The following is a 230,686-nucleotide window of genomic DNA, read 5'->3' on the forward strand; positions in this document are numbered from 1 at the left end:
TGCGGAGTTATGCGTAAACAAAACTCGAAAGATCAAATGTTTTTGGACCTGATATATGGCTTTGTATTTTAGGGACGATCACTTGGATAACTGGGCTGCCAAATCACAATACACTCATGCGCAGTGCAAAGCGTGGTGAGCATCAGTATTGCCCACAAGCTGCAAAAAATATTCTTGGGAGGAGAGTAATTATGGCTCAAGAGTTAGGGGCCCGTCCAATGCGTAGCATGGGCTTGTCGAAATGGTGGACGGACGGTGGAGCTTTACTGACGTTAACTCTCTTAATATTTGCTGGGCTGATTCTGCTTCCGTTGTTCTCCCTCATTACTGAAGCGTTCACAGATAATTCTGGACGGCTGACGTTCATGAATTTTATACGAGCATTGCAAAGCCGCTACAACCTCAACTCGATTATTAATACCTTGGCATTATCTGGCGCCGTGGCGCTAATTAGTCTGGCTTTGTCCGCTATTTTTTCTTTTGGCGTAACCCGCACCCGCATGTGGGGTAAGGGGCTTTTCCATGCCACCGTATTAATATCGATTATAAGCCCAGGGTTCTTGATTGCTTTCGCGTATGTTCTGTTATTCGGTCCAAACTCCGGTTTTATCAATGTCGCCATACGCGATCTATTGGGTCTAGAGACCTTAGTGGGGCCTTTTAATATCTATTCCCTGACCGGCTTTGTGCTGCTGAGCGTTCCGATGGGTATCGGCATCTGTTCATTGCAATTGATCCCATCATTGACAAGTCTTGACAGTTCTATGGAGGAAGCCAGCCGTATTGCGGGAGCTGGGCCAGTATCCACCTTATTCAGAGTTACCTTCCCAATCATTTCACCGGCTTTATTTTCCGGCTTCATTCTTACTTTCACGCTGACTCTGGCAACCTATGGTACGGCACAGGTGCTTGGGATAAATGTATTGTCAATTTCTATTCGGCAATCGTTACTTGTTGTGGATGACATGAAAGAAGCTTCAGTTCTTTCAGTGCTCGCAACAGTAATTGCGGTTATAGCTGTCATAATTTATCGACGTTCCATACGTGCGCAAAAACGTTATGAAACCGTTGGGCATCGTGGGGCACGCAACACCATTGTTGATATTGGTTCCTGGCGTCATGTCTTAACTGTAATGACATTCATTTATACTTTCTTTGCCTGCATATTGCCTTACGCTACATTAATTTATGTTTCTTTATTGAAGGCAACATCACTAGGATTCAGCTGGGATAATATCACTTTCGATCATTATACGGGTCTTGTCACTGATGCGTTTACGCGTAATGCGCTGGTCAATAGCTTGATATTGTCAAGTGTTTCCGCATTCATTGTTGTGATACTGGGTCTGGTCTGCGGATATATTCTGGTTCGGACTAAAGCGACAGGGCGTGACCTTGTCGATTACATTGCTATTCTACCATTGGGGTTAGCAGGAACGGCGTTCGGCATCGCTGTGCTCGTGACCTATTTGAACCCTCCTTTCCAGTTCCTCGGGCTGCCAGGCACACTGTCTATTCTCGTACTCGCATATGTTGCTCACTATGTCTCTTTTGGCGTTCGAGGAATCCAAACGGCCCTTATGCAAATTTCTACGGAGCTATCGGAAGCAGCCCGTATGACTGGCGCGTCAAAGTTTAAAACACTGCTTGATGTTGATCTGCCACTCATTGGCGGAGCTATCATATCAGTCGCCGCACTTGTCTTCGTGTTGTGCTTCCCGGAGCTCTCCATGTCGATCATGTTGCGCTCGGTCGATACGCAAGTGGTCTCCACAGCATTGCTGGGCCGCTGGGAAGGCGAAGGGGGGTTGCAGGGCGCGGCAGCAATGGCTGTTCTTATGTTTGCTTTGATTGCAGTAAGTCTAGGGCTCATCTATGCCGCCACTATAAAGCGTAAAAAATAACGAAACCAAGGAGGAGAAGTAAAATTATGAATAGAAGAACGTTCACAAGGTTGTTCGCAGCAGCAAGCATCATAGCAAGTAGTGTGTTTGTAGCTCCTGTTAATGCTCACGCTGAAGCAGAACTGAATATCTACACAGGCGTCCCGCGGGATCAGGCAGAGGTTGTGCTGGAGCATTTTAAAAATGCATACGGAAAGCCGGTTAAGTTCAATATACTATATGGCCCAACTGAAGAAATCATTGCTCAGGTAGGGATGGAGATTCGGAGCGGAAAGTCAAAAGCTGATGTTTTGTGGACGGATATGCCACAAATACAAGCTCTGGGACGGCGCAACGAAGGTCTTTATCATACGATTGAATCAAAACATTTCGATGATTTGCTGGATCAGGTTCGTGTTGGTGAGTATCAGAAAACCGCTCCAGTCGGGATGATGCTCTATGTTATTGGATTTAATACTGGACAAATCTCGAAAGAGGATGCTCCGACGTCTTTCGCTCAAATGCTGGATCCAAAATGGGCCAACAAAATCGTTATGGCTAACCCGCAGAGTTCTGCAGGCGTGCATAATCTCTTTTGGATGGTCACGCAGCATTTAGGTGGCAAAGAACCCTATGGCTGGGATTTTTTTTCCAAGCTGAAGGACCTCAATCCACAATATGTCAGCGCGCATGGGCCGATCAGAGATTTGCTTGTGAGTGGCGAAAGGCCTTTGGGATTCCAATTATCGTTCTATCTGACCGATCCGATTGCTCGCGGTGAGAAGGTCTGGTGGAATTGGCCTGAAGAGGGCGTCCCGGCTGGACAATTTGCTGTTTCAGTCATCGATAATGGCAAGGATCCCGAGCCAGGCCTAGCCTTTGCCGATTGGTTATTGAGCCCGGAAGGCCAGAAGGTTACTTCCGACATTGTCTCTCTTGTCCCTGTCAATACCAAGGTCGAGATCAAATTTCCCGACGGGTCAGCTCCCGCAGATCTTAATCTGGTGCCGGTCGACACCGTTTATATCACGGAAAACCGGCCTGAAATTATCCGCGAATTCCAAAATGCTGCTGGCGTCCGCTAGTGGTCTGATTCCGGCATGCGAATCCGGAGTTTGTTTACAGATAGTTCCAGGGTGATGCGAATTTCAAATTCGCCACACTGACCTGAATAGAAGAAAGACAACTAACTATGACCGCACTGCGTCTTGAAAATGTCCGTAAGGACTTTGGTAGCTTTTCGGCCGTTGATGGCATCAACCTTGAATTAGCAGAAGGCGAACTGGTTGCACTGCTGGGGCCGAGCGGCTGCGGCAAGACGACAACATTGCGCATGATTGGTGGGCTTGAACATCCTACAGATGGGAAGATTGTTCTTGGAAACTCAGTGATAGCGTCTCGGGGGGATTCCGTCCCCCCGGAACGTCGGGATATGGGAATGGTATTTCAAAGTTATGCTCTTTGGCCACACATGACCGTCACCGACAATATAGCCTATGGGCTGCGCAAGCGTAACGTAAGTAATGATGACATCACACGTCGAGTCCGTGAGATGTTAAGCTTTGTTGAAATGGTTGGGTTCGAGAAACGTTTGCCCAGTGAACTAAGTGGCGGGCAACAACAAAGAGTTTCTGTCGCACGGGCATTGGCTACACAGCCGCGAATTGTACTGTTTGATGAGCCGCTGTCGAACTTGGACGCTACGCTGAGAGAAACAATGCGATTTGAGCTTCGTCGGATTCATCAGCGGTCCGCTTTGACTGGAATTTATGTAACTCATAGTCAAGAAGAAGCATTTGCACTGGGAGACCGTGTGGCAGTAATGCGCAATGGTCGTATTGAGCAAATTGCTGCCCCTACCGAATTATATGAACGTCCTGCTAACGAGTTCGTAGCTCAATTCGTTGGTCTGGCTAATCTATTCGAAGCACAAGTCGAGAAAATCAATGAAAAAACAGCCTCCGTTAAGCTGTCGTCTGGACGCTCTTTAACCGCGACACTTCTTACGGAAGCGAAAGTGGGACAAACCGTTCGGATCATGATCCGCCCGGAAAACCTCCATCTTTGCACAAGTGAGGCGGTGGCGGACGATATATTCATAGGCCGAGTAACTGATGTTGTATTTTCCGGAGCGCAGATCGATTTTTTTGTTGATACACCCGATGGTTTGATCAGAGTTCAAAAGCTTGGCGGTCCGCGCCCTTCCAGTGACGAGACAGTGCGATTGAGAGTTCAGAAAGAACACGTCATGGTCATAGGTATATTATGAACCAATTGCGGCAAAGCATTACTATATTAGCAACTGGATGGCATAAATGGAATTACCTCGAATTTTGACTGAAAGAGTTGTTGCAAAACTAGGGGGCCACCAAGAAAACCTCGATGATCTTATCCGTGTTTGGCCATACGTTGCTGAGCTGTGCGACATTGTGGACCGACAGCTATCTGATCAAGATGAACCTGCCAATGTGTTTACCGCTCTAACACCCAAAATGGAATGATTATGCAAGAGCTTACTACTCTTTCGATTGCAAGCTTGCGTCGACTTCTTGTTCAGAGAGAGGTCAGTGCGAGTGAGTTGACTGAAGCTTATTTAAGTAAACTGGAAAAGCATGATCCAGCATTGCACAGCTTCGTGGTTGTTACGGCGGAGTTGGCGGTTGATGCCGCTAAACATGCCGCAGAAAAATCTGGCGCATTAACCGGAATCCCGTTTGGCATCAAAGATGTTATTGATCTGAAAGGCGTTCCTACGACCGGGCAATCCCGGAGCCGTGCAAATCATATTGCTGAGCATAACAGCACTGTGGTCGAAAGACTTTGCGAGGCTGGTGCGGTCCCGTTGGGTAAGACGGCCACCTGGGAGTTTGCTCATGGGGGGCCATCATGGGATATTCTATTTCCCCCCGCTCGCAATCCATGGGATTTAAACCGCAGTCCATCCGGTTCTTCTTCAGGGTCTGCGGCAGCAGTGGCCGCAAGGCTTACCCCCTTTGCTTTAGGTACAGATACGGGGGGATCGATCCGAACACCAGCTGCCGTATGTGGCGTAGTTGGATTGAAGCCAACTTACGGACTCGTGAGTCGCGGAGGGTGTATTCCAAACTCATTTTCGCAGGATCATATTGGTCCGATCACTGGTACGGTTGAAGATGCGGCGATCGTTTTAGAGGCCATAGCCGGTTATGATGTCTACGATTCAGGCAGCGTAAACCGCGAGAGAGTTCAATATATCGGTTACTTGGAACAAGCGGTCCCGAGAGGTTTGCGGGTAGGCGTTCCGTGGAAATGGTTCACTCAGGATTCTCCGGTAAGTTTGGCGGTTTTATCCGCTTTCGAAGCCTCGATGAAAGTACTCGCCAGTTTGGGTGCTGAACTGGAGGAAGTGGAACTCCCACCATTACACGAATTTGAAGCTGTTAAAAAAATAATCGCCTTATCAGATCTTTATTCGTTGCACGGCCCGGTTTTACGCCATTCACCGGAACTTTTGGGAAGCAACCTTCGAGGCCGGATCGTGGCGGGTGCCTTGCTTCAAGCCGATGATCTCGTTCAGGCGCAACGCTTACGCGGGCTGTTACAGCGCGCTATGAATAAAGTTTTTAATCAGGTAGAAATTTTGGCTCTTCCTATGTCTGAGCCGGCAAGCGTGCTGAGAGCCGAGCCACCAGAGTCCCTATTTGAAACCCTTGGTTTTGCTTCGCCTTTTAATGTGACCGGCCATCCTGCCATCAGTATCCCAAATGGAAAAACCAAAGATGGGCTTCCCTTGAGTCTTCAACTTGTTGGTCGGCATTTTTGCGAGGCACGATTGTTGAATGTAGCGCATCAGATGGAACTGGTATTTGATAGTATCGTCGGCCATCCTGCTGGATATATGTAATGAAGGTGGAGTAAGGGAACAGTTGCCGGTCTTGCAGTAAAAAGCTCAACCGGGTATTCAGCCATCCGATTATCCTTCCTGCGGTGCGTAAACATTTTTTGCTTGCAACGATGCAGGAATAGGACAGGCACGAGACCGGATCATATGCCGGGACCAGACACCTGACGCAGCCCCATCAATTTTTCTTGCCGTAAAAACTGAACTGCTTCTCGCAGGAAGGCTTGACATCCACTTTGGATTTATAGAGTGTATCCAATTATCGTATTCAAATACGGGATGTCAGGAATGGCGAAGTTTTCTGCAAGCCAGCGAGTGGCGGATCATATGCGCAAGGCCATCCTCTCGGGCGACATCCTTCCCGGAGGTCGCCTGATACAGGAACAAATCGCTGAAGCATTGGGCGTGTCACGTATTCCTGTTCGGGAAGGGCTGAGGCTTCTCGAAGCGGAAGGATTGGTGGTTTACGAGAAAAACAGTGGCTATTCAGTAGCGCGGATGGATGCGGCTCAATTGCACAGTACCCAGCGCATTCGGCAGTTGCTGGAGGCTGAAGCGGTTCGGCAGGCTGCATCGGCGGGTCGCCTCGGTCCCGCTCTTGCGGGAGCCATGAAGCAACAGCATCTCAATCTTCAACAATTGCCGGTGGATGAGACGGTAGCGGTCGCAACAAAAACGCGGGCCTTCCACTTCACGCTTTTCGAAGCCTGCTGTGAGCCGGTCCTGCTGCGCATATTGCGCAACCTGTGGGATAACACCGATAGCTGGCGCACCATTTATTACCGGCTGATCTTTGCTTCCGATGCGGAGCATCGGGCAGCGGTCTTTGCCGAACATCGTCACCTTATCGAGCTTGTGGAGAGCGGGCAGCCTGAAGCCGTAATCGAGCTTCTCGACAGCTTGCGTTCAAATGGTATCGCGGCCGTTGAATCCGCGGTCGTACGAAGTCGTGGACAGGAGAACCGGGTTCAGGCGCATCTCATGATGCGCGCACTCCAAATGTAAAAATCAAAAAACAAAGGGGAAAATATAATAATGGGTATTTCACGTTTCACGCGCCGATCGGCGTCTGCCCTGCTGGCAGGATGTTTCTTCTCGGCGATGCTTGCCGGAGGCAGCGTCGCTCAGGAAAAAGTCAAACTCCGCCTTGCTCATGGTTACACGCCGATCTCCGTCGAGCAGGAAGTGCTGACCGCCACCACGGATAAAATTCGTGAGCGAACCAATGGCGGACTGGATATTCAGATATTTCCCAGCAATGAGCTTGGAACCAACTCGGATGTCGTCGAGCAGGCTGTTTCCGGCGGCGATATAATCGTTTTCGTCGATGCTTCGGGGGCGGCGGAAAAGGGGTTTCCCACTCTTTCGATTCTTTCGGGCCCGTTCCTCTTTGACAATGGAGAGCAGGCGCAAAAATTTGCTGAATCTCCCATGTTCAAGGAGTGGACCGAGGAGCTTGCGAAGAAAGGCAACTTGCGCCTTCTGGCATTGAATTGGTTCGATGAGCCCCGCGATATTATCGGTGATCGATCCTTTGCGGACCCTGCCGCATTGAACGGCATGAAAATTCGCCTTCCGCCTCTGGATGCATGGCTTCATACCTTCAAGCCGCTCGGAGCGATCCCGACCAATCTGACATATGGTGAAACCTATGGAGCGCTCGAACAGGGCGTTGTGAATGGCGCTGAATCGTCTCCAAATGCCATTTTCGCCGCCAAGTGGGGAGAAGTTTCCAAGCATCTTACCCGAACGGGGCATATCCGCCCATGGTTGGGTTACGCCATGGGTGAGGATGCTTTCTTGCGCTTGCCTGAAGAATACCGTGCCATTCTTCTGGAAGAGTTCAATGAGGCAGGAAAGCTGGCTGCAAAAACCCATACCGAGCGCACCAACGCCAATATCGAGGCCATGAAGGCAATGGGGGTCGAGGTGCATCAGGCCGACATCGACGCCTATCGTGCTGCGGCAGCCGGTTTTTACACCAGCTCCAAGGATTGGCCCGCTGATCTCGTCGATCAGATACGCACCGCCGCAAAATAAGGCAGAATCGGCCCCTCTTGCGAGGGCTGGTTTCAACCCAAGCGGAAAAGCACATGAAACGCATCATCCTCTTCATGGAGGATAGCCTGCCGGCTATCCTTCTGGCGATCATGGTCACGGCTCTGAGCGCCGAAGTATTTGCCCGGTACGTTCTCAAGCATTCTATTCTCGGTGTGACCGAGATAGCCGAAATCTGTTTCGTCTGGCAGGTCTATCTTGCCAGCATCGCAATCATGCGCAGAAGGCGGCACATCGCCGTCCATGTCTTGCGGGACAGGCTGGCTGCACGCGGGCGCGCGCTCCTCGATAGCCTGAATAATCTCATCATAGCCGGAACGCTGGTGCTTGTCGGATGGCAAGCATGGAAATTCGTCATACGCACCAATTTCTCGCTGCTCCCGGCTACGGGCCTGTCGCGCCGCATATTGGCGATAGCAGTGCTGGTCGGCGTGCTGGGAATGCTGTTTCACGTGGTTCTGCATCTATACACGTCCCTGCGCGGCGCATGTGATGGCGACTACACCGCCGAACCGGAAAGTCTGGGAGAGCTTGACGATCTGGAACAGGGCAAGGGAGAGTTGGCATGACTATCGCATTGCTGATATTGCTGATCGTCGGGCTTATCGCCATCGGGTTGCCGATTGCATTCGCGTTGCTTGCAGCGTGCCTGGTCTATTTCACGGTCACTCCCGCGCTGGATATTATCGTGGTGCAGCGCATGGTTACAGCGCTCGCTTCCTTCCCGCTCCTTGCCGTGCCGTTCTTCGTCCTTACAGGGACGATCATGGCGCGCGGTGGTATCGCCGAACGTCTGATTGGCTTTGCCGATGTGCTGGTCGGGCATTTGCGTGGCGGCCTCGCACAGGTCAATGTCATGAACAGCGTGCTGATCGGCGGCATGTCCGGCTCGGCAAGCGCCGATGCGGCAATAGACAGCAAGGTTCTTGTGCCTATCATGCGTCGCAAGGGCTATTCCAATGGCTTCGCCAGTGCGCTGACCGCAACCTCTTCCGTCTTTTCTCCCATCCTGCCGCCCTCGATCAGCCTGGTGATCTATGGCGTGCTGGCCGACGTCTCCATTGGTGACCTGTTCATAGCGGGGCTGGGCGTCGCGGCGGTCATGCTGGTCGTCATGATGGTGACCGTGCATATCATGTCGATCCGCAACGGTTATGCGCCTTCCCGCCGCCGGGCATCCCTGGTCGAGATTGGCGCGGCGGCGAAACATTCCTTCTTTGCCCTGATGATGCCTGTGCTGCTTCTGGTGGGACTTCGGGCAGGGGTATTCACCCCGACCGAGCTGGCCGCTGTGTCAGTCGTATATTCGCTGTTCATTGCGATGTTCGTTTATCGCGAAATCAGCTGGGGCTCTCTCATGCCGATCTTGCGCGAGGCTTCGCTGACGACGGCGATGATCATGCTTATCATCGCCGCTTCGGGCGCTTTCGGGCTGGTGGTTTCCTATGAGCAAATTCCCCGGCAGATGAAAGCCGTGCTGGATGCAGCTTCCGTCTCTCCGATCATCTTCATGCTGATGGTTGCCGGCGCGCTGCTTATTTTGGGAATGGTGCTGGAGTCATTGTCCTTGATGATTATCCTCATCCCGGTTCTTGCGCCGATCGGCGAAGCGCTGGGTATTCCGGCAGTGCAGCTGGGGCTGATGCTGGTGCTGGTTTTCACCATCGGCGGAATCACGCCTCCGGTCGGAACCATTTCCTTCACCGTCTGCGCGATCACCGGTTGCAGGCTTGGGGAATTTACCCGCGCCTTCCTTCCCTTTCTGGTGGGTTTGATCCTCGTTACGCTGGCCGTAATCCTGTTTCCGGCGCTGACGACATATCTGCCCGCAGTCCTTCGTCATTAGTTGCCGTCAGGAAAGAATGAACATGTCACAGGACCCGCTACTGCAACCCTTTCAGCTAAAGAACCTGACATTGCGCAACCGGATTGTCAGCACCTCGCATGAGCCCGCCTATGGCGAACAGGGCATGCCAAAGGACCGTTATCGCCTTTATCATGTCGAGAAGGCCAAAGGCGGGGTAGGGCTTACGATGATCGGCACTTCCATGGTGTCGCGCGATAGTCCGTCGTCATTCGGCAGCAATCTCGTTCTGCACAGGCCGGAAATCGAGGGCTGGCTGCGTAAGGTGGCTGATGATGTGCATGCCGAGGGTGCGGCGCTCATGCTGCAAATCACGCATCTGGGCAGGCGTACAAGCCATTATGCAGGCGACTGGCTGCCCGCACTTTCCGCATCGGCGATCCCCGAGCCATTCCATCGTGCTACGCCGAAAATTGCCGAGGACTGGGACCTCGAACGCATCATCGCCGATTACGCTGCGGCGGCACTGCGTTGCAGGGAAGCCGGGTTGGATGGAATCGAGATCGAATGCTACGGTCATCTTTTCGACGGGTTTTTATCGCCGCTGACCAATAAGCGTACCGACCGCTGGGGCGGTTCTGCGGAAAAGCGGCTCGCTTTTCCCCGTGCTGTGGTTCAGGCGATCCGCAAAGCCGTCGGACCCGACTTTATCGTGGGCCTGCGCGCTGCGATTGATGAGGATGATCCCGAGGGTGTCGGGCTGGAAGAGGGACTGAACGCCGTTCGGGTTCTTGCCAGTGACGGGATCGACTTTCTGTCGGTCATCAAAGGCACGATTGGCACCGATGAGGGGCTGGCCCGGGTCATTCCGCCGATGGGCACGCCTTCGGCGCCTTTCCTCGATTTTGCCGGCAAAGTGAAGAAGGCTCTCGATCTGCCCATCATGCATGCCGCCCGCATCAATGATGTGGCGACCGCTCGCCATGCGGTCGGCGAGGGGCTTCTGGATCTTGTCGGCATGACACGAGCGATGATGGCCGATCCGCATATCGTCAATAAGGTCGCAACGGGCCTCGCTGATCGTATCCGGCCCTGCGTTGGCGCTACCTATTGCCTGGATGCCCTGCATAGAACGGGCGATTCAAAATGTATTCACAACCCTTCCACCGGGCGCGAGGGCGTGCTTCCACACATAATCCCCAGAAGCGCCACTCCGGGACGCCGCGCGGTCGTTGTTGGCGGCGGTCCCGCCGGGTTGGAAGCCGCAAGAGTGCTGGCCGAGCGCGGGCACAAGGTCACGCTTTTTGAAGCGAATAAACAGCCGGGCGGGCAGATCGTCATAGCAGCCAAATCGAAACGCCGCCGCGATCTTATCGGGATAGTGGATTGGCGATTGGCCGAAGCGGAAATTCTTGGCGTTGATATACACTGCGGTGTCTATGCCGAGGTCGATGACGTGCTGGCCGAACGGCCGGATATTGTCATCGTCGCCACCGGCGGACTGCCTGACCGCAGCTTTTTAAAACAGGGCGAAGACCTCGTCGCCGACACATGGGAGGTAATGACCGACAGGCCGAAGTCGGGCGATGTGCTGGTATTCGACAATATGGGTGGTCATGCGGGGCTGGATGCGACGGAAACGCTGGTCAATGGTGGAGCGAAAGTCGAATATGTTACGCCTGCGCGTGTTATTGCACCTGAAGTCGGCCCCCTGACGTCGCCCGGCTATCTGCGCATGTTCGCCGACCATGGCGTACAGGTGAGTTTGGGCTGGCGTCTTCATGGTGTCACCCGCGAAGGCGGAAGGCTGGCGGCGCATCTTGTAAACGAATATTCCCAGTCGGCGCGCACCCGCATTGTTGACCATGTCGTGGTTGAACATGGCACGCTGCCCAATGACGATCTCTATTTCGGCCTGATCCCCTATTCGGTCAATCTTGGAGAGCTTGATCTCCAGGCCTTCATCGACATCAAGCCTCAAGGCCTCAGGCGTAACGAGAACGGGCGATTTCAGTTGTTCCGTATTGGTGACGCCGTGGCCGGACGCAACATCCATGCCGCCATTTATGACGCTGCACGGCTGTGCATGCCCGCTTGAAGAATTCCACCTCAACAAAGATAGGTTATATGACAGATGAATTACGTAAATCTCGGTAAAAGCGGCTTGAAAATCTCGCGTCTGGCACTCGGATGCATGACCTACGGAGACCCCAAAGCCGGTACGCATGATTGGGCGCTTGGCCTTGACGATGCGCGCCCTTTCATCCGGCAGGCAATCGAAGCGGGCATCAATTTTTTCGATACTGCGAATGCTTATTCTGCGGGTGCCAGCGAAGAGGTCGTCGGCCAGTTGCTCAAGGAGCATGCTTCGCGCGATGATGTCGTGATCGCTACAAAGGTACATTTTCCTGTCGGCAAAGGCGGCCCCAATCGGCAGGGCCTGTCACGCAAGGCACTGATTGCGGCCTGCGATGCCAGCCTGAAGCGTCTGGGCACGGATTATATCGATCTTTATCAGATCCATCGCTGGGATCCGGAAACGCCGATCGAAGAGACACTGCAAACGCTTGATGACCTCATTCGCGCGGGCAAGGTGCGTTATATCGGTGCGTCATCCATGTATGCCTGGCAGTTTTCCAAGGCGCTTTATACGTCGAAACTCAATGGCTGGGCGCATTTCGTCAGCATGCAGCCGCATTACAATCTGCTTTACCGCGAGGAAGAGCGCGAAATCATTCCGCTTTGTCAGGATCAGGGTGTTGCTGTCATTCCGTGGAGCCCGCTTGCTCGTGGTCGACTGACCAAGATCACGACGGATAGCGACCGCAGCCGCCACGATCCATTCGCCAAAAGCCTTTATCTGGACGAGGACGAGAAGATTATCGAAGTGGTCGCGCGTATTGCCAAGAACCGTGATGTGCCCATGGCACAGATCGCTTTGGCATGGACTTCGAGCCGACCGGGCATCACCGCGCCGATCATAGGGGCAACAAAGCCGCATCATATTACGGATGCCGTCGCGGCCCTCGATATTTCCTTGACCAAGGAAGAAATCGCCGAGATGGAACAGTTCTATACGCCGCGATCGGTATCGGGATTGTCGCGCTGAATGTAATTTAGAGCGCATCCCGAAAAGTGTGAAACGGTTTTCGGACAAGATGCGCGGTAAAAACAAACAGTCAGATCAAAATGGTCCCGTCGGCGCTTTGTGCCGGCGGGAAATTATACCGTACCGGCCGACCCCATCGGCATGCGGGTTTCAGGAAGCGGGCCTTGCGAGCCGTTTTAGCGGTTGGTCTGGAGAGGCATGGCTGTGCCTTGTTGCCATATGAGAGGGACAGGGCACGGGTTGTCTTCAACCTGAAAGATGTCAATGATCTTTCCAAAATACACGAGATGGCTGCCATATTCATGTACAGCGTCGCGCTCACAGAAGACGGAGGAGAGACAGCCTTCAAGCCAGGGCAGGCCCCTCGGGCCTTCGTGCCAGAGAGGGCTTCGGAAACGCTCTGCCCGCGTTTTGGAACTTGAGAACAATCGCAGGATTGGCTCGTGCGCTATGCTCAGAATGTTCACACAAAATAACCCCGTCTGTTCCAGAACCGGGGCGGCCGACGCGGTGTGATTGATCGCGAACATCATGGAAGGAGGAGACATCGACAGGGAGTTCGCGGTGGTGACAGCCAGACCATGATAATCACCGGCAGCATCGCGGGTTGTAACCAATGCTACGCCTGTTGCGGCATTGCGCATCGTCAAACGCAGGCCATTTGCAAGATTTTGATGGAGCAGGTTGCAGGGTGTGGTTTCCGCCATGGATTTCCTCCTTCTTCGTTCATTGGCCCTTTCGGACCCGCTACCTATCGATTTCGGGTTGTTTCTATGGCCTGACGCATCAGACGCTGAGTGGCTTCACGGGTCTTGAAACCGGCATGGCTGGTCATAGTGAGATTGGGTGCTGAAAGCAGCGGGTCATCGGGGGGAAGCGGCTCCATTTCGAACACATCCAGCCCGGCATGACGTAAATGACCGGATTTTAGCGCCGCGATTAGAGCGCTTGTATCAATGAGACCAGCCCGTGCGGTGTTTATCAGGATCGCTCCGGGGCGCATACGGGCGATATGCGCCGCCGATAGAAAGCCATGCGTCTGGGGATTTAACGACAGGTGCAGCGAGATGAAGTCGCTGCCGGAAAGCAGATCATCCAGCTCTGTTGCGCAGTCAGCCCATTCCGCAGGCAGCGGCGAACGGTTCCAGATTGATACTTTCATGTCGAGGGCCCGAGCCATGCCCGCGAGGCTGCGGGCGATGCCGCCGCCGCCTATCAGCCCCAGCCGCCGCTCGCCCAGTTCCATACCTTCCAATGGATCCCATATTCCGATACGCAGCGCCCGGTCCATGTCCGCCACCCTGCGCGCAGATGCCAGCATCAGAGCCAGCGCGTGCTCCGCCACTGCGCGGTCGCCATATCTGGCTACCCTGTCGACGACGATACCTGCCTTGGCGCAATACTCCATGTCGATATAGCTTTGCGGACCACTGCCCAGAAACAATATACGCTTCAGTCGCGGCAATTGTGACAGAAGCGGTGCGGTCATCATGGTGTGACCGTTCCAGATAACAGTGGCATCCTGGCAGAATTCGGCTATCTCCGATGCCGGCATATCGCCGAGATAGACTTTCATGTTTCTGGCATGGTCGGGCCATTCGAGACTGAGCATCTCATACATCAGATCGGAGCAGTCTATATAGGCGACGAAGGGGGAGCTGTTGTGGGTCACGGGTCAGGCACCGATCAGTTGGGACAGGTCATGATGGGCGGCCAAAAGGCTGCGAGTATATTCGGTAGCCGGATTGGTGAAGACGTCCTCGGTGGGGCCGATCTCCAGTAACCTGCCGTGATACATCACCGCGATACGGTCGCAGATATAACGCGCCACATCGAGGTCATGGGTGATGAAGATCATCGACATTCCAAGTTCCCTCTGTACATCCGCCAGCAAATTGAGGACGCCGGCGCGTACGGATACGTCCAGCTTCGACACGGCTTCGTCAGCGATGATTACCTTGGGATTGAGCGCAATGGCGCGGGCGATCGCTACACGCTGGAGTTGTCCGCCGGACATCTCATGCGCATAGCGATCAGCATGAAGTGCCTGCAGGCCGACACGCTCCAGAAGCGTGACGATCCGGTCAGAAATATCGGGCTTGGATATACCTGCCGCTACCAGCGCCTCACGCAACGAGGCACCCATGGTCTTGCGTGGATTGAAGCTGCCGCCGGGATCTTGAAAGATCATTTGCATCTCGCGCCGAAAGCCGCGCAATCGGCTTTCCGCCATATTCGTAATGTCGCGGCCCTGGTATTCTATCGACCCCTCCATCGGAGTGTAGAGCCTGAGCAGCGTGCGCCCGAGTGTTGTCTTGCCCGAACCGGACTCCCCGAGAAGCCCCAGGATTTCCCCCGGACGCACATCGAAACTTACCCTGTCGATGGCCTTAAACAGGCTATGCCCACCCGATTGGGGAAAGGAGACACTGAGGCCGCGCACCTTGAAGAGCGGTGTTTCACCGGCCTGTTTTTCAAGCAACATGCGCTGGGCGGGGCTGGCCTTGGGGCGGCCATTGGCGCCGGCAAGCTCAAGCGCTGTATCGATCAGACGGCGCGTATAGGGGTGTTGCGGTTTGCGGAACACCTGTTCAGTCGGCCCGGCCTCGACAAGCTCTCCCTTGTTCATTACCGCAACCCGGTGGCAGAAGGATGCCGCAATCGGCATATCGTGCGTGACAAAGATGACGCTGGCATCAAGCTTGCGCTGCATTTCGAGGAACAGATCCAGCACTTGCTTCTCGACAATCTTGTCGAGGTTCGTAGTGGGCTCATCGGCGACGATGAGGTGCGGTTTCAAGGCCGCGACCAGTGCTATCAGAGCGCGTTGCAGCATGCCGCCACTCAATTGGTGGGGATAGAGCGTGACCGTTTCCTGTGCGCGTTTCACTCCGACATCGTTTAGAAGGCGCACAGCCTCGGATTGGAAGCCGTGCTTTATGCCGGTACGCCGCAATACATGCTCAAAATGCCAGCCGATGGTCTTGCATGGATTGAAGCTGCCCACGGGGTCTTGAAAGACCATCGCCATGCTGACGCCGCGCAGGGTGTCGAATTGACTGTCCGGCATTGATTGCAGATCATTGCCTTCAAAGCTCATTTTCTCGGCAATGGCGGTGGCGGTTTGCGGTAGAAGGCGCAGCAGGGCAAGACCGGTCATTGTCTTGCCGGACCCGGATTCTCCGATGATGCCGAGGATCTCTCCCCGCTTCACAGCAATGTCGACCCCTTTAAGCACTTCGGTGCGGCTGTCACCCCTGCCAAACGAAACGCGAAGGTTCATCAGTTCAACGAGATATTCGTTCATGATGCTAGCTCCTCTCACGCAGTCGTGGGTCGCTTAGATCACGCAGGCCGTCCCCAAGCAGATTGAGACCTAAAAGAGCAGCTGAAATCGCAAGCCCGCTCATGCTGAGAACCCAGGGCGCGCGGCTGAAATATTCACGTCCGTCCGACATGATGCCGCCGAGTGAAGGCGTCGGCGGTTGCACGCCTAAACCGATGAATGACAGACCGGCCTCCAGAATGATGGCAAAGGCCATGCCGGCGGAAGCTTGCACCAGAAGGGGCGCAGAGATATTCGGAAGAATTTGCGTCAGCATGATCTCGGTAGGCCGCCGGCCCATTAATCGTGCCGCCTGCACAAAAGGATCATCGCGCACCAGCAGTGTAGAGTTGCGTGCAATTCGGGCGAAGATCGGCAGGTAGACAAGCGAAATCGCAAGAATGATGTTGAAGGTCGAAAAACCGAACAGGATCATCAGCAACAGGGCGAAAATAAAGCTCGGAAAAGCGAACAGAAGATCGGCAACGCGCATCAATATGACGTCGGTCCAGCCGCCATGATAGGCGGCGGTCAGGCCCATGCCCCCGCCAACCACGGTGGCAAGCAGGATGGCAACGAAGCTGATCATGAGGGAAACCTGTCCGCCTGCGAGAACCCGCACGAGCACGTCGCGGCCGAAACTATCCGTACCAAAGGGATGGAGCAGGCTGGGAGGGGCCAGCGTGGCCATGAAATCCATGTCCTCGGGACCGTATGGAAGTATCAGCGGGCCGATGACAACCGCCAGAAATACGGTGACGCAGATGGTCAGACCTGCCAGCGCGGTTTTGTGGTGCAGAAAGCGCCCGGCAAGCGAGTTGTGCCCAAGAAGATGGATCATCGTGACCTCCGGGGATCAAGAATGCTACACAATGCATCCGTCAGCGTATTAACCAGCAGGACGATGGCGAGGAAGATCACGGTGCAGGCGAGAAGCACCGGGATGTCTCGCAAGAAGGCACCGTCGACCATGAAGGAGCCGACACCCGGAATCCCGAATATGCGCTCAACCACGACAACGCCGCCGAGAATATAGCGAATCTGGAGGCCGATGATTGTGAGGTAAGGGATCAGGGCATTACGCAGAGTGAAATGCAAGAAAACGAAGCGTGGTTTTAATCCGAAGGAACGCGCAGCCGTCACATAGGGGCGGTTCATCGTTTCAAGCAGCACCGCGCGCAATGTGCGGGCAAAGACCGCCGCCATGGGGGCCGCTATGGCCAATGCCGGCAGAAAGCTGGCATGTATAGATCCTGGAAAATCAGAAAAAGGCGAGACATAGCCATAGGTCGGGAACCAGCCCAGAGAAAGGGCGAAAAAGAAGATCAGCACATAGCTTAGCCAGAAATCCGGCATCGAGATGCCCAGAACCGAGACTGACGTCGCTATCGTGTCGCCGATCCGCCCACGATGATGTGCGGCATAGATGCCGAGCACCAGTGAAATTGCGACAGCCAGAAACAATGCGTAGAAACCGAGGAACAATGTGGCTGGCAACTTGCTGGAAAGCAGGGTGGAAATCTTCTGCCCGCTGGCAATCGACAGTGAAACGCCGAAGTCGCCCGTTGCGGCATTGCCGAGCCAGGCCAGATATTGCACCAGCACAGGCTTATCCAGACCATGTTGTCGCTCGAATGCGGATACGGCCTCTGGCGTCGCCTGTTCACCAAGTACGGATAAAGCGGCACTACCGGGTGCGGCCTTGATCGTCAGGAACACCACCAGAGATCCCACCAGCAACAGGATAATGGCGCTCAGCAGCTTGCCGAACAGCAGCATCAGATGGCGACGCGTAGCCTGCCCCGGAACAGGCAGGCTACGGCTTTTCTTCACGAGCGATCCGACTTCCGTCATTAAACAAGGCTCAATTTTACGAACTGATCGGCAAAGTTGGAATAGGGCTTTTGGACAAAGCCTTTGACGTTGGAAGCGAGCAGATTGTGAATGTTCGACGTGAAGCACGGAATAATGGGCATTTCCTCGATCGCTTTGGCTTCTATCTCGTGATAAAGCTCGGCCCGCTTTGCAGGATCGAGTTGCGCGCGCGCCTGTTCGAGCAGGGCATCGATTTCAGGATTGGAGTATTTGCCCATGTTGCGCCAGCCTTCAGTATGCAGGATGTCGCCGACATATTCATCGGGATCGATAAAGCCCAACCAGCCCCAGACGCCAGCCACGAAATCGCCTGACGTCTGGCGTGCAAAGGCTGCATTGGAATCTGTTACGCTGACAGTGAATTTCGTGCCAAGCACCTGATTGACCTGGGCTACGAAGATTTCGGCATAACGTTTCCACCAGCCGCCGCCCCATGTCACCACCTCAACCGGATGCTCGTCGGCCTTGTATTTCGACTTGGCCAGTTCGGCCTTGGCCGCTTCAGGATTGAAGCTGGTAAGCGGGCGTTCACCGGGCGTGAAATAGTCGCCGAGAAGTGGCGGGAAGAAGCCGTTAAGCGGCGCCCCTTCGCCGAAGAGGACTGTTTGTACCATCGCCTCGCGCTGGAAGGCCATGGAAACCGCGCGGCGGAAGTGGACGTCGTCGAAGGGAGGCTTTTTCAAGTTGAGGGATATAAAGCGAACATTAAGCCCCGGCTGGCGTAACACCTCCACATCGCTGTTGTTCATCAGCTGCGGCACGTCCGAGGTCGGCACGGTGGAAGTCATATCGATCTGCCCGCCCAGAAGCGCTGTCACGCCGGAAGGCTCCTCTACAATGAGAGGCACATGGACGGTTTTGATTGCCGGGGCGCCTTCAAAATAGTCCTCGAAAGCCTCCAGTTTCAGCCCCGTGCCGGCATCCCAGGTCGCCAGCTTGTATGGACCCGTGCCGACGGGTGTGCGGGCATAGCCCTCTGGTCCAAGCTTTTCATAAGCAGATTTGGAGAGAATCTGGGTTCCGGTGCGGGCATTGGTCAGGAAGGTCAGAAGCGGAGCGAAGGGGCCTTTGGTGTGGATTGTCAGGTTGAGGTCGTCTATCACTTCGACGGTCTCGATTGCTGCCACTTTAGAGGCATTGGGCGAAGCAAGGTCCTTGTCGAGCAGACGTTCCAAAGAGAATTTCACGTCTTCTGCAGTCAGCGTCGAACCGTCATGGAATTTGACGCCGCTGCGCAGCTTGAACCCGAGCGCGCCGTTTTCGTGCAGCTCATAGCTTTCGGCAAGGTCCGGGACGATCTGCATTTTATCGTCAAATGTTAATAGCGCATTATAGAGACCCCAGATCATATAGAACTCTGGCACCAGCGATGCCTTGCCGGGATCAAGCGTATTGAGTACGCCATAGCCGGTAATCGCTGCACGCAGCACGGTGTCCTGAGCAAACGCAACACGCGGCGACATGCCCAGTCCTGCGAGGCCAAGGAGGGCACCCGTGCCCGCCATAAGGCTGCGGCGGCTGAGCTTCATCGTATTTTCCATGGTATTTTCCCCTTTTTGTTATTGTGTCGGACGGGCCGGGAGCGCGATCAGGTCAATCCCAGGTTTTCGCGCAGGGTTTTGCCTTCGTATTCGGTGCGGAAGAGCCCGCGCCTGCGCAACTCCGGCAGGATGAATTCAATAAAGTCATCAAGTGAATTTGGCAGGATTGGCGGGCATAGATTGAAGCCGTCTGCAGCCCCGGTTTCCATCCAATGCTGCATGTCATCGACGATTTCTTCCGCGGAGCCAATGACGTAGCGCACGGTAAAGCCCGCCGCTACCTGCTCGTAGAGCTGGCGAATGGTCATGCCGGTCTCGCGCGCCTGCTTTAGAAGTCCGCTGCCGATAGAGATTTTATCGGTGAAATGATCTTCGGGAATTGGCTTGTCAAGATCGTAGCCGGAGAGATCGCCGGCGAAGCTGTAAAGCTGCGCAAGACCTGCCAGCGGATCGATCAGCGCTTGAAGAGCATCGAACTTCGCCTGCGCCGCTTCGCGTGTTTCCCCGACATAAAAGGCGAGTGCGGGCATAATCAACGGGGCATTGTTCTTTCGTCCCTGTTGAGCGGCTCGTGCCTTGATGTCCGAATAGAAAGCGCGTGCCTCGTCAATGTTCTGCGCGACCGAATAGACGACATCGGCATATTGTGCAGCAATATCGCGCCCCTTGTCGGAAGCTCCGGCCTGCACGATCAGCGGTCTGCCCTGCGGCGTCACTCCCGAGGTCAGCGGCCCGCGGACCTGAAAGTGCTTTCCCTTATGGTCGAGCACATGCATTTTCGTTGGGTCGTAGAACTGACCGGTTTTCTTGTCGTGCGTGAATGCGTCCGCTTCAAAGCTGTTCCAAAGGCCGCAAACAACCTCGACGAATTCCTGCGCCCGGTCGTAACGCTCATCCTTGGGCAGATTCTCGGTGCGGTTAAAATTCAGCGCCTCCTGCTCGGACCATGAGGTAACGACATTCCAACCGGCGCGACCATGGCTGATCATGTCCAGTGACGCATAGCGGCGGGCTATGTGATATGGCTCATTATAAGTGGTCGATGATGTCGCAACCAGACCGATATGGCTCGTGGTGGCGGCGATGGCCGAGAGAAGCGTTAACGGCTCAAGATCGGCATTACGCATGTCATGCGAAAGCGATCCCTCTGGCTTGGCCTCGTTACGCACAGCAAGGCCATCCGCGAAGAATATCATGTCGAGCTTGGCCTCTTCCGCCTTCCGGGCAATGTCCCGGTAAGCCTCGAAGCGGGTAATGCTGGCCGGATCGAAATCTGGATGCCGCCATGCCGCCAGATGGTAGCCTAAATATCGCATCGACAGGCCGAGTTTCATATTCTTCAAAACGTTTCCCTCGTCATGTGATTGGGCGTCGATCGGCGCCATTGTCTTTTTAGTGTCTTTTTAGGTTATTAAACCTGCTAAGGTATACTGACAACACTGCGATGCTTGCAAGGGCTTTCTGCAAGAATTTTTGTTTTGAGGCAGGCATTGTGCAGGATTTGTAACGGGGCCGCTTATCTTTATCGGCGACATGCTTATTGAATAAGCAAATAATTATAATTAGTTAATACGACAACCCATTGCTGGAGCCCCAACGTAAAATTGAGTCACGCAGCCCGGATATTAGGGAAGGGTGGATGGATGGGAGGTGAGAGAATAAAAGTGCATAAAGAATCATTGACATATTTCAGTATACGGAATTTGATAGAAGAACCTGAGTTCGGCTAGAGCAACATGACACATTCAAATATCATCCAGCCACAAGACGCTACGGATCTGGCGACCGGTCTGGCCTCCCTTTCGACGGGAGATCTGGTTTATTCCGGACTGAAGCAGCGCATTCTGGGACATGAACTGGAAATGGGTGCTCCTTTACGGGAGGAGGATGTGGCCAATTGGTTTGAATCCTCGCGAGCGCCCGCCCGCGACGCTTTGCGCCGACTGGAGCAAGAGGGATTGGTGGTGCGCAACGGACGGCGTTATGCGATCCGCAGTTTCACTTATCACGAGGTGATGATCACTTATCGGCAACGTGCAGCGCTTGAATTCCTTGCCGTGGAATATGCCGTCAAACGTGGTCAGGCGGCGCTCGCACCCGTTGAAGCGATCCTGGAGCAGCAGAAGCTTGCGTTTGCAGCCGCCACTCGTTCGCAGTTTAGCCAACTCGACCGCGCATTTCATCTGGCGCTTGCAGAACTCAGCGGCCAGCCGCTGCTGGTGAACGAATTAAGTATAATTCTGGATCGCGTCCAGCTTTTACGCACCACCGAATTGCGGCGCGACGCAGGACCGCAGGGGGCCTATCTGGATCATTGCCGAATCTTCGATGCCCTGAAGCGGGGGCAGGCGAGCATTGCGCAGGCGGAACTGGAATATCACTACGCGACCACCGTGCGTCTTCATGCCGATCTCGATACCGCTGAAGTCACTACGCCCCCGGAGATGAGATGACTGATTACGCAGGCGATTGCCAGAACCAATTTCCCTCCCTTTGGTCCGCCACCGCGACCGAGAATGATCCGTCGACTCCTCTGGATGGCGACACGCGCTGTGATGTTGCCGTTGTCGGTGCGGGTTACACTGGCCTCAGCGCTGCAATTGAGCTGCAACGTCGGGGCGTTTCGGTGTGCGTGCTGGATGGCGGCTTTCCTGGTTGGGGGGGCTCGGGGCGCAATAGCGGCGCGGTAATCCGTGGTTTCAAGAACAGCCGCAGCGAATTGGTGAAGGAATTTGGCGAACAGCGCGGTCGCGCAATGGCTGACTTTGGCGCCAAAGTTAGCGCGCGGGTGTTCTCCCTGATAGACGAGTTTTCCATCCGTTGCGACCTCAAGCGCACCGGCTGGATTCTGCCCGCACATAATAAGGGGGGGCTTGCGCGCATTGAGGAGCGTGTGCGGCTGTGGACGGAAGACGGCTTTCCGGGGCTTTCGATGATTGCAAGGGAGGATCTGGCGCGCCAACTGGGGTCACAGCATTATATTGGCGGCATGATAGACAGCGAGGGCGCATCGCTCAACCCGCTTTCCTATGCACGGGGACTTGCCCGCGCTGCCATGGAGTTCGGTGCCCGCGTGCATCGGGAAACACCGGTCACTCATATTCGACAGGCATCGGCTGGCTGGCGGCTTGAAACGCCGCGTGGGGCGGTGCATGCCAAACAAGTTCTTGTGGCGACGGATGCATATTCCAGCGGGCTTGAAGCCTCACTGGATCGCAGCACCGCGACAGTGCATACAAACATCGTGTCAACCTATCCGCTGCCAAAAGATATTGCCGATTCAATCCTTCCGGGCGAACAGGCAGTCTCCGATATTCGCCGCATCCTTTACTACTGGCACAAGGACCCGCATGGCAGGATTCTGTTTGGCACCCGCGGTAGTCTGCGCGGCCCCAACTCCGAACGTGAATTCAATCATGTGCAAGCTGCCATGCTGTCTGTTTACCCGCAACTTGCGGGGCAGCCGATTGAATTCCGTTGGTCAGGCAAAGTAGGGCTTACGGGCAATTTTGTGCCTCATATAAATCAACCCAAACCCGGTTTGTGGACTTCGCATGGTTATTGCGGGCGCGGCGTAGCCATGGCCACCGCTTATGGCACTCTGGTGGGGCAGGTGATAGCTGCCGATCCGGGGATCGGTGAGTTGCCAGTACCACACGGTCCGGCACCCAGTATGCCGCCGGAGCCATTGCGCGGGATGGGAGTGATGGCGGTGACCAATTTTTATCGTCTGCTCGATCTGGTGAATTGAAGCGCAGATGGTCCTCACCCGACCATCTGGCCCCGGCTCAATCCATGCGAATCTTCGGTCGTACTGCGGAAGCAATTGCATCCGACAGCCAGATCATGCTGGCGCGACCGAGTCCGTGCAATTCGGCCTGATGCAGCCGATAGAGCATGGCATGGCTCAACTGAGCGAAACGCCCTCTGATGAAGCGATTGCGAAACAGTCCGTGCCGTCCGAGCGTGCCGAAGGCATTATAGCGACTCAGCGAAACTAACGAGCCGAGATCGCGCACGGAGAAGGGAGGAATGGGCTGCCCTTCCAGCCAGCGCGGCACATGCCGGCCCAGATGCATCGCCTGCTGGCGCGCTACCTGAGCGGTAGGCGGTAGCGGCCTGAGCGCGCCAACGGGTGTGAAACTGGCGCAATCGCCCAGGGCGAACACTCGGTCACCTGTTGTCGCCTGCAGCGTCGGCCCGACCTTCACCTGGCCGGAAGGCGTTAATTCGAAGCCATTGAGCGCGGCAATGACATCCTGTGCCTTGACGCCTGCCGCCCAGACCCGCAGCGAAGCCTCGATGCGCGAACCATCGTCAAGGATGAAGCCGTTTGCGTCCGCGCTGACGACGCGGGTGCCCGTACGAACGTTGATGCCCAGCGTCCTCAACTGTTCGGTCGCGGCCTGCGCAACCTCCTCCGGAAAGGCGGCAAGGATACGCGGGCCGCTTTCGATCAGCGTCAGTTCCAGTTTGGGGCGCAGGTTGCCCGCACCGTAGCTGGCGACGATGTCGAGCAACTGGCTGATTTCGGCAGCCAGTTCCACACCGGTGGCACCACCGCCAACGATGGCGATTGTTAGCGGCTTGCCAAGTTCTGCCGTGCGGAGCAGGTCCGTATAGAGCCGATCATTGAAAGCCTCTGCCTGTTGCAGATCGTCAATGAACTGGCAGTGCTCCACCACGCCCGGGGTGCCGAAATCATTGGCCTTGCTGCCTGCAGCCAGAAACAGGCTGTCATATGGGATGATGCGTTCCCCAAGAACTTCCTCGCCACGGGCCGAGACCACCGGACTGACTGTAATTTGTTGTGCCGCCCGGTCGATCTGCTGCATGGCTCCGGGTAAAAAGCGAAACGAGCACCGTGCAGCCTGTGCAACGAACGAGATGCGCTGCTGGTAGGAATTCGCCGTGCCAGCGGCGAAAGTATGGAGCATCGGTTTCCATACATGGGCCCCGCTGCGGTCGAGTAACGTAATATCGGCGCGGTCGGTGCGACCCAGCCGCTTGCCCAGTTGCGTCGCCAGCGCCAAGCCTGCAATGCCGCCGCCCACGATGACGATACGTTCCCGGATTGCCATATTCGTACTCCAATGAAAGAATTCAGGGGCAACACGCCTTGTTTGCGTCGCTTTTCCCAAGGTTTGGTTGTTATTTGATCGGCATTCCGGCCGGTTGGCCAGAGCAGTTCCTGTTCAAACAGAATCGTCGGAACAGCTCTATCTATTTGTTTTTACGCATTATCCGGACGCAGAACCGTTTCACACTTTTGCTGGAAATGCTCTGAACTGCACTCTTGCGGGGGGGCGGATGTTTCGCCTTTTCAATTCTGCTCACATAGACGTTCGGCGCCTGCTTTTCCACTTCAGAATCCTTTGATAAGGCATCAGGCGTGATCTGCATGGTATTAATTGTTCCATTATAAATAATTTTAATTACAATAGTCCTGTTATGATTTTATATACAAATAAGAAGCAAAGCGGCAGTCAGAGTTAACTGACTGCCGCCATTATGTGATAATTATTGACTGGAGGTCATCTTATCACAATCTTATATTATACTTGTATTTGATCGCGTCAAGCTCATCCTGTTCCGATATGATCATGACGCGATCAACCTTATGTGAGTAGAATAATAGTTAGAAAGAACGCTGGAAGCGGATCATGCCCTGCCAGGCGTCATCTACATCATTGCCATAGAAGGCTTCATGAGCCTTCCAGTCGTCATCGAACTTGGTGTAGGAGACTTCCGGCGTAATGGTGAAGCCGGGGACCAGCTCATATGCGACGTTGGCAGTAACTGCGGTTTTACCCCAGTCGTCATATGCCGCCTGCAGGTTGAAGGCTGCCTTTTCCGTCGCCTTGTATTTCAGGCCGCCCCAGACAGCCCATTCGCCGCCCCACTGACCGTAGTTCTGGTCAGGCGATTCTTCAGACGCATAGGCACCCTGCAACCAGACGGAGAACTGATCGGTGATGTTGAGGTCGCCGCGAACCTTGGCGGCCCACTCTTCAATAACCGCATCGTAAGCGACAACACCGGCGATCGAGCCCCAGCCTTGTGCGTATTTCAAGCCGCCGACGATATGCGGTACATATTCGTCAACCGTGTAGGCATTGCTGTCGCCAGCGCCGCGACGGCCATCATAACCGCCATCATTGTCGCCGCCTTCTTCAACTGCGAGAACTGCGGAGAAGCCGTTTCCGGCATCGAAAGTGTACGAAATCTTGCCGGTACGGTAGCTGCCGGCAGAAATGACGTCATCGTTAATCACGTCGCCGAGATAACCCGTAAAGGTATGGAATTCGGATTCATCGATACCAATCTTCAGGCCGCCGAGTTTGATGTAGGCGAAGCGCATATTGGTGCCATCGCTGGAATCGCCGTAATAGCCATCATCGTTGGACGCGCTGCCGCTATAGTTGAAACGCAGCTCGGTGAAGGTGGACAGGGTGCCGAGCTCGGTTTCCGAAGCGGTCGAAAGGCGAAGGGCGAAGCGGGCGCTCTTGTCCCAGCCGCCGCGCTCAAGGCCGCTATAGGCGTTATCGCCGCCCTTGACGTCGTAACGGACATATCCGTGGACGCGCAAGCAGGTTTCAGTGCCCGGAATATAGAAGAAACCAGCGCCATAAGCATCGCAGACGCGGACATATTCAACGGCTTCCGGTTCTGGAGCGACGATAATATCTGCGGCCTGTGCGGTGGATGCCGACAAGATTGCCGCGGCAGAGCCGAATAAGATGTGTTTTAGTTTCATGAGAGTTGCCTCGATATATAGATAAGGTGACGGCTCATGTTTCTTTCCAATTTATCTTTTAAGCAAGAAGATTTATTCAAATAAAATTCATATTCGGACTCATGTTGCCTTTAAGAGACCAATTGTTTAAAATGAAAAAATTAAAAACAGAATAGTTATTTATACTAATTGAATTATGACATTTTTGTTATTTGACGTGCTTTCGTATGATTTCGGTTCAACAAATCGTTACTTTATTCATCGATTGCTCAATCCTAGAGATGGGGGATGAATGAGTAGTAAGAAAGGGCATCTCGTGGTTCATTCTGATACCCCAGCGGACAAATCAGGGCGCCCCGCGGAAAGAAAAGAATTGTCGCGCGAGCTTGCGTCTGCATTGTTTGGCGCCGCACAAAACTGGAGGACCCTTGCCGGAAAGCAATTGGTCGAAAGAGGCATCCGCACTGAGGTGGCTGCGGCTTTATTGAGTATCGCCGAAGTGGGAGATGGCGCCAAACAGGTTGATGTCGCCGGGCGCATGGGGGTATCGGCCGCGTCATTGGTACGCGTCGTCGATTCTCTGGAGGGCCTGGGTTACGTCAGGCGTGAGGTAGATGAGTTCAACAGGCGCGCCAACCGTCTTTGGTTAACGGGCAAGGGCCAGTCATTCATAGAGAAAATACAAAGCAGTCTGGACGACCTCAATCGCCAGCTGCTCCAGTTCGTCGATACGTCTCAAATATCAACGGCGATATCTACTTTGAGTTCGATTAAAAGCCCGCCGTCACTGACGCGGAAAAGACGTTTGCGTTAAAACAACAACTTAAAGCGCATCCCGAAAAGTGTGAAACGGTCTTGCGACGACAAGATGGGCGATTTTCACCATATCCTTGCAGGACGCCGGCTGGCAGTCAGGTCGCAAGTTTAAAATCCATTGCCCCGATTTTGTTTTCTATCTTTTCACGACAGTTCCGAAGACTGGCGGAAATAGTATCTTCCCGCCCGTGGACCCGAATAGTAGGCAGAACAACTGCCAAAGCATAAAGGCCCAGATGAGTGCGCAAAGCGATTGCAAAGCTGGACATGCCGGTGAAGAAGTCCGATGTGTCTCTGGCGACATCCTTTTCGCATGAAATGGCTTCGAGTTCGTGCGCAATGTCGGCCCCGGCCATGCTTTCTGTCAGGATCTGTCTCGCACGCTCAGCTGGCATCTGGGCGATGATCACGCGTCCTGGTGCCAGCTGATGGACCGGAAAAGGAACCGTTCCCAAGGGGAAGACGACACGCAGCGGCTGCTCGGCAATGCAGCGATCTATCGTCGTGAGACTAGGGCCGATCAAGCTGCAAAGCGCAATGGTTTCACCCAGCTCGCCGCATAATTCTTCAAGTAGCGGTCGCACTTCGGTTACGATGTCGGCCTGCCGACGGTAGACCAGTTCGGAGAGCGCAGGACCAAGACGGAAACCATAACCCTGTGGAGCGAGTTCCACGAAGCCCTCGGCTTCCAGTGATTGCATGATCCGCTGCACGGTGGATCGTGCCAGCCCGACCCGCGCTGCGACCGTGGCCAGGCTTAATCCATTGGGGGAGGCACCGAGTTCGCGCAGAATACCGGCAGCGCGGGCGATAACCTGAATGCTCGCAGTCCTGTCTTCTGTCTCCTTCATTGGCGGTCTCCATATAATTATTGCGTTGTTCACGATATTTTGCATGTTATTGTGATACACTGTACCATATAGCATAGACCATCTTCTCTTCCGGTGCATCAAGGATGATAGCGAGACATGAATTTTGGAAGTTTGGTACCTGATGGAAAGTGCCATTTTGCGGTTATGCATGGGATGACGGTGCATCTGCGGCGCAAGACTGTTTGCAATTTAAATCTCCGGCGCGGTGCGGCGCTTCGCTCGCCCGCCGCCTTTATTCTTTGACCTCCCGGTAGGAAACCTATGGCAAATCACCCCAAAAATTTTGCTGCGACTATTGCTTTGCTGATTGGGCTCGTTCCCGTTGGTGCACTTGCACAGCAGCCAGTACCGACAGTGACCGTCATGACTGCGGAGCCTGTAGATTTTACGGCAACCGTCCGGCTTCCGGGACGCATCAAGGCGTCGACGGTTGCGGAAGTGCGACCGCAGGTCTCCGGCATTCTTCAGACGCGCCTTTTTGAAGAAGGCGTCTCGGTTGACGTCGGGGAGGCGCTTTATCAGATTGAAGACGTGACCTATCGTGCCGCCGTGGCGGCTGCCAAGGCAGCGGTCTCGCAGGCTCAAGCCAATTATGATCTGGCTGTTCTGGAAGCAGAACGTGCCGAGAAACTTCTCTCGACCAATACAGGCTCGGCTGCCAATCGAGACAAGGCCGTCGCGAGCCAGGATGCTGCCGAAGCCGCGTTGCAAATGGCGCAGGCCCAGTTGAGCAGTGCCGAGATCGATCTGGACCGGACAACGGTTCGCGCGCCTGTTGCAGGTGTCATTGGCCTGTCTCAAACCACGACCGGTGCTCTGCTTAGTGCCCAGCAAGCCACTGCGCTGACGACAATCCGGACGCTGGATCCGGTTTATGTCGATGTGACGCTGTCGGCGAATGACCTTCTCAACTGGAGCGCCTCATCCGAGCAGCGGGAGGCCATGAAACACGCCAATGCCACCATGATTCTGCCAAACCGGCAGATATTCGACGCGCAAGGCGAGATCAAGGCCGCAGAGCCGCAGGTAGAGCCGACGACCGGGATGGTGACGTTGCGCGTAAGCTTTCCCAACCCCGACCATAAGCTGCTTCCCGGCCTTTACGTCGAAGTTGAACTGCCGCAGAGCGTCACCAGAAACGCGGTCCTGATACCCCAGAATGCGGTTATGCGTGACGCGAAGGGCGCTGCAAGCGTCTGGGTCGTCGAAGACGGCAAAATAGCGGTTCGTGAATTGACGGTTGTCACTGCTGACGGCAATCGCTGGGTCACGTCGGGATTGAAGGAAGGCGAGTTGATCGTCGTTTCGGGTTTCCAGAAAGCCGGGCCGGGAGCCGAAGTCCAGACCGAGACTGAAGAGCGCAAGCCCGACCCTGCCTCGAGCGGGGCTAACTGATCATGGCTCGTTTTTTCATAGACCGCCCGATCTTTGCCTGGGTTATCGCGATCATCATCATGGGCCTCGGGATTCTGGCGATTCTCCGCCTGCCCATTTCACAATATCCATCCATTGCCGGTCCTTCGATCGTCATTGGAGCGACATATCCCGGTGCATCGGCAGAGACGGTTGCCGACACGGTCGTCCAGCTTATCGAAAAAGAGATGACCGGCCTGGACGGAATGCGTTATATCGACTCCACGACCACTTCGACCGGTCGTGCAACGATAACGCTGACCTTCGAAATCGGCACCGATCCCGATATTGCACAGGTGCAGGTCCAGAATAAGCTGGCTCAGGCGGAAGCAAGCCTTCCTGCGGAGGTGACGCGCCAGGGCGTGACGGTCGAGAAATCCGCGACCGGCTTCCTCATGATCGTCGGTCTTGTGTCCGATGATGGCACGCGCAGCGATGTTGATCTGTCCGACTATCTGAGTTCATATATGGTCGAACCGGTATCTCGTCTGACCGGTGTCGGCAAGGTCGAGGTTTTCGGCGCTGAATATTCCATGCGCATATGGCTCGATCCGCTGAAGCTGAAATATTACGATCTTTCTCCCGATGTGGTTGTCAATGCGATTTCTTCGCAGAATGCGCAGATCTCGGCTGGCGCTTTCGGTGCGATGCCAGCGCCTCCGGGCCAGTTGCTGAATGCGACGATTACCGCCCAGTCCTTGCTGCAAACGCCTGAAGACTTTGAAAGCATCGTCTTGCGGGCCGATACTGACGGCGGGATGGTTCTGCTGCGGGACGTGGCACGAGCGGAGCTTGGCACTGAAAATTACGAAATCTCGTCCTTTTTTAACGGCAAACCGTCGACGGGCATGGCGATCCAGCTCGCATCGGGCGCCAACGCGCTGGAAACGGCCAATCTGGTCAAAGCCAAGATCGAAGAACTCTCGCATAATCTCCCTGCAGGGGTCAGCTATGTCATACCCTATGACACGACACCCTTTGTTCTGATTTCGATTGAAGCCGTGATCCATACCCTGATCGAGGCCATCGTGCTGGTGTTCCTCGTCATGCTTTTGTTCCTGCATAATTTCCGGGCCACGCTCATTCCGACGCTTGCGGTTCCCGTCGTGCTGCTGGGAACATTCGGAATCATGGCGGTGCTTGGTTTTTCGATCAACACGCTAACGATGCTGGCCATGGTGCTCGCAATCGGCCTGCTGGTCGACGATGCCATCGTGGTGGTCGAGAATGTCGAACGCATCATGCGCGACGAGCATCTGGGTCCAGTTGAAGCAACCCGCAAATCCATGGACGAAATCTCGGGCGCACTGGTCGGTATCGGCATCGTGGTCTCGGCGGTTTTCGTGCCTATGGCATTTTTTGGCGGATCGACCGGCGAGATGTACAAGCAATTCGCGGTCACGATCGTCTCGGCCATGATGCTGTCCGTCCTTGTGGCGCTGATTTTTACGCCCGCACTTTGTGCGACCATGCTCAAACCCCATTCTCATGCGCCGCGCAAGGGCATGCTGGCACGGCTGGGCGGGACATTCAGTTCCGGTTTTGAAAAGCGTTTCGACAGGGTTGTCGAGGCTTATAGCGGACTGGTCCGGCGCGTTACGGCGGGGCCGTTGCGCATGCTGGTCGTTTACGGGCTGATAGTTGCAGGGATGGCGGCACTTTATCAGAGCATCCCCACTTCTTTCCTGCCCGATGAAGATCAGGGCGCGCTTATCACCATCGTTCAGTTGCCTTCCGGTGCGACAGCCGAACAAACTGAAGATGTGCTCAAAAAGGTGGAAAAATATTACACCACCGCTGAAGCGCGCAATGTCGAATCTGTTTTCGCTGTTCGAGGCTTCTCATTTGCCGGACAGGGCCAGAACATGGCGATGATGTTCGTCAAGCTGAAAGACTGGGGGGAACGCACTGCCCCCGAGGACTCGGTTGAAGCCATTGCCGAGCGCGCCTTTGGACCGCTGATGGGCGGGATTAAAGAGGCTATCGTCATACCCATCGTGCCGCCTGCGGTCATGGAGCTTGGCACGTCTAACGGTTTCACCGCCTATCTTCAGGCAAATGCGGGCCAGACGCATGAGGAATTGCTGGAGGCCCGCAACATGCTTCTGGGTCTGGCTGCACAGGATAGCCGGCTGACTGCCGTGCGTCCGAGTGGGGTCGAGGATGCTTCGCAGTTCCGGATCAATATCGACTGGGCAAAAGCCGGGGCGGTCGGTGTCACCGCTGCGGATGTGGGTACGTTCCTCAGAACCATCTGGTCGAGTTCTTACGTAAACGATTTTCTTTATGAAGGCCGTGTCAAACGGGTCTATGTCCAGGGTGAACCCTGGGCGCGGACATCACCGGAGGATCTGGGCCTCTGGCGAATTCAGAATGCCAATGGTGCATTCGTCGATTTCTCGACGTTTGCGACACAGGAATGGATCTACGGTCCGCAGCAGGTCAGTCGCTATAATGCTTTGGCTGCGATGAAGATCGAAGGCTCGGCTTCCGAAGGATATACTTCCGGCGACGCGATTGCGGCCATGGAGGAGTTGGCGCAAAAACTGCCGCAGGGGTTCTCGCTGCAATGGACGGGCATGTCGCTGGAGGAAAAGGAAGCGGGAGCAGGCGCGATGCTTCTCTATGCCCTGGCCCTGACCACGGTTTTCCTTTGCCTTGCCGCGCTTTATGAAAGCTGGTCGATCCCGATCGCCGTGCTTCTGGCCATGCCGGTGGGGATTCTCGGGGCTTTGTTGGGAGCCTGGTTTGGCGGCCAGTCAAATGGCGTCTATTTTCAGGTGGGCATGCTGACAGTCGTCGGCCTGACCGGCAAAAACGGGATCATGATCGTCGAATTCGCCCGTGAACGCATGGCGACATTGGGTGAAACAGCGTTGGAGGCGGTACGTGAATCCGCCAAGCAGCGGTTCAGGCCGATTCTGATGACATCACTGGCCTTCGGCCTTGGCGTCACGCCGCTCATGCTTTCCACTGGCGCTGGATCAGGCGCACGCACGGCGATCGGCTATGCGACCGTGTTCGGAACGGCTACGGGCACGGCACTGGCCATCCTGTTTGTCCCGGTGTTCTTCGTGTTGATTACACGCTTGCTGTCTGGAAAAAGCAAGAACACGGAAAGCCAGTCCAGCCAAAGCTGATTGCGCTGTTCTTCCCCGCTGCAATGCGGGGAAGAACCCGATGCTTCCCCTTTGTGCGGGGCAGCACAGAAGGGCGCGTCCTGCAAAATGTCATTCCATCAGATCAGAAGACATCGGCAAGCATCTTGACTGCTGTAATGGCGAGGAAAATGCCGAATAGTTTGCGCAGCACACTTGGTTCAATCGTGTGGGCTGCGCGCGCGCCAAGTGGAGCAAACCACAGGCTCGTCAAAACGATCGCCACCATGCCGCCAAGATTGACATAGCCCAGCGAATAGACCGGCAGACCTTCTTTCCCCCAGCCATTGATAATATAGCCCAGCGTTCCCGGTACAGCGATGATGAGGCCGATGACGGAGGCGGTGCCGACCGCACGCCGAACGGGATAGCTGCATATGCTCAGGGTTGGCACCGTAAGCGTTCCGCCGCCGATACCCATCAAGGTCGAGATGGTGCCAATGCCGGTTGCCATCGCGGCTTGCTGGGGTTTGGGCGGCAGCGATTTGATGGGGTGCCAGCCTTCCGGGGTGAACAGCATGTAAATGGCGACGAAGGCCGCCACGAATGCGAATATGGCCGTCAATATTTCGCCCGGCGCATAGGCTGCGACAAGCACGCCGATCACCACGCCCACCCCGACGAAAGGCCCCCAGAAGCGCAGAAGTTCGCCATCGACGGCGCCACGGGCGCGGTGGGCGCGGATCGACTGGAACGAGGTCGGGATGATCGTCGCAAGCGATGTGCCGACCGCTATATGGGCCCGCAGGGATGGATCGACGTCGAAGAAGGCGAGGACGTGGTAAAGAACCGGCACCACAATAATGCCGCCTCCCACTCCCAGAAGCCCGGCAAGAAAACCCGAAAGACAGCCGACCAGACCCAGCACCAGGGCGAATGTCGTCATGACGGTCAATGTAATTGGCATGGTTCTTTCCATTTGAGTATTCCAGCGGCAGCAAAAACGCGTGCGCGTGGAAAAACATGAAGCTGGCACAGTCGGGAGAAGGGCATGGAAAAATGGCGCGCCGCAGCGCGCCAGAATTTGTCGCGCAGGTCTTCTTCAGACGACTTTGAAGGCTACTTCATCGACGCCGTCCACATGCGCCACCATTTCATCGCCTTTGACGATGGCGCCGACGCCCGCCGGAGTGCCTGCGAAAATCAGGTCGCCAGCGCGCAGTGTGAACAATCTGGAGAGATAGGAGATCATTTCCGGCACCTTCCAGATCATCTGGTTGAGGTCGCCGTTCTGTCGTATCTCACCATTCACCTTAAGCCAGATCGCACCTTGCGTGGGGTGGCCTACAGCTGCCACAGGATGCAAGGGGCCGCAGGGTGCGGATTGCTCGAATGCCTTGCCGGTTTCCCATGGACGACCAAGCTTCTTGGCTTCGCCCTGCAAGTCACGGCGGGTCATATCGAGACCGACGGCGTAGCCATAGACGCAATCAAGGGCCTTTTCGAGCGGTATGTTGTCACCGCCGCTCTGAAGGGCGACGACAAGCTCGACCTCGTGATGAACATCGTTCGTTTCCGGCGGGTAGGGGAAGTCGGCTCCGGCTACGACCAGCGTATCGGGGTTTTTCTGGAAGAAGAACGGTGGCTCCTTGTTGGGGTCGTGGCCCATCTCGATGGCGTGATCGGCAAAATTCCGGCCGACACAATAGATGCGGTGCACGGGAAAGAGCGCCTGGCTGTTAGCCACCGGCAGGGTGGGAACCGGGGCGGGCTTGAAGACGTAGGCGGTGTTGATGGAGGTCATGTCGTTCATTATCTTGCTCCTGCGTAATATTCGATGCGTTTTTCAAAGAGTTCCACCGCCGCGGACAACAGCATGGCCACCGCGAAGAGGATGATTGTGAGAGCCCAGAACCGCTCCATGTCGAAGCTTCTGGAATAGAGTTCAAAGAGTTCGCCATAGCCGATGATGGATACGAGAATCTGCCCGATCACCACGCCCTTCACACCACGGATAAGGCCGATGCGGATGCCCGCGAGGATTTCCGGGAGAGCGGAGAAAACGATGATCTTGGAGAAGATCGCAAAGCGGGAAGCCCCGTAACTGCGGCCCATTTCGATAAGGGATGGCGGCACCTGCATGACGCCTGCGCGTGCATCGAGCACGATGATCCAGACGGCGAACAGGAAAACCGTGACGAAGATTGTGGTTTCGCCGAGACCGAACAGGATCATGAGGACCGGCACAAGGGCCGACAAGGGCGCACTGACGAAGATATTGACCCACAGGCCGAAAATATTATCGACAATCTTGAAGCGCCCCATGGCGATGCCAAGCGGCACGCCGACACTGATAGCGAGGGCCATGCCGATCACGAAGGAGCGGATGGTCACCACCGATGCATTCTGCCAGGAATTGGTCGCGACCAGCTCGAAGCCTGCGGAAATGATGGCGCTCATGGGCGGGATGAGGAATATCACATCCATCCTGCCGACGATTTCCCACATGCACGCCCAGAAGAGGAGCGACGCCATCATGGGTATCTTTATACCGAAGAGTCTCATGGCGCATCACTCCGCATATTGCCGGAGACCCTGCCAGATCTCCTCCACCACATCGAGATAGCCCTTGTCGCGCCGGATGACGTCCGGCGAGGCGGAGCGGTCGATATTGGGTTCCATGATTTGCGAAACGCGCCCGGGCCGGGGCGAAAGCAGAACGATGCGGTCGGAAACATAGACGGCTTCCTCGATCGAGTGGGTTACGAAGATGAAGGTCTTGCGCTCCTTTTCGACAAGATTAAGCAGGTCTTCCTGAAACTTGCGCCGGTTCTGTTCATCGACTGCGGAGAACGGCTCGTCCAGAAGCAGCACATCCGCATTCACCGAGAAGGCCCGGGCAATCCCGACACGCTGATGCATTCCGCCCGAAAGCTCATGCGGATATTTGTCCTCAAAACCTGTGAGGCCGACTTCGCTGATATAATGTTTGGCGATACGGTGGCGCTCAGTCCGGGGGATGCCCTTGAGTTCGAGGCCGAACGCCACATTGCGCAGCACCGTCGCCCAGGGCATCAGCGCAAAATCCTGAAAGACGAAGGCGCGTTCAGGGCCGGGGCCCGTCACGACCTTGCCATTAATCCGGATCTGGCCGGAGGTTGCAGGTACAAGACCGGCAATGATCTTGAGCAGGGTTGTTTTTCCGCATCCGGAAGGCCCCAGCAAGGTCGTCAGCTTGCCGCGCTCGAAAGAGAGGCTGACATTGCGCAGCGCTTCTACATCATTGTAGCGTTTGCAGATGTCGCGCACGTCGACAATGGCGTCGTAATCCACTGCGCCGGAAAAATCAGCAGCACTGGCTGCCATGGGACTGGCCATTTTATTTTCTCCTCTTTTCGGGACGCAGGAAGCGCAGCTCGACATATTGCAAAGCAGCGAGCGTCAGCGTCGAAACGGCGATGATGGATGCGACCGCCGCATACATATGCGCATAATTGGCCACTGAGCGGTGATAGGTGATCAGATCGCCAATGCCGGTCGGCGTAATCAGAAGTTCTGCAAGCATGACGCCGATGAAACCGGCGGCAACGCCAAGGCGAAGCCCGGCAAACAGGACCGGCGTGGCATCGGGAACAATGATCTTGAAGATCTGCTGTCTGCGGCTGCCCTGAAATGAGCGGCACATATCGACAAGCGACGGATTGACGTGCCGTACGGCCTTGTAGGAGTTGAGCACGATCACAGGCAATGCCAGCATGATGACGGCGAGGGTCTTGGCGACGAGGCCGATGCCATAAACGAATGTGACCAGCGGTACGAGCGCTGCCATCGGTGCTGCCTGAAGCACGATGAAGACTGGCGCCAGCAACCATTCGGCCTTGTCCGACAGGCCCATGGCGATTCCAAGGCTAATCCCCAACAGGGCCGATACGGCAACGCCAATTATCAGCGGCTGGAGGGTCAGGGCATAGGCGGGCAGGAGCGTGCCGTCAGCCGCCATTTCAAAAAGGGCGGCAATCGTTTCAAGAAAGGTGGGAAAGGCGAAGCTGATTGGAATGCGGCCAGCAATTTCCCACATGGTAAACAGGATTGCGAGAGACACCACGACCCAGAAGGACTTCCGGCGTTGGGCGAAATCGGTGAGCGCTTCGACGATGCCGGGGGAGCCGTTGTTGGCCCCTCCGGTCGCGCTCACCTTGGAAGGTGAAGCGGTCATGTCCATCTACTTGTTTCCGATTTTTTCAAGCACTGCATTGAGCGCGGTGAGATCCCAGAAATCTTCGACTTTCAGCTCTTCAGGCTTGCCTTCGAGCGCGCCGGAAATGGTATAAAAGTCAAAGTCGTCGCGGGCGGCATCTTCACCGCCGCCATTGAGCGGCAGAACGGCCGCGGCCTCTTCGAAATAGGGCTGAATGTCGGCAATCATATCGGGTGTTGCATCGGGCAGCAGCTTGTATTGGTCGCGCAGGGCGGCTGCCGCCTTCGGATCGGCCTGAACCTCGCGCCATGTCGTCAGGATGCTTTCGATGAGGATTTCAACATCCTTCTGGTTCTTGGAAAGATAGTCGGTATTGGCGAAGAGCGCCTCATCCGTCGCGCTGACTTCACCCAATGGCAGGAAAGCGAATTTGCCCGGTGCTTCTTTTTCGAGAATGCGCTTGCCCGACGAATCCACGATGGTCGCCTTGACATTGCCTTGCAACAGCGCACCGGTTCTCACTTCCGCACCCGGCACATAGGAAATGTTGGAATAGGCGATGTCGTTCTTGTCGGCCATCAGCTGCATGATGGCCTCGGTGCCCGAGCCGCGCGAATGCACCGCGATCTCCTGACCGTCGAGATCCTTCCATTCCTTGTAGAATTCGGTGTTCACGACCGGATAGAACTGGAGTCTGGAAAGCTGCATGAAAATGCGGATCGGCGCCTTGACCTTTTGAAGCAGCGCATAGGGGCCGCCTACACCAATATCAGCCTGCCCGCCGACTACGGCCTGCGCCGCAATATCCTCGCTCTTGAGGAAGGTGATCTTTATATCGACGCCTTTCTCTCTGGCGCGCTCAAAGGCAGCGAGAAGATGAACGGATTCGACCGTCGCGATGTCGCCAAAGGCGATACGCATCGGATCGGCCATGGCCAATCCGGGAATTGCGGTGGAAAGGCAAAGGGCTGCCGCGACCGCAGACGCCCTCAATCGTCTGACAAAAATGCTCATTCTCATTCCTCCCATAATCAGGTTTAGCCTTAAACCCAATCTGAAACCAATTCTTCATTAATTTATAATGGTGTCAATATAGGAAATGTGATGGATAGCTCTGAGAAAATGTCACCGCAATTAAAATTAAGGTCAATATATTGATATATAATAATAAAATATTTTCGTTTTTTAATAATTCAATCAAGATTGACAGGCGTGTATGGGGCCGTTATAACGAAACCAATCAGAAATTGGTTAGGTTTGAATATGGATAGCGGCACAGAAGCGGACATTCTTTCCCGTCTGCGAGACTTTCTGGCGACGGCTGAACTTTCGGATGGCGGGCGTGTACCAGCGGAGCGCGTATTGGCGGAAACACTGGGTGTGGGTCGCGGCGCCTTACGCAAGGCGCTGGCGACATTGCAGGCAGAGGGCGTAATCTGGCGGCATGTCGGCAAGGGCACTTTCACGGGAGAGCGCCCTATAGATACTGTTGCCGATATTCAGGCGATGGTTCAGCGGACCAATCCGCCTGAGGTCATGAGCGCCCGTATCGCCTTCGAGCCGGAAGTGGCACGCTGCGCTGCTCTCAATGCGACGCCCAGTCAGATCGTGGAAATACGCAATTGCATGCTCAAAGCGCAGCAGGCGCCGACATGGCGCATCTATGAGCAGTGGGACAATCGCCTGCATCGGGCGATTGGGGAAGCTTCGCAGAATTCACTTCTTCTTGGGCTTCTTGATACGCTGAACGCGGTACGCCGTGCGGTGACATGGGGTCGCTTGCGAAACAATCCGGTTCGCCCGCCTCGGGATCATCATTCCTTTGAGGAGCACGCCGCAATCGTTGAGAGTATAGCCAATCGCGATGGTGCGGGTGCGGCAGACGCCATGCGGCGGCACCTGCGCAGTGTAGAAAACCATATGCGTGACCTGAGCTGAATGTGCCTATGCAGTGAGCGCCTGCGGTCCGGATTTCTCATTTTAGAGCATGTCGTTATCCCGAAACCGGTTCCCACTTTCGGGCGACATGCTTTAGGCTGGACATCAATCCGGGTAGGGTAAATATTCTCGACATTCATATATGAGGAAAGTAATCATGTTTTTGACATGAGAATCTGCGATTCGACTGAATTTCGGCGAACTGCGTCATTAGAGCATTTCCAGCAAAAGTGTGAAACGGTTTTGCGTCGGATAATGCGATAAAACAAAGACTTGAGACGCGGTTCAAGCGATTCTGTTTAAGCAGGAACAGCTCTAGAAAGGGGATATTTATGAGGGCCGGTCTTATTTGCAGCTTGATGCTGGCTGCTGCAATCATGCCGTCGGCGGCATTTGCCGATAGTGTGACTGTCACCCACGCCAAGGGTGAGCTTACCCTTGATGGGGTGCCGCAAAAGGTTGCCGTTTTTGATCTGGCCAGCCTCGATATTATCGATGCTTTGGGCGTGGATGCCGTCGCGGGCGTGCCGAAGAGCGAGGATGGTTCATTCAATGCCCCGGCCTATTTGTCTAAATATGCAGATGGAAAATATGTAGGGGTCGGAACGCTTTTCGAGCCGGACATCGAAGCGCTCAAGGCATTGAAACCCGATCTGATTATTATCGCGGGCCGTTCGTCGCGCCAGTATGACGCCGTTAAGGACATCGCACCGACTGTTGACCTGTCACCGGCCGGTGAAGGTCTGGTCGCAGATGGGATCAAGACGACCAGAACATTGGGCGAAATTTTTCACGTTGAAGAGAAGGCTTCGGCAGAAATAGCGCAATTGAATGCTTCGGTGGATGCCCTGCATTCCGCAGCGCCCCAAAACGCGAAGGCGCTCGTCTTGTTCGCCGTCGGTGAAAATTTCATGCCGCATGCGCCCGGAGCGCGTTTTGGCACGCTTTACGACTATATAGGGCTTGCTTCGGTGATGGAGCCCTATGTTGCACCGGCAAGGACTGATGCTTCGGCAAGGAAACGTCCGGAGCCCGGCTCACCCGAGGCGGAAGCTGCAAGGAAGAAGCAGATCGAAGCTCGTGATTCCGCTTTGGCGCAATCGCCGGATTGGATCGTCACCCTTGATCGGGGAGCAATTTCGAGCCCGGAACCGAGCGATATTGCGCAGCGTCTGGAAAAGGTCGAAACAGTTACCGCGACACCGGCCTGGAAGGCGGGTCAGGTTATCCACCTCGATCCGCGTGCGTGGTATCTGGTGGGCAGCGGGATTCAGAATCTGACGAATACAGCCAAGGACATCACCTTGCAGTTCGCTGAAAACAAGTAAACATTACACCGCCGTGCCCGACAGGGTGCGGCGGTTTCGCCTTCTGGCTCTCTTATTGGCCGCACTCTGATTCCATTGCCTGAGTGGTGATTTGGTCTGAGCACAAAGATGTCACGGCTGCGTGGACGAGCCCCTCGCGGAGATCGATGCGGCCCCCCCGATCCCACACGGGCACTGGAAGACGGCGACATTTACCGGAGCGCTCAGGCTCTCCGGCATGAGCGCGCCCATGGTCCTCGACAGTGCGATGAACGGGGTGGCGTTCCAAACTTAAAGCTGTCTTGCGCGCCAAAGCTGAGCGAGCGGTCGAGGGCTTATGGAATGCGCCAACTCCTTCAAATCATGCGGATATGACCCGAGTAAAGTGGAAATTCCCCAGCAGCAGGCCCGGCATGGCAATCTTTCCGGTGCGGCGCGCAGATGAGGTCTTCATTTTGCATAATTAAAGTTGACTAAAAGAATCATGATTATATACCCCCTATTTAACTTGAGTCATTGAGTCTACTTAAACATGGGGTGAAAGCATGTCGTGCCTGCAGATTGAAATTCGGAACAAAAACAGATGGGCCGGCCATTTGCTGGCCACGACGATGCTGGGCAGCGCAGTTGGGCTGATTTTGACCGGCGCGATGCCAGCGGGGGCGCAAGAACAGGCCGGGACACAGGGCGATACGCCAGCAAGGGCCGCGAATGGCGCAAAGGAAAATGTGCTTCAGCTTGATACGATCACCATCTCGCCGCTCATCGGCAATCAGGCAGTTATCGATGCCATTGGTGCGACGAGCATTGTTACCCGGCAGCAGATCGATCGCATCCAGCCAACGACTGCCGCTGATCTGTTCCGTTCTACTCCGGGGGTTCATGCTTCGCTTAACGGTGATGACCCGGCAACGTCGATCAACATTCGCGGATTGCAGCAATATGGCCGTGTTGCCGTGACACTGGATGGCGCACGACAGGATTACTGGCGGGTCGGTCACGGTTCGGGTTCGTTCTATATCGAGCCGGAAATGCTCAAGCAGGTCACGGTCATTCGCGGGCCGGTTTCCAACGCTTATGGTTCGGGTGGGATTGGCGGTCTCGTGGCGTTTGAAACCAAGGACGCGCGCGATTTCCTGAATGATGACGAAACGTGGGCGCTCAGTGAAAAGCTGCGATATGAGAGCAATGGCAAAGGCTTTTTGACGAGCACGGTCGGTGCTTACCGGTTCAACGAAAACGTCGACGTGATCGGCAATATCAATTACCGCGACAGCGATGAATACAAGAACGGCGATGGCGATTATGTGCGCTGGACCGGTGAAAGAGCGATCAGCGGGCTTGGAAAGGTCACGCTGCGCCCGGCGGATGGGCACGAGGTGAAGATGGGCTTTTCCCGCCAGAAATATGATGACATCATGACCGGCAGCAGCGGTTCGTCCTCTGCGAGCCTGTCACGTTACGACGCCGATACGATTGTCAGCACCTATACCGGCAGCTACACCTACAAGCCGGATGACAATCCGCTCTGGGATCTGTCGGTCAATGCCTATTACAGCGACACCGACAATGACCAGTATCAGGTCTGGTCGAAGGCGAATATCGGCAATACCCGCTATTACGATGTGTCCACCGCCGGTATCCGCGCCTATAACAGTTCGCGTTTCGAAACCGATGCGATGACCCATACCCTGACCTACGGCATGGATTACTACAAGTTGCGCGGCGAATCCGACACCGACAATTTCGGCAATGGCGAGCAGCAGGCTTATGGCGGTGTTCTTCAATGGCAGGGCGATTACCAGAACTGGCTCGAACTGATCGGTGCTGTTCGCTATGACGGATATAAGCTCGACGGCTCCACGAAAGGCACGCCCGACGTTCCTTCAGAAGAGGTAAGCGTCGACGGCAATCGCGTTTCGCCGCGCCTGAGCATCGGTGTCACGCCCTTCGACGGGGTGCAATTCTATGGCCTTTATTCACAAGGCTATCGTGTGCCCCATATGCAGGACATGTTCCGGCAAAATGGCGCCCATGGGGCGACGGGCTATGAGCCTAATCTTTTCCTCGAACCGGAAGTCGCGACATCTTATGAGTTCGGGATCAATCTGCGCCAGGACAACCTGATCGAAGCGGGAGACCAGTTGCGCACGAAGCTCAATTTCTTCTACACGGACGTCAAGGATTACATCAATACGGTGACGGTTCGGAGGGCGGGGGGCGTCAATATAACGACCTCGGAAAATGTCGGCACGGCGCGCCTGCGCGGCGTCGAGCTTGAAGGCACCTATGATAGCTGGTGGGGCTACGTCAATCTGGCCGCATCCTTCACGGATGCGGAAATGAAGGACGGCATTTACAAGGGTGAAGCGCTCAGCAACACGCCGCTGGATAATGTCAGCGCAACCTTGGGCCTCAAGGCGTTCGAAGACAAGCTGATCTATGGTGTCGAATATGCAAGCATGGGCAAGGTCACCCGCGTGATCAGCAATGGCGTCAAGGTCTATCCGCGCGTGGATCTGGTCAATGTGTTCGCCAACTGGCAGGTCACAGATAATATGAAGCTCGATTTTGGCGTCGATAACCTCTTCGACAAGTCCTATACCGACGCACAAACGGGATGGGCGACCGCTTCGGATATTGAGCAGGGCAAGGGACGGACGTTCAAGATTGCCCTTACCGGGCGCATTGGCGGCTAATCCAAGTCAAAGGCACCGCGCCGGTAGGCGACGCTATGCACCAACATATATCATGTCGAGTTATATCATGCCTGATCAGACTTCCGATCTCCTGAGTTTTGCTCATATTCATCTGCAACGGGGTGAAACCTATCTGCCATCCATTATCGATCGCCTGAACTCCTATGATCCCCTTTACGAAAAAAGAGGGCAGAGCCACATCTTCCGCTATGCTTTCGGGCAGGCTGAAATCAGGGTGGAAGAGGATGGGTATCGGGTGGCACTTCAGGCGGCTGAAGGCGTTGGCCTGCATCGCCTCAAGGATCTCGCCGCCGTCGCGATCAAGCTCTATACCAAGGAAGAAGCGCCCGAAATCGTCTGGCTGGGCGACCGGGCGGACGAAAAAATATTGCCGCAGTTCCGGTTGATGCGCGTCATATCTGCCGACAGGCTGACGCCACATATGCTGCGCGTGCGATTGTCGGGAGAGGATTTGCGGCGGTTTTCGATGTTTGGCGCGATGCATGTTCGGCTCCTGTTGCCAACGCCGCAGGTATCGCAGCCGGTTTGGCCTATCATGGGGGCGAACGGGCTGCCGTTCTGGCCCGATGAAATGCGCAAGCCTGCTTCGCGTGCCTATACAGTCCGCAATCTGAATCTCGATGAGGGCTGGCTGGAAATAGATTTCTATCTGCATGAAATCGAGGGGCTTGCCTGCCAATGGGCCAAGGCGGCAAGGCCGGGCGATGCGATTGGCCTGATGGGGCCGGTCGGACGACCGCTGCGCCGCGCGCGTCGCTATATCATCGGTGCCGATGCAACCGGCCTGCCAGCGGTCGGGCGAATGCTGGAGGAATTCAGCTCCGACGTCACCGGTCGCGTGGTGCTCGCCGTCGACAGCGCCGCTGACATCCAGCCGCTGTCGCATCCGGAAGGGGTGACGATAGACTGGATCGTCGATGCCGATGCAAGGCGCGCCGCGGATATGCTGACGAGCAGGCTCTGCGACATGCCCTGGCCGGAAGGAGAGGGTGGTTTTGGCTGGTTTGCCGGTGAGGCCGATCAGGCCCGGATCATCCGCGCATATTGGCGACAGACACTCGGTAAAAGCCGGGACGAAACGCTCGTCGCGGGGTATTGGCACAAGAATACTGTCGGCTTTATGGCAGGATGATGTGGCAGGTCAGCGAGCGAGTACGGAAGCATCCTTGCAAAAGGTTTGTGAACGGATTGTGTTGATAGATGTGCTGAACGGCAGCTCGGTGATCAGGAAATTTCTCGCCTGCGAGCGTTGACTTGTATAAATTCAATGCGGCCATCGGATATTGATTCGAATTTTACGTGGAAGAGATACATATGTCAGCCATGGACACAGTTGCCGGCGGACGGCAGGTGCCGACCGATTTGCGGCGGTCGGTTTCCAATACTATCAAGGGCTCAGCCGGTAACCTCGTCGAATGGTACGATGTTTATGTATATTCCGTCTTTGCTGCCTCGTTTGAGCATCATTTCTTCAGCGCCGAGGATGCCAACGCCGATATTTATATCTGGGCGATCTTTGCGCTGACCTTTCTGATGCGCCCGGTCGGCTCGTGGTATTTTGGCCGCTTCGCTGATCGTTACGGGCGTCGCGCGGCGTTGACTCTTTCAGTGTCGATCATGTCGGCGTGCTCATTCATCATTGCAATCACGCCGACGCAGCTCACGATCGGCGGGTTTGCTGCCGTCATCCTGATTTTGTGCCGTCTGGTCCAGGGTTTTGCCACCGGCGGAGAATATGGCACCTCGGCTACCTATCTGACAGAAGCAGCCGTGCCCCGGCATCGCGGTTTTCTGGCATCCTTCCATTATGTGACGCTGGTGGGCGGGCATGTTCTCGCGCAGGCGCTGTTTCTGGCGCTGCTGCTGAGCACCTCCCACGAGGCCATCAGTGAATGGGGCTGGCGTTTGGCATTCCTGATCGGCGGCGTTGGGGCCATCGTCGTTTTGTGGATGCGCCGGACCATGGACGAATCCATGAGCCAGGAGGAGCTGCAATCGGTCAAGAAGGAGGGCGGGGCGGCGACCTCCGGCTCTCTGGCCGAATTGTTCACCCAATACTGGAAGGAACTGCTTGCCTGTTTCCTCGTGACCATGGGCGGAACGGTGGCCTTCTATGCCTATTCCATCAACGGGCCGAACATCGTCAAGGCTTCATTCTCGGACAGCAGCCCGATCACCGGCTCGGTAGTTTCTCTGATTGCGCTGATCATTCTCATGGTGCTGCAACCCGTCGGCGGTTATATATCCGACCGTATCGGTCGCCGTTCCCTGCTGGTTTTCTTCGGCGTCGGCGGTGTTTTGTTTACCTGGGTCCTGTTTTTCGTGCTGCCTGGCGTAACAAACAGCTTCCTGGCTTTTGCCATTCTTACGGTGGGCTTCATCATCCTCACCGGCTATACCTCCATCAACGCGGTGGTCAAGGCGGTCATGTTCCCGACGCATATCCGCGCACTGGGCGTCGGTCTGGGTTATGCGATTGCCAATTCCTGTTTCGGCGGCACCGCGCCAATGCTATATGCTGCCGCAAAGACCAGCGGACATATTCCACTGTTTGTTGGCTACGTCACGGTGCTTATCGCGGCATCGCTCATTGTCTATCTGTTCCTGCTCCGAAATCATGGGGCTAACTGGCTCGACGCCCCGGAGGAGATGCAGCGGCGCAGGGACAGCAAGGAACACCGCACCTTCCCGATGGGAGTGTGAACATAAATACCGTAATGCGGATGAGGGGCTTTCGGCGCCGCGTTTAAATGCGGCACCCAAGGTTTTGATCAGGGCAGGCCAGTCAAAGCGCGCTTCGTCATCCGCATTACTCTGAAACGATCACGGTTCTCGGGTGAACCGATCATCGGCATTCTGAAAAAGCATCGGGCGGAGTCGATGATGGATGTATCGACGCTTCGCGAGATGCCGGCCAAAAACGTCGGGCCCGGATCGATACCGATCACCCCTTCTATTGGCGCAGCCTCCCGTTCCTGTCTTGCGCGCAATCGGGAATTCCAATAACGTGATCGTAATAGTCATATTATTGCCTATTGCGACCCATATCTACAGGCTGCCAAAACAACATGCTTGCACCTTTCCTGATCATGCTGCGTGAGGGGCTGGAAGCCGCCCTCATTGTCGGCATTATTGCCAGCTATCTGCGCCAGACGGGGCGCGGGGCCTGGCTGCCAACCATCTGGGTGGGCGTGCTTCTTGCCGTTGCCCTGTCGCTCTTTACCGGCGCAGCCCTGCTGCTCGTCAGCGCCGAGTTTCCGCAAAAGGCGCAGGAAGCCTTTGAGGCGGTGGTCGGGCTTGTTGCCGTGGGCATATTGACATGGATGGTCTTCTGGATGCGCCGCGCCGCGCGCTCGATCAGATCGGGGCTGCAGGCCGATATTGAACACGCCATGACCGCACCGGAAGGCGCGACCTGGGCGCTGCTCGGCATGGCCTTCTTCGCAGTTGCACGCGAGGGGCTGGAATCGGTGTTCTTTCTGCTGGCGATCTTCCAGCAAAGCCCCGGCCCCGCTGCGCCTTTGGCGGCGCTTGCCGGTGTTGCGGTCTCGGTCGTCCTCGGACTTCTGATCTATTGGGGCGGCGTGCGCATCGATTTGCGGCTCTTTTTCCGCTGGACCGCCATCTTCATCCTCTTCGTCGCCGCAGGGCTTCTTGCGGGCGTGCTGCGCAACCTGCATGAAGCGGGCCTGTGGAACCACCTGCAAACCGTCGTTTTCGACCTGTCGGAAAGCCTGCCGGTGTCCGGGCTTGCAGGGACCATACTCTCCGGCCTCTTCGGCTATGACGATACGCCGACGCTGGGCGAAGTGCTGGTCTGGGGAGGTTATCTTGCCACCGCCTTGTTTTTCTTTTTGCGACGGCATCCCGTTTCCGCCCCGCAGGCCGTGAAAGGATAATCCATGCGCGATCCCGGCAAGACCTCTGCACCTTCGCGGCTGATGCCTGTCGCGGTTGCAATATCTGCACTTTTGGCAATCGCGGGCGCTGGATTGTTCTATTATGCGACGCAGACTGCCAGCGGGCCGGAGCGCGGCAATATTCACAAGGTCGTCGTGGGTGCGAAAAGCTGCGATCCGATGGACTTTTCCCTCTCCGCCGGACGGGCAACCTTCGAGATTCACAACGCTTCCGACAGGCCGATCGAATGGGAAATCCTCGACGGCGTGATGGTGGTGGAAGAGCGTGAGAACATCGCTCCCGGCTTTCATTCGCTGCTGACCGCCAGGCTCAAGCCCGGAACCTACGAGATCACCTGCGGCCTTCTGTCGAACCCGCGCGGCAAGCTTACCGTTGCCCCTTCCGAAAGCTCTGAAGCCGAACGTGCCGCCCCGCCTGTCACGGCTTTTATCGGCCCGCTTTCGGAATTCAAGGTCTATCTCGCTCTCCAGTCTGCGGCGCTGGTAAAGGAGACAGGACGGCTTTCAGCAGCGATTGATGCTGGAAATATCGAGGAGGCGAGGGCCGCCTGGCTTGCCGCGCGTTTGCCGTACCGGCGCATGGAGGCAGTCATGGGCCGCATCGCCGATCTGGAAAACGCCATCGATCCTCTGTCCGATTATCTGGAGAAGCGCGAGGAGGATCCGGCATTCACCGGCTTCCACCGCATTGAATACGGGCTTTGGGATAAGCACAGCGTTGCGGACCTCGCACCCGTGGCTGCACAGCTGCTCGCCGATGTTACGGCGCTCAAGGAGCGTCTGCGCGCTCTGAAGCTTGCTCCCGCAGATCTTGCCAGCATGGCTGAGCGGCAGGCTGAACGGTTGGCAACGGCCCAGATCATCACGGGTGAGGACCGCTGGTCCGGCGCGGATCTGCCCGGCATCGAGGCCAATCTTGACGGCATCGCCAAGGGCGCAGGCCTGCTCCTGCCGCTGGTCAGGGAGGCTGCGCCCGACATTGCCCATACTTATGAGGAACGCCTTGCTGGCGCGCGCGCCGCATTGGCCGCGACTGCCGGAGAGGCTTCCGGCTATCCATCCTATGGCAATCTCGACCAGCCGGTTCGCGAGAGGCTGGCCACAGCTTTTGCCGATCTGGGCAAGGCGATTGCTGCAATAAATCCTGCAATCGGACTGGAATAGAACGATGACGCGGCAAGATGATAAGGGCTCGGTGAAAGGACTGCTGACAAGCCGGCGTAAAGTGCTTGGCGCAATCGGCGCGGTCGCGGCCTGTCCCTTCATGCATTCCTCGCGCGCAGCAATGGCTGAAGCGCCCCCGCGCCATGTCACCGACGCCCCCGCCTTCAACCGGGCCTCGCCGGAAGACCGGGTGGAATTTCACGGACGCTATCAGGCGGGCATCACCACGCCCCGGCCTGCCAATGGCATGATCGCCAGCTTCGCCGTGGTTGCCACGACGCCCGGCGAGCTGGAAAACCTGTTTCGCCGCCTCACCGACCGGATCGCCTTTCTGACGACCGGCGGTCCCGTTCCTGAACTCGATTCCAAGCTGCCAGCCGCCGATTCCGGTATTGTCGGCCCTGTTGTGCATCCCGACGCCCTGACTGTAACCGTGTCGCTCGGCGCATCGCTCTTCACCAGTCGTCCATGGCTTGCGCCTCTCAAACCAAGGCGGCTCAAGCGCATGACGCGCTTTCCCAATGATGCGCTGGATGCGAGCCTTTGCCATGGCGACCTGACGCTGCAAATTTGCGCCAATACGCAGGACACCACGATCCATGCGCTGCGCGACATCGTAAAAAACCTGCCCGACCGGCTGATCCTGCGCTGGAAACAGGAGGGCAACGTCCCCGTGGTCGTTCCCGGTCCGGACGGCACGACCCCCAGCGCGCGTAACTTCCTTGGTTTTCGCGACGGTTCGGCCAATCCTGATGGTGGCGACGAGGCGTTGATGGAGCGGCTGGTCTGGATTGGACCCGACCGCGGCGAGCCGGACTGGGCGCTTGGCGGCAGCTATCAGGTGGTCCGCATCATACGCAATTTCGTGGAACGCTGGGACCGGACACCACTGGGCGAACAGGAGAAGATCATGGGCCGCGTGCGCGCGAACGGCGCACCGCTCGATCATCGCGACGCCGGTGAATTCGACGTGCCGGATTACAGGCAGGATTCCGATGGCAGCGCGACCCCTTTGGATGCCCATATCCGGCTGGCCAATCCGCGTCGGCCCGAAACGGAGAAGAACATCATCCTGCGCCGGCCATTCAATTATTCGAATGGCGTCACGAAATCCGGCCAGCTTGATCAGGGCCTGCTGTTCATCTGTTATCAGGCCGATCTGGACAAGGGTTTCATCGCAGTACAGCGCCGTCTCGATGGCGAACCGCTCGAGGAATACATCAAGCCTGTCGGTGGGGGGTATTTCTTCACCCTGCCCGGCGTGCGGGATGCCTCGGATTACCTCGGCAGCACACTTCTCGCCGCAGCGCGGGCGCTTGCTTCCGATCAAACCCAAACCAAGCAGGGAGACTGACATGAAACCGAGACTCCTCCTGAGCGCCGCAGCTTTCGCGCTCTCCATGACGACCGGCCCGGCATTCGCCCAGGTCGACGCGCTGGCGCTGGTCGAGCCGATTGCGGAATACAAGATCTATGTCACCGAAAAGACCGACGAGTTGTTGAAAGGCACGACCGAATTCGTCGCGGCGGTCAAGGCCGGTGATGTCGATAAGGCCAAGGATCTCTTCGCCCGGGTGCGCATGTCTTACGAGGCGATTGAACCGATTGCCGAACTTTTCAGCGATCTCGACGTTTCCATCGACAGCCGCGCCGACGATTATGAGAAGGCCGAGCAGGATCCGGAATTCCCCGGCTTTCATCGCATCGAATATGGACTATGGGAGAAAAATTCCACGCAAGGGCTGGATCCGGTCGCCGACAAGCTGCTGGCCGACGTGACGGAACTCCATGCCCGCATCGCAAATCTGACTTTCCCGCCGGAGAAGGTCGTTGGCGGTGCTGCGGTGCTGATGGAGGAGGTGGCTGCGACAAAAATCTCCGGCGAGGAGGATCGCTACAGCCACACCGATCTGTGGGATTTCAAGGGTAATTTCGACGGTGCCTACAAGATCGTCGAACTGGTGCGTCCGCTGATCGCCGATAAAGAAGCCGATTTTCTCAAAACGGTGGATGATAACTTCAGCAAGGTCGATACGATTCTCGCCAAATACAAGGAAGGAGACGGCTATGTCTCCTACGAGAAGCTGACGGATGAGGACCGCAATATGCTCGCCGCTGCGGTCAATACGCTGGCTGAGGATCTCTCGACGCTCCGCGCCAAACTCGGCCTCGAATAGAACGAAATTGGTCGCGGAGCGAATAGGCAGCATCGCTTCCCGGTCCATTGTCCTTCGCCACAATAGGGTATCCGCGCGCTCAGGCGCGGTCCCCGATCATTCAGCTGCCAGTCTGATCATCATGCGCTTATAAAGGCGATAAGCCATGCCGGGCCAGCCGATCCAGATCATGGCGACACAAGGCATGATCGTGCGCCAGTACAGGTTGCGAAGCTTTTTTCGCCCCTCCCTGCTTGCCAACAGGGAACCGCTGATATTCGGGGCGACCCGGTAATAATGGGCAATTTCCCCCGCTCCGAAAGGCTGGCGCAGAAGCCATTTATCACGAAATCTGCGCAAGGTTTGCAATTCCAGGCAATCGTCCGGACGGCCCTGGACCGCACAACAGGCCGTCGTCAGAAAGCAGTGGTCGAATTCGAAATCTCTTTCGTAGACCCCGCAGGCGGTTCCGCTTGCGAAATTTGCATTGAATTCCGCCAGTGCCTCGACATAAAGCTTTTCGAAATCCTCGGTATCCAGAGTTTCCCGCATGAATGCAATCTTCATCGAGTCCTGGCGTATCACACCGGTTTCTATGGTCACCGGTGACTGTCTGCGCAGAAAGTAGGAAATCTGGTTGCCGATGGTATGGTTGTCTATATCGAAAGAGGCGTCCAGAAAAAATTCGGCAACGGGGGCATCCATCTTGCTATATGCGTATGGCCCGCGTGCTCCCGGAGAAAACCCTCCTTCCATGCGTACCGATTGTCCATTGGCTGCTGTTATCTGAAAATAGATACGGTCCGTCTGGCGATAGCTGATCCGCCTTTGTACAGTGTCGGCTGCGCCATCCTTTCCAGCCCAGTAATGGATGTCCGATTTCCCGTCGCGGAGGGTAACGACTGCCCTGTCGGTATAGGCCAGAGCGGAAACATCGATCTTTCCGCCTGTGATCCTGTCTCCTGCAGTACGCAGTTCAATGGAAAATCCGAGTTCCGGTTGGGAAACCAAATGGTCGGAACGCGAGACGGTGCCATAATCAAACGTATGTACGATTTCGAGGTTTTCCGTCTTTGTGTCGCTCGAAGCACTTTGCTCAACGATAGGGACAACTTTTACGCGCCACTTTCCGTCCTGCTTTTCGACACTGCATGTAAAGTCGGCCAGAGCAAGTTCAGGAAACAATGATGTAGCCGCCGCCGCAGGGGCTGCGGATAATAGAGTGCGTCTGGTGAACCTGTGCGACATCTTTCCCGCCTCTTTCATTGTTCGGTATCCTCTTGTGCCTGAAGTTCCTGGAGGGTGCGCAGCCAGGGAATATTAAAAACAAATGCCTGTTCGTCCTTTGCCGCCAGCAGGGTCTCGCCTGTCGGGGACAGGCCGATGGAATAGGTGCCGTCATCGGGCCAGGTGGCGATGGTTTTCATCTGCTCGAAATCCATTATTGCCAGCGAGGTGTCGCTCGCCGCGAATTTGGCGTTAAACACGACATGGGGGCGGTCCGGACGGAATTCGAGTTGCAAGGGGATCATGGGAGAACGCGCTTTGCGCGGCCCCGACCAGTCACGCGTCCGCCATACGCTCATCTGGTGGCGATTGTCGAAAACCACGAGATGGCGGCTGTCGGGGCTTGCTCCCATCGCGTGCGGCCAGTTGACCCCGTGCAGCCGCCGAAGCCCGGCAAGCGTTTGCGGGTTCCATAGGGCTATCTCGGTCATCTGGTGCTGGCCGCTTGCGATCGCGCTCCCATCGGGAAGCCATGCAAGAGGGCCGCCGATCCGCATGGGCCCCATACGCGTTACAGCTGTAATTTTGCGTGTTTTGACATCGTAGATTTTAAGAAAGCCATCCGCGGTGGAAAAGGCGACCGCAGTGGCATCCGGTTTCCAGACAATATCGATGATCTCGTGCGGTTCGTGAATCTGCGCGACGGCATATCCGGAATCCGTATCGTAGATATAGGCAGCTTCGGTCGTCTGGCCGCTCGCCTCGCGATAACTCGAAATGGAGGCGATGAGACGCCCATCGGGTGAAAAACGATGGCTTCGCCCACGATAGAGGTCGTGCTGTTTGATGCCGGCGCGTACATCCCATATTTGAGGTGGTTCCTGACCGATGACAGCGCGATAGGCATCAGGCGCGAAAGCACTCCCCCTGCCTGCCGGCGGAAGCGGCGACGCGCTTTGTCGGCCTGCCGCAAGAGGCCGGATTTCCACGCGCCGGTTTGAACTGCGGCTTTCGCGGCTTTCATTGGAAGCGACCGGATAGCGGGTGCCAAAACCGCTGACTGGCAGGCGGGAGGCTTCGATACCATGCTTCTCGACAAGGTAGCGCTGCACCGCCCATGCACGGCGAAGGGACAGGGCATCGTTGACATCCAGACGCCCGGTGGCGTCTGCATGGCCTTCAATTGACAGCGCCGTGTCTGCGTCTTTCGCCGATTTCAATATTTCAGCCGCCTTGTCCAGCGTGTCAGCCGCTTCCGGTGCAAGAATATCGGAGTCAAAAGCGAATGCAACATTCAACGGACCGTCATGCCCGAACGACAAATGCCATTGCGCAAGAAGCCAATCCGGAATCCGCGGCTCATAGGGTTGCTTTTGCATGATAAGCGCATTCTCTATCAGCGACGATTTCCACGAGAGCCAGTCGGCTGGCGCGCCATCCATGGAACGTATCGTCTCAAGCAGCCCTTTTGCCTCGGTGAATTGCTGCGCGGCAATCCTGTTATCCGTCATTGCCTTGAGCAGATGCTGGCGGCGCGCCGCCGACCATGGAAGAGACAGTTTTTCGCGATAGAGGTCGTGGGCCTTGTCAAAATGCCCATAAGATTGATGAATGGCCCCCAATGACATGATCGCAGAGAGACGGCCTTCATCATGCGGAGCGAGCGTCAGTGCTTCATGTGCGAGTGCCGCTGCCTTGTCCGGCTGCGGCAGGAAGTTGTAGTTCAGCCAGGCAAGGGTGTTCTTGAGATAATAATCGTCTGGCAGAACACGCTGCGCATCTTCGACAAACGCTTGCGCCCCGCCGAAATCATAAAGCGACATCGCCAGAAATATCTCTTCTGCGACCTCGGCGGTGGGATGAATCGCGAAGCCTGCCTTGAGATACTCGACGGCATAGCGGTTTGCGCCCAGCTGATCGCGCAGCATCCGGCCGACAAATGCATAGGCGGAAGCTTCCCCATCCGGGCGCAGCAGCGATGCGATAGGCTCGGATGCATAGGCCAGCCGTTCGGCCTTCGGCATGGTGTCATCCGAGAGTTTGTCGCGCCGCAATATTGCGAGCTTCTCATATACTTCAAAGGGAGCGTCCTTGCTGATTGCGTTCAGGTAGAATTTTTCAGCTTCCGCAAATCGGCCATCAGCCTCGGCATCGAGACCGCGCACAAAATCAAAAGCATATTCCACATCGCCCACCTCGCTTTCCCAGCGGGCGAGAAAATCCAGAGCGGCCTGTTTGTCTGCGAATTTATTCTTGCGCAGGAAAAACCCGTTCCGAACGAGGTCGGCATCGAAGGGGGCCGTGGCGAGCGCCTTATCATATAGATCGCGCGCCGCGTCTGGCCGCGAGGCTTTCTCATGGGCGAGGGCAAGATTGATATAGGCGACGGTCAGTTCAGGATCGGTTTCGATGGCGGCTTCATAGAGCCGGATTTGCTCATCTGTCCGTCCATCCACACCGGCGATCCATGCTGCGGAAAACAGCCCCTCGGCAGTCTGCGAATGGGCGCGGGCCAGATAGCCGCGGATGATGGCCCGCTCCGCAGGACCGGGTGTTTTCAGGCTGCGTTGCAGGAGGTCGAACGGATATTGGCCGGAATAGGATGGCTGTTCCAGCGCGAACGACTGCGGCAGGCCGCATAACAGAAAGATGAGGCAGAAAAAGCAGCGAAGCGACATCATGGCTCCCGGGCAAGAAATTCAGATATGCATACAGGGCCTCTGGCCAGCTTCCTGATGCGCGTGATGGAGATATTCTGCCCGGATTTTCTCTTGCCGATCAATGCCGACAGCGTTCTTCTGAACTTTGCTTTAAGCAAAATCGCTTGAACCTTTGCGGAGTTTCCTGCAACCTGTTCCGGGCTTGGGATATAGATCTTTTGAATAGGCTCTGTTGCAGTGTGAGGGGCCTTGTAAGGTGGCACGCAACAAAATTGCAGGCGGGATATTGGATGCTGTCGAATTCGCAGGAGCAGGGCGACGAACTGATCGCCGCGATCTATGCGGCGTTGCTTGGAGAGCAGGATTGGCAAGGGTTTCTGGACAGAATAAACAATGTGACGCCGGGCGCGCTTTCCACCCTGTTCTTTCATGACTTCAGGGCCAATGCCGGAGCCGTGGCCTATGTATCGGGTACGCAGGGCCGGGAACGTGCTCTCAATGATTACGAAGGCTATTACAGCAACCTCAATCCATGGATGAGGCGTGTTGCAGCCACTCCTGTCGGAAGAGGCATCATCGGCGAGGAGATCATCTCCCGCGAGGAGTTCAATCGCAGCGAATATTACGCCGACTATATTCGCCCGAACGGACTTGAAACGGGCGTCGGCCTGACCCTTTTCAAGGACCAGAACTGCTATTTCCTGCTGAGCACGCTGTCGGATGACACGAATACAGATCGCAATCTCGACCGTGCCAGCATGCTGACCCGCATTGCCCCGCATTTGCAGCGGGTGTTTCGCTATTACCGTTCTGGTGAATTCCATACGGCTGCGGTCGATTTCGGCAAGGGCATCGACATGGCGACCGGACTGGCTTTCATGCTGGTCAATGAAGATTTCAGGGTGGTCAAGGCGTCGGCTGCCGCCGAACCGGCGCTTTCTTCCGGCAGAATAGCCGGGCTTGATCCACTGGGGCGCATCAGGTTCGTCGATCCGGAGCTTCAATCGGCCTTGCGCTCCTTGCTGGTGCGCCAGCAAGGCATCAGGGAAACGAAGGTTTTCAGCGACCCTGCTTCGGGTGTCCGGTTCATCAGGATTGGAGGCAGTCCAGCGGTGGAATTCTTTGCAGGCCCGATGGTGGCGGTCCTTATGGAAGAAGGGCCGTCTGGAGGTGCTTCCGGCCTTGCCCGGATCGCCGCCAGTTACCGGCTGTCCCCTGCGGAAACGAGGGTCTTCGTCGGCATTGTGAACGGGCTGAGCCTGTCCGATATTGCCGATCGCTCCAACGTTACGAAGGAAACCGTACGATCCCAACTCAAATCGATCTTCGGCAAGACCGGCGCTTCCAGCCAGAAGGATCTCGTGCGCCTTGGCGCAGGGAAAACCCCGTCGGTGTGAGAATTTGTGTCCGTTCGGACGAAACGCCCGGGTTAAACAGTATCTGTCCATCAGTCGTAAGCCGGATTTCGATGCCAGCGGCCTGAGCGATCGGAGGTGAATGCGCGACCGCTGCTGTTATATCGCAATCGCGGCACCTCACAGCCTCTTGACGTCATGATGTAGCCGAGCGGACATGAGCCATAACGAACATGAAGGTCATGGTTTGTTTCAGCGAGATTGGCGCTGGCCTGTGCAAGCGCTCCGTTCAATGTCCGGCTCGTCTCGTTGCAGCCAGCCGGAACGCTCATCAGCAATATCATCGTGGAGATAGTGAGAGCGTTCATGACTATTCTTCCTGCAACGCTCTTACTATCAGGATGGAAAGTTCCCGCTGACGTTCTTCGAGTTCAGCCTTGAACTTCTCATAAGGCGCCATGACCCTGTCATAGGTGCCATCCAGTTCCTCCTTTAATTCAGGACCGAGAAAGTCCAGAGGCATCATCGCATAGGCCGCGTCATAGTGATCCGAAATATAATCGAAGTATTTTATTTTTTCTTTCTGCAGACATGAGCGTTCCTCTACGAATGAGATGAATTGCACGCAAGTCTGCCTTTTGGAATCGATAGGATATTGTGGTTCTGAGTAATTATAAAGATCAGAGCCAAGATGATCTGTCAGCCAAACTTTCATGGTCTTATAATATTTTGTGCCTTCAATGGTCTTCAATTTAGAGACATAATCATTAATGCACGCGAAGTAACTCTCCAGATCCGCATCTTTCTCAAGTTCACCACATTGAAAATTTGGAAAGCTCGTTGGCTCGGCTACAGGCGTAGGGGTTGTCGCTGCAACCTCGTGCTCAGGCATCGCGACCGGGATCGTGTCCGGCGTGAGGGTTGCAGCAGCAGTTGGTCCCGATTTGTTGACGATTTCCGTAATCGTTTTCCCTGCACTGCTGCGTCCTTCACCCAGCGCCACATATATTTGTGCAATCGCCTTTGCAGATCCTTTCATGGCCATCGTGTGCTGGAACGAGCCTGCATCGACAATGACGCGGTCGGCTCCCTGAAGGTGGATGATGAAGGTTTGCGGCAATGTAAGCTGGATTATCCGCGCATTTGCCGTGGACGGCACAGCATTCCTGATCTCCAGAGGAAGACTGCTGAGCAATTGTGGTTCCACATCAAGGGTTTCGATCCGATGCGGTCGATTACGGGTCTTATCCTCGTCATAGACGGCGCGAAGCGTTATGTCGCCGCGCAATGGCAGGTCATAGCCGGAAACCAGAAGAAGCCGCCATTGTCTGGTCTTTGCGTCGAATGCCAGCGAACTGAACAGATCAGCCGACCGGTAACGGGCAGCGGGCATTTGCTGACTGGCCGATTGATCGAAAAAGGTCCAGCTTTCCGCAGGAAGAACGGATGCCTGACTGGTTTGCGCGAGAAGAGCGGCAAGGAGCGCGCTGGCAATGGCGCTCGGCACAGGCCGATCCATGATTCTCGATATAAGCCTGCCCGTCGCCTTTATAGTCGGCATGAGGGCTCTTTGTGCAGTGCTGGTTATGGTTGCCATCTTATCGGTCCCGTTCCCGGCCACTCCCCGGAAGAACGGCTGTTCAGGGCCGTTCCTCCGCTCAGGGAACATTCAGCGGGCTGTCGCAAACTTATGGATTTCCGAATGGTGTGTGGGTTCCCGCTTCGCGGTGCCACCATTTGTAACGGCCGGTTCCGTCACACACCATGAAGCCCCAGCCGTTCGGGTACACTTCACCGGGAGCGGTGCTCAGATTTGTGAAACAACCCCAGCCGCCATGGGATTTTTCCAGACAAACCCTGAAATCCCTTGGTTCATCACCAATATTTCTCAGTTTCACGGCAAAACTCTTTGAACTGTTGCAGTTCTCTCCCCAGGCGGTATCGTATTTGACGATTTCGGCGTTCGCCGTGGCCCCCAGAGACAACAGGGTTATAAATCCTAATATTACTCTATGTCTGATGCTGCCTTGCTTGAACTGCATGATAATCCTCCAGATTTAGACAGCTTCTTATTGCTGGAGAAAAATCCTGCAACATCCCCCGACCGGGGGATGGACAGCATGGTCAGAGGATTTCGTGCAAAAATATGAACTGCCTTCGCAGGCGCACCGGGAGAGCTGATCCTGCCGCTGGAATGGTTCCGCAAGCCAAGGCGCGGCATCAAGCTCGCAGTCGTGAAGGCAGATGAAAGGGCTGCAATGCACCGGACCCAAATGATTGCGCCGATGATTTAAGGAGAGAGTTAGAGGGTTCTTAACAAAGAACTGTGCTATATCCGGGAAGGAATACGTCAAATCAGGAAGGCGACTGACTGATTATTAACAGCTTGCTCAAATCAGAAAACAAAACGGCCATCAATACAGCAATGAAAGCGGCTGCGCTGTAATCGTTGATTTAAGCCTTCTGGTGATAATCATCTTGTGGTAGAAATGCGACTTGATAATTAATGATTTGCCAGTAAAAACAAAGTCAATTATACAGTTGGCATTCCCCTCACACATGTCGATCATTTTAGGATCAAATAATGCCCGATACAATAAACGAAAAGACACTTTTGCTTGAATTGACGGCGGAAATCGTCACTGCCTATGTGACGAACAATCCGATTCAGGCCGCTGAACTGCCAAACCTCATGCAGCAGGTCCATGACAAGTTTACTGCGCTTGGCGCCGAAGCCGCGCCTGAACAGCCGAAGGTCGAACTTGTTCCCGCTGTAAACCCGAAGAAATCCATTCATAGCGACCATCTGATCTGCCTTGAAGACGGTTTGAAATTCAAATCGCTCAAGCGCCATCTGATGACCCATCACAACCTGACGCCTGAAGAATACCGGGCGAAGTGGGATCTGCCAGCCGATTATCCGATGGTTGCCCCCGGCTATTCCGCCGCGCGATCGCAGCTTGCAAAGGCAATGGGCCTTGGCCGCAAGCCCAGGGAAGCAGAAGCCGAGGCCGAGGTGGCCAAGGCACCGCGCAAGGCCCGTTCGAAATAATTGGTACTATCGACCGCCGCCAGTGCGGTTGGCGAAGTTTATGACGGTGGCCGCAACGCAATGTTTGCGGCCACTTGCTTTCTCATCGGCGAAATCACGTCGGAAGCGCTCGCCATCATTTGCGATCCGGCCATCAAGGGCATGACCATGGTGCTGGCGGCGCATGAAACGGGCTTTTCTCAAGCCTGCTATCAAGGCGGGACGACTCTAAAGCAGCTGACTTCAGAACAGGAAATGAAAATGCCTGCAACCGCGCGCGATTTCGGCATCATTTGCGGCACCATGCCGACGGGCCTCAAAAATACCATTGCCGATGTGCCGGGCGTGCGCGTCGGCCATCACACGCTGCGCAATGGCGACATCAACACCGGCGTCACCGCCATCCTCCCGCATGATGGCAATCTATACCGGCGCAAGGTGCTGGCTGCGTGCGATGTCATTAATGGCTTTGGCAAGAGCACCGGGCTGGTGCAGGTCGAGGAACTGGGCACGCTGGAAACGCCCATCCTGCTGACCAATACATTTGGGGTGGGCGCTTGCGCCAATCTGCTGATCCGCGAGGCGATAGCGGCCAATCCGGACATCGGGCGGGAAACCGCGACGGTCAATCCCGTGGTGCTGGAATGCAATGACGGCCCGCTCAACGACATACAGGCGATGGCGATCACCGAGGATTACGCGCGTCTTGCCTTGCAGGCCGCAAGCTTCGAGATGGCGCAGGGCAATGCGGGTGCGGGGACCGGAATGTCATGTTTTGGTTTCAAGGGCGGGATCGGCACATCGTCACGACGATTCGAGCTGGATGGAGCCACGCATCATCTTGGCGTGCTGGCATTGACCAATTTTGGCAGTGCGGGCGATCTGGTGCTTCCCGATGGCCGCAGGCCGTCACCTGACACGGAAGCGGAGCCGGAAAAAGGCTCGGTCATCGTGGTGCTTGCCACCGATGTTGCGATGGAACACCGGCAGTTAAAGCGGGTGACGCGTCGCTGCGGGGCAGGGCTTGCGCGGCTCGGTGCCTTCTGGGGGCATGGCAGCGGCGATATAGCCATCGGCTTTTCGACCGCCGTGACATTCGATCATGACGAGATGCGCGATCTTGTCCCCTTCACGGCGCTCAATGAAAACCGCATCGATATATTGTTTCGGGCCGCGGCGGAGGCGACGCAGGAATCGGTGCTGAACTCCTTATGCGCAGCGGAAGCCATGCAGGGTCGTGCCGGCAATCATCGCCGCTCGCTTGCTGACTGGCTTGAAACTAACCGCGCCTGAGCGCAGGTTCATGACAATCGCGGCCATGCCCAATTCGGAACTACGGTAATCTGATCATGAAGCGCAAACCCAATATCGCCATCATCATGGATGAAAATACAAGCGCCGGGGGCCAGCGTTACGATACATCGAAACATTATTTTACCGCGATCGACCGGGCCGGTGGAATCCCTTACGGAATTGCCTATCTGCCAAATCTCGTTGACCATGTAATCGATGCATTTGACGGCTTCGTGAGCGTTGGAGGACGGATAGGCTTTCCGCAGGAATGGTATGTCGAGGGCGACCGGTCCGCTTATCCCGCGTCGGACCGGCTGTCCGTCGAACTGGCACTGATGAAGGGTTTTCTCGCCCGCAACAAGCCGGTGCTGGGGATCTGCAACGGCATGCAGATGCTCGGATGCCTTCATGGCTGTCGCATGGTGTCGAATGTGCATGCCTCCTGGCCGGATGCGCTCATCCACGACCAGAGCGATTTTCTTCATGAGGTGTCGGTTGCGGCGGGCACCCGGCTGGCCGATATTTTTCGTGTCGAAAAATTCAGCGTCAATAGCTTTCATCGCGAAGCGCTTGTGGAGGTTTCGGGCGATGTGAGCGTTGCCGCGCGCGGGCCTGACGGGGTTGTCGAAGCGATCGAAGTCCCGGCCCATGCTTTTGCAATGGGCGTGCAGTGGCATCCTGAAATGCTCGATTATGAAACCCATCCCGGCGCCCGTATATTCGACGCCTTCGTCAAGGCTGCCGCTGAATAGAAGATTTGCTCTGGCCAGCAGACGAACGGGCGTTTAATCAGGTTTATCTTGATAGAACTGGATATAGTCATGTCTGCCCCATCCGATCCAAACCTGCTCAATGATCTCGCATCTTTCGTTCAAGATCTTTCCAATGAGATCGAACCCCATCTGATCGGCCTTCGCCGCGACATTCACGCCCATCCCGAAACCGGGTTCGATGTAGAGCGGACTGCCGGAGTGGTCGCGCGCGAGCTTGAGGATCTGGGCATTGAATGCCAGACCGGCGTGGGCCGCACCGGCGTTGTCGGCCTGATCAAAGGCGGACGTCCCGGACCGACCCTGCTGATCCGCGCCGATATGGATGCGCTGCCCATCGAAGAGCAGACGGGCCTGCCTTTCGCCAGCATCTATCCGGGTAAGATGCATGCCTGCGGCCATGATCTTCATACCGCCACGCTCATCGGTATCGGCAGGATATTGAAGGAGATCGCCCCGCGTCTTGGCGGCAGTGTGAAGCTGATGTTCCAGCCTGCCGAGGAAACGCTGGAAAGCGGCGCGCGCGCCATGATCGCCGATGGCGTCCTTGAGGGCGTGGATTACGCATTGGGCTTTCACAACCAGCCTGACGAACCCACGGGCACCTTCACCTTTGTCGAAGGGGTCGCCAACGGATCGTCGGATGAATTCGACATTAGCGTTCATGCGGCTTCCGGCCATGCGGCGCGGCCGCATCAGGCGGTCGATCCGATCGTTGCAACGGCGCAGCTTGTCACGCAGTTGCAAACGATCGTATCGCGTGAGGTCGACCCGATGCGAACGGCGGTCCTGACCATCGGCGCAATCCATGGCGGCCACACCCACAATATCATCCCCGATACCGTCTCCATCATGGGCACCGTGCGCTGTCAGGACCGTGAGACGCGCGATATTATCGAAGCGGCGGTGCGCCGCATTTGCGCGGGGCTTGAAGCTTCGATGCGGGTGCGCTGCGAAATCAGCTATGTACGCGGCGTTCCACCGATGGTCTCCGACCCTTACCTGATCGAGAACGCCGGCGCGGTCATTCGCGAGCATTATGGCGAGGTCTTCTTCAAGCGCGGCGGAAGCCTTGGTTCGGAAGATTTTGCGCTGGTCGGCGAAAGGGTGCCCTCTTTCCAGCTTGGCATCGGCGCGGGACAGGAAGGCCGCGACGACAAGCTGCATAATTCCGATTACCAGCCCGACGAACGCTCGATTGCCAATGGCGTCGTCGCACTTTCACTGGCTGCGGCGCGCATTTTGTCATGATATGCAAAGGGCGGCTGAAAAGCCGCCCCGTCTTGTTGCATCAGGCGCAGAGATAGCGGTTTGAGAGCGCATGAATATGCGGGGTGCCAATGCCGCAGCATCCGCCAATGATGGCTGCACCGTTTTTCACCCAGCGCTGCGCCCATTCCCCATAGGCATCGGGATCGAGATCGGCGCGAATTTCGGTCACGGTTGCATTGGCTTCCTCATCGTCCTGCTGTGATGGGAATGCATTGGCATAAACGCCGATCGGAATATCCTTGCCCAGCGCGTCAAAAACCTGTTTTGCCGCAAGGATTGCGGCATCCATGACTTCCGGCATCGCGCAATTGAACAGAAGCGCCTGGGCTCCCAGTTCCGCTGCAAGCCGTGCGCCCTCGGCCACCGTTTCGCCGGAACGAAGCTGCGCTTCGGGCATGTCCTCAGGCGCAATATCGTCGCGCAGGGTAAAGGAAATCCAGAACGGCTTGCCCGTTGCGCGAATAGCCTCGTAAGCGGCTTTGACTTCGGCGAGGCTGCTCTGGGTTTCGGCAAGCCAGAGGTCGACCGATGGCGACAATCCTTCCACGAGCACGTCCAGCAGTTCGGCGGCGCGGCTGGGGTCGAACAGGTCGGGCTGGTAAGAACCAAACAGCGGCGGCAACGATCCGGCAACCCGGACCTTGCGACCGGCTGCATCGGCGGCATCGCGCGCGATGGTGCCGGAGAGTGCTGCGAGCCTGCTGCCTTCCGTGGCAAAGCGTTCCTCGCCGATATGGAAAGGCACGACCGCATAGCTGTTGGTGGTTATGACATCGGCACCGGCTGCGATATAGCCGTCATGCACTTCGCGCACATATTGCGGTGCCTCGATGAGCGCAAGAGCCGACCATTCCGGCTGGCGGAACGGCGCGCCGACGCGTTCAAGTTCACGCCCCATGCCGCCGTCGAGAATGATTGTCTTTTTGCTCATGCTTTCATGTCCTTGTTGGTATCTGTGGCGGCAGCATTCGCACGCTGTGCGATTATGCCATCGAGCCAGCCCGGCTTCATTTGCGGAATGGAAGCCAGCAGCCTTGCGGTGTAATCATCAAAAGGCGGGTTTAGCACATCGGATTTCAAACCGTAACGCACGACCGATCCGCGATGCATGACGGCGATCTTGTCGGCAATGGCGCGGACGATTGCGAGATCGTGGGTGACGAAAAGATAAGAGGTGCCGGTCTCATTCTGTATCCGCCGCAGCAGTTCGAGAATGCCTTCCGCCACCAGCGGGTCCAGCGCCGAGGTCGGCTCGTCGCATAAAAGCAGCCGGGGGCGCGCGGCAAGGGCGCGGGCGATGCAGACGCGCTGTTTCTGGCCGCCGGATAATTCCGCCGGATAGCGATCCAGAATCTTGCGGGGCAACTCATTGAGTTCAAGCAGTTCATGAACCGCTTTCCGCCGCTCCTCGCGCCCCATCCTGAAATAAAATTGCAGCGGCCTGCCGATAATGTCGGCGATGGTGCGGCGCGGATTGAGCGCCAGATCGGGCAACTGGCTGATTACCTGGATGTTGCGCAGCGTCTCCTTCGACCGGCGGTCGACGCTTGCCGGCAGCACCGCGCCATCGAAGCGGATTTCGCCTGCGGTGGGTTGCAGAAGGCCGCTGACCACGCGCGCCAGCGTCGATTTGCCGGAACCCGATTCACCGACAATGGCCAGCGTCTGGCCTTTCGCAAGATCAAGCGTGACATCCTTGAGCACCGGCATTGCCGGGTCGTAAGCGGCAGAAATATTGGCAATGGAAAGCAAAGGTGCGCCTGTCTGCGCTCTTTCGTCACTTTCCCTCTGGCGCACGGCCACGAGCTGGCGCGTATAGTCCTCTTGCGGTGCATCGAAAATCTGGCGGGCAGGGCCTTTTTCCACCATGCGCCCATGACGCAATACCATGATGTCGTCGGCAATCTGCGCCACCACAGCCAGATCATGGGAAATATAAAGCGCCGCCGTTGCGGTCTTCTCAATGGCCTTCTTGATTGCGATGAGAACCTCAATCTGCGTCGTGACATCAAGGGCAGTGGTGGGTTCATCGAAGACGACAAGATCGGGGCTGGAGCAGAGCGCCATCGCCGTCATTGCCCGTTGAAGCTGCCCGCCGGAAACCTGATGCGGATAGCGCTCACCAAAATTTTCGGGATCGGGAAGGCCAAGCAGGGTGAACAGTTCGATAGCGCGGGTCCGGGCTTCGCCCCGTTTCATAGAACCGTGCCAGACCACGGCTTCAATAACCTGATCGATGAGCTTGTGTGCGGGATTGAAAGCGGCGGCAGCGGATTGGGCGACATAGGTGATCTTGCTGCCGCGCATTTTCTGCGTGTCTTTTCGCGACAGCGAAAGAACGTTGAGCCCATCGAGCGTTACCGTTCCGCCGGTAATGCGCAGCCCGCCGCGCGCAAACCCCAGCGCGGCAAGGCCGATGGTCGATTTGCCTGCGCCCGATTCCCCGATGAGGCCAAGTACCCGGCCTTTTTCAAGGGTCAGATCGATACCATCGACGACAAGCCCTTCGTCGGAGCTTATTTGCAGGCTCTCGATTTTCAGAAGCGGTTTCGTGTTCCGGTCAGCCATTGTCCTGCACGCCTTTCTTCAGGCTGGCCGTGCGCTGTAAAATCCAGTCGACGACGAAATTGACGCTGATCGCAAGCAGGGCAATGGTGGCGCCGGGAATAAGTGCTGCAAAGACGCCGAACATGAGGCCATCCTTGTTTTCCTTGACCAGACTTCCCCAGTCGGCGATCGGCGGCTGCACGCCAAGGCCGAGAAAGGAGAGGGTGGAAAGAAACAGGATCGAAAAAACAAAGCGCAGCCCGAATTCCGCCAGCAATGGCGACAGCGCATTGGGCAGGACTTCATGGAAAATGATCCAGCTTTTGCCCTCGCCGCGCAGGCGTGCGATTTCAACATAATCGAGCACCACAATATCCAGCGCAATAGCGCGGCTGACACGGAAAACGCGTGTCGCCTCCAGAACGGCCATGACGGCCACCAGAATGAAGACGCTCTTGGGCAGGACGGCGAGGACGACCAGCGCGAAGATGAGGGTGGGCAGCGCCATCAGCAGATCATTGCCGCGCGAGAGCAATTGATCCAGCCATCCGCGGGTGAGGGCGGCAAGAAACCCGAGCGGCACGCCGATAAGGAAGGCCAGTATGGTTGCCGCGGCTGCAATCGAAAGCGTCAGCCTCGTTCCCCAGATGAGGCGGGAGAGGAGATCGCGGCCGATATTGTCGGTTCCAAGCAAAGCCTCGCGCGATGGCCCCTGCCAGACGGCTCCCACCACTTCCGATATGGGATGCGGCGCCAGCCAGCTTGCGAAGACCGCGATGAATACAAAGAAGGCGATGCCGCCAAAACCGATGGCCGCAAGCAATCGTGAGCCTCGTCTGCGCCGTGTCATCGTGGATGCCTCAGCCGTGGATTGGTGAGAATGACGATCACATCCGCAATGATGTTGAGGCCAATATAGACGGCTGCGAAAATCAGGCCGCAAGCCTGCACCACCGGCACATCGCGCTTGGCCACATGGTCGACCATATACTGGCCCATGCCGGGATAGACGAAGATCACTTCCACGACCACGACGCCCACCACCAGATAGGCGAGGTTGAGCGCTATCACATTGATGACGGGCGAAAGAGCATTGGGCAGGGCGTGGCGCAGAAGAATGCGCCAGCGCGGCAGGCCCTTGAGCTGCGCCGTCTCGATATAGGGCGATGACATGACCGCAAGAAGCGAAGCGCGCGTCATGCGCACCATATGTCCGGTGACGGCAATAACCAGCGTCATGCAGGGGAGTGCAATTGCTGTCAGCCGCTGCCAGCCGCCCATCGACGGATTGACCAGCGCGCTTGAGGGCAAAAGCCCGAGCGAAACCGCAAAATAGGCGATCAGAATATAGGCCACGAAGAATTCAGGCAGCGATATGGTGCCAAGCGTCGCCACGGCGATCGTGCGGTCTACCGCCGTGCCAGCATAAAGAACCGAAATCACGCCGAGCAGCAGGGCGAGCGGAATGGCGAACAGCGCCGCCATCGCGGCGAGATAAAGTGTATTGGACAGGCGGGGGGCTATGCTTTTTGCAATATCCTGCCGGTTGGAATAGCTGCGGCCAAGATCGCCCTGAACGGCATTGCCAAGCCATTCCGCATAGCGCTGTATGGCGGGCCTTTCGAGGCCGAGTTCCTTGCGGATATTCTCGACCGCCTGCGGCGTCGCCTGCTGCCCGAGCATCGCCGTTGCGACATCGCCCGGCAGGACCTGCGTTCCCGCGAAAATGACAATGGAGATCGCCCAGAGCAGGACGATGCCAAGCGCGATGCGGCGAAGAACCATTCCACAAAGTGAGTTGCCGCGCAAAAAGCCATGGGAACGCCGCAGGCTTACGCTTGTCGCTATTCTGGCCTCCTGTTGAGACTGGTTTGTCGGCACGTCTGTCATGGCGGTCCAGATAGAGCATTTCCAGCAAGAATGTGAAGCGGTTTTGAGTTTGGGCAATGCGACAAAACATATAGGCCGGGCGGCTCCGGCGTTTCTGTTTAAACAGGAACCGCGCCCTGTGCAAATTGCGAGGCACCGATGGAGCTAACCCTTCGGTGCCTCGATGCCAGGTTCCTTGTTTCGCCTGCGGAGAATCCTCCCCGCACAGGATGGTCCTATTCTTCGAGCCAGATTTTTTCGGCGAGCCGATAGCCGCTCATATCGCCGCCGCCCGGCACCGATACATAGCCCTTCACCTTGTCGTTGGCGGCGGCAAGATTGTCGGTGAAAACGGGGATCAGCTCGCCGCCATCTTCCACGATGAGCACCTGCATGTCGTGATAGATCTGCTTGCGCTTTGCTTCATCAAGCTCGATGCGGGACGCGGCGAGAAGATTGTCGAAGGTTTCATTGCTCCAGCCGGTTTCGTTCCATGGCGCGCCGGTTTGCAGCAGCATGGAAAGCATGGCATCCGCGGTCGGGCGCACGGACCAGTTGGAAGCGACGAAGGGCTTTTTCAGCCAGACTTCTTCCCAATAGCCGTCCGAAGGCACGCGCTCGACATCGATGGTAATGCCGGCCTTGGCCGCCGACGCCTGATAAAGCTGTGCTGCATCCGCCGATCCGGTAAAGCCATTATCGGAAACGCTAAGCGGAATGGAGCCGGAGAAGCCGGATTTTTTCAGATGGAATGCCGCTTTTTCAGGATCATAGGCGCGTTGCGGAATGTCGCTGGAATGCAGCGGATTCCATGACGGGATCGGATGGTCGTTGCCGACGGCACCTGTTCCAACGAGCAGGCTCTTTTGCAATTCCTCGCGGTCGATCGCATATTTGAGTGCAAGCCGCAGATCATTGTTTTTCAGAAGCTCGGAATCGGTGCGCATCGGGAAGCAATACATCGAGTTTTCCGGTGTGCGCAGAATCTGGATGTCCGGGCGCGCGCTCAGATGACTGACCATGCGTGCTTCGACGGCATTGATTACATGGGCCTGTCCGCTCATCAGCGCCGCCATGCGAGCCGTAGTGTCTTCCATGGCAATGGTTTCAACCGAATCGACATTGGCGCGGTCCGGGTGCCAGTAATTTGGATTGCGGCGGGTGAGCGCCCGCACGCCGGGCTGGAAATCTTCCAGAATGAATGCGCCGGTGCCGATACCCTTGTCGAAATCTTCGCCTTCCGGCCCGATGCCGAGGTGATAATCGACGAAAGCCGCCGGGAAATCGACATTGCCTGCATCAAGCGTGACGGTGATTTCATGGGTGTCGGAAGCAACAATATCCGTGACCGCGAGCAAGACGCCCTTGCCGCCCGACTTGGTGTCGTCGCCGCGATGATGATTGAGCGAATAGACCACATCCCTGGCGGTCAGTTCCTTGCCATTATGGAAGGTCACACCCTTGCGCAGACGGAATACCCATTTGCTGGCATCGGCATTGGCCGGTTCCCAGCTTTCCACCAAAGCGCCGGTGAGCTTTCCATCGGGGCCAAGCTCCAGCAGCGTGTTGAAGAGCTGGAAGCCGACCGTATACATATATGCCATCGTATAGGAGGCCGGATCGAGATGGTCCGAGCTGGAGGCCGAATGCATGGCGATAACCAGATGCCCGCCCTTGCCGGGCTTTGCATCCTGCGCGCGCGCCCGAGTGGGCAGCAGCAGCCCCGATGCGCTCATGCCGAAGCCGGCAGCGACGGCTGCTCCGGCTGTCATGCCGAGAAACTGCCGCCGCGAGGGTTGCAATGAAACGATCGGAGTTTTCTGATGGGACATGGCTTACACTTTAACGCTTGAGATTTTTCATACAGCTTTGTCAGGCTTGTTAATCTCATTGGAAGGAATCCTCAACAAGCAATAAATAAAATAATCTCTCGGCTCCGATTAGAATATTATTCCAACCGGAGAGATCGGGCATCTGGTTCAGGCTGGCGAGATTATGCGGCTCGCGCTATGTTCGTCCTCCGATCATTTTCGGCGATGTTTCGCGCCCTGAACCGATGACCGTCGGCTGGTGGCAATATGCCCAGTCCCTGACCACGCGTCCCGTCAAGTCCATGCTGACCGGCCCTGTGACCATCCTCAACTGGTCGTTTGTTCGCAATGATATTGCACGCGCGCAAACCTGTCGCCAGATTGCATTCGCCATTCGCGACGAGGTTGTCGATCTTGAAAAAGCAGACGCCGTCATGGTTCAGATCGATGAAGCCGCCCTGCGCGAGGGGCTTCCGCTGCGTCGTTCGGAATGGAAAACCTATCTGAACTGGGCCGTGGAATGTTTCCGCATCTGCGCAAGCGGTGTTTCCGGCCATACGCAGATTCACACGCATATGTGCTATTCGGAATTCAATGACATTATCGACGCGATCGCGGATGGAATTGCTCGATGCATTCAAGTCCTTCAAATATCCAAATGAAATCGGGCCGGGTGTTTGCGATATTCACTCGCCCCGCGTGCCCGGCGTCCCGGAATGACCGTTCTTCTCTCGCTTGCGCGTGAGAGGCTGTCCGACCGCCAGCTTTGAGTTAATCCCGATTGCGGGTTGAAGACACGAAAATGGGAAGAAGTCCGCCCGGCACTCATCAATATGGTGGCCGCAGCCAAGGCGCTGCGCGCGCAGGCATAGGCTTGAGAGATGCCCTCGTGCCGTCCCGGCACGAGGGTTTCTGTGTCGCATCGTCGCGCAACTTCACGATTTTTTCAATAATCTTTTCATAGTATTATCTTGACGGCTTCTAAAGAGAATATAGGCTAAGACAGAAGCGGCCTTTATGTTTGCACGCGATAGAATTTTCGCTTTGAAATGCAAAAACGGCGTGGGAAAGTGATACTCTGCTTTCATCGCTTTCAAGTTCGCTTCAAAGCATCCTGAGGAGGTTACCCATGGCAGACGAAGACAAGCCCCATGCCGGGCATTGCACCGCTTTCATCAAGCTGTCCGGTGCTCCCGCTCCAGGCGAACGCCTTCCCCTTTTGATCCTACAGGAAGCATGACAAGAGCGTGAAAAAGAGCGGTCTGCGGCTGTTTGCAAACAGCGGCCCGATTTCAATTCATGACGCGCAGCGGCCTCTGGTGCCGCTTCGGGTCCGTACTGAACGAGGGGACTATGAACAAGCGCATTGATGACGGCGATCAGCCGGATACGACAAGACGTGTGCTGCTTTTTGGACTGGTTTCGGCCTATACCGCAACCCTTGTTCCCTGGGCGATGGCGCAGGAAGCGGCGGATGCCGATGAGGGCGCATTTCTGGCGTTGTCGGCCATTCTGGTCGGACGCCAGTCGCTTGATGCGGCACAGGCGCAGCGGCTTTACGCGGCCCTTGTCGAAGACGATCCCGGCTTTCCAGCGGCGGCGAAAGCGCTTCTTGCCCTGATCGAAGAGCGCAGGATCGACCCGATGCAATTGCAAACCATACTTGACGACGAAAAGTCGCCGCTTGTGGCCTTGCCGCGGCGGATCGTAACCGCCTGGTATATGGGCATTGTGGGTGAGGGCGCGAAAGCGCGTGCTCTTGCCTATGAAACGGCGCTGAACGCACAAGTGGTCGGCGATGTGCTGAAACCGCCAACCTATTCTTACGGCGCCTATGGCAGCTGGACGAGCAAACCAATCTAAGGAAAAAGCCATGGCGGATAATTTATCAGCGGATTTCGTCGTTGTCGGTTCAGGCATTATCGGATCGCTTGTGGCGCGCAAGCTCGCGCTGGCCGGGGCGTCGGTGATTATTCTTGAGGCGGGACCGCGCGTGACGCGCGAGGAACTGGTGGCGCGCTTTCGCAATTCTCCGCGCCGCAGCGACTGGATGTCGCCCTATCCCTCCGTGCCGTGGGCGCCGCACCCGATCTATCAGCCAGAGCCGAACAATCATATCGTTCAGGCCGGACCCTACCCCTACGCAGCCGAATATATAAGGCAGGTGGGGGGCACGACATGGCACTGGGCGGCACATGCCTGGCGCAATGTGCCCAATGATTTCAAGATCAAAAGCCTATATGACGTCGGCGTCGACTGGCCCTTCGGCTATGACGATCTTGAGCCTTTCTATCAGGAAGCCGAAGAGCTTATGGGAGTTTCGGGTGCGGACAATACCGGTTCGCCGCGCAGCCAGCCGTTCCCGATGGAACCGGTCGCAGAACCTTATGCCATGCGCCGGCTGCGCGAGCGGCTCGCGCCCGATTATGAAGTCGTGTCCAACACCACAGCGCGCAACAGCCGCCCCTATGACGGACGGCCTGCCTGCTGCGGCAATAATTCCTGCCAGCCGATCTGCCCGATCGATGCGCAATATCATGGCGGCCTGTCGGCTGATGCCGCCGAGGCGGCGGGGGCGAAGCTGATCCCCAATGCCAATGTCTACAAGCTCGAACATGACGAGAAGGGCAATATTACCGCAGCGCTTTATTATGACCCGGACAAGGGCACCCACCGCGTGACCGGCAAGACCTTCATCGTCGCCGCCAACGGTATTGAAAGCCCGCGCCTGCTGCTCTTGTCGTCGAGCGACAAATATCCGAACGGCCTTGCCAACAGTTCTGATATGGTTGGCCGCAACCTGATGGACCATCCAAGCACGTCGCTGACCTTCGATGCCGACGAGGATGTCTGGCTGGGGCGCGGGCCGCAAAGCCCCAGTTCCATCAACATCATGCGCGACGGTGCCTTCCGTTCCGAACATTCGCCATACCGGCTCGATTTCACCAATATCTCGCGTGTCGACGGCGTCACGCGCAGCCTGATCGGCGCGGGCGTCTATGGGGCGGAGCTTGAAAAACGCCTCCGTCACAGTGCTGCGCGCGAAATGAACGTGAAGAATGTGCTTGAAGTGCTGCCGGACCCGGAGCGCAGGATCAAGCTGAGTTCCGAGAAGGACGCCATGGGCCTTCCCAAGCCGGAGGCGCATTATTCGATCGACGATTATACCCGCCGGGGGCATGAGCGCTCGCAGCAGGATTTCCGCCGCATCGCCGAGTTGATGGGCGGCACCAATCTGCGCTTCAGCAAGGAAGGCGAGTTCGCTAACAACCAGCATATTTGCGGCACGCTCAGCATGGGCAACGACCCCAAAACCTCGGTCTGTGATCAATGGGGTCGCGCGCACGATCATGAGAACCTGTTTTTCGCCAGTACGGCGGTTCTGCCGACCTCCTCGACCTGTAACTCGACGGAAAACGGTCTGGCGGTGGCGCTGCGTTCGGTCGCTCATATTCTGGAACAGCAGGGCGCGTCGCTCAATGTAAACGGGGGAGCAAAGTCATGAGCCGTATTCTGTCCCGACTATCCGCTCGCCTCGCCGCTTTGCTCGCATTGCCGGTTTGTGCTTCCTTTCTTGCAATTCCGGCGCTTGCGGCGGATGCAGACCTGATCGCGCGCGGCAAATATGTCGCCACCGCATCCGACTGCGTGGCCTGCCATACGGCGCACGGCGGCCAGCCCATGGCGGGGGGCCTGCCGCTCGCAACCCCCATCGGCGCGATCATGTCGACCAATATCACGCCCTCGAAAGAAAACGGCATCGGCAATTATACGCTGGAGCAGTTCGATGCGGCGGTGCGTAAGGGCGTGCGTGGGGATGGCAAGCATCTTTATCCCGCCATGCCCTATACGTCCTATGCGTTGCTGAGCGATGAGGATGTCGCGGCGCTCTATGCCTATTTCATGGAAGGCGTCGAGCCGGTGGAGACGCGTCCGCCGGAGACGAAACTGCCATTTCCATTCAATATCCGCCTGTCGATGGCGGCGTGGAATATGCTGTTTTTACAAAACGGTCCCTATAAGCCCGATCCGGCGCAGAATGATGAATGGAATCGCGGTGCCTATCTGGTGCAGGGAGCAGCGCATTGCGGCACCTGTCATACGCCGCGCAATCTTTTCATGGCCGAGCAGACTTCGCGCGAAATGGCGGGCGCGGACATCGGCCCATGGCATGCGCCCAATATCACATCGGATGCCAATAGCGGCATCGGCGGCTGGAGCGTGGAGGAACTTGTCGCCTATATGAAACATGGCCATATCGCAAAAAGCCAGGCGGCAGGCCCGATGGCGGAAGCGGTTGATCACAGTTTCCGCTTCATGACCGACGAAGACGTGAAGGCCATGGCGGTTTATCTGAAAACCGTCGCGCCGGTACGTGACGCAGCCGATACGCAGCCGGTCTTTTCGTGGGGCAAGCCGTCCGACGAACTGGCAAGCATCCGTGGCGTGGCCTGGCCGCAGGATCACGATACATTAAGCGGAGCGCAGCTTTATGATGCCTATTGCGCGACCTGCCATCAGGCAGACGGGCAGGGCAGCAGGGGCTTGCCGTCGCTGGTGCATAATACTGCACTTGGCCGGGAGAACACCAACAATCTCGTCATGGTGATACTGGAAGGCTTGCGGCGGCAACCCGATGTGCTGATGCCGGGCTTCGGCAAGGAATTGTCGGATAAGCAGGTTGCGACGCTGAGCAATTATCTGATCGGGCATTTCGGCAATCCCGCCGCCAAGGTCACGACGGAACAGGTCGCGCAGTTGCGCGCTGGCGGAGCAAGCTCCGACTGGCTGATCTGGGCCGCTCGAATTGGTCTGGCTGTCGGTGTACTCGTTGTTCTCGGCATTCTGTCGGCTTTGCTTGTGCGCCGCAACCGGAAGCGTTCAGCCGCATAACTTTGAACGCAATAGTCCCGTTCTTACTGCAAGATGCAGGGAAATCAGTTCACCGGACTGGTTTCCCTGTTTGTCTTCTTGTGTGGGAAGGATGCGAAAATACAATTACCGGGTGTAATTCAGGCGATCCCGCCCAAATGCAAACCGCTTCGGGCTGGTCCATTCGAGAATGTAATTTCAATCCTTAGTGGGTAATAGACGGATATTGGATTTACCGGAGGTTGATGTCGTTCACCAGAGTCATCCATATGAAGTATAAACAGTACATATCGGGTAAACTATGCACGGTTGCATTATAATTCTCTAATATAATTAATTACTACAATATAATGAATACGCCTGAATCTGATTTTACAATATACTTGCATTTTTATAATAATAACTTGCTATCAACTATTGCTCCTATACGATGCGCGCTGAACGGGACGGCGAATCGGGAGGGTGGACAGGCACGGCTTTAATTGGTTTCGTCGCGACAGTGGCTCCGATAATCTCGCGTTTAACACTCCCCCCGGTGTTCCCCTTTGAGAAGATATTGTGCGTTTGCGGCTTGCGGCGGTTTCAGCATCGCCGTGGATTCTGGCGGCATGGCGCGCAATTCAAAGCGGTAGCGGGATGAGACATGATGCAATTGGATGCCAGGTCGACGCAGGAAGATAGCGCTCATCCCATTCTCAAACGAAGAAATCAGGCCCCCTCATCGCGCGAGCGCGCATTCCTGCGCCTGCTGCGCGGCGGGCGCATGACGAAATATAAGGGCGAGGTTGCCAGCTATGCGCCCTGTATGGGGGCAGTGGTTCTGGCCGTTGCGCGTTTGGCGCGTGCAAGCGTGCTTCCGGCAGCATTGCTGGCAGGGCTTATGCTTTATCCGGCTGCGGCCGCAGATCGATATTGGGACGCCAACCAGACCACGCCCGGATATGGCGGCGCAGGCACCTGGAACCTGACTTCATCCTTGTGGAGTCCAAACGCCGACGGTGTCAGCGGCCCCTATACGGCATGGAACGATGCGGCACTGGATACCGCGATTTTCGGGGGCACCGCGGGGACGGTAACTCTCGGCTCGCCCATCAGTGTGGGCGGTCTCACTTTCAACGTGGGCGGCTATACGCTCAACGGCAGCGTTCTGACGCTGGGCGGCGCAACGCCCACGATAGCTGCCAATAGCGGGACAACGACGATCAACTCGGTGCTCGCGGGGGCTTCCGGCTTCACGAAGGCTGGCAGTGGAACGCTGGTTTTACGAGGTGCAAATACATTCACAGGCAATATCAATCTGCTTGCAGGTACGCTCGATATTAATGGCAATGCGGCGCTGGGTGCTGCTGCAAATCGTGTCATTACAACACATGGTACGACATTCATTGCTTCCGGCGCCTTGAATGCCGCTCGTATTGTCGAATTGGGCAGTGGCAGTACGAAAATTGCTGGCAGCGGCGTAGGCTCGGCGCATTTCACCGGCATAGGCGGTCTTCAGGCGTTCAATGGCGTCACGCTCGATAATGACGCAAACGATTTCACCGGACAAATGACGTTCTTCGTCAACGGTACGGCGTTTTTCACGTCGGTTCGCAATATCGGTGAGGCCAGTTCGCTCGGTCAGGGTATTGCTGCCAACGAACCCATTAAATTTACCGGGGCAGACCAATATTCCGACTCGTTAAGATACATTGGGACGGGGAATAGCTCCAACCGGAACTGGGAGTTTGCCAGCAGCGGTGGCACCTCGGGCAATAACTTCATAAATGCCGGCACGGGCACACTGACGCTGAGTGGCAATATAAACCTCAATATGCCATCAATTCGTCCCATGACATTTTCTGCTGATAGCGCCGATTTCGAGTTGCTGGGCGAGATCAGCGGTGCGACTGGTGCACCCGTGACCTTTGCAGGCAAGTCGGGCCGCATAATCACTTTGGGCAGTGCCAATAGCTATAGCGGCACAACCACCATTCGGGATCATGTGACCGTGCAGGCGAGCGTGCTGGCGGATACCGGCGTCAATAGCTCCTTCGGTACAGGCAGCAGCGGCGGTGTCCAGATTTCCAATGGCGGCGTGCTTAGCTATGTCGGCACGGGTTCAAGCAGCAATCTCGACTGGTCCATCAAGACAAACGGCAGCATTCTCAATGATGGTTCCGGTGCTCTGGATTTAAGCGGCAATGCAGTGTTGTCGTCCGAGGTGGTCAGCGGCTTGCGGCTCGGCGGCGACTTCACCGGTACGAATACCTGGTCCGGCAATATTTCGGGCTCTGGAAAACTGGTAGGCAGTGGCGCCGGTAGATGGGTGCTGAGCGGGGATAATTCCGGGCGCACGGGCGCCATTGAAGTGCTCGGAGGCACTTTGAGCGCTGGCAGCGCCACGGCATTTGGTACGGTCACAGGTGTGACGGTCAATAGCGGCACGCTCGATATGGCTGGCCATGACCTGATGACGCCGATCCTTTCAGGCACCGGCGGCACCATTGCTCTGGGGTCGGGCAATCTCACGGTCAGTACAACTGTAGAGCAGAGTTTTTCCGGCGAAATCAGTGGTACGGGCAGCCTGATCAAGGCCGGTACAGGCAAGCTGATCCTTGGCGGACAAAATAGCTATACCGGCGCAACCCAGATTGGCGGCGGCACCCTCTCGCTCGATTTCGCGGCGGATGGCGCTCCCGCGAGCAATATCATTTCCGCAAACTCGGCATTGAATCTGGCTGGCGGTGAGCTCAAAGTCATTGGTGCGGATGGCGCGGCCAACAGCCAGAGCTTTAACGGCCTCAATATCAATGCCGGCAGCAACCGCATCACCGCGACCTCCGGTGCGGGCGGCAGCATGAATGTCAGCTTCGGCACCATCAGCCACACGGGCGGCATCGTGGATTTCGCAACGCCAGCCAACGGCGATTTCACGACCACCAACACGGCGCTGGGCGGCTGGGCGACGGTCAATGGAGCCGATTACGCCAAGGTTGACGGCGAGGTCATCCGCGCCTTCGAGGAAGCGGATTATGTCGACAAGGATGATGCCGGTAGCTGGCGGACCGGTGAGGTTATCAGCGATACGGGCAACGCTGCAAACACACCCTTTTTCGGAACAGTCAGCAGCAGCCAGCAGCTTGGCGGATTGAAATATACCGCAGCCGCCGCCTCGACCGTGAATATTGCCGCTGGCCAGACGCTCGGTATCGATGGCACCATCATCGTTGCCGCCTCCGTTGGCGCAACCGGCAAGACCATAGCGGGCGGTTCGCTGACCGGCGGAGCAGGCGGCACTACGCTCGGCCTTCTGCATAACGGCACCGGTACATTCAATATCGCCTCCACTATCGTCGACAACGGAGCAGGCACCGGTTTCGTCAAGGGTGGAAGTGGACTGGTGAGCCTGAGCGGAGCCAATCTTTATACGGGTGCGACGACGCTGAGCGGCGGAACGCTCGTGATCGATACGGTCGCTAATAGCGGCACTGCGAGCAGCATTGGCGCGGCGTCGGCGGATTCCGCCAATTTGCTGATCGAAAGCGGAACGCTGCGTTATGAGGGTGCGACTGCCCAGACCGATCGCGGTTTCACCCTCATCAACGGCGGCCCGAGCAGATCTATCGATGTTGTCGGCGGCGACGCAAATCTTACTTTTTCGGGCATAGTGACCAGCCCCGACGATGCAGGGTTTACCAAACTTGGTGCGGGCAAGCTGACGCTGGCCAATGGGAATAACGACTATATCGGCGTGACGACCGTTTCCGCAGGCACATTGTCGATCAACACCCTGACTGATGGCGGGACAGCGAGCGGCATCGGTGCGGCTGGCAGTGATCCTGCCAATATCGTTCTGGCAGGCGGCACGCTCGAATATACGGGTGCGGACGCCAGCAGTGACCGCAGCTTTACACTGCAGGCGGGTGGGGGGATTGGCGTTGCCGATGCCGCCGCGACACTGACCATGTCCGGCGCTGCGATCGGCGCAGGCGGTCTGCGCAAGGAAGGCGAGGGAACGCTCGTCCTTGCCGGAATGAACAGCTATACCGGCGAAACAACGGTCAGGAGCGGCACGCTGCGGGCCGGTTCTGCCGACGCCTTCGGCCGCCAGACGGACTGGATAGCGGTGAATACGGGTGCAACGCTCGATCTTGGCGGGTTTGACATCCAGACCGGGGCGCTGCGTGACGACCAGCCGGGCGGCGGTGGCGAGGTTTTTCTGGGATCGAAAACGCTGACCATCGATGGTGCGAACGGAACATTTACGGGCGCGATCACCGGCACGGGCGGCATTATCCGCTCGGGTAACAGTACGCAGGTATTTAGTGGCTGCGGCAATAATTATGTGGACACCACGACGCTTAATGGCGGCACGTTGAGCGTCGATTGTCTTGCCGATGGCGGCGAGGCAAGCGGCATTGGCGCGTCCGGCAGCGATTCCGCCAATCTCGTTTTCAGCGGCGGCCGGTTGAGCTATACAGGTGTTAGCACAAGCACAGATCGCGGTTTCACGCTGGCTTCGGACGGCTTTATCCGGATCGATGATGCAGCCACGGAACTTGAGTTCAGCGGTGATGTCGTCGGGGGAGGACGGCTGCGCAAAGAGGGCAGCGGCGTTCTGATCCTTTCCGGCACCAACAGCTATACCAACGACACGCTCATCAGTGGCGGCGTGGTTCGGGCAGGCTCGAACCAGGCCTTCGGGACGCGGGCAGTCTCGCTGAGCGATACGGCTGGGGCAGTGCTCGATCTGAACGGGCTGGACAATACGATCGGCTTCCTGTCTGGCGGCGGTACGACGGGCGGCAATGTCACGCTTGGCAGCGCCACGCTGACGCTTAACTGGGGCAGCGGGAGCGGGAGTTTCGCCGGGGCCATCAGCGGCAGCGGCGATCTGATCAAGGACGGCGGCATAACGCAAACCTTCACGGGCTGCGCGAGTGACTATACCGGCAGAACGCTCATCAATAAGGGTGTGCTTGTAGTTTCATGCCTTGCGGATGGCGGCGAGGCAAGTTCCATCGGTGCCTCAACTGCCGATGCGGGCAATCTCGTCATCAATGGCGGAACGCTGCGCTATGACGGCACTGGCGGCAGCACGGACCGCCGGTTCACATTGGGCGCGTCGGGCGGCAATATATTCAATGCGTCGGGCACCGGCGCGATCGACTTCACCAGCGCTGCGCCTGTCACTTTCACGTCGCCCGATACGGACCAGAGCCTGACCCTGACCGGCACCAACACGGCAGACAACACGTTTAGCGCACTGCTTCCCAACAATAGCAGCGGCGTCACCTCGCTTGTCAAGAGCGGCACCGGCACATGGGTATTATCCAACCCCGCCAGCAGCTATACAGGCAAGACGACGATCAGCGGCGGCGTTCTGGTTGTAGACAAAATATCCAATGGCGGCGAAGCCAGCAGCATCGGCGCATCCTCCCTTGCCGCGTCCAATCTTGAAATCGGCAATAATTCGACGCTGCGTTATCATGGAGACGGCGATACGACCGACCGGTTGTTTACGCTGGCTGCGGGTACGACCTTCATCGAATCTTCCGGAACCGGTGCGCTGGTTTTCAGCAACACCGCGCCCATAACGCTGAGAGGTAACAACACCGATCGCACCATCGCCATTGGCGGCATCAATACCGGTTTCAACACGATGGGCGGGACCATCGCCGACAGTGGAACGGGGAAGACGACGCTGGCCAAGAATGGCGTCGGCACATGGGTGCTGACGGGCAACAATACCTATACCGGCAACACTGTCATCAATAACGGCAACCTGATCATCGGCAACGGCGGCACGACCGGCAATGCGGGGGCGGGGAATGTCATCGTCGACGCTCCGACATCCACATTGTCGTTCAATCGAAGCAATACATTTGATTTTACGGGCACATTGAGCGGTCCGGGCAGCCTGGCGCAGATCGGCAGCGGAACCACGGTGCTGACCGCTACGGGCAATAGCATCGGCGCTACCAGCGTCGATAACGGAACCTTGCAGGTCGATGGCGATCTCGTCACGCCGACAGTTGCCATGAACGGCACTTCCACCCTCACGGTGAATGGCACGGTTGAAACTGCGTCCGGCGGCACGGTGGACCTCACGGGCGATGCCGGTTCCGGCACGATCAACGTCAATACAGGCGGCGTGCTGCGCGCCAATGGCAATCTGGGCGCGGGCGATGACACCATCAATTTGAGCGGCACGCTCGATACCGGTGCAGGCAGCAAGCTTCTGCTGGGCACCGGGAATGATACGCTTGCCCTTTATGACAGCGCCAATCTTTCTGGCGGCGGGATCGATGCAGGAACGGGCGAAGATACGCTCAAGGTCGATACCATGGCAGGACGCACGCTTGACGAAGCCAATATCAGCAATTTCGAAAGCCTCGTCAAATCAGGTGCCGGAACGCTGACCCTCACCGGCGCTTATGACTATAGCGCAGGCACGAGGATCGAAGCGGGAACGCTGCAGATCGGCACCGGGGCCATATCCGCATCGCTTGGCAGCGGCGATGTGCTTAACAATGGCACGCTGGCCTTCAATCTCGACAATGATTACAGCTTCTCCGGCACGATTTCGGGCAGTGGCGGCGTGAACAAGCTTGGCACCGGCATGACCGTCCTGACCGGCGATAACAGCTATGCGGGTGCGACCAATATCCAGGCGGGCACGCTTCTGGTGAACGGCGATCAGTCGGGCGCCACCGGCCTGACGACGGTTGCGGGCGGCAGCACTCTTGGCGGCATGGGCGTTCTGGGCGGAAACGTCACCGTGGAGAACGGCGCCGTGATCGCTCCGGGAGACGCGGGGAATGCGCCGGGCACCTTGGGCGTCAATGGCAATCTGACGCTCGCTTCCGGCTCCAGCCTCGTTTTCAATTTCGGTGCAGCCAATATTGTCGGCGGACCGCTGAACGATCATCTGGTTGTCGGGGGCAATCTCAGCCTCGACGGCACGCTGAATGTGACGCAGACAGTGGGCGGCAATCTCGGCCCCGGCATCTATCGCGTCATCAGCTATGACGGCACCCTTACCGATAACGGGCTGAATGTGACATCGCCGGATTATTCCGTGCAGACCTCGATTGCCAATCAGGTCAATCTCGTCAATTCCGCCGGATTGACGCTCAGCTACTGGGACGGCGAAGCCGGACCTCATTCCGATGAGATAATCGATGGCGGCAATGGCGTCTGGCGTGCTGCGGGCGACCGCAACTGGACCGACGAGACCGGCCTTTACAGCGCCCCCTTCGCCAATGGCAGCTTTGCGATATTTGCCGGGTCTTCCGGCACCGTGACCGTGGATAATGCGGATGGGCAGGTGCGGGCGACCGGCATGCAGTTTGCCACCGGCGGCTATGCAATTGAAGGCGGCGGCATGGAACTGCTCGGGCCTGTCTCCACGATCCGCGTCGGCGACGGAACGGCGATGAGCGCAGGCTATGTCGCGACGATCGATTCAATTCTTTTCGGAAATTCCCGGTTGCAGAAGACCGATCTCGGCACGCTGGTGCTGGGCGGCGTCAACAGCTATAGCGGCGGCACGATGATCGATGGCGGCGTCGTGCAGGTTTCAGCCGATGTCAATCTGGGTGCTGCGGGTGGCGCGCTGTCGCTGGGCGGCGGCACGCTGCGCAACACAGCCGCCATGAATTCGGCACGCGCTACAACGCTGCTGGCTGGCGGCGGCACCTTCGATACGCTCGCCGATCTGACCCTGAACGGTATTATCGACGGCGTGGACGGCCTGACCAAGACCGGCGGCGCGACGCTGACGCTGACCGGCACCAACAGCTATGGCGGCGGCACGGCAATCAATGGCGGGACAGTTGCGGTCTCGGCAGACCAGAATCTGGGTCAGGCCAACGGCGCTGTGACCTTCAACGGCGGCACGTTGAACAATACGGCAGGCTTCATGTCCAGCCGCAATGCCGTGCTCAATGCCGCCGGAGGGACATTCAAGACGGATGGCGCTCTCTTGTGGTACGGTTCGGTCGACGGTGCGGGCGCCCTGACCAAATCGGGCGCCGGTCCGCTTATTCTCGCCGCGGACAACAATTATCTCGGCGGCACGACAATTGCCGGCGGCTTGCTGCAACTGGGCTTTGGTGGCCCCACCGGCTCCATCCTTGGCGATGTGGTCAATAATGGCGCGCTGGCCTTCAACCGTTCCGATCTCGTCACTTTCAATGGGCTGGTTTCCGGTTCGGGTTCTCTCGAACAGAAGGGGCCGGGTACGCTCGTTCTGACGGCGGATAACAGCTATACCGGCCAGACGAGGGTGAGCGGCGGCGCGCTTTACATCCATGGCGACCAGTCGCTGGCGACCGGAGGACTGACCGTCGCTGGCGGTGCAGCGTTCGGTGGTGTGGGCACGATCGGCGGCAATGTCACGCTCGATGCATTGGCGACGCTCAATCCCGGTGATCTGGGCATAACGCCCGGCACGCTGACCATCAACGGCCATCTGGCGATTTCGCCCGATGCGACGCTGGCTTACAATTTCGGTCAGGCGGGGGTTGTCGGCGGCGCTTATAACGACCTGACGGTCGTTCACGGCAATCTCGATCTTGCAGGCACCATCAATGTCGATGAGGCGGCGGGCGGCAATTTCGGCCCCGGCATATATCGTGTCATCAGCTATGACGGCACGCTGACCGATGGCGGACTTGTGAGCACCTCACCCGATCATGCGGTGCAGACGGCGATCGCCAATCAGGTCAATCTCGTCAGCACCAGCGGTCTTCAGCTCGACTACTGGGACGGCGCGGACCCGTTGCTTCACCACAATGATGCGGTCAATGGCGGCGACGGTATCTGGCGTCTGGGCGGTAATCCGAACTGGACCGGCTCGACCGGCGATCTCAACGGCATATTCGATAATGGCAGCTATGCGGTTTTCGCAGGCCGCGCCGGTGACGTGACGGTCGATGAAAGCGCTGGTGAAATCAGCGTTGCCGGAATGCAGTTCGCCACGGACGGCTATCTGGTCAGCGGTGACAGCATCACTCTGGATGGTCCGCAAGCAACGCTCCGCGTCGGCGACGGCACCCTGCCGGGGGCTGATTATATCGCGACGATCGCGTCTGAACTGACCGGCGACAGCCAGCTTGTGAAGACCGATCTGGGTACGCTGGTGCTGGATGGCGTCAACAGCTATTTGGGCGGCACGGCGATCAATGGCGGCACGGTGCAGATTTCTGAAGACGGCAATCTCGGGGCTGCGTCCGGGGCATTGACCTTCGATGGCGGCGCCTTGCGCAACACGGCTGCCCTGTCTTCCACTCGCGATGCAAGCCTGCTTGCCGATGGCGGCACGTTCCGCACCGATGCGGAGCTGACATTGTCGGGCCTGATCAGCGGCGCGGGCGCTCTCACCAAGAGCGGAAACAGCGCCCTGACCCTTGCCGGAGACAACTCCTACGGCGGGTCGACGAATGTTCTGGCGGGCGGGTTGTTCGTCAATGGCGAGCAGAGCGCGGCACGCGGCATCACGGCTGTTGAAAGCGGGGCATCGCTGGGCGGCAGGGGCATTATCGGCGGCGACGTGACAATCGCGGACGGCGGCACCCTTGCGCCGGGCGCTGCGGACGGCACGCCGGGCACATTGTCCATTCTGGGCAATCTCAGCCTTGGCAGCGGCTCGATCCTCGATTACAGCTTCGGGGCAGCCAATGAAGTTGGCGGATCGATGAACGATCTGACGGTGGTGGGCGGCAATCTCGTTCTCGATGGCACGATCAATGTCTCGGTTGCGCCGGGCGGCTCTTTCGGGCCGGGCGTCTATCGCGTGTTCAGCTATGACGGGACGCTGACCAACAACGGATTGTCCATCGGAACCGTACCGTCTTCCGACGCCTTCGTGCAGACCTCCATTGCCAATCAGGTCAATCTGGTGAGCACTGATGGGCTGACGCTGAATTACTGGGATGGCGATGCAGGCCCCAAAAACAATGGCGTCGTGGATGGCGGCGACGGTGTCTGGCAGTCTTCCATCGGAAACGAACACTGGACCGACAGCAGCGGCAACCTCAATGCGCCCTATTCCGATGGCTCCTTTGCAATCTTTGCAGGCAAGGCCGGTAGGGTGAGCGTGGATAACAGTCTCGGTCAGGTGACGGCGTCGGGCATGCAGTTTGCCACGGATGGCTATGTGATTGGCGGCGGCGATCTCGATCTGACCGGAAGCCCGACATCGACGATCCGCGTCGGCGACGGAACGACAGCCGGAGGCGGCATCACTGCCACCATCGATGCAGCGCTCACCGGCAATACGCAGCTCGTCAAGTCCGATTTTGGTACACTCGTGCTGACCGGCACAAACAGCTATACCGGCGGCACGGCTGTTCATGGCGGCGCGCTGGCGATCTCATCCGATGCCAATCTGGGTGAAGAAAGCGGGCAGGTCAGTCTCAATGGCGGCACGCTTCACACCATGGCGAGCTTTGAGAGCGCGCGGACGCTCGATGTGTCCGGCGAGGCCAGCCTGCGCACGGATGCAGGAACCCTGCTGAGGTGGAACGGGTTTGTTTCGGGCGGCGGGAACCTGCAAAAATCCGGCGGCGGCAGATTGAATATCGCATCCGACAGTTTCGCTTTTGCAGGCAGCGCATCGGTTCAGGAAGGCGTGCTGGAAGTCAGCGGTAGCCTGTGCGGTGAGGTCAGCGTTCTTTCCGGCGGCAGGCTTGAGGGCAATGGCACGGTCTGCGACACTAATAATTTCGAGGGCGGCACGATAGCGCCGGGCGTTTCCATCGGCATGCTGACCGTTGACGGCGATTATCGCGGACAGGGCGGCATGCTGGAGATCGAGGCCGAACTTGGCGGCGATTCATCGAAGGCCGACCGGCTGGTCGTGACCGGCAACACATCCGGCACCAGCAATGTGAAGGTGCTCAATCTTGGCGGCGGCGGCGCGCAGACGGAAAACGGCATCAAGATCATCGAGGTCGGCGGCCGCTCGGAAGGATCGTTCAACCTGCTTGGCGATTATCGCTTCCAGGGCGAGCAGGCCGTGATAGGCGGGGCCTATGCATACAGGCTCTACAAGAACGGCGTCACGACGCCAGCCGATGGCGACTGGTATCTGCGTTCTTCCTATCTTCATCCCGACGATCCGCAACCGCAGCCACAGCCGCAGCCGCTCTATGCGCCAGGCGTGCCGCTTTATGAAGCCTATACCAATGTGCTGCAAAGCTTCAACGAAGCCGGCACCTTGCAGCAGCGGGCCGGCAACCGGTCATGGGGCGCTGCTGCGACCCCGCAGGGCGCGGATATGCCGGGAGCCGGGCCGGTCGACAGCAGTGCGATCTGGGCGCGCATCGACGGGGCGCATTCCAGTTTCACGCCGGAACGCACGACGAGCGGTGCCGATTACGATACGACGGTGTGGAAAATGCAGGCGGGTCTGGACGGCATGCTGCATGAAGGCGCAGCCGGAGTCCTGATCGGCGGTGTGACCGCGCATTTCGGAACGGTTTCCTCCAGCGTCTCCTCGCTTTTCGGTATCGGTTCTATCGATAGCACGGGCTATGGGTTTGGCGGCACGCTGACCTGGTATGGCGAAAATGGTTTTTACACCGATGCGCAGGCGCAACTGACATGGTTTGACAGCGACATCCACTCAGCCACGCTGGGCAGGATGCTTGTCGAGGGCAATGGCGGCTTTGGTTATGCGCTGAGTATGGAAGCCGGTCAGAAGATCGCATTGCAGGACGGCTGGTCGCTGACCCCGCAGGCGCAGCTGGCTTATTCCTCGGTGCGCTTCAGCCGCTTCACCGACTCTTATGGGGGGCAGGTTTCGACGGATGACGGAGATCGCTTGCTTGGCAGGCTCGGTCTGGCCGGTAATTATGAGCATCAATGGGTAGACGGCTTTGGCCAGTTGCGCCGGTCGAGTGTCTATGGCATCGCCAACCTCTACTATGATTTCCTCAATGGTTCGGATGTCGATGTTTCCGGCACGGGCTTTACAAGCCGCAATCAGGCGCTCTGGGGCGGTATCGGACTGGGCGGAACGCTGAGCTGGGATGACGGGCGCTATGCGCTTTATGGTGAAGCGCTGGCAAAGACCAGCCTGAAGGACTTCGGCGACAGCAGGAGCATGGGCGCAAGGCTCGGCTTCCGGGTGAAATGGTAAGGCAGGCCCCTTACGCCACGATCTGCAACTCCGTGCAGATATTGTTTCGCCCCATATCCTTGGCGCGATAGAGTGCTGCATCGGCGCGACGAAAGACCGTGTCAAAATCACGGTCCGCAACCGTGCAGAATGCGATGCCTGCGCTGGTGGTGGTGAAGAACTGGCCCTGTGGCGTGATGAACGAATGTGTGGAAAGGGCCGTGCATATTTTTTCCACGGTGGCGAGCGCCTGTTCTTTGGGGACTCCGCGCTGAATCATGACGAATTCCTCCCCGCCTATTCTGGCGAAGGAAGCACCGGTTACGGCATTCGCCCGCAGGATGTCGGAAAACGCATGGAGAACCTGATCTCCCACGGTATGCCCGTAATTGTCGTTGATCGATTTGAAGCCATCCAGATCGAAGACGATTATACAATCGCCTGCGTTCATCGGGGCGGCGGCGAGATTGTCATAGAGCGCTCTTCTGTTAAGCAGGCCGGTCAGGCTGTCGGTGCGGGCTTCGTCGGCATGCCGCCTTGCTATGCGCGATTGCGTCAGGCTGAGTGAAAGCGCACCAATCCCGGTAATCCCGACAATCGCCATGACGGCATTGAGATCTTCCGCCCAACTGCTCGGAATTGCGGTCATGACCCATTGCTGTTCGAGCAAGATTACGCCGCAGCACAACAGGAAGGAAACGCCGGTGAGCGTATAAAGGCTCACGATACCGCCGATCTGAACCGGAGCCTCCCTGTAGACGACACTATATTCGCCCGCCGACAAAAGCAGAAGCAGCGCTGCCGAAAGATTGAACACCGCCACGCCTATGCCCGCAAAGCCCAGGATGATCGGCACCGACATAGCCGTAACGAGGATGATCGCGAGGCCGACAAGGCCGGGCCAGCTTACAGGTCTGTGTGAAATCTGCCGCGCGCCCACGAAGACGAATACAAAACCGATCGTGTCTATGCCCAGTGCCAGAACGGAAGCAAAGGCGAATGGGAATATTTCGGAATAATAAAGCCCGGTGCCTACCCCCAGCAGGATCATTCCCAGACCACCCCACAGCAGGAATCGATCCATCGGGTTCTGGTTCCAGACGCTCAAGATTGTCAGGGCAATCGCCAGTGAACAAAGGCCAGCCGCAAAGAAGAGTGTGTTTGGGTCCAGTCCCACGCCGACCTCGCAATATGGGAGACTATGATTGGGAAGAAAGTCTATAGGGAGAAGCGCAAAGAAGCGATACCGATATTATGAGTTGGATGGCTTTCTTTCGGTCTTTTCGTAATTATGCTCGCCCACCCGGTCCCGAGGGGAAGTTTTGCGCGACAATCGCAAGCTGCTCATCGAACAAGCGAAGAATAAACGGCCGACAATGCAATCGTAATGCGCCTGCAACAATCACGCAATAATGTATAGGTAAGTGAATACTTATGTGACACTATCCGCAGTAGAAATGGTTTGAGCGGCGTCAGGCTGCCAGTTCAGGCTTGATGCGTATTCCGGCATATAATTGATGAGGGATTCTCATGGTACAGACTGCGACTGCAACCTATCGTGGCAATGACCGGCTGCTGTTCGGGATTATTCTGGGCGTCCTCGCCTTCTGGCTGTTCGCGCAGACGACGCTGAACATTGCGCCCGACATGGCTGCCGACCTTCAGATCGAGCAATCTTTCATGAATATCGCCGTATCGATCACGGCACTGTTTTCCGGCATTTTCATCGTCGTCATGGGCGGTCTGGCCGACCGCATCGGCCGCGTCAAGATCGTCATATACGGCTTCGTCTTCTCCATCATCGGCTCGCTGCTTGTCGGACTGGCTCCTTCCGGTGGCTTCGGCGGTACTTTCCTGATGCTGGGCCGCATTTGCCAGGGCCTGTCGGGGGCATTCATCATGTCCGCCTCGCTGGCGCTGGTGAAGGCTTATTGGGATGGCGCGGAACGTCAGCGCGCCATTTCGCTGTGGTCGATGGGCTCGTGGGGCGGATCGGGTTTTGCCGCGCTGTTTGGCGGCCTGATGGCGCAGAATGTCGGCTGGCGCTGGATTTTCATCATCGCCGCCGTCGTGTCGCTGATCGGTTTGCTGATGGTTCGCGGCACGCCTGAAAGCAAGGCTCCGCCGAAGGAAGGCTACAGGTTCGATCTGCCGGGCGTCCTGACTTTCATGGTCGCCATGGTTGCTTTGCAAATTCTGGCGACGCAGGGCGGTGCATGGGGCTGGACCAGCCTGCCTTCACTGGCCCTTCTGGTGGTCGCCGTGGTGTTCGGTGTGATCTTCTATCGCATTGAAAACAACAATCCCAATGCCTTCGTGCAGTTTCGCCTGTTCAAGAACCTCACCTATACGGGTGCTACGATCTCGAACCTGCTGCTGAATGCCACCGCCGGCATCATTATGGTGGCAATGCTCGTGCTGCAGCAAGGCGGCGCGATGACGGCGCAAAAGGCCGGTTTCCTCACGCTCGGCTATGCCATCACCATTCTCGCCTTCATCCGGTTTGGTGAAAAGCTTCTGCAGCGCCATGGCCCGCGCAAGCCGATGCTGTGGGGCAGCTATATCGTCGGCCTGTCCATTCTGCTTTTGATGCCGACCAACCTGATGCTTGGCACCTATACGGTGCTTGCGGTGATCGCCTTCTCGCTTTTCGGCATTGGCCTTGCCTTCTATGCCACGCCCTCCACCGATGCGGCGCTGTCCAATCTGCCCGAGGATCAGGCGGGTGCAGGTGCGGGTATCTACAAGATGGCGTCATCACTTGGCGCTTCGTTCGGCGTGGCGATCTCTTCGACGATCTATACCTCGATTGCGGGCAATCCCGATGGGATCAAGTGGATCGAGGGGGTGATTACCTTCGTCGGCAATCAGGAAAATCTCGCCACGCGCGAGGCGGCTTTCTTCGCCTTGTTTGCCAATCTGGTCATGGTGGTGGCAGCGGTCGTCTCGATTGTGACGACGGTGCCCAAAGGCAAATCCGACGACCGCACAGATTCCATTCCGGCAAAGGACATCGTCCGGCCGGTCACGCAGGAGAAATGACATGAACGCCATCGTCAGGAAACTCGAAGCAGACAATGCCGTCATGAAGGAATGGTTCGAGCATATGCATCGCCATCCCGAGCTTTCGATGCAGGAGACGCGCACCGCCGAATTCATTGCCGACACCTTGCGCAGCTTCGGCGGTTTTGATGTGCAGACCGGGATCGGCAAATATGGCATCGTCGCTTCCCTCAAGGTTGGCGACGGGGACAAGGTGATCGGCCTGCGCGCCGATTTCGACGCGCTGCCGATTCAGGAGGAAAACGACTTCCCCTATCGCTCGACGGTTGCCGGTGTGTCGCATCTTTGCGGCCATGACGGCCACACGACCATGCTGCTGGCCGCGGGCAAATATCTCGCTGAAACGCGCAATTTCAATGGTACGGTGCGGCTGATCTTCCAGCCCGGCGAAGAAACCATGGAGGGCGGCCCGGCCATGATCGATGACGGGTTGTTCGAGCGCTTCCCTGTCGATGCGGTCTTCGGCATGCACAACATTCCGGGGCTGGAGGAAGGCAAGTTCTACTTCCACCCCGGCGAGATGATGTCCGCCGTGGACAACTGGGAAGTCGAGATCATCGGCAAGGGCGGTCATGGCGGCATCCCGGAGCTCACCATCGATCCCGTCGTGGCAGGCTCCTCCATCGTCATGGCGATCCAGAGCATCGTTTCGCGCAATGTCGCTCCGGCGAACCGCGCGGTCGTGACCATCGGCGCGTTTCTGGCGGGCAATGCCGGTAATGTGGTGGCGGGCAGTGCGATCCTGCGCTTCTCGATCCGTTCGACCACGCCCGAGGATCGCGAGATGATTCTGGGCAATATCCGCCGCATCGTCGATCATCAGGCGCAATCCTTCGGCTGCACCTTTGAAATCCGCGAGGGCATTCCCGGTGCCGTACTGGTGAATGACGCGGAGGAAACCGACAAGGCTGCGAAAATCGCGCAGGCTGCCTTCGGGGAGGCTCAGGTGGTCTATCCCGGCCCGTCTTTCCTTGCCTCGGAAGACTTTGCTTTCATGCTGCAAAAGAAAAAGGGAACTTACTGTTTCCTTGGCAGCGGTCGGGGCAAGATGGTTCACCATCCCGAATATTTCTTCAACCAGAATATCCTGCCCATCGGCGCGGCCTATTGGGTGGCGCTGACGGAAAACTACCTGCGCTGATCTGCTCATACTGCATCGCTGGCGGGGAATATGTCGATATGCCCGCCAGCACACGCTCTGAGCTTGTTGTTTTAACGCATGTCGTTATCCCGAAACCGGTTCCCACTTTCGGGCGACACGCTCTAAAGACGTTTATTTAATTTCAAGCAATAATATGAACATGCTATCAATAAAAACCCTGTAACGATAAATACAGCGGAAACATTAAAATAAATCAATATAACGGCGAATAATGCGGAAGGCAGTATCTGCGCCAGATCCCGGTATGTATTATATATGGGGACCAGCCGAACTCTTTGATGGGGGCGGACAGCCCGCAAGAAAGCTGCGTTTCCACCACTATCGACAGCGCTGATCGCAAGAGAAGCTCCAATCAATAAACCTATTGATAGCAGTGCATGGTCTTTTCCAACTATGCCGGAAATCGCCGTCAAAATTCCACAGGCCAGATAGCCATAGAAGAAAGTAAGCCGAAGCCCATGTTTTCGCGAGATGGTTTGCCATGCAGGGGCTAAAAGCAATGTGGCCGATCCAATTGCAATGATAATGCCGCCGGTCGAGTAACCATATCCGGCTTTCACTGCATATACAGGCGTATATACGCCATAGACCTGCCACCACCATGAACGCACTATCGCGAGAAACCAGGCCAGTTTCAGCCGGGGTTGTGAGGCGAATAGAAATACGTCCTTAAAGCTCGGCAAGGCGAGTTTGACCGATGCGGTTAGTTTAAGGGACGAAGGTATCAGCGCAAGCATGATAACAGGCACCAAAACGGCACAGAGCCCGCTAATGGCAATCGGTATCCAGATATTGCCGATATATATGGCCCAGCTACCGATCAGCGGCCCCGCCAGATAAGTAACTCCGGCAAAAAGTATGCGCCGGGATTCGAAAAACGACAGGTCTTTGCGTGGAATTATCTGTGTCGTGTAAATATTGATGGCGCTTTCGAAAAGCGTGAACATCAGGAATTGAAACAGCAAGCCCGGAAATAATAAATAAGCATTATAAGACAGAAAAGCCGCGGCTGATAATATACCGAATATAACGGCTAAGAGCAGCGAATTCCATAATCCCAAACGCGATATGATCCGCGGCAGGAAGACACTGAAGACGAGGCAAATCGAACTGGATATAAGATATAAGGTGCTTATAAGGCTGATTTCACCGAAAGCCCTCAGTGCCAATATAGGTATCACCGCCACGACTGACGTTCGAGCCAACACCATGGTGGCATAGATGACAGACAGGGTCCATTGTGGGGATCTGGTTCGCTGATGTATGAATATGATGCGTCCCCATGGATTGAGATTGTTCTTGTTCAAGCCGTATCGTCATCGTTGGATCGGAGCCGCTCCAAAGTCCAGCGTCTATGCGGGTTCGCTCATTAGACGATCCCGCAGCTTGAGCATATCCTCACATACAATTTCCAGATCCTTGACTTCAAATCCGTCCGCGAACTGGAACTTTTCCTCTTTGAGCAATTCGTGGAGCCTGCCTTTATATTGGGCTGTCTGCCCTTCGACAATTAATCCGCCGCGTTGTTCGAAGCTGGCGTTCCAGGCAATGGCTTCCTCTGCACTGATCGCGTGCGGCAAATCCAGTATAAGCTCATTGTTTACAAGGCGCACGGGATAGCCTCCCGGCAGGCCTGCCGGACCCGGCACATGTCCGCTCCAGCCCGTCCCTGCGGCAAGGGCGAGTATAAGTGTGACGCCCGATGCCCCCGAAATTTCGATCGCCGGTTCTGGCGTGAGCTGGCATTGTTCGAAGGTCTTGAAGACATCTTCCAGTTTTTGATCGCCAATATAAACCAGGGGTGCGATGGAGCCGGAGCGTTCTTCGGGGGGCTTGCGCCAGGCCGACAGGCATTGATAGTGCGCAATTACACGTAAAGGTGCTGCCTGCTCGCTCTCATATGCGCCCGCAAAGACGTTGGAGAGGATTGCGACATTGCCGGTGCCGCAAAGCACGTCATGTCCCATTGCCTTGATGATGCCGTTTACCACGTCAGGAAAAGGGCAGTTGATCAGCAAGGGCCTGTTTTTGCGGCGTGAGATTGCTGCGGCCATGCGTGTTGAAATCAGGGACTGAAAAACGGCGGTGGCGCTCAGGCCGCCATCGGCGACCAGTTGGGTCCAGCGGTTGCCCTTGTCGGAAATGACGGTTGATGTCTGAATAGAGGCGGCCTGGACGACGATGCGCGGATCGCACGCTTCCAGAAGGTCGTCGCTGGCGCCATCGGCAACCATATCGACTTCGATGGTCGAGAAACGAGCCGGGGTGGAGAACATCGCCGCGCGCGCATTACCGGCGGTTTTCAGCCAGTTCAGCCGCATTTTATTTCTGCCCGCAATGACGACATTGACCGGCTGTTTCGCCGTCGAAGCAATGTCCAGCGCGATACGCCCCGCAAACATGCCCGTTCCAGTAATCAAAACATCGCAGCTCATAATGCCTTACCTTTCACCAATTGCGGGGCCTCCCACCGCGTTTCCGGGTTAATTTGGAGCAAATGCTTTTGAATTCTCTGACTGGGCGTCCGGGGAAACTGCTCTACGATGGAGATATATCGTGGCCGCTGGTGTGGCGCTAAGCGGCTTGCGAGCCAGCTCGATATTTCCTCCGGGGCAGGTGTCGTGCCGGGGCGAGGCTCTATAAAAAGATGAATGTCATATTCACCGATTTCAGCCTTTACGCCGACCAGAGCGGCTTCCTCGATGTCAGGATGGCGATTGGCGACGCTTTCCACTTCGTAGGCTGAGACATTCTCACCTTTGCAGCGTATGGAATCGCCCGTGCGGCCATGGAAGAACAGATGGCCTTCTGCATCCCATGATCCCAGATCGCCGGTATAAAAACCGTCGGGCCGCACAGCCCTGTCCGTCGCCTGCGCGTTGCGGTAATATCCGGGCGTGATCGCGCCGGGCAATGTGGTGCTGACGACGATTTCGCCCTTTCCTTCGCCCCACCCCAGAATGCGACCATCTTCCCCCACAAGGCGGACATCGAAATAGGGTAATGGCCGACCGACCGAACCCACGACATTCTCGTCATTATAGGTTGTCAGCGAAGAGCATTCGGTCATGCCGTAACATTCGCGGATCTGAACTCCGAAGCGCTCCTCAAAGGCGCGCCAGACCGAAGGAGCGCAACCGCCTCCCCATGCAACTCTCACCTGATGATTTCTGTCATGGAAGCTCTCGGGCTGCTTGAGCAATATCTGGATTATGCCGCCCAGATGGTGAATGTGCGTGCAACCGGTTTCGCTGACCTGCTTCCAGAACTGCGAAGCGCTGAAGCGCTCCGCCACCGTCAGCGTAATATCCTCGAATAAAGGCAACAGGATCACCTGTGCGCCGCCGATATGATAAAATGGCTCCCACATGAAAAACTTGTCGCCCGGCTCAAGATCGGTGCAAAGCGCTACGGAATGGCAGGCGAGTTCCAGCATCATGTGGCTGACCATGACGCCCTTTGCCGGGCCGGTCGTGCCGGAGGTGAACATGATTGCAGCCAGATCGTCCGGCTGGGGCAGATCGACAGGGGGGGCGTCGCCCTTGTATTCGGGGAAGGCAGTTTCCGTCACGATATGTATCGCGGTGCCGGTCAGTTGCGCATGCTCTTGAACGGTATTGGCGACATCCGGTTCACAGAATGCGATTTTGGGCAGGGTTGTGTTGAACACGTTTTCCAGTGCGCTGCCGACCAGCGCCGGATTGACGGGAACCCACACCAGACCCCGCCGCAGCAGGGCAAAGATCAGCGCCAGCGAATAAGGGCTGTTGGGCATCATCACGACCACGCGATCGCCTGCCTTGGCGCCGGCATCCGCAAGCAGCTGTCCCAGAGCCTCGGATGCCCTGTAGAGATCGCCGAAATTGCACAACTGACCGTTCAATGTCGCATAGGCATTTTGCGCATTGTTGTGAGCGCGGTTGAGAAATGACCGCACCAGTCCATGGATATGCATTTTGCATCCTTAGTAATCAAATCAAGAAGAGGGTTGTCTTTGAGCTATTTTTCGAGTTTGCGGGCCAGGAGCAGGATCGTTGTCACAACAAGCAACACGATGACCGAAACTGCCGCGAGAGTGGGGTTGAGTTGCAGGAACATGTCGTCCCACATTTGTTTCGGCAGCGTTGTTTTAAGTCCGCCCGATACGAAAATCGCGATTGTCAGCTCGTCAAGCGATGTCACGAAAGCAAACAGGGCCGCAGAGAGCAGACCGCCTCGCAACAACGGAATGGTGATGAGCCGCAATATAGTGAGTTTGGTCGCCCCCATGGTTTCTGCGGCCTGATTAAGACGCCAGTCATAATTTTTCAGAACAGAGCCGATGGTGATGAAAGCATAGGGGAGCGCCAGCAAGGTATGGCCGATGACAAGACCGGTATCCGTAGCGACCAGACCGATCTGGGCCATCAGATAGAACAGGCCGACCGCAATCACGATTCTTGGCACGATCATCGGCGCGAGAATAAGCCCGAAGATGAAGCCGTTCATGCGGGAACTGCTGCGGGATAGAGCCAGCGCTGCCAATCCGCCCAATATCGTGGCAAAGAATGCCGTGGCAAATGCGACGCCGAAGGAGCGTATGGTTGCGCTCATCCAGATGGCTGAATTGAAATATTGCTCAAACCAGCGCAGAGAGAAGCCGGGGGGCGGGAAAGCCAGATTTCTGCCGGAGGTAAAGCTGAGAGGTATGACGATCAGGCCGGGCAGCATCAGGAAAATTATCAGCAGCACCACATAGGCAGTACGGACCGGATTGCTGTTTGCACCGGGCGAGGAAAGGCGGTCGAGCGGTCGAAAGATCTTCGCAAGGAGCGCCAGTATCCCATAGCCCGACTTTCGTAACAGGCTATCGGGGGACAATGATTTCTTGCTTTGCGCCCCATTGCCAGCCGACAGGGAGGAAAGGCCAAACAGCCTGTTATAAATTGCGATTACCAGCAGCGCGGCAACGACCAGCATTGTCGCCAATACTGCGGCAAAGGGCCAGTTTACGATTTCCTGCACCTGCGTGATGATCGTCTGGGCCAGCATCGTCTGCTGGCGTCCGCCCAGAAATGCAGGAACGATGAAGAAGCCGAGCGAGGTTATGAAGGTGAGCAGTCCCGCAGCAACCACGCCCGGCATGGAAAGCGGAAAATAGACGAGCCAGAAGCGGTCCGAACGGCTTGCGCCCATCGTCGATGCTGCGAGTGTCAATCGGTTGTCGATGCCCGACATCACGGGCAGCATGGAAAGAACGGCCAGCGGGATCATGGCATGGACCATGCCGATCAGAACGCCAAGCTCGTTATACATCAGGTTGACAGGGCGTTCGGCGAGGCCGGAACCCAGAAGCAGGCTGTTGAACACGCCGTTTTTGCCAAGAAGGATCATCCAGGCAAAGGTCTTCACCAGATAAGACGTCCAGAATGGCAGAAGCACCAGCAGCAACATATTGCTGCGCTGGCGGCCTTCCAATCCTGCAAGCCACATGGCGATGGGGTAGCCGAAGAGCACGGAGAACAAGGCCGTAAGCGCAGAAATCTCCAGCGTTATGCCTAATATTCTCCAATAAAGAAGGCTGTCACCCAGTCGTTCATAGTTAGACAATGTGAAGCTGCCGGCTGCTTCATCCGTAAAACTCAGGCCCAGAAGCCGGAACATGGGGAAAAGGAAAAATACAGCCAGCAGCAGAAGCGCCGGAACGGCGAGCCAGAGTGGATCCGGCTTCCAGTGTTTTGCCGATACGCTCGTCATGATACGATCCTCGCAACGGAGCGGTCCCAGTAAAGCTGAATCTGATCGCCCACCGATGGAAGATCTGTCGAGAGCGGATCATGGCGAACGCTAAACTGGCTGCCATCGGAAAGCCTGACGAGAAGGCGCATATCGGAACCGATATAGACCGTGTCTTCCAGCAACCCTTCCAGCCCTTCATGCGCGGGAGATTGAGAACGGCCAACACAAACCTGCTCGGGACGGATAACCAGTGCAAGCTCCTGTGCATCCTTGTCGCGGGCGCTGAATCTGCCTGAAAACTGGCCAACCGGCGTTTGAATGGTGACGCTGTCTTCGTCGGATGATGTGCGTTTGCCCCTGACGATATTGGATTGCCCGATGAATGATGCCGAGAATATGGTTTCGGGGTTGAGGTAAATCTCGCGCGGCGAAGCGATCTGCTCCACCTGCGCATGGTTCATCACGCAGATGCGGTCCGACATGACCAGCGCTTCTTCCTGATCATGCGTGACATAAATAACTGTGGTTCCGAACTCATGGTGCAGCCGTCTTATTTCCAGCTGCATATTTTCGCGCAGCGATTTATCCAGAGCCCCCAGAGGTTCGTCCATAAGAATGACTTTTGGCCGATAGACAAAACAGCGCGCCAGGGCCACGCGCTGCTGCTGCCCGCCCGAAAGCTCGCGCGGGAAACGATGACCAAATTGTTCCAATTGTACCTTCGCCAAGGTCTCCGATACCTGATGGCCGATTTCCTTTTGGCTGATGCCGCGCATTTTCAAAGGAAAGGCGATATTCTCGGCAACCGTCATATGCGGGAACAAGGCATAGTGCTGAAAGACCATGCCCATGCCACGGAGATTAACCGGTCGGCTGGTCCAGTCCTCGCCTTCAAAAAACATCCTGCCGACCGTCGGTTCTACCAGCCCGGCAATCATTTGCAGCAATGTCGTTTTTCCTGACCCGGACGGCCCCAGCAATGTGAGGAATTCACCGTCCCTTATAGCCAGATTTGTTGGTTTAAGGGCAGTGAAGTCTCCGTATTTCTTGGAGATACCATCAAGTAACAGTTTGTCGGAACGGGTATCCTCGGTCATTACTACTCCGTAGCATAGCAAGTCTTCTCAGGCCGCTTGCGGGCTTGAGACATGAGTGTGTCGCTTGGAGCGCACCCCGAAAAGCATGAAACGGTTTTCGGGATGCGCGTTTAAACAAAAGCGTGGAGCGCCGATCTGATCCAGCCAGATCGACATGTGTTTCGCGGCAAAGCGATAAAATCGCTTTCCTCAGGGATGGCCTTGAACCCGGATTCGCCACACTGGAAGGCCCGTTATCGCAACAGCCAGCCGTTGAAGCGTTCGGTCGCTGCATTGCGATGTTCGAGCCAATAAGGATCGGATGCCAGCGACATCAACTTCAGGTTTTCAGGAGATGTCGGCAGAATCGTCGCGCGGTCGGGCTCGATGAAATCATAGGCTTTCAGATTGGTCGGGCCGTAAGCGAGATATTCCGTAAACTTCGCCTGCTGCTTGCCCTGAGCGCAAAAGGCGATGAATTCGCGTGCAATATCCGCCTTGGGGCTGCCCTTGGGTACGCCCCATCCTTCTATCGAATAAAGCCCCTGATTCCAGACGAGTTCAGCGGGAGTGCCATTGTCGATTGCCGCCTGAAAGCGGGCATTCCAGCCTGCAATCATGTCCACTTCGCCGCTTTCGAGAAGCTGGGTCGACTGCGCGCCGCCAGTCCACCAGACATCGATATGATCCTTGATTTCATCCAGCTTGCGGAATGCACGATCCACATCCAGCGGATAAAGATCCTGTGGAGCCACACCGTCCGCCATCAAGGCGATTTCCAGCGTGTCGAGCGGATTCCTGCGCAACGACCGGCGGCCGGGGAAATCGGCGACGTTCCAGAAATCCGCCCAGCTTTTCGGCGGGTTCGGGCAGGTCTCCTTGTTGTATGCAAGCACTGTCGAATACACATCCGTCCCAAGCATATTCGTATGCACTGCTTCCGGCATGACATCGGCGACAGCTTCTGCGGGCAAATTCAGCGGTTCGAGCAGATCGTCCTTTTCCAGAATGAGGCGCGCTGAAAGGGTAATCGTGCAGACATCCCAGATATAGGACTTGGTTTCCACAATCGACTTGAACTGCGCCGTTGGTTCGGCATCTCGCGCCACGCCCTGAATTTCGATGCCGGTCTGAGCGGTGAAATCATCGTAGAATGCGACACGATAGCCGTCCCCGAAAGGGCCGCCGGGATCGGCGACGACAAGACTTTGATTGGCCCATGCCTTGCGATTGATCATCGGCATGGCGAGCGCAGCCGCTCCCCCGATGAGCAGGGTCCGGCGGCTGATTTCGAAAGAAGAATTTTTCATTGTATCCCCTTGTTATAGTTAGATGAGAATAGAAAATGCCCGGATTGCCTGATTATGTCGCAACCCAGGGGCGTTATCCTGCAGAAGCTACGCCTTGACTTTTCGGGCAGCGCGCTCCGCAAAGAATTTCTCCATCATTGCCTGCGGTTCGCCCGACGCATAGGCTTCGGTCTGTATGCGAATTCCTGCCCGCATGGCCTCGTCAAAACCCTGCTGGGTGACTTCGGCGATGCGTTGACGGTTAAGACGCATGGCGCCGACCGGCTTGGAGGCCAGCAGATTGGCCAGATCGAGCGCTTCCTGCTGCACCTTTTCCTGATCGACCAGTCGTGAAATCAACCCGAAGGAATAGGCCTCGTCAGCGCCCAGCATGCGGCCGGTCAGGGTCAGGTCGATGGCGCGCGCCAATCCGACGATCTCACGCATGATCCAGTTTCCGGTAACGGTCGGAATGCCTGAATTGATTTCCGGCTGGCCCATTGAAACGCCCGGATGAGCTACGCGCAGATCGCACAGCAAGGCTATCTGGAAAGCAGACCCGGCGGCAACCCCGTTCAGAGCAGCGATGATTGGCTTGGAAGAATTGCGAAACAGCGAATAAAGGACGTTCCATTCATCCATCCACCCCTCGGCGCTGGAGGAATCGAAGGTTTTGGTTTCACTCAGGTCCTGACCCGCACCAAAAGCGCGATCACCCGCTCCCGTCAGAATCACTGCGCGAACCGAAGTGTCGCGCTCCGCGTCCTTCAAGGCTTCGATGAGCTGGTCACGCATGGATTTATTCCATGCATTGAGTTTTTCAGGACGGTTCAGGGTGATCCGGCGAACAGCCCCGATGGTTTCTGTGAGAATAAACGCGCTCACTTTAATCTCCGTTATTGCAATGTGATAATTCTTATTTTATAGAAACAAGGAAACTTGGCGACGTCAAGGAAAAGTTCGGACTTCTCCAATTTTTCGGCAAAGCGAATTACATGAACGGCAGCAATCATTCTAAGTCGGCAATAGTGACAGTGCTTATGATTCTGGCGTATCCCTGCAGCGCGATGCGGCTTGTCATGCCGGCGGGTATCTGGAATGGGTTAACGTTTGCAATCCTGACGATTGAGAGTCGGAGATAGGATGACAGTAATGAAGGCTACCAAGAAAAAATCAGATCCCTTGATGGTGCAATCTGTTGCAAAAGCATTCCATATTCTTCAGTCGTTCGATCGTTACAACCCGGCCATGACGCTCTCGCAACTGGCGCAGAAAGCGGATGTCGACATCAGCACCGCGCAGCGTTTCACCCATACGTTGCAACAGCTTGGCTATCTCAATAAAAACCCGTTCAACCGCCAGTACGAACTGTCGATCAAGGCGCTGGATCTGGCATATCACTTCACGCGAAGCTCGCGGCTGGTAGACCGCGCCATGCCCATTCTCCAGCATCTTAGCAAGCAAACCGAAGAAACTGTGAACCTGACGGTCCTCGATGGGCACGAGATCGTATTCGTAACGCGCTTTCTCAGCCGCCATCTTCTTAATACTGACGTTATCGTGGGTTCACGCTTGCCGGCATTCTGCACCGCGCCGGGGCGGGCAACGCTTTCCCGTCTGCCCAGAGAGCGGGTTCTTGAAATACTCGCGGCGTCGGAACTGCGCAGCTATACGCGTGATACGCCAACGGACCCCGAGCGTATTCTGGCAATGATCGCGGAAACGCGCGCTGCGGGTTTTGCGACGGCTTATGAAGAAATCTATCATGCGGATGCGTCAATCGCCGCCCCGATCGTCGGGCCGAATGGCGATGTGGTCGCTGCTGTCAGCGTCGCTGTCACGCTGGCGCGCTACAAGCGCGAAGATGTGCCCGAGCGTTTCGCCAACCTGGTGATCGCCGCCGCTCATTCCATATCCGTCGGCTAAATCGATCGGCTTTCATGCATTTTAATTGACAAGGGCGGGAACTTGCCTTTACCTTTATTCAATAGCAATTATTGCATTTCGATAATGAGGGTGCAAACCCATGCGCGTAAACCAGTTTCTCCCTTTGCGAACCGATAAAAAGCCGGGCCTTGTCATCTATTTTGACGGCGCCCCCATCCATGCATGGCATGGAGAAACGGTGATCTCCGCTTTGCTGCGGCATCAGCACCACCTGTCATATTCGGAATTCGACGGGGCTGCGCGGGCGGGCTTTTGCCTTATGGGTGCCTGTCAGGATTGCTCGGTCTGGACGGATGAGGGCAGGCGTTTGCGCGCTTGCCGTACCCCGGTGGAAGACAATCAGCGGCTATTGAGCCGCGCGCCGATGCATGGTTTTCACCCATGACAGGCAATGGTTCCAGCACTTTGCGCCCTGTTATCATTGGCGCAGGGCCTGCGGGGCTTGCCGCGGCTCAAGCCTTCGTTGAAGCAGGAATCCGGCCTGTTGTGCTGGAGGAAACGAATTTTGCCGGGGGACAGGGAACGCGCCGGCTTAATCCGGCAATCGAAGAACTCGGCAGTACAATTTTTGGCCGCAAGGCTTACGAACACGCTCTGGCGCGGCAGAAACAGGAAGATGCAGTTCTGGCGCAATGCGACTATCGGTCCAATACTCTCGCATGGGGAATATATGACGGCACCATTTCCACCCTGTCAGACGGGCGGCACGATGAAATAGCCTATGAGCAATTGCTCGTGGCAATTGGCGCGACCGACCGGATAATGGCCGTAGAGGGTTGGCAATTGAGCGGAGTCTACTCCCTCGGCGGGGCGCAAGTGGCCCTTAAAACGCATGCGAGCAGTATCGGCAGAAAGCTCGTATTTGCCGGTTCGTCTCCATTGCTTTATCTGGCCGCGGCGCAATATGCCCGTCTGGGTTTCACGGACATCACCATTCTTGACACGACGCCGGCAGGCAAAAAATATCGCGCGGCTTTCGCGATGGCCCGCTATTCTCTGAAAACCCTTCTGGAAGGCATGGGGCTCATTCGTGAGCTTCGCGCTTTCGGCGTCAGGATCAGGCAGGGTGCCCGGCTGATCCGCTTTGAGGGCGATCAGCGCGTGCGCTCGGTGGCCTATCTGGAAAAAGGGGCCAAACGGCAGTCGATCGAATGTGACGCCGTAGCCTTTGGGTTTGGGCTGAGGCCGGAAATACAGCTCGCCGAACTGGCGGGCGCCAGACTGGGCTTCAGTAATGAGTTTCGCCAATGGTTTCCCCTGATCGATGATGATGGGCGCGCGGGCGCAAATCTCTGGCTTGCCGGGGACAGCGCCGCCATAGGAGGGGCCGATGCAGCCGCCGCGTCGGGCCGTTTGGCGGCATTGGCCATGCTGGGCCAGCACGGCAAACCGATCGATCACAGGGAGGTTGCGCGGCTGCGCGCGCGAGTGAAGAGGCTGCGGAATTTCCAGAAGGCGATGGCCAAAGCTTTCCTCTGGCCGGGTGAGGAGGCACGCCATATCAGCGACGAAACCTATGTTTGCCGTTGCGAACGCGTCACGGCCGGAGAAATCCGGCAGGCTATCGGCTCTGTGGTCGCGCATACGGATGTGAACCGCATCAAGGCTATAACGCGTTGCGGCATGGGGCGTTGCCAGGGCCGCTTTTGCAGCCAGACCCTGCAAGAGATTGCAATCTCGCTCTCTGGGAAAGAACCGGACGCAGCTGGATGGCTGCGCGCGCAGGCGCCGTTCCGCCCTGTTCCAGTAAGCGGTGACGCCGGGTTCCTCAACCAAGGGGAACGAGACGGTGCATAAGAAACATGATGCCATTATTGTCGGTGGCGGGTTGTTCGGCGTTTCAACAGCCTATTTTCTGGCCAAGGCGGGCTGGAGCGTATTGCTGATCGATCGCGGCTTTATTGGTGCAGCGTCCAGTGGAGCAAATTTTGGCGGGTTGCGCTTGCAGGGCCGTGCGCTTGAGCAATATCCGCTCTCATTGCTCGCACAGCAATATTGGGAGAGGTTTCAGGAGGAATTCGGCTCTCCTTGCGAATATGAACGCAATGGCATGATTTACTTTGCCCATAGCGACAAAGGACGCGAAAAGCTTCTGCATTACGCAGAAAATTCCCGCCAATGCGGACTTGCAATCAATCTTTGGGAAGGTGAGGAATTGCGAAAGAACCTTCCCTGGCTGAGCGGGGATGGCATCATCGCATCCTATTCCCCGGCCTGTGCGGTTGCCAATCCCCGGCTTGCCACCCCGGCCATAGCCCGCGCATTCAAAAGGCTGGGCGGTTCCATTCTCGAAAATTGTGTCATCGAACAATTCCGGAAGGACGGGGATGGTTTCGTGCTGACAAGCGCGGACGGGCAGGAATTCATGGCCGCGACCCTCATTAATGCGGCTGGAGGTTGGGCGGACAGCATAGCCGAAACGTTCGGTGAGACGGTCCCTTTGCTACGGGCCGGTCCGCCGCAATTCGTTACCGAGCCTCTTCCCTATGTTCTCAAGCCGTCCATCTATACGATTGAAGGAGATCTGATCATCCGGCAGATTTCCCGCGGAAACTTCATTTTCGCCGGCTACCCCCGCACGATGTCCAATGAAGATGGCAGGCACACATTCGTTCCCCCGGCCAAAACACGCAATGGCATGCAGGCAATCGGTCGTTATATCCCTGCCTTGAAACATGCCGAGGTCATTCGCGTGTGGTCCGGCGTTGAAGCCTATCTGCCAGACATGCTTCCCGTCATCGGTGCATCGCAAACCACCCCCGGCCTGTTTCATGCCTTTGGCGGCAGCGGCGGGGGCTTTCAGGTGGGGCCAGCCGTGGGTCTTTGCCTCAGCAATATAATATTGGGACGACCCAATGATGTGCCTATGGAACCATACGGCATTGGTCGGTTCAGGTCTCAAATCAAGACAAGCGATAAGCTGAAACTGGAATTCGATGCGGCCCGGCCCACCCAACGGCGGCATCTGTAAGAGGAAAACGGGATGGTGCTGGCGAAGCGGGATGCCACCAAGAATCGACAGGCAATATGTGTCGTCGGAGGAGGGCTGGTAGGGCTGTTCACCGCGCTCGCTCTTCAGGAGCGGGGCAAGAATGTCGTTTTGCTGGAACATGCAGAGATCGGCGGTCGGCAGGCAGCATCATTTGGCAATGGCTGCTGGATCAATCCCGGAGCGATCATGCCGATGTCATTACCGGGTCTTTTGTGGCAGGTGCCCGGTTTCCTGCTCAACCCGAATGGTCCTTTCACCATTCGATGGAGGCATCTTCCATCATTGGCGGGATGGCTCCTGCGTTTTTTATGGGCCGGGCGAAGCTGGGAACAGGTAGAAAAGCAGATCAGGCAACGCCTTCCCCTGCTGGATAATCCGGTCAGTCATTATCAAGCGCGCGCGCAACAGGCCGGTGTTCCTGAACTGATTTTGCCGACGGGCACGATGTATGTCTATCGCAGTCGCAAGGAACTGGATGCCGATGCCCGAAGCTGGGAACTGCGAAGAAAAAACGGCATCAAGGTTCGCCTTCTTGAAGCGGATGAATTGAGAAAACGTGAGCCGGAACTCTCGCCTGCCTATCAATACGGCATGATGATCGAGGAGGCGGCTACATTGGCCGACCCTTCGGCGTTTTGTCAGGCTCTGGGGCAATTGTTCACGTCGCGCGGCGGAGAAATCATTCAAGCCGGAGCAACGGGCTTCATCCTCGATGACGGGAAACTCGTGGCTGTCCGGTCAGATCAGGGGGAAATATACTGTAATCAGGCCGTGGTGGCGGCGGGTGCATGGTCCAAGGCACTTGCAGCGAAACTCGGTGATCGTGTTCCTCTCATATCGGAGCGCGGTTATCATGTCACGATCAGCGATCCGGGCTTTCGCATCAATCATGGATTGATGGATGCCGATGGCAAGATGGCAATCGTCATGACCTCGACCGGACTGCGATTTGCCGGACAGGTCGAACTGGCCAGCCTGACGGCGCCGCCGCGATGGAAGCGTGCGCGCATTCAGCTGAAATATGCGAAAAGACTGTTCCCGCCGCTCCGGCAGGGCGTCGAGCTTGAGAGAGCTGCGTATGATCTATGGATGGGGCATCGTCCGTCGACGCCCGACAGCCTGCCGGTCATAAGCCGTTCCAATGCTTCGCCCGATATTGTCTATGCTTTCGGCCACGGCCATACGGGTGTTTCCATGGCGCCTGCAACCGCTAAACTGGTTGGGCAATTGCTTTGCGACGATCCTGAGAGCGATCATCAGGCTCGTGCTTTTTCCATAAAGAGATTTTGATGTCGACGGATCTTCTCTATCTTTCACGCGCGGATGTCGAATGTCTCGTTCCTTCGAGAAGCAGCCTGCGCGCCGCTCTGGCCGAAGCCGTACGCCAGACGGCGTCCGGGCGGCTGAAATTCCTGCCCAAGTCTACTCTCACCTATGCAACCGGCCATAGTTTCCAGTCGATGCCCGCGCTTCTCGACAAGGGCGAAGCTACGGGGTTCGCCACGGTTAAATGGGTTTCCGTCGTGCCGGCCAGGGCTCATTCCAGCCTTGATAATATACATTCGATCATATGCGTTAACGATCTGCACACGGGACAGCCATTGGCCCTCATGGATGGCAATTACATCACCCTCGTCAGAACGGCTGCGCTTTCCGCACTTGCAGCGGAGCATATGCTCGATGGCGAACCTGCGGCACTCGGCTTTATCGGCTGCGGCCAGCAGGCGGCGGAGCATTTATCGGCCTTTCATGACCTTTATCCTTCTCTGCGGCATGTGATCTGTTTTAGCCGCAGCGAACAATCGGCGCAGAAGCTTGCAGCTTCCGCCGAGGCGCTTTCCCTGAAATCGCAGATCACAAAATCGCCGGAATACGTGCTGCAACACAGCGATATAATCATCAGTACCGTTCCTGCCGCTCCGGGTCTTGCTCCCTTTCTCGATGCAGGAATCATGAAAGATGATGCATTGGCGATCATGGTTGATCTGGGCCGCAGCTGGGTTCCCGAAGGTTTTGCGGCTTTCGCGCATATCGCCACGGATAGTCTGGAGCAAAGCGTGCGGCCCTATGACAATCAGGGCAATGAGCTGCAAACGGCCAGAGCGCAGATGGATTTGGAAACCCTTGTGGAACAGCCGCTGAAAGAGCCGGGCAAGAAGGCATTTTTCTTCAAGGGAATCGCTTCCGCTGATCTCGCCATTGCCGCCCTTGTCTATCAAAATGCGCTGGAGGAGAAAAAAGGCCATCGCCTTCCACGCTGATGGCCGCGCTTTTATCGAGGCAGCGCCCCTACAGGCGAGCAGACATAATATGCGTTGAATTGTTGCGATCCGCTTATTAGATCATCTAACGGCGTAGGTACGCCTGGAGATGAGGTTGTTTCGAATATCAAAAAACGTATGGAAGCGAACGATTGCGGTAGCCCTGATCGCAGCATTCCTGTCGATCTCGTTTTCCGTGGGCGTCCGTCTCGTCGTCGGCGCGGAAGCGGACCGTATCACTGATTTCACGCGATTGGCGCTGCCGTTTCTTATCGCGATTCCATTGGGGCTTTTCTGGTTTTCTTATCTGGAAAAAATCGAGGAGTCCTATCGAAAGGCCGTGAAACGGGCGAGCGAACTCGCACGCATCGCGAGCGTCGATCCCTTGACCGGCGTTCTCAACCGGCGCAGTTTCATCGAACAGTTTGAAGCGGCGTCCGGGGCTGGCGTCAAAGGCTGGCTTTTGATCGCCGACATCGATTACCTCAAGAACGTCAATGACCAGTACGGGCATCTGGCCGGAGACGCTGCCGTTATTGCGATAGCGCAGGCGCTGGTTCAGGAACTGCCGCCCGATAGTCTGATCGCGCGCATCGGCGGCGATGAATTTTGTGCCTTCGTGCCGAAAGCATCATGCAGCAATCTGGATGCCGTCGTCGATAATATCAATGTGTCGGCTACCGCCATCTTGCGCAAGACGAGACCTGAAATCACACTACCCGTAACGGCTTCTATCGGCAGTTTTAGCTGCAAACCCAATCAGACATTCGAAGAAATCCTTTCGTCTGCCGATGAGAAGCTTTACCGGAAGAAAAGGGCGCGGGTGCAATAGGCCTGCGTAAAGGAACCATCGGCGAACGATTGACCCCGGCAGGCGTTAATGCCAAAGCGGGTCTGCCTGCCTCAATGGTTCACATAATTCTGCTCTGGAAGACATCATGCAAGAAACTGCTCTCGCCTATTACCTGCATCTGGATGACGGAGAGAGAAAAAGCCATCTTTCCCGCCTGTCGGGGGTTATCGAGGCTCATGCAGAAGAATATGTAAAACTGTTTTACGCGAATTTTCTCAAGGACAAGCAGGCCTCAGTTTTTTTAAGCCAGTCGATCGTGCATCAGCGCTTGAGCCGCTCATTGCATCAATGGTTGCTGGATATGCTGAAAATCACGCCGGGCGAGGGCGTGGCGGAGTTTGCAGAGCGTCAGAAGATGATCGGCGCTATTCATGCCCGCATCAAAATCCCGGTTCATCTGGTGCTTGAGGGGGCGAGCCTCCTGAAAACAGAGATTGCAAAGGCCCTGATGCACGAGAATGCCGATGAGGCCGCGGCCCCCATCACCCTGGTCAATGAACTCATCGATTATGCAATGCTTCATATGAGCAAGGCCTATGTCAAGGACGTGGCCGAGCGTGTGCAGATCGATGAGGCTTATCGGCTGTTCTCGCTGGGGCAGGATGTGGGTCTGGAGCGGGAGACGCAAAAATCCGCGCTCATGGAATGGAGCCAGAACGTTCTGTTCCAGATATTGGGCAATCCCGGGACACTTGAACTGGAACCCTTGTCGAACTCTCCGTTCGGCCTATGGGTGCGGCATCGGGGTGCGGTGATGTTCGAGGATTCCGTCATGCTCAGCCATATCCAGCGAACCATTTCCGAGATCGACGAGAATTTGCTGCCCAGATTTATCGGCAATATCGACCGTTCCGCCGCCGTGGCGCGCCTGCATGTTCTGATTGACGAACTGAAATATCTTCTGAACGACCTGTTCCAGAGTCTGGCGGCGGCTTCGAATGCGCGCGACCCCCTGACCCTCACGCTCACCCGCCGCTTCCTGCCATCGATTCTGGGGCGTGAGGTGACGATGGCGAACGAGCGGAAGACGCCATTGACACTGCTTATGATCGACGTCGATCACTTCAAGAAAATCAATGACAACTGGGGCCACTCCGCCGGCGATCATGTCCTGCGCCAGATGGCGGAAACCATCATAGCCAGCACCCGCGCCTCGGACTATGTGGTGCGCTATGGGGGAGAGGAGTTTCTGGTTATTCTGGTCGAAACCAATGAGAGCGACGGATACGGGATTGCTGAACGCATCCGCGCCGATTTCGAAGCCAGGGAGTTCAGGGTCGCGGATGGAACGTCAATACGGGTCACGATTTCCATCGGCATTGCATGCCATGACGGGCATCCCGACTTCCAGCGCCTGATCGATTCTGCGGACGGTGCCTTATACAACGCGAAATCGGCGGGGCGAAACCGTATCGGGGCAGTTCAGGGGTGAACATGCAGCGCCTTGTTAGCGCTGGTGCGCATTGCTTCAGGCAGAATAGAGCTGGGCTTCAGACTGAATAGAGCTGGCGCTTTTGCTCGTACATCAAAAGGTCCGCGCGCCGGGCGACGGATTCGAGTTTTCCTCCTGCAACCGTCGTCGCCGCGCCGATGGCGATATTGAGCGGCAGCTGGGAATAGTACTGATTGTTGATCTCCACCAGCCGCCTGATGTCTTCCACCATCGTTTCAGCGCCGCGCTCATCCACATAAGGCCGAACGATTGCGAATTCATCCCCGCCGATGCGGGCGGCGTGGCCGGGTTGTTCGACGGCTTCGTTCAAGACCTCGCCGATACGGCGCAGCAATCCATCGCCCGAAGCATGCCCCCAAAGGTCGTTGACGGTCTTCAGCCCGTTCAGGTCGATGATGATGATGGAAACCGGCATATGCGCCTGCCGTTCCAGCCGGTTCAGCTCATCGACATAGAAGGCGCGATTATGCAGCTTGGTCAGCACATCGTGCTTGCCGAGATATTCAAGATAGGCTTCCGCCTTCTTGCGCGCGGTGATGTCGGTGAGGGCCACCTGTACGAGCGACCAGTCCTTTTCGTGACCGGGCAGCACCGAGAATTGCAGCAGAACATGCCGCTCGCTGCCGTCGAGGGCATAATTGACCACCTCGCGGCGCTGGAAAAGAACGCCGTTCCACAGATCGATCAGCTGCTCGCGGAAATGCGTCTCCATCTCGCCGCGAAATATCTGCGGCAGGCATTGCAACAGGGTTGGCTTGTCGGGCGCCAGAAACAGCTCCAGCGTTTCGTTATTGACTTCCAGCACCCGGATTTCGTTCATGCATTGGCGCACGAATTCCGGATGCACATCGGTGAAAACGCGAAAGTCGACAATGCCGCGATGGCGTATGTCGTCCACGAGTTTCTTGATCTGGCTGAAATCCTCGACCCAGAGCGAGACCGGCGAATGGTCAAACAGCCCCTGGGCATGGCGCTTGTGACGCTGCTGCTCGCGCAAGGCGTCCTCGCGTACGGTCACGTCCGCAAGCGAGAGCAGGACGCGATCCCAGCCCTCCTCGTGGCCGGGCAGGATGCGGCCCCTGAGCTGGATGTCGAGACGCCTGCCGTCGAGCGAATAATTGACCGTATTGCTGATGAATGTATCGGAGCCATTCCAGAGCTGCACCATTTCATCGATATGCGGCTCCAGCATGTCGTCGCGGAAGATATGCGCCAGATTGGCAACCAGATGATCGATGTCGTCTGCCGCAAAAAGCGAAAGCGTCTTGCGGTTGACCGCCAGAACGCGGATATGGCTCGTACAGATACGAAGGCGGCTCGTATCTTCCATCAAGAACGCCTTGAGGTCGGTGACGCCCTCAGCCCGCCATGCGTCGAACTGTTTGCGCAGGCCGCTATAGTCTTCAAGCCAAAGGGAAATCGGAGCCAGATCGAAGACGCTGGCTTTGTCGTTCACGGCGGTGTCGATGTTCATCAGGTACCAACTCTAAGCCCGCTTTGTCGAGGCGGATGGCAGTAAAATATCAGGCTGGCCTTATATTATGAAAGATCCGGGTAAGCCAGTTCTTTTGAGCCTGTATTATCGTCATCAACTGCCTTTGGCCGGTTCCTGTTCACGCTTTTGCTGGAAATGCTCTCTTTTCTCCGCATTATCCGGACGCATCGGAGCAGGAAAAGAAATCACTCCAGTGAAGTGATTTCCCTGCGAAGGTGCTACGCAGTTTTGCTGGAAATGCTTGTATCAATACAATCGGGCCATTTCTTCGAGCGACAGCACATCGATGCGCGCGCCGTGGCCGGCAGCGCCAAAGCGTTCGAAACGCTCGGCACAAAGGGTCTCCATCCGCGCAAGGCCGGATTTCATCATCCCGCGTATATCGAATGATGCCGGATTTTCCGTCAGATATTCGCGCGCCGAACCGGTCAGCGCCATGCGCAGGTCGGTGTCGATATTGATCTTGCGAACGCCCATGCGGATGCTGTTTTCGACCTCTTCCAAAGGCACGCCATAGGTCCTGGGGATATTGCCGCCATTGGCATTGATGAGTTCCTGCAATTCTTCAGGCACGGTGGAAGCGCCATGCATGACCAGATGCGTATCGGGCAGGCGGGCATGAATGGCTGCAATCACATCCATGGCAAGGAGATCGCCGGTGGGCTTGCGGGAAAACTTGTAGGCCCCATGTGATGTGCCGATGGCAACGGCGAGCGCATCGACCCCGGTTGCCGCGACGAAATCGAAAGCCTGTTGCGGGTCGGTCAGCAATGCCTCGCGTTCAAGGGTTCCCACAATGCCATGGCCGTCCTCCTGTTCTCCGCCGCCTGTCTCCAGCGAACCCAGCACACCGATTTCGCCCTCGACCGAAACCCCGGCCGCATGGGCGAATGCCACGGTTTTTGCGGTAACGGCCACGTTATAGTCAAAACTGGCGGGCGTTTTGCCATCGGCTTCCAGCGAGCCGTCCATCATGACGCTGGTAAAGCCGAGATCGATGGCGCTCCGGCACATATCCGGGCTGGAGCCATGATCCTGATGCAAGCAGATGGGAACCTTGGGAAAACGCTCGGCGGCGGCTTTCACCATCGCGCTCAGCAATATGTCGTCGGCGTATTTTCTGGCGCTCTGGCTTGCCTGCACGATGACCGGGCTGTCGGTGCGCTCTGCCGCGCGCAGGACTGCCAACAGGGTTTCCAGATTGGTTATGTTGAATGCGGGAATGCCGTAATCATGCGCGGCTGCTTGGTCGAGAAGCTGGCGCAGGGTTGCAAGGGCCATGATAATATATCTCCGGAATGACGAGGCGCTCGGTTCAATTGGGAAAAACGCGATTGATTTCAGCGATCTGTTCTGCGCGCAGCGGCGAAGCTTTTCGGTCGCCGATTATGAAATAGAGCCTGGCTGTTTCCTCCAGCTCTTCATAGGCATGGACCGCCTCTTCCAGCGTCGCGCCTGAAACGATGGGGCCGTGATTGGCCAGCAGCATCGAATGGTGGTTTCTTGATGCCGCGCGCACCTCGTCGGCCAGCGCGCGATCGCCGGGGCGATAATAACGCACCAGAGGAAGCTTGCCCACGCGCATGACATGATAAGCCGTCAGCGGCGGCAGCACGTCGTCCGCCTGTTCGTGGCACAGGCAGGAAACAGCGGTCGAATAGGTGGAATGAAGATGGACGATGGCTTTTGCCGCCGCACGTTCATCGTAAACCGCGAGATGGAAAAAATATTCCTTGGACGGTGCATCGCCGCTGATGAGTTCGCCAGCGGGTGTGATCTTCGCGATGCGGTCCGCTTCCAGAAATCCGAGGCTCGAATTGGTCGGGGTAATCAGGATCGAGCCGTCTTCAAGACGCACGGAAAGGTTTCCGGCGCTGCCATGCGCCAATTGCCTGTTATAAAGCAGCGCCCCCATGCGCACCAGCTTTTCGCGGAGTAACGCTTCCGCACTCATGCGCCGTTCCCTCCGGCCAATGCGCAAAGTGCATCGGTAAAGAAGGCTGGCCCGCCGAAATTGCCGGATTTAAGCGCAAGCGCAATCTCCTTGTCGCGACTGAAGAGCACGGGAACGCCGGGGCTGACCTCCGGGCCGATGGAGAGTTCATCAAGGCCAAGCGCAAGCGCCACTGCGCCGGAGGTTTCGCCGCCTGCCACAACCAGCCTTTGCACGCCACCATCGACCAGTCCGCGCGCCGTTTGGGCAAACAGCGCGTCCAGTTTTTCAGCGACCGCATCGCGGCCATAGCGGCGCTGCGCATGGCCGACTTCTTCGGGTGTCCCCGATGAATAGGCAAGCGGTGCATTGCCGTGATTGGCGGATATGAAATCGATGAGATCGGATGATGTCGTCTGGCCGGACATCACCGCATCGACCGAAATCGCCAGCGTGGGATGATTGCGCGCATGATTGTCGATCTGTCCGCGAGTTGCGCCCGAGCAGCTTCCCGCGAGGATCGCTTCGGGGCCGCGCTGGCCCTTGAACGAACCCAGCCTGCCGGACGCAAGCCCTCTGGCGATGAAATTGCCCGCAAGCCCCAGCGCAATGCCCGAACCGCCCGTCAGAAGCGGGGCATCGGCGCAGGCGCGGCCAATCATCACCAGATCGCTGTTGCTGATGGCATCCACGACCACCAGCGTATCGCCGTCATCGGCGCTTGCCTTGAGTGCGCAACGAATTGCTTCCGGCCCCATGCGCACGGTCGGGCTTGCCACCAGCCCGACATTGGTTTGCGTCTGCAACCGCAGCCAGCGCCGGATGTCGGAATCCGTCATCGGGGTTTGCGGATGGTTTTCCATTCCCGACTGGTTCAGCAAGCGGTCATTGACGAAGAGATGGCCCTGATAGAGCGTCCGTCCCATGGCCGGAAAGGCCGGGCAGACGACGACGCCCCTGACGCCAAGTGCTGCGGCCAGCGCTTCGCCGACCGGGCCGATATTCCCCTTCGGGGTTGAATCGAATGTCGAGCAATATTTGAAGACGAATTGCCTGCAACCCTGCGCTTGCAGCCATGCAAGAGCGGCCAGTGAATCACGAATGGCGATTTCCGGCGCAACCGAGCGGGATTTCAATGAAATAACGCCCGCTTCGACCTCTGGCGCGGCATCCTGTTTTGGAACGCCGATATATTGCGATGTCAGCAAGCCGCCTTCGCCGTTTTGCCCTCTGGCGAGAGTATTGGCGATGTCGCTGGCGCCGGTAAAATCGTCTGCAATTACGCCTAACAGCATCACACCTGCTCCAGAATGAGGGACTTCATCTTCTTCACGGCCGCTTCGGGCGCGGTGAATACGGGCTTGGCAATCGCCCTGCGCACCTCTTCCGCAGCCCGTGAAGTCGAAAAATGCGCCAGCATGATTGCATCATGATCGGCAAGGCGCGGCGCCATTTCCGCGACAAGCCGGTTGTGCGAAGCCGCATCTCCCCTGCGCAGCAGTTCTATGGCGTTAGGCACGACAATGGTTTCCAGCTTGCTGGCGGAACCCGTCTCGGCTGCAAAATTCCCGAACTCTTCTTCCATCGTCGGCACGGCCGGCGCGAAAGTGGCAAGCATGCCGATCCGGTTTCCCTCGGCAATGGCATCGCGAAACATCGCCTCATTGGGACGAAGGATCGGCAAGGGCAGTTCAGCGATCATGCGGTCGATCGCCGGTCCAAAGGCCGAGCATGTCACGAGTATCCCATCGGCGCCGATCCGCACGGCATAACGGCCAAAATCGACAAATCTCGCGATCAGACCTTCGGAAAGCCGCTCGCCTTCCTTTGCGCGGTCAATCGTCAATCCATCGTCGAGCAGATTGACCGCTTCCGCTTCCGGCCACAGCGTGGTCATGGCCGTTTTTATGGGCTCCATCGCCACGGGTGTCGCGTGAAGAAGAACGATGCGGGGGGCTTTCGTGGACATGGTTTACTTCCGATCAGGCAGCGATTTGAGATTGCAGGGGGAGAAGGCCGCAGCGCTCATAGGCATTGGCCGAATAACCGTTCGACAGCAATTCGATAAACCGCTGCGCGGCGAGCGGTTCCCTTGCGTCAGTGAAGATCGCCGCCGAAAAATTGGTCCGTTTTTGCAATGGTTCGGGAAACGGCCCTGCAATCTCCACGCCCTCGATGGACATCAGTTCGCTGATTTGCTGCACGGCGAGATCGGCCTGACCGGAAACGAGCTTTTCAGCGGTGAAGCCGGAAGGGATCGCCAGCGCTCGCTGCTTGACATGATCCGAAATGCCGAGCTGCTCGATGACCTTCAGGAAATGGATGCCGCTTGCCCCGGTCAGGGAATAGGCGACGGAGCGCGCTTGCAGCAGCGCGGTGCGGAAAGCCTCCACGGATGAGAGATCGGGCAGGGGCGCACCCTTGCGAACGGCGATGCCAAACCCTGCCTGCGCAATCGGGCAGATCGTTTCGCGGCTGATGATCCCGCTTTCGGCCAGATCCTCAATCGGCTCGTCTATCGCGATGAGGACATCGCTGCGCGCGCCCAGCCGGACTTTTTCCATCAACAGCCCGGTCGGGTTCCAGAACATCTGGGCATTGTTGCCTGCCTGCGTCCATGCGGGCAGGATATAGCGCTTCATCGCCAGTTCGACGGCGAGCGTGCTCATCACTCGGACAGTTTGTACCAAGACTTCCTCCCGTTTTATCCGCCCGCCTGATGGATTGGGCGCAACGATATTTGTCATTGGCCTGATTACAGAAGTGCTGCGCCGCAAGGTCAACGATTGAACATGGTTTTTCATGAGGTGAAAAATCCGTGCCGGTTCTCTCCTTGAGCCTGGTCGCGCCAGATTGCCCCATGTCCGGCGGCAGCAGCAGCCTTTCAGTCGGCAAGGCGGGGCTGTTTGCGCATGGAAGCAGCGGCAATTTCACAATATGAAAATCATGCTTGCGTAAATTGCGGCTGCTTGACGCTGAACCGCTGCGATCCTACGCTTGAAACATTGGCAGGAGGACCATGATGCAGATCGTAAAAGAACGGCCCTGGGAGGAGGCGCAATTTCGCCAGAACCAATACAGGATGGTGGCAGGGGCAAAGGCCGGACATGACGGAAAAAGCATTCAATCGGTCGATCGCGCCCTGTCGATCATGGAAGCGCTGTCGCTCAGCGACACGCCGCTCATGCTCAACGAGATCGCCAAGCTGACCGGCATCAATCTTTCGACCTGTCACCACCTGATCAAGACGATGGTGAAGCGCGGCTATATCGTTTATGCTGGCCGCAGCAACGGTTATTTGCTGAGCACGAAGCTTGAAGCCATTGCCCAGCGTTCCGTGCGCGAATTCAATCTGGTGGAATTCGTTCGCCCGAAATTACAGGAACTGAACCTTGATCTGCGCGAAGCCGTTCAGATGGCGGTTCTCAGAGGATCGGCCCTGGTGACGCATATTCGCATGGCATCTCATATCGCGCCTGCACTGGATCATCGTGATCATGCAAGCCTGCATGCATCCCACGCGCTGGCCACCGGAAAGGCGATCCTCGCCTGGCTGCCGGAAGCGGAACTGGCGCGGGTGCTCACCGATAATGGAATGACTTCCTTTACCGATGCGACGATAAATTCGCTCGGCGCCATCATCGAGGAACTCCGGCTGGTCCGCCGTTCCGGTTTTGCGATGGATGACGGCGAATACCGGACCGATTCAGTGGGTTATGGCGCTGCGGTTCGCGATATGTCGGGTGCCGTGGTCTGTTCGGTGGGCGCTATCATTCCCAAAAAGCGCGCAAGCGACGCATACCGGCAGCACGTGGCGAATGCGGTCGTGAACTGCGCGCGCGAACTTTCGGGGCGCATGCCGGCAGGATGCTTCGTGTAGAATATAAACGGATAGGCATTTTGTTGCCTGTCAGTTTTCATAATATAAAATAACACTCTGAATAAGAGACACTATCCCAGATAAAGCATAGTAACTTCTATAAATAGTAATAATGTCGGGAGTTGATCATGGGTTCACAAGTAGCGGATATTGGGGTTATTGGTCTTGGCACCATGGGCGCCATGCTTTCTCTGAATTTTGCAGAAAAAGGGTCTGATGTTGCTGTTTTCAACCGGACGGTTGCCAAGGCGGATAAATTGCGCGAGGACAATCCCGAGCTTGCGCCGCGCCTTCATCCCCGGCACTCCCTTGAAGACTTCGTCGCAGCCCTGCGCACGCCGCGCGTGATCGTCCTGATGGTCAATGCCGGACACGCGGTCGATGAGCAGCTTGAGCATCTTGCTCCCCTGCTGGAAAAGGGCGACATCGTCATCGATGCGGGCAATACCGACTTCAATGATACGGTCGCCCGAAACCGGCGCTGGGACGAAACAGGCATCCATTTCGTCGGCATGGGCGTATCGGGTGGCGAGCAGGGCGCACGGCATGGCCCGTCGATCATGGTGGGCGGGGATCGCCGCGTCTGGAGCCGCCTGAAGCCGCTGCTTGAACCAATTTCCGCAAAATATGAGGGCAGCCCTTGCGTTGCATGGCTGGGGCCAGACGGGGCGGGGCATTTTGTCAAGACGATCCATAACGGCATCGAATATGCCGATATGCAGATGATCGCCGAAATATACAGCATCATGCGCGATGGCCCCGGCCTTTCAGCCAGCGAAATGTCGGAGATTTTCCGCGACTGGAATAGGCGCGGGCTGTCGTCCTACCTGATCGAAATCAGCGCGGTCGTTCTGGCGGAAGCCGATCCCGATACCGGCAAGCCGCTGGTCGATGTCATTCTCGATGAAGCAGGCCAGAAAGGCACCGGCCGCTGGTCGGTCATCGAAGCGCAGAAGCTCGGAGTCGGCGCGACCACGCTGGAAGCTGCGGTTTCTGCGCGCGGCATTTCATCGCTGCGTCCAGAGCGTCTTGAGGCGAGCCGGATTTATGGGAATATTGCACTTGCGGCCAATGAATTCGGCAAGGATCAGCAGGCTATCGCCGAGCTTGAATCCGCCCTTGAGACGGCGAAAATCATCGCCTATGCGCAGGGCTATGCCATCATGTCGGCGGCTTCGAAAGAATATGGCTGGGATTTGCCGCTGGGCGAAATCGCCCGCATCTGGCGCGCGGGCTGCATCATCCGCTCTATCTTCCTTCAGGATATTACCAAAGCCTATGAATCGGGCGCGCCGGTCGTCAATCTGCTTCAGGAGCCATCTTTCGCAAAGCGCGTAAGTGCGGGGCAGCAGGCTTTGCGCAATGTGGTCGCCAAGGCGGCTGCGGCAGGCATCCCGGTGCCCGCACTTTCGGCGGCGCTGGCCTATTTTGACGATTATCGGCGCGCGCGCGGATCGGCCAATCTCATTCAGGGCCAGCGCGATCTGTTCGGCGCGCATACTTTCCGCCGACTGGATGCGGAAGGCACCTTCCATCACCAGTGGCCTGCCGTTTGAGGCGGGCCGGCGCGCCGGTGGCAATGATCAGTCCTGTTCATGCGGCGCGATGAGTTCGAGGCAGCAGGGCTGTCGCATTGATCGAGTGCGACAGCCGCGCCTGACACGAGCCGGAATAACCGGCCAGATTTCAAATTTCTCCTTCCCTCCATACAGGCCCCACATTGAGGAATGTATCGATGCCCCTTTCCCTTGAAAACTATCTGGATGATGCTGCGAATACGCCGGAGCTGAAACCCGTTGCAAAAACCCTTGTGGAACTGACCAGGGCGGCGGTGAAGGTTCAGCAGGCGATTTCGACCGCAGGCATATCCCATACGGACGGCAGCGCCGTGCCGGAGCAAAACGCCAGCGGCGAGACGCAGAAGGCGCTCGATATATTTGCCGATGAAGCATTTTTGCAGGCAGCGAAAAATGCACCCGTCTTCTCCTATGGCTCGGAAGAGCAGGAAGAGCCGGTCGTGCTTGGTGCGGGTGAACTGGCTCTTGCCATCGACCCGCTGGATGGCTCGTCCAATATCGAGACCAATGTTTCGGTCGGGACCATCTTTTCGCTGCTGCCGGTTCTCCCCGCACACAAAGTGATGGCTTGCGAAGCCTACAGGCAACCGGGCAACAGGCAGCTTGCCGCGGGCTTTTTTGTCTATGGAGCGCAGCTCCTGCTGGTTCTCACGCTGGGGGCGGGGACGCGCATTTTCATCTATCAGCCGAAAAGTGGCGGCTTTTTTCTGCTGAACGCCGAAACGTCTCTCCCCGGTGACAGCCGGGAATATTCGATCAATGCATCCAACCGGCGCTTTTGGCCGTCTTCTGTCGCCCGTTATATCGAGGATCTGGAGGCGGGCGAAGACGGGCCGCGTGGGCGCAATTTCGGAATGCGTTACGTCGGCTCGCTGGTTGCCGATACATATCGCATTCTGCAACGCGGCGGTGTTTTTCTTTATCCCGCCGATGAGCGTCAGGGCTATGCGAAAGGCCGTCTGCGGCAAACCTATGAGGCAAATCCGATAGCCTTCTGCATCGAGCAGGCAGGCGGGGCTGCAACAAACGGCACGGCGCGTATTCTCGACCTTGTGCCGGATGGTCTGCATGCCCGCACGCCCTTCATCTTCGGCACGCAGGGCGAAGTGGCGCTCATTGCGGAATATGCTGGCTTGCCGACCGCTTGAGAGCGGATTTGATCTCCGATTTTTATCCCTGATTTTCACCCCCGATTTTCATAATGCGAAATAGCCATCTGCTTCGTTGACCATGGTCGATCATGGGGCGATAGTTCATGTAGATATAAGTATAGATATTGGTATATCGCGCTTCCTTATTTGAAAGTGAAGTTTGCTTATATTTGAAGTGCGCCAAAGTATAAATAATCTAATAGAGGTATACTTTGGCTTGAGCCGCATGAAAATCATTCTTTGGAGGAGAAGCGGTATGCCGCAGGCAGCGAATGTAAAAACACATCCGGATTATCCCATCCCGGAAAAGATGAAAGCCTGGGTGTTGGGTGATCCCGGCCAGCTTTCCCTTGTCGAAAAGGCCGTGCCTACCCCTAAAAAAGCTGAAGTTCTGGTGCGTATCGATGCGGTTGCAATCTGCGCGACCGATTTCGAAATCATCGAGCATGGACCGCCGGCCATGATCGAGGGCGGTGCGCCGTTTAACAAGAATTACACCCCCGGACATGAATATATGGGGACGGTCGTCGCATTGGGCCCCGGTGTTGACGAGTTCAGGATCGGCGAGCGCGTTACCGTTGAAATTCACGCCGGTTGCGGACAGTGCAAGCGCTGCCGTCAGGGCATGTATACGTCCTGCCACAATTACGGAAAAAACTACGGCGACGTCGACAAGGGCCACCGCGCAAACGGTTTCACGACCGATGGCGGCTTCTGCGAATATCAGGTCAACAACATCAATACGCTTATTCATGTCGATGATGCGATGAGCGACGAGGAGGCCACGCTTGTCGTAACGGCCGGAACCTCGATGTACGGATTGACCGAACTTGGCGGACTGGTTGCAGGTGACGCTGTCGTGGTAAGCGGACCCGGTCCCATTGGCCTGCTTGGCGCTGCGGTCGCAAAGGCGCTTGGTGCGCAGCCTGTCATTCTGACCGGCACGCGCGACAATCGTCTGGAAATGGGCAAGCGGCTTGGTGCCGACCATGTGATCAATGTGCGCAAGGAAAATGTGGTGGAAGCCGTCCGCCGCATCACGGACGGAAAGGGTGCGGATTTCGTCGTCGAATGTTCAGGCGCGCCCAATGCGGTCAACGAAGCGGCACAGATGCTCAATCGCGGCGGCAAGATTTGCCTTGCCGCTTTCCCGAGCGAAGAAGTGCCGATCGATGTCGCCTATCTGGTCCGCAACAATATCTATCTCTACGGCATTCGTGGAGAAGGTAAGTCGGCGACGCATCGCGCGGAAGCGTTCATGCGCCAGAAGCGCTTTGATGCCACGATCATCCATACCCATACTTTCGATATGGAAGATCTGCCCGAGGCTCTGCGTTATGCGAAAGACCGCGTCGATGACGCCATCAAGGTCGTCGTAAAAAACAAGAGGGCTGCGCAAATGGCGCAGGCCGCCGAATAACTTCCAGAGCCAGTGCCGTCGGCCCGGCACTGGCTTCCTCATCGATATGTCCGGCAAAAGGCAGCGCAATATAAACGGTGCTGGTTGGAGGTTGCAGGGTCTGGATCGAGGAAGGAAAGGGAGTTGAAGCAATCATTCTCTGGGAGGAGAAAATGGTGCAAGCAAATACAATCGACAACACCCCAAAAAAGGGCTTTGCACGAACCTGGCTCGGCAAGCTGTACGTGCAGGTCATCATCGGCGTGATTATCGGAACCATGATCGGCTATTTCGAGCCGCAGCTCGGCGTGATGCTCAAGCCGTTTGGCGACGTGTTCATCCGCGCGATCAAGCTCATCGTCACACCGATCATATTCCTGACCATCGTCGTTGGTATCGCGACGATCGGCGATATGCGCAAGATCGCCAATATCGGCGTCAAGTCGCTGATCTATTTCGAAGTCGCTTCCACAATCGCCTTGCTGATCGGAATGTTCGTCGCCAATGTCTGGCCAGTTGGCCGCGGCATCAATGCCGATCCGGCAACGCTCGATGCAGGCGCGGTTTCCACCTATGTCACCAAGGGTGGAGAAGTCACGCTGGTCGAATTCCTGATCAATATCATCCCCAACACATTCGTCGCGCCTTTCGTCAGCGGCGAGATTCTGCCCGTGCTGTTCGTCGCGGTCCTGTTCGGCCTCGGGCTTTGCAAGCTCGGCGACCGGGCGAAGCCGTTTGTCGGCATGCTGGATACGGCATCGCACGCATTGTTTGGCATGGTCAACATCATCATGCGGGCCGCGCCGCTGGGCGCTGCAGGCGCCATGGCTTTCACCATCGGCAAATACGGCATTGGCACATTGATGAGCCTCGGCGAGCTGGTGCTTGCGGTCTACCTCGTCAGTGTCCTTTTCGTCATCTTCATTCTTGGCGGGTTCCTGCGCCTTGCCGGTTTCAACCTTTTCAAAGTGCTGTCCTACTTCAAGGATGAGATTCTCGTCGTGTTCGCCGCCACATCGGCAGAGACGATGATCCCGCGCAGCATGGCGAAGCTTGAGCATCTGGGCGTGCGCAAGGAAGTGGTCGGACTGGTCATTCCCACCGGCTTTTCCTTCAACATGGACGGAACCGCGATCTATATGACCATGGCCGTCCTGTTCATTGCCCATGCGACCAATATCGAACTGTCGCTGGCGCAGCAGCTGACCATTCTGTTCATCATGCTGTTCACCTCCAAGGGTGCAGCCGGTGTCACGGGCGGCGGCTTCATCGCACTTGCCGCAACCATGCCCGCAGTCGGCGTCCTGCCGGTGGCTGGCCTTGCCCTGCTGATCGGCGTGGACCGCTTCATGGCGGAAATCCGCGCAGCGACCAACCTGACGAGCAACATCATTGCAACGCTGGTCATCGGACGCTGGGTCGGGGCCGTCGATAATGAGCGCGCCAAGGCCATTCTCGACAGCGGTGAAATGCCGGAAAGCTTCGTGCCGAAGGAAACGGGATCCCTCGCACCCGTGCGCGGAATGGCCCAGCCGGTCGCGAGCGCCTGAATCAAGAACCTGAAGCCGCTCGCAATGGATCGGAGCGGCTGCTGAACCCCTCCAACAAGCCAATGACAACATTCCGGTCACGCGTTCATTCGACAGTGACCGGAATGCAAGGAAAGGAAATTTGCCATGAGCTTTGCATTTTCAGAAGGAAATCCCGTCGAGGATACTTCAAGACGACACAAGCCGCCCTTCGACACGGACCGTCTGGATCGTTTGATGGAGGAAGCCAATCTCGACGCATTGCTGGTGACGTCCAAGCATAGCATCCAGTATCTTCTCGGCGGCTACAGGTTCTTCTTTTATGACTACATGGATGCCCATGGATTGAGCCGTTATCTGCCCTTCTTCATCTATGTAAAAGGTCGCCCGCTCGATTCCGCCTATGTCGGCGCGCCTATGGAACGATATGAAAAGCAGCTTGGCAGCTTCTGGGTATCCAACCTCAATCTCAAGAACTATGTAAGCCCCGGTTATGCGGGGGCTGCGGCTGAATTGCTCAGGAACATTCAGGGCGGAAAAGGCCGCATCGGCATTGAGGTCGGTTTCATGCCGATCGATGCCTATCAGGTGCTGAGCGAGCAATTGCCGGACGCCAGGCTGGTGGATGCGACCTACACGCTGGAAGTCCTGCGCGCGCTAAAGACGCCAGAGGAACTGAAAATCCTGCGCGAAGCATCGGAAAAGGTGGTCGATTCCATGCTGGCCGTCATTTCCAGGCACGGTCCGGGCGTAAGCAAGCTGGCGCTGTTTGAAGCGCTGCGGCAGGAGGAAACCGCGCGGGGGCTGAAATTCGAATATGCGCTGACGAATATCGGCACCGCATTCAACCGCGCTCCCTATGACAAAGTCTGGGAAGATGGTGAAACGCTGGCGCTTGATTCAGGCGGCAATTACAAGGGCTATATCGGCGATGTGTGCCGCATGGCCTATACGAAGGAACCCGATCAGGAACTGATCGATCTTCTGGGGCAGGTCGAACTGGTGCAGCAGACGGCGCGAAAGAACCTGCGCCCGGGCACGCGCGGCGGCGATATATTTGAAAACGCCAATGATGCGCTGGCCAAATGTTCGGCGAACAACAAGATGTTCTTCTCCGCCCATGGCATGGGCATCGTCAGCCATGAAGCGCCCTGGCTGATGAGCACGGCTGTTCCCAATTATCCGGCGCATCATCGCGAGCAGCCGCTTGAGGAAGGGATGGTGATTTCCATTGAAACGGAACTTCACCACACCGAACGCGGCTTCATCAAGCTTGAGGATACGGTGGCGATTACGGCGACCGGATGCGAAGGCTTCGGCGATCATGGTCGCGGCTGGAATATTGCCGGGCAATAATATCCGATATTATCATGCTCTACGGCGTCGCATCGCATGTTTGCGACGCCGGACTTTTCCCTGAAGATTACTGACAAACAGGTTTGGCAGACATGGCTGGCTTCAAATATAGCGCTCACATAGGTTATTTGTTCACGGAAATGCCGCTGGCTGAACGCATTGCGGCAGCGGCGCGCCATGGTTTCGCCGCTGTTGAATATCCTTCGCCCTATCATGTGCCTGCACAGGAAGTGGCGGACTGGCTTCGCGCGGCCAATGTCGCCTATACGCAGTTCGGCCTTCATGCAGGCAATGCTGAGCGCGGCGAAAAGGGGATCGCCATATTCCCCGAACGCCGCGAGGAGTTTCGCCAGAGCGTTGCAAGCGGCCTCGACTATGCCAAAACCATCGGCGTTCGCATGGTTCATGCCATGGCGGGCATCGTCCCGACCGGCGATCGCAAGCCGCATCATTGGGAAACCTATATCGAAAATCTTGCCTATGCAGCGCAGCAAGCGGCGCGCCATGGTATTACAATTATCGTGGAGCCCATGAGCGCGGGCGCTGTCCCCGATTATTTCATCGAGACGCCTGAAAAGGCAGTCAAGGCCATCGAGGAAGCCGGGCAGTCCAATATCGCCCTGTTGCTTGATATTTATCATACGGTCAGCATGGGGCTCGATCCAGACGAACAGATCAGGAAATACGCTCCCTCTATAGCCCATGTTCATATTGCCGATTTTCCGGGCCGTCATGAGCCGGGAACGGGAACCATCGATTTTGCTTCCATCCGCCAGACGCTCGATGAGGTGGGCTATAAAGGCTGGCTGGGATGCGAATATTCGCCGGAAGGTCAAACGCAAGCAGGGCTTGGCTGGCTGAAAGAAGCCATCTCCTCTGCTTCAACACATGCAGTTTTTTGAGGCCATCATGAATTCCAAACTTGCACAGCTCAAGCAAATCACCGTCGTTGTCGCGGATACCGGCAATATTGAAGGCATCAGGAAATTGAAGCCGATTGATTGCACGACCAACCCGTCGATCATTCTCAAGACACTTTCCTCCGCCGGCGCGGAAGATTTGTTCGATGAGGCCATGTTGTGGGGGGCAAGGCAGGTCGGCTCGCAGGAAGCGATTACGAAAGCCATTGCCGACCGGCTTGCGGTATCGGTGGGCGCTAGGCTTGCGGCAGAAGTGCCCGGTCGCGTCTCGACGGAGGTGGATGCGGACCTCTCCTTCAATGTCGCAGCTTCCATTGAACAGGCAAAGCGGATCATCGCCGATTATGAGCAGCGCGGCGTGGGCCGTGAGCGCGTCCTCATTAAGCTTGCGGCAACATGGGAAGGAATAAAGGCAGCGGAAACCCTGCAAAAAGAAGGCATCGACTGCAATCTGACCCTGATCTTTTCGCTTGCTCAGGCGATTGCCTGCGCCAATGCAGGTGTCTTTCTGATTTCGCCTTTCGTGGGCCGCATTCTCGACTGGCACACCAAGACAAGCGGAAAAACCTACACAGCCGAAACCGATCCCGGCGTGCTCTCGGTCAAGACGATCTATAATTATTACAAGTCCAACAATATCAGGACAATCGTCATGGGGGCGTCGTTCCGCAATGCTGGCGAGATAGAGGCGCTGGCCGGGTGTGATCGCCTGACGATTGCGCCTGCACTCCTTGAGGAGCTTGAGGCGGATAATGGCACGCTCACCCGTCAGCTTGCGCCGGAGAATGTGCCCACGCTCAAGCCGGTTTCGATGAGCGAAGAACGATTCCGCTGGGCGATGAACGAAGATGCGATGGCGACGGAAAAGCTTGCAGAAGGTATCCGGCTGTTCGCAAAAGACCTCAATGCCCTGCGCACGATCATCCGCAAACGGATCATCAGCGTCGCGGCATAAGACAAATAGGCAGGACGTTTCAGCTGGAGCACTTTGACGATCTTTACGCCCGGCTTGTCACATGTGATTAGCGCGCCTTTTGGACTGATTGCGGCGTTTTTTGGCTTTCAAGCCGCGTCGCGCATGTGCTTCTATGCGGGTCTGATCCCAAAGCTGTTTTGCAGCTTTCAGACAGAACTCCAGAGGGTAGAAAATGCGGTCATCCAGAATTATTCATGTCGTGAGCTGCCATGCCGAGGGCGAAGTGGGCGATGTTATCGTCGGCGGTGTGGCTCCGCCTCCCGGAGACACGGTATGGGAGCAGTCGCGCTGGATTGCGCAGGATGAAACGCTTCGGAATTTTGTGCTCAATGAGCCGCGCGGCGGCGTGTTCCGCCATGTCAATCTTCTGGTCCCGCCAAAAAATCCCAAAGCGCAAATGGGCTGGATCATCATGGAGCCGGAAGACACGCCGCCCATGTCCGGCTCCAACTCGATCTGCGTTTCGACGGTCCTGCTCGACAGCGGTATCATTCCGATGACGGAGCCGATCACCCGGATGGTGCTTGAAGCGCCTGCCGGGCTTGTGGAGGTGGAGGCCGAATGCCGCAACGGCAAGGCGGAGCGCATCACGGTCACCAATGTCAAAAGCTTCGCGCAAAAGCTCGATGCGACGCTCGACGTGCCGGGTCTTGGCAGGCTGACGGTCGATACGGCCTATGGCGGGGACAGTTTCGTGGTCGTCGATCCAGAGCAGGCCGGGATTGAGCTTGTACCCGAAAATGCACGGCTGATTGCCGAAACGGGCATCAGGATCACCAATGCAGCCAATGAGCAACTGGGGTTTTCCCACCCGGAAGACACAGGCTGGGACCATATTTCCTTTTGTCTTTTCGCAGGCCGACCCTATCGTCAGGATGGTGAATTGATGGCCAAGTCGGTGGTGGCGATCCAGCCGGGAAAGATCGACCGCTCCCCAACGGGTACGGCAGTATCCGCGCGGATGGCCCTGCTGAATGCGCGCGGCGAACTTGCAGAAGGTGAAACCCTGACCGGTATTTCCATTATCGGCACCCGGTTTGTCGGCAGACTTGTGCAGGAAACGACGATTGCAGGGCAAAAGGCGATCATCCCTTCGATTACCGGTCGCGCATGGATCAGCGGCACATCGCAACTCATGCTCGATCCATCCGATCCGTTTCCCGGCGGCTACAAGCTGTCCGACACCTGGCCGATGATAAGATAGGAAGCAACAATGCCAATTATTCGTGTGGAGCTTTTCCCCGGACGCAGTGTAGAGACGAAGACCGAGATCGCCGAGGCTTTTACGCAGGCCCTCGAAAAGATCGCCGGTATTTCGCCGCAGGCAACGACCGTCATGTTCAGCGAGGTTTCACCGGAGGACTGGTTTGTGGGCGCCAAGGCGTACAGCAAACCATCCTCACCGGATTGACGGCATTTCGACGAAATGGCTACCCGCTGCATCTTCGGGAAGGTGTGGCGGCGCCCCTACACGCGCCGATTTTCGATGCCGACATATTTAAGATACTTGTGAATGCCATATTCAGCAGCAAGACCGAACTTGTCGCGCTTGATGAGTGCCAGGGCCGCTGATGGGTGCGGCGCTTTTTCCCTCCATCTTGCTTGAGCTGTCGGGTTCGGGCTGTTAAGTCCTCCGCCCGTAAAGATTTCCCGAAAAGGTTTTGTGATGATGAAGGCTGATCCGGGCCGGTTTGACGGCGTGACGCTGGGGATCGACTTTGGCACGACCAATACGGTTCTGTCCGTTGCCAGTCCCGATGGGACCGCCGCTGTTCTGAGCCTATCCAAGGACGGCAAGGAAATCACCGGCTACCGCTCGGTCCTCAGCTTCTGGCAGGACCGGGAAACCGGCCACCGCACATATGAAAGCGGCCCATGGGCGATGGATGCATTCGTCAATGCGCCGCATTCCACGCGCATGCTGCAATCGTTCAAGAGTTTCGCGGCGTCAAAATCCTTTGTCGATACGCCGGTCTTCGGCAAGCGTTTCAAATTCGAGGATATTCTCCAGACCTTTCTCGAAAGCGTTGCGGCGCGGCTGGGTGACAAACTGCCAGCGCGAAAAAATCGCGTGGTCATTGGCCGTCCGGTCATTTTCGCCGGTGCCTCGCCCGACGAGCAGCTTGCCATGCAGCGTTATGAAAAGGCATTCCGCGCCTTTGGCTTTACCGATATTCACTATGTCTACGAACCGGTTGCCGCTGCCTATTTCTATGCGCAGGAACTCAAAGCGGATTCCACCGTACTGGTGGCGGATTTTGGCGGCGGCACCAGCGATTTTTCCATCGTGAAATTCGAGGTCGGAAAAGACGGGCTGAGCTTTGCCCCGATGAGCCAGACCGGCGTGGGCATTGCGGGCGACACATTCGATTACCGCATCATCGACAATGCTGTCTCGCCGCTTCTGGGCAAGAACGGCGAGTATAAATCATTTGGCAAGAAACTGCCCGTTCCCCGGCATTATTATGCGAATTTTGCGCGGTGGAACACGCTGTTCCTGATGAATTCACCCGCGACGATCCGCGAACTGACGGACCTCGCAAAGCAGGCTGTCGATCCCCAACCGCTCGAACATTTCATCAATCTGATCGAAAACGATTATGGTTATGAAATCTATCGCGCCGTCTCGGATCTGAAAATACGCCTTTCCTCCGACAGAATGTCGGCCTTCCGCTTCAGGGCGGATGATTTTGAAATCCGCACCGACATCACCCGCAATGATTTCGAGAACTGGATTTCCGACGATGTGCGCCAGATCGGGCGCTCGGTGGATCAGGCTGTCGAAAAAGCGGGGCTGGATTTTGCGGATATTGACCGCGTGTTCCTGACGGGCGGCACCAGCTTTGTGCCGGTCATCCGCACCATATTCGAGAGCCGTTTTTCCAAAGCCATGGTTACAAGCTCGAACCAGTTCGATTCCATCGCCACCGGCCTTGCGCTGATCGGGCAGGATGCGGATATTGCCCGCTGGGCGGTGAAAGCGCTTCCAGCAAAACTGTGAAAGTGGTTCCGGCGTTTCTGCTGTAACAAGACCGCCCTAAGTCGTGCTCAGCGCAGGCTGAACATATCGACGAATTCCTGCGCTTTTGCCAGATCCCCTCGCGCGCCGATCAATCCCCCGGCGATCAGTTGCGACAAGGGGGCCTTGCCGTAAACGGCAATTGCCATCGTGTTGCCGGTGCCCGTCAGGATGAAGTCCGCATCGGGTCGGGCTACGGCCCTTGTCGAAAAATCACCGTCGGCCAGTTGCATTTCGAAGGCTTCCTTTCCCATCTCGAAGCCAGCCAGAGCCATCCGGTCTGCCGCTTTTTCTGCCACAAGGTTCACACTCATCGAGATCATGAGCGCCGTCGGGCTGATGAAACGCGAGGGATCGTGCCCCGGCAGCGTCACGCCCCAGCGGCACAGCGCTTCAAGGATCGGCAGCAGCCCCCTCCCGGCATCCGTCAGGCTGTAAAGCCCCAGCCGTTCATCGTGGATGACGATCCCCGCCTCCTGTAATTGCGCCAGCCGCCCGGTCAGGACGCTGGCCGTAATGCCCGGCAGGCCGGAGCGGATCATCTGGAAACGCTTGGGGGTGAAGATCAGTTCGCGCACCACCAGCAGCGCCCAGCGATCGCCAATCGTATTGAGCGCGTGCGCGGCCAGGCAGCCTTCATCGTAGCGAGAGCGGGAGTGCGGAGGATGCATGTTTTTAGTCATATTTTCATACTAGCAGTTGCTTTTTGATACTACAAGAGTCATGCTGGCTTCAAGGGGCTGCCATCTTGTCCGCGAGGAGACATGAAATGACCTATTATACCGGTACAATCGCAGCCGTTCCGACGGGTAATAAAGAAGAATATATGAAGCATGTCCATGCGGCCTGGCCGTTGTTTCGCAAGCATGGTGCGGTCCGCATGGTCGAAAGCTGGGGTGTCGACATTCCCAGGGGCAAGGTCAACGACCTTTATGGCGCGGTCGCTGCAAAGGACGATGAGGCGGTCGTTTATTCCTGGCTGGAATGGTCAGACAAGGCGGCAGCCGACAAGGCCTGGCAGAATATACAGGACGATCCTGCCATGAAGGATTTGCCGGAAATGCCCTTCGACGGCAGCCGTATGATCTTTGGCGGCTTCGAGCCGATCTTCGAGGCGGGGAGCGACCGCAAGACGGGCTATATTCAGGGCTTCGCGCTGGCCGTTCCCGAAAAGAACAGGGACGCCTATACAAAAATGGCGGGTGACGCCTGGGAAGAAGCCTTCCGGCCCCATGGCTGCCTTGGTCTGGTCGAGGCATGGGGCATCGACGTGCCGCATGGCAAGCAGACGGATTTTTATCGCGCCACCCATGCAAAAGACGGCGAGGTTCCGGTATTCAGCTGGAGTGCCTGGCCCGACCGGGCGAGTTGTGATGCCGCATCCAAGGCCATGGCCGCGGACATGGAAGGCAAGGAGTTCCCCGACATGCCGTTTGATGGCATGCGCATGATGTGGGGCGGCTTTGATGTAAGCTTTGACTCGGATCGGGACGCATGAGCGTCCTTCTCTTCACCTATGACTGGCTGCCGGGCTTCACCCATGGCTTCGTGCGTGACATGCGCGTGCGCTGGGTTCTGGAGGAAACCGGGCGGGCCTACCGCGTGGCCACCGTTCCGGTCCATCCAAAAAGCGATGAGCATCGCGCCATGCAACCTTTTGCGCAGGTGCCCATTATCAAGGATCGTGACCTGACGCTTTTTGAAAGCGGCGCGATCCTGCTGCATCTGGCCGAAGGCACCGCGCTGCTGCCGCAACATCGTCGGGCAGAAGTGACGCAATGGCTGATTGCCGCGCTCAATTCTGTCGAGAGTGCCAGCGCTGGCTGGATGAACATGATCCTTGCGCAACGCATGCCCCATATTTTCGGGCCTCCTGCCGCGCCTGAGGTCGTTGAACATGCGCGTCAGGGCCTGCGAAGGAAACTCAAGGGTCTGGATACGCTGATGGAAGATCGTGAATGGATCGCGGGCGATTTCAGCGTGGCGGATATTATGCTCGCAGATGTTCTGCGCGTCTGTGCTGCCGAAAAGCAGCTCGATGATTATCCTGCTCTGGCGGACTATGTGACACGCGCCACCGCACGGCCTGCTTTCAGAAAGGCCATGGAGGATCATATGGCCCATTGGCAGGCTGCGGATGCGGCGCGCGGGATAGGTCAAGCGGGCGCATAAAATTGATGGAGGAGAAAATGACAAGCTATCAGGGCAATCCCTGCTGGTATGAGCTGGGCACCGGTAATCTGGCGGGCGCCTGCGATTTTTATGCCAAAATTTTCGGCTGGCAGATCATGGATAGCGGCATGGAAGGGTTTGAATACCGCCTTGCCAGATCCGAAGGCGATATGGTCGCCGGGATGATGTCGAACGCCGCGCAGGAAGGAAATCCACCGCCGCACTGGCTCATTTATTTTGCCGTCGATGATTGCGACAAGAGTGTCGCGGCCATCAAGGCTGCGGGTGGTAAAATCTTCAGGGAACCCGCCGACATTCCCGGCACGGGCCGCTTTGCCGTGGTTGCCGACCCCCAAGGAGCCGCCTTCGGCTTGCTGCAACCCGATATGAGCCGGATGAGCGATGCCGATCGCACCCGGGCTGAAGCGGGTGAGGGGGCATTCAATCAGCAAAAGGCCGGGCATGGGAACTGGAACGAACTCATGTCCAGCGACCCGGATGCCGGGTTCGACTTCTATGCCGGGCTGTTCGGCTGGACGAAGGGCGAGGCCATGCCCATGGGCGAAATGGGTGTTTACCAGTTGTTCCGCCATAAGGGTACGGATATTGGCGGGATGATGGGGCTTGGCGATGCGCCGGTGCCGGCATGGCTGCCTTATTTTGGCGTCGACGGCGCGGTGAGCGGCGTCGTCGAAACGATAGGATCGGCAGGCGGCAAGGTCCATTACGGTCCCATCGAGGTTCCCGGTCCCGCCTTCATCGCCGTGGCGCAGGACCCGCAGGGGGCGTGGTTCGCCGTCGTGGGTGCAGAAAATTAAGACGCGCTTGCATATATTTCCCGAATGCGGAACAGCCTATCGGGGAATATCCCGATAAAGGCGAGGATCGAAGTGGAAGCGTTCCATGAACTGTTTCTTGAACACGGCAGCGTTCTGGAAGCCGTAATTGAAGGCAATATGCTTGATGCTCAGATTTCCGATCTGATTGGTCAGCATGTCGGCATAAACCTGATCGAGCCGCTTTTGGGTAATATAGGCCTTGACGCCGAGTTCTTCCGAGAACAGGCGGTAGAGGCTTGAGCGCGAAATATTGAATTCCCTGCAAATCGCATCCACCGTCAGGCGGACGTCCAGCGCATTCTCGCCTATATGATTTATGATGTCTTCCTTGAGGCTCTGATGTCCGGCTTTTCCTGAAGACATCTCAAAATGCACGCTGCTCTTCATCGATCCAAGCAGGGCATACTTATATTGTCGAAGCAGGGTTCTGTTCTCCGGCGTCAAATGGTTGAGAAGCTCATGAAGAATATGACGCTCGACGGAATAACGCATGGATTGCAGATCGAAGATGAAACCATGCAATTCCCTGCGGCCTGCCAGGCTCCGGCATTCATATTCCGATACGAAAAAGAACATGACCTCGATCGGCGCGTCACAACTTGCCTGAAATTCATTCATGCAATCGAGCGCGATCAGGGCGTTTTTATCGATTCTATGCGTCGTGTTTTTAATGTTGAATTCGATATTGCCGGATAGCGGCCAGAGGAAGACAAAGCTGTTCAATGAACAATTCTGGACTTCATCCTGTATTCTGGAAAATATTTCCGGCTCAAGCCGCATTCGCCCAAAAACAAAACCGGAGTTTAATGTCAGGCTTTCCCCCGGCTTGCGCCCCGAGCCTGCAATGACCGGGCCGACGGATAGTATCATATGCCATAATTCATTGCGTGATTTGTTTTCTGCGGCAAAACTATTGTAATTCTTCAAATTAAACACTCCTGTTGCCATCATCATGACGGTTTGAAGCGATCAGGAGAAATAGTCCCGGATCAAGGTCGCTGATCAATTCTCATCAATCCTCAGGGCAAGTCCCCCACCGGGTATATTATATATGACTCCATAAGAGATTAATGAAACAAGAGCCGGTTTGGCTCCTGTTTCGGTAAAGCTGTATTCAGCGGCCGGGGCGTCCGGTCTTGCCGGGGCGGCGCTTCTTGCGCGCGGTTTCCGCCGGGTCCTCATAAGAGCCGATACCGGCACGCTCGCGGCGGATCGCCGGATCATTGCCGCCCGCGGGCACTTCCGTCCGCTTGACGGTCATTTCGTCGAGCGTGTTCTTGCGAAACAGCGGCTTTGCCATGTCCGTGCCCGGCCCCATATTGTCGAGCGACGGCTTCTGGAACAGCGACTTGCCGCCCGGTTTACCTGAAACTTTGCCCTTGCCGCGCCCTGATCCCGAAATTTCCATCTCCATTTCGCGCGCGAGCGGGTCGTCCGCAATGGCCAGTTCCGTTTCGCGCAGGCGCTTGATCTCGTCGCGCAGGCGCGCGGCTGTCTCGAAGTCGAGGTCAGCTGCGGCATCGCGCATCTGCTTTTCCAGATGTTCGAGATGCGAGGCAAGATTATTGCCCATCATCGCGCCTTCTTCGGCAAAGCCGGAAATATCGGCGCGGACGTGATCCTGTTCATAGACCGAATTGAGAATATCGGAGATATTCTTCTTCACCGAAGCAGGCGTGATGCCGTGTTCCGTATTATAGGCTTCCTGCTTTTCACGGCGGCGGCTGGTTTCATCCATCGCGCGCTGCATGGAGCCGGTAATATTGTCGGCATAGAGAATGACCTTGCCGTCAACGTTACGCGCGGCACGGCCGATGGTCTGGACGAGCGAGGTTTCCGAACGCAGGAAGCCTTCCTTGTCCGCGTCGAGAATGGCGACGAAGCCGCATTCGGGAATGTCGAGACCCTCGCGCAGCAGGTTGATGCCGACCAGCACATCGAATGCGCCAAGCCGCAGGTCGCGAATGATCTCGATGCGCTCCAGCGTGTCGATGTCCGAATGCATATAGCGCACGCGAATGCCCTGCTCGTGCAGATATTCGGTCAGGTCTTCGGCCATGCGCTTGGTCAGCACCGTGCAGAGCGTGCGATAGCCCTTGCGCGCCGTCTCGCGGATTTCGCCCAGCACATCGTCCACCTGGCTCTTGGCAGGGCGCACTTCGACGGGCGGATCGATCAGGCCGGTCGGGCGGATCACCTGCTCGGCGAAGACGCCGCCGGTCTCTTCCATTTCCCATTTGCCCGGTGTGGCTGAAACGGCGATGGTCTGCGGACGCATGGCGTCCCATTCCTCAAAACGCAGGGGCCTGTTGTCCATGCAGGAGGGCAGGCGGAAGCCATATTCGGCCAATGTCGCCTTGCGGCGGAAGTCGCCGCGATACATGCCGCCGATCTGCGGAACGGTGACGTGGCTTTCATCGAGGAAAACCAGTGCATTATCGGGAATATATTCAAACAGGGTCGGCGGCGGCTCGCCCGGCTGACGCCCGGTGAGATAGCGCGAATAGTTTTCGATACCGTTGCAGACGCCGGTTGCTTCAAGCATTTCAAGGTCGAAATTGGTGCGCTGTTCCAGCCGCTGCGCTTCGAGCAGCCGTCCGGCGCCATTGAGTTCGGCAAGCCGCTGCTGCAATTCTTCCTGAATGGAGCGGATCGCCTGATTGAGCGTGGGGCGCGGGGTCACATAGTGCGAATTCGCATAGATCTTGACCGATTGCAGATCGCCCGATTTCTGCCCGGTGAGCGGATCGAATTCGGTAATGGTTTCGATCTCGTCGCCAAACAGCGAAATGCGCCATGCCCGGTCTTCCAGGTGGGCCGGGAAGATTTCGATTGTGTCGCCGCGCACCCGGAACGAGCCGCGCACGAAATTGATGTCCTGCCGCTTATATTGCTGCGCCACGAGGTCGGCGAGAAGCTGGCGCTGGTCGAGCCGGTCGCCGATCTTCATCTCGAAGGTCATGGCGGTGTAGGTTTCGACCGAGCCGATACCATAGATGCAGGATACAGAGGCGACGATGATCACGTCGTCGCGTTCAAGCAGCGCGCGCGTTGCGGAGTGGCGCATGCGGTCGATCTGTTCGTTGACCGTCGATTCCTTCTCGATATAGGTGTCCGAGCGCGGCACATAGGCTTCCGGCTGGTAATAGTCATAATAGGATACGAAATATTCCACGGCATTGTTGGGAAAGAAGTTCTTGAACTCGCCATAGAGCTGTGCCGCCAGCGTCTTGTTGGGGGCCAGAATGAGCGCGGGGCGCTGCGTCTCCTGAATGACTTTCGCCATGGTGAAGGTCTTGCCGGAGCCGGTGACACCAAGCAGAACCTGTGTCCGCTCCTCGTCGGCCAGCCCTGCAACCAGATCGCTTATGGCCGTCGGCTGGTCGCCGGAGGGCTCGAATTCCGACACCATCTGGATTGCGATGCCGCCTTCGGACTTGGCCGGGCGGACGGGACGATGCGGCGTCCAGAGCTGGCCGTTCTTGAACAGCGGATTGCCCGACTCGATGAGGTCGGAAAGGGCTTTCACGGTCGCGGTCGCGCCGGTCGGATTGAGCCTGGCCGCGTCTTCGAGGCTTATGTCGAGACCGGCCACGGGATTGAGACCCGCTGCCGCGCGTTCCTTTGCCGAGGCCGCGCCGCCCATGGAAGTGCCGCGCGCGCTGCGGGTCGCTTCCTTGCTGCGCTGCGGGAGTTTTTTAGCGGGCTTCGGCTTGCTTTTCGGCTGTTCGGCCTGCTGACCGATGTCTTGCGCCCAGTCGGCGATCGAGCCGGAAAACGGCGCGCCGGAGAATTCCGACTGCGGTGCTTCACCGAAGCCACCCGAGCCGTCGTGTGAATCCTGAGGATATTTGTCTTTTGAGGAAGCCATGGACCCTATATGGAAGCTTGGTGCACAAATGAAAAGAGCCTGTTGAGGAAAACCGATCAGGCGCGCTGGAAATACGCACAGGCCTGTTTCATACTCCACCCTGACTCCTCACCAGACTTTACAGGATAATCCATGAGCGAAGAAGCCCAACCCCAAGGTATGCTGACACTGCGCGTCCCGGCCATGCCGCAGGATGCCAATGCCGCCTTCGATATTTTCGGCGGCTGGGTCATGGCGCAGATGGATTCCGCCTGCGGCATTCGCGCTGCCGAGCGTGCCAGAGGGCGCGTGGTGACAGCCGCCGTGCGGGAAATGTCTTTTGCCAAGCCCGTCAAGATCGGCGACACCCTTTGCGTCTATACGCAGATCACGCGCACGGGCCGCACGTCGATCACCCTGAAAGTGGAAGCCTGGGCGCAGCGCTACCTGACCCACCAGATGGATCTCGTCACCCATGGCGAATTCGTCATGGTGGCGCTGGATGAAAACGGCAAGCCGACGCCGCTGCCTGCCGAATAAGCGGTCTATTTCCTTATTTGCAGGCGCGGTAGCCGTTGCGGCGCGGCATCAGGTCGAAATGGAAATGGTCCGCATGTTCGCGATTATAGCCGGGGCCGAGCACGGTGGTGAAATAATCGCACGCATCCGAACGCACGCTATTGAGCAGGCCCTTTTCGCGAAAGGCGAAGAAACCCGGCTTGCGCACGACGATATTCTTGCCATTGTTGAGCGTGATCCTTGTCACGTCGATGGCGTTGCCGCGTGAATGTTCCGACATTTTCGCGCCGCGGCGGTGGTTCATCGTGCGGCAGGAATAGCCGCCGGCATTGTGGATCGTATTGACGCCGGAAAGATAACGCAGGCGCGAGGAGGGTTGCAGGTCGCCCTTGATCCAGCGGGCAAAGGCTTCGGTAATCTGGCAATTCAGCGTCGCCGCCGGTTTGAAGGCAATCGAGCCGCTGGCAAAGCCGCTGACCTCGATCGGATTGTCGATGCGGCAGCTGTCGCTGCGATAGATTGGCGGTTTTTCCGTAAACACCACGCCGAGCCGCTTGAGCCGCGTCCGGCAGGCCGCTTCGGAACTGGACAGGGTGTAGATATTCTGGACCGCTGAAACCGGGTTCTGGACAGGGGCGGCAAAACCGTAATCGCCGGAATAATCCGGCTGGTTTCGCGCAGGAAGACCGGCATGGCCTTCTTCCTCTTCCGCAAGCCCGATGATGCGCTCATCCTGCGGCGCAGGGCTGGCGACCGGTGCCTGCGGTATGATGATGTCCGAATTGCTGATTTCTGCCTGCGGTCGCGGCGGCCGCTCGCCCGAGCAGCCTGATGCCAGAAGAAGCAGCATCAGCGCAGCCGGAAATGCAGCATGCCGAAAACGGTTGGACAAAACAGAACTCATGCCCATACCTTTCTTCATATTCATGCCTTTCCCGGGCCGGGTCATCGGGGTGTGGTTCCTGCGCATATTAGAAGAGAAGCGTAAACGAAGCGTCAGTGCGCGCGTTAAGCTCTGTGGCGCAAAGAGGGCAGCTTTGCTATAGGCGAAAGCGGCGGTTCCGGGCCAACCGCGCTCCTGTCATTCCGGTCCCTGAAGTCCAACGCCATGTCCGCATTATTATCGCCGAGCGTCCTGCCGATTCTGCTTCTGATCGGCTCGAATATTTTCATGACCTTCGCCTGGTACTGGCACCTGAAATTTACCAATATGCCGTTGCTGACGGTGATATTCATCAGCTGGGCTATCGCGCTGGTCGAATATTTCATGGCGGTGCCCGCAAACCGCATCGGCCATGCGGTCTATTCGGCAGCGCAACTCAAGACCATGCAGGAAGTCATCACGCTGGTGATCTTCGCGCTGTTTTCGGTCTTCTATCTCAGGGAAGCCTTTGGCTGGAATCACCTGCTCGGCTTTGCCCTGATCGCAGGCGGAGCCGCGCTGATCTTCAAGCCCTGATCATTCGGCTGCTTCGGCGATCGGGGCCGGGACGGGTTTCCTGTTCCAGAACAGGGGAACCAGTTCGACGGCCAGCATGGCGGCAAAAAGCAGCCCGCAGCCGATAAAGCCGATCAGGCTGAGCCGCTCGCCGAGGAAAAGCGCGCCGAAAAAGGCTGCGAACAGGGCTTCCGAGGACAGGAAAATCGCAGCCTGCGCGGAACTGGTATAGCGCTGGCCGACCGCCTGCAGGGTGAAGGCTATGCCGGAGGAAAACACGCCGGTAAACAGCAATTCCTTCCAGGTCAGCGCAATCGCGTCCCAGCGGATGTCTTCGACCAGTCCCGCGATCACAAATCCCGCCAGGGCCGCGGTCGCAAACTGCACGCAGGTGAGCATGATGGGACGGCCGGTGCGTCCGGCCCGGCCAATGAGAATGACCTGCATGGCCCAGAACAGGGCCGCGCTGATGACCAGCCAGTCGCCTTGTTTCAAGGCGTCGAGCTTGCCGCCCGAAAGAAGGAATATGCCGGCAAGGCAGGCGGCAGCACTGGGCCAAACGACCGGATGCGGCCAGGCGCGGAAAATCAATACGCCAATGATGGGAACCAGAACGACATAAAGGCCGGTCAGGAAGCCCGCATTGGTGACGGAAGTGGTAATCAGGCCGATTTGTTGCAGGGCCAGCCCGACGAAGAGCGTCAGCCCGACCATGATGAAATAAAGATAGTTGCCCGCCTGCAATTTGCGTTGCGCCTGTCGCCCTTCGGCGATGGCAAGCGGCAATATGGTCAGCGATGCGATGGCCGCACGCAGGGCGATGAACAGGAAGGGACCGATGCTGGCCATGGCGGTGGACTGGGCGACAAAGCCCATGCCCCAGATGACACCTGCCAGAAGAAGCAGCAAATTGGCCTGTATGCGTGTCATTATCGCCTCGTGGACAGGGGGAAAGCCGCGCCTTGCGGACGGCGCAGCTATACGCATTATCAGGGGCCAACGGCAAGGGCGATGCGCATCATGCGACATTGATGCCGGAATGATCATTTCCTGTACAAATGGCGGATTGTGTTTTTTCTTCGTGAAAAGATGAATGGAAATGCTATAGTTTATGCAGCAGCAATTTGAACGGTTCCGAAACAGGTGTTTTGGTGACCGTTTTCTTTTTGTTTACCGGGGATGCTCGCATCCTCCGGGAGGTCGTTTTGTGCTCTTTTCAGGGCGCGAAATAAGGCGGGCAATCAAAATGCCGCCGCGTCTGATCCCAAAAGGAAGCGCGGCGGAAGACGGAAAGGACTGTATCGGGTATGGAAAAATTCCCTATGACCCCTGGCGGTTTCGAAAACCTCAAGGAAGAACTTCGCTGGCGCCAGCAGAACGAGCGCCCGCGCATCATCGAGGCGATAGCTGAAGCGCGTGCGCATGGCGATCTTTCGGAAAATGCCGAATATCATGCGGCCAAGGAAGCCCAGAGTCTGAACGAAGGCCGGATCAACGAGCTCGAAGATCTGGTCGCGCGGGCCGAAGTGATCGACGTATCCAAACTGACCGGCGACAAGATCAAGTTTGGCGCCACCGTCACCATGATCGACGAGGACACCGAAGAAGAGAAGGTCTATCAGATCGTCGGCGATCAGGAAGCCGATGTGAAACAGGGCCGGATTTCGATTTCGTCCCCCATCGCGCGGGCGCTGATCGGCAAGGGCGAGGGCGACACGATCGAGGTCAATGCCCCCGGCGGTTCGCGCTCCTACGAAATTCTCGCGCTCAAATTCGTTTGAGGCCGCAGCAGATGCGCCTTCCGGCTTCAGGCGTCGAGGTCGTCGCGCCCAATTTCAAGCGCCGCCTTTCCGGCGTGACCTCGACCATCGTGCAACTCATCCCCTTGCAGCGCGCAAGGGGGCTGGAGATCGCAACGATGGGGCCGGGACTGCCTGAGCAGCTGCCGCATCTGGGGTGGAGCGCCGTTTTTTCCTTCTGGAAAAGACCGGAAGGGCGGCGCTTTCGCATCTGGCATGCGCGCCGCAATATCGAGATGCTGGCCGGTATCTTCATGCGCGACGTGCTGCGCATGAAATTGCGGCTGGTCTTCACCTCCGCCGCCCAGCGCCATCACAAGCCCTTCACGAAATGGCTGATTCGCCGCATGAATGCGGTGATCGCGACCAGTGCGCGCTCCGGCAGCTATCTGGAAGTGCCGCATCAGGTCATCATGCATGGCGTGGATCTTGAGCGGTTTCATCCGCCGAAAGAGGCTGCGGACCAGTTCAGCGCATCCGGCCTGCCGGGCAAATATGCGGTGGGCTGTTTTGGGCGCGTGCGCCATTCCAAAGGCACCGATCTCTTCGTCGATGCGATGATTGCGCTGCTGCCGCAATATCCCGAATGGACGGCGGTGATTACCGGACGCACCACCGCCGAACACAAGGCGTTCGAGGACGGATTGAGAGCGCGCATCGCCGCCGCCGGTTTGCAGGATCGCATTCTTATTCTGGGTGAAGTGCCGGATGTGCGCATCTGGTATCGCCGCCTGACGCTCTATGTCGCGCCCTCCCGCAATGAAGGCTTTGGCCTCACGCCGCTTGAGGCCATGGCCTCGCAAACGGCGGTGGTTGCAAGCGATGCGGGCGCTTATGCCGAAATGATCGTCGAGGGGACCGGCAGTTTCGTTCCCGCTGGCGATGGCGCTGCGCTGCGTGACGCAATCGCGCCCTATCTTGCCGATCCCGCCATGACCTTGCGGCAGGGAGAAAACGCACTCGCCCATGTGCGCGAAGCCTTCCCGCTTGAGAGGGAAGCCGCTGCAATCAGCGCGGTCTACGAACGGGTTTTTGACGGTGCGCAAGATTAAGCGCATTCCGAAAACCGTCACCACGACCTAGCACCCGATCTCGTGATGCGCAGGGCGTGACTTTTCGAGCCAGCCATCGATACTCTCAAGAAATTCTGAAGAATTGCACCCGGAAAGCAGGCAGTGCTTGCATCCCTGTTCGCAAGCGTTTATGTCAATAATGTTACGATATTACATAACATTCCAAATCAGGAGAAGAGAGCATGAGAAACCTGCTTGCATCCTTGGGTCTTTGCGCCGCCATGGCAATCTCTGGCCCGGCGCTGGCCGCGGCACAGGAAAAGCCCGCATCCGCTCACGGCCATTCCCATAGCCATGCGCATGATCACGACAATGAAATCTACAAGGGTTATTTCAAGGACGCTCAGGTCAAGGACCGTCAGCTTTCCGACTGGGAAGGCGACTGGCAATCGGTCTATCCCTATTTGCAGGATGGAACGCTCGATTCCGTTTTCGCGCATAAAGCGGAACATGGCGATCAATCAGCGAAGCAATATCGCGATTATTATGAAATCGGTTATCGCACCAATACCGATCGCATCGTCATCGAGGGGGACGAGGTTTCGTTCCATGAAGGCGATAAAACCGTCTCCGGAAAATATGCGGACGACGGCTATGAGATTCTCAACTATGCCAAGGGCAATCGCGGCGTGCGCTTTATCTTCAGGAAGATCGAGGGAGATGATGCGGCACCTGATTATATCCAGTTCAGCGATCATCGCATCGCGCCTGAAAAAGCGGACCATTATCACCTTTATTGGGGAAATGATCGCGGGGCCTTGCTTGAAGAAGTTACCAACTGGCCGACTTACTATCCGTCTTCATTGACCGGCAAGGACATTGCCCACGAGATGATGCATCACTAAGCGGATAATCCAATATCCAACAAGGGTTAAGGTACTTCCCACACCTTAACCCGTCGCCACGACCTAAAGCATGTCGCCCGAAAGTGGGAACCGGTTTCGGGATAACGAGATGCGTTAAAATAACAACTTAAAGCGTAAGGAGCGAACCTGAAAGATCGCGACACGCTTTAGTGTAGCGAAAAAGCAGCCTCACGCTGCCGCGAATGCGACCTTGACGCCGCGCTGCCGAAAATAGGCCTGCATCAGCTTCCTGCCCGAGCGGTTGTTCTGCACCAGCCTGGCCGGATCGAAAATGGCCTCTTTCAAGCCCTCACGCTCCAGTGCAAGCTTCAGGTTTGCGATATGCACATCGATGTCGACATTATCTGCCTGAAGCGACTCGTAGATGCGGTCCATTGCGTCGGCTACCGAAAATTCGCTCACCATTAACTCCTGTTGTCGTTTGATGGGCGCTTACCACATTTTTCATTCCAGACAAATCAAACGCAACGAAATGACCATACCAAGGCGCAGGGGGACAAACCAAGGCGGCGTTTACACAACTGGCCGGTGGTTTCGCCATAGCGTAATTTCTATATTTGACGTTTACGTAAACATCAAATTGCATTAGCCTGAGTCTATAGTTGACTGCTATTCTGCTTGAGACGCATTCGGGAGCATTTCGTTTTGCGGAATTGCTCAGATGATGAATTTGGAGGATTTCGATGCCGAGCTATCGCGCGCCTGTTGAAGATACAAATTTCGTTCTCAATGATGTTCTCGATTATCAGCGCTACAACAATCTGCCGGGTTTTGCCGATGCATCCCCCGATATTGTCGAGGCGATTCTTGGCGAAGGCGCAAAGCTTGCCGAAGGCACGCTCTTTCCGCTCAATCAGCCTGCCGATCGTGAAGGCTGCAAGCGGGAAGCGGATGGCTCGGTGAAAACACCGGAAGGTTTCAGGCAAGCCTATGATCAATATTGCGCAGGCGGATGGATCGGGCTTGCCGTGCCGGCGCAACATGGCGGGCAGGGGCTTCCCTATCTGCTGCATACGGCTGTCGGCGAATATATGTCGTCCGCCAATATGGCGCTCATGATGTATCCGGGGCTGACGCAGGGCGCGATTGCCGCATTGCTCGCGCATGGCACCGACGAGCAGAAGGATACCTATCTGCCGAAAATGGTCGGAGGCGTCTGGTCCGGCACCATGAACCTGACCGAGCCGCATTGCGGCACCGATCTCGGGCTGCTGCGCACCAGCGCTACGCCGCAGGAAGATGGCAGCTACAGAATTTCCGGCCAGAAGATTTTCATCTCCGCTGGCGAGCATGACCTGTCGGAAAACATCATCCATCTGGTGCTGGCCCGTATCGACGGTGCGCCGGAAGGCGTCAAAGGCATTTCGCTGTTCATCGTGCCGAAATTTATCCCGGATGCAGATGGAAACCCCGGTGAGCGCAATGGCGTCACCTGCGGTTCCATCGAGGAAAAGATGGGCATTCACGGCAATGCCACCTGCGTCATGAATTATGACGATGCGACCGGCTATCTGATCGGGGAGGCGCATAAGGGCCTGCGCGCCATGTTCACCATGATGAATGAAGCGCGGCTTGGCGTGGCCTTGCAGGGCCTGTCCATTGCCGAAACCGCCTATCAGAATGCCGCCATCTATGCGCGTGAGCGGCTTCAGGGCCGTGCCTTGTCGGGGGCAAAAGAGCCGGAAAAAAAGGCCGATCCGATCATCGTGCATCCGGATATTCGTCGCGATCTGATGAATATCCGCGCTTATAACGAGGCGGGCCGGGCACTGCTTTTATGGGTGGCGCTTCATTCCGACATTGCGCATCGCTCTAGCGATGAAGCGGGGCGGCAGGCTGCCGACGATCTTGTCGGGCTGCTGACGCCGGTGCTTAAGGGCGTTCTGACCGATAAGGGGTTTGAACATGCCGTCATGGCGCAGCAGGTTTTTGGCGGACATGGCTATATTGAAGAAAACGGCATGAGCCAATATGTGCGCGATGCGCGCATTGCCATGATCTATGAAGGGGCCAACGGCATTCAGGCGCTCGATCTGGTGGGCCGCAAGCTGGCCTTGAACGGCGGTCGTGCAGTCACGGCCTTCTTCAAGGAGGTGGGCGAATTCTGCGAAGAAAATCGCGAAAACGAAAAGCTTAGCTTCTTCACCAAATATTTGAAAAAGGGCCTTAACGACCTTCAGGCCGCAACCATGTGGCTGATGGAAAATGCGATGGCCAAGCCCGACAATGCCGGTGCTGCCTCTAACGACTATATGCATCTTTTCGGCCTCGTCGCGCTGGGCTTCATGTGGGGCCGCATGGCGAAGGTCGCGGAAGAAAAGCTGGCGGCTGGCGAGGGCGACAGGGATTTCCTTGAAGCTAAACTTGTCACAGCGCGTTACTATTTCGAGCGGATCATGCCGGAAAGTGCTGCACATCTCGCGCGCATCCAGTCGGGTGCGGATAGCATGATGGCGCTTGATGCGGACGCATTCTGATTTTGACGGAGGGAAAAATGGCCGAGGCTTATATTTACGATCACGTCCGCACACCGCGCGGGCGCGGCAAGAAGGATGGCAGCCTGCATGAAGTGCCTGCCGTTCGTCTGGGCGCGAAGGTGCTGGAAGCCCTGCGTGACCGCAACGGCATTGATACAGCAAAGGTCGATGACATTATTTTCGGCTGCGTCGATCCGGTCGGCGAGGCGGGGGCCGTCATTCCGCGCTCGGCGGCTTTTGAAGCGGGTTACGATTTCAAGGCTCCGGGCATGCAGATTTCGCGCTTTTGCGCATCGGGTCTGGATGCCGTCAATCTGGCTGCGGCCAAGGTGGCTTTCGGTTCCGACAATCTGGTGATTGCAGGCGGGGTGGAAAGCATGTCGCGCGTCGGTATGGGCATGTCGGGCGGCGCTTGGTATATGGACCCGTCAGTGGGTTTTCCCGGCTATTTCATGCCGCAGGGTGTTTCCGCCGATCTGATCGCCACGAAATATGGTTTTTCCCGCGATGATGTCGATGCCTATGCGGTGGAAAGCCAGAAGCGCGCGGCGAAAGCGTGGGAAAAGGGCTATTTCAAAAACTCGGTCATTCCCATCAAGGATCAGAACGGCCTGACCATTCTGGACCGTGACGAGCATATGCGCCCCGGCACGGACATGCAGGCTTTGGGCCAGTTGAACCCGTCTTTCGTGATGCCCGGTGAAATGGGCGGCTTCAATGCGGTCGGCATTCAGGCGCACCCGGAAGTCGAAACCATCAATCACGTCCACCATGCCGGCAATTCGTCGGGCATTGTCGATGGTGCGGCAGGCGTGCTTGTCGGGTCAAAGAAGGCTGGCAAGGCGTTCGGCATCAAGCCGCGTGCGCGCATCCGCGCTTTTGCCAATATCGGCTCCGAACCGGCGCTGATGCTCACCGGCCCGGTCGATGTGACGCAGAAGCTTCTCAAACAGTCCGGGATGAAGCTTTCGGACATCGACCTGTTTGAACTCAACGAAGCCTTTGCCGCCGTGGTTCTGCGCTATTGCCAAGCCTTCGATATTCCGCAGGACAGGATCAACGTCAATGGCGGCGCAATTGCCATGGGCCATCCGCTCGGGGCTACCGGCGCGATGATCCTTGGCACGGTGCTCGATGAACTCGAACGCCGCGATCTCAATGTGGCGCTGGTGACGCTCTGCATCGGCGCTGGCATGGGCACGGCCACCATCATCGAGCGTGTATAAGGGAGGCATCATCAATGGCTTACAAGAATTTCAAGGTTGAAACCGACGCCGACGGCATTGCTCTCGTCACATGGGATATGCCGGAAAAGTCGATGAATGTCTTCACCGTCGAGGTGTTGCAGGAGCTTGACGCCATCATCGATGCGACGAGCGGCGATGAAAAGGTCAAGGGTGTTGTTATAACATCGGGTAAGGAAAGCTTCTCCGGCGGTGCCGATCTGACCATGCTCGAAGGCATGTTGAAGGATTTCCAGAAGCAAAAGGCCAGGGACAGCCAAGGCGCGGTTCAGTCCCTGTTTGATAATGTCGGCAAGATGAGCGGCCTGTTCCGCAAGCTTGAAACCTGCGGCAAGCCATGGGTTTCGGCCATTAACGGCACCTGCATGGGCGGCGCGTTTGAAATGTCGCTCGCCTGCCATGCGCGCGTGGCGTCCGATGCGCCGGGCGTGAAAATGGCCCTGCCGGAAGTAAAAGTGGGCCTCTTCCCCGGTGCTGGCGGCACGCAGCGCGTTCCGCGTCTGACCAACCAGCAGGACGCGCTTCAAATGATGACCTCCGGCTCCAGCCTGACCGCGCAACGCGCCAAGGCCATGGGTCTCGTCACGGAAGTGGTGCCAGCCAAAAAGCTGATTGAGGCTGCAAAAAAGCGCATCAAGGGCGGCCTGAAACCGGTGCAGCCATGGGATGAAAAGGGCTTCAAGCTGCCGGGCGGTGCGATCTATTCGGTTGCCGGTGCCAATCTCTGGCCTGCCGCCACGGCCATATTGCGCCGCGAAACCTCGGGCAATTATCCGGCAGCACTTGCGATCCTCAAGTCTGTCTATGAGGGGCTGCTGGTGCCGTTTGATACGGCATTGACGATCGAGCAGCGCTATTTCACCGAAATCCTGCAAACCACCGAAGCGGCGATGATGATCCGTTCGCTGTTCGTGTCCTTGCAGGAACTCAACAAGGGCGCGCGTCGTCCGGCCGATGAAAAGCCGACGAAATTTAAGAAAATCGGTGTGCTTGGCGCGGGTTTCATGGGCGCGGGCATTGCCTATGTGACCGCCAGGGCCGGTATTCCGGTGGTGCTGATCGACCGCGATCAGGAATCGGCTGATAAGGGCAAGGCGCACGCAGCCGATCTCATCACCAGGGAAATCCAGAAAGGCCGCGCGACGGAAGCCGACAAGGAAATGCTCCTGTCGCAGATTACCGCAACGGCCGATTATGCGCAGCTTGAAGGTGCCGATCTGGTGATCGAGGCCGTATTCGAGGACCGTGACGTCAAGCGCATGGCCACCGAAAAGGCCGAGGAAGTGCTCAAAGCGTCTGCGATTTTTGCGTCCAACACTTCGACACTGCCGATTACCGGGCTTGCGAAAGTCTCCAGACGCCCGAAGAATTTTATCGGCATTCATTTCTTCTCGCCCGTCGATAGAATGATGCTGGTGGAGGTGATCCTCGGCAAGAAGACGTCCGACAAGGCGCTGGCCACAGCCCTTGATTATGTGCGCGCGATCAAAAAGACGCCGATCGTCGTCAATGACACGCGCGGCTTTTACGTCAATCGCTGCGTGCTGCGCTATATGTCGGAAGCCTATAATATGCTGATTGAGGGCGTTCCGGCGGCGATGATCGAAAATGCCGCCCGCATGGCCGGCATGCCGGTGGGGCCGCTGGCGCTCAACGATGAAACCGCCATTGATCTTTCGCAGAAGATACTGAAAGCCACGCTTGCCGATCTGGGGCCGAAGGCGATCGATCCGCGCCATGTGGAACTGGTGGATCGGTTGGTTGATGGGTTCGACCGCAAGGGCCGCAAGAATGGCAAGGGCTTTTACGACTACCCGGCAAAGCCCGCGAAAAAGCATCTCTGGCCGGGGCTGAAAGACCTCTACCCGCAGCAGGACCCGGATAAGATCGATGTGGAGGAGTTGAAGGAACGCTTCCTCGTCACCATCGCTCTGGAAGCGGCGCGCGTGATGGAGGAGGGCATCGTCACCGACCCGCGCGAGGCCGATGTCGGCTCCATTCTGGCCTTCGGCTTTGCGCCCTATACGGGCGGAACCCTGTCTTATATCGACGGCATGGGCGCGAAGAAATTCGCCCGGCTGGCGAAGACGTTGCAGAAGAAATATGGCGCGCAGTTCAAAGCGCCCAAGCTGCTGCTCGACATGGCAGAGAACGGCGAAAGCTTCTACCAGCGCTTCAACCCTTACAGGACGGAAACGAAGAAGGCCGCGTAAGCGGCCTTCCATCCTGCGTCGTACCGAATAATATTAAATGAAATGAGAAAATTTTCCCTGTAATATCACACATCTTGCCTGAAAGCGCGTTTTTCGCTAAGTTATGGCAAAAGATGGGATGAAGTTAGGTTTAAAATCCTCTTTGGCGGATCATTACAATGTTTTCTCATGATAGCGTCTGGGCTGCGATCGACGCTCTGGCTGAACGCAACTCCCTGAGTGCGTCCGGCCTTGCACGGCGCGCGGGTCTTGACCCCACGACTTTCAACAAGTCCAAGCGTTATGCGTCCGACGGGCGCGCGCGCTGGCCCTCGACGGAGTCGCTTGCCAAGGTGATGGAGGCGACAGGCGCGAGCTTTGACGAATTCACGCGCCTTATCAGCGGTCAGAATTCCGAGCCGCAATATGGCGAATATACGCAGGAACCACGTTCCATTCCGCTGCTCGGGCTGGCCGAGGCCGGTGCGGGCGGCTATTTCGACGATGCCGGTTTTCCTGCGGGCCAAGGCTGGGACATTGTGGAATTTCCGGCAGGACCGGGCGAAGGGGTCTATGCGCTGGAGGTTTCGGGAGAGTCCATGCAGCCGCTCTATCGCGATGGCGATACGCTGATCGTTGCGCCCAACGCGCCGGTGCGTCGCGGCGACCGCGTTGTCGTGCGCACAAAAAATGGAGAAGTCATGGCCAAGATATTGCATCGTCAGACGCCGCGAACCATCGAATTGCATTCGCTCAATCCCGACCATCCGCATCGTTCATTCGACACGAAGGATGTTGAATGGATCGCCCGCATTCTCTGGGCGAGCCAGTAATGGCCCGATCGCAAAAGCCCCACGCGCAGATGAAAAACCATGCGCGCCCGGTTTTCGGCATTCTCGCCGCATTGTCGGGTGCCTTGCTGCTGAGCGTCTTCATCGCGCCCTTTTATGGTGCGCTGGATCGCCCGGTAACGGTGATCGAAGGCGGTGCGGGACAGGCAGAGGGCAATTCCGGTCAGGGCATTGTGGTCGAGCAGTTCGATTATACCGAACCCGAAGCCAATCCCCTGCCAGACAGTTCTTTGCCGGACAGTCCTGCCTCAGCCGCAGCACCGGAAACGCCGCGCGATTCTGCATCGGGCAATGATGACGCGCTTGAGCGCGAGCCGCCGCGTGCACCATTGAGCGATCTTGGCCTTGCCAATGCGCCGCAGCCGGAACCGGCCTTGCCTGCCGTGCCTGTTAATGCGGATGAGCCGATGCAATTGCTCCAGCGCCCGGTGGCAATTGCTGCCGGAAAGCTTGAAACGCAGGGCCGTATTATTGAACTTGAAGGTATCGAGGCCCTGCCGATAGAAGAAATGTGCCAGACTGCATCGGGCGAAAGCTGGCCTTGCGGCATGCAGGCGCGCACGGCCTTTCGCCAATGGCTGCGCTCGCGCGCGATCATGTGCCGCCTGCCGCAAAATGACAGTGGCGAAGCGGTGGCGACAAAATGCAGCGTCGGCGATGATGATGCAGCACTGTGGCTTGTGAACAATGGCTGGGCGAGGGCTGTTTCCGGCGGTGCCTATGAAGAGGCCGGGCAGAAAGCGCAGCAGGCGCGGCTTGGCATTTATGGCGACAAGCCCGACACGTCCCTGCCGGAACTGGAAACATCGCCCGGCATGCCATTGCAGCCCGCGCCTGAAACGCCGCAATCAGACGGCGATTTTCCGCCTGCGCCGCAGCCTGCACAATAACCCCGCCGCCCCCTGCCTGAAGGATCCGGCAGGGGAATGGTTGTGGCCGCAGTCTATGACAATTCGCCCGCCAGCGCCTGTTTGATCAAGGCGCGGGTTTCGTCGATGCCGTAAAGGGCGACGAAGGAACCAAAGCGCGGGCCGCGCTCCTGCCCGATCAGCACTTCGTAGAGCATCTGGAAGAAGGAGACCGACACGCCGGGACCGCCTTCCGGGCTTTTCTTGTTGTGATCCTGATAGCGCTCGATGGCGCGGGCGACATCGAGAATTGCGTTCTGGATGTCGTTGCCGTCTGCGCCTGCGGGAAGGCTTGCAAGCTTGGCGTCGAGGCCCTCAAGGGCTGCGCGTTCCACATCGTCGGGCGCGCGGAACTGTTTGGTGGGCTTGACGAAATCGTTGAAGTAACGGATCGCATAGCCGACCAGCGCATCGAGTTCGGGATTGTTTTGCGGCGTGACGCCGGGCGCATGGCGTGAGATGAAGCCCCACAGCACGGCGGGATTTTCCGCATTGGACGCGCTCACCAGATTGAGCAGCAGCGCGAACGGCACCGGCAGGTTCACTTGCGGCGGGTTGCCGTAATGAATGTGCCAGACTGGATTGTTGAGCCGGTCCTTCCATTCCTGCCGTGCATAGGCGGAAAGATAGGTGAAATATTCATCCACCGCCTTGGGGATCACGTCGAAATATAGCTTCTTTGCGGTCTTGGGCTTCTGGAAGTTGTAGAGCGCAAGGCTTTCGGTCGGCGCATAGGCCAGCCATTCATCGATGGAAATGCCGTTGCCCTTCGACTTGGAAATCTTCTGGCCCAACTGGTCGAGGAAAAGCTCGTAGACAAAATGTTCCGGTGCGCGTCCGCCCAAAATTTCGCAGATGCGGTCATAAATGCCCGCATTGGTCTGGTGGTCCTTGCCGAACATCTCGAAATCAACGCCAAGGGCAGCCCAGCGCATGCCGAAATCCGGCTTCCATTGCAGCTTCACATGACCGCCGGTGACGGGCAGGGTGGTTTCCACGCCGTCTTCATCGTCAAAGGTGATGGTGCCCGCCTTGGCATCCACCTTCTTCATGGGCACATAAAGCACGCGCCCGCTCTTGGGCGAGATCGGCAGGAAGGGGCTGTAGGTCGCCTGACGCTCTTCGCCAAGGGTCGGCAGCATCACCTTCATGATGTCGTCATAGCGCTCGGCGGCGCGCAGCAGCACCGCATCGAACTTGCCGGACTTGTAATATTCTGTCGCGCTGGCAAATTCATAATCGAAGCCGAACGTGTCGAGGAAGCGGCACAGCATTGCATTATTGTGCTCGGCAAAGCTCTTGGCCTCGCCGCCAAACGGGTTGGGCACGGAGGAAAGCGGCATATGCAGATAAGGCTCAAGCGCTGCCTTGTCGGGCACATTGTCGGGGATCTTGCGCATGCCGTCGAGATCGTCCGAGAAGCAGATGAGCCGCGTCTTCACCTTGTCTTCGGTGAGCACGCGAAAGGCCTGACGCACCATGGTCGTGCGCGCCACTTCGCCGAAGGTGCCGATATGCGGCAGGCCGGAAGGGCCATAGCCGGTCTCGAAAATCACCGTATCGGGCAGGCCGCTCTTCGCATAACGCTTGAGGATTTTCCGCGCCTCTTCAAAGGGCCATGATTTCGCCTCCGCAGCCGCCGCGGTCAGTTCCGGGGTCAGCGTGATTTCGGGAAGACGATGCGAAGTCATGGTTTTGGTATCCTGTGGAGATTTTGGGTAAACAAGCATTTTCAATGCACCCCTGCTCTATGGCGTGCCCTGACGCGCGCGTCAATCTTGCTCGCCGCAAATGCCGACGAATTTCCTTGCGCACGGGCTGCGGGCTTCCTAGTTTTCAGGCTGATCGGCCGCACGGCCTGATTCCAGCCCCGTGATTCCGGCCCCATGCGCAGGAGCATTGAATGAAACAGATTTCGCCGCAGGACGCTCTCGTCTATATCATGATTACGGTTTCCGCAGCGGATACGACGATGACCGATGCCGAACTGGCGTCGATCGGCAATGTAGTGTCACGGCTTCCCGTCTTCGAAGGCTTCGACCGCGAGCGCCTTCCAAAGCTGGCCAGCGATTGTTACGCGCTTCTGGCCTATGAAGACGGGCTGGATCAGATTCTCGATCTCGCCCATGATGCCCTGCCTGAAAAACTCTATAATACGGCCTATGCGCTCGCTGTCGAGATTGCCGCAGCCGATTTGCATGTCGAGCAGGAAGAGCTTGAATTCCTGCAAATGATGCGGGACCGCTGGACGCTTGATGAGTTGACAGTCGCGGCCATCGAGCGCAGCGCGCGGGTGCGTTACCGCAAGCTCTGATCGCGGCGCGATGGTTGGGGGAGGAAAAATGGCAAGAATTTTTGTATCGCGCAGGGCCTTTCTGGCGGGATCAAGCGCCCTTGCGCTCTGGCCGAAATGGGGGCAGGCAGCACAGCAGGTCAGCAAGGGCGGGCGCCTTGTCGTGGCCGCGGATTCCGAACCGCGCAACCTCAATCCCGCCATCGTCGCTTCAAACGGCGTTTTCTTTGTCGCAAGCAAGGTGATCGAGCCGCTGGCGGAAGCCTCTTTTGAAGGTGCAAACGGGCTGGCACCGCGCCTTGCGACCGCATGGGAAGGGTCGGAGGACGGCCTCACCGCGACATTCCGTCTGCGCGAGGGCGTCAAATGGCATGACGGCACGCCGTTCACTTCAGCCGATGTGGCCTTCTCCGCAATGGAAGTGTGGAAGCCGCTGCAAAATCTTGGTCGCGTGGTCTTCAAGGCGCTCGAAAAGGTCGAGACGCCCGATGATCACACGGCGATTTTCCATTTTTCGGAAGCCACCCCCTTCCAGCTCATCCGCAATGCGTTGCCTGCGCTTACTGCCGTTCTGCCGAAGCATATTTTTGCAGGCAGCGATATTGCCGCAAATCCCGCCAATGAAAAGCTCATCGGCACCGGCCCGTTCAAATATGCCGAACATAAGAATGGCGAATATTATCGGCTGGTGAAAAACGAGACCTATTGGGGCGAGGGCGAGCCTTATCTCGATGAAATCATCTATCGTGTACTGCCCGATCGTGCGGCGGCGGCTGGTGCGCTGGAGGCCGAAGAGATAGATCTTGCGGCATTTTCCGCAGTACCTCTGGCCGATCTCGACCGCATCTCCAAAGTGCCGGGGCTGGCGGTGATTTCCAAGGGCTATGAGGCGCTGACCTATCAGCTGGTGGTCGAGATCAACCATCGCCGCAAGGAACTGGCCGATCTGAAAGTGCGTCAGGCGATAGCCCACGCCATAGACCGCGATTTCGTGGTCAAGACGATCTTTCTCGGCTATGCCAGAACCTCGACCGGCCCGGTGCCGCGCTATGACAGCCAGTTTTATACCGGCGACGTTCCCGCCTATCCGTTCAATGTCGAAAAGGCCAATGCGCTTCTCGATGAAGCCGGTTACAGGCGCGGCGATGACGGCAAGCGCTTTACGCTGAAACTGCTGCCCGCCCCCTATTTCAACGAGACCAAGCAGTTCGGCGATTATCTGCGGCAGGCCTTAGCGGCAACCGGCATCGATGCGCGTCTGGTCAACAATGATGCGGCGGCACATCAGAAGGCGGTCTATACGGATCACGATTTCGATCTTGCCATCGCGCCGACCGTCTATCGCGGCGATCCGGCGATTTCGACGACCATTCTTGTCGAAAGCGGCATTCCGGCAGGTGTGCCTTTTTCCAATCAGGGCGGTTATGCAAATGCGCAGCTCGACGCGCTGATCGAAAAGGCGGCGCACACAATCGATGAGAAAGAGCGCAGCGCGCTCTATCACCAGTTCCAGCAAAAGGTGGCAGCCGACCTGCCGCTCATCAATGTGGCGGAATGGGGCTTTATCACCGTTGCAAATGAGCGGGTGAAGAATGTCGCAAACAATCCGCGCTGGGCGGTTTCCAACTGGGCCGATACATGGATAGGGCAGTGACGAAGCATCGCATTTGATTGTATCGTCGCGGCGTGAAACAGATTCTGATCCTTTTGCGCAAACGGTCGGCCAGCAGCATATTCGTGCTGCTGATCGTCGTCGTCGGCTGTTTCCTGATGCTGGAAACCGCACCCGGCGATGCGGTCGATGCCTATGCCATATCCTTTGGCGGCGATGCCGGACAAATTGCCGAACTGCGCGCGCGCTGGGGGCTGGATCAATCCGTCTGGCACAGGCTTTTTGCCTATCTGGCGGCATTGGCACAGGGCAATCTGGGCTGGTCGGTCAGCTTCAACAGGCCCATTCTCGATGTGGTGGCGGAGCGCCTGCCCAATACGCTTTTGCTGATGGGCGCAGCCACGGCCTTATCCTTTGCCGCCGGTTCGCTTATGGGCATTGTCGCAGGCGCGCGTCCGGGCAGTTTTCGCGATCGGTTTTTGTCCGTCACATCGCTGGTTCTTTATGCCATTCCCGGCTTCTGGCTGGCGCTGGTTCTGGTCATTTTGTTTTCGATCAAGCTGCGGTGGCTTCCTTCAAGCGGCATTGAAACAATCGCTTCGGGCAAGGAGGGGCTTGCGCGTGCAGGCGATATTGCAACCCATCTGGTCCTGCCGGTCATCTCGCTGTCGCTGATTTATCTGGCGCTTTATCTGCGGGTGATGCGCGCTGCCATGGCCGATATATGGCGCATGGATTTTGTGCGCGCCCTGCGCGCGCGCGGCATTTCGCGGCCCCGCATCGTGCTGCATCATGTGGCGCGCAATGCGCTTTTGCCGCTTGTCACCATGCTGGGGCTGCAAGCGGCGTCGATGCTCGGCGGCAGCGTGGTGATCGAAAGCGTCTTTGCCGTGCCGGGGCTGGGCAGGCTTGCACAGGAAGCGGTGGCCGCGCGCGACACGCCGCTGCTGCTGGGCGTCATCCTGACCAGCGCCATCATGGTGATTGCGGTCAATTTCCTCGTGGACCTGCTTTATCTGTGGCTCGACCCGCGTATTGCGGCGGGGAGGCAGGCATGAATTTCTGGCAACGTTATTTCAGAACGGGTGAAGGTATAACAGGCACCGGCATCCTTGCGTTGCTGGTTCTGGCCGCAGTTTTCGCGCCGGTCCTGTTTCCGGGCGATCCGCTGCGCATCGTCTCGACGCCGCTCATATCCCCGTTTCAACAGGCCGATCTGCCATTGGGCACCGACCGTCTGGGCCGCGATGTTCTCGCGGGCATATTCTACGGCGCGCGAACCTCGCTGCTCATCGGGCTTGCGGCGGCGCTGGCTTCCCTTGTCGCAGGCAGCATCATCGGCACGCTGGCAGGCTTTGCCGGGGGCGTGGTCGATGAGGTGCTTATGCGCGTCACCGAAGCTTTCCAGACCGTGCCGGGCTTCCTGCTGGCGCTGGCGCTGGTCAGTATCGCCGGGCCGTCGCTGCCGGTGCTGATTGCGGCAATCGCGCTTTCAAGCTGGACGCAGGCCGCGCGGCTGACGCGCGGACAGGTGCTTTCCATTCGCGAGCGCGATTATGTGGCTTCGGCCCGCACCATCGGCATGCACCCGCTCGAAATCGCCTTTCGCCAGATTTTGCCCAATGCGCTGCCGCCGGTGCTCGCACTGGCGCCGGTGATCGTGGCTTCCGCCATATTGATCGAAGCGGCGCTGTCCTTTCTCGGCCTTGGCGATCCCAATCGCGTGACATGGGGCGGCATGATCGCCGAAGGGCGCACGGTTCTGCGCTCCGCGCCGTTCCTGTCCATCCTGCCCGGTCTGGCGCTCGCGCTCACGGTCGTTGCTACCTATCTGGTGGGCGAGGGCGTCACGAGTGCCGCCAGCGCGCGCGAGGTGCAATCATGAAGCGGCTGGCTGAAATCCGCGCGCTCACGGTGCGATACGCGCATATATGCGTGCTCGATCATATCGATCTCGATATTATGGCGGGTGAAATCCTTGCCGTCATCGGCGAAAGCGGCTCGGGCAAAAGCACGCTGGCGCTGGCGCTCGGCCAGTTGCTGCCCATCAATGCGCAAATATCGGGCGCGATTGACTGGCCGGGATTTGACCAGCGCCCGAAACCGGGCCGCGATATGGGCTTTGTGTTTCAGGACCCCGCGTCGAGTTTTGATCCGGTGATGAGCATTGGCGCGCAGCTTGTCGAAACCATCCGCGCGCATGAAAAAATCGACCGCCATGCTGCTAAAGAACGCGCAATAGCATTGCTTGCGCGCGTTCATATCCCTAAGCCGGAGGCGAGTTTCTCGCGCTATCCGCACCAGTTTTCGGGCGGGCAGAAACAGCGCATCGCCATAGCGCTGGCGATAGCAGCCAGACCGCGCCTGCTGATTGCCGATGAGCCGACAAGCGCGCTCGATACCATTGTGCAAAAGGAAATTGCCGCCCTGTTGCAGCAACTGGTGCGCGAAGACGGCATGACGCTGATCTTCATCACCCATGATATTGCGCTTGCCGCGACACTGTCAGATCGCATCGCCGTGTTCCGGCAGGGCAGGCTGGTTGAAGCGGGAGCCGGTGAAACGGTTCTCAATCATCCGCAAAGTAGCTATACGCGCGCGCTTATCGATGCGGTGCCAAGGCTTGAGGTCGGCCCTGAGTTCGCTCATGAGTTTGGCCATGAGTGAAGCTCTTTTGCAGGCACGGAATATCTGCGTTCACTATGGCCAGACACGCGCTCTCGATCAGGTCAGCCTCGAAATTGCCGCCGGAGAAACGCTCGCCCTTGTCGGTCCGTCTGGCAGCGGCAAGTCCACTCTGGCGCGTGCGCTCCTGCGGCTTCAGCCGCTTCGCTCCGGCACGATCACCTTTGACGGCATGGACTGGCTGGCGCTCAAAGGTGCGGCTTTGCGCAGAGAGCGCGCAAAAATGCAGATGGTGTTTCAGGACCCCTTGTCGGCGTTTAATCCGCGCAGCCATGTGCGCGATCTTCTCGAAGCGCCGCTGCGCATCCATCGCCGCAAGCAGGATATTGGCGCGCTGTTGCAAGAAGTCGGGCTGGACCCGGCGCTTGCCAGCCGTCGGGTTTTTGAAATTTCAGGCGGGCAGCGCCAGCGCGTCGCCATTGCCCGCGCGCTTGCCACCCAGCCTTCCCTGATTGTTCTTGACGAGGCGGTTTCATCGCTGGATGTCACGGTGCGCGCGCGCATTCTCGACCTGCTGCGCGATCTGCAAAGACGCAACAATACGGCCTATCTGTTCATCACCCATGATCTTGCGGTGGCAAGCCAGCTTGCCGGGCGCATCGCCGTGATGGAAGGTGGCCGCATCGTCGAGTGCCAGACGGCGGCAGCGCTCATCGCTTCGCCGCAGGCGGCGATTACGAAGGCCCTGATTGCGGCCATTCCGAATCCTGCTTCATTCCCCCGGCAGGATATGAGTCGCCTCCGGACGCCATGACACCCAGATAGTGTCGCCGGGTTCGAGGTTGAGATGGTCCAGTTCGTCATGGCTTTTTTGCGCCTTGAGCTGCATGCCGTCCGCGCCCTCAAGGTGAATGACGGCGGTAGCGCCCACAAATTCCTCGCCCACCACCCGCGCCTGCATGCCGCTATAGCCCTCGGCAGGCGGGGTATTGTTCAGCACCACCCGGTCGTCGGATATGACGAAGGTTGCACGGTCCCCCGCCGCAAGCCGCTTGCCCGGATTGGCGGCAACGTCGAACTCGCCCACAGGCGTTGCGATCTTCACTCTTTCGCCATTGCCTGCCAGCACCTTGCCGGTGAAAATATTGGATGAGCTGAGAAATTCCGCCACGAATTTCGTGCGCGGCGCGCGATAGATTTCCTGCGGAATGCCGATCTGCTCGATCCGGCCCCGGCTCATGATGATCACGCGGTCGGCCATCGAAAAGGCCTCCGACTGGCTGTGCGTGACATAGACGAAGGTAATGCCCAGTTCGCGTTGCAGGTTGGAGAGCACAAGCTGCATATGGACTTTGAGATGCGCATCGAGCGCCGATAGTGGCTCGTCGAGCAGCAGGATTTCCGGCTCCGTCACCAGCGAGCGGGCCAGCGCCACGCGCTGGCGCTGGCCGCCGGAAAGATGGGCGACATTGCGCTCGGCAAATTCAACGATCTGCATGCGTTCGAGCCATTTATCGACGCGCTTGCGCCGCTCGGCCTTTTCGATGCCGCGCATGCGCAGCGAAAATTCGATATTCTCGCGCACGGTGAGGAATGGAAACAGCGCAAGGCTTTGCCAGACCATCGGCGTGTCGCGCTGCCATGTCGGCAGGTCGTTGATCCTCTTGCCCGCAAGGCGAATTTCGCCTTCGCTCGGCGCTTCCAGCCCTGCCAGCATGCGCAATGTCGTGGTCTTGCCGCAGCCGCTCGATCCCATGATGGCGAGGAATTCGCCCTTGCGGATTTCAAAATCGATCTTTTCGACGGCAATGAAACTGCCGAAGCGTTTGACGACGCCATCGAAGACGACGAGAGCCTCATCCATCATATGATTTCTTCTCCGCTGGTTGCTGCCTGTTTCGCAGGTGCGCTGCTGCGCTTCATCAGAAGTATCTGCGCCAGCACGACGAGCGTGATCGAAACAAGGAAGACAAAGGTGCCGATGACATTGATACGCGGGCTGACCTGTCCCTGAAGGAAGCCCAGCACCTTGACCGGCAAGGTTTCATTGAGGCCCGAAACGAACCAGGCGACCGCAAATTCATCGAAAGACACCGCCATGGTGATGAAGAGCGCGGAAAATATCGCAGGCTTGCAAAAGGGAATGATGACATGGCGCATGGCCATCCATTCGGACGCGCCAAGATTCCAGGCTGCCGCTTCCAGCGATGGGTCCATCTGCGACAGGCGCAGCCGGATGATCGCCATGGCGAAGGGCGCGCACATGACTACATGGGCAATAATGACCGAATAGATTGCGCCCGAAAGGCTGATATTGGACAGGAAGGCCAGCATGGCCAGCCCCAGAATGACGACCGGTATCGTCGGCGGTAGCAGGGCAAGCGCGACATAGATGGTCTTGCCAAAGAACCTGTAGCGAAAATCGGTATAGGCTGCGCCAAAGCCGATGGCGGTCGCCAGAACTGATACGACCAGACCGGTCATGAGCGTATTGCGCAGTCCCTGCCAGACCAGTGGGTCGTTGGCGACGGCTTCATACCAGATCATCGAGAAGCCGCCGAGAGGAAGCGACGGGAAGCGGTCGACATTGAATGAGAATATGAAGCTTGCGGCAATGGGCGCAAAGATGAAGGCAAAAGCCAGAAGCACATAGAGCTTCAAAAGCCAGTCGATCCATGGATTGCGGTTGAAACCGTTCATCGTCCGCGCTCCTTGTAGGCATAGCCGATTGCAGCGAAAGCGACGGCGAGCAGCGTTGCGATCATGGTCAGTGCTATCACTGCCGCGCGCGGCCATTGCTGCCCGGATTTGGTGGTGTCGGTAATCAGGATCGAAAGAGTGGGGGGATCGCCGCCGCCCAGATAAAGCGGGCTGACGAAATCGCCAAACGTCAGGATGAAGCAGAACAGCGCTGCGATCACCAGCCCGACCTTCGCTGCGGGAATAATCACCTCGAACACGGTGCGCAGCCGTCCGCAGCGCAGATTATGCGCAGCCTCGATCAGTGTTTTATCGATGAATATCAGGCTGAACAGTTGCAGCAGCACGACCAGCGGAAAACTCAGCGTCAGATAGCCGATCATGGTGCCGAAGACGGTATTGAGCATGCCGAACGGTCCGATCCCGATCATCCTGAACAGCGCATTGAAAATGCCATTGTCGGAGAGGAATATCTGCCATGAATAGACCCGGACCAGATAGCTGGTGAAAAACGGGATCACCATCAGGAATATCGCCCAGCGCCGGGCGGCTTCGCCAAGCTTGAAGGCCATTGCATAAGAACAGGGAAAGGCCAGCACGCTGGTAATGACGGCAGCAGATGCTGCAAGGGCGAAGGTGCGCAAATAGGCATCCCAGAACACGCCGCGCCCGAGCATGCGCACCCAGTTCACGGTGTCGAAATCCGGCTCCATGCGGAAGTTTCTGACGGTCCAGAAGCTTAGCGCGATCAGGAACACCAGCGGCGCAAGAAAGAACAGCAACTGCCAGATCAGCATCGGCAGCGAGAAGGTCAGTCCGTAAAGGGTGATCGATTTCCGCATCATGGCCTTTCAGGCTGAAAACAGTGCCGCACGCGCAACCGTCGCGCGGGATTGCGGGAAAGGGGGCAGGCGTCTGAGGCCCGCCCCGTCATGATCGTCCGGTGTGGTTCCTGCCTAGTGTGTGGCTTTGAAACCGAAATTCACCACACTAGGCGCCCTTATATTCGGACCAGAAATCGTTCCAGTCTTCGAGGCTCTGCTGCACCGGCAACTGGCGATACTTGATGCGCCCGTCGCGGATCAGGTCCATGGCATTGTGCTCATTGAGCAGCATGCCCTGCCGTTTGGCTTCTTCGGGGGTTTCCTTGGCGAGCAGTTCCCATCCCTTCTTGTTCGGGATGAGGCAGGGATAGGCCGCCATATTGGCGGATTTGACCTGACCTTTCGGCGAGGTGATATATTGTATCCACTTCTTTGCCAGATCGCCCTTGGTCGTGCCCTTGCCGATGGAGAAGGATTCGGTGAACTGCAATCCGCCCTCTTCGGGGATGACGCTGCGCACCTTGGCGCCGTTGCGTTCCAGCGTGCCGGTGATCCAGTCGCCGATCCCGGCCATGGCCAGCATCTGCCCGTTTTGCAGCGATGAGAATGTGCCGCCATAATCGAAGAAGCCGCCGATCTGGGGCCGCAGCGTCATGATCTTGTCCTGAACCGCCTTCCACGCCGTCTCATCTATGTCGTAGGGCGAGGCATTGCCGTTGAGCAGGCTGATCTGGCCGAGATTTGGCAGATGCCAGTCGAAATGGCCGACCTTGCCCTTGAGCTTGTCCGCCCAGTAGACATTATAGCTGGAAGCTTCTTTTTCGGTGATCGCATCGGTATTGTAGGCAACGCCGAGAAAGCCGAAGCGGGTGATGACGGAATAAAGATCGTCGCCGACCCAGTGGCCGGGAAAGTGCTGGAATTCAGGGAAGAAATCGTCGAATGCGTAGTCGGCGGGATCGAGTTTTTCGATATAGCCTGCGGCGTTGAGCTGCTGGACATATTCGGCGTCTGAGAGGATGAGATCGAAGGTTCCGGGAGGCGATTGCGAGATCAGCCCCAGCATATTGTCGCCGCCGGTATAATATTTCGGCTTGAACTTGACGTTGTTTTCCGCCTCGAACTCCGCCACCATATCCGGCTCGGCATGGCCATACCATGCGAGCATGGTCAGTTCGGTCGCCTGTGCGAATGCAGTTCTGCTAACGTAGGGCATCGCCAGAATGCCGCCACCCAATACGCTTGCCCCTTTAAGAATCTGTCGCCGGGTAAGGGAACCCGACAGTTTGCTCTCGATGGTCATCGTATTCCCCATTTTTGTTGTTATGATTGCAGGTTAAGAACCATCGCATCATTTGAAAAATTAATTATTATAATTCGTCCATCAGCATGGCTTATTGGCGGGCCAGTTCCGCCGGACGCCGCAGCGGGTCGCTGGAAACCCCGGCTTCATCGAGCCGCATAATGATGTGATTGATCAGCATGATGCCTGCATCCGACAGGCGCGGATGCTTGTAGAACAGGCCGACGCGAATTTCGGCCAGCGGCGGAAATCCGTCCTTCTCGTCGAGAACGCGCATCCCCGGCAGCACGGTATAGCGTGTCATCGCGCTCACCCCCAGACCGTTGATGACGGCGTTCTGCAAGCCGGAAATGCCCGGTCCCGTATAGGCCACGCGCCAGCGGATATGTGCGGCGTCGAGCGCCTGTATCATGCGCGCGCGATAGGCGCAGCCTTCGGGATGGGCGGCAAGCGGTATGCCCGCCTGCGGGTCGAAATCCAGAGCTCTCGCAGCCGTCCACACGGGCTGTTCGTTCCATGTGCGCGACAGATATTGCGCCCGATCACCCTCCACCATGGCGATAGCCAGATCGAGTTCGTCCGAGCGCAGCCGGTCGAGAATGGTTCCGCTGGCGCCGCAATAGATTTCCAGCGCGATCCCGGCGTGCTGGCGGGTATATTCGGTAATGACCCTTTGCAGAAAAGCCACGGCATAATCATTGGGCAGGCCGATGCGCAGGACGCCCGACAATTTGGAGCGGTTGAAATAGGACGCGGCCTCGTCGTTGAGGCGGAGAATTTCACGCGCATAGCTCAGGAGCATTTCACCTTCGGCGGTCAGCGACAATGTGCGCCCGACCTGCTTGATGAGCGGCGCGCCGGTCAGTTCTTCCAGCCTGCGCATTTGCAAGGAGATTGCCGGCTGGGTACGCCCCAGCATATCGCCAGCCTTGGTATAGGCGCCGAGATCGATGACGGAAACAAAAGTACGCAGCAGATCGGTCTGGAAGTTTACAATGTTTCGCATGGATTTCGTTTCCTTATGCGTGGATGACGATTATAAATTTCTCATATTCTTCAGTTCGGCTCAAATCTTCTTGTGGTCCACAATGGGAGAAAATGATGCCTGAACAATCAGTCTTTGCCGCCGAACTGTCCTGGCCCGATTATGATGCGCGCGTTCGCGACGGGAAAACGGCGATTCTCTTGCCGATCGGCTCGATGGAGCAGCACGGCCACCATATGCCGATGAATGTCGATGTCCTGCTGCCGGTGGAGTTCGCCCGCCGCATCGCCGGGCGCGTTGACGCGCTGGTCGCGCCGCCTTTTACCTATGGCTACAAGTCGCACCAGAAATCGGGCGGCGGCAATCATCTGCCGGGCACCACCAGCCTCGACGGCGCGACGCTCGTTGCGGCGCTGCGCGATGTCATCCGCGAATTCGCCCGCCATGGTGTGCGGCGCATCGGCATGATCAACGGTCACTTCGAAAATTCCTGGTTCATCATCGAAGGCATCGACCTTGCACTGCGCGAGCTTCGCTGGGACGGTATCGATGATATGAAGGTCGTGGTTCTCTCCTATTGGGATTTCGTCGATAAGGTGACGATCGAGCGGCTTTATCCCGGCGGCTTCTCGGGCTGGGACATCGAACATGGCGGCGTGCTGGAAACCTCGCTGATGCTGGCGCTTTATCCCCAGCAGGTGCGGCTGGAGCGCGCGGTCGATCATGCCCCGGCCAGTTTCCCGCCCTATGACGTCTACCCGCCAAAGCCCGAATGGACGCCTGACAGCGGCACATTATCCTCGCCAAAGGATGCAACAGCGGAAAAAGGCGAACTGCTTTTGCAGGTCTGCACCGACGGCATCGTCGAGGCATTGCAAAAGGAATTTCCGCGCTGATCCTTGAGTGCTCAAATGCAACAAGCTGCGGCATGGCCCGCAGCTTTTTTATTTGCATTCTCCAAAAGAGAAAAAGAAACCAGCCGGATGGCTGATTTCTTTTTACTGTTGTCAGTTGCGGATAATATTGTGCTCGGGACCGAAGGGGAAGCCGGTGATGTTTTCAGCACCATCTTCCTTGACGATGAGAATATCGTGTTCGCGATAGCCGCCAGCCCCCGGCATGCCTTCGGGCAGCATCACCATCGGCTCCATCGATACCACCATGCCCGGCTCAAGCACGGTCTCGATGTCCTCGCGCAGTTCCACGCCCGCCTCACGACCGTAATAATGGCTCAGGACACCGAAGGAATGGCCATAGCCGAACGAGCGGTATTTGAGCAGGTCCCATTCGCGATACATCTCATTGAGCTCGATTGCGATGTCCTTGCAGCGCGCGCCGGGCTTGATGAGTTCAAGACCGCGCCGATGCACGGCGACGTTCTTTTCCCATATGTCGAGGCTTGCATCATCGGCATGATCGCAGAAGAGGGTGCGTTCGAGCGCGGTGTAATAGCCGAAAATCATCGGGAAGGTGTTGAGCGAGAGAATGTCGCCGGACTGCACCTTGCGGTTGGTCACGGGATTATGCGCCCCATCCGTATTGATGCCCGACTGGAACCATGTCCATGTGTCCATCAATTCGACAAAGGGGAAGGAACTGGCGATCTCGCGGATCATGGCATTGGTGGTTGCGATCGCCACTTCATGCTCGGGCACACCGGCCTTCACCGCCGCGACACAGGCAGCGCCCCCCACATCGCAGATGCGCGCGCCCTCGCGGATGAGCTTGTGTTCTTCCGCCGACTTGATCGTGCGCATCCACATGGACGGCTGGCTGACATCGACGAATTCGACGCCGGGCAGGGCTTCTTCAAGCGCGCGGCGATAATCGAGCGAGACGTGGTCGAACTCGATGCCGACCCGTTTTGCGCCGCGCGTCAACTGCCTGACGGCATTGTAGAAATTGTCGCGCCGCCAGTCGGTATAGGTGACATTGTCGCCAAAGCTGCGCCGCCATGGCTGGCCGCCATCGATGCCTGCGGAAATGGTCGTGGCGTTGTTCTGGTCGATGACCATGCCATATTTGCGGCCGAAATAGCAGTAGAGCCAGCCGGAATAGTAATTGATGCAATGATAGGACGTGAACAATGCCGCATCGACGTCGTTTTTCGCCATCCATTCGCGCACGTCATTCTGGCGGCGAGACATTTCCGCATCGGAAAATGGCGAAAAATCCTTCTCGCCATTATGCCACTTCATTACGTGCAACATGTCGTCGGTCATTACCCTGCTCCTCCTTGAGATGGTGACTGAGCAGCAGAATAGGTTGGCCGACGGCATTACAAAAATTTATTCACCTAATAGTCGAATAACAGATCTTTATGTGAAGATCGGCAAGCCCGCCGGACTATGCCTTGCCCAATTCCACAGAGCGGTTGCGTGCGGCTTCCACCGCTTCTTCAAGCAGGATTTTAAGGCGATTATCGCCCATCAGCACGTCGAGCGCCGCTGCCGTGGTGCCATTCGGGCTCGTCACCTGACGGCGCAATGTGGATGGGGTGTCCGTGCTTGCTGCCGCCAGCGCGCCCGCGCCCATCACGGTCTGCCGGGCCAGAAGGGCGGCTGTTTCTTCCGGTAAGCCCGCAGTCACGCCCGCATCGGTCAGCGCTTCGATGAAATGGAAGACATAGGCCGGGCCGGAGCCGGAAACCGCAGTCACCGCATCCATCAATTCTTCCTTGTCCACGCTCGCAACCTTGCCCGAGGTTTTAAGCAGGCTGTTGACGAAAGCCTCGTTATCTTCGGTGACATTGGCGTTCTTATAGGTCACCAGCATGCCCTTGCCGATGGCCGCTGGCGTATTGGGCATGCAGCGGATGATGGCCGCGTCCTTGCCCAGATATTGCTCAAACAGCGAAACGGGCGTTCCGGCGGCAACGCTTACGAATGTTGTTTGGGGTGCGAAGCGCTGATAGGTCGGCAATATATCGGCCATGACCTGCGGCTTGACCGCGAATACGATCATGCGCGGCTTGAGATCGGCTGCCAGCGACTGCGCATTGAGATAGGCATTGACGCCTGCGCCCGCAGCGCGCTCCAGCAGGGCTTCGGCCGGTTCGATCACATGCACATTCTCGGATCGCAATATACCGCTTTCCAGCCAGCCCTTGAGCATCGCGTAACCCATATTGCCGCAGCCTACCAGAATGACCGTATCTTGCATGTGAATGTTCCACCTTGTGCCTGTGAGGATTTGATCTGTTTGCAACCGTACCAATCATGAACGAGACTGCAACCCCTCCAGATAATTGCCGGTATATTATTGATCCCACATTCAAATTAAACCACTATGCGCCTCATGAGAGGCAGGAAAACTGTAGTTGCAGGAATGGGGGGCGGATGGATCCGGTTTTGACGACAGGCGTGCCTCCGGCTGAGGCTTTCACCCATGTGCGCATCCTCATCGGCATCATTCTGGGCCTGTGCGTGTCGCGGCTTCTGACGGGGGTTGCGCGTTTCATCCAGCATCCGGAAAAGCAGCTGCTTTATCCGGTGCATCTGGGCTGGGTCGCCTTCATCCTGCTCTCGGTCGTCCATTTCTGGTGGTTCGAGTTCAATTTGCGCACCATTTCGGTGTGGAGCTTTGAAATCTATCTTTTCATTATTCTTTACGCAGGGCTCTATTTCCTGCTCTGCACCTTGCTGTTTCCCGACAAGCTCGACGGCTATACCGGCTATCGCGATTATTTCATGTCCCGGCGCAAATGGTTCTTCGGCATTTTGGTCGCAGTCTATATGACCGATGTGATCGATACGCTTATCAAGGGGACGGAGCGTTTTCACCTTTATGGAAATGAATATCCGGTGCGGATCGGCGTCTTCATTCTCGTCGGCCTGATTGCCATGTTTACCGATAGTCGCCGCTTTCATGCCTTCTTCATCTGCACGGCGCTGGCCTATGAAGTCGCTTTCATCCTGCGGCATTTCGCAACCCTGTCGTAACAGGGCGGAAAATCGCCCGATCCCGCATTTTTGGCGATTGTCATATTGCTTTATGACGCTTATGGGCATGTGTGCGGTAAAAGCACGATGTATCTGATACGTCGCTGACTGGAAATGGAGCAAGCACAATGGCCCAATTGATCGACGGCAGGAAGCTGGCCGAGGAAGTCGTTTCTTCCGTAAACACCCAAACCGAAAAGCTGGTCGAGGCTACCGGCGTCGTGCCCGGAATTGCGGTGGTGATCGTGGGCGAAGATCCGGCAAGTCAGGTCTATGTCGCGTCGAAAAGCCGGAAAGCCAAGGAATGTGGCTTTCATTCGGTGCAGCACGACCTGCCCGCACATGCCTCCGAGAAAGAATTGCTGGCGCTGATCGAAAGCCTCAATGCCGACCCCGCCATCCATGGCATTCTGGTGCAGCTCCCCTTGCCCGGACATATCGATGAGGGCCGTGTGATCCAGACCATTTCACCCGACAAGGATGTGGACGGTTTCCATTTCATCAATGTCGGCAAGCTTGGCACCGGCGAGGTCGAAACCGCTTTCGTCCCCTGCACGCCTGCCGGCGCGATGATCATGATCGAGCGTATTCATGGCCGTGATCTCTCCGGCCTCAATGCCGTTGTGATCGGCCGGTCCAATATTGTCGGCAAGCCGATGTTCAATCTGCTGCTTGCAGCCAATGCCACCGTGACCATCGCCCATAGCCGCACCAAGGATTTGCCCTCGATTGCGCGCAATGCCGATATTCTGGTGGCCGCCGTTGGACGTCCGCAAATGATCAAGGGCGATTGGGTCAAGTCCGGAGCAACCGTCATCGATGTCGGCATCAATCGTATCGCGGCACCGGAAAAGGGCGAGGGCAAGACACGGTTGGTCGGCGATGTCGATTTCGTCGAGGCTGAAAAAATCGCCGGAGCGATCACGCCGGTTCCCGGTGGTGTCGGCCCGATGACCATTGCCATGCTGATGGCAAATACGCTGACCGCAGCCAGCCGCAGCGCCGGTTTCAAAAAGCCGGTCTTCTAATAAGGCAAATCACAATATCGCCGCAATTGAGCGCGGCGATTTGCGCAAAATGCGCTTAAAATTCAAAAAATCGAGGGCAAAGCCGCAAAAATCACGCGGTTTTGCCCCTTGTTTTTGTCTGTTTTTTAGAAAACAGACGCGCCTTCGTCGGCGCGGCCCGCAATCTGGCGGAAAGCGTGGAAGAGTTCACGCCCCATTCCAAATCCGTTTCCGGAAAGGTCCGGTCGCTCCTCGGAGCGCGCTTCGAGCAAGGCTTCGCTGATCAGGACGTCCAGCCTGCCGCTTGCCGCGTCAAGGCGAACCACATCGCCATTGCGGATCTTGCCGATCGCCCCGCCATCGAGCGCTTCAGGCGTGACATGGATCGCGGAAGGCACCTTGCCCGATGCACCCGACAGGCGCCCGTCGGTGACGAGCGCCACGCGCTGGCCGCGATCCTGCAAGACGCCCAGCACGGTCATGAGCTGATGCAGTTCCGGCATGCCGTTGGCCTTCGGTCCCTGATAGCGCACCACCGCGATGAAGTCCCCGGTCAGTTCTCCCGCCTTGAAGGCGCCTTGCAATTCCGACTGGTCGTTGAAGACCCTTGCCGGAGCTTCGATGACATGGCGTTCGGGCTTGAGCGCGGAAACCTTGATGATCGCATTGCCGATATTGCCGCTCAGAACCTTGATGCCGCCGGTCGGCTGGAAGGGCGTGGCGATTTTGGCGAGAACCTTGTCGTCGCCGCTTTTTTCGGGCGCGGGCTCGCGCACCACATTACCGTCCGGCCCAAGCCTTGCCTCGACCGTATATGGCCTCAGACCCTCGCCCCAGACGGTGCGGACATCCTCATGCAGCAAGCCGCCATCGAGCAGTTCGCGGATGAGAAAGCCCATGCCGCCTGCGGCGTGGAAATGGTTCACATCCGCAAGGCCGTTGGGATAGACACGGGCAAGAAGCGGAACAATATCAGATAGTTCCGAAATATCCTGCCATGTAATGTGAATGCCCGCAGCCTTCGCCATGGCGATCAGGTGAATGGTGTGATTGGTCGATCCGCCCGTGGCGTTCAGCCCGACGATACCATTGACGAAGGAGCGCTCATCGAGCATTTCGCCCACCGGCGTATATTCATTGCCCTGTGCGGTGATTGCCAGTGCGCGCCTGGCGGCTTCGCGCGTCAGCGCGTCGCGCAGCGGCGTGCCGGGATTGATGAAGGATGCGCCGGGCAGGTGCAGCCCCATGATTTCCATCAGCATCTGGTTGGAATTGGCGGTGCCGTAGAAAGTGCAGGTGCCGGGACCGTGATAGGATTTTGATTCCGATTCAAGCAGTTCCGCACGCCCGACCTTGCCTTCGGCATAAAGCTGGCGGGTTTTGGCTTTTTCGTCATTGGGCAGGCCGCTGGTCATCGGCCCGGCAGGAATGAACACGGCTGGCAGATGGCCGAAAGTCAGCGCGCCGGTAATCAATCCGGGCACGATCTTGTCGCAGACACCCAGATAGACGGCTGCGTCGAACATATCATGCGACAGGCCGACAGCGGCTGCCATGGCAATCACTTCGCGCGAAAACAGTGACAATTCCATGCCCGCAAAGCCCTGCGTCACCCCATCGCACATGGCGGGAACGCCGCCTGCGACCTGTGCGACCCCTCCGGCTTCACGCGCGGCCTGCTTGATAAGCTGCGGATAGGTCTCGAATGGCTGATGCGCCGAAAGCATGTCATTATAGGCAGTGATGATGCCAAGGTTCGGCACTTCATCGCCGGTCAATGCCGCCTTGTCATGCAGGCCGCAGGCGGCGAAGCCATGCGCAAGATTGGCGCAGCCTAGAATGGTGCGATTGGGCTTTCTGGATGCGGCCTCGCGCACGCGTTGCAGATAGGCCTCGCGGCTCGACCGGGAGCGTTCGCGAATGCGCCCGGTGATGTCCTGTATGCGTTTATCAATGGGCATGGTAGCACCTGTGCCTGGAGCGGTCCCGGCTTCGTGGGAATGCGAGACGTTAACTGGACCAATAGACCTCAACCGGCGTGCGGGCCTTGTTGAGCACCGCGCGCACCGGCATTTCATATTCATCTGCGCCCGCCAGCGCCTTCTCGAAGACCTCCAGCTTGGCTGCGCCTTCGATATGCAGAACCAGCATATTCGCCTCGACGATCAGCGGCAGGGTCAGGGTCAGGCGTTTTTCGCCCGCTCCTTCCGCGTGGATCGGCAGGACGATGGCGCGTGTCGTCGGGTCGATTGCCTGATCGAGACGGTCGGCACCGGGGAAGAACGAAGCGGTATGCCCGTCATTGCCCATGCCGAGCACAACGACATCGAAGGGGCGGCGCAGCGCGTCGATGCGGCTGGCGGCGGCAAGGGCTGCGGTCTCGACGGTGGCGGTCGGATTGTAAAGGCCGACAAACCGGGCCACGCCCGCATGTTCGCGCAGAAGATGTTCGCGCACAAGCTTTTCGTTCGAGCGCTCGCTGGTGGTGGGCACGAAACGCTCATCGACGAGCGTGATCGTCACCGCCGTCCAGTCGATCATCTGGCGCGAAAGAACCTCGAACAGCCGCACCGGCGTCGTGCCGCCGGAAACCGCAAGTGTGGCTTGTCCCCGCTCAGCGATGGCTGCCGCCAACTTGCCTGCAATCGCTGCGGACAGGGCCTGCGCCAGTTCGGTGCCGCTGGTGAAATCATGCCGTTCGATGTTCATGCCATTCCTTTCAAATTCGTTCCGTCACAGGCTCTCGTGCCAGGTTCTTCCATCGCGTTCGATGAGCGCAATGGACGATGAAGGCCCCCATGTGCCTGAGGTGTAACCCTGAACCGGCTGATTGTTCAACTCCCAGCCCTGAAGGATGGGGTCGATCCAGCGCCATGCAGCCTCAACCTCGTCGCGGCGCATGAACAGGGTCTGGTTGCCGCGCACCACGTCCATGATGAGCCGTTCATAGGCATCGGGATTGCGCTCGTTGAAGGATTCAGCAAAGCTCATATCGAGCGGAACATGGCGCAGGCGCATGCCGCCCGGACCCGGATCCTTGATCATCAGCCATTGCTTGACGCCTTCATCGGGTTGCAGGCGGATGACGAGCGTATTGGCCATGACCTTGCCCGCGCCTTCGCCGAAAATCGAATGCGGGATCGGCTTGAATGTGACGACGATCTCGGAAACACGGGTGGCGAGGCGCTTGCCGGTGCGCAGGTAAAACGGCACGCCCGCCCAGCGCCAGTTGGCGATTTCGGCCTTCAGCGCCACGAAGGTTTCGGTATTGCTGGTGTCGCTGCCGAGATCTTCCAGGTAGCCCTTGACCGGCCCGCCCGCCGAAGCACCGGCGCGATATTGCCCGCGAACGGTGAGTTCCTCGACATTGGCGCTGGTAATGGGCTGGAGCGAGCGCAGCACCTTGACCTTTTCGTCATGTACCGCATGGGCTTCGAGCGAGGAAGGTGGCTCCATCGCGACGAGGCAAAGAAGCTGGAGAATATGGTTTTGCACCATATCGCGCAGCGCGCCTGCGGTGTCGTAATAGCCCGCGCGGCCTTCAAGGCCGACGGATTCTGCGACCGTGATCTGCACATGATCGATATGGGCGGAATTCCACAGCGGCTCGTAAAGCGCATTGGCAAAACGCAGCGCCATCAGGTTCTGCACGGTTTCCTTGCCCAGATAATGGTCGATGCGGAAAATCTGGTCTTCGCGGAAAACGCTGCCCAGCGTGTCGTTGAGCGTCATGGCCGATTCCAGATCGCGGCCAATGGGCTTTTCGACGATGATGCGGGTGTCGCGCGTAATCAGGCCGTTGCTTTTCAGCCGGGTGGCAATATCGCCAAACAGGCTGGGGCTGACGGCCAGATAAAAGGCGCGGATCTTTTCCGGCTTCTTGCCGATCTCCGCCTTGAGCGCATCCCAGCCGCTGTCGGATTTGGCATCGACCGCGACATAGCTCAGCCGCGCAAGAAAGCGATCCACTTCCCCGGCGTCCACTTCTTCCGCCTTGACATGCTCATGAATGGCGTCATGGGCGAATTTGCGATACTCGTCGTCGCTCATGGGGCTGCGCGAAGCGCCGATGATGCGCGTCGGCTCCGAGAGCTGGCCGGCACGCTGGCGCTGATAAAGAGCCGGGATCAGCTTGCGTTCCGCAAGATCACCCGAGCCGCCGAAAACGATGTAATCAAAGGGCTCAACGGGGATTATCTGGCTGGTCATTCTCGCTCTCTTCCATTTTGACCCAAATCAGTCTGTCGAAGCACAGTTTAATGGCAATTTTCTTTTTTGCTTGGATAGTGTCTATAATCTAATCGATTTAAATTCAATCATTGCCTGTCAATATTCTCGTAAATGTCATGAATTGCGCTGCCTTTGCGGCTGTTAACCGCATATGCACGCGTGACATGCTCTTCATAACGCAATATTGCGACAGCAAAGAGAATCCGCGCCTCGCATCATGCAGGTGATCTGATCGCGAACAGGATTGAAGGAGAATGGCATGAAGAAGCTTGAGGACAAGGTTGCAATCATTACCGGCGCCGGATCGGGCTTCGGTTCCGCCATGGCGCGTCGTTTTGCAGCCGAGGGCGCGAAAGTCGTTCTGGCCGACGTCAATATCAAGCGCGTGGATGACGAGTTGGCCGATATAGGAGCCGATGCCATGGCCGTTCAGGCCGATGTCTCGCGCAAGGATGATATGGTCAACCTCGCCCGTCAGGCCTTTGAAAATTTCGGTCGCATCGACATCATGGTCAATAATGCCGGTTTCACCCATCGCAACATGCCGTTGACCGAAGTCGACGAGGACAAGTTCGACCTCATCAATGCGGTCAATATGAAGGCGATCTATCATTCCACGCAGATTGTCGTGCCGATCATGGAGCATCAGGGCGGCGGGGTGATTATCAACACGGCATCGGCGACGGCCTTGCGTCCACGTAAGGGGCTGACGTGGTATTGCGCGTCCAAGGGCTGGGTGATCAGCGCCACCAAGGCAATGGCGCTGGAACTGGCCGAAAAGAAAATCCGCGTGAACTGCATTTGCCCTGCCGAAAGCGACGGCGAGGCGCTGGGACTTTTTCTGGCGGAAGATACGCCGCAGGCGCGCAAGGATCTGAAAGCAACCATTCCGCTGGGCCGGTTTTCGCGCCCCGATGATGTGGCGGAAGCAGCCCTCTGGCTCGCCTCGGATCAGGCGTCCATGGTGAGCGGAACCGCGCTGCCGGTCGATGGCGGTTACACGATCTGAGCGGAGTGTACTTTGCATAGCATCGATGTTCTGGTGATTGGAGCCGGTGCCGCTGGCATGATGTGCGCGATCGAGGCGGCAAAGCGCGGCCGGTCGGTGCTGGTGCTCGACCATGCGAAAAAGCCGGGCGAGAAAATCCGCATCTCCGGCGGCGGGCGGTGCAATTTCACCAATATCCATGCCAGCCCGAAAAACTTTCTGTCGCAAAATCCGCGTTTCTGCATTTCGGCATTAAGCCGTTATACGCAGCGCGATTTTCTCGCCCTGATCGAGCGGCATAAGATTGGCTATCACGAAAAGACGCTGGGGCAATTGTTCTGCGATGGTTCCGCCGGGCAGATCATCGATATGCTTTTAGGGCAGATGCAGCACCATGGTGCGCAATTGCACCTCACGGCCACGGTCGAAAGCGTTGAAAAAACCGCCAATGGCTTTATGGTGCGATATTCGGGAGGCACCGTCTCCTGCCGCTCGCTGGTGATCGCCACCGGCGGTAAGTCGATCCCCAAAATGGGCGCGACCGGTTTTGGCTATGATATTGCCGCGCGCTTCGGCCTGCGGCTTGTCGAAACCCGTCCGGGGCTGGTGCCGCTGACATTTGAGCCAAACCTACTGGAGCGGTTGAAGCCCCTGGCGGGCGTGGCGGTCGATGCGGTGGTTGCCTGCCGCAAGACCCGTTTTGCAGAAGCCATGTTGTTCACCCACCGCGGCATCAGCGGGCCTTCCATTCTCCAGATTTCATCCTATTGGCGCGAGGGCGATGAAATCACCATTTCCATGCTGCCCGAAACGGACTTGTTTGCAGCGCTGCGCGAGGAGCGTGGGCGCAATGGGCGGCAGGCGCTGCAAACCGCGCTTGCGCTGCATCTTCCCAAGAAGCTTGCGCAACTGATCGCCGCCGATATTTCACCGGCGCAGAATCTGGCTGATTTTTCTGATGTCGCCCTGCGGCGCGTGGCGGCTGCGGTCAATGAATGGCGCGTGAAGCCTGCGGGTTCGGAAGGCTATCGCACCGCCGAAGTCACATTGGGCGGGGTTGATACGCGCGATCTGGATTCAAAGACCATGGAAGCGCGCGACGTGCCGGGGCTTTATTTCATCGGCGAAGTGGTCGATGTCACCGGCTGGCTCGGCGGCTATAATTTTCAATGGGCGTGGTCGTCGGGCTGGTGCGCGGGACAGGTCGTTTGAGACCGGATCAGCCCTTCTTGCGGCTGCGCAGTTCCGGGTTGCATTCAAGCTCGCGCTCAAACGAAATCAGACCCGTCGCATAGGCCTCCTGCCGCGCTACGCTCCAATATTTGAGTTCGTCGAGCGGTATCTGTACGGCGCTGACTGCGCAGACGACATAGGAGCCATGCTTGACGATCTCGAAATCGCCGTCGAGATAGCGCAATACGGCCTGGGAAGAGCGGGGCGATTCAAATTTGTTCATCGTATAAATCCTTGATTTCGAAACTTATCAAGCCAGCCCGATTCTGTCCACACGGCTTAACGCCTGCCGAATAGCCGTTCAATATCGGTAAGTTTCAACTCAATATAGGTCGGGCGGCCATGATTGCAGGTGCCCGAACCGGGGGTTGCTTCCATTTCGCGCAGCAAGGCGTTCATTTCTTCGGGCTTGAGCCTGCGTCCCGAACGCACCGAGCCATGGCAGGCCATGGTGGCGGCGACATGGTTGAGCATGGCCTTGAGGCCGTCGGACGTATCGTGCTCGGCCACCTCGTCGGCGAGATCGCGGATGAGTTGTTGCACGTTCATTTCGCCCAGCATGGCGGGGGTTTCGCGCACGGCGATGGCGCCGGGGCCGAATTGTTCAAGGCCGAGGCCAAACCGGGCAAGCTCCTGCGCATGCGCGGCAAGGCGCTGCGCGTCTTCTTCCGGCAGGTCGACGATTTCGGGTATAAGCAGCATCTGTCCGGCGATCGGGCGCGAATGAAGCGCATTTTTGAGCGCTTCATAGACCAACCGTTCATGGGCTGCGTGCTGGTCGACAATGACCAGACTGTCATCGGTCTGGGCGACGATGTAATTTTCGTGGATTTGCGCACGCGCGGCTCCCAGCGGCTTTTCCATCAGTTCGGCAGACGCTTGCGCGATGGCCGCGCGGGCATCGGCTGCGGGGGCGGCCACGGCTTCTATCGTTGCCTGGCCGTCTTCATGAAAGGCGAGCGGGCTGTCGAGATCAAGCGGCCTGTGGGCGGGATGGGCAGTTTGTGGCGACCATTCGCTACGCGGGGCAGGCGCAGTGTAATTGCTTGATGAGGGGCGGGGCTGAAACCCTTGCGCGCGAAACGCCTGCAACATGGCTTGCGCGCCGCTGGTGGCCGGACGGATGCCGGAGCCTGCCAGCGCCTGTTTGATCGCGCCCACGATAAGGCCGCGCACAAGACCCGGATCGCGAAAGCGCACGTCGGCTTTTGCCGGATGCACATTGACATCGACAAGGGCGGGATCGAGCGTGAGAAACAGCACCGCCACCGGATGCCGGTCACGGGCAATCACATCGGAATAGGCACCGCGCAGCGCCCCGAAAATCTGCTTGTCGCGCACCGGACGGCCATTCACATAGGCGAATTGATGCAGGCTGTTGCCGCGATTAAACGACGGAATTCCGGCAAATCCGGCCAGCCGCACGCCGTCGCGCTCCGCATCGATGGCAAGCGCATTCTCGCAAAATTCCTTGCCCAGTATCTGCCCGATACGCTCCAGCGTGGCATCCGCGCCGCTTCCGGTTACGGGCAGTTCAAGCGGTGTGCGGTCGGTGCCTGCCAGCGAAAAACGGATATGCGGAAAGGCGATGGCAATCCGCTTGACGACATCGGTGATGGCCACGGCCTCGGCGCGATCCGTCTTCATGAATTTCAGCCGTGCGGGCGTCGCATAAAACAGATCGCGCACCTCGACGATGGTGCCGCGATTGAGCGCTGCCGGGCGAGGACCATCGATATGACCGCCGAAGACGGAAACCTCAAAGCCCGAATCGGCATCTTGTGGCCGGGATTTGAGAAGGAGCTTCGATACCGAGCCGATGGAGGGCAGCGCCTCGCCGCGAAAACCCAGCGCGCGAATATCATGCACGTCATCGGAAAGCTTGGATGTGCAATGGCGTGAGACGGCCAGCGGCAGTTCATCTGCGGCAATGCCCGAACCATTATCGGTGACACGCAGCAATGTCTTGCCGCCGCCAGCGGTTACGATCTCGATGCGGGTGGCCCCGGCATCGATGGCGTTTTCGACAAGTTCCTTGATTACGCTGGCGGGGCGTTCGATTACTTCGCCAGCGGCAATCTGGTTGATGATGGTTTCGCTGAGGTGCCGGATTGTCATGGCGCGATTATAGGCGGATTCGCACGCGCAAAGAACCGGCTATTTATTTGCGGGCTTGCCGCTCAGCTGCGCCCGTAAATATCGTCGAATCGCACAATGTCGTCTTCACCCAGATATTCGCCGCTCTGCACCTCGATGAGCACCAGCGGCAGAATGCCGGGATTTTCCAGCCGGTGCTTGAAGCCGCAGGGAATATAGGTGGACTGGTTGTTGGTCAAAAGGATTTCGCGCTCGCCATTGGTCACCTTGGCGGTGCCCGAAACGACGATCCAGTGCTCGGAACGGTGATGGTGGGCTTGCAGGCTCAGCCGCCGTCCGGGCTTGACCTCGATGCGCTTGATCTTGAAGCCGTCGCCTTCCTCCAGCACCGTATAGGTGCCCCAGGGGCGATGGGCGGTGCGGTGGAGCTTGGCTGCTTCATGGCCCTGATCGCGCAGCCGGTTGAAGACCTTGCGCACGTCCTGCGCCTTGTCGCGATGGGCCACCAGCAGCGCGTCGGGCGTATCGACCACCAGAAGATCATGCACGCCGATTAGGCTGACGAGCCGGTCTTCGGAGAGGACGAAACTGTCGGTCGTATCCTCGATCACGGTATCGCCGCGCAGGCGATTGCCATTGGCGTCTGCGGGAAGCAGGTCCGCCATGGTGGACCACGATCCAATATCCGACCAGCCGCACGAAACCGGAATGCAGGCAATGTTGCGGGCCTTTTCCATCACGGCATAGTCGATGGAGATGGCTGGCGTCGCGGCAAACTGGTCCAGCGGAATTTCCAGCGTCCGCGTTTCGCCATTCAGGCCGCGGCGCGAATGTTCGAGCGCGTTTTTCGCACCGGCCAGCACGTCGGGCGCGTGTTCGTGCATTGCGTCGAGCATGGTGCCTGCCTTGAAGCAGAACATGCCCGAATTCCAGTAATAGCGCCCGCTATGCACATAGGTTTCCGCCGTTTCCGCATCGGGCTTTTCCACGAAACGAAGGACGTCCTCGCCCATGGTTTCGATATAGCCGAAACCCGTCTCGGGATGGCCGGGAACGATGCCGAAAGTGACGATGCGATCTTTCTGCGCGAGAACCTGCGCCCTTGCGACGGCTTGTGCGAAAGCTGCCTCGTCTTCGATCAGGTGATCGGCAGGCATGATGAGCAGCATTGTCTCCGGGCCATGAAGCGCTGCGGCCTGCAAGGCGGCAAGGGCTATGGCAGGGGCGGTGTCGCGGCCTGTCGGCTCCAGCAGGAAGGTGTTTTCGATGGCGCGCGCATCGGCATCCGCATAGGCGTCGAGGGTTAAAAACAGGAAGTCGCGATTGGTGACGGTGAGGATTTCATTGGCCCCTTCAAGACGCGATGCGCGCGCATAGGTCTTGCCGATCAGCGTCCCGCCGTCCGGAAGCTCGATGAAGGGTTTGGGATGTGCCTCGCGCGAGAGCGGCCAAAGTCTGGAGCCGGAGCCGCCACTGATGATAACCGGAATGAAGCTCATTTTATCGCGGTGTCCCTTGTCGCTTTGCGGGCAATCTCAAGGCCCATGGTCAAAAACTGGCTGGCCTGTTCCTGCGTTGCCGCCTCCACATAGCAGCGAAGCTCCGGCGCATTTCCCGATGCGCGATAATGCAGCGCATTGCCGGATGCAAAAAACAGCTTCAACCCGTCGATTTCTTCCATTCGCACCACCGGATCGCTAGCGGTGAAAAACTGCGACCGCTTCTCCCGATCCCTGAGCAGGGCGAGAAAAGCCATGCTTGAATCCTGCGGAATATCTTGCAGCCGGTCGCTCAATGCAACCCGGAAACCATAGCTGTCCGCGATTGCCGATAGCGGGCTGTTCGTTTGCCGGATCGTGGCCAGGCAGGCGAGAATGGGCAGCATTGCATCGCGTGTGGGCAAGGCCGACAGTTGCCTGCCGTTGCTCTCGATGCTGCTGCCGAGCAAAACGCCGCCATTGGCCTCGAAGCCGACGACGCATTCAGCCTTCTCGTGCAAAGCCTGTTCCATGCCCGCAATGACATAGGGAGAACCGACCCGCGTGCGAACAACGCGGGTAAATTTTCCGCATTCTTCGAGTGCGGCGTTGGACGTCACCGGCGTGACGATCATATCCGCTTTCGCCCATGCGGCGGTGATTGCGCCCACCAGATCGCCGCGCACGAATTGCCCGTTTTCGTCGGCGATCAGCGGGCGATCGGCGTCGCCATCGGTGGACACAATGGCATCGAAGCGGTCCTGTTTCGCCCATGCGGCGAGAAGCTCAATATCTTCGGCGCGCAGCGCTTCGGTATCGACGGGCACGAATATATCGGAACGGCCAAGGGCGACGGTTTGCGCGCCAAGGTCTGAAATCACCTTCACCAGAATATCGCGCGCCACGGACGAATGCTGATAGACGCCGATTTTCAGTCCCGAAAGAGGGGCTGCGCCAAAAAAGTCCGTATAGCGTTTGACATAGGCGTCGACTGCATCGCCGTTCACGGGCAGGCCGGTTGCTTTTCGCACGACAAGATCGCTGGGCAGGGCGGCATAGGCCATATTGATGGCCGCTTCGTCATGTTTGTCGATTTCACCGTCATTGCGATAAAATTTCAGCCCGTTGCGGTCATCGGGAATATGGCTTCCGGTGACCATGATGCAGGGCGCGTCCTGCGCCATGGCGTAGCAGCTCAACGCCGGGGTGGGCAGCAGGCCGCAATTGACCGGCCTGTAACCGGCATCCTCGATAGCCGCCATGGCGAGCGCTGCAATATCGGGGCTGGAAGGACGCAGATCCTGCCCGACATAGACCGGATCGCCTGATTTGAGCGTGCCTTTTTGCGCCAGCATCCGGATGAAAGCCAGTGAATAGGCATAGGCCGGTCGTCCATTGAGTTCGGTCGCCAGCCCGCGAAGGCCGCTCGTGCCGAATTTGAGGGAATTGCCTGCCATGCCTGTCTCAATCCGTCTTCTGGTCATCTTCCGACTGAAGATCATGTTGTTGCTGGCGCGATTTCAGTTTCCCGCAATCGCCGGTGCAGTCTTTTCCTGTGTTTCATGCATATCCGGGCGCGGGAATTTTATAGAATTCACGCCAAAATGCTCTAATACAAAAGGATTAGAAGCCGGTTCTCTATTGCCCAATTCGGCGACGGTTTCAATCACTGCTTATCCTCTTGGTTATCGAGAGCTTTCCGCCCCCGCATAATCGCAATGTGCGGGCAGGTTGAATTGCGGCAGGCTTTGCGCTTCGATTATCGCACGCGCCACCGCATGGGCCATCACTGTCGCCGCGATTGCGCCAATGGCGGTGACATCGGCCTTGATGCCTTCGGCCCTGCCGGTTGAAAGCGCGAAAATCGTGTCTCCGTCCCACATGGTATGAACCGGGTTGATGGTGTTCGCAAAGCCGTTATGCGCCATGGCTGCGATCTTTTTGAGCTGCGCCTTGTTGAAGGGTGCATTGGTGGCGATCGCGCCGATGGTGGTGTTGGCCCCGGCGGAGCCGATGACCGAATGCCCGCGCATCAGCGCGTTCATGCTGTTGCGAAAGCCCCTGTCGTCCTGCGTTCGTGCGCCAGCCAGAATCCGGTTGGAAAAGGGCGCATAGACGTCGCCCACCGCATTGACGGCCACGATTGCACCAACGACAATATCCGTTCCGGGGATGGCGTGGCTGGCCGTGCCAAATCCGCCTTTCATGGCATATTCCATGCCGAACATCTTGCCCACGCTTGCGCCTGCGCCCGCGCCGATATTGCCTTGGGGGGAGGGCTGTGTTGTCGCCGCCTTGCAGGCGAGATAGCCTGCTTCCGCGTCCGGGCGGATCGAGAAATCGCCGACGCCAAGGTCCATCAGAACGGCGGCGGGCACGATGGGCACCACGCCATTACCGATCGCAAAGCCGAGCCGGTTTTCCTCCAGATAGCGCATGACGCCGGTAGCGGCAGCAAGGCCGTAGGCGCTGCCGCCCGAAAGCAGCACGGCCTGCACTTTTTCGACAAGATTGACCGGATCGAGCAGTTCCGTCTCGCGCGTGCCGGGGGCGGAACCGCGCACATCGACGCCAGCGACAGCACCTTCCTCGCAAAGCAGGACAGTGCAGCCGGTCGGGCGTTTCGTCAGCGTGTGATGGCCAAGCCTGATGCCGGGTACGTCGGTTATGCTGCCGCCGATCAGTTCGCGCATGATGTAATCCCCTCTGCATGCGCATGTATCACGTAAATTGCGGTCCCGTAACCGAAACTTGTTTTCAAAAGGCTTTCCAAGTCGTCATAAGCGTGTTACCAGCCAGTGCCAATTCAACCAAGCAACCAAGACAAGTCGCTGCTCCCGGACTCTATGCCGTGAAGCGGCTTTTCCCCATTCAAAGGAATTGGCCATGGCTAAAATCGTCGAATCTCCCACCGGCGCTCTCGCTCTTACCTTCGACGATGTGCTGTTGCAGCCGGGCCATTCCGAGGTCATGCCGGGTCAGGTTGATCTGCGCACCCGCATTGCAAAAGACATTGAACTCAATCTGCCGCTGCTTTCTGCCGCCATGGATACGGTGACGGAATCGCGCCTTGCCATCGCCATGGCGCAGGCGGGCGGCATCGGCGTCATTCATCGCAACCTCACGCCCGAGCGTCAGGCCGAAGAAGTGCGGCAGGTGAAGAAATTCGAATCCGGCATGGTGATCAATCCGGTGACGATCGGCCCCGATGCGACGCTTGCCGATGCGCAGGCGCTGATGCAGGCGCATGGCATTTCCGGCATTCCGGTGGTCGAGAACGCTCCCAAGGGACCGGGACGTCTGGTCGGCATCCTGACCAATCGCGACGTGCGTTTTGCATCCGATCCCAAGCAGCGCATCTATGAACTGATGACGCGCGAAAACCTCATCACGGTGCGCGAAAATGTCAATCAGGATGAAGCCAAGCTGCTTCTGCATCGCCATCGCATCGAAAAACTGCTGGTGACAGACGACAAGGGCCGCTGCGTCGGCCTCATCACCGTCAAAGACATTGAAAAATCACAGCTCAATCCGAATGCCGCCAAGGACGCACAGGGCCGCCTGCGGGCCGCGGCTGCAACCAGCGTCGGCGATGACGGCTATGAGCGTGCCGAACATCTGATCGATGCGGGTGTCGATCTTCTGGTGGTCGATACGGCGCATGGTCATTCGCAGCGCGTCCTCGATGCTGTGGCGCGCATCAAGAAAGCCTATCCCGATGTGGCTATCCTTGCCGGAAATGTCGCAACCGCTGACGGAACCAAGGCGCTGATCGATGTGGGTGCCGATTCCGTGAAAGTCGGGATCGGACCCGGTTCGATCTGCACCACGCGCATCGTGGCGGGTGTCGGCGTGCCGCAGCTTTCGGCCATCATGGCGGCGGTCGAATCGGCGCACAAGCTCGATATTCCGGTGATCGCCGATGGCGGCATCAAGTTTTCCGGCGATTTTGCCAAGGCGCTTGCCGCAGGCGCTTCCGCCGCCATGGCCGGATCGCTGCTGGCAGGCACCGAAGAAAGCCCCGGCGAGGTCTATCTGCATCAGGGGCGTTCGTTCAAATCCTATCGCGGCATGGGTTCGGTGGGGGCCATGGCGCGCGGATCGGCGGATCGTTATTTCCAGGCCGAAGTGCGCGATGAACTGAAACTCGTGCCCGAAGGCATCGAGGGGCAGGTGGCCTATAAGGGGGCGATTGCAGCCGTGCTGCATCAGCTTGCGGGCGGGCTGCGCGCTTCCATGGGTTATGTCGGCGCAAAGACCTTGCCGGAATTCCGCGAGAAGGCGACTTTCGTGCGCATTTCCAATGCGGGCCTGCGCGAAAGCCATTCGCATGGCGTGACGATCACCCGTGAAAGCCCGAACTATCCCGGCACCGTGTAACGGCTTCATTTCGAGCCAATTGAAGAAGCCGGGGCCTTTCGCTCCGGCTTTTTGTTGTGTTTTGGCGATTGCCTTTTCCCTGCAAGGAAGGCTATGCCCGACTGAGCAGATGCAAAGGAGTGACAATGCGGCTTGGCGGACGCCTTCAGGCGGCAATAGAGGTTCTGAACGATATTGAAACGGGCAAGCGCCCGGCTTTCGATGCGCTCAAGGATTGGGGCGCAGCACACCGTTTTGCGGGAGCGGGCGACCGTGCCGTGATCGGCAATATCGTTTATGACGCCTTGCGGCGCAAACTCTCCATTGCCTGGCGCATGGATGAGGACGATGCGCGCGCGCTGGCCTATGGGGCTTTGCTTTCTGACGGCGGCATGGAGATTGCCGCAATCGATGCGGCTTTTGAAGGCGACCGCTTTGCGCCTGCCTTGCTGGAGCAGCCAAGGCGTGCCGCATGGGAAAGCCGCAATCTCGATGAGGCGGAGCCTCATATTCGCGCCGATGTGCCGCAATGGTGCGCGCCTTCGCTTGAAGCCTTGTTCGGCACACGCTGGGTGGAGGAGGCGGCGGCACTTGCCACGCGCCCGCCGGTCGATCTGCGCGTCAATGCCTTGAAATCAACCCCGCAGGCGGTTCTCAGCGCGCTGGAAAAGGCCGGGGCCGACAAGACTGCGCTTCTCGAACAGGCTTTGCGCATTGCGCCGATCGAAGCGCTTGGCCGTCACCCCAATATCCAGACTGATCAGGCTTTTCTTGATGGCTGGTTCGAGGTGCAGGATCTCGGATCGCAGCTTGCGGCAAGAATGGCAGGCGCGCAACCGGGCGAGCAGGTGCTTGATTATTGCGCGGGCGCAGGCGGCAAGACGCTGGCGCTGGCTGCTGTCATGGGCAATAGCGGCCAGATTCACGCCTATGATGCCGAACGTGCGCGGCTTTCGCCCATGCATGAAAGATTGCAGCGCGCAGGCGTTCGCAATACGCAGGTGCATGGAAATCTCGATGCGCTGGCACCGCTCGTCGAACGGATGGACCTCGTTCTCACCGATGCGCCATGTACGGGCTCGGGGACATGGCGGCGCAGGCCGGACGCCAAATGGCGCCTCAATGAACAGCAGCTTGAGCGCCGCATGCAGGATCAGCATGAGGTGCTGCAATCGGCGCGGCATTATGTGAAGCCGGGCGGCAGGCTCGCTTATGTGACCTGCTCGCTGTTTGCCGAGGAAAACACGCAGCAGATCGAGCGTTTTCTGGCGGAAAATGCCGATTTTACCGAAATTGCGCCGGAAACCCTGTGGAATGGCGTGGTTTCGGATGCGGCGTCAATTGCGCCGGTATATCCGTCCCATGGCTGCGTCTTGTCGCCCCTGTCCACCGGGACGGACGGATTTTATGTGAGCATCTTGCGCAAGGAAAGCTGAGCCGGGGAAGATATGCCAGCAAACAGAATAGCCGAGCCTGATTTCAGGGAGCGCGTCGAGGAAAGCTTTGGCCGGCAGGCCGCGATGAAGCTGATCGGCGCGGAACTGACGCGCTGTGAACCGGGTATCGTCGAAATCGAAATGCCGTTTCGCGACGAACTCACTCAGCAGCATGGCATTCTTCATGCGGGCATGATTTCCGCCGCTCTCGATTCCGCCTGCGGCTATGCAGCACTCACCCTGATGCCGCCTGAAGCGGCCGTTCTGACCATCGAATTCAAGGTCAATCTTCTGGCGCCGGGCAAGGGCGACCGGTTTTTGTTTCGTGGCGAAGTCACCAAGCCGGGGCGCACCATCATGGTCAGCGACGGGCAGGCTTTTGCGGTGACGGACACGAATGTACGCCTGATCGCCACCATGACCGGCACCATGATGGTGGTGCAGGATCGCGAGGGATTGCAGGGATGATAAAGACCGTCGCCGGAAAGCGCCTTCTCTATGTCATGGCTGCAGAATCGGAATATGGGGCGCATCTGCGCACGCTTTTTACGCCGCTGATTATCGGCATCGGGCCGGTCGAAGCGGCGATCAATCTTTCGCGTTGCCTTGCCCGATTGGAACATCGCGGCGAGCGGCCCGATCTGGTTGTGTCTCTGGGGTCAGCCGGTTCAGCGAAACTCCCGCAGACGGAAGTTTTTCAGGTCTCCTCGGTTTCCTATCGCGATATGGATGCCTCGCCGCTCGGTTTTGAAAAGGGGTGCACGCCGCTTCTCGACCTGCCTGCGCGCATTGATCTGCCCTGCCTGGTGCCCGGCCTTGCCAGCGCATCGCTTTCGACCGGGGCCAATATCATATCGGGCCGCGCCTATGACGCTATCGAGGCCGATATGGTCGATATGGAGACCTATGCCTGCCTGCGCGCTTGCCAGCTTCACGGGGTTGCGCTGGCGGGGCTGCGCGGCATATCCGATGGCGCGAAGGAACTGGAGCATGTGGGCGACTGGACGCAATATCTTCACATCGTCGATGAAAAGCTTGCAGGAGCGATTATCCGGCTCGAAGAGGCGCTTTGCGCAGGTGCGATGCTATTTCCTGACATGGACATGTCAGTATAGATCGCGTTTTCTGTTTGATTGTTGAAACGCGACACTTCTTCCATTGCTTTTCCGGCGCTTTTTATCTAGATGCTGCACATGAGCACGGCACATCCCGACACTATCCTTATCATCGACTTTGGCAGCCAGGTCACGCAGCTGATTGCACGCCGCGTGCGCGAGGCCGGGGTCTATTCCGAAATCGTTCCTTTCCAGTCTGCGGAAGATGCTTTCAAGCGCATCAATCCCAGGGCTGTGATCCTGTCGGGCAGTCCGCATTCGACCACCGATATTGGCAGTCCGCGCGCGCCGCAGGAAATTTTCGAAGCCGGAATTCCGGTGCTGGGCATCTGCTATGGCGAGCAGACCATGTGCGAGCAACTCGGCGGCAAGGTCGAAAGCGGCCATGATCGCGAATTTGGTCGTGCTTTTCTTGAAGTGCAGGAAGACAGCGCGCTGTTTGCAGGCATCTGGGCCAAGGGCACGCGCCATCAGGTCTGGATGAGCCATGGCGACCGCGTTACCTCGCTGCCGGAAGGCTTCAAGGTTATCGGCACATCGCCCAATGCGCCTTTCGCGGCGATCTCGGATGAGAAGCGCAAATATTTCGCCGTGCAGTTTCACCCCGAAGTGGTGCATACGCCTGACGGCGCAAAGCTGCTGGAGAATTTTGTCCATAATATTGCAGGCATCAAGCCCGACTGGACCATGTCCGCCTATCGCGAGCAGGCGGTGGAAGCCATTCGCAAGCAGGTGGGCAAGGGCAAGGTCATCTGCGCGCTTTCAGGCGGCGTCGATTCCTCGGTTGCGGCTCTGCTGGCGCATGAAGCCATCGGCGATCAGCTCACCTGTATCCTTGTCGATCACGGATTGATGCGCAAAGGCGAGGCCGCTCAGGTCGTGGAAATGTTCCGCGAACATTACAATCTGCCGCTGATTCTTGTCGATGCGTCCGACCGCTTCATTTCGCAGCTTGAAGGCGAGGTGGACCCGGAAAAGAAGCGCAAGACGATTGGGCGTCTTTTCATCGAAGTATTCGAGGAAGAAGCGAAGAAACTCGGCGGCGCGGATTTCCTCGTGCAAGGCACGCTCTATCCCGATGTGATCGAAAGCGTTTCCTTCACCGGCGGCCCTTCCGTCACCATCAAGTCGCATCACAATGTCGGTGGCTTGCCGGAGCGCATGAAAATGCAGCTTGTCGAACCGCTGCGCGAACTCTTCAAGGATGAAGTGCGCCTGCTGGGCAAGGAACTGGGGCTTCCTGACAGTTTCATCGGGCGTCATCCGTTCCCCGGTCCGGGTCTTGCCATTCGCTGCCCCGGCGGCATTACGCGCGAGAAGCTTGAAATCCTGCGTGAAGCCGATGCGATCTATCTCGACGAAATCCGCAAGGCCGGTCTTTACGACGCGATCTGGCAGGCTTTCGCAGTGCTTCTGCCGGTCCAGACGGTTGGCGTCATGGGCGATGGCCGCACTTACGAATTCGTCTGTGCGCTGCGCGCGGTGACTTCCGTTGACGGCATGACCGCTGATTTTTATCACTATGACATGAACTTCCTTGGCAATGCGGCGACCCGCATCATCAATGAAGTGCGCGGCATCAACCGCGTGGTCTATGACGTGACCTCGAAGCCGCCCGGCACGATCGAGTGGGAATGATTCAGGTCCATCCGAACGCTGCCAATGGTTGCCGATTGCCGCATATAAGTCATTGAAACCATTATAGCTTTTGACGGCATGATTGACTGCTCTGTGACACCATTGGTGATTGCACCGATCAGCCTGGATATATGCGTTGTTCGAGAGGGGTTTCGGCGATCATCGTCTGCAATATGGAGATGAGCGCTTTCTCGGCCCGGTTCTGGCTCTTCTCCGTATTGACCGCCAGATATACGTCGATCGCGGGTGGATTGTCATAGGGCGGCAGGCGCCAGAGCTGGCCATCGGCAACATCGCGTTGAGCGACATGGATGGGCAGTGCCCCGATCCCAAGTCCGCTGACGATCATCCGCCGCACTTCCTCAAGGCTCGATGATGCCCCCACGACATCAGGAAGAAGTTTTGCTTCGGTGCGGAGCAATGCGACCGGGCGCAGGACATCGGAAATATGGTCGGTATGAAAAGAGACCGATGGCTCACCTCTGAGATCCTTGAGGTTTAAGCCTTTCTTGCCGAAGTACCGATGGTGCGGGCCGCAGAAAAATCCGAAAAACTCACGATACATCATCGTATATTCCATCATCGGTTCGCGAACGCTCACCAGACACAGCCCGAAAGAGGTGCGTCGCTCGCGGACTTGCCGCAGCACCTCCAGGCTTGTGGCGACATTGATCGTCAAGGTCGCGCGCGGATGTTGCTGGTGGAAAAGGGTGAGCGCCCGATCAAAAATCGGCGTAACGATATGACTTGCAGCGGTAATCGTTACATGGCCGCTCACATCATTGCCCACGCCGCTTACAAGCTGGGGCAATTGCGAAATTGCCCCGAAAACCTCGATGCTCTGGTCATAGAGCAGCTTGCCCGCGTCGGTGAGTTCAAAATGTGTGGCATTTCGTTCGACCAGGCGCTGCCCGATCCGGTCCTCAAGACGGCGCAAGGCGTTGCTGACGGTCGGCTGCTTGAGATTGAGCCGTTCGGCCGCGCGCGTGATGCCCTTGACTTCCGCAATCACGGCAAAAGTCCGCAGCAGGTTCCAGTCGAGATCCCAGACCAGACGTTCAGGTCGATGCAATGCCATTGTGATTCCCATTCACCAAAACTATGCTAACTATTTTCAATATCTATTTGCGAAATGCATTCATAAAAGCAATCATCGAAACCGGAAGGTGCAAAACGCTCCAATCAGAACCAATCCAGAGGAAGTCGGAATATCATGAGGAACATGCTTACAGGTCTCTTGGCCGCCGTTGCCGTTGCTGCCGCATTTGTCGCCGTCCCGGCCAAGGCGGACGATCTTGAAAAGATCAAGGCGTCGGGAGAATTGAAGATTGCCATGAGCGGACAATATCCGCCCTTCAATTTCGTCAATGAAAAGAACGAAGTCGTTGGATTCGACGCATCCATCGGTTCGGCGATTGCCGAGCGCATGGGGCTCAAGCCGCAGCTTATTACGACCGCCTGGGATGGCATCGTCGCTGGCCTTCGCGCCGGTAAGTTCGACACGGTGGTCGGCTCCATGACCATCACGCCTGAACGCGAGAAAGCTGTGGATTTCGTCGGCCCCTATTATCATGCCGGTCGCGCCGTATTCGTGAAGGAAGATTCCCCGGCTCAGAAACTGGAAGACCTGAAAGGCAAGACCCTTGGCGTCACGCTGGGCGAAACCCATGAAAAATGGGCGCGCGAGCAGGGCGGTTGGACGCTGCGCACCTATAAGGGCCTGCCGGAACTGATGCTGGAACTCAATGCTGGACGCATTGACGCGATTGTCGTCGACAATATTCCTGTCATGGTGGCGATCAAGGAAACCGGGCAGAAAGTGCGCAAGCTCGAAACGCCGGACATTGAAGGCGGCAGCGTGGCCATCGGCATTGCCATCCGCAAGAACAATCCGGAACTCAAGGCCGCGATGCAGAAGGCGCTGGACGAGATCATGGCCGACGGCACCTATGAAAAAATCTCCATGGAATGGGTCGGCAGCGATATTCGCTAAAAGCCTTTGCCACCCTGGCCCGGTCGATTATAATCGACCGGGCCAGGGTGGCCGTTAAATGAATCTGGAACATTGATGTCGATCGATCTGATCCGATCTGTTCCAGAAATCGAATGACCGGAGTTTCCGATGGATTTTGCGTTAATGCAGCGCGTCCTCCCGTTCTTTCTGGAGGCGGCGTGGGTCACTGTGCAGATTTCTGCGCTGTCGCTGCTGCTGGGGTTTGTAATAGCCGCCATTCTCGTTAGTGCACGCCTTTCCCGCTCGGCTATCCTGCGAGGAATTGCGACAGCTTATGTCAGCATATTCCGTGGTACGCCCTGTCTGGTGCAGCTTTTCATTCTTTATTTCGGCGGGCCGCAGATCGGTATCAATCTGGAGCCTTTCGCAGCCGGCGTGATCGGGCTGGGCCTCAATATCGGCGCTTATATGTCGGAATCAATCCGTGGTGCGGTTCTAAGCGTTGATCGCGGCCAGATGGAAGCAGCGCGCTCCATCGGTTTCGGACGCGGCCAGACCATGCGGCTTGTCGTGCTGCCGCAGGCAGCGCGGCTGATGATCCGTCCTCTCGGCGTCAATGCCATAGCGCTTGTGAAAGGCTCGGCGCTGGTTTCGACCATTTCGGTGGTCGAGCTGACCTATACGGCGCAGCGCTTTATCGGCTCGACTTACAAGCCCTTCGAGATATTCGGCGTTGCCGCCGTGCTTTATATGATCATCATTTACGTCATGGCGCGCGGGGTTGATTTCCTCGACAAGCGCTTTGCGGCGCAGTAAGGGAGGCGGAGATGCAGGCTCTCGATTTCAGCATCGTCACGCCCTATACGAATCTGCTTTTGACCGGACTCTGGTGGACGCTGGTTCTCACCGTTGCTTCGGCCTTTCTCAGCTTCGTGCTCGGGATTATATTTGCGCTTGTGGTGCTTTATGCCCCTGCGGTCCTTGCGTGGCCGGTGCGCTTCTTCATGTGGCTGTTCATGGGCACGCCGCTTCTGTTGCAGCTTTTCCTGATCTATTTCGGGCTGGTGCAGATCGGCATCGACATTCCGGCTCTGGGCGCGGGCATCATCGGCCTGAGCCTGCATTTCGCAGTCTATAATGCCGATATTATCCGCGCGGGCATCGTTGCGGTCGATCCGGGCCAGACGGAAGGCGCGCGCTCCATCGGTTTCAGCCGCGGGCAGGCGTTACGCTATATCGTCATCCCGCAGGCCGTGCGCAACACGATCCCGCCCATCGGCAACAATATGATTGTGCTGCTGAAGGACTCGTCGCTGGTTTCCATTATCGGCATTGCAGAACTGGTGCATAGCGCGCAGCTTGCCATCAGCGAAACCTTCAGCCCGTTCGAATTCTATATTACCGTTGCCGCCATTTATTACGCGGTCAACCTCATTCTCGAAGCTGCATTGCGGCGTATTGAAAGAAAAGTGGAGGTCACGCGATGAGCAGCCCCAATTCCACCAGGCCAATGGTTGCAGTCAAGGGCGCCCGCAAGGCCTATGGCGAGCTGGAAGTACTCAAGAGCATCGACCTGTCGGTTGCGCGTGGCCAGATCGTGGCGATCATCGGCCCCAGCGGTTCGGGCAAGAGCACGCTTCTGCGCTCGATCAATCATCTCGAGACACTCAATGGCGGCGAGGTATGGCTCGACGGCGTGCAGGTCAACCAGCCCCTGACGGGATCGGCCTTCGAGCGGCACATCAATTCGGTGCGCCAGCAAATGGGCATGGTGTTTCAGCACTTCAATCTGTTTCCGCATCTCACGGTGCTGGAAAATATCACGCTCGGCCCGATAAAGCTTAAAGGATTGTCGAAGGAGGCTGCGCACAAGCTGGCGCATGAACTTCTCTCCAAGGTCGGTCTTGCCGACAAGATCGACGTCTACCCCTCGCGCTTGTCGGGCGGGCAGAAGCAGCGCGTGGCGATCGCGCGCGCACTCGCCATGCAGCCCAAGGTGATGCTGTTCGACGAGGCGACATCGGCTCTCGATCCGGAACTGGTGGACGAGGTGAACGCGGTCATGAAGCAGCTTGCCACCGAACATATGACCATGCTGATCGTCACCCACGAGATGCGTTTTGCGGGCGAAGTCGCCGACCGTATCCTGTTCATGGATGGCGGTGTGGTGGTGGAAGAAGGCCCGCCCGAGCAGATATTGCGTGATCCGACGCAGGAGCGCACGCGCGCATTCCTCAGAAAATATCTGGCGGCTTGAGGAGGGGGCGTCAGGATGAGGGAGGAGAACATCAATGCGTTTCCCGATTTCGGGTTAACGCCTGCACAGCGCCGCGAGGCGGTCCTTGGCCATTATTACGAATATCCCGGCATGGACGGGCCGCGCGGTGAAATCTGGTGCTATAGCGATGCCTATTCCTATCTTCCGGGCGCAACGGTAAATTTGCAGGTGAGCGCGACCGCCGCGCGCTTCGACATCGAAATCGTGCGGGATGGAGCGGTGGAAACGCCGGTCTTTTCCAGACGAGGAATCGACTGCAAATGGCAGGAGACGCCTGCGCAATGTTCGGTGCTCGGCTGCGGCTGGGAAACGACCTTCGCCTTCAGGACGGAAGAGAACTGGCCATCGGGTGCTTATCGCATCACGCTGCGGGCGCAGGGCAATGACGGCCAGCCGATCCATTGCCACCATCTTTTCATCCTGCGTCCGGCAGCGGGCCGCAAGCCGGGCCGCATCCTGCAAGTTGCCGCGACCGGCACATGGACGGCCTATAATACCTGGGGCGGCTCCAACCATTATCAGGGCATTACCGGGCCGAATGGCGATCAATATGCGACGACGGTCAGTATCGAGCGCCCTTTCTGTCGCGGCTTCGTCGTCCTTCCCACCGATGCGCCGCGCGTGCCGCTGGAAATTATCACGCCGCCAGCCGCGCCGCCGCGCTATCCGCATATGGAATGGGCCTATGCCAATGGCTATTCCAAGAAATATACCTCTTCGGGCTGGGCAAGCTATGACAGCCTGTTTTTCCGCTGGGCGGAGCGGGAAGGCTATGCGGTCGATCTCGCCAGTCAGCACGAGCTGCATTTTTCGCCCGAAATACTCGACGGCTATGACTGCGTGGTCTTTGTCGGTCACGATGAATATTGGACATGGGAAATGCGCGATGCCGTCGATAATTATGTCGATGGCGGCGGGCGTGCGGCGCGTTTTGCCGGCAATTTCATGTGGCAGACCCGACTTGAGGATAATGGCAAGCGCCAGACCTGCTACAAATATCGTGCCCGCGCCGAAGACCCGGTCTACCGCTCCGCCGATCCGCGCCGCACCAGCGGCTGCTGGGAAGCGGCGGAAACCGGACGGCCTGCGGCTGAAACCTTCGGGCTGAATGCCTTGCGCGGTCTTTATGTCGGCTGGGGCGGCTGTGCGCCGCGCGGCGTGCGCGGTTTTCCAGTCTATCGCCCCGAACATTGGGCCTTTTCCGGCACCGGCATTTATTACGGCGATCTTCTGGGCGCGGAAGGCCACGCCTTCGGCTATGAGGTCGACGGGCTTGATTATGTGATCCGCGGCGGCTTGCCGGAGCCGGAGGAAGGCAGCGGCGCGCCGGATGGATTGCAGATTCTGGCGCTCGGCATGTCGTCGCTCAAGGAGGAGAGCGCGGATATTCCCGCCGACGACCAGTTCCTCTCCGATGCCGACGCCAAATTCGTTGCCGATACGCTGATCGGCGACAATGGGCACGACGCTGTTGAACGTATCAAACGCGGCTGCGGCATGATCGTCAATTTTCCGCGCGGCAAGGGCGAGGTCTTCCACGCCGGAAGCTGCGAATGGGTGGCGGCCCTCAAACGCGGCGACCCTATGGTCGAGCGCGTGACCGCCAATGTTCTCAACCAATATCTCAAGCGCTGACAGAGTAACGCTATGCTCAATACCAAAGCACCAAACGAACGCCCGGCATCGCATCTTTTCTACCAGTCGCGCCTGCGCAGGCCGCTGGTGGACCGTGCTGAAGGCATCTATATCTGGGATCAGGACGGACGCCGCGTCATCGACGGGTCGAGCGGCGCGATGGTGGTCAATATCGGCCATGGCAATCGTAACGTGCTCGATGCGATGAAAGAGCAGATGGACCGTGTCACCTTCGCCTATCGCCTGCATTTCGAAAACGAACCGGCGGAAGATCTGGCGCGCATGGCCGCTGAACGCATGCCGGAAGGACTGGACAGGATATTCTTCGTTTCGGGCGGTTCGGAAGCGGTCGAATCCTGCATCAAGCTCGCCCGCCAATGGGCGGTTGCGACCGGGCAGGGCAAGCGCTGGAAAGTGATTTCGCGCTTTCCGTCCTATCATGGCGGCACGCTCGGCGCGCTGGCCGTCACCGGCTATGCGGCCCTGAGCGAGCCTTTCGCGCCCATCATGCGCGAAATGCCGAAAATTCCGGCACCGACCGCCTATCTCGACCGCGACAATCTGTCGATGGAACAGCGCGGGCAGAAATATGCCGACATGCTGGAAGAAAAAATTCAGGAAGAAGGCCCCGAAAGCGTGCTTGCCTTCATCATGGAGCCGATCGGCGGCGCTTCGACCGGTGCGCTGGTTGCGCCCGACAGCTATTATCCGCGCATCCGTGAAATCTGCGACCGTTACGGCATCCTGCTGATCCACGACGAGGTGATGAGCGGTGCCGGACGCACCGGCAAATTTCTGGGCGGCGATCACTGGAACTGCAAGCCTGATCTGATCGCGCTGTCCAAGGGTTTTGCATCGGGCTATTGCCCGCTGGGTGCAATGGCGGCACCAGCGCGCATCGTGCAGCCGGTTCTCGATGCAGGCGGTTTCCTGCATGGCTTTACCTATGCGGGCAATCCGCTGGCTTGCGCTGCAGGTAAAGCGGTGCTGCAAGAGATTGACCGTCTTGATCTGGTCGGCAATGCCGCCCGTATGGGCGATGCGTTGAAGGGCGAACTGGAAGGGCTTGCAAAACGCTTTCCCTTCATCGGCGATGTGCGCGGCAAGGGATTGCTGCTGGCCGCTGAATTCGTCTCCGACCCCGAAACCATGAAGCCCTTGCCCAAAGAACTCAACGCCCATCAGCGCATGATCGATCTCGCCTATGAGCGCGGGCTGATCATCTATTCACGCCGCACGCGCGGCGGTGTGGAGGGCGATCATTTCCTCGTCTGTCCGCCAATGGTCGTAACCCGCGAGCAGGTCGGCGAGATCACCGCCATCCTCGGCGACACGCTGGACGCGCTGGCCAGGGAACTCAAACTGCCTGTGAATGCGTAAGGAAAGACCATGACCGACAAGAAGAAACAGCGCGGCAAGGTCATCATCACCTGCGCCGTGACAGGCTCCGTGCACACGCCGACCATGTCGCCGCATCTGCCGGTGACGCCGGATCAAATTGCGAGCGAGGCAATCGCTGCGGCGCAAGCAGGTGCATCCATCCTGCATCTTCATGCCCGCGATCCGCGCGACGGCAGGCCATCCGCCGATCCGGAACTGTTCATGCAGTTCCTGCCGCGCATCAAGCAGGCAACTTCGGCGGTGGTGAATATTTCCACCGGCGGCTCCTCGCTGATGACGCTGGAAGACCGGCTTGCCGCATCCTTGCGGGCCGAACCGGAAATGTGTTCGCTCAATATGGGCTCGATGAATTTCGCGCTGTTTCCGGTACTCGACAAGCCGCGTGAATGGAAACACGAATGGGAGCCGGAACTGCTGGAAGCCACGCGCCATTCGATCTTCAAGAATAGTTTCGCGGATATGGAAGGCATTCTGACCAGTCTGGGACAGGGCTGCGGCACGCGCTTCGAATTCGAATGCTATGATGTCGGCCATCTTTATTCGCTGGCCTATTTTCGCGACCGGGGGCTGGTCGGCGGCCATCTGTTCATCCAGTTCGTGTTCGGTATTCTGGGTGGCATCGGCGCCGATCCCGAAAATCTGATGCATATGAAGCGGATTGCCGACAAGCTGTTCGGCGATGACTATTCCTTCTCGGTTCTGGCGGCGGGACGCCACCAGATTCCAATGATTACCATGGCAGCGGCGATGGGCGGCAATGTCCGCGTCGGGCTGGAAGACAGCCTTTATGACGGGCGCGGCCGGCTTGCCAAAAGCAATGCCGATCAGGTGCGGCGCATCCGTGGCATTCTCGATGGCCTGTCGCTCGAAGTGGCAACCCCCGATGAAGCGCGCGAGCGGCTGGGCTTGAAGGGCGGAGACAGGGTGGCCTTCTGATGCCGAAGATCGCGTTGGACAGCAAGGCAGATATTGCAGTGCGGCCGGGCGAGCTTGCCGATGCGGAACGGATTCACGCGGCTATCCACGCCATGGGGGCGGGACTGGGCGCTGCGGGAAAAATCTCCAGCACCGTTGCGGATTTCCGCCGCTATGGTTTTGGTCCCCATGCAGCATTCACCAGCCTGATTGCAGAAATTGACGGAAACTTCGCCGGACTGGTGCTGTTCTTCCCGATCTTCTCGACCTGGCTTGGAAGGCCCGGCGTCTATGTGCAGGATCTCTATGTCGATGAAGCCTTTCGCGGCAGGGGGATTGGCGAACAATTGCTGCGCCATGTCGCTTCATGGTCGATGGCGCGCGGCGGTGTCTATCTGCGTCTTGCGGTCGACAGGGAAAATGTCGCCGCGCAGCGCTTTTATGAAAAACTGGGGATTGGCTGGATCGAGGCCGACCGCGATCACGGTGCCTATGGCGACGATTTCGCCCGTCTGGCGCATATTGCAAAAAATGAGGGATGAGAGACTATCATGAAAGCGTTCTACGCAAGCGAACAGAAGCGGCATAATCCGAAAGCCTTTCTCTCAAGCGGTGCTCCGCAGCCCAATCCCGAACAGCCCGAACGCGTCGAACGGCTGCTTGCAGGCGCGAAGGCCGCAGGCTGCGAAATCATGCGCCCGCAAGATCATGGCCTTGGCCCGATTGCTGCCGTGCACACGCCGGAATATCTTGAATTCCTGCAACATATCTATGCCCGCTGGCAGCGTATCGAAGAAGCTTCGGAAGAAGTCATTCCAAACATTCACCCGCTGGCGCGTGATGGTCGCTATCCGGCATCCGCCGTCGGGCAGGTCGGCTACCACATGGCGGATACGGCCTGCCCGATTGCAGAACATACATGGGAAAGCGTGTGCTGGAGCGCGTGGAGCGCGGTTGACGCCGCCGATGCGGTGCTTTCAGGCGAGGTCGCGGCCTATGCGCTTTGCCGCCCGCCCGGACACCATGCATTCGCCGATGTGGCCGGGGGCTTCTGCTTCGTCAACAATTCAGCCGTGGCAGCGCAGCGCCTGCGCTCGAAGGCCGCACGCGTGGCGATCCTCGATGTGGACCTGCATCACGGCAATGGAACGCAGGGTATATTCTATGCCCGCCCCGATGTGCTGACCGTCTCCATTCACGCTGATCCGGTGCGCTTTTATCCGTTCTTCTGGGGCCATGCGGATGAGCGCGGCGAGGGTGCGGGGCTTGGCTATAATCTCAACCTGCCGCTGCCGCGCAAATCGGGCGACGAGGAATTTCTCGCAGCGCTTGAGACGTCACTGCGCCGCATTCGCGCGTTTGCGCCCGATGCGCTGGTCGTGGCTTTGGGCCTCGATCCGTTCGAGGGCGATCCTTTCGGCGGATTATCCGTCACCACCGGCGGTTTCGGGCGCATTGCCGAAGCGATTGCAAGACTACAATTGCCGACCGTCATCGTTCAGGAAGGCGGCTATCTGTGCGATGCGCTCGGCGATAATCTCACCGCATTCCTCGGCGGCTTTCAATCGGTGGCGCGATGAGCGGTCTTGTCACTTTCGTTGGCGTGGCGCATCCGTGGATGTGCGACGTCATGGGACATATGAATGTCCGCCATTATACGGCGATGTTCGATGATGCGAGTTTTCAGCTTCTCGGGCATATTGCCGGGTTCACCCCCGATACGAAGCTGGGCTGGGCCGATATTCGCTCCGAGACCGAATACAGGCAGGAAGTGGCGCCCGGCGCGCTTATCACCATTCATTCCAGAGTGGTCAAGATTGGCCGCTCATCGCTGGCATTCGAGCAGATCATGACCGGATCGCTCGATGGAACAGTGCGCGCTGTCAATCAGACGGTCAGCGTCCGCTTCGATCTTGTCGCCCGAAGATCGGTGAGACTGGATGAAAAACTGCGCGGGCGCGCCGAAGCCTTGTTTGTCTGACGCAGAAAATTTCAACCGGACTTGCTATTGTCACAGGGCGATTGTGCTTGCAGAATAATAACCGGGTAATTTGAGTGCATCGCGATCTGATCTCTTCAGATCGAAAGGTGCGCCGGAAGGGGAAATATTATGAAGCGCAATGTTCTTGTATCATTTGTTTCTATACTCATTCTGGGTGGCTGCCAGTCTATACCGGGTAAATTGCCGGATAATGAATTCACCTTCAATTCGGGAAGAACCAGCACAAAGAACGCTATCATTAAGACATTCCGGTCGCGCGACTATCATATCGTCAGGAACACGCAGTCAGAACTGGTGATGGATCGCCCGGCAAGTGATTCCGTGCGCGCGCAGCTTATTTACGGCTCGCGCCAAAATGGTGCGCCGGACGCCAGAGTGATTTTGACCTTCTCCGGCGATAATCCGACACGCGTTCGTTCCGTAGCGCAGATCGTGACAAGCAATGGCAGGGCATCGGGGCGTATTGTCGATATGAGCCAGAATGCAGAGGCGCGGGAAGCCATCGCAAGGGGAATGGATGAGGTGAAAAAGACGCTCGACAAAAAATAGCGGCCTTCTCGATTGCATTACGAATGTGAAGCCGGTGGTTCAAGCCATCCGCCGCAGCGCATTGGCTACGGCAATGACGGCATTGCTGTCTTTGCTCTGGGGCAGCATCCATAGGGCCATGGTGAGGCCGAGCGAAACGGCGGCGGCGCTGCCAAAGGGTGCGACGAGAGCGCCGCTATCGAGATGCTGCTGCACGAGACTGCGACGACCAATCAGAACGCCAGCGCCCAGCAGCGCTTGCTGCACCGCGATGGAATAAAGGGAAAAGCCGGGGCCTTGCGGCGTGAAGCTGCGATCGGGCATGGCTGCTGAAGCCCAGACATTCCAGTCATCCCAAACGACATCGGCAATGCATCGCACTTTTGCAAGGTCGCCCGGTTCGCGAAGCCCTGAAGCGATTGAGGGAATGCATACAGGCAGCAACTCTTCGTTCAATACGGGTTGCTGCCCTGTCTCGATGCGGTCGGTATAGAACAGACAGAGATCGAAGGGACTGCGTTTCAGATTTGGGGGCTCATCGGCTGCCGTAACCGAAATATCTATATCGCCAAGCAGTCTGGAGAGTTCGGGCAGGCGCGGCCCGAGCCACAGCGCGGCCAGCGACGGCAAGGCGACGATATGGACGCTTCGGGGCGCGGCCTGCCGTCTTAGATTGCGCGCGGCGGCTTCCAGGGCATCGAATGCCGCAGTGAATTCCTGCCGCACATTCTCGCCCAGCGGCGTCAGCCGGACACCCTGTGCATGGCGTTGGAAAAGAGCTGCGCCATATTCGCTTTCCAGATTCTTGATCTGTGCGGCGATTGCGCCCGGTGTAACCCGAAGCTCATTTGCGGCCTGCGCAAAGCTGCCCAGTCGCGCGGCTCCCTCGAAGGCGCGAAGCGCGTTGAGATGCAGGACATTGCGAAGGGGAGGATTGATCGGCATTTTACCCTCAGAATTTCTAGGGCTAATATTTCAGAAAATTGGGTTGTGACAAGAGGGCAAACGATCAAATCTCTTCGCATGGCTGATAGGGATGTCGGCTGAGGGCTGCATCGGAAACGGCTTTGGCGCAAGGGAAACAGCGATGAAGATTGCCGCAATCGAACTTTATGAATATAAACTGACCTATGTGCATGGAACCTATGTGATGTCCAAGGGACGGTCAGCAAAACAGCAGCCGTCCAATATTGTGCGCATTATCACCGATACCGGGATCGAGGGATGGGGAGAAGCTGCGATCCTGTCCGGCAACTATCTTCCGCTCTTTGCAGGCGGCACGCGGGCTGCGCTCAGGGAACTCGCACCCTTTTTGATCGGAGAAGACCCGCGCGCGCTCAACCGCATTCAAAATGTGATGAATGGCGTTCTCACCGGGCAGAATAATGCAAAAAGTGCGTTCGACATCGCCTGCTGGGATATTTTCGGCAAATCCGTCAACCTGCCCGTTTCCGCCCTTATAGGCGGTGTCCTGAGTACCGACCTTCCGATTTTCGAAGCGGTTCCGCTCGCCTCCACCGAGGAGGGTATCGATTTTGTGAAGAGGCGCAGCGCCGCCGGAATCCGCCGTTTCCAGATCAAGGTGGGCGATGATCCGCGTGCCGATGCCGCGCGCACCCGCGCAATCATCGAGGCGGCGGATGATGATATTTTCTTTTTTATCGATGCAAATGCCGGCTGGACCTTCCTTGAAGCGTCCATCGCGATGCGCGCCATGGCAGATCTCAATATCTGCGTCGAACAGCCATGCCTGGATATTGCCGATTGCGCGATGCTTGGCAAGGTCAGCCCGCTTCCTCTCATCATGGATGAAAGCGTGGTCAGTTTCCCCGATCTTTATCGTGCAAAATACGAGGCGAATGCCGCGGCGATCAACATCAAGCTTGGTCGCGTCGGCGGCATCAGCCAGGCGGTCACGATGCGCAATGCGGCACAGAATCTTGGAATGCATTTTTGCATCGAGGACATTTGGGGCGGTGATCTGAGTGCGGCGGCGGCATCGCATGTGGCGGCCAGCGCCCAGCCCGGAAATCTCCTTCACACGTCGTTTTTCAACGATTGGACGGAAGAGCATATTGCCGGTTATCAGCCGCGGGTCAAAAATGGACGGGGCGCAGCGCCGGAGGGTGCCGGACTGGGCGTATCGATCGATATGCGAGCCATCGGCGAGCCGGTTGCCAGTTTTTCATAGCGGATGACATAGGGTATGCAGGTGACACAATTTGCTTTTACCGGTCTTAATCTTGCGCTCGCAACGCCTTTCGACGAAAAGGGCGGAATAGATTTCAAACGGCTGGAAGAAAATATCGAAAAATATCTGGCGCTCGGCATGCCGGGATTTGTCCTTAGTTCGGGCACGGGTATGCATGTCTATCTCTCGAAAGAGGAAGCAGCAGAACTCGTGGAACGGGGTTGCCGGATCATCGACGGGCGCGCTCGCATAATCGTGCAAACTTCGGCGCTGCTGGTCGAGGAAGTCATCGAACGCACCCGGCATGCGGCTGGATGCGGTGCGGATGGGGTCATGGTGCTGCCGCCTTTTTTCGAGGGGCCGACCGATGACGAGGGCATTATCGACTTCTACACGCAGGTCGCATCGGCGGGTTTGCCGGTCATAGGCTATAATGTGCCGCAAGCAGTCGGTGTCGAAATTACCCCCTCTCTGATGAAGGCGCTTCTGGCGATACCCGGTTTCTGCTCGGTAAAGGATAGCAGCGGCGATCTTGCCAAACAGGCGGCACTCATCCGAACCGGACTTCCGGTCATGAATGGTGCCGATAGTCTTGTCGCTTATGCGCTTTATGCAGGCTGTAGCGGCCTGATCTGGGGCGGGGCGAACTTCGCACCGCGCACCTGCCTCTCTCTGGTTGCGGCAGCCACTGAGCGCGACTGGGAAAAGGTTCGCCTTGTCTGGTCGTCACTGGAGCCTGTCATGTCGCTGATCTGGCAAGGAAATTATGTCGAGTCGGTCTATGCGGCGGCAAAAATGACGGGCTATGATGCAGGCACGCCGCGCAGGCCCCTGCGCGCTCTGGGTTCCGGGCAGGCCGAAACGTTGCGGGCGGCTCTCGGCGATCTCATTGAGCGGGAAGCCATATGAGCGAAACGGCGCGACGAAGATTTACCGCCAGTCGCCTGCCCAGCCATACGGGTATTTCGGCGTGGACGGCAATGCTGCCGCCGCCAGTGCTCAGGCCGGAACTTGAAGGGGCGGCGACGGCGGATATTGTGGTGATAGGTGCGGGCTTTGCCGGTCTTGCCGCAGCCTGGCAATTATCCCGCCTCGATCCCGCCGTGAATATCGTCGTGCTGGAAGCCGGTGCCATCGGGGAAGGCGCTGCCGGGCGCAATTCCGGCTTTATCATCGATCTGCCCCATGAGGTTTCTGCCGATGATTATGGCGGAGTTTCACTGACCAGAAGCAGGCAGGCAATCATGATCAGCCGCAGTGCCATCGCACTGGCGGGCAGCGTGGCGGAGCAACAGGGATGGGGTCGCGACATCTTTGATCCCTGCGGTCGCTACAGCGTCGCGATCAGCGCGGAAGGCGACCATCATCTGGCCACCTATGCGCAGCAGCTGGAAAGACTGGGCGAGGAGCATCGCCTGCTCGATGCGGATGAAATTACAGCCGTGACGGGAAGCGCCTCCTATACGTCGGCTCTTTTCACCCCCGGCACCATTATCGTGCAACCGGCAGCCTATATACGCGGTCTTGCGGATGCGCTGCCTGCATCCGTCAGGATTTTTGAAAATTCACCAGCCGTCTTGCTTGAGAAAAACGCGACAGGCTGGCTTGTGAAGACACCGCAAGGGACGATCCATACCGGCAAAATCCTGCTGGCCAATAATGGTCATGCGGAAAGCTTCGGTTTTTTCAAGGGACGCCTTGTCCATATTTTCACTTACGCTTCCATGACGCAGGCTTTCGATCCAGCCTTGCTGGTTGGTGAAAGAAAATGGGCGGCTACACCGGCATTGCCCATGGGGACAACCGTGCGCCGCGTTGCGGGCACGGATGGGGACCGTATCCTCGTTCGTTCGCGTTACACATATAATGCAGGCCAGACGGTCAGCGCCGCTTCGGTGCAGCGCGCGGGGGCATTGCATGATTGCAAGTTCAAGGCCCGGTTTCCGGCGCTCGGCAATGTCGGGATGGAATATCGCTGGGCGGGCGCAATGGCTGTCACCACCAATGCCGTACCGGCCTTCGGGGAGATCGAGGACGGAATCATCGCTGCCTGCGGATGCAACGGGGTTGGCGCATCCAAGGCAACCGCATCCGGCATTGCCGCCGCCGAACTCGCACTGGGCATCCGTTCGGAGCTGAGCGACATCTATGCAGGCTTCGACAAACCGCGCCCCCTGCCGCCGCAGCCCTTTGCCACTCTGGGCGCAAAACTCACTCTGGCCTATCGGGAATGGCGCGCTGGCCCGGAATGAACCCCATATTTGGGTTCAGCCTTGTGCGAAGCGCTGCACGGTTTCGAAAACATCGCGTGGAATCTTCAGCGCATCTGCGCAAGCGCGTGTTCCGCTGATGCCCGGAACGAATATGTCAAGATCGATCAGGCGGTCTGCCTGTTTTTGCGCGCGCTCTTCAAGGCGCCCGTCATCGCGGCCCGGCATGATCGCAATAATTGTCAGCCCTACGGCGGGAGATGCGCTGCCGGATGTAAAATCGGCGGTATCCAGTGACCATGGCCCGCCGGAAAGGCCAGCGGAAAGCATCTCCACCAGAAGGGCGACATTGCCGCCCTTGCGCCCGCCAAAAGGCAGCAGGGCACCGGCGAGGGCCTTGACCGGATCGCTGGTCGCCATGCCGTTTTCGTCAACGGCCCAGCCTTCCGGGATCGGCTGCTTTTCAGCCGCAGCACGCACGAGATTGATATAGGCGGTCGCGCTCGATGCCTGATCGATCAGAAGAGGGGGAGAGCCGTCGCCGAGCGGAAAGCCGAATGCCAGCGGATTGGTGCCATAGACTGCCGGACCGCCCGCTTGCGGCGTCACCATGGCATTCGCATTGCTGGAGGCCAGTGCGATGATATGCTCATCGGCCAGCCGGCGGACATAGTAACCCAGTTCGCCGACCGTATAGCTGTTCGTCTGGGTGAAGATGGCGATGCCATGGGTTCGGGCGGCTTTGACCAGCTTGTCGAAAGCGCGGTCGAAGCCAAGCTGTGCAATGCCCTGATCGGCATCGGAAACAAGAAAGGCCGGATAGGCATTGCCGAGAACGGGCGTCGGATCGCCCTTGATGCGCCCCTCTCGAAAGCTGTTGAGATAATCAACCAGATGCGGAAAGCCGAGCATGGATGGGCCGTAAAGCATGGCCGATATGGTCGCATCGGCAAGCGAGCGTGCGCTGGCCTGCGAAGCGCCGACGTTCAGGCAGGCTTTCACCGCCAGTTCCCCGGCTGCCGCGGCACTCAGGGTCACTTCATCTGGCATTCAGACCTCCAATGTCGCTTTCTGTCTCATGAAACATCGGCTGGACGCATCATTGTGCCTGTGCTTGCCCTTACGCCACTGTTGCGGCGGCGAGTCTTTTAAGGTCCACCTTGCCCAGCGGATTGCCTTTGGCACAGATCACGATCACATTCTCCATCTCTCCATGCGCCAGAACCTTGATCGCTTCCTCCACCGTGGTGCCGCTTGCCACCGTTGCAGCTCCGGCTGCTTCCTCCGGCGTGACCGGGTCCATGATCGTATCGACCTGGATAACCCGGCCCCGGTTCACTTCCCTTGCGAAATTGGCGACGTAATTATTTGCCGGACGCAGGACGATGTCCTGACTGGTGCCCTGCTGGATAACCTCGCCATCGCGCAGGATTGCGATCTGGTCGCCGAGCCTGAGCGCCTCATCGAGATCATGGGTGATGAAGACGATCGTTTTCTTGATCTGTTTTTGAAGATCGAGAAGCACCGACTGCATATCCATGCGAATGAGCGGATCGAGGGCGGAATAGGCTTCGTCCATCAGCAGAACCGGCGCATCATTGGCGAGCGCGCGGGCAAGGCCGACACGCTGCTGCATGCCGCCTGAAAGCTGGTTGGGGTATTTTTTCTCAAAACCGCTCAGGCCAACCTGTTCGATCCAGCGCATGGCAATATCGATTGCCCTGGCGCGCGCCATGCCCTGCACCTCCAGCCCGTAAAGGGTGTTGTCGAGGACGTTGCGATGAGGAAGCAGGGCGAATTTCTGAAACACCATCGCCGTCTGGTGCCGGCGGAACTCGCGCAATTCCGCGTCGCTCATCGTGACCACATTGACGCCATTGACCAGCACTTCGCCCGATGTCGGATCGATCAGGCGGTTGATGTGGCGGATCAGCGTCGACTTGCCGGAGCCCGAAAGCCCCATGATGACCTGAATGCAGCCAGCGGGCATTTCGATATTGATGTCTTTCAGCCCGAGAATATGGCCATAGCGTTCATTGAGTTCAGCTTTGGAGAGGCCGTTATGCACGGCCTCCACATGCTTTGCGGCGTCGGGGCCGAAAATCTTGTAGAGATTGCGGATCTTGATGCCGTCGAAATCAGCCTTAGCCATGAACGACCTCCTGATGTTTCTGGAGCCTCTTGCCATAGGCCTGGCTGACGCGGTCGAAAATGATGGCAATACCGACGATCGCAAGTCCGTTGAACATGCCGAGCGTGAAATACTGGTTGGCGATAGCCTTGAGCACCGGCTGGCCCAGACCCTGCACGCCGATCATCGAGGCGATGACCACCATGGCCAGCGCCATCATGATCGTCTGGTTGATACCGGCCATGATGGTGGGCAGGGCCAGCGGGAGCTGAACCTTGAACAGTTTTTGTGAATTGGACGAGCCGAAGGCATTCGCGGCTTCGAGCACATCCTTGTCGACCAGACGGATGCCCAGATTGGTCAGCCGGATAATCGGCGGAATGGCATAGACGACCACGGCGATCAGCCCCGGCACGCGCCCGATACCCAGCAGCATGACTACCGGGATCAGATAGACGAAGCTGGGCATGGTCTGCATCACATCGAGGATCGGATTGACGAGCCTTTGCAGCCGGTCGGAGCGGGCCATCAGGATGCCGATCGGCAGACCGATGATAATCGACAGGATGGTGCAGACGAAAATCATCGAGATCGTCCGCATGGCATCCTGCCACATGTCGAAATAGCCGATCAGCAACAGCGTGACGAGGGCGCCTAAAACGACCCTTCCATTGCGGCTGGCGACCCAGGCAATGGCCAGAATGATTGCAAGAATAATCGGCCACGGCGTCTGCGTCATGAAGCGCTCGGAAACGAGCAGGAATTTCTGCAATGGCGAAAAGAAGTCCTCGATGGCGCTGCCATAGCCACGCGTGAAGGCACGAAACCCTTCGTCGATCGTCTGTTTGAGATTGCGCAGGGCGTCGTCGTTCATATGTGGAAATTGGTAAAACCAGTCCATTCGGCTCCCCTTTTTTACTGGCCGTCACGAGCGGCCATTTTCGGACGACGCAGCGCCAAGGCGCGCTGCGTCGCGGCATGGATTACAACGGGATCACAGCGCGCTTTTGACCTTTTCGGCAACCTCTGCTGGAACCCATGGGGTCCACACATCCGAATAGCTCTTGAGAAACTCGCGGGCGCCATCCTCACCGGTGGCCTGATTGTCGGCCATCCAGGCCAGCATCTTGTTGACGACGGCATTGGGCCAGGAACGGATTTTCACATATTCATAGGCCGGGCCTGCCTGTTCGGCGAATTTTTGCGTAACGATGGTGTTGACCTCGTCCGTTGGCCATTCATTGGGCTTGGGGTCATGGCAATTATCGACCTTGTTGCAGCGGTTCCACTCGGCCTCGTCGTAAGGCACACCGGAAGGCAGGCGAACCATGTCGTATTTGCCCAGAAGTGCTGTCGGCTCCCAGTAATAGCCGATCCAGCCGCGCTTGCGCTCATAGGCATGGATGACCGATCCGTCATGGCCTGCCGCCGATCCCGTATCGATCAGATCGAAGCCTGCTTTTTCAGCCTCATAGGCCTTGTAATACTGGCTTGCGATGACTGTGCCGCCCCAGCCCTGCTGGCCGGCCGACCAAGCACCCTTCGAAGGATCTTCGGGATTGGGGAAGAGTTCGGGATGCTTGACGGCATCGGCGATGGTCTTGATTTCCGGGTTCTCGTCGACGATGAACTTGGGAACATACATGCCCTGTATGCCGCCATCGACGAAGCCTTTGCCTGCGATCAGCAATTTGCCTTCGTCGATATTCTTCTGCGTGATCGGCGGAATGAGGCTGTTCCATGCTTCCGGCGCAATATCCGGCTGGCCCTTTTCGGCCATGGAGGTAAGCGTGGGGACGGTATCACCGAGGACAATGCTGGAATCGCAATCAAAGCCGTTGTGCAGGATGAAATTATCGACATTTGCGAGAAGTTCCGCCGACGCCCAGTTCATGCTGGCGATGGTGACGGTCCCGCATTCTGCAGCGCCGGACGTCGAAACGGTGCCGATCAGGCCGAACACCAGACAGGTGGATGCAAGTAGCTTCTTCATGATAGTCTCCCAATTCGAACAAAATATGCTCATAGCGTTAGCCCGGCCTCCACTGGATTTCCCTGTGGAGGCGTTTCGCACTTTTGCTGGCAATGCTCTAAAGAGATGCTTCGATCTTCTCCGCCGCTTCAGGGGAGACCCAATCCGCCCAGAGATCCTTGTTGTTCTTCAGGAAATGTTTTGCGCCGTCCTCACCCGAAGCCTGATTGTCCGTCATCCAGGCCATCAGCTTGGAAACCGTATCATTGCTCCAGCTGCGTTTTTCGATGTAGCTCATGGCGTCAGGGCCGATCTTGTCGATTGATCCTTTCGCAACGAGGGTGACGATCCGGTCGACCGGGAATGCATTCGGCTTGGGATCGGGGCAGTCGGCAACGGTATTGCACCGCTTCCATTCCTCAGCATCGTGCTCGACGCCGGGGTCGAGCCGGACCATCGGATATTTGCCAAGGAGCGCGGTGGGTTCCCAATAAAAGGCGACGACATTCTCGTTGCGCTCATAGGCTTTGGCGATTGCGCCATCCAGCCCTGCCGCCGATCCGGTATCAACGAGCGTAAAATTGCTCTTTTGGCCCTCAAGCGCCTTGAATAGCTGGGAGGTCGTGACAGTGCCGCCCCAACCCTGCGGGCCGTTCAGCACCGCGCCTTTTGAAGAATCCTCGGACGATGGAAACAGCTCGGGATGCTTGAGCATGTCGGGGATCGTCTTGATTTCAGGATGCGCTTCGGCGGTGAATTGCGGAATATACCATCCCTGAATGCCACCATCGGGCAATGGCGAACCGATCTCGACGATCGTTCCTTCCTGCGTGCCTTTACCGATGATGTCGGGAAGAAGGTCGACCCATGCCTCTGGCGCAATATCGGGCTGTCCCCTCTCGGCCATCGATGTCAGCGTCGGCACCGTATCGCCGACCGTGATTTCGGCGCTGCAGCCATAGCCTTCATTGAGGATGATCTTGTCGAGATTGGAAAGCACTTCGGCGCTTTGCCAGTTCATGCTCGCGATGACGATATTGCCGCAATCAGCGGCGGAGGCGCTGGATGCACCTATGAACAGCCCGCCAATAAGGCAGGTGGATGCCAGTAGCTTTTTCATTTTATTCCCCTTTTTATGTGGCGGCGTCGGACTGCAGGGGCCGCCTTTCCCCGCATCAGATAGAACTGGTTGCAAACTCTCCCATGCCCGCATCGTGCCGGACACAGGTGATGGCGCTCCCGAGCCATCCCGCGCCGCCTGAGATGCAATTTCTCAACATGGCACTCAAACCTCCCCTTCAACTGCCTTGCCGGGCGCCTCGCCGGGCTTGTATCCATGCCTTGCGAAAAAGCGGTTCAATTCGCGTTGCTCCGGCATCTGCCCGGTATAGATTGCGATATATTCCGGAATTCTGCGCATACGGGTCGGAATGTCTTCCTCCGACTGCATCGAAATATAGCCGATCTGGACCAGATAGGTCGTCCGCGCCCGCACATCGGCACTGTTTTCAGGGGTGCCGAAGCGGATGAACATGCGCTTGATTGCCTCCATACGCTCCCGGTCGGCTTCCATGATCTCCGTCAGGATTTCCTCTGATTGCAGCGCCCAGCTGCGCACGGCGAACTCAAACTTCGAATCGAAGAGATCCCTGTTCAGCCAGCAGTCGAAGACGTTCAGCATCGCTTCGGCGAGGGATTCCGCATAGGCTTCGGATTGTCTGACGATCCCCCCCGTATTCTTGTCCCGCCAGCGTGTGATCAGCGCGCTCAGCAGTTCCTCGCGATCCTTGAAGAACCAGTAAAAACTGGTTCGCGACAAGTTCAGCTTCTTGGCCAGCGGCAGGATTTTCACTGAATCGATGCCAGCCTCCAGCAGCGTCTGATAGGCCGCTTCCAGCCATCCCTCCGCCGAGCCTCTCCAGCCACTATCGTGCACAGACTGGTCCATGGAACGATTCCTAACAAGAAGATAAAATGGATTGCAAGCAGAATGTTCATCTATGTCAAATTAACGCACATTGATGTTTTCATCATTGACATATGTGTACAGTCAGACTTAGCGTTCGAAAAAATCTCCATAAATGGGAACACGCCTCATGTCGAACGATCCTCTATTGCAGCCCTATAAACTCAAGCATCTCACGCTCAAGAACCGGATCATCGTCACATCCCACGAGCCTGCTTATCCCGAAGACGGGATGCCCAAGGGACGCTATCGCGCCTATACGGTGGAGCGGGCCAGGGGCGGGGTCGCGCTCACCATGACGGCGGGTTCTGCTGCCGTTTCGCGCGACAGCCCGCCGGTTTTCAACAATCTTCTCGCCTATAAGGATGAGATCGTCCCGTGGATCCGCGACATGACCGATGCGGTGCATGAGGCGGGCGCGGCCATCATGATCCAGCTCACCCATCTTGGCCGCCGCACGCGCTGGGACAAGGCCGACTGGCTGCCGGTGGTCGCGCCTTCCCATCATCGCGAAGCGGCGCACCGTGCCTTTCCCAAGAAAATCGAGGATTGGGACATCGAGCGTATCATCAAGGATTTCGCCGATGCGGCCGAACGCATGAAGGCGGGCGGCATGGACGGGGTGGAGCTTGAGGCCTATGGCCATCTCATCGACCAGTTCAACTCACCGCTGACCAATGAGCTTGAGGGGCCTTATAACGGCTCGCTGGAAAACCGCATGCGCTTTTGCTTCGATGTTTTCAGGGCGATGCGCGAGCGGGTGGGGGACGACTTCATTCTTGGCGTGCGCTACACTGCCGATGAAACCCTGCCCGGCGGAACGGGCAGGGCGGAAGGGCTGGAAATCTCGCGTCGGCTCAAGGAAAGCGGCCTGATCGATTATCTCAACGTCATTCGCGGCCATATCGATACCGATGCCGGTCTGACGGATGTGATTCCCATTCAGGGCATGGCAAGCGCGCCCCATCTCGATTTTGCGGCAGATGTGCGCGCGGCGACCAGTTTTCCGACCTTCCATGCAGCCAAGATTCAGGATGTGGCGACCGCGCGCCATGCTATCGCGTCGGGCAAGGTGGATATGGTCGGCATGACCCGCGCGCACATGACCGATCCGCATATCGTGCGCAAGATCATGGAAAAGCGCGAAGACGATATTCGTCCCTGCGTGGGGGCAAATTACTGCCTTGACCGCATCTATCAGGGGGGTGCGGCCTATTGCATCCATAATGCGGCCACCGGGCGCGAACTCACCATGCCGCATGTCATTGAAAAAGCGGCGCGCCGCAAGAAGGTTGCCGTGATCGGCGCGGGTCCGGCAGGACTTGAAGCGGCGCGGGTGGCTGCAGAGCGCGGACACGAAGTGGTGGTGATGGAAGCTGCGGCGCAGGCGGGCGGACAGGTGCGGCTGACTGCGCAGAGCGCGCGCCGCCGCGAGATGATCTCGATCATCGACTGGCGTATGGCCCAATGCGAAAAGCACGGCGTCATCTTCCATTTCAACACATGGGCGGATGCCGGGAGCATCGAGGCGCAAAATCCCGATGTCGTCATCATTGCCACCGGCGGACTGCCGCATACCGAAGTTCTCGCGAAAGGCAATGAACTGGTCGTCTCGGCATGGGACATTATTGCCGGCGATGTGAAACCGGGTTCCAATGTCCTGATTTATGACGATGCAGGCGATCATTCCGGATTGCAGGCGGCTGAAATCATCGCAAAGACCGGCGCGAAGGTGGAAATCATGACGCCCGACCGGGCTTTTGCCCCGGAGGTCATGGCGATGAACCTTGTTCCCTATATGCGTTCGCTGCAAAAGCTCGACGTCACCTTTACCGTGACATTCCGTCTGGAAGCGGTCGAAAGGAGCGGCAATCAGCTCATCGCCCATATTGGCAGCGATTACGGCGGCGTGTCGAAACAGCGCACGGTCGATCAGATCGTCGTCAATCACGGCACCCTTCCGCTCGATGAGCTTTATTTCGATCTCAAGCCCCTGTCCTCCAATGGCGGCGAAACCTCCTACGAGCAATTGCTCGCAGGCAAACCGCAATCGGTGGTGCGCAATTCGCAAGGCAGGTTCCAGCTTTTCAGAATTGGCGATGCTGTCGCAGCACGTAACACCCATGCCGCAATTTATGACGGTCTGCGGCTCGCAAAGGATATATAACCGGAAAATCCCCCCATTCCGGGGGAGTAGGTGGAGGAGGCTTTATGACAAATCGCGACGAGGCATTGCAGGCTTTCGTTGATGCGGCCCATGGCGCATTTACAAAATTTGCAAGGAATGCGGAATCGGAACGCTCGATAGAACAGATTTTCGAAGCGCTTGAGGTTCCCGGCGAATTGCGGGCCGATGAAGGAAAACAGCTTCCCGTCTGCCGTTATCTCGACACGGCATTGGCGGTCGATTTCAAGGATCCCGCACTCAGCCGTCTGGCGCAATCGTTCAAAGCCCTCGCACCCCGGCTTACATGGCGCGAGCGCAGCGATAATGCAGGCACCGCGAGCGCCAATTATGCCGATGGCCACGGCAATGCCATGGTGCTTGGTCCGGGCGGACTTGAAGCGCGCAACGATCTGTGGATCGGCGCGACGCTGCTTGCGCCCAATGTCCGCTATCCCGATCACGACCACGCGCCGGAAGAAGTCTATCTCGTTCTTTCTGAAGGCGAGTTCAGTCAGGGGGATGGCGATTGGTTCTCACCGGGAATCGGCGGCTCTTTCTATAATGTCCCCAATATCAAACATGCCATGCGCTCAGTCGATACGCCGCTTTTCGCCTTCTGGGCATTGCGGGTCAACAAGAAGCACTGATCGGCACGATTTCAGATACTTTTGACGAGCCAGTCGGCGAAGACGCGCGCCTTCGCCGATGCCCGTGGATGGATTTTCAGGTAGAATGGCACGGGTGAAGCCATGCTTTCGGGCGCAAGCTGGACCAGCCGGCTCTCCTGCATCAGATTGCCGATCAGCCCGTCCCAACCCAGAACCGCTCCGACATCGTCCTGCGCGCTCTGAAGAGCGATAATGTAATTATTGACGTAAAAATTGCGCCCTCTTGGCGCCGGCTGTCCCAGCGCTGAAAGCCAGTCTGACCAATTCGTCCAGCTGGTTTCATCGCCGCTGGAATGGATCAGCGGCGCGCCCACCAGATCGGCAATGGTGGAAATGCCATATTGTGCCGCAAAACGCGGCGTACCCAGCGCGACGATCCGGTCATGAAAAAGAGTGCGGCATTCATCCCTTTCGTCGGGATCGCCATAATGAATGTTCAAATCGCAGCGGCTGGCATCAGAAGGAACGTCGCTGACGATCTGCGCTATGGTGACGCCGGGATGGATCTTCCAGAAGGCGGAGATTTTTGGCGTTAGCCACAGTGAACTCACAGCAGTCGTCGAACGGATGGTGACATCGACCGTTTCGGGCCGCTCCCTTATCTGGGCGATGGCTTCGGAAATGGCTTCAAGGCTGCGTTGCAACGCGACGAACAGGAAGGCGCCCTTTTCCGTCAGCTCGACGCCCTTGCTGCGGCGGATGAACATGGCGCAACCCAGATCGGCCTCCAGCGCCTTTACCTGATGGCTTATCGCCGCAGGCGTCACGTTTAATTCCTGCGCGGCTTTCTTGAAGCTCAAATTACGCGCCGCCGCTTCAAAGCAGACGAGCGCCGTTATGGAGGAAAGGTCGTATGGCCTTGCCATGAATGGCTCCTGTGCGATCCGCAACTCCGAAGGGGAAAGTTCTGAGATTACATAAACTAATCCATGATGAAAATAACTGCTATTGTCAAATCGGGCTGCGGGGATGAGAGTTTTTAGACTGGTTCAAAAAAGCAAATGGTAGGAACTCGTCATGAATGCTCAGTTTTCGATACAGGAATTGCTCGCGCGCCGGAAATCAGGCCACGCTCTGGAGCAGCCCTTCTATACGTCGCAGGAAATCTACGATCTGGATCTGGAGCTTATTTTCTACAAGGAATGGCTCTATGCCATCCCGGCCTGCCAGCTTGTGAAGCCGGGCAGCTATGCCACGGTGCGCATCGGGGCCTATGACGTCATCATCGTCAAGGGCGGCGACAATCAGATTCGCGCCTTCCACAATTCCTGCCGCCATCGCGGTTCCATCATCTGCAAGGCGCGTGAAGGTCAGGTCGCCAAGCTTGTCTGTCCCTATCATCAATGGACCTATGAACTGGATGGCAGGCTTATCTGGGCCAATGATATGGGGCCGGACTTCGATCCGTCGAAGCATGGCCTCAAGCCGGTCAATCTGCGCAATCTGGCGGGCCTCGTCTATATTTGCCTCTCCGATACGCCGCCGCCATTCGAGCCTTTCGCCCAACTGGCGCGCCCATATCTGGAGGTGCATGACCTCGAAAACGCCAAGGTGGCGTTCAGTTCCACCATCGTGGAAAAGGGAAACTGGAAGCTGGTCTGGGAAAACAACCGCGAATGCTACCATTGCAGTTCCAATCATCCCGCATTGTGCCGTTCTTTCCCGCTTGATCCGGAAGTGGCGGGCGTCTCAGCGGATGGTTCGGTCTCGGCAGGTCTTCAGGCGCATTTCGACCGTTGCGAGGCGGCGGGCGCGCCCGCGCAATTCCGGCTGGAAGGCGATGGGCAATACCGTTTCGCGCGCATCCCCTTGCAGGAGAAGGCCGTCAGCTACACGATGGATGGCAAGGCAGGCGTGACCAGACAGCTTGGCCGTGTGGCGCTGCCCGATGCCGGGTCATTGCTGGCTTTCCATTATCCCTCGACATGGAACCACTTCCTGCCCGATCACTCGCTGACCTTCCGCGTGACGCCGATCAGCCCGACCGAAACCGAAGTCACCACTAGCTGGCTTGTCCATAAGGATGCCGTCGAAGGGGTGGATTATGATCTCAAGCGGCTGACCGAAGTGTGGATTGCCACCAATAGCGAAGATCGCGAAATTGTCGAAACCAACCAGCAAGGCATTTTCTCTCCCGCTTATGTGCCGGGGCCATATTCGCCCAATCAGGAAAGCGGGGTGATCCAGTTCGTGGACTGGTATGCCCTGTGGTTGCAACGCTCGCTGACGCCATTCCAGATGGCTGCCGAGTGAAGCTGTGCGGATATAGCGATTGGCGCGGTTAGAGCATGTCGCCCGAAAGTGGGAACCGGTTTCGGGATAACGACATGCGTAAGAACAACAACTTAAAGCGTCAATCGCGTTCCGCGACGATCTGGAGTTCGGACATGACTTCGATGCTTCTGTCTTCAAAAACAGTGTCGAAATCGCGCCCAAGCGAGGCCAGATAATCATCCCGGTCAAGATTAAGCTGCCGGATTTCGGCGTCATAACGCGCAACAGCCGCCGTAAGCCAGCGGTTCACCAGAAAGTCGGGTTCAGCCAGTTCCACATTGAAGCGCTCAAGATAGGCATTTGTGGTTCGGGCATCGTGCCATTTCCCGCCAACGACCCATCGATTGACCGTAAAAAGCCGCGTGAGCCTGCCTTTCGCATCGACGCCGACCGCAATCAGATGGCATGGCTCGCTGTCGCGTCCTTCGGGGCGGATAAAACAGTGAAAATGCCCATGCTCGCCAAGCGATGCGGAATCGTCATGGCAGTGATAATACCATTGCGCGCCGCTATCGGCATCGAAAACATCTTTTTCGGGATAGTGTTTCCAGGTCGTCAAACCCTGTGAAGGCAGGATTTTTAGCAATGAACTGGTGCCGGATTTTGCAAGCAGGGCTTCGCAATAGGCCATCTCCTGCGCAGCCCGTTGCCTTGCCTGCGCATCAGGCATCAGAATGCCCCCGCAGAACAGGGATTGCCGCCTGCGGGCGGGGCTGCGGGTTCTGGCGCCGGTGCGTCGGCGGCTGCTCCGCTATATTGACTTGCCAGATCGTCGTAGCTGCGCTGTCCCGGCGCGGGGGGAAGGGCCGCCGCACAGGGATTGAAGCTTTCATCCTGCGAGGCCACGGGGGCAGGGGCATCGCTTACGGCATAATCGGCGGCGATTGCACCAAATGCGGTGAGGAGTGATGCGCCGAAAAGCAGCGTATTTTTCTTGCTCATTGCTTTTTAAATCCATCAAGTCCGAACAGGGGGCGCAGGGCGATGCCCGCGAGGCTGCCAAGGAAAGCCATCACGAACCACACCCAGCCATGCAGGCTTCCCGATGCGATGCCGCTGAACAATGCACCGATATTGCAACCGAAAGAAAGGCGCGCACCATATCCCATCAACAGGCCGCCAAGGATTGCGGCCAGATAGGAGGCCAGCGGAATCCTTGCCTTCTGCGCGAATTTTCCCGCCAGTGCCGCTGCCAGTGCCGCACCCAGAATGATGCCGAAATTCATGACCGAGGTTACGTCGTAAAGGACGCTCTGGTTCAAGGCGCGCGCCTGCGCGGGGTTTTGCCAGAAGGCCCAGTCTGAAACGGGTATGCCCAGAGCATTGAAGAATTTTGCGCCCCACAGGCCGAAACCATAGGTGACGGACCAGGGATGACCGGCCAGAAACAATGTCAGCACATTCCCCAGCGCCAGAATGAAAACGGCGATAATCAAGGGCCAGGGGCCGCGCAGCAGGTTCTCTGCCGAAAAATCGGAAAGCCCCGAGAACACCGGCTCCACGTTTCCATGTTTGCGCTTCTCGGCAAAGGCAAGAACGAGAATGAGGGCCGCAAGCCCGGCAAGGGTGACGGCGGTGCCTGAAAGCGGACCGAAATAATCGCCCAGCCTTATGACCGGAAGGGACGGGGTGGACAGCCAGAACGGCAAATGCGCCGTTCCCACTGCAGCGCCTCCGATAAAGCCCGCGAGTGTGAGAAGCATGCGGCTGCTTCCGCCGCCGACTGTAAAGAGCGTGCCCGAACCGCAGCCGCCCCCCAGCTGCATGCCGATACCGAAGATAAACGATCCCAGAATGACCGAAACGCCGACCGGCGCCCATGCGCCGACGAAAGCGCGGTCCGTCGGGTTCAAACCGCTCATGAGCGGTATGAAGACCAGCGCTGTCAGGCCGATCATCAGGAACTGCGCGCGCATGCTTCTTGAGCGGCTTTGGGTGGCAAAACGCTTCCAGCCGCCGGTAAAGCCGAACGAGGCATGATATAAAGCCAGCCCCAGCATCCCGCCATTGAGAAAAAGCAATGCCTGCGTCGTGCTCACGATAGAAGAGATGATGGCCGCACCCACGCCGATCGTGCCAAGCACGACCAGAAGGGGAAGAGTGTCGGCTCTGGGTGATTGCTGAAGCCTATCGACAGCCGTAACAGACATTATTTCAGTTCCTGTGAATCGAGAACTTCTTATCCCATGCCTGCCCGCCATTCTAAAATGATCGCCGTCTCTAAAAAGCCGTGGCGAAGGAAAATTTCCCCTCTAAAGTCGCGGTAATGAGTTTTTTCTTCCTTTTGTGCTTATGCGAGACTGGATAGTTTCCAGTCCAGTGAGCTGATCTCCTTGCGAAGGCATTTCATGCTTTTGCTGGAAATGCTCTGGCTGCAAAAGGACTAGATCGTGCGACCAAAGTTACTCCGCGAAGCCATCATCGCTTTCACCCTCGTCTTCTTTCCCGCACATGGGGGCGGAATTATCACTCCGGCCTTTAGCGCGGAAAAGCGCGCCGAACTGGTGCAATATTCTGTCGATACGGATCTGAAGGCTCTCGCGGCCAAGGGAAAGACGGTGGTTTTCTTTTTTGCGACCTGGTGCCCCAATTGCATCCTGACGCTCACCGAGTTGCAGGAAAAGTGGAATGAAATCGATCCTGACCTCACGCTTGTCATTGCCGATTATGACCGGGAAACCGCGTTGAAGGCGGAATATGGCGTTACCTATCAGGACAGTTTCGTCCTGCTCGACAGGGATGCGAAAAGCGTCAGGCTCTGGAATGCCGGAGGCGTGAAGGGGCTAAACGAAAATTCACGCGCCCAATGAGCCTCGTCTTTGCCTTTGTCGCAGGCATTGTAACGGTATTGTCGCCCTGCGTACTGCCCCTGCTGCCGGTCATTCTCGCCAGTTCCGCTCTGGAGGGCAAGTCGCGGCCCTATGGGCTGATTGTCGGATTTGCCGTAGCCTTTACGGTGATCACCCTGCTGCTGAGCCTGTTTGTCCGGCAATTTGCAGTCTCGCCGAATATCCATCGCATAGCCGCGTCGGTCATCTTCATCATGCTCGGGCTCGTGCTCGCTGTCCCGGCCTTCAAGAACAGGTTCGAGATCGCCACCTCGCGCTTTACCAGCCTTTTTGCGACAAGCGGCAGGCAGGGCAGCGGATTTTGGGGCGGGGCGCTCACCGGCGCGGGATTGGGACTGGCATGGACGCCCTGCGTCGGTCCGATCATGGCGTCGGTGATCACGCTCGCGCTCAATCAGCAGACAAGCCTTGCCTCGGCCTTGACGGCGCTCATGTTCAGCCTCGGGACGGCGCTGCCCATGGGGCTTTTTGTACTCTTCGGCAATGATATTTATGGCCGCATCGGCGTTCTTAAAAGAAACAGCGCGCGAATCCAGCAGGCCATGGGCGTGCTGATCCTGCTGGTGGGGCTTTCGATCTGGTTCGGTTTTGACCGCTCGATTCAGGCCGCACTTTTTCAGGCGTTTCCCGGCTGGGATTCAGCGCTGACCGGCTGGGAGAAAAACGTTCTGGAATGAAATGCCTGTAATGGGCGGTCGAGGAAAAAAACATACCGGTTGCCCGCCGATAATTGGCAGGGATTTCATTGTGCCGCCGCCCGCATTCGTATGAAATCACAAAATAATTTAGCAGGAGCCTCCCGATGATGACCAGATTTGCAAGAAACTTCCTTTCCGCCACCGCGCTTTCCGTGCTGGCGTTGAGTGCCGCCCCGATCATCGGCTCCGCCGTGCCAAACGCCGTCATCGGCGTAAAGGCCTTCGCGCAGGAAGCCGCCTATCCGATTATCGTCAATAATGAGCAGTTTCAGGCGCTGGTTGAACAAGGTGCGAAAATCGTCGATTCCCGCCAGCCCGCCGCTTACGAAAAAGGCCATATTCCCGGTGCCGTCAATCTGCCATGGGCAAAGCTGAACGTTTCCGAACGCGACGGTATTCGCAATGAGTTCGCCGAGGACGCCGTCTTTGAAGAGGTGATTGGCACCGCTGGCCTCAAGGCGGGCGATACGCTGGTCATTTACGACACCAATTCCCTTCCGGGCCGGGCATTCATCGCGCTTGAATATGCGGGCTTCAAGAATATTCACGTACTCGATGGCGGCGTGGATGCCTATGCGGGCGAATTGTCCACCGATCCGGTAGAAGTCGCAAAGAGTGATTTCAAGCTGGAGAACAAGCACGACGTTCGCGTTGACAAGGCCTATGTTGAATCGAAATTGCGAGCGAATGACACGGTCATTGTCGATGGACGCAATGCCGATGCTTTCGTCGATGGTCATATTCCGGGCGCCAAATCGGTCGTGGCGGCCAGCCTGTTGACAAAGGACAAGAAGGTTCAGCCGGAAGACGTCATCAGCAATCTTCTTGCTTCGCGCGGCATCGACAAGAACAAGGAAATCCTTTCCTATTGCGGCAGCGGTGTCGCGGCTGCAAACAACTATATCGCGCTTCGCAATCTCGGCTATACCAATGTGCGTATCTATGACGAAAGCTGGGATGAGTGGAGCCGCGATCCGCAAGCCGGTCAATCGCTGGCGCTTGGCAACTATGCTTTCGGAACCGGCACGGTGAAGGCCGATGCCGCAGAGGGCGCGCCTCGTTTCCTCACCGAAGCGCAGGTCAAGGAACTGGCGGCAAATCCTGAAGTGATCGTCGTCGATGTGCGTTCGCCGTCGGATTACAGCGCCGGTCAGATTCCGGGTTCGGTGAATGTGTTCTGGGATACGACGCTGGATGATAACCGCGTGCTCAAGACGCCGGAAGACCTCAAGAAGATCTATGCCGAAGTCGGCGTAACGCCTGACAAGAAGGTTATCCTGTTTACGCGCGGCGGCGTTCAGCTCACCCACAGCTACACGGTTCTGTCGCTGCTCGGTTTCAAGGATGTCGATTTCTTCACCGGCAAATTCGAAGGCTGGGAAAATGGAGCCATGAAGAAGGGCTAAGCTTTTGTTTAAACCCGCCGGTGCAGACCGGCGGGTTACGCCTTGATGGGAGCGCTGTTATTTCTATGTCAGTGGCCCCAGCACGGCTCCGGCACATGCAGCCAGCATGACGACCGCCCATGGCGGTGCTTTCCATGCCATCAGCGCGACAAAACAGACGAGCGCCAAGGCAAAATCTCCCATTCCGCCAATCGTGCTGGTGAAGACAGGCGAATAAAGTGCAGCACCGAGAATGCCGACCACTGCGGCATTGGCTCCCTGCATGGCGGATTGCGCCCATGCCTTGCGCCGGAACAGGTCCCAGAAGGGCAATGCGCCGATCAGGATCAGGAAGCCGGGCAGAAATAGCGAAAAAAGTGCTATGGCCGCTCCCGCAATGCCATTTGGTTCTGGTTTCATGACCGCGCCCAGCCATGCGGCAAAAGTAAAGAGCGGACCGGGGACCGCCTGTGCCGCACCATAGCCTGCAAGAAACGCATCTTCCGATACCCAGCCCGTTGCGACTGTTTCAGCCTGCAATAGTGGCAGGACGACATGCCCCCCGCCAAAGACCAGTGAACCGGCCCGATAGAAGCTGTCGGCGAGCGCCAGTGCCTGATCCTGACGGGCCAGAACAGGAAGACCGAGCAGGAGGATGATAAAAAGCGCAAGCGCCGCGAGGCCCGTTCCACGCGACACCGGTATTGGCAAATATCCGCCAGCCATGGCGCGTCCCTTGTTAATGCCCAATCCGGCAATAGCGCCCAAAAGAATTGCGCCCATCATTCCGATAGCGCCCGGCGCGATGGCCAGCACGATGACAGCCGCCACGGCTATCGATGCCCGCTCCTTGTCGGGGCAAAGGTTTTTTGCCATTCCCCAGACGGCCTGCGCCACGATGGCGACGGCAACGATCTTCAGGCCGTAAAGCGCTCCCAGCCCCAAAGGATGCTGTATGGCTCCCGCACCCATTGCCAGCATGAGCAGCAACAGCGCCGATGGCAGCGTGAAGGCGAGAAATGCTGCCAGCGCACCGCCCCAGCCCGCCCGGCTCAGGCCAAGCGCAAAGCCAAGCTGGCTGGAGGCGGGGCCGGGCAGGAACTGGCACAGGGCAACGAGATCGGCATAGGCGTTTTCGCTCAGCCATTTGCGCCGTATCACCAGTTCGTCGCGAAAATAACCAAGATGAGCAACGGGGCCGCCAAAGGAGGTGAGGCCAAGCTTCAGAAAGACGCCGAAAACTTCGCTGACGCTGCCTTGCGTCTGTTGGTGGCGATAATCCATTGTAAAACTTTCATTTTATAAAGTCGTGCCGTCTCTGATTATATGAGATTGAAAACAATATCATGACCGTTTTGCGCGCTGTCGCAAGCTGGCCCGGTGGCTGGCGCTGGGATAGCTTATCGACTGTCATAAAAGCTTGCCAAAACAGTAATCGCTTTGTCTTAAACGCTCGCTAGGTTCCGCCTCGGCAGGCTGGACAGGGGGTCCAGCCACTTTTGTAAGTTTTAACCGAAGCGTCTGGAGCTACTCATGACCGCTCTTCTAACCCGTGCCGTTGCAGCCTTGGCAATCAGTGTTTCCGCGGTGGCAACGCCGGTTCTCGCTCAGGACTGGAAGTCCGAATTGCCTGCATTCCGTATCGGCCTGCTTGGCGGCGAAAATGAATCCGATCGTCTGCGCAAGAATGAGTGCATGGTCAAGCAGCTTGGCGAAAAGCTGGGCGTGCCGGTCGAGCTTTATCCTGCTTCCGACTATGCCGGCGTCATGCAGGGTCTTCTCGCGGGCCAGCTCGACGCTGCTTCGCTGGGTGCTTCCGGCTATGCAGGCATCTACCTGCAAAATCCCGATGCGGTGGAGCCGATCTTCGTCGCCCTCGAAAATGACGGTTCTGACGGCTATTATTCGGTGATGTATACGCGCGCCGACAGCGGTATTGAAAACCTTGAGCAGATGAAGGGCAAGACCCTTGCCTTTGCCGATCCCAACTCGACCTCGGGCTATCTGGTTCCCAAGGCGGAGCTGGAAATGCAGGGCGTTAATGTGGAAGACTATTTCGCCACCACCGGTTTTGGCGGTGGTCATGAGCAGGCGGTTATCGCCGTGCTGAACGGCCAGTATAATGGCGGTGTCACCTGGACGTCCGGCGTGGGCGACGAGGCGGAAGGCTTCAGCCGCGGCGCATTGCGCTCGATGGTCGACAAGGACCTGCTCGACATGAAGGATCTGCGCATCATCTGGAAGTCGAACCTGATCCCCAACGGTCCATGGGTCGTGCGCAAGGCCATGCCCGATGCGCCCAAGCAGATCGCCATCGACTGGATGGAGACGCTCCATGAGACCGATTACGAATGCTATGTCGACGTCTCGCAGGGTGACGGCAAGGGCTTCAAGCGCGTAGACCACGATTTCTTCAAGAACATCGTCGCCATGCGTGAACGCGAGCTTCAGGGTTCGCGCTAATACTATCGATAAGCCGGCCGCTGTTCCCGCAAGGACAGCGGCCGGTTTTATAATGCTCATTGAGACGGAGCTTGCCATGCAATTGACGACCGAGCATCTCACCAAGAGCTTCGCTACGCGCAATGCCGTATCGGATATTTCGTTGACGATCCCGCAAGGACAGATGGTTGGCGTGATCGGGCGCTCGGGGGCGGGCAAGTCTACGCTGCTGCGCATGATCAACCGGCTGGCCGAACCTTCCAGCGGGCGCATTACCTTCGACGGCAAGGATGTGACAAGGCTGAAAGGCAGCGCCCTGCATGAATGGCGCGCGACCTGCGCCATGGTGTTTCAGCAGTTCAATCTCGTCGGTCGCCTCGATGTCATCACCAATGTGCTGACCGGCAGGCTCTACCATCATGGTTTCGTGGCTTCGATGTTGCAGATGTTTACGGCTGCGGAGCGCGCCTTTGCCATCCGCGCCCTCGACAGGCTCGGCATGGCGCATACAGCACTTCAGCGCGCGGATACGCTTTCGGGCGGGCAGATGCAGCGCGTGGCGATTGCCCGTGCGCTGGTGCAGGAACCGCGCATCATTCTGGCCGACGAGCCGATTGCCTCGCTCGATCCGCTGAATGCAAAGCTGGTGATGGATTCGCTGCGCACCATCAATCGCGAAGACGGAATCACCATTATTTGCAATTTGCATACGCTCGACACGGCGCGCACCTATTGCGACCGCATCGTCGGGCTGAAAGACGGTGTATTGGTATTCGACGATGTTCCTGCCAAGCTGACGCCGGAAATCGCGCGTGAGATTTATGGCGCGGAGGCCGAGGACGCTTTCGTTGAAGGCATAACCTCGTCGGCGCTGGAAGGCGCACCGGCAAAGGAACGCCTGACCGAAGAGGATCTGGCAAATAATGCCCGGATCAGTCTGGGAGCGGGCTGAACCGATGACAAATGCCAGCCTTGCCGCAAAAGACGGCCACAACGATCCGGTTGATATTTTCGAGGCTCACCGTGCGCAGCTTATCCGCTCACGGCGCGCGATGAATGTCCTTTTCCTCGTTCTCTTTGTGGCCGTGCTGGCTGCGTCCATCCATGTTTCGCGTTTTTATCCGGAGCGGCTTGCGTCCGGCCTGCCGCGCATTTTTGAATATTTCGGCACGATCATGCCAAATCTGGAGCTGGACAAGCTGTTTCTCGGTCGCGGAGAAAACGGCCGTGCGGTGCCGGGCTCGATCGTTTACTGGTATTCCGATTTCTGGCTCTATGTCCGGCTCATCATCGAGACGGTGCTGATGGCGCTGACGTCAACGATCATCGGCGCGGCATGTGCATTTCTGCTTTGTTTTCCGGCATCGCGCAATCTCGCACCCAATAGCGTGGTCTACTGGCTGTCAAGGCGCTTCATGGAAGTGTGTCGCGGTGTGCCGGAAATCCTTTATGCGCTGATCCTCGTCTTTGCCGTCGGCATCGGCCCGCTGGCGGGCGTGATCGCTATTGCCATTCATACGGCGGGCGCGCTCGGCAAGCTCTTTTCGGAAGTGAATGAAAACGCCTCGATGCGGCCCCTTGAGGGCGTTCGGGGCGTGGGCGGCAACTGGTTCGAAGAAATGCGCTATGGCGTCGTTCCACAGGTCTTGCCGAATTTCGCCTCCTATACGCTGTTGCGTTTCGAGATCAATGTGCGCTCGTCTTCAATCGTCGGATTTGTCGGCGCAGGCGGCATAGGGCAGGAACTCAACCGCGTCATCAGCCTTTATTCCGATGACCGGGTGGTCGCGGTGCTTCTTCTGGTCATCGTTCTGGTAACGGCCATCGATCTCCTTTCGGAACGCGTGCGCACGCATTTCATCGGCAAGGAGAATTTCCAATGAATGCCATTCCGCTTTCCGGCATTTCCGCAAGCCATATCGAGGCTGTGCGCCGCGATCATCCGGCAGCATTCGGCAATCCTTCCTCGCGGCTGCGCCTCTGGGGCATATGGATCGCCGTGATCGCCTACACATTGGGATCGCTTTGGTATTTCGAGGTCTGGAAGCTCGCTACCATGTCGGACCCGGTATGGCGGCTTCTCAAGGCGATGGTGACCTGGAAGGATATGGAAAGCTGGCGCTATGGAGATATTTATACAGCAATCGCGCAGACGCTCGCCATGGCTTTTCTGGGCACCCTGCTGGCCTCATGCGCGGCATTGCTGATCGGCTTTTTTGCAGCGCGCAACACCATGCCATTTGTGCTGATACGTCAGGTGGTGCGGCGGATACTGGACGTGCTGCGCGGTGTCGACCAGCTTGTCTGGGGGCTTGTCTTCGTGCGTGCCGTCGGGCTGGGACCGCTGGCCGGCGTGCTGGCGATCTTTATTTCCGACACCGGAACCTTGTCGAAATTATATTCAGAAGCCATTGAAAACATAGACAGAAAGCAAGTGGAAGGAATTCGCGCAACGGGTGCAGGGCCGATCAAGGTGGTGCGTTACGGCTATCTGCCGCAAGTACTTCCGGTCTTTATCTCGCAGGCGCTGTATTTCTTCGAATCATCGACACGAAGTGCGACCATTCTCGGTCTGGTCGGGGCGGGCGGCATCGGAATGATCATCATTGAACGCTTCCGCGCCAATCTCTTCGATCAGGTGACATTCGTCGTGCTCAATGTGCTGGTATGCATCTTTGTCATCGACTGGCTGTCGAAAAAAATCCGCGCGCGATTTATCGGACAGCAGGGGCATTAGAGCATTTCCAGCAAAAGTGTGAAACGCCTTCGCAGGGAAATCAGTTCACTGGACTGATTTCTTTTCCTGCTCCGATGCGTCCGGATAATGCGTAAAAACAAATAGATAGAGCGCATCCCGAAAAGTGTGAAACGGTTTTCGGGCAAGATGCGCGGTAAAACAAATAGTTAAAGCCTATTTCGATCTGATTGGATCAGTTCGTCACCACGCCCCGGCACTTTCTCCCATTGATGAGCATTATCAGCGCGAGGCAATCGGTTTCATAAACTGATTGCCTCGCGCAGATGCTTTGTATTTTCGCTGAAATCCCTTGACACGGCGGAGTTGAGGCGGATTTCGACTCTTGATGAAACGATAAATATAACGATTCAAATAATCTGAATTATAATCCATATGATGCGCCTGCAATGAGCACGACTCCATTATTGTTGTGCAGTGGACGCACTACAAATAATTGAAATTATTAATTAAAATAGAAAATATTGAATTTCGTTTTTGATTATCACCGCCCGCTGGCTTTTGTGAAAATAATATGAAACGTTTTATTGACATGCATAAAAGCTGCTTTTATGGTCAGGCGGTAGAGCGTTGACCCCCGTGCAATAAGCAATGGGTGCGCCATTGCAGGCAGGCGGCGCTTCTGCGTTTGGGAGGAGAAAAACATGGCATTTTATCTGGGCCGCCTGATGTGCGGCGCATTGCTGGCGTCTACTGCATTTGTCGGAAGTTCCGTTGCCTGCGAGTTGAAGATCGGCTCGCCTGCGGTTTTGTCGGGTCCGGCGGCGCAATGGGGCCTTGCGCTTCGCGGCGCGGTGGAATTCGTCGCCAAGGAAACGATGGAGGAGAAGCGTCTGGTCATCGACGGGACCGAGTGCACCGTATCGACGCATGTGATCGATTCCAAATATACGGCGGAAGGCGCGGCCTCGGCGATGAGCGCGCTGGCTGCGGATGGCGTCAAGGTGATCGTCGGTGCGGTCGGCTCGCCGGAAGTGACGGGCATGAAACCGGTCGCGACCCGCAACCGCATGGTCGCCATGGTCAACAGTTTCGCCAAAAATGCGATCGGGCCGCAATGGCCGAGCGTATTCCATATCGGACCGGGGCCTTCGGCCTGGGCAAGCCCGATCATCGATGCGGGGCTTGAGCGTTTCAAATTCGACACTGTGGCAATCGTTGCGCCAAACGATCAGGGCGGCACGGATATTGCCAGCGTCAATGCGCAGATTTTCAAGGATAAGGGACTGAGCGTCACCGAAGAATATTACCAGCGCGGCACCACCAATTTCGCCCCGATCATCACCCGCATCATGAGCACCAATCCGGGCGCGCTCGATCTTGCTTCCTCGCCTGCAGGTGACGCGGGCATCATCGTCAAGCAATTGCGTCAGGCAGGTTTTACGGGACCGGTGTTCCGGCTTGGCGGTCCGGGCTTCGATGAAATCGCCCGCGTGGCTGGCGGCGTCGATGTCCTCAAGGATTTCCTCTGGTACGAGCCCGTCTATATGGACGACAACCTGCGCGCTCTTGAGGAAAAATATCAGAAGCTGATGGGATCGCCACGCCCGGAAAACAGCGATTTCTTCCGCTGGGTCTTTGCGGCGCGCATGATGGTGAAGGCGGCGCAGGCTGCGGGCAGTGTCGATGATTCCGAAAAGATCGCTGCGGCCTTGCGCGAGCTTCCTGTCGAGGACGAGAACATCGGCAAGGGTTACTGGATCGGCGAGAGCTTCTTCGGGATCAATCAGGAAATGTCCTATCCGTTTGCGATCGGCGTCGTCGAGAATGGCGAACAGCAGCCGTTCATCCATGCGGACGCGGTCAAAGAAGACTGAGGCCTGAACAATGGAAAGTTTCATCACAACGGGGCTGATCGGAATCAGCCTCGGCTCACAGTACACCCTTCTGGCGCTCGGGTTTACGCTGATTTTCGGTATCCTCGGAGTGGTGAATTTCGCCCATGGCGGATTCTATGTAATGGGCGGCTATGTCGCCTATTACTGCACGACAATGCTGGGCTTGCCCTATCCGCTGGCCGTATTCCTGGCGCTGGTCGCCACCGCCGCCCTGGGCTGGCTGTTCGAGGTTCTCATCCTTGAAAGGGTGATCGAGGATCATCAGGCGACGCTGATGGTCACGCTCGGCTTCTATCTTGTCATGGCGACGTCGATCCTGATGATCTTCGGCGCGGAATCGCCGCAGTTCACCTTTCCCGTCTCCGGCGTCTGGCGTCTTGGCGGGGTATATTTCCCCTATGCCAATATGATCGTGCTCGGTGCCTGTCTTGCGGCAATCGCCTTTGTCTACTGGCTCGTCTATCGCACCAATATCGGACGCGGAATGCGCGCCATGGCTGAAGACCGCGCGGTAGCCAGCGCGCTGGGCATGCGCACCAAGGCATTGTTTCCATTTGCTTTTGCCCTTGCGACGGGCCTTGCAGGCATCACCGGCGCGCTCGTCACGCCCATTCTGGCGCTGGCTCCGCATGTGGGCGACTCGGTTCTGGCCTTCTCCTTCCTGACCGTCATTCTGGGCGGGCTGGGCAGCGTTACCGGCGCAACCGTGGCCGCTTTCATCGTCGGTCTGGTCGAAGCCTATGCCGCCGTCTATCTGGGCGGCTCCAAGGGTGCGCTTACCCTCTTTACGCTTGTTCTCATCATTCTCGTGGTCCGGCCGCAGGGCCTTCTGGGCAAGGAGGCGCGTCGCTCATGAGCACTTCCGTCAATTCCGTACTGCCTGCCAGCAAGGGCCAGTCATTGCTGGGAAGCCACGACTGGATCACGCTCGCACTCGTGGCGCTGGCATTCATCATCCCTTTGGTGAGCGTCAATCCGCAGATACTTTCGCAGACCAATCTGATCCTGATTGCAGCAACCGGCGCGCTTGGCGTCTATATCATGCAGCGGCTCGATCTGATGAGTTTTGCGGTTCCCTCCTTCATGGCGATCGGCGGCTATACGGTTGCGGTCCTCAGCCTGCGGGTGGGGATTACCGATGTCTTCGTGCTGGGCGTATGCGCTTTCGTGGTGCCGGCACTTTGCGCAATTCCCTTGGGGTCGCTGATCCTCAAGCTCAAGGGCGTCTATTTCGTCCTCGTGACCTTCGTTCTCAGCGAGATCGTGCAGCTGCTGCTTTTTGAACTGGAACCGCTTACCGGCGGCGCCAACGGCCTTGTGGGAATGCCTGCCGTCACGATCTTCGGCATGGAATTGTGGGACAACTCCCATGTGTTGCTGACGACCTGCGGCCTTGCCTTCACGGGCTTCGTAATCACCGCCGTGTTCACACGCTGGTTCCGTTACGAATTTGCAGCCATCGAAACCAATGACGTTCTGGCGGAAAGCCTTGGCCTTGCAGCCTGGAAATACAAGGCGATGGCCTTTGCGGTTGCCGCAGGCGTTTCCGGATTTGCGGGCTTTGCGCTGGTCAATATGCTCATGACCGCACATCCGACTTCCTTCGCGCCGATGTCGTCGGTCTCCTACATCACCTACACGATCGTGGGCGGCAAGAGGACGATCCTCGGCACGCTGGTCGGAGCGATCCTTCTGGTCTCGGCCACCGATTACTTCGCTTTGAGCGGGGAAATGTCTCCCGGCCTCTTTGGCCTGCTGATCATCGTCGTAACGCTTGTCGCACGCGGCGGCGTGGTGGGGGTTGCAACCAATATCCTCCGGCGCCTGATGCAAAAAGGCACAGCCGCGACCCCTGCCGCATCGGCATTGGCAGTCGAGGAGAAGAAGCAATGAACGGACAGAATATCGCCGCCAATGCGCTTCATGCCGATAGCATTTCCAAAGCTTTCGGCGGGCTCAAGGTCTTCCATGATGTCAGCTTCACCGTGCCTGCGGGCGGGTTGCTGGGCGTTATCGGGCCCAATGGTGCGGGCAAGACCACGATGATCAATATCATCTCCGGTCGCCTTAATCTGAGTTCCGGGCGGGTCATGCTGGGCGATGTGCGCATCGATGGCCGCCCGGTCTATGAAAATGCCGACCGGGGACTGGTGCGCAGCTTCCAGCAAACCGCGATCTTCAGCGGCTATAGCGTCGAAGACAACCTGCTTTCGGCATTGCGGTTTTCGGGGGGCTTGTCGGGAGGCAACCGGGTGGTGCTTGAGCGTCTTGCGCCGCTGCTCGACCAGTTCGGGCTGATCGAGAACTGGAACCGCCATGCCGAGGTTCTGCCCTATGGGCTTCAGAAAATGCTGGGGCTTACCATGGCGCTGGCAACGCAACCCAAGATGCTGCTGCTCGATGAACCGGCGGCGGGGCTGGAAAAATCCGAACGCGTCAACATCGACACCTATGTGCGTTTTGCGCGCGAGACTTTCGGCTGCGGGGTGCTGCTTGTCGAACATGACATGGAACTCATCAAGCGGCTTTGCCCCGAGGTCATCTTGCTCGATGGCGGCAAGCTCATCGCGGAAGGCCCGCCCGCTACGGTGCTGGCTTATGAGCATGTGATCAATGCCTATCTTGGCGGCAGCGAGGAGGAGGATGACGATGCTCAGCATTCGTGATCTGCATGTAAATTATGGCGGCACCCGCGCCTTGTCCGGGGTCAGCCTCGATGTCAAACGCGGGCAGACCGTCTTGCTGATCGGCGCCAATGGAGCCGGAAAATCGAGCCTTATCAATGCGGTGATCGGTCTTGTGCGCGCAGCGCGCGGTGAAGTCACCTTTGACGGGCGCAATATCAGCGGCTTGGCCAGCGATGCACGGGCGCGGCTTGGCATCGGTTATTCGCCCGAGGGCAGGCGGGTCTTTCCCGGCATGACGGTCAAGGACAATGTGCTGGCGGGGGCGGGTACGCTTTCCTCACAGGAGCAGACCCGATCCTGGGACAAGCTGGTTGCAAGCTTTCCGTTTCTTGCCGAGCGGCAGGCGCAGGCGGCGGGCGAACTTTCCGGTGGCCAGCAGCAGCTTGTCGCAATTGCGCGCGCGATGTGCAGCGGCCCCAAACTGCTCTTGCTCGACGAACCGTTTCTCGGACTTGCGCCGGTATGGATCCAGCAAATATCGGTCGCGGTTCGCCAGATGCAGGAAGAGGGCATCGCCGTCCTGATGACCGAGCAGATGGCTCGCCCCGCACTCAAGCTTGCGCATTCAGGACATATCATGCGCGGCGGGCTTATCCGCCGTTCCGGAACCACCAGTGAAATCAAGGGCGCGGCCCTCGCGGAAGAATATCTGTGAGCCGAAGCCCGGCCTTTCTTCGGGTCGAACAGGAGAACTATTTTGGGTAATTCTGCACCACTCAACGGTCTGACGGTCCTGGAACTGGGCCATAGCGTGGCTGCGCCTTATGCGGGCCTGATCCTTGCCGAACTGGGCGCGCGGGTCATCAAGATCGAAAATCCGGCCACCGGCGATTATGCGCGCGGCTGGGGGCCTCCCTTCCTTAAAGAAGACGCGACGGCCTTTCACGCGCTCAACCGGGGCAAGGAAAGCATTACGCTCGACTTTTCCAAGCCCGACGAGCTTGGCATGCTCATGCGGCTGATCGGCGAGGCCGATGCCGTGATCCAGAATCTGCGGCCCGGCCTGTTGACCAAGTTTGGCGTCGATGTTGACGAACTGCGCCAGAAATATCCTCAGCTGATCTGGTGCGATATTGGCGCATTTGGCAAGACCGGGCCATTGTCGCGCAAGCTGGGTTATGACCCGCTCGCGCAGGCTTCCTCCGGTATCATGTCGATCACCGGCGAAGCGAACCGTCCGCCCGTGCGCGTCGGCGTGTCGCTGGTCGATATGGGGTCGGGCATGTGGACGGTAATCGGCCTGCTATCGGCCCTTTTCGAACGCACCCGCGACGGGCAAGGCGCGCATATCGCCACATCCCTGTTTGAAACCGGCCTTGCCTGGATGACCATTCCGCTTGCCGCTCATGCGGTCGCAGGCGAAGTGCGCAAGCCGCATGGCTCCGGCCTTGCCGAAATCGTCCCCTATCAGGCTTTCGAGGCACAGGACGGCTGGGTGATGATCGCGGCGGGCAATGACAAGCTTTTCAGCAAGCTCTGCCAGGCGCTGCCGGGACTGGAAGCGGTGGGAAAAGATCAACGTTTCGCACGCAATCGCGACCGGGTGGTGCTGCGCGATGAACTGGTTCCGCAGATCGCCGCTTCCGTAAGCCGCATGACGGTGAACGAACTGGGCGCGGCACTTGATGCGGTCGGTGTTCCCAATTGTCCGCTTTTAAGCATCGACAAGGTCTGGACCCATCCGCAAACCGAAGCGGTCGGCATATTGACTGAAGCGGACGGGCAGAAATGGGTTGGTCTGCCTTTCACCATTGACGATGCCCGCCCGACCTCCGGCGGGGCTGCCCCGGCGCTTGGGGCACATAACCAAACGATCAGGCAGGAATGCTAAGATGGAACGCACTTATGAAACGCTCGAACTGGAGCGCATCGACGATCATGTGCTGCTGATCCGGCTCAACCGGCCACAAGCGGCCAATGCGATGAATACCCGCATGGGCGAGGAACTGATGGATCTCTTCGAAGGGTTCCAGATCGATACCGACGGCCTGCGGGCGCTGGTGCTGACCGGAACGGGAGAGAAAGCCTTCTGCGCGGGCGGCGACCTGAAAGAACGCAACGGCATGACCGACAAGCAATGGCTGCGCCAGCATGCAATGTTCGAGCGCATGCTCCGGGCGATTGTCGGTTGTCCGCTGCCGCTGATTGGCGCAATCAATGGTGCCGCCTATGGCGGCGGCTGTGAAATTACGGCGGCGCTTGATTTTGCCTATGCTTCGGAGAATGCGCGCTTCGCGCTCACCGAAGTCACGCTCGGCATTATGCCGGGGGCGGGCGGCACGCAGAACCTGCCGCGTGCGGTCGGGGAGCGGCGTGCCAAGGAAGTGATCCTGACCGGGCTTCCCTTCACCGCGCAGCAGGCCTTCGAATGGGGGCTGGTCAATCGCGTTCTCCCACAGGCGGAACTGCTTGAAGCAACGCTTGCAACCGCGCGCCGCATTGCGGGCAATGCGCCGATCTCGGTGCGGCAGGCCAAGCAATCGATCCACCGCGGGCTTCAGATGTCGCTCGCCGATGGTCTGGCTTTCGAGATCGAATGCTACAACCGCATGGTGCCGACCGAAGACCGGCATGAAGGTGTGCGTGCTTTCAATGAAAAGCGCCCGCCGGTCTTCCGGGGAGTTTGAGCCATGAGCGAACAGGTAATCCTGCGTGAAGTCGGCCTGCGTGACGGTATCCAGATGGCCAGGCGCTTTCTGGAAACCGAACGCAAGCTGGAATGGGCGCAACGGCTGAAAGCCGCGGGCGTCCGGGAAATCGAACTCACCTCCTTCGTGCCGCCGAAGATCGTTCCGCAATTTGCCGATGCCGACGAGCTTGCCAAAAGCCTGCCTGCGCTTTCCGGCGTGGTGTCGTCAGCCCTCGTTCCCAATCTTAAAGGCGCGGAGCGCGCGCTGGCTGCGGGCTTCCGGCACATTAATTATGTCCTTTCCATCTCGGAAGCGCATAGCCAGTCGAATGTTCGTCGTTCGACCGATGAGGCTATCGCTGAATTCGAGCGCATCGTGGCCCTGAAACAAACCGATGCGGGGCGTGACATGGTGCTTGGCGTCGGGCTGGCTACAAGCTTCGGCTGCACGCTTCAGGGGCATGTCGCGCCTGAGCGCGTCTTCGAAGTAGCGCGCCGGGTGGCGGATGGCGGAGCGGACGAGTTGATCGTCGCCGATACGGTTGGCTACGGCCACCCCGCACAGGTGAAGGAATTGCTGCCGCCCATTATGGAAATTGCGGCGGGGCGGCGGGTGATCTGCCATTTCCACGATACACGCGGCCTTGGTTTGGCCAATGTCGCCGCTGCACTCGAAATGGGCGTGCGCGTTTTCGACAGCTCGCTGGCCGGGCTGGGCGGTTGCCCCTTCGCGCCGGGAGCGACAGGAAACATCAATACGGAAGACACGGCCTATATGCTTGAAAGCATGGGCTTTTCGACTGGCATTGACATTGCCGCGCTGCTCGAACTGCGCCGCGACGTAGAAAACTGGCTGGGCGATGAAGAGCGCTATAGCGGCGCCATTGCGCGCGCTGGCCTTCCCAAGACATTCATAAGTTCAAGTGAAAGACCGTGAAATGAGCGAAGATATTGTCAATATGGTGCTGGGCGAAGACTATCCCGAACTGCGGGAGTCGATCCGCCGGATTTGCGAAAAATATCCGCTGGAATATTGGGAGAAGCTCGAAGAGGAATCCGGCTATCCATCGGAATTCGTGGCCGAATTGACGCAAGGCGGCTTTCTTGCCGCACTTGTGCCGGAAGAATATGGCGGCGCCGGCCTGCCATTGCGCGCAGCCGCCGTCATTCTGGAGGAAATCAACGCCTGCGGCTGTCAGGCAAGCCCGGCCCATGCCCAGATGTATATCATGGGCACGCTGCTGCGCCACGGCACGAAACAACAGAAGGAAGCCTATCTGCCGGGGATCGCCGATGGCACGCTGCGCCTTCAGGCATTCGGCGTGACCGAGCCGACCACCGGCTCCGACACGACGCAGCTCAAGACGCGCGCGGTGCGCGATGGCGATCATTATGTCATCAATGGCCAGAAGGTGTTTACCTCGCGTGCGCTCTATTCCGATCTGATGCTGCTATTGGCGCGTACCACGCCGCTTGATCAGGTCGCCAAAAAGACGGAAGGGATTTCCGTGTTTCTGGTCGATCTGCGCGAAGCACGCGGCAATGGCATCGATATTCGCCCGATCAAGGCGCTGATGAACCATAATACGACTGAAGTCTTTATCGAGAATCTGCGCGTTCCCGCATCGGCGCTGGTCGGCGAGGAAGGCAAGGGCTTCCGTTATATTCTCGACGGCATGAATGCCGAGCGCATTCTGGTCGCTTCCGAATGTATCGGCGATGGCCGCTACATGGTGAAGCGGGCCGTGGAATATGCCAAGGAGCGTCATGTTTTCAACCGCGCCATCGGTGCAAATCAGGGCGTGCAGTTTCCGATTGCCCGCGCCCATGCCGAACTTGAGGCCGCCGACCTGATGGCGCGCAAGGCTGCGGCGCTGTTCGATGCGCACCGGCCCTGTGGCGGCGAAGCGAACATGGCCAAGCTGCTGGCGTCGGAGGCGACATGGCATGCGGCGGATACCGCGTTGCAGACCTTTGGCGGTTTCGGCTATGCCACCGAATATGGCATCGAGCGCAAATGGCGCGAGTGCCGTATCTACCAGACCGCCCCGATCTCGACCAACCTGATCCTCGCCTATATCGGTCAGCATATGCTGGGATTGCCACGCTCCTATTGAGGTATTAGCCATGGACAGCATCACCAGAAAGGCCGCGGATTTCATCGTCAACTTCGACGCTGCTTCCGCTCCCGCCGAGGCGATCCACGCCGCCCGCATCGGCATCGTCGATTGCGTCGGCGTCATGCTGGCGGGGGCGCGCGAACCGGCTGTCGAACTTGCCGCAGCTATTGCGACGCCCGCAACCGGCAGCAATGAAGCACCTGTCGCGGTCAACGGCATTCGCTACGGCGCTGCCGATGCGGCTCTCGTCAATGGCGTCGCAGCCCATGTGCTCGATTTTGACGATGTGGCGCTGGCAGGCCATCCCAGCACGGTTCTGGTTCCGCTCATTCTGGCGGAAGGGCATGTGCTGCAATCTTCCGGGCAGGATGCGCTGGAAGCCTATCTGGTCGGCTATGAACTCTGGGCGCACCTGGCGGAACTTGAACCGGGCCATCTGCATGATCGCGGTTTTCATCCCACGGCGGTCATGGGCACGCTTGCCTGCGCCGCCGCCGCAGCGCGCCTGCACCAGCTTTCTCCCGAGCAGACCGCTCACGCCCTGGCCATCGCCGCATCGCTTGCGGCGGGGCTGGTGGCGAATTTCGGCTCCATGACGAAATCGCTTCATGCGGGCCGCACGGCGCAATCGGGCATTCAGGCAGTCAGGCTCGCAAAATCCGGCTTTACCGGCTCGCTGGATGCGCTGGAACATCGCACCGGCTTCATGCGCTCCTTTTCGCCTTCAGGGACACCGGAACTTGATGCGGACGCTTTCAGGATCGGCGAAGAATCCATGGCAGCGCGTTATGGCGTCAACATAAAGCGTTATCCGACCTGCTATGCCACGCATCGCGCAATCGACGCCATGCTCGGTCTGGCCGAGGAGCATGATATTGCGCCCGACGACATTGCGACCATCCATGTGCATACGGGTATCACGCAGCGCCTGATGCTGCGCAACAGCCGTCCGCAAACGGGACTTGCAGCAAAATTCTCGATGGAATTCGCCATGGCGAGCGCGGCTGTCGCGCGGCGGGTGGGATTGCGCGAATTGACGGATGATTTCGTCAGCCGTGCGGATATTCAGGCAATGCTCGAACGGGTCGATGTAACCGTAAACGAGGACAAGGCCGCCGCCGATCTTCCCGTTGCGCCGTTCGATCTGGTCTGGGTGACGTTGCGCGACGGCACGGTGCTGCGCCACGATCCGGTGGAACATGCGCGCGGAAGCTGGCAGAAGCAGCTCGACCGCTCCGAATTGCAATCGAAATTCAATGAATGCGCGGCGATCTTCCTGCCGGAAGATAAGGTCGGGCCGCTTTTCAACAGGTTGTACGAAATAGAAAATACTACCGATCTTCGTGAACTTGATCTGTTATGACAACGATGAATGCGGACATGCCGAGATTGAAACCGACGATGCGGAACCATTCGAAATGAGCACTATTCCTGCCAAACAGATCCCCGGCGTCTATCATCGCCGCTTCGGCGATTTTCTGGTGACGGCGCTTTCTGACGGCTATGTCGAGATGGGCTATCATATCTTCCGCGAATTCGAACCGGACGATGTGGACCGGATGATGGCGCGCGATCATCGTATCTCGCCGCCGCGCATTTCGGTCAATTGCTTCTTGTTGCGCGGCCCGGCGGGAACGGTGCTGATCGACTGCGGCTCACAGGACAAGTTCGGCCCCACGGCGGGCAAGTTGTTCGAAAATCTCGCTGCCGCAGAAGTCGATCCGGCAGAGGTTGAGCACGTCCTTCTAACGCATTGTCATCCCGATCATTCCTGCGGGCTGACGGATGTGAAAACCGGCGCAAGGCTGTTTCCCAATGCGACGGTCATCGCCAATCGCAAGGAAATCGAGCACTGGTATTCGGATGCGGAAATGGCGGCGGCGGATGAACGCAAGCGCGAGCGCTATTTCGGCTGGACGCGCGAACAGATCGATCCCTATCGCAATGGCAGATTGCGGCTGGCGGAGGATGGCGAGGAAGTGCTTCCGGGCATAAGGCTTGTGGAATGTGCCGGTCACACGCCCGGTCACAGTACATGGCTGATAAGCTCGCAGGGCAAGCAGATGATCGTCTGGGGCGATCTTGCGCATGTGCCCGAAATTCAGGTCGCGCGGCCCGAGGTTTCCATGAGTTTCGACCATGATCCCGATATGGCCGCACGCAATCGCATGGCATTATTGGCGCGGATATTGGAGGAAGACATGCTGGTCGCGGGCATGCATATCCATTTTCCCGGCTTCGGATGGTTGCTGCGCGAGGGGTCCGGTTATCGTGTGGCGACCGAACAATGGAGTTTCGAGATTTAATATGCTTCTGATTGCGGATTGAACATGGCCAAGACACCTACCATACACGACGTTGCGCGGCTTGCGAAAGTCTCGATTGGCTCGGTTTCGCGGGTAATCAATGAAGCGGCGGATGTGAAGCCCAATATCCGCAAGGCGGTGGAAAGCGCGATTGAACAGCTCGGCTATGTACCCAATGCGGCTGCCAAATCGATGCGGATGGGGCGAAGCAGAACGATAGGCTGCATCCTGCGCGAGATCAACATCGCCCAGCTTGGCGGCTTCGTTTCCACCGCGCAGAACATGTTCAACGAATCTGGCTATGCCATGCTGATCGCCAATTCCGAAGGGCGCAGGCAGCGGGAAGTGGAATTGCTGCGCAGCTTTTCCAGCGGTCAGGTCGATGGCGTTCTTATGGGGCCTTACACGCCCATCGAGGGAGAGTTCGAGGAAATCCTGCGCGCGCTTCCCATTCCGCTGGTGATGATCGACCGCGACCAGCCTTTATGGAGCGATGCCGTCTATGCCGATCATGAGGGAGGAACGCGACAGGCGACGGGACATCTGCTCGATCTGGGGCATCGCCGCATTGCAATCATTACCGGTTCCCCCAACCTGCATCCCGGTGCCGGGCGTGTGCGCGGTTTCAATCAGGCCCATGCCGAGCGCGGGCTGACGCCGGTGCCGGAACTGGTGATCGCGGAAAGCTTCCTGCGCGATCAGGCCTATCGCACCACCTCGTCGCTGCTGGGTCTTTCGCAGCCGCCTACCGCAATTATCGCAGGCGGTATCGACATGCTTTCGGGTGTCCTGCGCGCCATTCGCACAAGGGGGCTTCGCATACCGGAGGATATTTCGGTGATCGGCTCGGGGCAAAGCGATCTGTCCGATCTCCACCAGCCGCCGATTGCGGTGGTGAGCTGGGACCAGAACGAG

Annotated in this window: 194 protein-coding genes and 3 pseudogenes (1 of these 197 only partly in view); 121 read left to right on the forward strand and 76 right to left on the reverse strand. The window is 57.5% G+C overall.

All coding sequences use genetic code 11. From position 1 onward, the window contains the following. Positions 1–191: 191 nt before the first annotated feature. The 10 genes from DKP76_RS04260 to DKP76_RS04305 all read left to right on the forward strand — a co-directional run bounded on the left by DKP76_RS04260 (position 192) and on the right by DKP76_RS04305 (position 12,734). The gene (locus DKP76_RS04260) at positions 192–1,904 is read left to right on the forward strand and encodes an ABC transporter permease (RefSeq protein ID WP_158279406.1); all 1,713 of its coding nucleotides are present in this window, start codon (positions 192–194) and stop codon (positions 1,902–1,904) included. 26 nt (positions 1,905–1,930) lie between these two features. After that, on the forward strand, positions 1,931–2,968 hold the full coding sequence (locus DKP76_RS04265) for an ABC transporter substrate-binding protein (RefSeq protein WP_109705225.1): 1,038 nt from the start codon (positions 1,931–1,933) through the stop codon (positions 2,966–2,968). A gap of 107 nt (positions 2,969–3,075) precedes the next feature. Further along, on the forward strand, positions 3,076–4,152 hold the full coding sequence (locus DKP76_RS04270; RefSeq protein ID WP_109705226.1) for an ABC transporter ATP-binding protein: 1,077 nt from the start codon (positions 3,076–3,078) through the stop codon (positions 4,150–4,152). Between the two features lie 234 nt (positions 4,153–4,386). Continuing rightward, positions 4,387–5,766, forward strand: coding sequence for an amidase (locus DKP76_RS04275; protein ID WP_158279407.1), 1,380 nt, complete (start codon positions 4,387–4,389; stop codon positions 5,764–5,766). A 285-nt stretch (positions 5,767–6,051) separates the two neighbouring features. Beyond that, positions 6,052–6,768, forward strand: a complete 717-nt coding sequence (locus DKP76_RS04280) for a GntR family transcriptional regulator (RefSeq protein ID WP_158279408.1) — start codon at positions 6,052–6,054, stop codon at positions 6,766–6,768. A gap of 30 nt (positions 6,769–6,798) precedes the next feature. Then, entirely contained in the window at positions 6,799–7,803 is a 1,005-nt protein-coding gene (gene dctP, locus DKP76_RS04285; protein WP_109705229.1) for a TRAP transporter substrate-binding protein DctP, read from the forward strand. Positions 7,804–7,856: 53 nt separating this feature from the next. Then, positions 7,857–8,390, forward strand: coding sequence for a TRAP transporter small permease (locus DKP76_RS04290; protein WP_109705230.1), 534 nt, complete (start codon positions 7,857–7,859; stop codon positions 8,388–8,390). After that, positions 8,387–9,667: a TRAP transporter large permease gene (locus DKP76_RS04295; protein WP_109705231.1), complete on the forward strand. Its 1,281-nt coding sequence runs from the start codon at positions 8,387–8,389 to the stop codon at positions 9,665–9,667. Before DKP76_RS04290 ends, DKP76_RS04295 begins: the two co-directional genes overlap by 4 nt. Before the next feature lie 16 nt (positions 9,668–9,683). Further along, positions 9,684–11,723: an NADH:flavin oxidoreductase gene (locus DKP76_RS04300; protein ID WP_109705232.1), complete on the forward strand. Its 2,040-nt coding sequence runs from the start codon at positions 9,684–9,686 to the stop codon at positions 11,721–11,723. A 36-nt stretch (positions 11,724–11,759) separates the two neighbouring features. Then, positions 11,760–12,734 (forward strand): aldo/keto reductase, encoded by a 975-nt coding sequence (locus DKP76_RS04305; protein WP_109705233.1) that lies wholly within the window; start codon positions 11,760–11,762, stop codon positions 12,732–12,734. A 176-nt stretch (positions 12,735–12,910) separates the two neighbouring features. On the opposite strand, the gene DKP76_RS04315 is transcribed toward DKP76_RS04305, so the two are convergent. The 7 genes from DKP76_RS04315 to DKP76_RS04345 are packed head-to-tail and all read right to left on the reverse strand — an operon-like array spanning position 12,911 to position 20,809. After that, positions 12,911–13,441, reverse strand: a complete 531-nt coding sequence (locus DKP76_RS04315) for a flavin reductase family protein (protein WP_109705235.1) — start codon at positions 13,439–13,441, stop codon at positions 12,911–12,913. Between the two features lie 44 nt (positions 13,442–13,485). Further along, positions 13,486–14,406, reverse strand: coding sequence for a 2-hydroxyacid dehydrogenase (locus DKP76_RS04320; RefSeq protein ID WP_146198901.1), 921 nt, complete (start codon positions 14,404–14,406; stop codon positions 13,486–13,488). Between the two features lie 3 nt (positions 14,407–14,409). After that, positions 14,410–16,041: a dipeptide ABC transporter ATP-binding protein gene (locus DKP76_RS04325; RefSeq protein ID WP_109705237.1), complete on the reverse strand. Its 1,632-nt coding sequence runs from the start codon at positions 16,039–16,041 to the stop codon at positions 14,410–14,412. A gap of 4 nt (positions 16,042–16,045) precedes the next feature. Then, a complete protein-coding gene (locus tag DKP76_RS04330) occupies positions 16,046–16,900 on the reverse strand; it encodes an ABC transporter permease (RefSeq protein ID WP_109705238.1) in 855 nt (284 codons plus the stop codon). After that, positions 16,897–17,892 carry an ABC transporter permease gene (locus DKP76_RS04335; RefSeq protein WP_158279409.1) on the reverse strand — a complete coding sequence of 332 codons (996 nt, stop codon included), beginning with the start codon at positions 17,890–17,892 and terminating at the stop codon, positions 16,897–16,899. Before DKP76_RS04335 ends, DKP76_RS04330 begins: the two co-directional genes overlap by 4 nt. Before the next feature lie 20 nt (positions 17,893–17,912). Next, positions 17,913–19,475 carry an ABC transporter substrate-binding protein gene (locus tag DKP76_RS04340; protein ID WP_109705240.1) on the reverse strand — a complete coding sequence of 521 codons (1,563 nt, stop codon included), beginning with the start codon at positions 19,473–19,475 and terminating at the stop codon, positions 17,913–17,915. A 47-nt stretch (positions 19,476–19,522) separates the two neighbouring features. Then, complete coding sequence (locus tag DKP76_RS04345) at positions 19,523–20,809, reverse strand: LLM class flavin-dependent oxidoreductase (protein ID WP_199224770.1); 1,287 nt, start codon at positions 20,807–20,809, stop codon at positions 19,523–19,525. A gap of 402 nt (positions 20,810–21,211) precedes the next feature. Here DKP76_RS04345 and DKP76_RS04350 point away from each other — a divergent pair, with 402 nt between their 5' ends. Together DKP76_RS04350 and DKP76_RS04355 are read left to right on the forward strand one after the other, a co-directional pair. Then, entirely contained in the window at positions 21,212–21,928 is a 717-nt protein-coding gene (locus DKP76_RS04350; RefSeq protein WP_109705242.1) for a GntR family transcriptional regulator, read from the forward strand. Further along, entirely contained in the window at positions 21,925–23,226 is a 1,302-nt protein-coding gene (locus tag DKP76_RS04355) for an NAD(P)/FAD-dependent oxidoreductase (protein WP_109705243.1), read from the forward strand. The genes DKP76_RS04350 and DKP76_RS04355 overlap by 4 nt, the downstream gene beginning before the upstream one ends. Before the next feature lie 37 nt (positions 23,227–23,263). Here the strand turns inward: DKP76_RS04355 and DKP76_RS04360 are convergent, their stop codons facing one another. Both DKP76_RS04360 and DKP76_RS04365 read right to left on the reverse strand, forming a co-directional pair. Continuing rightward, positions 23,264–24,556: an NAD(P)/FAD-dependent oxidoreductase gene (locus DKP76_RS04360; RefSeq protein WP_109705244.1), complete on the reverse strand. Its 1,293-nt coding sequence runs from the start codon at positions 24,554–24,556 to the stop codon at positions 23,264–23,266. 557 nt (positions 24,557–25,113) lie between these two features. Further along, complete coding sequence (locus DKP76_RS04365; RefSeq protein ID WP_109705245.1) at positions 25,114–26,232, reverse strand: porin; 1,119 nt, start codon at positions 26,230–26,232, stop codon at positions 25,114–25,116. Positions 26,233–26,503: 271 nt separating this feature from the next. Between DKP76_RS04365 and DKP76_RS04370 the strand changes: the two genes are divergently transcribed. Further along, positions 26,504–27,025 (forward strand): MarR family winged helix-turn-helix transcriptional regulator, encoded by a 522-nt coding sequence (locus DKP76_RS04370; protein WP_109705246.1) that lies wholly within the window; start codon positions 26,504–26,506, stop codon positions 27,023–27,025. A 97-nt stretch (positions 27,026–27,122) separates the two neighbouring features. Here the strand turns inward: DKP76_RS04370 and DKP76_RS04375 are convergent, their stop codons facing one another. Then, positions 27,123–27,878 (reverse strand): IclR family transcriptional regulator, encoded by a 756-nt coding sequence (locus tag DKP76_RS04375; RefSeq protein ID WP_158279410.1) that lies wholly within the window; start codon positions 27,876–27,878, stop codon positions 27,123–27,125. Positions 27,879–28,160: 282 nt separating this feature from the next. Here DKP76_RS04375 and DKP76_RS04380 point away from each other — a divergent pair, with 282 nt between their 5' ends. Next, on the forward strand, positions 28,161–29,294 hold the full coding sequence (locus DKP76_RS04380) for an efflux RND transporter periplasmic adaptor subunit (protein WP_109705248.1): 1,134 nt from the start codon (positions 28,161–28,163) through the stop codon (positions 29,292–29,294). 2 nt (positions 29,295–29,296) lie between these two features. Further along, positions 29,297–32,452 (forward strand): efflux RND transporter permease subunit, encoded by a 3,156-nt coding sequence (locus tag DKP76_RS04385; RefSeq protein WP_109705249.1) that lies wholly within the window; start codon positions 29,297–29,299, stop codon positions 32,450–32,452. Positions 32,453–32,555: 103 nt separating this feature from the next. Here DKP76_RS04385 and DKP76_RS04390 read toward each other — a convergent pair whose 3' ends face one another. The 6 genes from DKP76_RS04390 to DKP76_RS04415 all read right to left on the reverse strand — a co-directional run bounded on the left by DKP76_RS04390 (position 32,556) and on the right by DKP76_RS04415 (position 37,622). Further along, the gene (locus tag DKP76_RS04390; protein ID WP_109705250.1) at positions 32,556–33,377 is read right to left on the reverse strand and encodes a sulfite exporter TauE/SafE family protein; all 822 of its coding nucleotides are present in this window, start codon (positions 33,375–33,377) and stop codon (positions 32,556–32,558) included. Between the two features lie 135 nt (positions 33,378–33,512). After that, complete coding sequence (locus tag DKP76_RS04395) at positions 33,513–34,223, reverse strand: fumarylacetoacetate hydrolase family protein (RefSeq protein ID WP_199224751.1); 711 nt, start codon at positions 34,221–34,223, stop codon at positions 33,513–33,515. Further along, positions 34,223–34,975 carry an ABC transporter permease gene (locus DKP76_RS04400; protein ID WP_109705251.1) on the reverse strand — a complete coding sequence of 251 codons (753 nt, stop codon included), beginning with the start codon at positions 34,973–34,975 and terminating at the stop codon, positions 34,223–34,225. The genes DKP76_RS04395 and DKP76_RS04400 overlap by 1 nt, the downstream gene beginning before the upstream one ends. Positions 34,976–34,981: 6 nt before the next feature. Continuing rightward, positions 34,982–35,788, reverse strand: coding sequence for an ABC transporter ATP-binding protein (locus tag DKP76_RS04405; RefSeq protein ID WP_109705252.1), 807 nt, complete (start codon positions 35,786–35,788; stop codon positions 34,982–34,984). A 1-nt stretch (position 35,789) separates the two neighbouring features. Beyond that, the gene (locus DKP76_RS04410) at positions 35,790–36,632 is read right to left on the reverse strand and encodes an ABC transporter permease (protein WP_109705253.1); all 843 of its coding nucleotides are present in this window, start codon (positions 36,630–36,632) and stop codon (positions 35,790–35,792) included. Beyond that, positions 36,633–37,622 (reverse strand): ABC transporter substrate-binding protein, encoded by a 990-nt coding sequence (locus tag DKP76_RS04415; protein ID WP_109705254.1) that lies wholly within the window; start codon positions 37,620–37,622, stop codon positions 36,633–36,635. 249 nt (positions 37,623–37,871) lie between these two features. On the opposite strand from DKP76_RS04415, the gene DKP76_RS04420 reads away from it, so the two are divergent. From DKP76_RS04420 to efeO (DKP76_RS04465), 10 genes and pseudogenes are all read left to right on the forward strand, one after another. Beyond that, entirely contained in the window at positions 37,872–38,546 is a 675-nt protein-coding gene (locus DKP76_RS04420) for a FadR/GntR family transcriptional regulator (RefSeq protein WP_109705255.1), read from the forward strand. 332 nt (positions 38,547–38,878) lie between these two features. Beyond that, positions 38,879–39,874 (forward strand): siderophore ABC transporter substrate-binding protein, encoded by a 996-nt coding sequence (locus tag DKP76_RS04425; protein WP_109705256.1) that lies wholly within the window; start codon positions 38,879–38,881, stop codon positions 39,872–39,874. A 93-nt stretch (positions 39,875–39,967) separates the two neighbouring features. Next, positions 39,968–40,139 (forward strand): annotated as a pseudogene (locus DKP76_RS19315) (IS630 family transposase); the annotation flags it as partial. Between the two features lie 325 nt (positions 40,140–40,464). Continuing rightward, complete coding sequence (locus DKP76_RS04435) at positions 40,465–42,552, forward strand: TonB-dependent hemoglobin/transferrin/lactoferrin family receptor (protein WP_245410141.1); 2,088 nt, start codon at positions 40,465–40,467, stop codon at positions 42,550–42,552. A 67-nt stretch (positions 42,553–42,619) separates the two neighbouring features. Further along, positions 42,620–43,705 carry a siderophore-interacting protein gene (locus tag DKP76_RS04440; protein WP_158279411.1) on the forward strand — a complete coding sequence of 362 codons (1,086 nt, stop codon included), beginning with the start codon at positions 42,620–42,622 and terminating at the stop codon, positions 43,703–43,705. A 182-nt stretch (positions 43,706–43,887) separates the two neighbouring features. Next, positions 43,888–45,276, forward strand: a complete 1,389-nt coding sequence (locus tag DKP76_RS04445; protein ID WP_199224752.1) for an MFS transporter — start codon at positions 43,888–43,890, stop codon at positions 45,274–45,276. A 365-nt stretch (positions 45,277–45,641) separates the two neighbouring features. Continuing rightward, positions 45,642–46,472, forward strand: coding sequence for an iron uptake transporter permease EfeU (efeU, locus tag DKP76_RS04450; RefSeq protein ID WP_109705258.1), 831 nt, complete (start codon positions 45,642–45,644; stop codon positions 46,470–46,472). Between the two features lie 3 nt (positions 46,473–46,475). Continuing rightward, positions 46,476–47,657: an iron uptake system protein EfeO gene (gene efeO, locus DKP76_RS04455; RefSeq protein WP_109705259.1), complete on the forward strand. Its 1,182-nt coding sequence runs from the start codon at positions 46,476–46,478 to the stop codon at positions 47,655–47,657. 4 nt (positions 47,658–47,661) lie between these two features. After that, positions 47,662–49,011 carry an iron uptake transporter deferrochelatase/peroxidase subunit gene (gene efeB / locus DKP76_RS04460; RefSeq protein WP_109705260.1) on the forward strand — a complete coding sequence of 450 codons (1,350 nt, stop codon included), beginning with the start codon at positions 47,662–47,664 and terminating at the stop codon, positions 49,009–49,011. 1 nt (position 49,012) lies between these two features. Beyond that, positions 49,013–49,834 (forward strand): iron uptake system protein EfeO, encoded by an 822-nt coding sequence (gene efeO, locus DKP76_RS04465; protein WP_109705261.1) that lies wholly within the window; start codon positions 49,013–49,015, stop codon positions 49,832–49,834. A gap of 96 nt (positions 49,835–49,930) precedes the next feature. Here the strand turns inward: efeO (DKP76_RS04465) and DKP76_RS04470 are convergent, their stop codons facing one another. Then, on the reverse strand, positions 49,931–51,079 hold the full coding sequence (locus tag DKP76_RS04470) for a CFI-box-CTERM domain-containing protein (protein ID WP_146198902.1): 1,149 nt from the start codon (positions 51,077–51,079) through the stop codon (positions 49,931–49,933). Beyond that, a complete protein-coding gene (locus tag DKP76_RS04475; protein ID WP_109705263.1) occupies positions 51,076–53,721 on the reverse strand; it encodes an OmpA family protein in 2,646 nt (881 codons plus the stop codon). Before DKP76_RS04475 ends, DKP76_RS04470 begins: the two co-directional genes overlap by 4 nt. Before the next feature lie 269 nt (positions 53,722–53,990). Between DKP76_RS04475 and DKP76_RS04480 the strand changes: the two genes are divergently transcribed. Next, entirely contained in the window at positions 53,991–55,097 is a 1,107-nt protein-coding gene (locus tag DKP76_RS04480) for a helix-turn-helix transcriptional regulator (protein WP_109705264.1), read from the forward strand. Between the two features lie 50 nt (positions 55,098–55,147). On the opposite strand, the gene DKP76_RS04485 is transcribed toward DKP76_RS04480, so the two are convergent. From DKP76_RS04485 to DKP76_RS18980, 3 genes are all read right to left on the reverse strand, one after another. Further along, the gene (locus DKP76_RS04485) at positions 55,148–55,423 is read right to left on the reverse strand and encodes a hypothetical protein (RefSeq protein WP_109705265.1); all 276 of its coding nucleotides are present in this window, start codon (positions 55,421–55,423) and stop codon (positions 55,148–55,150) included. A gap of 2 nt (positions 55,424–55,425) precedes the next feature. After that, positions 55,426–56,616, reverse strand: coding sequence for a hypothetical protein (locus tag DKP76_RS04490; protein ID WP_146198903.1), 1,191 nt, complete (start codon positions 56,614–56,616; stop codon positions 55,426–55,428). Positions 56,617–56,743: 127 nt separating this feature from the next. Further along, entirely contained in the window at positions 56,744–57,097 is a 354-nt protein-coding gene (locus DKP76_RS18980; RefSeq protein ID WP_146198904.1) for a hypothetical protein, read from the reverse strand. Between the two features lie 542 nt (positions 57,098–57,639). Between DKP76_RS18980 and DKP76_RS04500 the strand changes: the two genes are divergently transcribed. The 4 genes from DKP76_RS04500 to DKP76_RS04515 all read left to right on the forward strand — a co-directional run bounded on the left by DKP76_RS04500 (position 57,640) and on the right by DKP76_RS04515 (position 61,400). After that, positions 57,640–58,107 (forward strand): Ros/MucR family transcriptional regulator, encoded by a 468-nt coding sequence (locus DKP76_RS04500; RefSeq protein ID WP_109705268.1) that lies wholly within the window; start codon positions 57,640–57,642, stop codon positions 58,105–58,107. Positions 58,108–58,347: 240 nt separating this feature from the next. Continuing rightward, positions 58,348–59,379, forward strand: a complete 1,032-nt coding sequence (locus DKP76_RS04505) for a DmpA family aminopeptidase (protein WP_109705831.1) — start codon at positions 58,348–58,350, stop codon at positions 59,377–59,379. Positions 59,380–59,435: 56 nt separating this feature from the next. Then, positions 59,436–60,131 (forward strand): gamma-glutamyl-gamma-aminobutyrate hydrolase family protein, encoded by a 696-nt coding sequence (locus DKP76_RS04510; RefSeq protein WP_109705269.1) that lies wholly within the window; start codon positions 59,436–59,438, stop codon positions 60,129–60,131. A gap of 69 nt (positions 60,132–60,200) precedes the next feature. Continuing rightward, entirely contained in the window at positions 60,201–61,400 is a 1,200-nt protein-coding gene (locus DKP76_RS04515; RefSeq protein WP_109705270.1) for a M20 metallopeptidase family protein, read from the forward strand. A 40-nt stretch (positions 61,401–61,440) separates the two neighbouring features. Here DKP76_RS04515 and DKP76_RS04520 read toward each other — a convergent pair whose 3' ends face one another. From DKP76_RS04520 to DKP76_RS04540, 5 genes are all read right to left on the reverse strand, one after another. Then, positions 61,441–62,352 (reverse strand): homocysteine S-methyltransferase family protein, encoded by a 912-nt coding sequence (locus DKP76_RS04520; protein WP_109705271.1) that lies wholly within the window; start codon positions 62,350–62,352, stop codon positions 61,441–61,443. Next, positions 62,349–63,989, reverse strand: coding sequence for an ABC transporter ATP-binding protein (locus tag DKP76_RS04525; RefSeq protein WP_109705272.1), 1,641 nt, complete (start codon positions 63,987–63,989; stop codon positions 62,349–62,351). The genes DKP76_RS04520 and DKP76_RS04525 overlap by 4 nt, the downstream gene beginning before the upstream one ends. Beyond that, entirely contained in the window at positions 63,982–64,818 is an 837-nt protein-coding gene (locus DKP76_RS04530; RefSeq protein WP_109705273.1) for an ABC transporter permease, read from the reverse strand. The genes DKP76_RS04525 and DKP76_RS04530 overlap by 8 nt, the downstream gene beginning before the upstream one ends. Next, positions 64,815–65,753, reverse strand: a complete 939-nt coding sequence (locus DKP76_RS04535; RefSeq protein ID WP_109705274.1) for an ABC transporter permease — start codon at positions 65,751–65,753, stop codon at positions 64,815–64,817. Before DKP76_RS04535 ends, DKP76_RS04530 begins: the two co-directional genes overlap by 4 nt. Positions 65,754–66,073: 320 nt before the next feature. Next, positions 66,074–67,669: an ABC transporter substrate-binding protein gene (locus tag DKP76_RS04540; RefSeq protein ID WP_109705275.1), complete on the reverse strand. Its 1,596-nt coding sequence runs from the start codon at positions 67,667–67,669 to the stop codon at positions 66,074–66,076. A 167-nt stretch (positions 67,670–67,836) separates the two neighbouring features. Between DKP76_RS04540 and DKP76_RS04545 the strand changes: the two are divergent. The 5 genes and pseudogenes from DKP76_RS04545 to DKP76_RS04565 form a co-directional block, all read left to right on the forward strand. After that, a pseudogene (locus DKP76_RS04545) lies at positions 67,837–68,520 on the forward strand (5-methyltetrahydropteroyltriglutamate--homocysteine S-methyltransferase); the annotation flags it as partial. A gap of 481 nt (positions 68,521–69,001) precedes the next feature. Then, positions 69,002–69,511, forward strand: coding sequence for a sugar dehydrogenase complex small subunit (locus DKP76_RS04550; RefSeq protein ID WP_109705276.1), 510 nt, complete (start codon positions 69,002–69,004; stop codon positions 69,509–69,511). 10 nt (positions 69,512–69,521) lie between these two features. Next, on the forward strand, positions 69,522–71,153 hold the full coding sequence (locus DKP76_RS04555; RefSeq protein ID WP_109705277.1) for a GMC family oxidoreductase: 1,632 nt from the start codon (positions 69,522–69,524) through the stop codon (positions 71,151–71,153). Beyond that, a complete protein-coding gene (locus DKP76_RS04560; protein ID WP_109705278.1) occupies positions 71,150–72,541 on the forward strand; it encodes a c-type cytochrome in 1,392 nt (463 codons plus the stop codon). Before DKP76_RS04555 ends, DKP76_RS04560 begins: the two co-directional genes overlap by 4 nt. Before the next feature lie 622 nt (positions 72,542–73,163). Then, on the forward strand, positions 73,164–84,650 hold the full coding sequence (locus tag DKP76_RS04565) for an autotransporter-associated beta strand repeat-containing protein (RefSeq protein WP_109705279.1): 11,487 nt from the start codon (positions 73,164–73,166) through the stop codon (positions 84,648–84,650). A 10-nt stretch (positions 84,651–84,660) separates the two neighbouring features. Here the strand turns inward: DKP76_RS04565 and DKP76_RS04570 are convergent, their stop codons facing one another. After that, positions 84,661–85,806 carry a GGDEF domain-containing protein gene (locus DKP76_RS04570; protein ID WP_109705280.1) on the reverse strand — a complete coding sequence of 382 codons (1,146 nt, stop codon included), beginning with the start codon at positions 85,804–85,806 and terminating at the stop codon, positions 84,661–84,663. A gap of 353 nt (positions 85,807–86,159) precedes the next feature. Here DKP76_RS04570 and DKP76_RS04575 point away from each other — a divergent pair, with 353 nt between their 5' ends. Both DKP76_RS04575 and DKP76_RS04580 read left to right on the forward strand, forming a co-directional pair. Further along, a complete protein-coding gene (locus DKP76_RS04575) occupies positions 86,160–87,671 on the forward strand; it encodes an MFS transporter (RefSeq protein ID WP_109705281.1) in 1,512 nt (503 codons plus the stop codon). Between the two features lies 1 nt (position 87,672). After that, positions 87,673–88,833 (forward strand): amidohydrolase, encoded by a 1,161-nt coding sequence (locus DKP76_RS04580; protein ID WP_109705282.1) that lies wholly within the window; start codon positions 87,673–87,675, stop codon positions 88,831–88,833. Positions 88,834–88,955: 122 nt separating this feature from the next. On the opposite strand, the gene DKP76_RS04585 is transcribed toward DKP76_RS04580, so the two are convergent. The 7 genes from DKP76_RS04585 to DKP76_RS04615 form a co-directional block, all read right to left on the reverse strand. After that, entirely contained in the window at positions 88,956–90,161 is a 1,206-nt protein-coding gene (locus DKP76_RS04585; RefSeq protein WP_109705283.1) for an MFS transporter, read from the reverse strand. A 45-nt stretch (positions 90,162–90,206) separates the two neighbouring features. Next, positions 90,207–91,289, reverse strand: a complete 1,083-nt coding sequence (locus DKP76_RS04590; RefSeq protein WP_109705284.1) for a hypothetical protein — start codon at positions 91,287–91,289, stop codon at positions 90,207–90,209. Continuing rightward, the gene (locus tag DKP76_RS04595; RefSeq protein ID WP_109705285.1) at positions 91,286–92,809 is read right to left on the reverse strand and encodes a class I adenylate-forming enzyme family protein; all 1,524 of its coding nucleotides are present in this window, start codon (positions 92,807–92,809) and stop codon (positions 91,286–91,288) included. Before DKP76_RS04595 ends, DKP76_RS04590 begins: the two co-directional genes overlap by 4 nt. Positions 92,810–92,853: 44 nt before the next feature. Then, complete coding sequence (locus DKP76_RS04600; protein WP_109705286.1) at positions 92,854–94,590, reverse strand: ABC transporter permease subunit; 1,737 nt, start codon at positions 94,588–94,590, stop codon at positions 92,854–92,856. Then, positions 94,587–95,669, reverse strand: a complete 1,083-nt coding sequence (locus tag DKP76_RS04605; protein ID WP_109705287.1) for an ABC transporter ATP-binding protein — start codon at positions 95,667–95,669, stop codon at positions 94,587–94,589. The genes DKP76_RS04600 and DKP76_RS04605 overlap by 4 nt, the downstream gene beginning before the upstream one ends. Before the next feature lie 233 nt (positions 95,670–95,902). Beyond that, a complete protein-coding gene (locus DKP76_RS04610) occupies positions 95,903–96,958 on the reverse strand; it encodes an ABC transporter substrate-binding protein (protein ID WP_109705288.1) in 1,056 nt (351 codons plus the stop codon). Between the two features lie 87 nt (positions 96,959–97,045). Then, positions 97,046–97,822 carry an enoyl-CoA hydratase/isomerase family protein gene (locus tag DKP76_RS04615; RefSeq protein WP_109705289.1) on the reverse strand — a complete coding sequence of 259 codons (777 nt, stop codon included), beginning with the start codon at positions 97,820–97,822 and terminating at the stop codon, positions 97,046–97,048. A 258-nt stretch (positions 97,823–98,080) separates the two neighbouring features. On the opposite strand from DKP76_RS04615, the gene DKP76_RS04625 reads away from it, so the two are divergent. The 8 genes from DKP76_RS04625 (at position 98,081) to DKP76_RS04660 (ending at position 106,422) form a co-directional block, all read left to right on the forward strand. Next, positions 98,081–98,863, forward strand: coding sequence for an IclR family transcriptional regulator (locus DKP76_RS04625; RefSeq protein ID WP_245410142.1), 783 nt, complete (start codon positions 98,081–98,083; stop codon positions 98,861–98,863). A gap of 100 nt (positions 98,864–98,963) precedes the next feature. Continuing rightward, positions 98,964–99,269, forward strand: coding sequence for a (2Fe-2S)-binding protein (locus DKP76_RS04630; protein WP_109705291.1), 306 nt, complete (start codon positions 98,964–98,966; stop codon positions 99,267–99,269). Further along, on the forward strand, positions 99,266–100,681 hold the full coding sequence (locus tag DKP76_RS04635; RefSeq protein WP_245410143.1) for an FAD/NAD(P)-dependent oxidoreductase: 1,416 nt from the start codon (positions 99,266–99,268) through the stop codon (positions 100,679–100,681). Before DKP76_RS04630 ends, DKP76_RS04635 begins: the two co-directional genes overlap by 4 nt. Then, positions 100,674–101,855 carry an NAD(P)/FAD-dependent oxidoreductase gene (locus DKP76_RS04640; RefSeq protein ID WP_109705292.1) on the forward strand — a complete coding sequence of 394 codons (1,182 nt, stop codon included), beginning with the start codon at positions 100,674–100,676 and terminating at the stop codon, positions 101,853–101,855. The genes DKP76_RS04635 and DKP76_RS04640 overlap by 8 nt, the downstream gene beginning before the upstream one ends. Before the next feature lie 12 nt (positions 101,856–101,867). Beyond that, on the forward strand, positions 101,868–103,166 hold the full coding sequence (locus DKP76_RS04645; RefSeq protein ID WP_109705293.1) for an NAD(P)/FAD-dependent oxidoreductase: 1,299 nt from the start codon (positions 101,868–101,870) through the stop codon (positions 103,164–103,166). After that, complete coding sequence (locus DKP76_RS04650) at positions 103,166–104,137, forward strand: NAD(P)-binding domain-containing protein (RefSeq protein ID WP_109705294.1); 972 nt, start codon at positions 103,166–103,168, stop codon at positions 104,135–104,137. The genes DKP76_RS04645 and DKP76_RS04650 overlap by 1 nt, the downstream gene beginning before the upstream one ends. A 115-nt stretch (positions 104,138–104,252) precedes the next feature. After that, a complete protein-coding gene (locus DKP76_RS04655; protein ID WP_425349364.1) occupies positions 104,253–104,969 on the forward strand; it encodes a GGDEF domain-containing protein in 717 nt (238 codons plus the stop codon). A gap of 106 nt (positions 104,970–105,075) precedes the next feature. Then, positions 105,076–106,422, forward strand: a complete 1,347-nt coding sequence (locus DKP76_RS04660) for a GGDEF domain-containing protein (RefSeq protein WP_109705296.1) — start codon at positions 105,076–105,078, stop codon at positions 106,420–106,422. A gap of 58 nt (positions 106,423–106,480) precedes the next feature. On the opposite strand, the gene DKP76_RS04665 is transcribed toward DKP76_RS04660, so the two are convergent. From DKP76_RS04665 to DKP76_RS04690, 6 genes are all read right to left on the reverse strand, one after another. Continuing rightward, a complete protein-coding gene (locus DKP76_RS04665; protein WP_109705297.1) occupies positions 106,481–107,917 on the reverse strand; it encodes a sensor domain-containing diguanylate cyclase in 1,437 nt (478 codons plus the stop codon). Between the two features lie 267 nt (positions 107,918–108,184). Next, positions 108,185–109,219 (reverse strand): class II fructose-bisphosphate aldolase, encoded by a 1,035-nt coding sequence (fba, locus tag DKP76_RS04670; RefSeq protein WP_109705298.1) that lies wholly within the window; start codon positions 109,217–109,219, stop codon positions 108,185–108,187. Between the two features lie 34 nt (positions 109,220–109,253). Further along, positions 109,254–109,892, reverse strand: a complete 639-nt coding sequence (gene otnC / locus DKP76_RS04675; RefSeq protein ID WP_109705299.1) for a 3-oxo-tetronate 4-phosphate decarboxylase — start codon at positions 109,890–109,892, stop codon at positions 109,254–109,256. Then, positions 109,889–111,166, reverse strand: coding sequence for a 3-oxo-tetronate kinase (otnK, locus tag DKP76_RS04680; RefSeq protein WP_109705300.1), 1,278 nt, complete (start codon positions 111,164–111,166; stop codon positions 109,889–109,891). The genes otnC and otnK overlap by 4 nt, the downstream gene beginning before the upstream one ends. Beyond that, complete coding sequence (locus DKP76_RS04685) at positions 111,166–111,840, reverse strand: aspartate/glutamate racemase family protein (protein ID WP_109705301.1); 675 nt, start codon at positions 111,838–111,840, stop codon at positions 111,166–111,168. Before DKP76_RS04685 ends, otnK begins: the two co-directional genes overlap by 1 nt. 13 nt (positions 111,841–111,853) lie before the next feature. Then, positions 111,854–112,561 carry a molybdate ABC transporter substrate-binding protein gene (locus DKP76_RS04690; RefSeq protein WP_158279412.1) on the reverse strand — a complete coding sequence of 236 codons (708 nt, stop codon included), beginning with the start codon at positions 112,559–112,561 and terminating at the stop codon, positions 111,854–111,856. Between the two features lie 329 nt (positions 112,562–112,890). Between DKP76_RS04690 and DKP76_RS04695 the strand changes: the two genes are divergently transcribed. The 11 genes from DKP76_RS04695 (at position 112,891) to DKP76_RS04745 (ending at position 125,660) form a co-directional block, all read left to right on the forward strand. Next, complete coding sequence (locus tag DKP76_RS04695; protein ID WP_109705303.1) at positions 112,891–113,751, forward strand: IclR family transcriptional regulator; 861 nt, start codon at positions 112,891–112,893, stop codon at positions 113,749–113,751. 128 nt (positions 113,752–113,879) lie between these two features. After that, entirely contained in the window at positions 113,880–115,307 is a 1,428-nt protein-coding gene (gene gndA, locus DKP76_RS04700) for an NADP-dependent phosphogluconate dehydrogenase (protein WP_109705304.1), read from the forward strand. Between the two features lie 179 nt (positions 115,308–115,486). Further along, positions 115,487–116,476, forward strand: a complete 990-nt coding sequence (locus DKP76_RS04705) for a class 1 fructose-bisphosphatase (RefSeq protein WP_109705305.1) — start codon at positions 115,487–115,489, stop codon at positions 116,474–116,476. Positions 116,477–116,735: 259 nt separating this feature from the next. Beyond that, on the forward strand, positions 116,736–117,899 hold the full coding sequence (locus DKP76_RS04710) for a zinc-dependent alcohol dehydrogenase (RefSeq protein ID WP_109705306.1): 1,164 nt from the start codon (positions 116,736–116,738) through the stop codon (positions 117,897–117,899). A gap of 152 nt (positions 117,900–118,051) precedes the next feature. Beyond that, entirely contained in the window at positions 118,052–119,428 is a 1,377-nt protein-coding gene (dctA, locus tag DKP76_RS04715; RefSeq protein ID WP_109705307.1) for a C4-dicarboxylate transporter DctA, read from the forward strand. Between the two features lie 126 nt (positions 119,429–119,554). Continuing rightward, a complete protein-coding gene (locus DKP76_RS04720) occupies positions 119,555–120,763 on the forward strand; it encodes a M24 family metallopeptidase (RefSeq protein ID WP_109705308.1) in 1,209 nt (402 codons plus the stop codon). A 92-nt stretch (positions 120,764–120,855) separates the two neighbouring features. Next, positions 120,856–121,665 carry a hydroxypyruvate isomerase family protein gene (locus DKP76_RS04725; RefSeq protein ID WP_109705309.1) on the forward strand — a complete coding sequence of 270 codons (810 nt, stop codon included), beginning with the start codon at positions 120,856–120,858 and terminating at the stop codon, positions 121,663–121,665. A gap of 7 nt (positions 121,666–121,672) precedes the next feature. Continuing rightward, positions 121,673–122,638 carry a transaldolase gene (gene tal / locus DKP76_RS04730; RefSeq protein ID WP_109705834.1) on the forward strand — a complete coding sequence of 322 codons (966 nt, stop codon included), beginning with the start codon at positions 121,673–121,675 and terminating at the stop codon, positions 122,636–122,638. A gap of 193 nt (positions 122,639–122,831) precedes the next feature. After that, on the forward strand, positions 122,832–123,863 hold the full coding sequence (locus DKP76_RS04735) for a trans-3-hydroxy-L-proline dehydratase (RefSeq protein WP_109705310.1): 1,032 nt from the start codon (positions 122,832–122,834) through the stop codon (positions 123,861–123,863). Positions 123,864–123,872: 9 nt separating this feature from the next. Further along, on the forward strand, positions 123,873–124,070 hold the full coding sequence (locus DKP76_RS04740; protein WP_109705311.1) for a tautomerase family protein: 198 nt from the start codon (positions 123,873–123,875) through the stop codon (positions 124,068–124,070). Between the two features lie 255 nt (positions 124,071–124,325). After that, a complete protein-coding gene (locus tag DKP76_RS04745) occupies positions 124,326–125,660 on the forward strand; it encodes an Hsp70 family protein (RefSeq protein ID WP_109705312.1) in 1,335 nt (444 codons plus the stop codon). A gap of 47 nt (positions 125,661–125,707) precedes the next feature. Here DKP76_RS04745 and DKP76_RS04750 read toward each other — a convergent pair whose 3' ends face one another. Next, a complete protein-coding gene (locus tag DKP76_RS04750; protein ID WP_109705313.1) occupies positions 125,708–126,349 on the reverse strand; it encodes a winged helix-turn-helix transcriptional regulator in 642 nt (213 codons plus the stop codon). Between the two features lie 98 nt (positions 126,350–126,447). Between DKP76_RS04750 and DKP76_RS19580 the strand changes: the two genes are divergently transcribed. The 3 genes from DKP76_RS19580 to DKP76_RS04765 are packed head-to-tail and all read left to right on the forward strand — an operon-like array spanning position 126,448 to position 128,668. Then, positions 126,448–127,176 (forward strand): DUF1428 domain-containing protein, encoded by a 729-nt coding sequence (locus tag DKP76_RS19580; protein ID WP_109705314.1) that lies wholly within the window; start codon positions 126,448–126,450, stop codon positions 127,174–127,176. Beyond that, complete coding sequence (locus DKP76_RS04760; protein WP_109705315.1) at positions 127,173–127,850, forward strand: glutathione S-transferase family protein; 678 nt, start codon at positions 127,173–127,175, stop codon at positions 127,848–127,850. Before DKP76_RS19580 ends, DKP76_RS04760 begins: the two co-directional genes overlap by 4 nt. Before the next feature lie 17 nt (positions 127,851–127,867). Continuing rightward, positions 127,868–128,668: a VOC family protein gene (locus tag DKP76_RS04765; protein WP_109705316.1), complete on the forward strand. Its 801-nt coding sequence runs from the start codon at positions 127,868–127,870 to the stop codon at positions 128,666–128,668. A 36-nt stretch (positions 128,669–128,704) separates the two neighbouring features. Here DKP76_RS04765 and DKP76_RS04770 read toward each other — a convergent pair whose 3' ends face one another. Next, positions 128,705–129,559 (reverse strand): helix-turn-helix transcriptional regulator, encoded by an 855-nt coding sequence (locus tag DKP76_RS04770; protein ID WP_158279413.1) that lies wholly within the window; start codon positions 129,557–129,559, stop codon positions 128,705–128,707. Between the two features lie 244 nt (positions 129,560–129,803). Beyond that, on the reverse strand, positions 129,804–132,560 hold the full coding sequence (uvrB, locus tag DKP76_RS04775; protein WP_109705318.1) for an excinuclease ABC subunit UvrB: 2,757 nt from the start codon (positions 132,558–132,560) through the stop codon (positions 129,804–129,806). 132 nt (positions 132,561–132,692) lie between these two features. On the opposite strand from uvrB, the gene DKP76_RS04780 reads away from it, so the two are divergent. Beyond that, the gene (locus tag DKP76_RS04780; protein ID WP_109705319.1) at positions 132,693–133,079 is read left to right on the forward strand and encodes an acyl-CoA thioesterase; all 387 of its coding nucleotides are present in this window, start codon (positions 132,693–132,695) and stop codon (positions 133,077–133,079) included. Positions 133,080–133,092: 13 nt separating this feature from the next. Here DKP76_RS04780 and DKP76_RS04785 read toward each other — a convergent pair whose 3' ends face one another. Beyond that, positions 133,093–133,962, reverse strand: coding sequence for an extensin-like domain-containing protein (locus tag DKP76_RS04785; protein WP_425349372.1), 870 nt, complete (start codon positions 133,960–133,962; stop codon positions 133,093–133,095). 204 nt (positions 133,963–134,166) lie between these two features. Between DKP76_RS04785 and DKP76_RS04790 the strand changes: the two genes are divergently transcribed. Then, the gene (locus tag DKP76_RS04790; RefSeq protein WP_109705320.1) at positions 134,167–134,517 is read left to right on the forward strand and encodes a DMT family protein; all 351 of its coding nucleotides are present in this window, start codon (positions 134,167–134,169) and stop codon (positions 134,515–134,517) included. Here the strand turns inward: DKP76_RS04790 and DKP76_RS04795 are convergent, their stop codons facing one another. Next, entirely contained in the window at positions 134,518–135,426 is a 909-nt protein-coding gene (locus tag DKP76_RS04795) for a DMT family transporter (RefSeq protein WP_109705321.1), read from the reverse strand. Between the two features lie 377 nt (positions 135,427–135,803). Here DKP76_RS04795 and greA point away from each other — a divergent pair, with 377 nt between their 5' ends. From greA to DKP76_RS04810, 3 genes are all read left to right on the forward strand, one after another. After that, entirely contained in the window at positions 135,804–136,277 is a 474-nt protein-coding gene (gene greA, locus DKP76_RS04800) for a transcription elongation factor GreA (protein WP_109705322.1), read from the forward strand. 11 nt (positions 136,278–136,288) lie between these two features. Beyond that, positions 136,289–137,347, forward strand: a complete 1,059-nt coding sequence (locus DKP76_RS04805; RefSeq protein ID WP_109705323.1) for a glycosyltransferase family 4 protein — start codon at positions 136,289–136,291, stop codon at positions 137,345–137,347. 203 nt (positions 137,348–137,550) lie between these two features. Beyond that, entirely contained in the window at positions 137,551–138,213 is a 663-nt protein-coding gene (locus tag DKP76_RS04810; protein ID WP_109705324.1) for a ZinT family metal-binding protein, read from the forward strand. A gap of 189 nt (positions 138,214–138,402) precedes the next feature. Here the strand turns inward: DKP76_RS04810 and DKP76_RS04815 are convergent, their stop codons facing one another. Then, complete coding sequence (locus DKP76_RS04815; protein ID WP_109705325.1) at positions 138,403–138,639, reverse strand: hypothetical protein; 237 nt, start codon at positions 138,637–138,639, stop codon at positions 138,403–138,405. A gap of 278 nt (positions 138,640–138,917) precedes the next feature. Between DKP76_RS04815 and DKP76_RS04820 the strand changes: the two genes are divergently transcribed. From DKP76_RS04820 to DKP76_RS04840, 5 genes are all read left to right on the forward strand, one after another. Then, positions 138,918–140,711, forward strand: a complete 1,794-nt coding sequence (locus DKP76_RS04820; RefSeq protein ID WP_109705326.1) for an acyl-CoA dehydrogenase C-terminal domain-containing protein — start codon at positions 138,918–138,920, stop codon at positions 140,709–140,711. A gap of 17 nt (positions 140,712–140,728) precedes the next feature. Further along, positions 140,729–141,937, forward strand: coding sequence for an acetyl-CoA C-acetyltransferase (locus DKP76_RS04825; RefSeq protein ID WP_109705327.1), 1,209 nt, complete (start codon positions 140,729–140,731; stop codon positions 141,935–141,937). Between the two features lie 14 nt (positions 141,938–141,951). Further along, positions 141,952–144,168, forward strand: coding sequence for a 3-hydroxyacyl-CoA dehydrogenase NAD-binding domain-containing protein (locus tag DKP76_RS04830; protein ID WP_109705328.1), 2,217 nt, complete (start codon positions 141,952–141,954; stop codon positions 144,166–144,168). Positions 144,169–144,326: 158 nt separating this feature from the next. Further along, complete coding sequence (locus tag DKP76_RS04835; protein WP_109705329.1) at positions 144,327–144,980, forward strand: S24 family peptidase; 654 nt, start codon at positions 144,327–144,329, stop codon at positions 144,978–144,980. After that, the gene (locus tag DKP76_RS04840) at positions 144,980–145,888 is read left to right on the forward strand and encodes a thermonuclease family protein (RefSeq protein WP_245410144.1); all 909 of its coding nucleotides are present in this window, start codon (positions 144,980–144,982) and stop codon (positions 145,886–145,888) included. Before DKP76_RS04835 ends, DKP76_RS04840 begins: the two co-directional genes overlap by 1 nt. 53 nt (positions 145,889–145,941) lie before the next feature. Here the strand turns inward: DKP76_RS04840 and DKP76_RS04845 are convergent, their stop codons facing one another. Continuing rightward, positions 145,942–147,597 carry a lysine--tRNA ligase gene (locus DKP76_RS04845; RefSeq protein ID WP_109705330.1) on the reverse strand — a complete coding sequence of 552 codons (1,656 nt, stop codon included), beginning with the start codon at positions 147,595–147,597 and terminating at the stop codon, positions 145,942–145,944. A gap of 212 nt (positions 147,598–147,809) precedes the next feature. On the opposite strand from DKP76_RS04845, the gene DKP76_RS04850 reads away from it, so the two are divergent. Genes DKP76_RS04850 through DKP76_RS04875 form a run of 6 tightly spaced genes read left to right on the forward strand, consistent with a single transcriptional unit; the run spans position 147,810 to position 153,250 of the window. After that, entirely contained in the window at positions 147,810–148,220 is a 411-nt protein-coding gene (locus DKP76_RS04850; RefSeq protein ID WP_109705331.1) for a tellurite resistance TerB family protein, read from the forward strand. Positions 148,221–148,248: 28 nt separating this feature from the next. Further along, the gene (locus DKP76_RS04855) at positions 148,249–149,853 is read left to right on the forward strand and encodes an ABC transporter substrate-binding protein (RefSeq protein WP_109705332.1); all 1,605 of its coding nucleotides are present in this window, start codon (positions 148,249–148,251) and stop codon (positions 149,851–149,853) included. A gap of 17 nt (positions 149,854–149,870) precedes the next feature. After that, on the forward strand, positions 149,871–150,869 hold the full coding sequence (locus DKP76_RS04860; protein WP_109705333.1) for an ABC transporter permease: 999 nt from the start codon (positions 149,871–149,873) through the stop codon (positions 150,867–150,869). After that, positions 150,866–151,696, forward strand: coding sequence for an ABC transporter permease (locus DKP76_RS04865; protein ID WP_109705334.1), 831 nt, complete (start codon positions 150,866–150,868; stop codon positions 151,694–151,696). The genes DKP76_RS04860 and DKP76_RS04865 overlap by 4 nt, the downstream gene beginning before the upstream one ends. After that, positions 151,693–152,478 (forward strand): ABC transporter ATP-binding protein, encoded by a 786-nt coding sequence (locus DKP76_RS04870; protein ID WP_109705335.1) that lies wholly within the window; start codon positions 151,693–151,695, stop codon positions 152,476–152,478. Before DKP76_RS04865 ends, DKP76_RS04870 begins: the two co-directional genes overlap by 4 nt. Continuing rightward, positions 152,471–153,250 carry an ABC transporter ATP-binding protein gene (locus DKP76_RS04875; RefSeq protein ID WP_109705336.1) on the forward strand — a complete coding sequence of 260 codons (780 nt, stop codon included), beginning with the start codon at positions 152,471–152,473 and terminating at the stop codon, positions 153,248–153,250. The genes DKP76_RS04870 and DKP76_RS04875 overlap by 8 nt, the downstream gene beginning before the upstream one ends. Here DKP76_RS04875 and DKP76_RS04880 read toward each other — a convergent pair. From DKP76_RS04880 to DKP76_RS04900, 5 genes are all read right to left on the reverse strand, one after another. Continuing rightward, positions 153,209–154,303, reverse strand: a complete 1,095-nt coding sequence (locus DKP76_RS04880; RefSeq protein WP_109705337.1) for an ABC transporter ATP-binding protein — start codon at positions 154,301–154,303, stop codon at positions 153,209–153,211. The two genes, DKP76_RS04875 and DKP76_RS04880, sit on opposite strands and share 42 nt — an antisense overlap. Further along, positions 154,300–155,136, reverse strand: a complete 837-nt coding sequence (locus tag DKP76_RS04885; protein ID WP_109705338.1) for an ABC transporter permease — start codon at positions 155,134–155,136, stop codon at positions 154,300–154,302. Before DKP76_RS04885 ends, DKP76_RS04880 begins: the two co-directional genes overlap by 4 nt. Continuing rightward, positions 155,133–155,981 (reverse strand): ABC transporter permease, encoded by an 849-nt coding sequence (locus tag DKP76_RS04890; protein WP_109705339.1) that lies wholly within the window; start codon positions 155,979–155,981, stop codon positions 155,133–155,135. The genes DKP76_RS04885 and DKP76_RS04890 overlap by 4 nt, the downstream gene beginning before the upstream one ends. 145 nt (positions 155,982–156,126) lie before the next feature. Then, entirely contained in the window at positions 156,127–157,263 is a 1,137-nt protein-coding gene (locus DKP76_RS04895) for a polyamine ABC transporter substrate-binding protein (protein ID WP_109705837.1), read from the reverse strand. 91 nt (positions 157,264–157,354) lie between these two features. Next, positions 157,355–158,269, reverse strand: a complete 915-nt coding sequence (locus DKP76_RS04900) for a LysR substrate-binding domain-containing protein (protein ID WP_109705340.1) — start codon at positions 158,267–158,269, stop codon at positions 157,355–157,357. A 95-nt stretch (positions 158,270–158,364) separates the two neighbouring features. Between DKP76_RS04900 and DKP76_RS04905 the strand changes: the two genes are divergently transcribed. Next, positions 158,365–159,144: a creatininase gene (locus tag DKP76_RS04905; RefSeq protein WP_109705341.1), complete on the forward strand. Its 780-nt coding sequence runs from the start codon at positions 158,365–158,367 to the stop codon at positions 159,142–159,144. Positions 159,145–159,255: 111 nt separating this feature from the next. Here DKP76_RS04905 and DKP76_RS04910 read toward each other — a convergent pair whose 3' ends face one another. Then, positions 159,256–160,470 (reverse strand): M24 family metallopeptidase, encoded by a 1,215-nt coding sequence (locus tag DKP76_RS04910; RefSeq protein ID WP_109705342.1) that lies wholly within the window; start codon positions 160,468–160,470, stop codon positions 159,256–159,258. A gap of 124 nt (positions 160,471–160,594) precedes the next feature. After that, positions 160,595–161,410, reverse strand: coding sequence for a pyrroline-5-carboxylate reductase (gene proC / locus DKP76_RS04915; RefSeq protein WP_109705343.1), 816 nt, complete (start codon positions 161,408–161,410; stop codon positions 160,595–160,597). A 176-nt stretch (positions 161,411–161,586) separates the two neighbouring features. On the opposite strand from proC, the gene DKP76_RS04920 reads away from it, so the two are divergent. Then, positions 161,587–162,189, forward strand: a complete 603-nt coding sequence (locus DKP76_RS04920; protein ID WP_109705344.1) for a hypothetical protein — start codon at positions 161,587–161,589, stop codon at positions 162,187–162,189. Positions 162,190–162,317: 128 nt separating this feature from the next. Further along, the gene (folD, locus tag DKP76_RS04925) at positions 162,318–163,217 is read left to right on the forward strand and encodes a bifunctional methylenetetrahydrofolate dehydrogenase/methenyltetrahydrofolate cyclohydrolase FolD (protein WP_109705345.1); all 900 of its coding nucleotides are present in this window, start codon (positions 162,318–162,320) and stop codon (positions 163,215–163,217) included. A gap of 125 nt (positions 163,218–163,342) precedes the next feature. Here the strand turns inward: folD and edd are convergent, their stop codons facing one another. From edd to zwf, 3 genes are read right to left on the reverse strand one after another with little or no spacing between them, the layout of a single operon-like run. Next, complete coding sequence (edd, locus tag DKP76_RS04930) at positions 163,343–165,157, reverse strand: phosphogluconate dehydratase (RefSeq protein ID WP_109705346.1); 1,815 nt, start codon at positions 165,155–165,157, stop codon at positions 163,343–163,345. 49 nt (positions 165,158–165,206) lie between these two features. After that, positions 165,207–165,905: a 6-phosphogluconolactonase gene (pgl, locus tag DKP76_RS04935; RefSeq protein ID WP_109705347.1), complete on the reverse strand. Its 699-nt coding sequence runs from the start codon at positions 165,903–165,905 to the stop codon at positions 165,207–165,209. 24 nt (positions 165,906–165,929) lie between these two features. Further along, positions 165,930–167,405 (reverse strand): glucose-6-phosphate dehydrogenase, encoded by a 1,476-nt coding sequence (gene zwf, locus DKP76_RS04940; RefSeq protein ID WP_109705348.1) that lies wholly within the window; start codon positions 167,403–167,405, stop codon positions 165,930–165,932. Positions 167,406–167,685: 280 nt separating this feature from the next. Here zwf and DKP76_RS04945 point away from each other — a divergent pair, with 280 nt between their 5' ends. Continuing rightward, positions 167,686–168,435 (forward strand): SDR family oxidoreductase, encoded by a 750-nt coding sequence (locus DKP76_RS04945; protein WP_109705349.1) that lies wholly within the window; start codon positions 167,686–167,688, stop codon positions 168,433–168,435. A 57-nt stretch (positions 168,436–168,492) separates the two neighbouring features. Further along, positions 168,493–169,626, forward strand: coding sequence for a BaiN/RdsA family NAD(P)/FAD-dependent oxidoreductase (locus tag DKP76_RS04950; RefSeq protein WP_425349373.1), 1,134 nt, complete (start codon positions 168,493–168,495; stop codon positions 169,624–169,626). Positions 169,627–169,633: 7 nt separating this feature from the next. Here the strand turns inward: DKP76_RS04950 and DKP76_RS04955 are convergent, their stop codons facing one another. The 6 genes and pseudogenes from DKP76_RS04955 to DKP76_RS04975 all read right to left on the reverse strand — a co-directional run. After that, the gene (locus tag DKP76_RS04955; RefSeq protein WP_109705351.1) at positions 169,634–169,870 is read right to left on the reverse strand and encodes a DUF2093 domain-containing protein; all 237 of its coding nucleotides are present in this window, start codon (positions 169,868–169,870) and stop codon (positions 169,634–169,636) included. 56 nt (positions 169,871–169,926) lie between these two features. Next, complete coding sequence (mutL, locus tag DKP76_RS04960; RefSeq protein ID WP_109705352.1) at positions 169,927–171,765, reverse strand: DNA mismatch repair endonuclease MutL; 1,839 nt, start codon at positions 171,763–171,765, stop codon at positions 169,927–169,929. A gap of 62 nt (positions 171,766–171,827) precedes the next feature. Beyond that, complete coding sequence (locus DKP76_RS04965; RefSeq protein WP_109705353.1) at positions 171,828–173,243, reverse strand: mannose-1-phosphate guanylyltransferase/mannose-6-phosphate isomerase; 1,416 nt, start codon at positions 173,241–173,243, stop codon at positions 171,828–171,830. Beyond that, entirely contained in the window at positions 173,240–174,679 is a 1,440-nt protein-coding gene (locus tag DKP76_RS04970; RefSeq protein WP_109705354.1) for a phosphomannomutase, read from the reverse strand. The genes DKP76_RS04965 and DKP76_RS04970 overlap by 4 nt, the downstream gene beginning before the upstream one ends. Positions 174,680–174,742: 63 nt before the next feature. Beyond that, positions 174,743–174,892 (reverse strand): hypothetical protein, encoded by a 150-nt coding sequence (locus DKP76_RS19135; RefSeq protein ID WP_158279414.1) that lies wholly within the window; start codon positions 174,890–174,892, stop codon positions 174,743–174,745. A gap of 15 nt (positions 174,893–174,907) precedes the next feature. Next, positions 174,908–175,915: pseudogene (locus DKP76_RS04975) on the reverse strand (P1 family peptidase); the annotation flags it as partial. A gap of 193 nt (positions 175,916–176,108) precedes the next feature. On the opposite strand from DKP76_RS04975, the gene guaB reads away from it, so the two are divergent. From guaB to guaA, 5 genes are all read left to right on the forward strand, one after another. Further along, on the forward strand, positions 176,109–177,602 hold the full coding sequence (gene guaB / locus DKP76_RS04980; protein WP_109705356.1) for an IMP dehydrogenase: 1,494 nt from the start codon (positions 176,109–176,111) through the stop codon (positions 177,600–177,602). A 125-nt stretch (positions 177,603–177,727) separates the two neighbouring features. Further along, positions 177,728–179,017: an RsmB/NOP family class I SAM-dependent RNA methyltransferase gene (locus tag DKP76_RS04985; RefSeq protein WP_109705357.1), complete on the forward strand. Its 1,290-nt coding sequence runs from the start codon at positions 177,728–177,730 to the stop codon at positions 179,015–179,017. A gap of 12 nt (positions 179,018–179,029) precedes the next feature. Further along, positions 179,030–179,485 (forward strand): PaaI family thioesterase, encoded by a 456-nt coding sequence (locus DKP76_RS04990; RefSeq protein ID WP_109705358.1) that lies wholly within the window; start codon positions 179,030–179,032, stop codon positions 179,483–179,485. Further along, positions 179,482–180,132 (forward strand): 5'-methylthioadenosine/S-adenosylhomocysteine nucleosidase, encoded by a 651-nt coding sequence (locus DKP76_RS04995; protein ID WP_109705359.1) that lies wholly within the window; start codon positions 179,482–179,484, stop codon positions 180,130–180,132. The genes DKP76_RS04990 and DKP76_RS04995 overlap by 4 nt, the downstream gene beginning before the upstream one ends. Positions 180,133–180,210: 78 nt before the next feature. Next, positions 180,211–181,770 (forward strand): glutamine-hydrolyzing GMP synthase, encoded by a 1,560-nt coding sequence (gene guaA / locus DKP76_RS05000; RefSeq protein WP_109705838.1) that lies wholly within the window; start codon positions 180,211–180,213, stop codon positions 181,768–181,770. A 118-nt stretch (positions 181,771–181,888) separates the two neighbouring features. Here the strand turns inward: guaA and DKP76_RS05005 are convergent, their stop codons facing one another. Then, complete coding sequence (locus DKP76_RS05005; protein ID WP_109705839.1) at positions 181,889–182,848, reverse strand: LysR family transcriptional regulator; 960 nt, start codon at positions 182,846–182,848, stop codon at positions 181,889–181,891. Positions 182,849–182,983: 135 nt separating this feature from the next. On the opposite strand from DKP76_RS05005, the gene DKP76_RS05010 reads away from it, so the two are divergent. From DKP76_RS05010 to DKP76_RS05060, 11 genes are all read left to right on the forward strand, one after another. Continuing rightward, positions 182,984–183,763 (forward strand): ABC transporter substrate-binding protein, encoded by a 780-nt coding sequence (locus DKP76_RS05010; protein WP_109705360.1) that lies wholly within the window; start codon positions 182,984–182,986, stop codon positions 183,761–183,763. Between the two features lie 129 nt (positions 183,764–183,892). Further along, complete coding sequence (locus DKP76_RS05015) at positions 183,893–184,540, forward strand: amino acid ABC transporter permease (protein ID WP_109705361.1); 648 nt, start codon at positions 183,893–183,895, stop codon at positions 184,538–184,540. An 11-nt stretch (positions 184,541–184,551) separates the two neighbouring features. Continuing rightward, positions 184,552–185,211: an amino acid ABC transporter permease gene (locus DKP76_RS05020; RefSeq protein WP_109705362.1), complete on the forward strand. Its 660-nt coding sequence runs from the start codon at positions 184,552–184,554 to the stop codon at positions 185,209–185,211. Then, complete coding sequence (locus DKP76_RS05025) at positions 185,208–185,981, forward strand: amino acid ABC transporter ATP-binding protein (protein ID WP_109705363.1); 774 nt, start codon at positions 185,208–185,210, stop codon at positions 185,979–185,981. The genes DKP76_RS05020 and DKP76_RS05025 overlap by 4 nt, the downstream gene beginning before the upstream one ends. 15 nt (positions 185,982–185,996) lie before the next feature. After that, positions 185,997–187,637, forward strand: coding sequence for a N,N-dimethylformamidase beta subunit family domain-containing protein (locus tag DKP76_RS05030; protein WP_109705364.1), 1,641 nt, complete (start codon positions 185,997–185,999; stop codon positions 187,635–187,637). Positions 187,638–187,649: 12 nt separating this feature from the next. Continuing rightward, complete coding sequence (locus tag DKP76_RS05035) at positions 187,650–189,017, forward strand: aminotransferase family protein (protein ID WP_109705365.1); 1,368 nt, start codon at positions 187,650–187,652, stop codon at positions 189,015–189,017. Positions 189,018–189,026: 9 nt separating this feature from the next. Continuing rightward, positions 189,027–189,974 (forward strand): 3,5-dioxohexanoate:acetyl-CoA acetone transferase, encoded by a 948-nt coding sequence (gene kce / locus DKP76_RS05040; RefSeq protein ID WP_109705366.1) that lies wholly within the window; start codon positions 189,027–189,029, stop codon positions 189,972–189,974. Then, complete coding sequence (locus DKP76_RS05045) at positions 189,974–190,495, forward strand: GNAT family N-acetyltransferase (protein ID WP_109705367.1); 522 nt, start codon at positions 189,974–189,976, stop codon at positions 190,493–190,495. The genes kce and DKP76_RS05045 overlap by 1 nt, the downstream gene beginning before the upstream one ends. 9 nt (positions 190,496–190,504) lie before the next feature. Next, positions 190,505–191,533 (forward strand): histone deacetylase family protein, encoded by a 1,029-nt coding sequence (locus tag DKP76_RS05050; protein WP_109705368.1) that lies wholly within the window; start codon positions 190,505–190,507, stop codon positions 191,531–191,533. After that, positions 191,530–191,934, forward strand: coding sequence for an acyl-CoA thioesterase (locus DKP76_RS05055; protein WP_109705369.1), 405 nt, complete (start codon positions 191,530–191,532; stop codon positions 191,932–191,934). The genes DKP76_RS05050 and DKP76_RS05055 overlap by 4 nt, the downstream gene beginning before the upstream one ends. Positions 191,935–192,063: 129 nt before the next feature. After that, a complete protein-coding gene (locus DKP76_RS05060; RefSeq protein ID WP_109705370.1) occupies positions 192,064–192,504 on the forward strand; it encodes a hypothetical protein in 441 nt (146 codons plus the stop codon). 39 nt (positions 192,505–192,543) lie between these two features. Here DKP76_RS05060 and DKP76_RS05065 read toward each other — a convergent pair whose 3' ends face one another. Beyond that, the gene (locus DKP76_RS05065; protein ID WP_109705371.1) at positions 192,544–193,428 is read right to left on the reverse strand and encodes a LysR family transcriptional regulator; all 885 of its coding nucleotides are present in this window, start codon (positions 193,426–193,428) and stop codon (positions 192,544–192,546) included. Between the two features lie 142 nt (positions 193,429–193,570). Here DKP76_RS05065 and DKP76_RS05070 point away from each other — a divergent pair, with 142 nt between their 5' ends. From DKP76_RS05070 to DKP76_RS05080, 3 genes are read left to right on the forward strand one after another with little or no spacing between them, the layout of a single operon-like run. After that, complete coding sequence (locus DKP76_RS05070) at positions 193,571–194,674, forward strand: mandelate racemase/muconate lactonizing enzyme family protein (protein WP_109705840.1); 1,104 nt, start codon at positions 193,571–193,573, stop codon at positions 194,672–194,674. A gap of 21 nt (positions 194,675–194,695) precedes the next feature. Then, the gene (locus tag DKP76_RS05075) at positions 194,696–195,583 is read left to right on the forward strand and encodes a dihydrodipicolinate synthase family protein (RefSeq protein ID WP_109705841.1); all 888 of its coding nucleotides are present in this window, start codon (positions 194,696–194,698) and stop codon (positions 195,581–195,583) included. Beyond that, the gene (locus DKP76_RS05080; RefSeq protein ID WP_109705372.1) at positions 195,580–196,926 is read left to right on the forward strand and encodes an NAD(P)/FAD-dependent oxidoreductase; all 1,347 of its coding nucleotides are present in this window, start codon (positions 195,580–195,582) and stop codon (positions 196,924–196,926) included. Before DKP76_RS05075 ends, DKP76_RS05080 begins: the two co-directional genes overlap by 4 nt. A 15-nt stretch (positions 196,927–196,941) precedes the next feature. On the opposite strand, the gene DKP76_RS05085 is transcribed toward DKP76_RS05080, so the two are convergent. The 6 genes from DKP76_RS05085 to DKP76_RS05110 form a co-directional block, all read right to left on the reverse strand. Beyond that, positions 196,942–197,934 (reverse strand): Ldh family oxidoreductase, encoded by a 993-nt coding sequence (locus DKP76_RS05085; RefSeq protein ID WP_109705373.1) that lies wholly within the window; start codon positions 197,932–197,934, stop codon positions 196,942–196,944. A 70-nt stretch (positions 197,935–198,004) separates the two neighbouring features. Beyond that, positions 198,005–199,036, reverse strand: a complete 1,032-nt coding sequence (locus tag DKP76_RS05090) for a quaternary amine ABC transporter ATP-binding protein (protein ID WP_109705374.1) — start codon at positions 199,034–199,036, stop codon at positions 198,005–198,007. Beyond that, on the reverse strand, positions 199,029–199,916 hold the full coding sequence (locus DKP76_RS05095; protein ID WP_109705375.1) for an ABC transporter permease: 888 nt from the start codon (positions 199,914–199,916) through the stop codon (positions 199,029–199,031). The genes DKP76_RS05090 and DKP76_RS05095 overlap by 8 nt, the downstream gene beginning before the upstream one ends. Before the next feature lie 93 nt (positions 199,917–200,009). After that, positions 200,010–201,008 (reverse strand): ABC transporter substrate-binding protein, encoded by a 999-nt coding sequence (locus DKP76_RS05100; protein ID WP_109705376.1) that lies wholly within the window; start codon positions 201,006–201,008, stop codon positions 200,010–200,012. A gap of 97 nt (positions 201,009–201,105) precedes the next feature. Then, positions 201,106–202,107: an ABC transporter substrate-binding protein gene (locus tag DKP76_RS05105; RefSeq protein WP_109705377.1), complete on the reverse strand. Its 1,002-nt coding sequence runs from the start codon at positions 202,105–202,107 to the stop codon at positions 201,106–201,108. Positions 202,108–202,272: 165 nt separating this feature from the next. Continuing rightward, positions 202,273–202,935, reverse strand: coding sequence for a TetR/AcrR family transcriptional regulator (locus tag DKP76_RS05110; RefSeq protein ID WP_109705378.1), 663 nt, complete (start codon positions 202,933–202,935; stop codon positions 202,273–202,275). A 148-nt stretch (positions 202,936–203,083) separates the two neighbouring features. Between DKP76_RS05110 and DKP76_RS05115 the strand changes: the two genes are divergently transcribed. Further along, entirely contained in the window at positions 203,084–205,120 is a 2,037-nt protein-coding gene (locus DKP76_RS05115; protein WP_109705379.1) for an NADH:flavin oxidoreductase, read from the forward strand. A gap of 44 nt (positions 205,121–205,164) precedes the next feature. Next, positions 205,165–205,767, forward strand: a complete 603-nt coding sequence (locus DKP76_RS05120) for a dimethylsulfoniopropionate lyase (protein ID WP_109705380.1) — start codon at positions 205,165–205,167, stop codon at positions 205,765–205,767. A gap of 11 nt (positions 205,768–205,778) precedes the next feature. Here the strand turns inward: DKP76_RS05120 and DKP76_RS05125 are convergent, their stop codons facing one another. Beyond that, entirely contained in the window at positions 205,779–206,654 is an 876-nt protein-coding gene (locus DKP76_RS05125) for a LysR family transcriptional regulator (RefSeq protein WP_109705381.1), read from the reverse strand. A gap of 151 nt (positions 206,655–206,805) precedes the next feature. On the opposite strand from DKP76_RS05125, the gene DKP76_RS05130 reads away from it, so the two are divergent. Then, positions 206,806–208,041 carry an aromatic ring-hydroxylating oxygenase subunit alpha gene (locus DKP76_RS05130; protein WP_109705382.1) on the forward strand — a complete coding sequence of 412 codons (1,236 nt, stop codon included), beginning with the start codon at positions 206,806–206,808 and terminating at the stop codon, positions 208,039–208,041. A 100-nt stretch (positions 208,042–208,141) separates the two neighbouring features. Here DKP76_RS05130 and DKP76_RS05135 read toward each other — a convergent pair whose 3' ends face one another. The 3 genes from DKP76_RS05135 to DKP76_RS05145 are packed head-to-tail and all read right to left on the reverse strand — an operon-like array spanning position 208,142 to position 210,212. After that, the gene (locus tag DKP76_RS05135) at positions 208,142–208,732 is read right to left on the reverse strand and encodes a DUF6969 family protein (RefSeq protein WP_109705383.1); all 591 of its coding nucleotides are present in this window, start codon (positions 208,730–208,732) and stop codon (positions 208,142–208,144) included. Beyond that, positions 208,732–209,004, reverse strand: coding sequence for a hypothetical protein (locus DKP76_RS05140; protein ID WP_109705384.1), 273 nt, complete (start codon positions 209,002–209,004; stop codon positions 208,732–208,734). The genes DKP76_RS05135 and DKP76_RS05140 overlap by 1 nt, the downstream gene beginning before the upstream one ends. Next, on the reverse strand, positions 209,001–210,212 hold the full coding sequence (locus DKP76_RS05145; RefSeq protein ID WP_109705385.1) for a YeeE/YedE family protein: 1,212 nt from the start codon (positions 210,210–210,212) through the stop codon (positions 209,001–209,003). Before DKP76_RS05145 ends, DKP76_RS05140 begins: the two co-directional genes overlap by 4 nt. Before the next feature lie 240 nt (positions 210,213–210,452). Between DKP76_RS05145 and DKP76_RS05150 the strand changes: the two genes are divergently transcribed. The 3 genes from DKP76_RS05150 to DKP76_RS05160 all read left to right on the forward strand — a co-directional run bounded on the left by DKP76_RS05150 (position 210,453) and on the right by DKP76_RS05160 (position 213,015). Next, positions 210,453–210,872: a TlpA family protein disulfide reductase gene (locus DKP76_RS05150; RefSeq protein WP_158279415.1), complete on the forward strand. Its 420-nt coding sequence runs from the start codon at positions 210,453–210,455 to the stop codon at positions 210,870–210,872. Further along, the gene (locus tag DKP76_RS05155; protein ID WP_109705387.1) at positions 210,869–211,588 is read left to right on the forward strand and encodes a cytochrome c biogenesis CcdA family protein; all 720 of its coding nucleotides are present in this window, start codon (positions 210,869–210,871) and stop codon (positions 211,586–211,588) included. Before DKP76_RS05150 ends, DKP76_RS05155 begins: the two co-directional genes overlap by 4 nt. A 125-nt stretch (positions 211,589–211,713) precedes the next feature. After that, on the forward strand, positions 211,714–213,015 hold the full coding sequence (locus DKP76_RS05160; RefSeq protein ID WP_109705388.1) for a rhodanese-like domain-containing protein: 1,302 nt from the start codon (positions 211,714–211,716) through the stop codon (positions 213,013–213,015). Between the two features lie 63 nt (positions 213,016–213,078). On the opposite strand, the gene chrA is transcribed toward DKP76_RS05160, so the two are convergent. Further along, positions 213,079–214,278: a chromate efflux transporter gene (gene chrA, locus DKP76_RS05165; RefSeq protein ID WP_109705389.1), complete on the reverse strand. Its 1,200-nt coding sequence runs from the start codon at positions 214,276–214,278 to the stop codon at positions 213,079–213,081. Between the two features lie 249 nt (positions 214,279–214,527). Between chrA and phnD the strand changes: the two genes are divergently transcribed. The 16 genes from phnD to DKP76_RS05245 all read left to right on the forward strand — a co-directional run. Continuing rightward, entirely contained in the window at positions 214,528–215,457 is a 930-nt protein-coding gene (gene phnD / locus DKP76_RS05170) for a phosphonate ABC transporter substrate-binding protein (RefSeq protein WP_109705390.1), read from the forward strand. A 76-nt stretch (positions 215,458–215,533) separates the two neighbouring features. Next, on the forward strand, positions 215,534–216,388 hold the full coding sequence (phnC, locus tag DKP76_RS05175) for a phosphonate ABC transporter ATP-binding protein (protein WP_109705842.1): 855 nt from the start codon (positions 215,534–215,536) through the stop codon (positions 216,386–216,388). Continuing rightward, positions 216,360–217,319 (forward strand): phosphonate ABC transporter, permease protein PhnE, encoded by a 960-nt coding sequence (gene phnE, locus DKP76_RS05180; protein ID WP_199224753.1) that lies wholly within the window; start codon positions 216,360–216,362, stop codon positions 217,317–217,319. Before phnC ends, phnE (DKP76_RS05180) begins: the two co-directional genes overlap by 29 nt. After that, positions 217,316–218,173, forward strand: a complete 858-nt coding sequence (gene phnE, locus DKP76_RS05185; protein ID WP_109705391.1) for a phosphonate ABC transporter, permease protein PhnE — start codon at positions 217,316–217,318, stop codon at positions 218,171–218,173. The genes phnE (DKP76_RS05180) and phnE (DKP76_RS05185) overlap by 4 nt, the downstream gene beginning before the upstream one ends. 662 nt (positions 218,174–218,835) lie before the next feature. Then, on the forward strand, positions 218,836–220,008 hold the full coding sequence (locus DKP76_RS05190) for an ABC transporter substrate-binding protein (protein WP_109705392.1): 1,173 nt from the start codon (positions 218,836–218,838) through the stop codon (positions 220,006–220,008). A gap of 10 nt (positions 220,009–220,018) precedes the next feature. Then, complete coding sequence (locus DKP76_RS05195; protein WP_109705393.1) at positions 220,019–220,885, forward strand: branched-chain amino acid ABC transporter permease; 867 nt, start codon at positions 220,019–220,021, stop codon at positions 220,883–220,885. Continuing rightward, positions 220,882–221,922: a branched-chain amino acid ABC transporter permease gene (locus tag DKP76_RS05200; RefSeq protein WP_109705394.1), complete on the forward strand. Its 1,041-nt coding sequence runs from the start codon at positions 220,882–220,884 to the stop codon at positions 221,920–221,922. The genes DKP76_RS05195 and DKP76_RS05200 overlap by 4 nt, the downstream gene beginning before the upstream one ends. Beyond that, positions 221,919–222,695, forward strand: coding sequence for an ABC transporter ATP-binding protein (locus DKP76_RS05205; protein WP_109705395.1), 777 nt, complete (start codon positions 221,919–221,921; stop codon positions 222,693–222,695). Before DKP76_RS05200 ends, DKP76_RS05205 begins: the two co-directional genes overlap by 4 nt. Next, the gene (locus tag DKP76_RS05210; RefSeq protein WP_109705396.1) at positions 222,679–223,371 is read left to right on the forward strand and encodes an ABC transporter ATP-binding protein; all 693 of its coding nucleotides are present in this window, start codon (positions 222,679–222,681) and stop codon (positions 223,369–223,371) included. The genes DKP76_RS05205 and DKP76_RS05210 overlap by 17 nt, the downstream gene beginning before the upstream one ends. A gap of 42 nt (positions 223,372–223,413) precedes the next feature. Then, the gene (locus tag DKP76_RS05215) at positions 223,414–224,547 is read left to right on the forward strand and encodes a CaiB/BaiF CoA transferase family protein (protein ID WP_109705397.1); all 1,134 of its coding nucleotides are present in this window, start codon (positions 223,414–223,416) and stop codon (positions 224,545–224,547) included. 1 nt (position 224,548) lies between these two features. Beyond that, entirely contained in the window at positions 224,549–225,343 is a 795-nt protein-coding gene (locus tag DKP76_RS05220) for an enoyl-CoA hydratase/isomerase family protein (protein ID WP_109705398.1), read from the forward strand. A 3-nt stretch (positions 225,344–225,346) separates the two neighbouring features. Then, the gene (locus DKP76_RS05225) at positions 225,347–226,282 is read left to right on the forward strand and encodes a hydroxymethylglutaryl-CoA lyase (protein WP_109705399.1); all 936 of its coding nucleotides are present in this window, start codon (positions 225,347–225,349) and stop codon (positions 226,280–226,282) included. A gap of 1 nt (position 226,283) precedes the next feature. Next, positions 226,284–227,462 (forward strand): acyl-CoA dehydrogenase family protein, encoded by a 1,179-nt coding sequence (locus DKP76_RS05230; RefSeq protein WP_245410145.1) that lies wholly within the window; start codon positions 226,284–226,286, stop codon positions 227,460–227,462. A 10-nt stretch (positions 227,463–227,472) separates the two neighbouring features. Next, positions 227,473–228,828 carry an MmgE/PrpD family protein gene (locus tag DKP76_RS05235; RefSeq protein WP_109705400.1) on the forward strand — a complete coding sequence of 452 codons (1,356 nt, stop codon included), beginning with the start codon at positions 227,473–227,475 and terminating at the stop codon, positions 228,826–228,828. A gap of 55 nt (positions 228,829–228,883) precedes the next feature. Further along, the gene (locus tag DKP76_RS05240) at positions 228,884–229,771 is read left to right on the forward strand and encodes an MBL fold metallo-hydrolase (protein ID WP_109705845.1); all 888 of its coding nucleotides are present in this window, start codon (positions 228,884–228,886) and stop codon (positions 229,769–229,771) included. A gap of 24 nt (positions 229,772–229,795) precedes the next feature. Continuing rightward, positions 229,796–230,686 carry the 5' portion of a LacI family DNA-binding transcriptional regulator gene (locus DKP76_RS05245; protein WP_109705401.1) on the forward strand. 141 nt of this gene lie beyond the right edge of the window, so the window shows 891 of its 1,032 coding nt (coding positions 1–891); the start codon lies at positions 229,796–229,798; its stop codon lies off the right edge, out of view.

The sequence above is a fragment of the Falsochrobactrum shanghaiense genome (assembly GCF_003149535.1).
Classification (GTDB): domain Bacteria; phylum Pseudomonadota; class Alphaproteobacteria; order Rhizobiales; family Rhizobiaceae; genus Brucella; species Brucella shanghaiense.

Bases quoted from the DNA above. Each gene is read 5' to 3' on its own strand.
- DKP76_RS04350 (WP_109705242.1), top strand. From the start codon at position 21,212: ATGACACATTCAAATATCATCCAGCCACAAGACGCTACGGATCTGGCG.
- DKP76_RS04500 (WP_109705268.1), top strand. From the start codon at position 57,640: ATGCCCGATACAATAAACGAAAAGACACTTTTGCTTGAATTGACGGCG.
- efeO (WP_109705259.1), top strand. From the start codon at position 46,476: ATGCGCGATCCCGGCAAGACCTCTGCACCTTCGCGGCTGATGCCTGTC.
- DKP76_RS04970 (WP_109705354.1), bottom strand. From the start codon at position 174,679: ATGGCAGGCAATTCCCTCAAATTCGGCACGAGCGGCCTTCGCGGGCTG.
- DKP76_RS05055 (WP_109705369.1), top strand. From the start codon at position 191,530: ATGAGCGGTCTTGTCACTTTCGTTGGCGTGGCGCATCCGTGGATGTGC.
- DKP76_RS04920 (WP_109705344.1), top strand. From the start codon at position 161,587: ATGGATCCGGTTTTGACGACAGGCGTGCCTCCGGCTGAGGCTTTCACC.
- DKP76_RS05095 (WP_109705375.1), bottom strand. From the start codon at position 199,916: ATGGACTGGTTTTACCAATTTCCACATATGAACGACGACGCCCTGCGC.
- folD (WP_109705345.1), top strand. From the start codon at position 162,318: ATGGCCCAATTGATCGACGGCAGGAAGCTGGCCGAGGAAGTCGTTTCT.
- DKP76_RS05145 (WP_109705385.1), bottom strand. From the start codon at position 210,212: ATGTCTGTTACGGCTGTCGATAGGCTTCAGCAATCACCCAGAGCCGAC.
- DKP76_RS05065 (WP_109705371.1), bottom strand. From the start codon at position 193,428: ATGCCGATCAATCCTCCCCTTCGCAATGTCCTGCATCTCAACGCGCTT.
- DKP76_RS04850 (WP_109705331.1), top strand. From the start codon at position 147,810: ATGAAACAGATTTCGCCGCAGGACGCTCTCGTCTATATCATGATTACG.
- DKP76_RS05200 (WP_109705394.1), top strand. From the start codon at position 220,882: ATGAGCACTTCCGTCAATTCCGTACTGCCTGCCAGCAAGGGCCAGTCA.
- DKP76_RS04835 (WP_109705329.1), top strand. From the start codon at position 144,327: ATGTTTTCTCATGATAGCGTCTGGGCTGCGATCGACGCTCTGGCTGAA.
- DKP76_RS04530 (WP_109705273.1), bottom strand. From the start codon at position 64,818: ATGACACGGCGCAGACGAGGCTCACGATTGCTTGCGGCCATCGGTTTT.
- DKP76_RS04280 (WP_158279408.1), top strand. From the start codon at position 6,052: ATGGCGAAGTTTTCTGCAAGCCAGCGAGTGGCGGATCATATGCGCAAG.
- DKP76_RS04710 (WP_109705306.1), top strand. From the start codon at position 116,736: ATGCCGCAGGCAGCGAATGTAAAAACACATCCGGATTATCCCATCCCG.
- DKP76_RS04315 (WP_109705235.1), bottom strand. From the start codon at position 13,441: ATGGCGGAAACCACACCCTGCAACCTGCTCCATCAAAATCTTGCAAAT.
- DKP76_RS18980 (WP_146198904.1), bottom strand. From the start codon at position 57,097: ATGCAGTTCAAGCAAGGCAGCATCAGACATAGAGTAATATTAGGATTT.
- DKP76_RS04445 (WP_199224752.1), top strand. From the start codon at position 43,888: ATGTCAGCCATGGACACAGTTGCCGGCGGACGGCAGGTGCCGACCGAT.
- DKP76_RS04945 (WP_109705349.1), top strand. From the start codon at position 167,686: ATGAAGAAGCTTGAGGACAAGGTTGCAATCATTACCGGCGCCGGATCG.
- phnE (WP_199224753.1), top strand. From the start codon at position 216,360: ATGCCCGGATCAGTCTGGGAGCGGGCTGAACCGATGACAAATGCCAGC.
- DKP76_RS04815 (WP_109705325.1), bottom strand. From the start codon at position 138,639: ATGGTGAGCGAATTTTCGGTAGCCGACGCAATGGACCGCATCTACGAG.
- DKP76_RS05070 (WP_109705840.1), top strand. From the start codon at position 193,571: ATGAAGATTGCCGCAATCGAACTTTATGAATATAAACTGACCTATGTG.
- dctP (WP_109705229.1), top strand. From the start codon at position 6,799: ATGGGTATTTCACGTTTCACGCGCCGATCGGCGTCTGCCCTGCTGGCA.
- DKP76_RS04355 (WP_109705243.1), top strand. From the start codon at position 21,925: ATGACTGATTACGCAGGCGATTGCCAGAACCAATTTCCCTCCCTTTGG.
- DKP76_RS04695 (WP_109705303.1), top strand. From the start codon at position 112,891: ATGATGCAGATCGTAAAAGAACGGCCCTGGGAGGAGGCGCAATTTCGC.
- DKP76_RS04625 (WP_245410142.1), top strand. From the start codon at position 98,081: ATGACAGTAATGAAGGCTACCAAGAAAAAATCAGATCCCTTGATGGTG.
- DKP76_RS05045 (WP_109705367.1), top strand. From the start codon at position 189,974: ATGCCGAAGATCGCGTTGGACAGCAAGGCAGATATTGCAGTGCGGCCG.
- gndA (WP_109705304.1), top strand. From the start codon at position 113,880: ATGGGTTCACAAGTAGCGGATATTGGGGTTATTGGTCTTGGCACCATG.
- DKP76_RS04865 (WP_109705334.1), top strand. From the start codon at position 150,866: ATGAATTTCTGGCAACGTTATTTCAGAACGGGTGAAGGTATAACAGGC.
- DKP76_RS04870 (WP_109705335.1), top strand. From the start codon at position 151,693: ATGAAGCGGCTGGCTGAAATCCGCGCGCTCACGGTGCGATACGCGCAT.
- DKP76_RS04995 (WP_109705359.1), top strand. From the start codon at position 179,482: ATGATAAAGACCGTCGCCGGAAAGCGCCTTCTCTATGTCATGGCTGCA.
- otnK (WP_109705300.1), bottom strand. From the start codon at position 111,166: ATGCTGTTAGGCGTAATTGCAGACGATTTTACCGGCGCCAGCGACATC.
- DKP76_RS19580 (WP_109705314.1), top strand. From the start codon at position 126,448: ATGACCTATTATACCGGTACAATCGCAGCCGTTCCGACGGGTAATAAA.
- DKP76_RS04600 (WP_109705286.1), bottom strand. From the start codon at position 94,590: ATGACGAGCGTATCGGCAAAACACTGGAAGCCGGATCCACTCTGGCTC.
- DKP76_RS04840 (WP_245410144.1), top strand. From the start codon at position 144,980: ATGGCCCGATCGCAAAAGCCCCACGCGCAGATGAAAAACCATGCGCGC.
- DKP76_RS04305 (WP_109705233.1), top strand. From the start codon at position 11,760: ATGAATTACGTAAATCTCGGTAAAAGCGGCTTGAAAATCTCGCGTCTG.
- DKP76_RS05100 (WP_109705376.1), bottom strand. From the start codon at position 201,008: ATGAAGAAGCTACTTGCATCCACCTGTCTGGTGTTCGGCCTGATCGGC.
- fba (WP_109705298.1), bottom strand. From the start codon at position 109,219: ATGGCCCTTGCAACCCTGCGCCAGCTTCTCGACCAAGCAGCCGCGCAT.
- DKP76_RS05195 (WP_109705393.1), top strand. From the start codon at position 220,019: ATGGAAAGTTTCATCACAACGGGGCTGATCGGAATCAGCCTCGGCTCA.
- DKP76_RS05190 (WP_109705392.1), top strand. From the start codon at position 218,836: ATGGCATTTTATCTGGGCCGCCTGATGTGCGGCGCATTGCTGGCGTCT.
- DKP76_RS04785 (WP_425349372.1), bottom strand. From the start codon at position 133,962: ATGAGTTCTGTTTTGTCCAACCGTTTTCGGCATGCTGCATTTCCGGCT.
- DKP76_RS05010 (WP_109705360.1), top strand. From the start codon at position 182,984: ATGAGGAACATGCTTACAGGTCTCTTGGCCGCCGTTGCCGTTGCTGCC.
- mutL (WP_109705352.1), bottom strand. From the start codon at position 171,765: ATGACAATCCGGCACCTCAGCGAAACCATCATCAACCAGATTGCCGCT.
- DKP76_RS04525 (WP_109705272.1), bottom strand. From the start codon at position 63,989: ATGGCTGACCGGAACACGAAACCGCTTCTGAAAATCGAGAGCCTGCAA.
- DKP76_RS04990 (WP_109705358.1), top strand. From the start codon at position 179,030: ATGCCAGCAAACAGAATAGCCGAGCCTGATTTCAGGGAGCGCGTCGAG.
- DKP76_RS04880 (WP_109705337.1), bottom strand. From the start codon at position 154,303: ATGATGGATGAGGCTCTCGTCGTCTTCGATGGCGTCGTCAAACGCTTC.
- DKP76_RS05140 (WP_109705384.1), bottom strand. From the start codon at position 209,004: ATGAGCAAGAAAAATACGCTGCTTTTCGGCGCATCACTCCTCACCGCA.
- DKP76_RS04895 (WP_109705837.1), bottom strand. From the start codon at position 157,263: ATGACCATCGAGAGCAAACTGTCGGGTTCCCTTACCCGGCGACAGATT.
- DKP76_RS04705 (WP_109705305.1), top strand. From the start codon at position 115,487: ATGCCCCTTTCCCTTGAAAACTATCTGGATGATGCTGCGAATACGCCG.
- DKP76_RS04795 (WP_109705321.1), bottom strand. From the start codon at position 135,426: ATGACACGCATACAGGCCAATTTGCTGCTTCTTCTGGCAGGTGTCATC.
- DKP76_RS04330 (WP_109705238.1), bottom strand. From the start codon at position 16,900: ATGATCCATCTTCTTGGGCACAACTCGCTTGCCGGGCGCTTTCTGCAC.
- DKP76_RS04780 (WP_109705319.1), top strand. From the start codon at position 132,693: ATGAGCGAAGAAGCCCAACCCCAAGGTATGCTGACACTGCGCGTCCCG.
- DKP76_RS04750 (WP_109705313.1), bottom strand. From the start codon at position 126,349: ATGCATCCTCCGCACTCCCGCTCTCGCTACGATGAAGGCTGCCTGGCC.
- DKP76_RS04855 (WP_109705332.1), top strand. From the start codon at position 148,249: ATGGCAAGAATTTTTGTATCGCGCAGGGCCTTTCTGGCGGGATCAAGC.
- DKP76_RS04265 (WP_109705225.1), top strand. From the start codon at position 1,931: ATGAATAGAAGAACGTTCACAAGGTTGTTCGCAGCAGCAAGCATCATA.
- DKP76_RS04390 (WP_109705250.1), bottom strand. From the start codon at position 33,377: ATGCCAATTACATTGACCGTCATGACGACATTCGCCCTGGTGCTGGGT.
- DKP76_RS04650 (WP_109705294.1), top strand. From the start codon at position 103,166: ATGTCGACGGATCTTCTCTATCTTTCACGCGCGGATGTCGAATGTCTC.
- DKP76_RS05110 (WP_109705378.1), bottom strand. From the start codon at position 202,935: ATGGACCAGTCTGTGCACGATAGTGGCTGGAGAGGCTCGGCGGAGGGA.
- DKP76_RS04550 (WP_109705276.1), top strand. From the start codon at position 69,002: ATGAACAAGCGCATTGATGACGGCGATCAGCCGGATACGACAAGACGT.
- DKP76_RS04580 (WP_109705282.1), top strand. From the start codon at position 87,673: ATGAACGCCATCGTCAGGAAACTCGAAGCAGACAATGCCGTCATGAAG.
- DKP76_RS04425 (WP_109705256.1), top strand. From the start codon at position 38,879: ATGAGGGCCGGTCTTATTTGCAGCTTGATGCTGGCTGCTGCAATCATG.
- DKP76_RS04830 (WP_109705328.1), top strand. From the start codon at position 141,952: ATGGCTTACAAGAATTTCAAGGTTGAAACCGACGCCGACGGCATTGCT.
- phnC (WP_109705842.1), top strand. From the start codon at position 215,534: ATGCAATTGACGACCGAGCATCTCACCAAGAGCTTCGCTACGCGCAAT.
- DKP76_RS05090 (WP_109705374.1), bottom strand. From the start codon at position 199,036: ATGGCTAAGGCTGATTTCGACGGCATCAAGATCCGCAATCTCTACAAG.
- DKP76_RS05030 (WP_109705364.1), top strand. From the start codon at position 185,997: ATGAGGGAGGAGAACATCAATGCGTTTCCCGATTTCGGGTTAACGCCT.
- DKP76_RS05240 (WP_109705845.1), top strand. From the start codon at position 228,884: ATGAGCACTATTCCTGCCAAACAGATCCCCGGCGTCTATCATCGCCGC.
- DKP76_RS04635 (WP_245410143.1), top strand. From the start codon at position 99,266: ATGACAGGCAATGGTTCCAGCACTTTGCGCCCTGTTATCATTGGCGCA.
- DKP76_RS04485 (WP_109705265.1), bottom strand. From the start codon at position 55,423: ATGAACGCTCTCACTATCTCCACGATGATATTGCTGATGAGCGTTCCG.
- DKP76_RS04270 (WP_109705226.1), top strand. From the start codon at position 3,076: ATGACCGCACTGCGTCTTGAAAATGTCCGTAAGGACTTTGGTAGCTTT.
- efeO (WP_109705261.1), top strand. From the start codon at position 49,013: ATGAAACCGAGACTCCTCCTGAGCGCCGCAGCTTTCGCGCTCTCCATG.
- kce (WP_109705366.1), top strand. From the start codon at position 189,027: ATGACCGACAAGAAGAAACAGCGCGGCAAGGTCATCATCACCTGCGCC.
- phnE (WP_109705391.1), top strand. From the start codon at position 217,316: ATGAATGCCATTCCGCTTTCCGGCATTTCCGCAAGCCATATCGAGGCT.
- DKP76_RS04435 (WP_245410141.1), top strand. From the start codon at position 40,465: ATGCTGGGCAGCGCAGTTGGGCTGATTTTGACCGGCGCGATGCCAGCG.
- DKP76_RS04385 (WP_109705249.1), top strand. From the start codon at position 29,297: ATGGCTCGTTTTTTCATAGACCGCCCGATCTTTGCCTGGGTTATCGCG.
- DKP76_RS05160 (WP_109705388.1), top strand. From the start codon at position 211,714: ATGATGACCAGATTTGCAAGAAACTTCCTTTCCGCCACCGCGCTTTCC.
- DKP76_RS04875 (WP_109705336.1), top strand. From the start codon at position 152,471: ATGAGTGAAGCTCTTTTGCAGGCACGGAATATCTGCGTTCACTATGGC.
- DKP76_RS05105 (WP_109705377.1), bottom strand. From the start codon at position 202,107: ATGAAAAAGCTACTGGCATCCACCTGCCTTATTGGCGGGCTGTTCATA.
- DKP76_RS04260 (WP_158279406.1), top strand. From the start codon at position 192: ATGGCTCAAGAGTTAGGGGCCCGTCCAATGCGTAGCATGGGCTTGTCG.
- DKP76_RS05020 (WP_109705362.1), top strand. From the start codon at position 184,552: ATGCAGGCTCTCGATTTCAGCATCGTCACGCCCTATACGAATCTGCTT.
- DKP76_RS04340 (WP_109705240.1), bottom strand. From the start codon at position 19,475: ATGGAAAATACGATGAAGCTCAGCCGCCGCAGCCTTATGGCGGGCACG.
- DKP76_RS04845 (WP_109705330.1), bottom strand. From the start codon at position 147,597: ATGACTTCGCATCGTCTTCCCGAAATCACGCTGACCCCGGAACTGACC.
- DKP76_RS04505 (WP_109705831.1), top strand. From the start codon at position 58,348: ATGCCTGCAACCGCGCGCGATTTCGGCATCATTTGCGGCACCATGCCG.
- DKP76_RS04290 (WP_109705230.1), top strand. From the start codon at position 7,857: ATGAAACGCATCATCCTCTTCATGGAGGATAGCCTGCCGGCTATCCTT.
- DKP76_RS04825 (WP_109705327.1), top strand. From the start codon at position 140,729: ATGGCCGAGGCTTATATTTACGATCACGTCCGCACACCGCGCGGGCGC.
- DKP76_RS04410 (WP_109705253.1), bottom strand. From the start codon at position 36,632: ATGGACATGACCGCTTCACCTTCCAAGGTGAGCGCGACCGGAGGGGCC.
- DKP76_RS04480 (WP_109705264.1), top strand. From the start codon at position 53,991: ATGCTGTCGAATTCGCAGGAGCAGGGCGACGAACTGATCGCCGCGATC.
- guaA (WP_109705838.1), top strand. From the start codon at position 180,211: ATGAGCACGGCACATCCCGACACTATCCTTATCATCGACTTTGGCAGC.
- DKP76_RS04590 (WP_109705284.1), bottom strand. From the start codon at position 91,289: ATGAGCTGCGATGTTTTGATTACTGGAACGGGCATGTTTGCGGGGCGT.
- DKP76_RS05050 (WP_109705368.1), top strand. From the start codon at position 190,505: ATGAAAGCGTTCTACGCAAGCGAACAGAAGCGGCATAATCCGAAAGCC.
- DKP76_RS05080 (WP_109705372.1), top strand. From the start codon at position 195,580: ATGAGCGAAACGGCGCGACGAAGATTTACCGCCAGTCGCCTGCCCAGC.
- DKP76_RS04900 (WP_109705340.1), bottom strand. From the start codon at position 158,269: ATGCGAAACATTGTAAACTTCCAGACCGATCTGCTGCGTACTTTTGTT.
- DKP76_RS04300 (WP_109705232.1), top strand. From the start codon at position 9,684: ATGAACATGTCACAGGACCCGCTACTGCAACCCTTTCAGCTAAAGAAC.
- DKP76_RS05115 (WP_109705379.1), top strand. From the start codon at position 203,084: ATGTCGAACGATCCTCTATTGCAGCCCTATAAACTCAAGCATCTCACG.
- DKP76_RS04560 (WP_109705278.1), top strand. From the start codon at position 71,150: ATGAGCCGTATTCTGTCCCGACTATCCGCTCGCCTCGCCGCTTTGCTC.
- DKP76_RS04810 (WP_109705324.1), top strand. From the start codon at position 137,551: ATGAGAAACCTGCTTGCATCCTTGGGTCTTTGCGCCGCCATGGCAATC.
- phnD (WP_109705390.1), top strand. From the start codon at position 214,528: ATGACCGCTCTTCTAACCCGTGCCGTTGCAGCCTTGGCAATCAGTGTT.
- DKP76_RS05120 (WP_109705380.1), top strand. From the start codon at position 205,165: ATGACAAATCGCGACGAGGCATTGCAGGCTTTCGTTGATGCGGCCCAT.
- DKP76_RS04985 (WP_109705357.1), top strand. From the start codon at position 177,728: ATGCGGCTTGGCGGACGCCTTCAGGCGGCAATAGAGGTTCTGAACGAT.
- DKP76_RS04420 (WP_109705255.1), top strand. From the start codon at position 37,872: ATGGATAGCGGCACAGAAGCGGACATTCTTTCCCGTCTGCGAGACTTT.
- DKP76_RS04565 (WP_109705279.1), top strand. From the start codon at position 73,164: ATGATGCAATTGGATGCCAGGTCGACGCAGGAAGATAGCGCTCATCCC.
- DKP76_RS04345 (WP_199224770.1), bottom strand. From the start codon at position 20,809: ATGAAACTCGGCCTGTCGATGCGATATTTAGGCTACCATCTGGCGGCA.
- DKP76_RS05155 (WP_109705387.1), top strand. From the start codon at position 210,869: ATGAGCCTCGTCTTTGCCTTTGTCGCAGGCATTGTAACGGTATTGTCG.
- DKP76_RS04770 (WP_158279413.1), bottom strand. From the start codon at position 129,559: ATGATACTATCCGTCGGCCCGGTCATTGCAGGCTCGGGGCGCAAGCCG.
- DKP76_RS04475 (WP_109705263.1), bottom strand. From the start codon at position 53,721: ATGATGTCGCTTCGCTGCTTTTTCTGCCTCATCTTTCTGTTATGCGGC.
- DKP76_RS05060 (WP_109705370.1), top strand. From the start codon at position 192,064: ATGAAGCGCAATGTTCTTGTATCATTTGTTTCTATACTCATTCTGGGT.
- DKP76_RS04745 (WP_109705312.1), top strand. From the start codon at position 124,326: ATGATGAAGGCTGATCCGGGCCGGTTTGACGGCGTGACGCTGGGGATC.
- DKP76_RS04805 (WP_109705323.1), top strand. From the start codon at position 136,289: ATGCGCCTTCCGGCTTCAGGCGTCGAGGTCGTCGCGCCCAATTTCAAG.
- DKP76_RS05035 (WP_109705365.1), top strand. From the start codon at position 187,650: ATGCTCAATACCAAAGCACCAAACGAACGCCCGGCATCGCATCTTTTC.
- DKP76_RS04575 (WP_109705281.1), top strand. From the start codon at position 86,160: ATGGTACAGACTGCGACTGCAACCTATCGTGGCAATGACCGGCTGCTG.
- DKP76_RS05130 (WP_109705382.1), top strand. From the start codon at position 206,806: ATGAATGCTCAGTTTTCGATACAGGAATTGCTCGCGCGCCGGAAATCA.
- DKP76_RS05125 (WP_109705381.1), bottom strand. From the start codon at position 206,654: ATGGCAAGGCCATACGACCTTTCCTCCATAACGGCGCTCGTCTGCTTT.
- proC (WP_109705343.1), bottom strand. From the start codon at position 161,410: ATGCAAGATACGGTCATTCTGGTAGGCTGCGGCAATATGGGTTACGCG.
- DKP76_RS04890 (WP_109705339.1), bottom strand. From the start codon at position 155,981: ATGATGCGGAAATCGATCACCCTTTACGGACTGACCTTCTCGCTGCCG.
- DKP76_RS04380 (WP_109705248.1), top strand. From the start codon at position 28,161: ATGGCAAATCACCCCAAAAATTTTGCTGCGACTATTGCTTTGCTGATT.
- DKP76_RS04905 (WP_109705341.1), top strand. From the start codon at position 158,365: ATGCCTGAACAATCAGTCTTTGCCGCCGAACTGTCCTGGCCCGATTAT.
- DKP76_RS04740 (WP_109705311.1), top strand. From the start codon at position 123,873: ATGCCAATTATTCGTGTGGAGCTTTTCCCCGGACGCAGTGTAGAGACG.
- DKP76_RS04735 (WP_109705310.1), top strand. From the start codon at position 122,832: ATGCGGTCATCCAGAATTATTCATGTCGTGAGCTGCCATGCCGAGGGC.
- DKP76_RS04765 (WP_109705316.1), top strand. From the start codon at position 127,868: ATGACAAGCTATCAGGGCAATCCCTGCTGGTATGAGCTGGGCACCGGT.
- DKP76_RS04720 (WP_109705308.1), top strand. From the start codon at position 119,555: ATGAGCTTTGCATTTTCAGAAGGAAATCCCGTCGAGGATACTTCAAGA.
- DKP76_RS04555 (WP_109705277.1), top strand. From the start codon at position 69,522: ATGGCGGATAATTTATCAGCGGATTTCGTCGTTGTCGGTTCAGGCATT.
- DKP76_RS04630 (WP_109705291.1), top strand. From the start codon at position 98,964: ATGCGCGTAAACCAGTTTCTCCCTTTGCGAACCGATAAAAAGCCGGGC.
- DKP76_RS04535 (WP_109705274.1), bottom strand. From the start codon at position 65,753: ATGGTTCTTCGCCGCATCGCGCTTGGCATCGTCCTGCTCTGGGCGATC.
- DKP76_RS04370 (WP_109705246.1), top strand. From the start codon at position 26,504: ATGAGTAGTAAGAAAGGGCATCTCGTGGTTCATTCTGATACCCCAGCG.
- DKP76_RS04365 (WP_109705245.1), bottom strand. From the start codon at position 26,232: ATGAAACTAAAACACATCTTATTCGGCTCTGCCGCGGCAATCTTGTCG.
- DKP76_RS04415 (WP_109705254.1), bottom strand. From the start codon at position 37,622: ATGAGCATTTTTGTCAGACGATTGAGGGCGTCTGCGGTCGCGGCAGCC.
- DKP76_RS04490 (WP_146198903.1), bottom strand. From the start codon at position 56,616: ATGCCGACTATAAAGGCGACGGGCAGGCTTATATCGAGAATCATGGAT.
- DKP76_RS04395 (WP_199224751.1), bottom strand. From the start codon at position 34,223: ATGAACGACATGACCTCCATCAACACCGCCTACGTCTTCAAGCCCGCC.
- DKP76_RS04595 (WP_109705285.1), bottom strand. From the start codon at position 92,809: ATGCATATCCATGGACTGGTGCGGTCATTTCTCAACCGCGCTCACAAC.
- pgl (WP_109705347.1), bottom strand. From the start codon at position 165,905: ATGAACATCGAACGGCATGATTTCACCAGCGGCACCGAACTGGCGCAG.
- tal (WP_109705834.1), top strand. From the start codon at position 121,673: ATGAATTCCAAACTTGCACAGCTCAAGCAAATCACCGTCGTTGTCGCG.
- otnC (WP_109705299.1), bottom strand. From the start codon at position 109,892: ATGAGTGCGGAAGCGTTACTCCGCGAAAAGCTGGTGCGCATGGGGGCG.
- DKP76_RS05230 (WP_245410145.1), top strand. From the start codon at position 226,284: ATGAGCGAAGATATTGTCAATATGGTGCTGGGCGAAGACTATCCCGAA.
- DKP76_RS04965 (WP_109705353.1), bottom strand. From the start codon at position 173,243: ATGAGCTTCATTCCGGTTATCATCAGTGGCGGCTCCGGCTCCAGACTT.
- DKP76_RS05205 (WP_109705395.1), top strand. From the start codon at position 221,919: ATGAACGGACAGAATATCGCCGCCAATGCGCTTCATGCCGATAGCATT.
- DKP76_RS04520 (WP_109705271.1), bottom strand. From the start codon at position 62,352: ATGAGCAAAAAGACAATCATTCTCGACGGCGGCATGGGGCGTGAACTT.
- DKP76_RS04760 (WP_109705315.1), top strand. From the start codon at position 127,173: ATGAGCGTCCTTCTCTTCACCTATGACTGGCTGCCGGGCTTCACCCAT.
- DKP76_RS04275 (WP_158279407.1), top strand. From the start codon at position 4,387: ATGCAAGAGCTTACTACTCTTTCGATTGCAAGCTTGCGTCGACTTCTT.
- DKP76_RS05135 (WP_109705383.1), bottom strand. From the start codon at position 208,732: ATGCCTGATGCGCAGGCAAGGCAACGGGCTGCGCAGGAGATGGCCTAT.
- DKP76_RS04790 (WP_109705320.1), top strand. From the start codon at position 134,167: ATGTCCGCATTATTATCGCCGAGCGTCCTGCCGATTCTGCTTCTGATC.
- DKP76_RS04955 (WP_109705351.1), bottom strand. From the start codon at position 169,870: ATGAACAAATTTGAATCGCCCCGCTCTTCCCAGGCCGTATTGCGCTAT.
- DKP76_RS04360 (WP_109705244.1), bottom strand. From the start codon at position 24,556: ATGGCAATCCGGGAACGTATCGTCATCGTGGGCGGCGGCATTGCAGGC.
- DKP76_RS04375 (WP_158279410.1), bottom strand. From the start codon at position 27,878: ATGAAGGAGACAGAAGACAGGACTGCGAGCATTCAGGTTATCGCCCGC.
- DKP76_RS05220 (WP_109705398.1), top strand. From the start codon at position 224,549: ATGGAACGCACTTATGAAACGCTCGAACTGGAGCGCATCGACGATCAT.
- greA (WP_109705322.1), top strand. From the start codon at position 135,804: ATGGAAAAATTCCCTATGACCCCTGGCGGTTTCGAAAACCTCAAGGAA.
- DKP76_RS04950 (WP_425349373.1), top strand. From the start codon at position 168,493: ATGATGTGCGCGATCGAGGCGGCAAAGCGCGGCCGGTCGGTGCTGGTG.
- DKP76_RS05085 (WP_109705373.1), bottom strand. From the start codon at position 197,934: ATGCCAGATGAAGTGACCCTGAGTGCCGCGGCAGCCGGGGAACTGGCG.
- DKP76_RS05005 (WP_109705839.1), bottom strand. From the start codon at position 182,848: ATGGCATTGCATCGACCTGAACGTCTGGTCTGGGATCTCGACTGGAAC.
- efeU (WP_109705258.1), top strand. From the start codon at position 45,642: ATGCTTGCACCTTTCCTGATCATGCTGCGTGAGGGGCTGGAAGCCGCC.
- dctA (WP_109705307.1), top strand. From the start codon at position 118,052: ATGGTGCAAGCAAATACAATCGACAACACCCCAAAAAAGGGCTTTGCA.
- edd (WP_109705346.1), bottom strand. From the start codon at position 165,157: ATGCCCATTGATAAACGCATACAGGACATCACCGGGCGCATTCGCGAA.
- efeB (WP_109705260.1), top strand. From the start codon at position 47,662: ATGACGCGGCAAGATGATAAGGGCTCGGTGAAAGGACTGCTGACAAGC.
- DKP76_RS04685 (WP_109705301.1), bottom strand. From the start codon at position 111,840: ATGTCCACGAAAGCCCCCCGCATCGTTCTTCTTCACGCGACACCCGTG.
- DKP76_RS04610 (WP_109705288.1), bottom strand. From the start codon at position 96,958: ATGAAAAATTCTTCTTTCGAAATCAGCCGCCGGACCCTGCTCATCGGG.
- DKP76_RS04470 (WP_146198902.1), bottom strand. From the start codon at position 51,079: ATGAAAGAGGCGGGAAAGATGTCGCACAGGTTCACCAGACGCACTCTA.
- DKP76_RS04645 (WP_109705293.1), top strand. From the start codon at position 101,868: ATGGTGCTGGCGAAGCGGGATGCCACCAAGAATCGACAGGCAATATGT.
- DKP76_RS04405 (WP_109705252.1), bottom strand. From the start codon at position 35,788: ATGGCCAGTCCCATGGCAGCCAGTGCTGCTGATTTTTCCGGCGCAGTG.
- chrA (WP_109705389.1), bottom strand. From the start codon at position 214,278: ATGGATTATCGCCACCAACAGACGCAAGGCAGCGTCAGCGAAGTTTTC.
- DKP76_RS04440 (WP_158279411.1), top strand. From the start codon at position 42,620: ATGCCTGATCAGACTTCCGATCTCCTGAGTTTTGCTCATATTCATCTG.
- DKP76_RS04660 (WP_109705296.1), top strand. From the start codon at position 105,076: ATGCAAGAAACTGCTCTCGCCTATTACCTGCATCTGGATGACGGAGAG.
- DKP76_RS05025 (WP_109705363.1), top strand. From the start codon at position 185,208: ATGAGCAGCCCCAATTCCACCAGGCCAATGGTTGCAGTCAAGGGCGCC.
- zwf (WP_109705348.1), bottom strand. From the start codon at position 167,405: ATGACCAGCCAGATAATCCCCGTTGAGCCCTTTGATTACATCGTTTTC.
- DKP76_RS05235 (WP_109705400.1), top strand. From the start codon at position 227,473: ATGGACAGCATCACCAGAAAGGCCGCGGATTTCATCGTCAACTTCGAC.
- DKP76_RS04605 (WP_109705287.1), bottom strand. From the start codon at position 95,669: ATGACCGAGGATACCCGTTCCGACAAACTGTTACTTGATGGTATCTCC.
- DKP76_RS04910 (WP_109705342.1), bottom strand. From the start codon at position 160,470: ATGACCGACGACATGTTGCACGTAATGAAGTGGCATAATGGCGAGAAG.
- DKP76_RS04820 (WP_109705326.1), top strand. From the start codon at position 138,918: ATGCCGAGCTATCGCGCGCCTGTTGAAGATACAAATTTCGTTCTCAAT.
- DKP76_RS04540 (WP_109705275.1), bottom strand. From the start codon at position 67,669: ATGTCCCATCAGAAAACTCCGATCGTTTCATTGCAACCCTCGCGGCGG.
- DKP76_RS04510 (WP_109705269.1), top strand. From the start codon at position 59,436: ATGAAGCGCAAACCCAATATCGCCATCATCATGGATGAAAATACAAGC.
- DKP76_RS04400 (WP_109705251.1), bottom strand. From the start codon at position 34,975: ATGAGACTCTTCGGTATAAAGATACCCATGATGGCGTCGCTCCTCTTC.
- uvrB (WP_109705318.1), bottom strand. From the start codon at position 132,560: ATGGCTTCCTCAAAAGACAAATATCCTCAGGATTCACACGACGGCTCG.
- DKP76_RS04885 (WP_109705338.1), bottom strand. From the start codon at position 155,136: ATGAACGGTTTCAACCGCAATCCATGGATCGACTGGCTTTTGAAGCTC.
- DKP76_RS05210 (WP_109705396.1), top strand. From the start codon at position 222,679: ATGCTCAGCATTCGTGATCTGCATGTAAATTATGGCGGCACCCGCGCC.
- DKP76_RS04665 (WP_109705297.1), bottom strand. From the start codon at position 107,917: ATGAACATCGACACCGCCGTGAACGACAAAGCCAGCGTCTTCGATCTG.
- DKP76_RS05015 (WP_109705361.1), top strand. From the start codon at position 183,893: ATGGATTTTGCGTTAATGCAGCGCGTCCTCCCGTTCTTTCTGGAGGCG.
- DKP76_RS04295 (WP_109705231.1), top strand. From the start codon at position 8,387: ATGACTATCGCATTGCTGATATTGCTGATCGTCGGGCTTATCGCCATC.
- DKP76_RS04725 (WP_109705309.1), top strand. From the start codon at position 120,856: ATGGCTGGCTTCAAATATAGCGCTCACATAGGTTATTTGTTCACGGAA.
- DKP76_RS05225 (WP_109705399.1), top strand. From the start codon at position 225,347: ATGAGCGAACAGGTAATCCTGCGTGAAGTCGGCCTGCGTGACGGTATC.
- DKP76_RS04325 (WP_109705237.1), bottom strand. From the start codon at position 16,041: ATGAACGAATATCTCGTTGAACTGATGAACCTTCGCGTTTCGTTTGGC.
- DKP76_RS04515 (WP_109705270.1), top strand. From the start codon at position 60,201: ATGTCTGCCCCATCCGATCCAAACCTGCTCAATGATCTCGCATCTTTC.
- guaB (WP_109705356.1), top strand. From the start codon at position 176,109: ATGGCTAAAATCGTCGAATCTCCCACCGGCGCTCTCGCTCTTACCTTC.